Annotated in this window: 212 protein-coding genes, 5 tRNA genes, 3 pseudogenes and 1 riboswitch (2 of these 221 only partly in view); of the genes and pseudogenes, 119 read left to right on the top strand and 101 right to left on the bottom strand. The window is 70.4% G+C overall.

The genetic code is table 11. The annotated features are described in order from the left end of the window. Together D2K64_RS09170 and D2K64_RS09165 are read left to right on the top strand one after the other, a co-directional pair. Window positions 1–520: the final stretch of a hypothetical protein gene (locus D2K64_RS09170; protein WP_120008038.1), read on the top strand. 563 nt of this gene lie to the left of the window's left edge; the window shows 520 of its 1,083 coding nt (coding positions 564–1,083); its start codon lies off the left edge, out of view; it ends in the stop codon at window positions 518–520. Window positions 521–807: 287 nt separating this feature from the next. Beyond that, a complete protein-coding gene (locus tag D2K64_RS09165) occupies window positions 808–1,854 on the top strand; it encodes a hypothetical protein (protein ID WP_157985785.1) in 1,047 nt (348 codons plus the stop codon). Window positions 1,855–1,905: 51 nt separating this feature from the next. Here the strand turns inward: D2K64_RS09165 and D2K64_RS09160 are convergent, their stop codons facing one another. Both D2K64_RS09160 and D2K64_RS09155 read right to left on the bottom strand, forming a co-directional pair. Further along, window positions 1,906–2,427 (bottom strand): biotin transporter BioY, encoded by a 522-nt coding sequence (locus tag D2K64_RS09160; protein ID WP_120008036.1) that lies wholly within the window; start codon window positions 2,425–2,427, stop codon window positions 1,906–1,908. Window positions 2,428–2,461: 34 nt separating this feature from the next. After that, window positions 2,462–3,547 carry an A/G-specific adenine glycosylase gene (locus tag D2K64_RS09155; RefSeq protein ID WP_238384103.1) on the bottom strand — a complete coding sequence of 362 codons (1,086 nt, stop codon included), beginning with the start codon at window positions 3,545–3,547 and terminating at the stop codon, window positions 2,462–2,464. A gap of 2 nt (window positions 3,548–3,549) precedes the next feature. On the opposite strand from D2K64_RS09155, the gene D2K64_RS09150 reads away from it, so the two are divergent. The 12 genes from D2K64_RS09150 (at window position 3,550) to D2K64_RS09095 (ending at window position 16,435) form a co-directional block, all read left to right on the top strand. After that, window positions 3,550–4,071 (top strand): DUF721 domain-containing protein, encoded by a 522-nt coding sequence (locus tag D2K64_RS09150; protein WP_120008034.1) that lies wholly within the window; start codon window positions 3,550–3,552, stop codon window positions 4,069–4,071. Window positions 4,072–4,319: 248 nt separating this feature from the next. Then, window positions 4,320–4,937, top strand: a complete 618-nt coding sequence (locus D2K64_RS09145; RefSeq protein WP_120008033.1) for a DsbA family protein — start codon at window positions 4,320–4,322, stop codon at window positions 4,935–4,937. A 173-nt stretch (window positions 4,938–5,110) separates the two neighbouring features. Next, window positions 5,111–9,106, top strand: coding sequence for a chromosome segregation SMC family protein (locus tag D2K64_RS09140; RefSeq protein ID WP_120008125.1), 3,996 nt, complete (start codon window positions 5,111–5,113; stop codon window positions 9,104–9,106). Between the two features lie 61 nt (window positions 9,107–9,167). Then, entirely contained in the window at window positions 9,168–9,680 is a 513-nt protein-coding gene (locus tag D2K64_RS09135) for a molybdopterin-dependent oxidoreductase (RefSeq protein WP_120008032.1), read from the top strand. A gap of 2 nt (window positions 9,681–9,682) precedes the next feature. Beyond that, window positions 9,683–12,082: a putative bifunctional diguanylate cyclase/phosphodiesterase gene (locus tag D2K64_RS09130; protein WP_120008031.1), complete on the top strand. Its 2,400-nt coding sequence runs from the start codon at window positions 9,683–9,685 to the stop codon at window positions 12,080–12,082. 64 nt (window positions 12,083–12,146) lie between these two features. After that, window positions 12,147–12,455: an AtpZ/AtpI family protein gene (locus D2K64_RS09125; protein WP_120008030.1), complete on the top strand. Its 309-nt coding sequence runs from the start codon at window positions 12,147–12,149 to the stop codon at window positions 12,453–12,455. A gap of 116 nt (window positions 12,456–12,571) precedes the next feature. Beyond that, a complete protein-coding gene (locus tag D2K64_RS09120; RefSeq protein ID WP_120008029.1) occupies window positions 12,572–13,327 on the top strand; it encodes a F0F1 ATP synthase subunit A in 756 nt (251 codons plus the stop codon). An 87-nt stretch (window positions 13,328–13,414) separates the two neighbouring features. Beyond that, window positions 13,415–13,642, top strand: coding sequence for an ATP synthase subunit C family protein (locus D2K64_RS09115; RefSeq protein WP_076959667.1), 228 nt, complete (start codon window positions 13,415–13,417; stop codon window positions 13,640–13,642). Window positions 13,643–13,713: 71 nt separating this feature from the next. Next, window positions 13,714–14,334, top strand: coding sequence for a F0F1 ATP synthase subunit B family protein (locus D2K64_RS09110; protein WP_238384101.1), 621 nt, complete (start codon window positions 13,714–13,716; stop codon window positions 14,332–14,334). 12 nt (window positions 14,335–14,346) lie between these two features. After that, the gene (locus D2K64_RS09105; protein ID WP_120008027.1) at window positions 14,347–14,853 is read left to right on the top strand and encodes a F0F1 ATP synthase subunit B family protein; all 507 of its coding nucleotides are present in this window, start codon (window positions 14,347–14,349) and stop codon (window positions 14,851–14,853) included. A 220-nt stretch (window positions 14,854–15,073) separates the two neighbouring features. Beyond that, the gene (metW, locus tag D2K64_RS09100) at window positions 15,074–15,676 is read left to right on the top strand and encodes a methionine biosynthesis protein MetW (protein WP_120008124.1); all 603 of its coding nucleotides are present in this window, start codon (window positions 15,074–15,076) and stop codon (window positions 15,674–15,676) included. 189 nt (window positions 15,677–15,865) lie between these two features. Beyond that, a complete protein-coding gene (locus tag D2K64_RS09095) occupies window positions 15,866–16,435 on the top strand; it encodes a DUF421 domain-containing protein (protein ID WP_120008026.1) in 570 nt (189 codons plus the stop codon). 40 nt (window positions 16,436–16,475) lie between these two features. Here D2K64_RS09095 and D2K64_RS09090 read toward each other — a convergent pair whose 3' ends face one another. After that, window positions 16,476–17,582, bottom strand: coding sequence for a DSD1 family PLP-dependent enzyme (locus D2K64_RS09090; RefSeq protein WP_120008025.1), 1,107 nt, complete (start codon window positions 17,580–17,582; stop codon window positions 16,476–16,478). Between the two features lie 189 nt (window positions 17,583–17,771). Between D2K64_RS09090 and D2K64_RS09085 the strand changes: the two genes are divergently transcribed. Beyond that, window positions 17,772–18,671 (top strand): DMT family transporter, encoded by a 900-nt coding sequence (locus tag D2K64_RS09085; protein WP_202910598.1) that lies wholly within the window; start codon window positions 17,772–17,774, stop codon window positions 18,669–18,671. Window positions 18,672–18,726: 55 nt separating this feature from the next. Here D2K64_RS09085 and D2K64_RS09080 read toward each other — a convergent pair whose 3' ends face one another. The 8 genes from D2K64_RS09080 to D2K64_RS09045 form a co-directional block, all read right to left on the bottom strand. Continuing rightward, on the bottom strand, window positions 18,727–19,161 hold the full coding sequence (locus tag D2K64_RS09080) for a GFA family protein (protein WP_120008023.1): 435 nt from the start codon (window positions 19,159–19,161) through the stop codon (window positions 18,727–18,729). 329 nt (window positions 19,162–19,490) lie between these two features. Further along, on the bottom strand, window positions 19,491–20,903 hold the full coding sequence (gene pgmG, locus D2K64_RS09075; RefSeq protein WP_120008021.1) for a phosphoglucomutase/phosphomannomutase PgmG: 1,413 nt from the start codon (window positions 20,901–20,903) through the stop codon (window positions 19,491–19,493). A 14-nt stretch (window positions 20,904–20,917) separates the two neighbouring features. Continuing rightward, window positions 20,918–22,222, bottom strand: coding sequence for a UDP-glucose dehydrogenase family protein (locus D2K64_RS09070; RefSeq protein ID WP_120008019.1), 1,305 nt, complete (start codon window positions 22,220–22,222; stop codon window positions 20,918–20,920). A gap of 9 nt (window positions 22,223–22,231) precedes the next feature. Then, window positions 22,232–23,101: a UTP--glucose-1-phosphate uridylyltransferase GalU gene (gene galU / locus D2K64_RS09065; RefSeq protein ID WP_120008017.1), complete on the bottom strand. Its 870-nt coding sequence runs from the start codon at window positions 23,099–23,101 to the stop codon at window positions 22,232–22,234. A gap of 124 nt (window positions 23,102–23,225) precedes the next feature. Next, the gene (locus D2K64_RS09060; protein WP_120008015.1) at window positions 23,226–23,972 is read right to left on the bottom strand and encodes a J domain-containing protein; all 747 of its coding nucleotides are present in this window, start codon (window positions 23,970–23,972) and stop codon (window positions 23,226–23,228) included. A 6-nt stretch (window positions 23,973–23,978) separates the two neighbouring features. Next, window positions 23,979–24,683 (bottom strand): vWA domain-containing protein, encoded by a 705-nt coding sequence (locus tag D2K64_RS09055; RefSeq protein WP_120008013.1) that lies wholly within the window; start codon window positions 24,681–24,683, stop codon window positions 23,979–23,981. Window positions 24,684–24,857: 174 nt separating this feature from the next. Then, a complete protein-coding gene (locus D2K64_RS09050; protein ID WP_120008011.1) occupies window positions 24,858–27,119 on the bottom strand; it encodes an NADP-dependent malic enzyme in 2,262 nt (753 codons plus the stop codon). Window positions 27,120–27,210: 91 nt separating this feature from the next. Then, window positions 27,211–27,293 (bottom strand) — tRNA-Leu (locus D2K64_RS09045). A 36-nt stretch (window positions 27,294–27,329) separates the two neighbouring features. On the opposite strand from D2K64_RS09045, the gene lipB reads away from it, so the two are divergent. The 5 genes from lipB (at window position 27,330) to D2K64_RS09020 (ending at window position 31,611) form a co-directional block, all read left to right on the top strand. After that, window positions 27,330–28,022 carry a lipoyl(octanoyl) transferase LipB gene (gene lipB, locus D2K64_RS09040; protein ID WP_120008009.1) on the top strand — a complete coding sequence of 231 codons (693 nt, stop codon included), beginning with the start codon at window positions 27,330–27,332 and terminating at the stop codon, window positions 28,020–28,022. A 37-nt stretch (window positions 28,023–28,059) separates the two neighbouring features. After that, window positions 28,060–28,437, top strand: a complete 378-nt coding sequence (locus D2K64_RS09035) for an NIPSNAP family protein (protein ID WP_238384100.1) — start codon at window positions 28,060–28,062, stop codon at window positions 28,435–28,437. Next, the gene (locus tag D2K64_RS09030; RefSeq protein WP_120008007.1) at window positions 28,418–28,804 is read left to right on the top strand and encodes an antibiotic biosynthesis monooxygenase family protein; all 387 of its coding nucleotides are present in this window, start codon (window positions 28,418–28,420) and stop codon (window positions 28,802–28,804) included. Before D2K64_RS09035 ends, D2K64_RS09030 begins: the two co-directional genes overlap by 20 nt. Before the next feature lie 125 nt (window positions 28,805–28,929). Further along, window positions 28,930–29,991 (top strand): Ldh family oxidoreductase, encoded by a 1,062-nt coding sequence (locus tag D2K64_RS09025; protein ID WP_120008005.1) that lies wholly within the window; start codon window positions 28,930–28,932, stop codon window positions 29,989–29,991. A 66-nt stretch (window positions 29,992–30,057) separates the two neighbouring features. After that, window positions 30,058–31,611 carry a UxaA family hydrolase gene (locus D2K64_RS09020; RefSeq protein ID WP_202910597.1) on the top strand — a complete coding sequence of 518 codons (1,554 nt, stop codon included), beginning with the start codon at window positions 30,058–30,060 and terminating at the stop codon, window positions 31,609–31,611. A 34-nt stretch (window positions 31,612–31,645) separates the two neighbouring features. On the opposite strand, the gene D2K64_RS09015 is transcribed toward D2K64_RS09020, so the two are convergent. Together D2K64_RS09015 and D2K64_RS09010 are read right to left on the bottom strand one after the other, a co-directional pair. Beyond that, the gene (locus D2K64_RS09015; protein ID WP_120008121.1) at window positions 31,646–32,389 is read right to left on the bottom strand and encodes an alpha/beta hydrolase; all 744 of its coding nucleotides are present in this window, start codon (window positions 32,387–32,389) and stop codon (window positions 31,646–31,648) included. A gap of 11 nt (window positions 32,390–32,400) precedes the next feature. Then, the gene (locus D2K64_RS09010) at window positions 32,401–33,525 is read right to left on the bottom strand and encodes a fumarylacetoacetate hydrolase family protein (RefSeq protein ID WP_120008003.1); all 1,125 of its coding nucleotides are present in this window, start codon (window positions 33,523–33,525) and stop codon (window positions 32,401–32,403) included. A gap of 126 nt (window positions 33,526–33,651) precedes the next feature. On the opposite strand from D2K64_RS09010, the gene D2K64_RS09005 reads away from it, so the two are divergent. The 4 genes from D2K64_RS09005 (at window position 33,652) to D2K64_RS08990 (ending at window position 37,356) form a co-directional block, all read left to right on the top strand. Continuing rightward, window positions 33,652–34,983 carry an extracellular solute-binding protein gene (locus D2K64_RS09005; RefSeq protein WP_120008001.1) on the top strand — a complete coding sequence of 444 codons (1,332 nt, stop codon included), beginning with the start codon at window positions 33,652–33,654 and terminating at the stop codon, window positions 34,981–34,983. Then, window positions 34,983–35,894, top strand: coding sequence for a carbohydrate ABC transporter permease (locus tag D2K64_RS09000; protein ID WP_120007999.1), 912 nt, complete (start codon window positions 34,983–34,985; stop codon window positions 35,892–35,894). The genes D2K64_RS09005 and D2K64_RS09000 overlap by 1 nt, the downstream gene beginning before the upstream one ends. Window positions 35,895–35,896: 2 nt before the next feature. Further along, window positions 35,897–36,715 carry a carbohydrate ABC transporter permease gene (locus D2K64_RS08995; RefSeq protein WP_120007997.1) on the top strand — a complete coding sequence of 273 codons (819 nt, stop codon included), beginning with the start codon at window positions 35,897–35,899 and terminating at the stop codon, window positions 36,713–36,715. A 110-nt stretch (window positions 36,716–36,825) separates the two neighbouring features. Next, on the top strand, window positions 36,826–37,356 hold the full coding sequence (locus D2K64_RS08990; RefSeq protein ID WP_120007995.1) for a gamma carbonic anhydrase family protein: 531 nt from the start codon (window positions 36,826–36,828) through the stop codon (window positions 37,354–37,356). Here the strand turns inward: D2K64_RS08990 and D2K64_RS08985 are convergent, their stop codons facing one another. Both D2K64_RS08985 and D2K64_RS08980 read right to left on the bottom strand, forming a co-directional pair. After that, entirely contained in the window at window positions 37,357–38,673 is a 1,317-nt protein-coding gene (locus tag D2K64_RS08985) for an aspartate aminotransferase family protein (RefSeq protein ID WP_120007994.1), read from the bottom strand. A 64-nt stretch (window positions 38,674–38,737) separates the two neighbouring features. Then, window positions 38,738–39,775 carry an alpha/beta fold hydrolase gene (locus tag D2K64_RS08980; RefSeq protein ID WP_120007992.1) on the bottom strand — a complete coding sequence of 346 codons (1,038 nt, stop codon included), beginning with the start codon at window positions 39,773–39,775 and terminating at the stop codon, window positions 38,738–38,740. A 137-nt stretch (window positions 39,776–39,912) separates the two neighbouring features. On the opposite strand from D2K64_RS08980, the gene D2K64_RS08975 reads away from it, so the two are divergent. Continuing rightward, complete coding sequence (locus tag D2K64_RS08975) at window positions 39,913–41,049, top strand: glycosyltransferase family 4 protein (protein ID WP_120008120.1); 1,137 nt, start codon at window positions 39,913–39,915, stop codon at window positions 41,047–41,049. Then, window positions 41,046–42,014, top strand: coding sequence for a glycosyltransferase family 9 protein (locus D2K64_RS08970; RefSeq protein WP_120007990.1), 969 nt, complete (start codon window positions 41,046–41,048; stop codon window positions 42,012–42,014). Before D2K64_RS08975 ends, D2K64_RS08970 begins: the two co-directional genes overlap by 4 nt. On the opposite strand, the gene D2K64_RS08965 is transcribed toward D2K64_RS08970, so the two are convergent. After that, window positions 42,011–42,463, bottom strand: a complete 453-nt coding sequence (locus D2K64_RS08965; RefSeq protein WP_120007987.1) for an Lrp/AsnC family transcriptional regulator — start codon at window positions 42,461–42,463, stop codon at window positions 42,011–42,013. The two genes, D2K64_RS08970 and D2K64_RS08965, sit on opposite strands and share 4 nt — an antisense overlap. Before the next feature lie 193 nt (window positions 42,464–42,656). Here D2K64_RS08965 and maiA point away from each other — a divergent pair, with 193 nt between their 5' ends. After that, on the top strand, window positions 42,657–43,283 hold the full coding sequence (gene maiA / locus D2K64_RS08960; RefSeq protein ID WP_120007985.1) for a maleylacetoacetate isomerase: 627 nt from the start codon (window positions 42,657–42,659) through the stop codon (window positions 43,281–43,283). Continuing rightward, the gene (locus tag D2K64_RS24315) at window positions 43,273–43,632 is read left to right on the top strand and encodes a hypothetical protein (protein WP_157985784.1); all 360 of its coding nucleotides are present in this window, start codon (window positions 43,273–43,275) and stop codon (window positions 43,630–43,632) included. Before maiA ends, D2K64_RS24315 begins: the two co-directional genes overlap by 11 nt. A gap of 16 nt (window positions 43,633–43,648) precedes the next feature. On the opposite strand, the gene D2K64_RS08950 is transcribed toward D2K64_RS24315, so the two are convergent. Both D2K64_RS08950 and D2K64_RS08945 read right to left on the bottom strand, forming a co-directional pair. Further along, window positions 43,649–43,951 carry a hypothetical protein gene (locus tag D2K64_RS08950; protein WP_120007981.1) on the bottom strand — a complete coding sequence of 101 codons (303 nt, stop codon included), beginning with the start codon at window positions 43,949–43,951 and terminating at the stop codon, window positions 43,649–43,651. A 293-nt stretch (window positions 43,952–44,244) separates the two neighbouring features. Beyond that, the gene (locus tag D2K64_RS08945) at window positions 44,245–46,401 is read right to left on the bottom strand and encodes an anthranilate synthase component I (protein ID WP_120007979.1); all 2,157 of its coding nucleotides are present in this window, start codon (window positions 46,399–46,401) and stop codon (window positions 44,245–44,247) included. Window positions 46,402–46,681: 280 nt separating this feature from the next. Here D2K64_RS08945 and D2K64_RS08940 point away from each other — a divergent pair, with 280 nt between their 5' ends. The 11 genes from D2K64_RS08940 (at window position 46,682) to D2K64_RS08890 (ending at window position 56,549) form a co-directional block, all read left to right on the top strand. Continuing rightward, window positions 46,682–48,892, top strand: a complete 2,211-nt coding sequence (locus D2K64_RS08940; protein ID WP_120007977.1) for a mechanosensitive ion channel domain-containing protein — start codon at window positions 46,682–46,684, stop codon at window positions 48,890–48,892. 284 nt (window positions 48,893–49,176) lie between these two features. Further along, window positions 49,177–50,565: a signal recognition particle protein gene (gene ffh / locus D2K64_RS08935; RefSeq protein WP_120007975.1), complete on the top strand. Its 1,389-nt coding sequence runs from the start codon at window positions 49,177–49,179 to the stop codon at window positions 50,563–50,565. 38 nt (window positions 50,566–50,603) lie between these two features. Next, window positions 50,604–50,939: a 30S ribosomal protein S16 gene (rpsP, locus tag D2K64_RS08930; protein WP_120007973.1), complete on the top strand. Its 336-nt coding sequence runs from the start codon at window positions 50,604–50,606 to the stop codon at window positions 50,937–50,939. Window positions 50,940–50,968: 29 nt separating this feature from the next. After that, window positions 50,969–51,604 carry a ribosome maturation factor RimM gene (gene rimM, locus D2K64_RS08925; protein ID WP_120007971.1) on the top strand — a complete coding sequence of 212 codons (636 nt, stop codon included), beginning with the start codon at window positions 50,969–50,971 and terminating at the stop codon, window positions 51,602–51,604. Then, window positions 51,601–52,314, top strand: coding sequence for a tRNA (guanosine(37)-N1)-methyltransferase TrmD (trmD, locus tag D2K64_RS08920; protein WP_120007969.1), 714 nt, complete (start codon window positions 51,601–51,603; stop codon window positions 52,312–52,314). The genes rimM and trmD overlap by 4 nt, the downstream gene beginning before the upstream one ends. Window positions 52,315–52,388: 74 nt before the next feature. Then, entirely contained in the window at window positions 52,389–52,763 is a 375-nt protein-coding gene (gene rplS, locus D2K64_RS08915) for a 50S ribosomal protein L19 (RefSeq protein ID WP_120007967.1), read from the top strand. A gap of 351 nt (window positions 52,764–53,114) precedes the next feature. Continuing rightward, a complete protein-coding gene (gene leuC / locus D2K64_RS08910) occupies window positions 53,115–54,542 on the top strand; it encodes a 3-isopropylmalate dehydratase large subunit (RefSeq protein WP_120007965.1) in 1,428 nt (475 codons plus the stop codon). Window positions 54,543–54,545: 3 nt separating this feature from the next. Next, on the top strand, window positions 54,546–55,187 hold the full coding sequence (gene leuD, locus D2K64_RS08905) for a 3-isopropylmalate dehydratase small subunit (RefSeq protein WP_120007963.1): 642 nt from the start codon (window positions 54,546–54,548) through the stop codon (window positions 55,185–55,187). Further along, window positions 55,184–56,296 (top strand): 3-isopropylmalate dehydrogenase, encoded by a 1,113-nt coding sequence (leuB, locus tag D2K64_RS08900; RefSeq protein ID WP_120007960.1) that lies wholly within the window; start codon window positions 55,184–55,186, stop codon window positions 56,294–56,296. Before leuD ends, leuB begins: the two co-directional genes overlap by 4 nt. A 59-nt stretch (window positions 56,297–56,355) precedes the next feature. Further along, window positions 56,356–56,432: transfer RNA gene (locus D2K64_RS08895), tRNA-Arg, on the top strand. Window positions 56,433–56,472: 40 nt separating this feature from the next. Further along, window positions 56,473–56,549: transfer RNA gene (locus tag D2K64_RS08890), tRNA-Arg, on the top strand. Window positions 56,550–56,998: 449 nt separating this feature from the next. Here the strand turns inward: D2K64_RS08890 and D2K64_RS08885 are convergent. Then, complete coding sequence (locus D2K64_RS08885) at window positions 56,999–57,853, bottom strand: protein-L-isoaspartate O-methyltransferase family protein (protein ID WP_238384099.1); 855 nt, start codon at window positions 57,851–57,853, stop codon at window positions 56,999–57,001. A gap of 294 nt (window positions 57,854–58,147) precedes the next feature. Here D2K64_RS08885 and D2K64_RS08880 point away from each other — a divergent pair, with 294 nt between their 5' ends. Next, window positions 58,148–58,663, top strand: coding sequence for a hypothetical protein (locus D2K64_RS08880; RefSeq protein WP_120007957.1), 516 nt, complete (start codon window positions 58,148–58,150; stop codon window positions 58,661–58,663). Between the two features lie 215 nt (window positions 58,664–58,878). Here the strand turns inward: D2K64_RS08880 and D2K64_RS08875 are convergent, their stop codons facing one another. Further along, a complete protein-coding gene (locus D2K64_RS08875) occupies window positions 58,879–59,856 on the bottom strand; it encodes a Bug family tripartite tricarboxylate transporter substrate binding protein (RefSeq protein WP_157985783.1) in 978 nt (325 codons plus the stop codon). Between the two features lie 99 nt (window positions 59,857–59,955). On the opposite strand from D2K64_RS08875, the gene D2K64_RS08870 reads away from it, so the two are divergent. Continuing rightward, window positions 59,956–60,786: a GntR family transcriptional regulator gene (locus D2K64_RS08870; RefSeq protein WP_162306169.1), complete on the top strand. Its 831-nt coding sequence runs from the start codon at window positions 59,956–59,958 to the stop codon at window positions 60,784–60,786. A 42-nt stretch (window positions 60,787–60,828) separates the two neighbouring features. On the opposite strand, the gene D2K64_RS08865 is transcribed toward D2K64_RS08870, so the two are convergent. Beyond that, the gene (locus D2K64_RS08865; RefSeq protein ID WP_157985782.1) at window positions 60,829–62,274 is read right to left on the bottom strand and encodes an MmgE/PrpD family protein; all 1,446 of its coding nucleotides are present in this window, start codon (window positions 62,272–62,274) and stop codon (window positions 60,829–60,831) included. A gap of 135 nt (window positions 62,275–62,409) precedes the next feature. On the opposite strand from D2K64_RS08865, the gene D2K64_RS08860 reads away from it, so the two are divergent. Genes D2K64_RS08860 through D2K64_RS08850 form a run of 3 tightly spaced genes read left to right on the top strand, consistent with a single transcriptional unit; the run spans window position 62,410 to window position 66,525 of the window. Then, window positions 62,410–63,216: an enoyl-CoA hydratase/isomerase family protein gene (locus D2K64_RS08860; protein ID WP_120007947.1), complete on the top strand. Its 807-nt coding sequence runs from the start codon at window positions 62,410–62,412 to the stop codon at window positions 63,214–63,216. A 13-nt stretch (window positions 63,217–63,229) separates the two neighbouring features. Continuing rightward, window positions 63,230–65,332 (top strand): acetate--CoA ligase family protein, encoded by a 2,103-nt coding sequence (locus tag D2K64_RS08855; protein ID WP_202910596.1) that lies wholly within the window; start codon window positions 63,230–63,232, stop codon window positions 65,330–65,332. A 29-nt stretch (window positions 65,333–65,361) separates the two neighbouring features. Beyond that, on the top strand, window positions 65,362–66,525 hold the full coding sequence (locus D2K64_RS08850) for an acyl-CoA dehydrogenase family protein (protein ID WP_120007945.1): 1,164 nt from the start codon (window positions 65,362–65,364) through the stop codon (window positions 66,523–66,525). 153 nt (window positions 66,526–66,678) lie between these two features. Here D2K64_RS08850 and D2K64_RS08845 read toward each other — a convergent pair whose 3' ends face one another. Then, complete coding sequence (locus D2K64_RS08845; protein ID WP_120007943.1) at window positions 66,679–67,770, bottom strand: SMP-30/gluconolactonase/LRE family protein; 1,092 nt, start codon at window positions 67,768–67,770, stop codon at window positions 66,679–66,681. A 367-nt stretch (window positions 67,771–68,137) separates the two neighbouring features. On the opposite strand from D2K64_RS08845, the gene D2K64_RS08840 reads away from it, so the two are divergent. Beyond that, window positions 68,138–69,061 (top strand): LysR family transcriptional regulator, encoded by a 924-nt coding sequence (locus D2K64_RS08840; protein ID WP_120007941.1) that lies wholly within the window; start codon window positions 68,138–68,140, stop codon window positions 69,059–69,061. Between the two features lie 24 nt (window positions 69,062–69,085). On the opposite strand, the gene D2K64_RS08835 is transcribed toward D2K64_RS08840, so the two are convergent. Together D2K64_RS08835 and D2K64_RS08830 are read right to left on the bottom strand one after the other, a co-directional pair. Next, window positions 69,086–69,679 (bottom strand): thiamine pyrophosphate-dependent enzyme, encoded by a 594-nt coding sequence (locus D2K64_RS08835; RefSeq protein ID WP_120007939.1) that lies wholly within the window; start codon window positions 69,677–69,679, stop codon window positions 69,086–69,088. Continuing rightward, complete coding sequence (locus tag D2K64_RS08830; RefSeq protein WP_120007937.1) at window positions 69,679–70,230, bottom strand: thiamine pyrophosphate-binding protein; 552 nt, start codon at window positions 70,228–70,230, stop codon at window positions 69,679–69,681. Before D2K64_RS08830 ends, D2K64_RS08835 begins: the two co-directional genes overlap by 1 nt. Window positions 70,231–70,403: 173 nt before the next feature. Here D2K64_RS08830 and D2K64_RS08825 point away from each other — a divergent pair, with 173 nt between their 5' ends. The 5 genes from D2K64_RS08825 to D2K64_RS08805 all read left to right on the top strand — a co-directional run bounded on the left by D2K64_RS08825 (window position 70,404) and on the right by D2K64_RS08805 (window position 75,406). Beyond that, window positions 70,404–71,297, top strand: coding sequence for an NAD(P)-dependent oxidoreductase (locus D2K64_RS08825; protein WP_120007935.1), 894 nt, complete (start codon window positions 70,404–70,406; stop codon window positions 71,295–71,297). Window positions 71,298–71,381: 84 nt separating this feature from the next. Continuing rightward, the gene (locus tag D2K64_RS08820) at window positions 71,382–72,605 is read left to right on the top strand and encodes an ABC transporter substrate-binding protein (RefSeq protein ID WP_120007933.1); all 1,224 of its coding nucleotides are present in this window, start codon (window positions 71,382–71,384) and stop codon (window positions 72,603–72,605) included. A 165-nt stretch (window positions 72,606–72,770) separates the two neighbouring features. Next, the gene (locus tag D2K64_RS08815) at window positions 72,771–73,778 is read left to right on the top strand and encodes a tripartite tricarboxylate transporter substrate-binding protein (protein WP_157985781.1); all 1,008 of its coding nucleotides are present in this window, start codon (window positions 72,771–72,773) and stop codon (window positions 73,776–73,778) included. 76 nt (window positions 73,779–73,854) lie between these two features. Next, a complete protein-coding gene (locus D2K64_RS08810) occupies window positions 73,855–74,226 on the top strand; it encodes a cupin domain-containing protein (protein WP_120007929.1) in 372 nt (123 codons plus the stop codon). 148 nt (window positions 74,227–74,374) lie between these two features. Then, window positions 74,375–75,406 (top strand): amino acid ABC transporter substrate-binding protein, encoded by a 1,032-nt coding sequence (locus D2K64_RS08805; RefSeq protein WP_120007927.1) that lies wholly within the window; start codon window positions 74,375–74,377, stop codon window positions 75,404–75,406. A gap of 66 nt (window positions 75,407–75,472) precedes the next feature. Here D2K64_RS08805 and D2K64_RS08800 read toward each other — a convergent pair whose 3' ends face one another. The 3 genes from D2K64_RS08800 to D2K64_RS25465 form a co-directional block, all read right to left on the bottom strand. Then, entirely contained in the window at window positions 75,473–75,655 is a 183-nt protein-coding gene (locus D2K64_RS08800) for a DUF4214 domain-containing protein (protein ID WP_157985780.1), read from the bottom strand. After that, on the bottom strand, window positions 75,628–76,752 hold the full coding sequence (locus tag D2K64_RS08795) for a DUF4214 domain-containing protein (protein ID WP_120007923.1): 1,125 nt from the start codon (window positions 76,750–76,752) through the stop codon (window positions 75,628–75,630). The genes D2K64_RS08800 and D2K64_RS08795 overlap by 28 nt, the downstream gene beginning before the upstream one ends. 212 nt (window positions 76,753–76,964) lie before the next feature. Next, window positions 76,965–77,231: a hypothetical protein gene (locus D2K64_RS25465; RefSeq protein WP_120007921.1), complete on the bottom strand. Its 267-nt coding sequence runs from the start codon at window positions 77,229–77,231 to the stop codon at window positions 76,965–76,967. Window positions 77,232–77,476: 245 nt separating this feature from the next. Here D2K64_RS25465 and D2K64_RS08785 point away from each other — a divergent pair, with 245 nt between their 5' ends. Then, a complete protein-coding gene (locus D2K64_RS08785) occupies window positions 77,477–77,701 on the top strand; it encodes a hypothetical protein (protein ID WP_120007919.1) in 225 nt (74 codons plus the stop codon). Window positions 77,702–77,778: 77 nt separating this feature from the next. Here the strand turns inward: D2K64_RS08785 and D2K64_RS08780 are convergent, their stop codons facing one another. The 3 genes from D2K64_RS08780 to D2K64_RS08770 form a co-directional block, all read right to left on the bottom strand. Next, complete coding sequence (locus D2K64_RS08780; RefSeq protein WP_120007917.1) at window positions 77,779–78,492, bottom strand: response regulator; 714 nt, start codon at window positions 78,490–78,492, stop codon at window positions 77,779–77,781. Further along, entirely contained in the window at window positions 78,492–81,188 is a 2,697-nt protein-coding gene (locus D2K64_RS08775) for a sensor histidine kinase (protein WP_120007915.1), read from the bottom strand. Before D2K64_RS08775 ends, D2K64_RS08780 begins: the two co-directional genes overlap by 1 nt. A gap of 364 nt (window positions 81,189–81,552) precedes the next feature. Continuing rightward, window positions 81,553–81,840, bottom strand: coding sequence for a hypothetical protein (locus D2K64_RS08770; protein WP_120007913.1), 288 nt, complete (start codon window positions 81,838–81,840; stop codon window positions 81,553–81,555). A 327-nt stretch (window positions 81,841–82,167) separates the two neighbouring features. On the opposite strand from D2K64_RS08770, the gene D2K64_RS08765 reads away from it, so the two are divergent. From D2K64_RS08765 to D2K64_RS08750, 4 genes are all read left to right on the top strand, one after another. Next, window positions 82,168–82,446: a hypothetical protein gene (locus tag D2K64_RS08765; protein WP_120007911.1), complete on the top strand. Its 279-nt coding sequence runs from the start codon at window positions 82,168–82,170 to the stop codon at window positions 82,444–82,446. 36 nt (window positions 82,447–82,482) lie between these two features. Then, the gene (locus D2K64_RS08760; RefSeq protein ID WP_157985779.1) at window positions 82,483–82,863 is read left to right on the top strand and encodes a hypothetical protein; all 381 of its coding nucleotides are present in this window, start codon (window positions 82,483–82,485) and stop codon (window positions 82,861–82,863) included. A gap of 118 nt (window positions 82,864–82,981) precedes the next feature. Then, the gene (locus D2K64_RS25460) at window positions 82,982–83,599 is read left to right on the top strand and encodes a PIG-L deacetylase family protein (RefSeq protein WP_370764642.1); all 618 of its coding nucleotides are present in this window, start codon (window positions 82,982–82,984) and stop codon (window positions 83,597–83,599) included. Continuing rightward, window positions 83,596–84,180, top strand: a complete 585-nt coding sequence (locus D2K64_RS08750) for an SAM-dependent methyltransferase (protein ID WP_120007907.1) — start codon at window positions 83,596–83,598, stop codon at window positions 84,178–84,180. The genes D2K64_RS25460 and D2K64_RS08750 overlap by 4 nt, the downstream gene beginning before the upstream one ends. Window positions 84,181–84,334: 154 nt before the next feature. Here D2K64_RS08750 and D2K64_RS25455 read toward each other — a convergent pair whose 3' ends face one another. Together D2K64_RS25455 and D2K64_RS08735 are read right to left on the bottom strand one after the other, a co-directional pair. Further along, window positions 84,335–84,811: a hypothetical protein gene (locus D2K64_RS25455; RefSeq protein WP_238384097.1), complete on the bottom strand. Its 477-nt coding sequence runs from the start codon at window positions 84,809–84,811 to the stop codon at window positions 84,335–84,337. 634 nt (window positions 84,812–85,445) lie between these two features. Further along, window positions 85,446–85,769 carry an NIPSNAP family protein gene (locus tag D2K64_RS08735; protein ID WP_120007901.1) on the bottom strand — a complete coding sequence of 108 codons (324 nt, stop codon included), beginning with the start codon at window positions 85,767–85,769 and terminating at the stop codon, window positions 85,446–85,448. Between the two features lie 76 nt (window positions 85,770–85,845). Between D2K64_RS08735 and D2K64_RS08730 the strand changes: the two genes are divergently transcribed. Genes D2K64_RS08730 through D2K64_RS08705 form a run of 6 tightly spaced genes read left to right on the top strand, consistent with a single transcriptional unit; the run spans window position 85,846 to window position 92,114 of the window. Next, window positions 85,846–86,583 carry a FadR/GntR family transcriptional regulator gene (locus D2K64_RS08730; RefSeq protein WP_162306167.1) on the top strand — a complete coding sequence of 246 codons (738 nt, stop codon included), beginning with the start codon at window positions 85,846–85,848 and terminating at the stop codon, window positions 86,581–86,583. 39 nt (window positions 86,584–86,622) lie between these two features. Beyond that, a complete protein-coding gene (locus tag D2K64_RS08725) occupies window positions 86,623–87,762 on the top strand; it encodes a mandelate racemase/muconate lactonizing enzyme family protein (protein WP_120007897.1) in 1,140 nt (379 codons plus the stop codon). Between the two features lie 3 nt (window positions 87,763–87,765). Further along, window positions 87,766–88,758 carry a hydroxyacid dehydrogenase gene (locus D2K64_RS08720; RefSeq protein ID WP_120007895.1) on the top strand — a complete coding sequence of 331 codons (993 nt, stop codon included), beginning with the start codon at window positions 87,766–87,768 and terminating at the stop codon, window positions 88,756–88,758. After that, window positions 88,755–89,930 (top strand): mandelate racemase/muconate lactonizing enzyme family protein, encoded by a 1,176-nt coding sequence (locus D2K64_RS08715; RefSeq protein ID WP_120007893.1) that lies wholly within the window; start codon window positions 88,755–88,757, stop codon window positions 89,928–89,930. The genes D2K64_RS08720 and D2K64_RS08715 overlap by 4 nt, the downstream gene beginning before the upstream one ends. Continuing rightward, window positions 89,927–91,066 carry a mandelate racemase/muconate lactonizing enzyme family protein gene (locus D2K64_RS08710; protein ID WP_120007891.1) on the top strand — a complete coding sequence of 380 codons (1,140 nt, stop codon included), beginning with the start codon at window positions 89,927–89,929 and terminating at the stop codon, window positions 91,064–91,066. Before D2K64_RS08715 ends, D2K64_RS08710 begins: the two co-directional genes overlap by 4 nt. A gap of 58 nt (window positions 91,067–91,124) precedes the next feature. Then, the gene (locus D2K64_RS08705; RefSeq protein ID WP_120007889.1) at window positions 91,125–92,114 is read left to right on the top strand and encodes a Bug family tripartite tricarboxylate transporter substrate binding protein; all 990 of its coding nucleotides are present in this window, start codon (window positions 91,125–91,127) and stop codon (window positions 92,112–92,114) included. A 69-nt stretch (window positions 92,115–92,183) separates the two neighbouring features. Here D2K64_RS08705 and glpD read toward each other — a convergent pair. The 10 genes and pseudogenes from glpD to D2K64_RS08660 all read right to left on the bottom strand — a co-directional run bounded on the left by glpD (window position 92,184) and on the right by D2K64_RS08660 (window position 101,987). Then, a pseudogene (gene glpD, locus D2K64_RS08700) lies at window positions 92,184–93,688 on the bottom strand (glycerol-3-phosphate dehydrogenase). Next, complete coding sequence (phnE, locus tag D2K64_RS08695) at window positions 93,688–94,521, bottom strand: phosphonate ABC transporter, permease protein PhnE (protein ID WP_120007887.1); 834 nt, start codon at window positions 94,519–94,521, stop codon at window positions 93,688–93,690. The pseudogene glpD and the gene phnE overlap by 1 nt, the downstream one beginning before the upstream one ends. After that, window positions 94,518–96,077, bottom strand: a complete 1,560-nt coding sequence (gene phnC, locus D2K64_RS25450) for a phosphonate ABC transporter ATP-binding protein (protein WP_238384096.1) — start codon at window positions 96,075–96,077, stop codon at window positions 94,518–94,520. The genes phnE and phnC overlap by 4 nt, the downstream gene beginning before the upstream one ends. A 13-nt stretch (window positions 96,078–96,090) precedes the next feature. Beyond that, a complete protein-coding gene (locus D2K64_RS25445) occupies window positions 96,091–96,375 on the bottom strand; it encodes a hypothetical protein (RefSeq protein WP_238384095.1) in 285 nt (94 codons plus the stop codon). Window positions 96,376–96,407: 32 nt separating this feature from the next. After that, window positions 96,408–97,166 carry a phosphate/phosphite/phosphonate ABC transporter substrate-binding protein gene (phnD, locus tag D2K64_RS08680; protein ID WP_238384094.1) on the bottom strand — a complete coding sequence of 253 codons (759 nt, stop codon included), beginning with the start codon at window positions 97,164–97,166 and terminating at the stop codon, window positions 96,408–96,410. Beyond that, window positions 97,163–97,306, bottom strand: a complete 144-nt coding sequence (locus D2K64_RS25440) for a hydrolase (protein WP_238384093.1) — start codon at window positions 97,304–97,306, stop codon at window positions 97,163–97,165. The genes phnD and D2K64_RS25440 overlap by 4 nt, the downstream gene beginning before the upstream one ends. Window positions 97,307–97,441: 135 nt before the next feature. Continuing rightward, window positions 97,442–97,930 (bottom strand): HAD family hydrolase, encoded by a 489-nt coding sequence (locus D2K64_RS25435; protein WP_238384092.1) that lies wholly within the window; start codon window positions 97,928–97,930, stop codon window positions 97,442–97,444. Between the two features lie 109 nt (window positions 97,931–98,039). Then, window positions 98,040–98,882 (bottom strand): DeoR/GlpR family DNA-binding transcription regulator, encoded by an 843-nt coding sequence (locus D2K64_RS08670; protein WP_238384091.1) that lies wholly within the window; start codon window positions 98,880–98,882, stop codon window positions 98,040–98,042. Between the two features lie 268 nt (window positions 98,883–99,150). Further along, a complete protein-coding gene (locus D2K64_RS08665) occupies window positions 99,151–100,479 on the bottom strand; it encodes an LLM class flavin-dependent oxidoreductase (protein ID WP_120007883.1) in 1,329 nt (442 codons plus the stop codon). 38 nt (window positions 100,480–100,517) lie between these two features. Beyond that, window positions 100,518–101,987, bottom strand: coding sequence for an AMP nucleosidase (locus D2K64_RS08660; RefSeq protein WP_120007881.1), 1,470 nt, complete (start codon window positions 101,985–101,987; stop codon window positions 100,518–100,520). A 115-nt stretch (window positions 101,988–102,102) separates the two neighbouring features. On the opposite strand from D2K64_RS08660, the gene D2K64_RS08655 reads away from it, so the two are divergent. Both D2K64_RS08655 and D2K64_RS08650 read left to right on the top strand, forming a co-directional pair. Beyond that, a complete protein-coding gene (locus D2K64_RS08655) occupies window positions 102,103–103,104 on the top strand; it encodes an amidohydrolase family protein (protein WP_120007879.1) in 1,002 nt (333 codons plus the stop codon). A gap of 204 nt (window positions 103,105–103,308) precedes the next feature. Next, complete coding sequence (locus tag D2K64_RS08650) at window positions 103,309–104,808, top strand: calcium-binding protein (protein WP_120007877.1); 1,500 nt, start codon at window positions 103,309–103,311, stop codon at window positions 104,806–104,808. Window positions 104,809–104,916: 108 nt separating this feature from the next. On the opposite strand, the gene D2K64_RS08645 is transcribed toward D2K64_RS08650, so the two are convergent. Continuing rightward, the gene (locus tag D2K64_RS08645) at window positions 104,917–106,041 is read right to left on the bottom strand and encodes a GNAT family N-acetyltransferase (RefSeq protein ID WP_157985778.1); all 1,125 of its coding nucleotides are present in this window, start codon (window positions 106,039–106,041) and stop codon (window positions 104,917–104,919) included. A 61-nt stretch (window positions 106,042–106,102) separates the two neighbouring features. Next, window positions 106,103–106,738: a hypothetical protein gene (locus tag D2K64_RS08640; RefSeq protein ID WP_157985777.1), complete on the bottom strand. Its 636-nt coding sequence runs from the start codon at window positions 106,736–106,738 to the stop codon at window positions 106,103–106,105. A 574-nt stretch (window positions 106,739–107,312) separates the two neighbouring features. Between D2K64_RS08640 and D2K64_RS08635 the strand changes: the two genes are divergently transcribed. The 5 genes from D2K64_RS08635 to D2K64_RS08615 all read left to right on the top strand — a co-directional run bounded on the left by D2K64_RS08635 (window position 107,313) and on the right by D2K64_RS08615 (window position 114,524). Then, entirely contained in the window at window positions 107,313–107,579 is a 267-nt protein-coding gene (locus tag D2K64_RS08635; RefSeq protein ID WP_120007872.1) for a hypothetical protein, read from the top strand. 356 nt (window positions 107,580–107,935) lie between these two features. Beyond that, entirely contained in the window at window positions 107,936–110,473 is a 2,538-nt protein-coding gene (locus tag D2K64_RS08630; RefSeq protein ID WP_120007869.1) for a calcium-binding protein, read from the top strand. Between the two features lie 29 nt (window positions 110,474–110,502). Then, complete coding sequence (locus D2K64_RS08625) at window positions 110,503–112,248, top strand: type I secretion system permease/ATPase (protein WP_202910595.1); 1,746 nt, start codon at window positions 110,503–110,505, stop codon at window positions 112,246–112,248. A 75-nt stretch (window positions 112,249–112,323) separates the two neighbouring features. Beyond that, entirely contained in the window at window positions 112,324–113,703 is a 1,380-nt protein-coding gene (locus D2K64_RS08620; protein WP_120008116.1) for an HlyD family type I secretion periplasmic adaptor subunit, read from the top strand. Between the two features lie 251 nt (window positions 113,704–113,954). Further along, window positions 113,955–114,524, top strand: a complete 570-nt coding sequence (locus tag D2K64_RS08615) for a hypothetical protein (RefSeq protein WP_120007867.1) — start codon at window positions 113,955–113,957, stop codon at window positions 114,522–114,524. Between the two features lie 163 nt (window positions 114,525–114,687). Here the strand turns inward: D2K64_RS08615 and D2K64_RS08610 are convergent, their stop codons facing one another. The 6 genes from D2K64_RS08610 to D2K64_RS08585 form a co-directional block, all read right to left on the bottom strand. Further along, window positions 114,688–115,434, bottom strand: a complete 747-nt coding sequence (locus tag D2K64_RS08610; RefSeq protein ID WP_157985776.1) for a response regulator transcription factor — start codon at window positions 115,432–115,434, stop codon at window positions 114,688–114,690. A gap of 379 nt (window positions 115,435–115,813) precedes the next feature. After that, window positions 115,814–116,599: a LuxR C-terminal-related transcriptional regulator gene (locus D2K64_RS08605; protein WP_120007863.1), complete on the bottom strand. Its 786-nt coding sequence runs from the start codon at window positions 116,597–116,599 to the stop codon at window positions 115,814–115,816. Window positions 116,600–117,339: 740 nt separating this feature from the next. Further along, on the bottom strand, window positions 117,340–118,086 hold the full coding sequence (locus D2K64_RS08600) for a glucose 1-dehydrogenase (protein WP_120007860.1): 747 nt from the start codon (window positions 118,084–118,086) through the stop codon (window positions 117,340–117,342). Between the two features lie 21 nt (window positions 118,087–118,107). Next, a complete protein-coding gene (locus D2K64_RS08595) occupies window positions 118,108–119,562 on the bottom strand; it encodes an aldehyde dehydrogenase family protein (protein ID WP_120007858.1) in 1,455 nt (484 codons plus the stop codon). A gap of 97 nt (window positions 119,563–119,659) precedes the next feature. Continuing rightward, window positions 119,660–120,079: a hypothetical protein gene (locus tag D2K64_RS08590; RefSeq protein WP_120007856.1), complete on the bottom strand. Its 420-nt coding sequence runs from the start codon at window positions 120,077–120,079 to the stop codon at window positions 119,660–119,662. A 52-nt stretch (window positions 120,080–120,131) separates the two neighbouring features. Beyond that, a complete protein-coding gene (locus D2K64_RS08585; protein ID WP_120007854.1) occupies window positions 120,132–120,884 on the bottom strand; it encodes a lytic transglycosylase domain-containing protein in 753 nt (250 codons plus the stop codon). Between the two features lie 234 nt (window positions 120,885–121,118). Between D2K64_RS08585 and D2K64_RS08580 the strand changes: the two genes are divergently transcribed. From D2K64_RS08580 to D2K64_RS08570, 3 genes are all read left to right on the top strand, one after another. Next, window positions 121,119–123,011 (top strand): ribonucleoside-diphosphate reductase subunit alpha, encoded by a 1,893-nt coding sequence (locus tag D2K64_RS08580; protein ID WP_120007852.1) that lies wholly within the window; start codon window positions 121,119–121,121, stop codon window positions 123,009–123,011. 125 nt (window positions 123,012–123,136) lie between these two features. Continuing rightward, window positions 123,137–123,943 carry an SURF1 family protein gene (locus tag D2K64_RS08575; protein ID WP_120007850.1) on the top strand — a complete coding sequence of 269 codons (807 nt, stop codon included), beginning with the start codon at window positions 123,137–123,139 and terminating at the stop codon, window positions 123,941–123,943. A 203-nt stretch (window positions 123,944–124,146) separates the two neighbouring features. Further along, window positions 124,147–125,190, top strand: a complete 1,044-nt coding sequence (locus D2K64_RS08570) for a ribonucleotide-diphosphate reductase subunit beta (RefSeq protein ID WP_120007848.1) — start codon at window positions 124,147–124,149, stop codon at window positions 125,188–125,190. A gap of 426 nt (window positions 125,191–125,616) precedes the next feature. Here the strand turns inward: D2K64_RS08570 and D2K64_RS08565 are convergent, their stop codons facing one another. Next, window positions 125,617–126,339 (bottom strand): hypothetical protein, encoded by a 723-nt coding sequence (locus tag D2K64_RS08565; protein ID WP_120007846.1) that lies wholly within the window; start codon window positions 126,337–126,339, stop codon window positions 125,617–125,619. Window positions 126,340–126,637: 298 nt separating this feature from the next. Between D2K64_RS08565 and D2K64_RS08560 the strand changes: the two genes are divergently transcribed. Together D2K64_RS08560 and D2K64_RS24920 are read left to right on the top strand one after the other, a co-directional pair. Continuing rightward, window positions 126,638–126,826, top strand: a complete 189-nt coding sequence (locus tag D2K64_RS08560) for a CsbD family protein (protein ID WP_120007844.1) — start codon at window positions 126,638–126,640, stop codon at window positions 126,824–126,826. Window positions 126,827–126,849: 23 nt separating this feature from the next. Further along, window positions 126,850–127,023 carry a small membrane protein YohP gene (locus D2K64_RS24920; protein WP_162306165.1) on the top strand — a complete coding sequence of 58 codons (174 nt, stop codon included), beginning with the start codon at window positions 126,850–126,852 and terminating at the stop codon, window positions 127,021–127,023. Between the two features lie 367 nt (window positions 127,024–127,390). Here D2K64_RS24920 and D2K64_RS26140 read toward each other — a convergent pair whose 3' ends face one another. Then, window positions 127,391–127,675, bottom strand: coding sequence for a cupin domain-containing protein (locus tag D2K64_RS26140; protein ID WP_120007842.1), 285 nt, complete (start codon window positions 127,673–127,675; stop codon window positions 127,391–127,393). Window positions 127,676–128,674: 999 nt separating this feature from the next. Between D2K64_RS26140 and D2K64_RS25430 the strand changes: the two are divergent. Then, a pseudogene (locus tag D2K64_RS25430) lies at window positions 128,675–129,370 on the top strand (cation:proton antiporter domain-containing protein). Here the strand turns inward: D2K64_RS25430 and D2K64_RS25065 are convergent. After that, window positions 129,310–129,492 carry a hypothetical protein gene (locus tag D2K64_RS25065; protein WP_202910611.1) on the bottom strand — a complete coding sequence of 61 codons (183 nt, stop codon included), beginning with the start codon at window positions 129,490–129,492 and terminating at the stop codon, window positions 129,310–129,312. The pseudogene D2K64_RS25430 and the gene D2K64_RS25065 overlap by 61 nt on opposite strands. Before the next feature lie 505 nt (window positions 129,493–129,997). Between D2K64_RS25065 and D2K64_RS08545 the strand changes: the two genes are divergently transcribed. From D2K64_RS08545 to D2K64_RS08520, 6 genes are all read left to right on the top strand, one after another. Continuing rightward, the gene (locus D2K64_RS08545; protein ID WP_120007840.1) at window positions 129,998–130,672 is read left to right on the top strand and encodes an SCO family protein; all 675 of its coding nucleotides are present in this window, start codon (window positions 129,998–130,000) and stop codon (window positions 130,670–130,672) included. 187 nt (window positions 130,673–130,859) lie between these two features. Next, window positions 130,860–131,153 carry a hypothetical protein gene (locus D2K64_RS08540; protein WP_120007838.1) on the top strand — a complete coding sequence of 98 codons (294 nt, stop codon included), beginning with the start codon at window positions 130,860–130,862 and terminating at the stop codon, window positions 131,151–131,153. 139 nt (window positions 131,154–131,292) lie between these two features. Further along, window positions 131,293–131,928, top strand: a complete 636-nt coding sequence (locus tag D2K64_RS08535) for a peroxiredoxin (protein WP_120007835.1) — start codon at window positions 131,293–131,295, stop codon at window positions 131,926–131,928. Further along, a complete protein-coding gene (locus D2K64_RS08530) occupies window positions 131,928–132,932 on the top strand; it encodes a cysteine synthase A (protein WP_120007833.1) in 1,005 nt (334 codons plus the stop codon). The genes D2K64_RS08535 and D2K64_RS08530 overlap by 1 nt, the downstream gene beginning before the upstream one ends. A 78-nt stretch (window positions 132,933–133,010) precedes the next feature. After that, window positions 133,011–134,552, top strand: coding sequence for an acetolactate synthase large subunit (locus D2K64_RS08525; protein WP_120007831.1), 1,542 nt, complete (start codon window positions 133,011–133,013; stop codon window positions 134,550–134,552). 429 nt (window positions 134,553–134,981) lie between these two features. Then, window positions 134,982–135,287 carry a YciI family protein gene (locus tag D2K64_RS08520; protein ID WP_120007829.1) on the top strand — a complete coding sequence of 102 codons (306 nt, stop codon included), beginning with the start codon at window positions 134,982–134,984 and terminating at the stop codon, window positions 135,285–135,287. On the opposite strand, the gene D2K64_RS08515 is transcribed toward D2K64_RS08520, so the two are convergent. Continuing rightward, the gene (locus tag D2K64_RS08515; RefSeq protein ID WP_120007827.1) at window positions 135,269–136,036 is read right to left on the bottom strand and encodes a sulfite exporter TauE/SafE family protein; all 768 of its coding nucleotides are present in this window, start codon (window positions 136,034–136,036) and stop codon (window positions 135,269–135,271) included. The two genes, D2K64_RS08520 and D2K64_RS08515, sit on opposite strands and share 19 nt — an antisense overlap. Window positions 136,037–136,257: 221 nt before the next feature. Continuing rightward, window positions 136,258–137,439: pseudogene (locus D2K64_RS08510) on the bottom strand (O-succinylhomoserine sulfhydrylase); the annotation flags it as partial. Window positions 137,440–137,503: 64 nt separating this feature from the next. Next, a riboswitch (SAM riboswitch) is annotated at window positions 137,504–137,582 on the bottom strand. Between the two features lie 67 nt (window positions 137,583–137,649). Here D2K64_RS08510 and D2K64_RS08505 point away from each other — a divergent pair. Next, a tRNA-Gly gene (locus D2K64_RS08505) sits at window positions 137,650–137,724 on the top strand. A 6-nt stretch (window positions 137,725–137,730) separates the two neighbouring features. On the opposite strand, the gene D2K64_RS08500 is transcribed toward D2K64_RS08505, so the two are convergent. Both D2K64_RS08500 and D2K64_RS08495 read right to left on the bottom strand, forming a co-directional pair. Further along, a complete protein-coding gene (locus D2K64_RS08500) occupies window positions 137,731–139,209 on the bottom strand; it encodes an amidase (RefSeq protein ID WP_120007823.1) in 1,479 nt (492 codons plus the stop codon). 91 nt (window positions 139,210–139,300) lie between these two features. Next, the gene (locus D2K64_RS08495; protein ID WP_238384090.1) at window positions 139,301–141,400 is read right to left on the bottom strand and encodes a protein-disulfide reductase DsbD family protein; all 2,100 of its coding nucleotides are present in this window, start codon (window positions 141,398–141,400) and stop codon (window positions 139,301–139,303) included. A gap of 113 nt (window positions 141,401–141,513) precedes the next feature. Here D2K64_RS08495 and hrpB point away from each other — a divergent pair, with 113 nt between their 5' ends. The 5 genes from hrpB to D2K64_RS08470 all read left to right on the top strand — a co-directional run bounded on the left by hrpB (window position 141,514) and on the right by D2K64_RS08470 (window position 148,333). After that, window positions 141,514–143,979 (top strand): ATP-dependent helicase HrpB, encoded by a 2,466-nt coding sequence (gene hrpB / locus D2K64_RS08490; RefSeq protein ID WP_238384089.1) that lies wholly within the window; start codon window positions 141,514–141,516, stop codon window positions 143,977–143,979. A gap of 112 nt (window positions 143,980–144,091) precedes the next feature. Continuing rightward, a complete protein-coding gene (locus D2K64_RS08485; protein WP_120007821.1) occupies window positions 144,092–145,171 on the top strand; it encodes a S1C family serine protease in 1,080 nt (359 codons plus the stop codon). A gap of 98 nt (window positions 145,172–145,269) precedes the next feature. Next, window positions 145,270–146,400, top strand: coding sequence for an ABC transporter substrate-binding protein (locus tag D2K64_RS08480; protein ID WP_157985775.1), 1,131 nt, complete (start codon window positions 145,270–145,272; stop codon window positions 146,398–146,400). Next, window positions 146,397–147,458, top strand: coding sequence for a FecCD family ABC transporter permease (locus D2K64_RS08475; RefSeq protein WP_370764595.1), 1,062 nt, complete (start codon window positions 146,397–146,399; stop codon window positions 147,456–147,458). The genes D2K64_RS08480 and D2K64_RS08475 overlap by 4 nt, the downstream gene beginning before the upstream one ends. Beyond that, entirely contained in the window at window positions 147,455–148,333 is an 879-nt protein-coding gene (locus tag D2K64_RS08470; RefSeq protein WP_238384088.1) for an ABC transporter ATP-binding protein, read from the top strand. The genes D2K64_RS08475 and D2K64_RS08470 overlap by 4 nt, the downstream gene beginning before the upstream one ends. Window positions 148,334–148,386: 53 nt before the next feature. Here the strand turns inward: D2K64_RS08470 and D2K64_RS08465 are convergent, their stop codons facing one another. Further along, complete coding sequence (locus tag D2K64_RS08465) at window positions 148,387–148,788, bottom strand: winged helix-turn-helix transcriptional regulator (RefSeq protein ID WP_120007816.1); 402 nt, start codon at window positions 148,786–148,788, stop codon at window positions 148,387–148,389. A gap of 98 nt (window positions 148,789–148,886) precedes the next feature. Here D2K64_RS08465 and D2K64_RS08460 point away from each other — a divergent pair, with 98 nt between their 5' ends. Next, window positions 148,887–149,951, top strand: a complete 1,065-nt coding sequence (locus D2K64_RS08460) for an SDR family oxidoreductase (RefSeq protein WP_120008112.1) — start codon at window positions 148,887–148,889, stop codon at window positions 149,949–149,951. Window positions 149,952–149,960: 9 nt separating this feature from the next. Here the strand turns inward: D2K64_RS08460 and D2K64_RS08455 are convergent, their stop codons facing one another. The 3 genes from D2K64_RS08455 to D2K64_RS08450 all read right to left on the bottom strand — a co-directional run bounded on the left by D2K64_RS08455 (window position 149,961) and on the right by D2K64_RS08450 (window position 151,590). Next, complete coding sequence (locus D2K64_RS08455) at window positions 149,961–150,695, bottom strand: 2OG-Fe dioxygenase family protein (protein ID WP_120007814.1); 735 nt, start codon at window positions 150,693–150,695, stop codon at window positions 149,961–149,963. Between the two features lie 64 nt (window positions 150,696–150,759). Continuing rightward, entirely contained in the window at window positions 150,760–150,921 is a 162-nt protein-coding gene (locus D2K64_RS24310) for a hypothetical protein (RefSeq protein WP_157985774.1), read from the bottom strand. A gap of 6 nt (window positions 150,922–150,927) precedes the next feature. Beyond that, on the bottom strand, window positions 150,928–151,590 hold the full coding sequence (locus D2K64_RS08450) for a dienelactone hydrolase family protein (RefSeq protein WP_120007812.1): 663 nt from the start codon (window positions 151,588–151,590) through the stop codon (window positions 150,928–150,930). Between D2K64_RS08450 and D2K64_RS08445 the strand changes: the two genes are divergently transcribed. Further along, window positions 151,589–151,846, top strand: a complete 258-nt coding sequence (locus D2K64_RS08445; RefSeq protein WP_238384087.1) for a DUF4169 family protein — start codon at window positions 151,589–151,591, stop codon at window positions 151,844–151,846. The genes D2K64_RS08450 and D2K64_RS08445 overlap by 2 nt on opposite strands. 34 nt (window positions 151,847–151,880) lie before the next feature. Here D2K64_RS08445 and D2K64_RS08440 read toward each other — a convergent pair whose 3' ends face one another. The 13 genes from D2K64_RS08440 to gpmI all read right to left on the bottom strand — a co-directional run bounded on the left by D2K64_RS08440 (window position 151,881) and on the right by gpmI (window position 166,856). Continuing rightward, complete coding sequence (locus D2K64_RS08440; protein WP_157985773.1) at window positions 151,881–153,722, bottom strand: ATP-binding protein; 1,842 nt, start codon at window positions 153,720–153,722, stop codon at window positions 151,881–151,883. A 139-nt stretch (window positions 153,723–153,861) separates the two neighbouring features. Continuing rightward, window positions 153,862–154,956 (bottom strand): redox-regulated ATPase YchF, encoded by a 1,095-nt coding sequence (gene ychF / locus D2K64_RS08435; RefSeq protein ID WP_120007806.1) that lies wholly within the window; start codon window positions 154,954–154,956, stop codon window positions 153,862–153,864. 60 nt (window positions 154,957–155,016) lie between these two features. Further along, the gene (locus tag D2K64_RS08430; RefSeq protein WP_120007804.1) at window positions 155,017–155,430 is read right to left on the bottom strand and encodes a hypothetical protein; all 414 of its coding nucleotides are present in this window, start codon (window positions 155,428–155,430) and stop codon (window positions 155,017–155,019) included. A 3-nt stretch (window positions 155,431–155,433) separates the two neighbouring features. Continuing rightward, window positions 155,434–156,006: an aminoacyl-tRNA hydrolase gene (gene pth, locus D2K64_RS08425; protein ID WP_120007802.1), complete on the bottom strand. Its 573-nt coding sequence runs from the start codon at window positions 156,004–156,006 to the stop codon at window positions 155,434–155,436. Between the two features lie 18 nt (window positions 156,007–156,024). Continuing rightward, window positions 156,025–156,666 carry a 50S ribosomal protein L25/general stress protein Ctc gene (locus D2K64_RS08420; protein ID WP_120007800.1) on the bottom strand — a complete coding sequence of 214 codons (642 nt, stop codon included), beginning with the start codon at window positions 156,664–156,666 and terminating at the stop codon, window positions 156,025–156,027. Between the two features lie 184 nt (window positions 156,667–156,850). Then, a complete protein-coding gene (locus D2K64_RS08415) occupies window positions 156,851–159,220 on the bottom strand; it encodes a putative bifunctional diguanylate cyclase/phosphodiesterase (RefSeq protein WP_157985772.1) in 2,370 nt (789 codons plus the stop codon). Window positions 159,221–159,450: 230 nt separating this feature from the next. Beyond that, a complete protein-coding gene (locus D2K64_RS08405; RefSeq protein WP_120007794.1) occupies window positions 159,451–160,023 on the bottom strand; it encodes a histidine phosphatase family protein in 573 nt (190 codons plus the stop codon). Continuing rightward, complete coding sequence (locus D2K64_RS08400; protein ID WP_202910592.1) at window positions 160,023–160,646, bottom strand: glutathione S-transferase family protein; 624 nt, start codon at window positions 160,644–160,646, stop codon at window positions 160,023–160,025. The genes D2K64_RS08405 and D2K64_RS08400 overlap by 1 nt, the downstream gene beginning before the upstream one ends. Before the next feature lie 70 nt (window positions 160,647–160,716). Next, window positions 160,717–161,187, bottom strand: coding sequence for an RNA pyrophosphohydrolase (locus tag D2K64_RS08395; protein ID WP_120007791.1), 471 nt, complete (start codon window positions 161,185–161,187; stop codon window positions 160,717–160,719). Window positions 161,188–161,204: 17 nt separating this feature from the next. Continuing rightward, window positions 161,205–162,365, bottom strand: coding sequence for a divergent polysaccharide deacetylase family protein (locus D2K64_RS08390; protein ID WP_120007789.1), 1,161 nt, complete (start codon window positions 162,363–162,365; stop codon window positions 161,205–161,207). A gap of 25 nt (window positions 162,366–162,390) precedes the next feature. Next, window positions 162,391–163,761, bottom strand: a complete 1,371-nt coding sequence (locus D2K64_RS08385) for a S41 family peptidase (protein ID WP_238384086.1) — start codon at window positions 163,759–163,761, stop codon at window positions 162,391–162,393. Between the two features lie 145 nt (window positions 163,762–163,906). Beyond that, entirely contained in the window at window positions 163,907–165,295 is a 1,389-nt protein-coding gene (locus tag D2K64_RS08380; protein ID WP_120007785.1) for a murein hydrolase activator EnvC family protein, read from the bottom strand. Window positions 165,296–165,311: 16 nt separating this feature from the next. Further along, on the bottom strand, window positions 165,312–166,856 hold the full coding sequence (gene gpmI / locus D2K64_RS08375; protein ID WP_120007783.1) for a 2,3-bisphosphoglycerate-independent phosphoglycerate mutase: 1,545 nt from the start codon (window positions 166,854–166,856) through the stop codon (window positions 165,312–165,314). Window positions 166,857–167,073: 217 nt separating this feature from the next. Between gpmI and D2K64_RS08370 the strand changes: the two genes are divergently transcribed. Together D2K64_RS08370 and D2K64_RS08365 are read left to right on the top strand one after the other, a co-directional pair. After that, window positions 167,074–168,390, top strand: coding sequence for a DUF1800 domain-containing protein (locus D2K64_RS08370; RefSeq protein ID WP_120007781.1), 1,317 nt, complete (start codon window positions 167,074–167,076; stop codon window positions 168,388–168,390). Then, on the top strand, window positions 168,387–169,592 hold the full coding sequence (locus D2K64_RS08365; protein WP_120007779.1) for a DUF1501 domain-containing protein: 1,206 nt from the start codon (window positions 168,387–168,389) through the stop codon (window positions 169,590–169,592). The genes D2K64_RS08370 and D2K64_RS08365 overlap by 4 nt, the downstream gene beginning before the upstream one ends. 41 nt (window positions 169,593–169,633) lie before the next feature. Here the strand turns inward: D2K64_RS08365 and D2K64_RS08360 are convergent, their stop codons facing one another. The 3 genes from D2K64_RS08360 to D2K64_RS08350 all read right to left on the bottom strand — a co-directional run bounded on the left by D2K64_RS08360 (window position 169,634) and on the right by D2K64_RS08350 (window position 173,579). Continuing rightward, window positions 169,634–170,662: an ABC transporter substrate-binding protein gene (locus D2K64_RS08360; protein WP_157985771.1), complete on the bottom strand. Its 1,029-nt coding sequence runs from the start codon at window positions 170,660–170,662 to the stop codon at window positions 169,634–169,636. 118 nt (window positions 170,663–170,780) lie between these two features. Beyond that, on the bottom strand, window positions 170,781–172,373 hold the full coding sequence (locus D2K64_RS08355; RefSeq protein WP_120007776.1) for an ABC transporter substrate-binding protein: 1,593 nt from the start codon (window positions 172,371–172,373) through the stop codon (window positions 170,781–170,783). A 210-nt stretch (window positions 172,374–172,583) separates the two neighbouring features. Continuing rightward, on the bottom strand, window positions 172,584–173,579 hold the full coding sequence (locus tag D2K64_RS08350; protein WP_202910591.1) for a TIM44-like domain-containing protein: 996 nt from the start codon (window positions 173,577–173,579) through the stop codon (window positions 172,584–172,586). A gap of 215 nt (window positions 173,580–173,794) precedes the next feature. On the opposite strand from D2K64_RS08350, the gene D2K64_RS08345 reads away from it, so the two are divergent. Beyond that, on the top strand, window positions 173,795–174,688 hold the full coding sequence (locus D2K64_RS08345; RefSeq protein WP_120007775.1) for a lysophospholipid acyltransferase family protein: 894 nt from the start codon (window positions 173,795–173,797) through the stop codon (window positions 174,686–174,688). A 10-nt stretch (window positions 174,689–174,698) separates the two neighbouring features. Here the strand turns inward: D2K64_RS08345 and D2K64_RS08340 are convergent, their stop codons facing one another. The 4 genes from D2K64_RS08340 to D2K64_RS08325 form a co-directional block, all read right to left on the bottom strand. Further along, window positions 174,699–174,932 (bottom strand): hypothetical protein, encoded by a 234-nt coding sequence (locus D2K64_RS08340; protein WP_120007774.1) that lies wholly within the window; start codon window positions 174,930–174,932, stop codon window positions 174,699–174,701. 99 nt (window positions 174,933–175,031) lie between these two features. Further along, window positions 175,032–175,892 (bottom strand): M23 family metallopeptidase, encoded by an 861-nt coding sequence (locus D2K64_RS08335; protein WP_120007773.1) that lies wholly within the window; start codon window positions 175,890–175,892, stop codon window positions 175,032–175,034. Between the two features lie 20 nt (window positions 175,893–175,912). Continuing rightward, window positions 175,913–177,475 carry an exodeoxyribonuclease VII large subunit gene (xseA, locus tag D2K64_RS08330; RefSeq protein WP_120007772.1) on the bottom strand — a complete coding sequence of 521 codons (1,563 nt, stop codon included), beginning with the start codon at window positions 177,473–177,475 and terminating at the stop codon, window positions 175,913–175,915. A gap of 52 nt (window positions 177,476–177,527) precedes the next feature. Beyond that, window positions 177,528–178,160, bottom strand: coding sequence for a glutathione S-transferase family protein (locus D2K64_RS08325; protein ID WP_120007771.1), 633 nt, complete (start codon window positions 178,158–178,160; stop codon window positions 177,528–177,530). Between the two features lie 135 nt (window positions 178,161–178,295). On the opposite strand from D2K64_RS08325, the gene purD reads away from it, so the two are divergent. Continuing rightward, on the top strand, window positions 178,296–179,564 hold the full coding sequence (gene purD / locus D2K64_RS08320; RefSeq protein WP_120007770.1) for a phosphoribosylamine--glycine ligase: 1,269 nt from the start codon (window positions 178,296–178,298) through the stop codon (window positions 179,562–179,564). A gap of 57 nt (window positions 179,565–179,621) precedes the next feature. Here the strand turns inward: purD and D2K64_RS08315 are convergent, their stop codons facing one another. Together D2K64_RS08315 and D2K64_RS08310 are read right to left on the bottom strand one after the other, a co-directional pair. After that, window positions 179,622–182,210: an HWE histidine kinase domain-containing protein gene (locus D2K64_RS08315; protein ID WP_120007769.1), complete on the bottom strand. Its 2,589-nt coding sequence runs from the start codon at window positions 182,208–182,210 to the stop codon at window positions 179,622–179,624. Beyond that, entirely contained in the window at window positions 182,207–182,830 is a 624-nt protein-coding gene (locus D2K64_RS08310; protein ID WP_157985770.1) for a biliverdin-producing heme oxygenase, read from the bottom strand. Before D2K64_RS08310 ends, D2K64_RS08315 begins: the two co-directional genes overlap by 4 nt. 244 nt (window positions 182,831–183,074) lie before the next feature. Here D2K64_RS08310 and D2K64_RS08305 point away from each other — a divergent pair, with 244 nt between their 5' ends. Continuing rightward, entirely contained in the window at window positions 183,075–184,229 is a 1,155-nt protein-coding gene (locus tag D2K64_RS08305) for a patatin-like phospholipase family protein (RefSeq protein WP_120007767.1), read from the top strand. Between the two features lie 30 nt (window positions 184,230–184,259). Here the strand turns inward: D2K64_RS08305 and D2K64_RS08300 are convergent, their stop codons facing one another. Beyond that, window positions 184,260–184,601, bottom strand: a complete 342-nt coding sequence (locus tag D2K64_RS08300) for a cupin domain-containing protein (protein WP_120007766.1) — start codon at window positions 184,599–184,601, stop codon at window positions 184,260–184,262. A 90-nt stretch (window positions 184,602–184,691) separates the two neighbouring features. Continuing rightward, window positions 184,692–187,001: a molybdopterin guanine dinucleotide-containing S/N-oxide reductase gene (locus D2K64_RS08295; RefSeq protein WP_120007765.1), complete on the bottom strand. Its 2,310-nt coding sequence runs from the start codon at window positions 186,999–187,001 to the stop codon at window positions 184,692–184,694. 238 nt (window positions 187,002–187,239) lie between these two features. Here D2K64_RS08295 and D2K64_RS24915 point away from each other — a divergent pair, with 238 nt between their 5' ends. The 7 genes from D2K64_RS24915 to D2K64_RS08265 all read left to right on the top strand — a co-directional run bounded on the left by D2K64_RS24915 (window position 187,240) and on the right by D2K64_RS08265 (window position 193,264). Beyond that, complete coding sequence (locus tag D2K64_RS24915; protein WP_238384085.1) at window positions 187,240–187,731, top strand: YccF domain-containing protein; 492 nt, start codon at window positions 187,240–187,242, stop codon at window positions 187,729–187,731. Continuing rightward, on the top strand, window positions 187,728–188,999 hold the full coding sequence (locus D2K64_RS08290) for a flavin monoamine oxidase family protein (protein ID WP_238384084.1): 1,272 nt from the start codon (window positions 187,728–187,730) through the stop codon (window positions 188,997–188,999). Before D2K64_RS24915 ends, D2K64_RS08290 begins: the two co-directional genes overlap by 4 nt. After that, window positions 188,996–190,114, top strand: a complete 1,119-nt coding sequence (locus tag D2K64_RS08285) for an ABC transporter permease (RefSeq protein ID WP_120007763.1) — start codon at window positions 188,996–188,998, stop codon at window positions 190,112–190,114. Before D2K64_RS08290 ends, D2K64_RS08285 begins: the two co-directional genes overlap by 4 nt. Further along, window positions 190,114–190,896, top strand: a complete 783-nt coding sequence (locus D2K64_RS08280) for an ABC transporter ATP-binding protein (RefSeq protein ID WP_120007762.1) — start codon at window positions 190,114–190,116, stop codon at window positions 190,894–190,896. The genes D2K64_RS08285 and D2K64_RS08280 overlap by 1 nt, the downstream gene beginning before the upstream one ends. Before the next feature lie 5 nt (window positions 190,897–190,901). Then, entirely contained in the window at window positions 190,902–191,918 is a 1,017-nt protein-coding gene (locus D2K64_RS08275) for an MlaD family protein (RefSeq protein ID WP_120007761.1), read from the top strand. A gap of 29 nt (window positions 191,919–191,947) precedes the next feature. Beyond that, window positions 191,948–192,565 (top strand): ABC-type transport auxiliary lipoprotein family protein, encoded by a 618-nt coding sequence (locus D2K64_RS08270; RefSeq protein ID WP_157985769.1) that lies wholly within the window; start codon window positions 191,948–191,950, stop codon window positions 192,563–192,565. 123 nt (window positions 192,566–192,688) lie between these two features. Beyond that, window positions 192,689–193,264: a hypothetical protein gene (locus D2K64_RS08265; protein WP_120007759.1), complete on the top strand. Its 576-nt coding sequence runs from the start codon at window positions 192,689–192,691 to the stop codon at window positions 193,262–193,264. A 109-nt stretch (window positions 193,265–193,373) separates the two neighbouring features. On the opposite strand, the gene D2K64_RS08260 is transcribed toward D2K64_RS08265, so the two are convergent. Then, window positions 193,374–194,372 carry a Bug family tripartite tricarboxylate transporter substrate binding protein gene (locus D2K64_RS08260; protein ID WP_120007758.1) on the bottom strand — a complete coding sequence of 333 codons (999 nt, stop codon included), beginning with the start codon at window positions 194,370–194,372 and terminating at the stop codon, window positions 193,374–193,376. Next, a complete protein-coding gene (locus D2K64_RS08255; RefSeq protein WP_274379295.1) occupies window positions 194,312–195,760 on the bottom strand; it encodes a CitMHS family transporter in 1,449 nt (482 codons plus the stop codon). Before D2K64_RS08255 ends, D2K64_RS08260 begins: the two co-directional genes overlap by 61 nt. A gap of 250 nt (window positions 195,761–196,010) precedes the next feature. Here D2K64_RS08255 and D2K64_RS08250 point away from each other — a divergent pair, with 250 nt between their 5' ends. From D2K64_RS08250 to D2K64_RS08235, 4 genes are all read left to right on the top strand, one after another. Then, a complete protein-coding gene (locus D2K64_RS08250; RefSeq protein ID WP_120007757.1) occupies window positions 196,011–197,681 on the top strand; it encodes a formate--tetrahydrofolate ligase in 1,671 nt (556 codons plus the stop codon). A gap of 11 nt (window positions 197,682–197,692) precedes the next feature. Further along, on the top strand, window positions 197,693–198,928 hold the full coding sequence (locus D2K64_RS08245) for a tetratricopeptide repeat protein (RefSeq protein ID WP_120007756.1): 1,236 nt from the start codon (window positions 197,693–197,695) through the stop codon (window positions 198,926–198,928). A gap of 245 nt (window positions 198,929–199,173) precedes the next feature. Further along, a complete protein-coding gene (locus D2K64_RS08240) occupies window positions 199,174–199,590 on the top strand; it encodes a flagellar biosynthesis repressor FlbT (protein ID WP_120007755.1) in 417 nt (138 codons plus the stop codon). Then, window positions 199,587–199,919 (top strand): flagellar biosynthesis regulator FlaF, encoded by a 333-nt coding sequence (locus tag D2K64_RS08235; protein ID WP_120007754.1) that lies wholly within the window; start codon window positions 199,587–199,589, stop codon window positions 199,917–199,919. Before D2K64_RS08240 ends, D2K64_RS08235 begins: the two co-directional genes overlap by 4 nt. A 32-nt stretch (window positions 199,920–199,951) precedes the next feature. Here the strand turns inward: D2K64_RS08235 and D2K64_RS08230 are convergent, their stop codons facing one another. Continuing rightward, window positions 199,952–200,956 (bottom strand): hypothetical protein, encoded by a 1,005-nt coding sequence (locus D2K64_RS08230; RefSeq protein ID WP_120007753.1) that lies wholly within the window; start codon window positions 200,954–200,956, stop codon window positions 199,952–199,954. Window positions 200,957–200,980: 24 nt separating this feature from the next. After that, complete coding sequence (locus tag D2K64_RS08225; RefSeq protein WP_120007752.1) at window positions 200,981–201,529, bottom strand: adenine phosphoribosyltransferase; 549 nt, start codon at window positions 201,527–201,529, stop codon at window positions 200,981–200,983. Window positions 201,530–201,708: 179 nt separating this feature from the next. Here D2K64_RS08225 and D2K64_RS08220 point away from each other — a divergent pair, with 179 nt between their 5' ends. Further along, on the top strand, window positions 201,709–201,921 hold the full coding sequence (locus D2K64_RS08220; protein WP_120007751.1) for a DUF2842 domain-containing protein: 213 nt from the start codon (window positions 201,709–201,711) through the stop codon (window positions 201,919–201,921). A gap of 130 nt (window positions 201,922–202,051) precedes the next feature. Next, window positions 202,052–202,222 carry a hypothetical protein gene (locus D2K64_RS24305; protein WP_157985768.1) on the top strand — a complete coding sequence of 57 codons (171 nt, stop codon included), beginning with the start codon at window positions 202,052–202,054 and terminating at the stop codon, window positions 202,220–202,222. Window positions 202,223–202,737: 515 nt separating this feature from the next. Here the strand turns inward: D2K64_RS24305 and D2K64_RS08215 are convergent. Next, a tRNA-Pro gene (locus tag D2K64_RS08215) sits at window positions 202,738–202,814 on the bottom strand. 194 nt (window positions 202,815–203,008) lie between these two features. Here D2K64_RS08215 and D2K64_RS08210 point away from each other — a divergent pair. After that, the gene (locus tag D2K64_RS08210) at window positions 203,009–203,464 is read left to right on the top strand and encodes a c-type cytochrome (RefSeq protein WP_157985767.1); all 456 of its coding nucleotides are present in this window, start codon (window positions 203,009–203,011) and stop codon (window positions 203,462–203,464) included. A 17-nt stretch (window positions 203,465–203,481) separates the two neighbouring features. Here the strand turns inward: D2K64_RS08210 and D2K64_RS08205 are convergent, their stop codons facing one another. Next, a complete protein-coding gene (locus D2K64_RS08205; protein ID WP_120007749.1) occupies window positions 203,482–204,153 on the bottom strand; it encodes a cytochrome b/b6 domain-containing protein in 672 nt (223 codons plus the stop codon). A 127-nt stretch (window positions 204,154–204,280) separates the two neighbouring features. Here D2K64_RS08205 and D2K64_RS08200 point away from each other — a divergent pair, with 127 nt between their 5' ends. From D2K64_RS08200 to D2K64_RS08165, 8 genes are all read left to right on the top strand, one after another. Next, window positions 204,281–205,219, top strand: a complete 939-nt coding sequence (locus D2K64_RS08200) for a LysM peptidoglycan-binding domain-containing protein (RefSeq protein WP_120007748.1) — start codon at window positions 204,281–204,283, stop codon at window positions 205,217–205,219. A 54-nt stretch (window positions 205,220–205,273) separates the two neighbouring features. Continuing rightward, a complete protein-coding gene (locus D2K64_RS08195) occupies window positions 205,274–206,017 on the top strand; it encodes a phosphatidylserine decarboxylase (protein ID WP_274379294.1) in 744 nt (247 codons plus the stop codon). Beyond that, window positions 206,017–206,898 (top strand): CDP-alcohol phosphatidyltransferase family protein, encoded by an 882-nt coding sequence (locus D2K64_RS08190; protein WP_120007746.1) that lies wholly within the window; start codon window positions 206,017–206,019, stop codon window positions 206,896–206,898. The genes D2K64_RS08195 and D2K64_RS08190 overlap by 1 nt, the downstream gene beginning before the upstream one ends. Window positions 206,899–207,107: 209 nt before the next feature. Continuing rightward, window positions 207,108–207,830 (top strand): S1 family peptidase, encoded by a 723-nt coding sequence (locus D2K64_RS08185; RefSeq protein WP_157985766.1) that lies wholly within the window; start codon window positions 207,108–207,110, stop codon window positions 207,828–207,830. A gap of 132 nt (window positions 207,831–207,962) precedes the next feature. Next, a complete protein-coding gene (locus D2K64_RS08180; RefSeq protein ID WP_120007744.1) occupies window positions 207,963–208,400 on the top strand; it encodes a CBS domain-containing protein in 438 nt (145 codons plus the stop codon). Window positions 208,401–208,467: 67 nt separating this feature from the next. Next, a complete protein-coding gene (locus D2K64_RS25055) occupies window positions 208,468–208,941 on the top strand; it encodes a hypothetical protein (RefSeq protein ID WP_202910585.1) in 474 nt (157 codons plus the stop codon). Window positions 208,942–209,012: 71 nt separating this feature from the next. After that, window positions 209,013–209,405 carry a metallopeptidase family protein gene (locus tag D2K64_RS08170; protein WP_120007743.1) on the top strand — a complete coding sequence of 131 codons (393 nt, stop codon included), beginning with the start codon at window positions 209,013–209,015 and terminating at the stop codon, window positions 209,403–209,405. 38 nt (window positions 209,406–209,443) lie between these two features. Further along, a complete protein-coding gene (locus D2K64_RS08165) occupies window positions 209,444–209,956 on the top strand; it encodes a nucleotidyltransferase family protein (protein ID WP_238384083.1) in 513 nt (170 codons plus the stop codon). Here D2K64_RS08165 and D2K64_RS08160 read toward each other — a convergent pair. The 5 genes from D2K64_RS08160 to D2K64_RS08140 form a co-directional block, all read right to left on the bottom strand. Continuing rightward, window positions 209,946–210,551, bottom strand: coding sequence for a uracil-DNA glycosylase family protein (locus D2K64_RS08160; protein WP_120007741.1), 606 nt, complete (start codon window positions 210,549–210,551; stop codon window positions 209,946–209,948). The two genes, D2K64_RS08165 and D2K64_RS08160, sit on opposite strands and share 11 nt — an antisense overlap. Beyond that, window positions 210,548–211,264 (bottom strand): NAD-dependent deacylase, encoded by a 717-nt coding sequence (locus D2K64_RS08155; RefSeq protein ID WP_120007740.1) that lies wholly within the window; start codon window positions 211,262–211,264, stop codon window positions 210,548–210,550. Before D2K64_RS08155 ends, D2K64_RS08160 begins: the two co-directional genes overlap by 4 nt. Further along, window positions 211,261–211,746, bottom strand: a complete 486-nt coding sequence (locus D2K64_RS08150; RefSeq protein ID WP_202910583.1) for a copper chaperone PCu(A)C — start codon at window positions 211,744–211,746, stop codon at window positions 211,261–211,263. Before D2K64_RS08150 ends, D2K64_RS08155 begins: the two co-directional genes overlap by 4 nt. A gap of 103 nt (window positions 211,747–211,849) precedes the next feature. Continuing rightward, a complete protein-coding gene (gene thpR, locus D2K64_RS08145; protein ID WP_120007739.1) occupies window positions 211,850–212,428 on the bottom strand; it encodes an RNA 2',3'-cyclic phosphodiesterase in 579 nt (192 codons plus the stop codon). A gap of 7 nt (window positions 212,429–212,435) precedes the next feature. Further along, a complete protein-coding gene (locus D2K64_RS08140) occupies window positions 212,436–213,032 on the bottom strand; it encodes an arylesterase (protein ID WP_306418939.1) in 597 nt (198 codons plus the stop codon). Window positions 213,033–213,099: 67 nt separating this feature from the next. Here D2K64_RS08140 and D2K64_RS08135 point away from each other — a divergent pair, with 67 nt between their 5' ends. The 3 genes from D2K64_RS08135 to D2K64_RS08125 all read left to right on the top strand — a co-directional run bounded on the left by D2K64_RS08135 (window position 213,100) and on the right by D2K64_RS08125 (window position 217,375). Continuing rightward, a complete protein-coding gene (locus D2K64_RS08135) occupies window positions 213,100–213,843 on the top strand; it encodes an ABC transporter ATP-binding protein (protein WP_120007738.1) in 744 nt (247 codons plus the stop codon). Continuing rightward, a complete protein-coding gene (locus D2K64_RS08130) occupies window positions 213,840–216,401 on the top strand; it encodes an ABC transporter permease (protein WP_120007737.1) in 2,562 nt (853 codons plus the stop codon). The genes D2K64_RS08135 and D2K64_RS08130 overlap by 4 nt, the downstream gene beginning before the upstream one ends. Before the next feature lie 188 nt (window positions 216,402–216,589). Then, complete coding sequence (locus D2K64_RS08125; RefSeq protein ID WP_120007736.1) at window positions 216,590–217,375, top strand: Bax inhibitor-1/YccA family protein; 786 nt, start codon at window positions 216,590–216,592, stop codon at window positions 217,373–217,375. A gap of 110 nt (window positions 217,376–217,485) precedes the next feature. Here D2K64_RS08125 and D2K64_RS08120 read toward each other — a convergent pair whose 3' ends face one another. The 4 genes from D2K64_RS08120 to D2K64_RS08105 form a co-directional block, all read right to left on the bottom strand. Then, a complete protein-coding gene (locus D2K64_RS08120; RefSeq protein ID WP_238384082.1) occupies window positions 217,486–218,139 on the bottom strand; it encodes a CarD family transcriptional regulator in 654 nt (217 codons plus the stop codon). Between the two features lie 212 nt (window positions 218,140–218,351). Further along, window positions 218,352–218,684, bottom strand: coding sequence for a ferredoxin FdxA (fdxA, locus tag D2K64_RS08115; protein WP_120007735.1), 333 nt, complete (start codon window positions 218,682–218,684; stop codon window positions 218,352–218,354). Window positions 218,685–218,776: 92 nt separating this feature from the next. Then, window positions 218,777–219,103, bottom strand: coding sequence for an RNA-binding S4 domain-containing protein (locus tag D2K64_RS08110; RefSeq protein WP_120007734.1), 327 nt, complete (start codon window positions 219,101–219,103; stop codon window positions 218,777–218,779). An 18-nt stretch (window positions 219,104–219,121) separates the two neighbouring features. Beyond that, window positions 219,122–222,001, bottom strand: a complete 2,880-nt coding sequence (locus tag D2K64_RS08105) for a helicase-related protein (RefSeq protein WP_238384081.1) — start codon at window positions 221,999–222,001, stop codon at window positions 219,122–219,124. A 95-nt stretch (window positions 222,002–222,096) separates the two neighbouring features. On the opposite strand from D2K64_RS08105, the gene D2K64_RS08100 reads away from it, so the two are divergent. Then, window positions 222,097–223,251: an MFS transporter gene (locus tag D2K64_RS08100; protein WP_120007733.1), complete on the top strand. Its 1,155-nt coding sequence runs from the start codon at window positions 222,097–222,099 to the stop codon at window positions 223,249–223,251. Between the two features lie 124 nt (window positions 223,252–223,375). On the opposite strand, the gene D2K64_RS08095 is transcribed toward D2K64_RS08100, so the two are convergent. Then, a protein-coding gene (locus tag D2K64_RS08095; RefSeq protein ID WP_120007732.1) for a metallophosphoesterase family protein crosses the window boundary here: on the bottom strand, window positions 223,376–223,429 show its 3' portion. The gene runs 780 nt beyond the window's last position; 54 of the gene's 834 nt are visible here — the last part of the coding sequence; its start codon lies beyond the right edge, outside the window — the gene reads right to left on this strand; the stop codon is at window positions 223,376–223,378.

Here is a 223,429-nt window from a genome sequence, read left to right as displayed (position 1 = left end):
GAACGGCGTCACCCGCCAATACGATGCCGGCGACCATTCGGCCTGGTCGCAGCTGTCCTACAACGACACCTACCGCAATGACGGCGTGCAGACCACAACGCTGAGCTTCGATGCGGGCGGAAGGATGGTGACCAGCATCGACCGGCCCTACGCCGGGGCACCGGAAGGCTTTCCCACGCCGAATCCCTGGGCCGTCCAGGGCCAGGTCACCGACGCGCAGAACGACCTGGCGTGGCGCTACGTGGTGAATGATGACGGCACGGTCCGCGAGACGCTGGGCGATCTGGACTGGGCGGTGCAGCGCGATCCCTGCGGCTGCGTCACGGAACGCTCGGCCGATCTCGGCAACGGCGTGACGCTGCTGGTCGATTACGACACGGCGCGCACGGAAAGCTGGTCGGCCCAGGCGACGCTGCGCGACGCCGCACAGGGGACGGATTTCTACCTCGCCAGCTTCACCGATGACGGCCAGCTGCAGCTTCTGCTGAACCCGCCCCATGCTGGCGACTGGATCGCCTGACCGGCCGGGGCGCCGCCGCGCGGCGCCCCATCCTGCGCCCGGTCCAGGGCGCTGCGCCGGCCGGCGCTGGCCGAGGGGCGGCCGCCGGCATTCTGCCATGGCGGGAATCCTAGTAGAACAATAAGGGGGCAACTCAACCTTTAGTGTTTTTACGAATGATTAAAATACCCGCATGGTCCGGCTCGCGCGAGGGTTGAGGTTGACCAGCCTGTTTCCGCGCCGGAGAGCGGCACCGGGCCGCTCCTGCTGTGCCATGCAAACCCGCAAAAGCGGGTGGGAGCCGTTTGATGCCGACTCGTGTGATCGTTGACCAGTCCAACACCGAAGCCTGGGCCGCCCAGACCCTGACCTATGATGCGCTGGGGCGCCTCGCCACCCGCGACATCCTGCTCGACGATGCCACCCGCACCGTCACCAACTACGATGCCGACAGCACGGAAAGCTGGAGCCGGGTTGTCGAGAACTACGATGCCACTGGCCGCATGGTCAGCCGCGCCACCAGCTATGATGACGGCGCCCGCGGCGTATCCCGGTTCGACGTCGCCGGCACTGAGAACTGGTCGGAGTTCCAGACCGCCTACAACGCGTCCGGCGAGCGCTACCGTACCGACATCAGCTACGACGCCGGCACCAAGCTGACGACGTATTATGACGTCGATGGCTCCAAGGCGTGGGCGAAGCAGGCCTTCACTTTCAATGCGGGCGGCGAGATCGCCATGCAGGCAACCAATTTCGACGACGGTTCGCGCGAGTTGATCTCCTACGACGTGGATGGCCTGCAGCCCTGGTCCTTCTATTCCGCCACCTATGACGCTGCCGGCGTGCTGGTGCTGCAGGGCCAGAAGCTGGATGACGGCTCCTCGCTGCAGGTGCTGCGCGACGGCTATGACGTGGCGGCCTGGAACAAGGTGTCCAGCCAGTTCACCGCCGCCGGCGCGGTGACCGGGCGCGACCTCTACACCGATGGCGGCGCGCATGCCGCGGTGCGCTACGACCTCGCCGGCGCCGAATCCTTCGCCGTGCAGGGCCGCGTCTACCTCGCCGACGGCACGCTGGCCTATGGCGGGCAGTTCAACGACGACGGCACCTATGCCGAGAATGTCGGCCGGGGGAGCTGGCAGCTGGTCGAGGAGGTCAATGGCGCGGTGGCGCACCGCGTAGCGGATCTGGGTGACGGGCTGAAGCTGGTGATCGACTACGACGTCACCAATGCGGAGAGCTGGATGGCCTATGCCCGGCTGGAGGATGCCGGTGGCGAGACGCTGTTCGGCTTCACCCTGAACGACGACCGCACCTTCAACGAGTACACGGCCATCAACGACTGGCTGGCCTGATCCGCCAGCCATGACGGCCGGGGGCGGCGGTGCCGCCCCCGGCGGGCGGCATCAGGCGCGGCGCAGCACGCGCAGCGTGGCCAGCGCCAGGCCGGTCTTTACCAGCGTGCCCGGGATAAAGGGCAGCACGCCCGCCAGCAGGGCACCTTCCAACCCGGTGAAGCGCGACAGCCACAGCACGCCGGGGATGAACACCACCAGGTGGGCGGCGGTCAGCACGCCGGCCTGCCGGGCCAGCCCGCCACGGGCGAAGCCGGCCAGCCACGCCATCGGCAGGAAGCCCAGCAGGAAGCCGCCCGTGGGACCCATCAGCGCCACCGGCCCAGCGGCGCCGCTGGCGAATACCGGCAGGCCGAGAGCACCCTCGGCCAGGTAGGCCAGCACGGCGGCGACGCCGAGGCGCGAGCCGCCCAGCGCGCCGAGCAGCAGCACCACCAGCGTCTGCATGGTGGCAGGCACCGGCCACATCGGCAGCGCGATCTGCGCCGATGCGGCCAGAGCCGCCGAGCCCAGCAGCGTCAGCCCGGCGAAGGCCAGCGCGGGACGGGCGCGGAGAGCGGTGATCGGGGTCATGCGAAGGCTTCCCATTCCGTGAGTCGCGGCGCCCTCAGGCGCCTTGGGCCGGGCTTGCCACGGCGCCGGCGGCTTCGGCAAGCGCCAGCAGCCGCTGCATGACGCCGGGCAGCACGCCCGCCGCATCGGCCGGGTTCCACCATTCGCCGTTCACCGACTCCGCCGCCTCGCCGGGCGGCAGGGTGGCGGCCAGCAGGGTCATGCGCAGCTCGAAATGGGTGAAGCCGTGCCGGGCTTCGCCGGGCAGGGCGTGCCAGTCGAGGCCGGGCCGCGGAGCATGCGCCAGCGCTTCGGCAGGATCCCAGCCTTCGGCTCGCCAGGGCGTGCCGGGCAGGCCGAGCATGCCGCCCAGCAGCCCCTTCGGCGGCCGCCGTTGCAGCAGAACGTGGCCGCGCCCGTCGCGCAGCAGGAAATGCACGCCCCGCCGGGTGGGCCGCTCGCGCTTCGGCAGCTTGCGTGGCAGGGTGCCGGCGATGCCGGCCCGGCGACCGGCGCATCCCGCCTGCCAGGGGCACAGGACGCAGGCCGGGTTGCGCGGCGTGCAGACCGTGGCGCCGAGGTCGAACAGCGCCTGCACGAAATCCGCCGGGCGCCCCGCCGCCTCGGGCTGCTCCATCCAGCGCTGCGCCAGGGCCGCGAGTCGCGGCCGGGCGCCGGGCAGCGCTTCCTCCACGGCGTGGATGCGGCTGGTGACGCGCTCCACATTGCCGTCCAGCGGCACCACGGGGCGGTCAAAGGCGATGGCGGCCACGGCCGCGGCGGTGTAGGCGCCGATGCCCGGCAGGGCGCGCAGCTCCGAAACCGTGTCGGGAAAGCCGTTGCGCGCCGCCACGGCCCGGGCGCAGGCATGCAGGTTGCGCGCCCGGGCGTAATAGCCGAGACCGGCCCATTCGGCGGCCACATCCTCCCACGGCGCGGCGGCCAAAGCCTGCACCGACGGGAAGCGGTCGAGGAAGCGGCGCCAGCGCGGCGCCACGGCGGCCACCGTGGTCTGTTGCAACATGACCTCGGAGAGCCAGATGCGGTACGGGTCGCGAATCGGCTCGCGCCAGGGCAGGGCGCGGCGATGGCGGTCGTACCAGTGAAGCAGGGCGGAAGCCGGGGGAACAGGAGGCAGCACGGATGCAGCAAGAGGACGAAGCGCGCCGCCGCGCAAGCCCCCCGCGACCCGAAGCCAGGAAGGACGAGGAATTGCCCGGCTGGCGTCCCGATCGGGGGCTGCGCCCGGTGGGCAGCCTGATCCCGCGCCTGACCAAGCCGGTGTTCCGCAAGCGCAGCCCGGCCGCCGCGCATCTGATGACGGACTGGCCGGAGATCGTCGGCCCGGTGCTGGCGGGGCAGAGCATGCCGCAGAAGCTGGTGTCGGGCACGCTGGTGCTGCGCTGCTCCGGCCCGGTGGCCATGGAATTGCAGCACCTGGCGCCGCTGTTGATCAGCAAGATCAACAACACGCTGGGGCCGGGGCTGGTGCAGCGGCTGCGCTTCGTGCAGGGCGCCGTGACGCCGCCGGCCCCGGCCGCCCAGCGGCCGCCCCAGGCCGTCGTGCCGGCGCCGGTCGAGGCGGCGCTGCAGGATGTGCCGGACCCCGAACTGCGCGCCGCCCTGACCCGGCTGGCGCAGGGCGTCTATCGCCGGCGCGGCTGAGCCTGTGGCGGCGGGGCGGCCGGCCTGCGCGCCGGCCGCATGGCAAAGTGCAACAGCCCGCCGCCCGCGATGGACAGCGCGCCGCGGCTCGGTCATGGCCGGCCATTCCCGCTGCGGCGGGTGGCTGGGCGTTTCAGTTCCGGCCGGTTCTGCGATAGAAGATCGTCGGGGCCGGATCACCCGGTCGTGTTCCGCCGGCTGCCGGTCCCTTCGGGGCCTCGCCACTGCCATGTCTGAAGGAGGCTGCCTTGCCGCTTTCCCGCCGAACCCTGCTGTTGGCCCCGGCCGCCCTGTCACCGCTGCTGCCGCTGCGTCCCGCCCTGGCGCAGAGCCATGAGTCCGGGCTGGCCGAGCGCGGCGCCGGCAAGCCCGACGCGCCGGTGACGGTGATCGAGTATTATTCCCTGACCTGCCCGCACTGCGCCACGTTTCACCGCGACACCTGGCCGCAGGTGAAGAAGGAGCTGGTGACGCCCGGCAAGATGCGCATGGTGTGGCGCGACTTCCCGCTGGACCAACTGGCCCTGGCCGCCGCGCAGGTGGCGCGCGCCCTGCCGCCCGCCGCCTATGAGGGCTTCGTGGGCGCGTTGCTGTCCACCCAGGATCGCTGGGCCTTCAATCGCGGGGCCGACAACATCGCCGAGATCGCCAAGGTCGCCGCCCTGGCCGGCATGAGCCGCGCCCAGGTGGACGCCGCCATCGCCGATGAAGGGCTGCGCAAGGCGGTACTGGAAACACGGCTGAAGGGCGAACAAGAGCACAAGGTGGCCTCCACCCCCACCTTCGTGTTCAACAACAAGCCGGCGCCTGGTGCCCTGGGCTTCGAGCGCTTCGCTCAGCTGGTCGGCGAAGCGTCCGGCGCTTGAGCGCACGGCTGCAGCAGGGCGGCATGCCGCAGGAAGCGGAGGCCGCGATGGATGCCGATCACCGCGCCACGCGGTTCGGCACGCCGGATGAGGGGCGCGCCGCCCCGGCGCCCGACACGGAGGATCCGCCCGCCCGCGACGCGGCCGCGCTCGAGGCGGCCCGCGCCGCGGCGCTGCGCGCGGTGCTGACGCGGCTGCGAATCGCCGGCTTCAAGTCCTTTGCCGAGCCCACCACCGTGGAGGTGATGCCGGGGCTGACCGGCATCGTGGGCCCGAATGGCTGCGGCAAGTCCAACGTGGTCGAGGCGCTGCGCTGGGCGATGGGCGAGACCAACGCCCGCGCCATGCGCGGCGGCGAGATGGACGACGTGATCTTCGCCGGTACCGCCACCCGCGCCGGGCGCAACCAGGCGGAGGTGACGCTTCTGCTGGAGGATGCCTCCGGCCTCGCCCCGCCGCCCAACCAGGAAGCGCCGGAGCTGGAGATCACCCGCCGCATCGTCCGCGGCGAAGGCACAGGCTTCCGCATCAATGGCCGCGAAACCCGCGGGCGCGACGTGCAGACGCTGTTCGCCGACATCGGCTCCGGCGCGCGCTCCTCCGCCATGGTCAGCCAGGGCAAGGTGGCGACGCTGATCGCCGCCAAGCCGGAAGAACGCCGCCAGGTGCTGGAGGAGGCCGCCGGCATCGCCGGGCTGCGCGCCCGCCGGCACGAGGCGGAGTTGAAGCTGCGTCAGGCGGAAACCAACCTGACGCGCGCCGACGACCTGAAGGGCCAGCTCGACGTGCAGCGCACCGGGCTGCAGCGCCAGGCCCGGCAGGCCGCGCGCTACCGCAACCTGTCCGGCCTGACCCGGCAAGCCGAGGCTGAGTATTTCTCGCTGCTGGTGGCGCGCGCCGAGCAGGCGCTGTCCGGCAGCCGGGCCGCTTACGCCGCCACCCGCGCCGCAGCCGGGCGAGCCGAACAGGCCGCAACGGAGGCCGCCACCCGCGCCTTCGCGGCCGAGCGCGCCCTGCCGGCGCCGCGGGAGGCGGAAGCGGAAGCGCGCACCGCGCTGGAGCGCCGCCGCGTCGAGCAGGAAGGGCTGGAAGCCGCCGAGCGCCGCGCGCGCGCTGCCTTTGACGCCGCCGCGACGCTGCTGGCACAGATCCGGGACGATCTCGGCCATGCCACCCGCAGCGCCGAGGATGCTGAGGCCGCCGAAGCGCGCCTGACCGCCGAGGCGGCCTCGCTGGAGGTGGTGCTGGCGGCGCTGCCCGGCCGCCAGGATGCCGCCGCCGCCGCGCAGCGTGAGGCCGAGGCCGCCCTGGCCGACGCCGAGGCCGAGGCGGACCGTGCCGCGCAACACGCCGCCGAAGCCGCCGCCCGCCATGCCCAGGCCGCGGCCGAGGCCAGTGCGGCGGAGGGGCGCGCGCAACGCCTGGAGCAGCAGCGCGACGCCCTGGCCACCGAGGCGCGGCAGGCCGAGGCGGCCCGCGTGAGCCCGGCCGAGACCGAGGCTGCCCGGGCCGCCCGCGTGGCGGCCGAGGCGGCGCTGGTGGAGATCCAGGCAGCATTGGAGCAGGCTGAGGCGCGCCGCGTCGCCGCGCAGGACGCGCATGCCGCCGCCCGCCGTGCCGCCAGCGAGATCGAGGCCGCCCGCAGCCGCGCCACGGCCGAGCGCGACGCCGCCGCCGCCCGTGCCCGCCAGGTGGCCGAGCAGCGCGACCGCCTGCGCCGCGAACACCGCGCCGCCGCCGCCGAGCGCCCGGCGCCCGAGGCGCTGGAAGCCGCCCGTGCCGCCACGGCGCAAGCGGAGGCGGCACTGGCCGCCGCCCGCACGGCGTTGTCGGATGCCGAGGCTGCCCGCTCCGCTGCCGCCGGCGCCCATGCCCTGGCCCGTGGCGAGGCCGGCGCCGCCGAGGCCGCCCGCGCCCGCGCCGAGGCGGAGCAACAGGGCCTGGCCGATCTGCTGCGGTCGCGCGAGGCCGGCGGCGCCGTGCCGATCCTGGACAGCATCACCGTGCCGCCGGGACTGGAAGCCGCGCTCGGCGCCGCGCTGGGGGACGGGTTGGAAAGCCCGAACGATCTGTCCGCGCCGCGCCATTGGCGGCAATTGCCGCCGCTGGGCGTGGTGCCCGACCTGCCCGGCGGCGCCGTGGCGCTGAGCACCCTGGTGGACGCGCCGCCCGAGCTGGCCCGCGCCTTGTCGCAGGTCGGGCTGCTGGAGAACGTGGCGCCGGGTGCGGCGCTGCAGCCGGCGCTGGCGCCCGGGCAGAGCCTGGTGACGCGGGACGGTGCGCTGTGGCGCTGGGACGGCCATGGCATCCAGGCCGGCGCGCCCAGCCCGGGCGCGGTGCGGCTGACACAGCGCAACCGGCTTCGCGCCGCCGATGCGGCGCTGCTTCAGGCCGCCGCCGCCGCCCGAACTGCCGCGGCCGGGGCCGAGACTGCCAAGGCGGCCGAGGCGCGCGCTGGCGGGGCTGAGGCGGCCGCCCGTGCCGCCCGCACCCAGGCGGAAGCGATGCTGTCCCGCAGCCGGGATGCGGAGGCCGCGCTGGCCACGGCCGCGGCGCGGGCCGAGAGCCGGCTGGCGGCGCTGGAACCGCAGCTCGAGCGGCTGGAGGTGGAGCTGCGGGCGGCCGAGGCGGCGCGTGACGCGGCGCTGGCCACGCTGGAACAATTGCCGGACCCGGCCGCCGCCCGGGCGGCCCGCGACACGGCCGGGCGCGAGGAGGCGGACGCGCAAGCCGCCGAGACGGCGGCGCGCGACGGCCGCCGCAAGGCCGAGGCCGCGCTGGAGGCCGCGCGCAGAACGGAGGCGGGGCTGGCCAGCCGCGCCGCCGGAGCCGAAACGCGGCTGGCCGCGCTGGCGCCGCAGCTGTCCCGCGTCGCCGAGGAGCATGAGGAAGCCCGGCGCGCGGCCGAGGCGGCGCGGCACGCCCTGGCCGCCCTGCCGGACCTCGATGCGTTGCGCGGCGCGGTGGAAGCGGCCCGGCAATCCTTGGGCGAGGCGCGCGCCCGGGCCGGCGCGGCGCGCGACACCGTCGCCGCCCTGGCCGCCGAGGCCGCGCGCGCCGGTGTCCGGCTCGCCGCCATCGCCGAGGAGCACGCCTCCTGGACCGGGCGCCGCGACGCCGCCGCCGGCCGGCTGGCCGAGTTGCGCCGCCGGGCTGCCGAGGCCGAGGCGGCGCGCGACGCCGCCGCCGCCGCGCCGGAGGAAGCCGCCGCCCGCCGTGCCGCCGCCGGCCGCGTCCTGGCCGAGGCCGAGGCCCGGCACGCGGAGGCCGCCGCCCGGCTGAAGGCGGCCGAGGCCGAGGACCGCGCCGCCGCCGAGGCGCGCCGCCTGGCCGATGCCGCCTTCGCCGCGGCGCGCGAGGCGCAGCTGCGGGCGGAGGCGGCGGTGTCCCAGGCCGAGGCGCTGGATGCCGGCGTCGCCGAGCGACTGGCCGAGCGGCTGGGCGAGGACCCGGTGCTGCCGCCGCCGCCGGACGACCTTTCCGAGGCCGCCGAGGAGCGCGCCCGCCGCAAGGCCGAGCGCCTGGCGCGCGAGCGCGAGGAGATGGGCCCGGTGAACCTGCGCGCGGAGCAGGAGGTGCTGGAGCTGGAAGAACGGATCGGCCTGATCGATCGCGACCGCGACGAGATCGGCGCCGCCATCGCCAAGCTGCGCGGCTCGATCGGCCACCTGAACCGGGAAGGGCGGGAAAGGCTGCGCGCCGTGTTCCACCGCGTCGATGGCGAGTTCCGCGCCCTGTTCGGCCGGCTGTTCGGCGGCGGCCGGGCGCATCTGGCGCTGGTCGGCTCCGACGATCCGCTGGAGGCGGGGCTGGAAATCTATGCCGAGCCGCCAGGCAAGAAGCTGGCCACCTTGTCGCTGCTGTCCGGCGGCGAGCAGGCGCTGACCGCCCTGTCGCTCATCTTCGCCGTGTTCCGCTGCCAGCCGGCGCCTGTCTGCGTGCTGGACGAGGTGGACGCGCCGCTAGACGATGCCAACGTGGAACGGCTATGCGGCCTGCTGGATTCGATGGCCGCCGAGGCGGGGACACGTTTTCTGGTTGTTACGCACCACCCGTTGACGATGGCCCGCATGCATCGCCTTTATGGTGTAACCATGCAGGAGCGCGGGGTCAGCCGCCTTCTCTCGGTGGACCTCGGCATGGCGACCGAGATGGTGGAGGCGGGATGAGCGGGGCGCTCCTGTTGCCTGAACAAGGGCGCCGGATCGGGGATAAGGACAAGGCAGACGAATGCTGCGGCGCCGGGCGGTGAATGGAGGGCTGATCGGACTGGGCTGGGGGGGCATGGGCCTCGCCGGGCGGCCGAGCCATGCCGAATCGGAGCGTCCGGCCCTGGTGGTGAGCGGCCGCATCGGCGCCGCCGACCCGAACAGCACGGAGCGCCGCTTCTCGCTGGCCGCTCTGGAAGCCCTCGGGACCCGGGAGCTGGTGACGGTGACGCCCTGGACGCGCGGGCCGCAGCGCTTCACCGGGGTGCCCCTGCAGCGCCTGCTGGAGGCGGTGCAGGCGCAGGGCGGCGAACTGCTGGCGGTGGCGTTGAATGATTACCGGGCGGTGATCCCGGCGGCGGAGGCGGTGAAGGCCGACGGGCTGCTGGCCACGCGCATGGATGGCCAGCCGATCCGGATCCGCGATTTCGGCCCGCTCTGGATGGTGTTTCCCTGGTCCGACCGGCCGGAGCTGAGCCGCCCGGCCCTGCATTACTATGCGGTGTGGCAGCTTGCACGGATCGAGGTGCGCTGAGCATGCGCGAATGGCTCGTCCCCTGGCGTGCCGCGTCCGAGGGCGGCGTGGTGCGGCCGCCGCGCAAGCTCTGGCTCGGCCTTGCCGCGTTGTTGTTCTTCCTGTCGGTCGGCGTGTCGTTCGGCTTCATCGCCACGCAATACCGGCGCGAGGTGATGATCGAGCGGACCGGCATGTGGCTGACCGGCCAGGCCAGCATCGAGGCGGCCCGCTTCAACACCGTGCTGACGCAGTTCCAGGGCGGCCAGGCGCCCGGCTGGCGGCTGTCCGAGCGGTTCGAGATCCTCTACAGCCGCGTCAAGCTGCTGGACACGGTGCAGCCGGACAGCGACTCGCCGCAAATCACCCTGCTGCGCCAGATGCAGCCGGGCATGATGGAGCGGCTGGACACGCTGGATGCCGAGCTGACGGCGCTGCTCGGCGGCGACCGCACCGTGCTGCCGCAGCTTGCCGCCACCTTTGCCGACCTGGAAGGGCAGCTCAGCGAGGCGGCGCGGCTGCTGCACAACCAGGCGCGCTATGCGCAGACCAGCGTGATCACCGGCATGCGCAGCCTGCAATGGGTGCTGCTGGCCTCGCTGGCCGGGCTGCTGCTCTCGGCGCTGCTGCTGGTGGCGCTGCTGATCGCCGAGGGGCGCCGGGCGCGCGCCATGCTGCAGCGCTCCCAGACCTCCGCCCGCAGCCAGGCCGAGGCCGAGCGGATGCTGCGCGCCCTGGTGGGCGGCGTGCCGGCGATGATCTCCGCCTTCGACCGCGAGGGCCGGTTCCTGTTCATCAACGATGCCATGGCCCGGTTCCACGGCGTGCGCGAGGCGGAGGTGATCGGCCACACCCCGGCCGAGCTGGGGCTGGAAGCCGGCGGCCGCGACCTGCTGGACTGGGCGCTGGGCAGCGCCGGTCCGACGCCGCACACCGAGCGCCGGGTGCGCAACCGCCAGGGCGAGCTGCGCACCCTGCTGGTCACCGGCATGGCGGTGGAGGGGGAGGAAGGCAAGCGCGGCCGGGTGGTGCTGGCGGCCCTCGACATCACCGACCGCAAGGAAGCGGAGGACCGGGTCCGCCACCTGGCCGAGCACGACCCGCTGACCGACCTGCCGAACCGGCTGCTCTACGCGGCGCGGCTGCGCGCCCGGCTGCGCCAGGCGCGCGACGGGCAGGGCGGCGACTTCGCCCTGCACCTGATCGACCTCGACCGGTTCAAGGCGATCAACGACAGCCTGGGCCATCCCACCGGCGACAAGCTGCTGCTGCTGGCGGTGGAGCGGATGCGGGCCTGCCTGCGGGCCGACGACCTGATCGCCCGCATCGGCGGCGACGAGTTCGCGGTGATCCAGGCCCAGGCGCGCGGCGCGGTCGACGCGGCGCGGCTGGCCGAGCGGCTGGTGCGCATCATGAGCGAACCCTTCGAGATCGATGGCTGCACCATCCGCTCGGGCGTCAGCATCGGCAGCGCGCTCGGCCTGCGCGACGGGCCCACCGTGGAGGCGCTGCAGCAGCGCAGCGACATGGCGTTGTACCGCGCCAAGGCCGAGGGGCGCGGCCGCGCCGTGCTGTTCGAGCCCGCGATGGAGGAGCTGCGCCGCAACCAGCGCATGCTGGAGGACGACCTGCGCTCGGCGCTGGAGCGCAACCAGCTCTACCTAGCCTACCAGCCGAAATACGGCCTGCTGGCCGACCGCGTGGTGGGCTGCGAGGCGCTGCTGCGCTGGGACCACGCGGTGCATGGGTCGATGAACCCGGCCCGCTTCGTGCCGGCGGCTGAGGAGGCCGGCTTCGCGCCGCTGCTGACCCGCAACGTGCTGGGCATGGTGTGCACGCAGATCCGCGCCTGGATGGCGGAGGGGCTGGAGATCCGGGTCGCCGTCAACATCTCGGCCACGCTGTTCGCCAGTGGCCAGGCGGTGCAGCTGGTGCGCGAGGCGCTGGCCAGCAGCGGCGTGCCGCCCCGTCTGCTGCAGATCGAGCTGACCGAGCAGGTGTTCATCGGCAACCCCGCCGCCGCGCGCGACGCCCTACAGGCGCTGCACGAGCTGGGCGTCACCACCGCACTGGACGATTTCGGCACCGGCTATTCCTCGCTCGGCTACCTGCAGCACCTGGCCTTCGACGTGCTGAAGGTGGACCGCACCTTTGTGCAGGACCTGAGCCGCGGTGACGGCAACAATTCCTCCTGGATCATCGAGACGATCCTGCGGCTGGCGCATGGCCTCGGCGCCGAGGTGGTGGCGGAGGGGGTGGAGACGCCCGAGCAGCTGGCGGTGCTGCGCGACCTCGGCTGCGACGCGGCGCAGGGCTTCCTGCTGGGGCGGCCGATGACGGCGGCGGCGCTGGCGGCGGCGTTTCGCGCCGCGCCGGGCGATCCGGCGGCGCTTCCGGTGATGGATGCGCTGCCCCGTTCTTGACACTGTATGACCGACGCCTTACGAGCCGGACAGCCTTCCGGCGGGGGGACCGCGGGAGCGAGGGTTGACCGAACGCGATGAATTCGACGAGCGCCTGAAGCAGGCCCGGCAACGCCGCGGCCTGGAGAAGGATGCCTCCGACTCCGGCGGGGTGGGCCAGGTTGGGCTGCCGGCCGGGGCGTTGCAGATCGGCCTGCGGGCGGGGATCGAGGTTGTCTCGGCCCTGATCGCGGGAGCAGGGCTCGGCTGGTTGTTGGACCGCTGGCTCGGCAGCTTTCCCTGGCTCTTCCTGGTGTTCTTCGTGGTGGGCGGCGTTGCCGGGGTGATGAACGTCTATCGACTGTTCAGCCCCCGGACGGGCGCCGGCAAGTAGGCGCCGCTTCGCGCCAGCAGAGGACCGGGCGGGTCGGCGTGGCCAGGAATGGCGGCGCCGCGAACCACGCCCAGCGGATCAGTCCGGGATGAACCGGGGAACACGGGAGAGCCGCAGTGGCTGCCGAAGGCAATACGATCGACGCCCTGAGCCAGTTCGAGCTGACCCACGCCTTCGGGCCAATCGGCGCGGCGGTGAACTTCACCCAGTCCAACGCGCACATGCTGATCGCGGCGGGTCTGGTCACGGCCATCATGATGCTGGGCATGGCGCCGCGCGCCATCGTGCCGGGCCGCTTCCAGGCGGTGGCCGAGACCTTCTACGAATTCGTCGAGAACCTGGTCGTCGGACAGATCGGCCATGAGGGGAAGCGCTACTTCCCGTTCGTGTTCGCGCTGTTCATGTTCGTGCTGTTCGGCAACGTGCTCGGGCTGTTCCCCTACGCCTTCACCTACACCAGCCACATCGCGGTCACCTTCGGGCTGGCCTTCCTGGTGTTCGTGGTGATCACCGTCGTGGCGCTGGCGCTGCACGGCAAAAAGTTCTTCGGCTATTTCTTTCCCGAGGGCGCGCCGATCTGGCTCGCCCCGATCATCGTGCCGGTCGAGGTGGTGTCCTACCTCTCGCGGCCGATCAGCCTTTCCGTCCGTCTGTTCGCCAACATGGTCGCCGGCCACGTGCTGCTGAAGGTGTTCGCCACCTTCGTGGTGCTGCTGGGCAGCCTGGGCGTGGTGGGCCCGTTCGTCGCGGCGCTTCCCCTGGCGGTCAACGTCCTCCTGATCGGGTTCGAACTCCTGGTGGCCTTTCTGCAGGCCTATGTGTTCGCCATCCTGACCAGCATCTACCTGCATGACGCGGTGCACCTGCACTGACGGGGTCAGTCCTCACAAAGGGACCACGTCCGTGCCGGAACCCGTTTCGGCGGACCCAACATCAGATCAGCGAAGGGATACACTCTGATGGAAATCGTGCTTGCTGCGAAGGCGATCGGCGCCGGTATTGCCGTTCTCGCCCTGTTCGGCGTCGGTCTGGCGCTGGGCAACATCTTCTCGACGCTGATCGCGTCCGTCGCCCGCAACCCCGCCTCGCGCGACACCGTGTTCCCGATCGGCATCCTGGGCTTCGCCCTGACGGAAGCCGTGGCGCTGTTCGCGCTGCTGATCGCCTTCCTGATCCTGTTCACCTGACACCGGCCGGGGCGCGGCGGAACCGCCGCGCCCCACCGGTTCCGGTTGCCGAATAAACAGGGATGCTGTTGATGAAGCCGGTTACTCTCGCAGGCATCTTGGCCCTGCTGTCCACCACCGCCGCGCATGCGGTCGAGGCCGCCGGTGGCGCCATGGAGGAATCCTCCTCGGGCGGCATGCCGCAGCTCGACTTCGCCAACCCGCTGATGCTGGCGCAGGTGATCTGGCTGCTGATCATCTTCGGCGTCTTCTACTACATCCTGTCGCATATCGCGCTGCCCCGCGTCGCCTCCGTGCTGGAGGAGCGCCGCAGCCGCATCGACGGCGACCTGGAAGCCGCCCGCGCCGCGAAGGCCGAGGCCGATGCGGCGGTCGCCGCGCACCAGGAGGCCACCGCGAAGGCCCGCCAGGACAGCCACGCCGCCATCACCGCCGCGAGCCAGTCCGCCCAGGCCGACGCCGCCGAGAAGGCCGCCGCGCTGAATGCCCGCCTGAACCAGCAGATCGCCAGCGCCGAGGCCCGCATCAACACCGCCCGCGACGCCGCCATGGGCGCGCTGCGCGAGGTGGCCACCGACACCGCCAATGCGCTGGTGGCGCGCCTGACCGGCCTGCGCAACGAGCCCGCCGTCGCCGCCGCCGTGCAGCGCGAACTGGTCGCCCAGGGCCACCCCCAGGCCGGCCAGGCGTAAGGAAGAGCCACGATGCACCATTACGAGCATTTCTGGCTGAACCCGGTCTTCTGGGTCGCCGTCTCCTTCGTCATCTTCGTGCTGCTGCTGGGCCGCACCCTGTGGAACAAGGCGACCGAGGCGCTGGATGCCCGCGCCGCCAAGATCCGCGCCGACCTCGATGAGGCCGCGCGGCTGCGCGCCGAGGCCGAGGCGATGCGCCGCCAGGCCGAGGCCGACCGCAAGGCCGCGCTGAGCGAGGCGGAGACGCTGATCGCCCGCGCCAAGACCGAGGCCGAGCGGCTGGCCGCCGCCACCGCCGCCGAGGCCGAGGCCGCCGCCCACCGCCGCGAGCGCATGGCCATGGACCGCATCCACGCCGCCGAGGCCTCCGCCCTGGCCGAGGTGCGCCAAGCCGCCGCCACCGTGGCCACCGCCGCGGCGCGTGAGGTGATCGCGCAGAACCTCGATGCGGATGCCGATGCCAGGCTGATCGATGCCGCCGTGGCCGATCTGCCGAAGGCGCTGCGCGCCGCCTGAGCGGGCCCGCACCGCCGACCGGGTTGCGCGGGGGCCGAGAGGCCCCCGTTCGCGTTTCCGGACCCATTCGCGTTTTCGGGTTGGGGCGGGGGCCTGCTGCGCGCGCGCGGCATTTGCCGTTGCCGGCCGCCGGGTCTATCGAGCCCGCAGCATCTGCCACCGGCCAGGATCACCCGCCTTGCCCGATACTCCGGCTCCGGTTCGCTTCGTCGCCAAGAACATGCGGCTCGACCTGCGGCTGATCGCCGAGATGATCACGCCGGGCGCCCGCGTGCTCGACATCGGCTGCGGCGACGGCGCGCTGCTGGAGCATCTGGAGCGCGAGAAGAACGCCGATGCGCGAGGCATCGAGATCGACATGGCGCAGGCGACGGCGGCGGTGGCCCAGGGCCTGGCGGTGATCCATGGCGATGCCGACAACGACCTCGCCTTCTATCCGGATGACGCCTTCGACTACGTGGTGCTGTCCCGCACCATCCATGCGGTGGAGAAGCCGCGCGAGGTGCTGCGGCAGATGCTTCGCATCGGCCGCCACGCCGTGGTCTCGTTTCCCAATTTCGGCCATTGGGAGGTGCGCATGCAACTGCTGCTGACCGGCCGCATGCCGATGACGCAGACCTGGGGCCGCCCCTGGCACGAGACGCCCAACATCCACCCCTGCACCATCCTGGATTTCGTGGATCTGTGCGAACAGGATGGCTACGCGGTGGAGCACTGGCTGGCGGTGGACGAGCACGGGCTGCAGGCCCCGTGGAAACGCTCCTTCCGGCTGGCCAACCTGTTCGGCGAGCAGGCCTTGTTTCTGCTGCGCCGCAAGGGGTGAGGTTGCCCTGCCGGTGCCCGTTCGCCGCGGCCGGCGCCCAGCTCGTGGGTCCGGGAATGTCTTCTCCGCCGACCGGGCCTCGGCCGCCGGGCGATCCGTGGCCGACCGTGCGCAACGCGCAGGCGCGCGCGACCTTCTGTCCTGACAAGGCCCGCCGCGAGCTGGCCTCCGAACGGATAGGAGAGGGCGATGTTTTTCGATGGCTGGTTCGGATTGCTGCGCGTGCTGGTGGTGGGCACCCTCGCCTATGCCGCCCTGGTGTTGCTGCTGCGGGTGTCGGGCAAACGGACGCTGGCCAAGCTGAACGCATTCGATCTGATCGTCACCGTGGCGCTCGGCTCCACCCTGGCCACGATTCTGCTCAGCGAATCGGTCGCACTGCTGGAGGGGCTGACCGCCTTCGCGCTGCTGGCCGGATTGCAGTACCTCGTTGCCTGGCTGTCGGTCCGGTCGCGGCGCTTTGGTGATCTGGTGAAGTCGGAGCCGACCTTGCTGTTGCACCGCGGGCGCTTCCTAGAGGGAGCCATGCGGGCCCAGCGGGTGACTCATCCGGAGATCCTGGCCGCGCTGCGCAGCTCGGGCGTGAGCGATGTGGCTCAGGCCGCCGCCGTGGTGCTGGAAACCGACGGCAGCCTCAGCGTTATCCAGGGTGCGGCCGGGGATGAGGGCCTCGGCACACTGGCCGGCATGAGTGCGGGAGCAAATGGCGGGCCGGCCCGCCCCCATCCTGGCGGCGTCGGCGCGCCCCGTTCCGGCTAGGTGAGCGGAACGGCGCCCGCGTGGCCGTTCGCTGCGGCCTTCACTGCATCATGCCGCGTGCCAGGATCGGCCACAGGCATTCCACCCGCCCCTGGCGGACGCCAACGAACCAGTCGTAGCGGTCGATGGTGGGATCGCAATGACCGGGCACCAGGCGCAGCTTCTCGCCCAGCTTCGGCGCCGCGCCGCCGGCGACCCGCAAAGTGCCGTGCTCGTCCGAGGCGCCGACATAGGCGAGGCCCGGCCGCTGCCACGGCCTTGCGAAGCCGGAATCGGTGGGCAGCGCCTTGTGCCCCGCATCCACCACGGCCAGTTCCGGCCGCGGCACGCTCATCACCTGCGCCAGCACGAACAGCGCGTGCCGGAAGGGTGGCGCGGCCTCGTTGGCGGCGTAGTCCGCATCCATGAAGGCGTAGGAGCCGGCCTGGATCTCGTTGTAGACGCCGCTGGCCGCTTCCAGGGGAAAGGTGCCGGTGCCGGCGCCGCCGACGATTTCGCAGGACAGCCCCTGCTGGCGCAGCTGCTCCACGGTGCGGCGGGTCTGCTCCACCGCGCGGCTGATGGCGGCGGCGCGGCCTTCCGAGGCCCGGATGTGCTGGGCGCTGCCGTGATAAGCCTGCAATCCGCCGAAGCGCAGATGCGGGCTGCCGGCGATCCGGCTGGCCAGCGCCACCGCCTCGGGGCCCGGCGCCACGCCGCAGCGGCCGGCGCCCACATCGATCTCCACCAGCACGGACAGGCGGAGGCCGGCGGCCTCGGCGGCCTGCTCGGCCAGGGTCACCGCCTCGTAATGGTCGGCGCAGAGGGCCACGCGGCTGATGCGCGACAGGGCGCAGAGCCGGGCCAGCTTGCGCGGCGCCACCACCTCGTTGGACACCAGGATGTCGGGCACGCCGCCCCAGGCCAACGCCTCGGCCTCGGCCACCTTCTGCACGCATTGCCCGACGGCGCCGCGGCGGATCTGCTGCAGCGCCACCACCGGCGACTTGTGCGTCTTGGCGTGCGCCCGCAGCCGCGTGCCGGTGGGCGCCAGATAGCCTGCCATGGCATCCAGATTGGCCTCGAATGCGTCGAGGTCGAGGATCAGCGCGGGGGTGTCGACCTCCTCCTCGCGCATGCCGGGTTCGGCGGGGGGTGGCTGCAGCATGGCGCGGACGCTCCGACAGGAAAACCGCTGCAGGGTAGGACGCGGGGTGCCGCGGTGCAAAAATGGCGTTTTGGGTGCAGTGCGGAATCACCCTCAACTTGGCCGTGAGAAAGCGCTTTAGATCGCGCGGCAGGGCCATGCCGATTCGCGGAGGCCCGCTGCCGCCGTGCCGCTTTTCTGGATACCCGCATGGAACCCGATGTGTTGAAGGGCGTGCTGCTCGCCTTTCTTGCCTATGCCGTTTTCGCCATCAGCGATGCCTCGGTGAAGCTGCTGGAAGGCACGCTGAACAGCTATGAGATCGTCTTCTGGGGCGCGCTGATGGGCTTCGTGATCCTGCCCCTGGTGCGCCGGCCCGGCGAGCGCTACCGCGACGTGTTCTCCGCCACCGACCGGCGGCTGTGGCTGATGCGCGCGGCGGCGGCCCTGGCAGGGAGCCTCGGCAGCGTCATGGCCTTCACTTGGCTGCCGATGGCCGAGGCCTTCGCGCTGTTGTTCCTGTTGCCCGCCTTTGTCACCATCCTGTCGGTGGTGTTCCTGAAGGAGCGGGTTGGCTGGCGGCGCTGGGGTGCGGTGGTACTCGGCTTCGCCGGCGTGCTGGTGGTGCTGCGTCCCGGCTTCCGCGAGATCAATCCCGGCCATGTCGGCGCGCTGGTGGGGGCGCTGGCCTCGGCGGTCACTATCGTGATGCTGCGCGCGCTGGGCGCCAGGGAGAAGCGGGTCTCGCTTTACGGCGCTGGGCTGATCGGGCCGCTGCTCGGCAGCCTCGCGATGATGGTTCCGGACTTCGCCTGGCCCAGCGCCGAGCAGTGGGTCTTTCTGCTCGGCTACGGGCTGCTGGTGGCGGCCGGCAACGCCTTGCTGATGCTGGCCTCCGGCCTGGCGCCGGCCAGCCTGGTGGCGCCGCCGCAATACAGCCAGATGGTCTGGGCGCTCGGCTTCGGCCATTGGGTGTTCCACGACACCCTGGATGCGCCGATGATCCTGGGCGTGGCCATCATCATCGCCGCCGGCGCCGTCACCTTTCTGCGGGAAAAGAAGCGCCAGCCGCGTGGCTGGCGGCGCAACCCGCTGATCCATCCGCAATAGCCCGGCGCCGACAGCCTGGTGCCTGGTGGGGAGCGGCCACCTGTTCTCCGAGGGGTCAGCCGGGCGGAGGCTCCGGAGGAGTCGCCGGCTGGCCCTCGCAGACGGGCAGGGCCGGGTCGAGCTTGGCCCAGGCCGGGGCGGAGGCGGCCCAGATGATGCTGGACGGGCCGCCGATCTCCCGGTCCTCCAGCGTGCCGACGCGCACCACCACGGTGTCGGGGCGGGCCTCGGCCTCGCTGAACAGATGCGTGCCGCAGCGGGCGCAGAAGCGGCGGCGCATGGTGTTGCCGCTGGCGGCTTGGCTGACATAGGCCGCGGGTTCCCCCTCCAGGGTCAGTCCGGCCCTGCGGAAGAAGGCGCCAACCGAGGCGTTGCCGCAGGCCAAGTACTGGCAGTCGCGGCACCAGCAGGTGCGCACCGCCAGCGGCTTGTGGTCGAAACGATACCGTATCGCGCCGCAGAAGCAGCGCCCGGACACCTGCTCGGTCATGGATGGTCTCTCCCTTCTGACCGGCGCAGGCTACACGGCGCTTCGTCCGGCCCGCCAGGGCCGCTCCTCGCGCGCAGGCGGGGCGGGAATCGCGCCGGCACGGCACCCGCGGGAGGGAATCAGGCGGGCGCTTCCCGATTTGTGGCACGCTAAGGGAGAAGCGTAATCCCGGCAGCACGGATCAGGATCGGCGGGGAGGTGCCGCGCAGTCCGGCGCGGCGACATACCGGCGCGGTGGCCGGGAGAACCCGGCGATGGCGGCGTGGCATCGCCGGAGGATCGGCGCGGCACGCCGCCATCGGGCGGCGCGCCGAACTGTCAGGCCGGGCTCAGTGCCCGGCATTCTCCCCGGAGAAATCCGGCGCGGCGAGGCCGGAGGCTTCCAGCTGCTCGGCCAGCAGCGCCTTCAGGCGCTCCAGCCCGTCTTCGGTCTTGGCCTCGGCACGGGCCACCAGCACCGCCTGGGTGTTGGACGCGCGCAGCAGCCACCAGCCATCCTCGGTCAGCACGCGCACGCCATCGACGTCCTGAACATTGGCGCCGGAGGTGGCGAGGCGACCCTTCACCTCCTGGATGACGCCGAACTTGCGCTCATCCGGGCAGTCGAAGCGCAGCTCGGGGGTGTTGATCACCTTGGGCAGCGCGTCGCGCATCTGCGCCAGGCTCTCGCCGGCGCGCGCCACGATGCCGAGCAGGCGGATGGCGGAGTAGGGCGCGTCGTCGAAGCCGTACCATTTGTCGGCGAAGAAGATGTGGCCCGACATCTCGCCGGCCAGCGGCGCCTTGGTCTCGGCCATCTTGGCCTTGATCAGGGAGTGGCCGGTTTTCCACATCAGCGGCGTGCCGCCGGCTTTCGCCACCTCGTCAAACAGCACCTGGGATGCCTTGACGTCGGCGATGATGGTGCCGCCCGGGTGCTGCTTCAGCACGTCGCGCGCCAGCACCACCAGCAGCTGGTCGCCGAACAGCATGTTGCCCTCGCCATCCACCGCGCCGATGCGGTCGGCATCGCCGTCGAAGGCGATGCCGAGATCCGCCCCGGTCTCGCGCACCTTGGCGATGATCTGCTCCAGATTCTTCAGAACCGTGGGGTCGGGATGGTGGTTCGGGAAATTGCCGTCGATCTCGCCATTGATGACGATGTGCTCGCCCGGCAGCTTGGCGGCGAGGCGCTGGGTGATGGCGGCGCCGGAGCCGTTGCCCGGATCCCACACCACCTTCAGCGCGCGGTCGCCGCCGTCGTAATCCTTCAGCAGGCGGGCGACATAGGCGTCCGACACGTCGATCTGCGTCGAGGAGCCGGATGCCTCGGCTACCACGTCTCCACCGGCGGCCATCTGGCCGATCTGCTGGATCTGCGCGCCGAAGAACGGCTTCTTGCCCAGCATCATCTTGAAACCGTTGTAGTTCGGCGGGTTGTGGCTGCCGGTGACCATCACGGCGCCGTCCGCCTTCAGCTCGTAGGAGGCGAAGTACAGCATCGGCGTCGGGCCGCAGCCGATGCGCGCGACCTCCAGGCCGCAGGCGACGAGGCCGGCGACGAGCTGCCCCTCGAGCTCGGGGGAGGACAGGCGGCCGTCATAGCCGACGGCGACCTTCTTGCCGCCCTCCCGCGCCACGATGCTGCCGAAGCAGCGGCCGATGGCGAAGGCGTCCTTGCCCGACAGGGTCTGGCCGATGATGCCGCGGATGTCGTATTCGCGCAGCGAGGTGGGGTGGAACTGATGGGTGAAGGCGGTCATCGGGGGTTCACCTTTTACGGACGGCCGATGGAGGAATAATCGAGCCCGGCCTCGCGCATGGCGACCGGGTCCCAGACGTTGCGGAGGTCGCAGATGACGCGGCCGCCCATGGCGGCCTTGAGCTTGCGCGGGGCGATGGCGCGGAACTCGTTCCATTCCGTCAGCACCACCAGGGCGTCCGCGCCGCGCGCCGCGCCCATGGCCGAGGCCGCGAACTCCACGGCGGCGGGCAGCGCCTGCCGGGCATGGGCCGGCTGCGGGTCATAGGCGGTGACGGAGGCCCCGGCCGCCACCAGCGCCGGCAGGATCACCAGCGACGGCGCGTCGCGCATGTCGTCCGTTTCCGGCTTGAAGGTGACGCCCAGCACCGCGATGCGCTTGCCCCGCACGTCGCCGCCGCAGGCGGCGATGATGCGCTCGGCCATCTGCGCCTTGCGCGCCTCGTTGGCGGCGATGGTCTGCTCGACGATGGTGGCCGGGGCGCCCAGCTCCTGCGCTGTGCGGGCGAGCGCCAGCGTATCCTTCGGGAAGCAGGAGCCGCCATAGCCCGGCCCGGCATGGAGGAATTTGCGGCCGATGCGGCCATCGAGCCCCATGCCGCGCGCCACGTCGTGGACGTTGGCGCCGGCCTTCTCGCAGATATCGGCCATCTGGTTGATGAAGGTGATCTTCACCGCGAGAAAGGCGTTGGCGGCGTATTTGATCAGCTCGGCCGTCTCGATCGAGGTCTGCACCACCGGCGTCTCGATCAGGTAGAGCGGGCGATAGAGACGCTTCAGCACCTTGGCCGCGCGCTCGCTCTCGACGCCGATCACCACGCGGTCCGGCCGCATGAAGTCGCCGATCGCGTTGCCCTCGCGCAGGAATTCCGGGTTGGAGGCGACATCGATCTCGAGGTCCGGCCGCGCCTCGCGGACGATGGCCTCCACCTTGCGGCCGGTGCCGACCGGCACGGTGGACTTGGTCACCAGCACCAGCGGGCCCTCGGCGGCGCGCGCCACCTGCTCGGCCGCGGCGAAGACGTAGGTCAGGTCGGCATGGCCGTCGCCGCGGCGGGTCGGGGTGCCGACCGCCAGGAACACCGCCTCGGCGCCGTGCAGCGCTTCCTGCAGGTCGGTGGTGAAGCTCAGCCGGCCATCCCCGGCATTCTCCGCCACCAGCCGGTCGAGGCCCGGCTCGTAGATCGGGATGCGGCCCTGGCGCAGCGCCTCGACCTTGTCGGCATCGGTGTCGACGATGCATACATCGACGCCGAACTCAGCAAAGCAAGCTCCGGAGACGAGGCCGACATAGCCGGCCCCGATCATGGCAATCCGCACCGTGCGGCCTCAGACGTATTTCGGCAGGAAGTCGTGCACGGCCTGGGCGATGTCCGGCCGCTGCAGCGCAAAGGCGATCTGCGCCTCCAGGAAGCCGACCTTGTCGCCGCAATCGAAGCGCCGGCCCTCGTAGCGCAGGCCGTGGAAGGGCTGGCTGCCGATCAGCTTGGCCATCGCGTCGGTGAGCTGGACCTCGCCGCCGGCGCCCTTCTCCATCTTCGACAGGTGCTGCAACACTTCCGGCATCAGCACGTAGCGGCCGATCACGGTGAGGTTGGAGGGCGCGTCCTCCGGCTTCGGTTTCTCCACCAGGCCCTTGACCGAGACCAGGCGGCCCTTGTCTTCCTGGATGTCCAGCACGCCGTACTTGTTGACGCGCTCCATCGGCACTTCCTCGACCGCCACGACGTTGCCGCCGGTCTCGCGATAGGCGTCGGCCAGCTGCTGCGTGCAGGAGGTCTTGCACAGCATCAGGTCGTCCGGCAGCAGGATGGCGAAGGGATCGTCGCCGATAAAGGAGCGGGCGCACCAGATGGCGTGGCCGAGGCCCATGGGAACCTGCTGGCGCACGGTGGTGATCGAGCCCGGCATCTGCGACTGGCGGCGCAGGTCCTCGAGGATGTCGAGCTTGCCGCGCTCCTGCAGGGTGCGCTCCAGCTCGTAGGCGACGTCGAAATGCTCGACGATCGCGGTTTTGCCGCGGCCGGTGACGAAGCAGAACTGATCGATGCCGGCGGCGCGCGCCTCCTCGACGGCGTACTGGATCAGCGGCTTGTCGACCACCGGCAGCATTTCCTTGGCCAGTGCCTTGGTGGCCGGCAGAAAGCGCGTGCCCAGCCCGGCGACGGGAAGAACGGCTTTCTTCAGGGGTTTGGTCACGCGGCTAGTCCTCCGAAGACACTAGGGTCGGCAATACGCGCATGGGAACGCAATCGCGCGGCAGAAGTAAGGCCGGCGGCTCCAGAATTGCCATGCACGCCGGCAAACGGCAATTCGCCGGTGCTCAGCGGGGCGAACTCTTTCGCGAAAGAAGTATATCACGGGCCGCGTTCAACCGTACGGCTTCATTTGCGTTGCCGCCGCGGTCCGGATGCGCCTGCGCCATCAGCCTTCGATGGACGGCCCGGATCTCGGTTTCCCCGGCCCCGTCCTCTAGGCCGAGCAACTCCAGGGCGGCGGCGCGGCTCATCGCCGCGTCGGAGGATCCGTTCCACGGTTCGCCGGACGAACCGCCGGGCCCCGCCCCCGAGGTTCCGCCGGGCGGCGCGGCGGCGCGCCAGTTCGGCCGCCCCCGATCCAGCCAGGCTTCCAGCAGCGGCACGCTCTCGGCGTCGGCGGCGCGGCATTCGGCCAGCAGCGCCAGGGCATCCTGGAGGTCCAGCTCGCCCAGCTCGCGGCCGGCGAAGCGCCCGCGCTTCACCTGGCCCGAGAACAGGCCGCTGGCATGGTCGAGCCGCATCGCCAGCGTCGCCGTCTCCACCCGGCTTTCCGCTCCGCCCGGGGCAGCGAAGCGCCCGGCATCGCGCCAGCGGCGCCACAGCCGCCAGCCCAGCGGTGCCACCCCCAGCAGCAACGGCATCGCCTGGGCGGCACGGCCGGTCAGCAGCAGCACCAGGAACACCCCGAGGCCCAGCCCCGCCAGCAGCCAGACCCCGGCGCGGCGCACCTGGGCGGGGCTGGCCAGCAGAAAGCCGCGCAGGCCGAAGCCCACCAGCAGCACCAGTCCCAGGATGCCCAGCAGCCACGGCATCGGCGCTCAGCCGGGCTTCGGCGCGGGCAGCTGCGCCAGCAAGCCGCGCGCCGCCGTACCGGGCAGGCGGGCCAGCGCCGCATGGCCGCCCGCGGCATACACCGCCACCGCCCGCAACAGGTCGCGCAGGGCGGCGGCGCTGCCCTCGTCCAGTGCCAGATGGGCGCCGCCCGAAAGCTTCGCCACCTGCCGCAGCACCTCCCGCGCGGTGCCGTCATGCCCTTCCTGGAAGGCGAAGACGGGCGTGCCGCGCAGCCCCAGCTCGCCGGCGGAATGGCACAGCGGGTCAGGCGGTTCCTCCACCGCGTCGCCCACGAACACCAGGGCCGCCACCCGCTCCCGCGCGGTTTCGTGCAGCGCATGCGCCAGCACACGGCCGATCTGCGTCCGGCCGCCCAGGCAGGCGAGGCCACCCATGCGCCGCGCCAGCTCGGCCGCGTCGGTCAGAAAAGGCGTGGCGGCGAATTCGCCATGGCCGCGGTAATAGGCGAGTTGGACAGCTATGCCGCCATGCGCCGCGGCGGCGGTGAACATCTCGGCCTGGAGATGGCAGGCGCGGTCCCAGCTGGGCTGCCGGCTGGCGGTGGCGTCGATGGCGAACACCAGCCGCGCCTGCCGCCGCGTGCCGGCATGCACCGCCGGCAGGGTTTCCACCTGCTGCAGGAAGGCGGCCACGGCGCCGGAAGCGGGACGGGCGGGAAGCTGGGCCATGCCGCCAACATGGCGTGGCCGGGCCGGGGCTGCCAGGGGCAGGATCCGGCAAAGGCCAGGGACGGGCTCCGCCAAAGCACCGCGCCGGGGGAAACCGGCGGCCGGGGGCGGAGAAGGCGGGCCTCCGCCCCAGGATCATTCCGCCGGCCGGCGGCGGTTGTCCGCGCGGGCTTCTCAGGCCTGGGTGGTGGCCACCGCCGTCAGGTTGGCGATGCCGCGCGCGGTGACGGAGGGCACCAGCACATGTACCGGCTTGCGCATGCCGAGCAGCACCGGCCCGATCTGCAGCCCGTCCGCCGCCGCCTTGACCAGGTTGTAGGCGATGTTGGCGGAATCCAGGTTGGGCAGCACCAGCAGGTTGGCGGCCTCGGTCAGCGGGCTGTCGCTCACCGCCTTCTCGCGGATCGCCTGCACCAGCGCCGCGTCGGCGTGCATCTCGCCATCCACCTCCAGCTCGGGCGACTGGGCTTTGATCAGCGCCAGCGCTTCGCGCATCTTGCGGGCCGAGGGGGCGTTGCTGGCGCCGAAGGAGGAATGCGACAGCAGCGCCGCCTTGGGATGCAGGCCGAAGGCGCGCACCTGCTCGGCGGCGAGCAGCGTCATCTCCGCCACCTGCTCCGCCGTGGGCTCCACCAGCAGGTGGGTGTCGACGAAGAACAGCGTGCCGGCCGGCAGGATCACGCCGGTCATGGCGTAGACGCGGCTGACGTCGTCGCGCTTGCCGATCACGTCATAGGCCTGGTGCCATTGCCGCATCCATTCGCCCTGGCCGCCGACCAGCGCGGCATCCACCTGCCCGGTTTCCAGCAGCAGGGCGGTGGCCGTCGCGGGGCGGGTGCGCACCACGCGTTCGCAGCTGTCGGCGGGCACGCCACGGCGGGCCACCTTGGCGCGGTACACCTCGACCAGCGGCCCGAACACCGCGTCATCCTGCGACGGGTCGAGCACGCGCACGCTTTCGGACAGGTCCATGCGCAGGCCCATGGCTTGCACCTTGGCCTCGATCACGGCGCGGCGGCCGACCAGCACCGGCTCGGCCAGGCCGTCATCCAGCACGGTCTGCACGGCGCGCAGCACGCGCTCATCCTCGCCCTCCGAATAGGCGATGCGCTTCGGCTGCTTGCGGGCGGCGAAGATCACCGGCCGCATCAGGTCGCCGGAGCGGTAGACGAAGCGCTCCAGTGTTTCCTTGTAGGTCGCGAAATCGGCGATCGGGCGCATCGCCACGCCGCTGTCCATCGCCGCGCGCGCCACGGCCGGCGCGATCTCCAGGATGAGGCGCGGATCGAAGGGCTTGGGGATGATGTAGTCGGGGCCGAACACCGGCGCGGAGCCGCCATAGGCCGCGGCCACCACCTCCGACGCCTCGATGCGGGCGAGGCGGGCGATCGCCTCCACGGCGGCCACCTTCATCGCCTCGTTGATGGTGGTGGCGCCGGCATCCAGCGCGCCGCGGAAGATGAACGGAAAGCAGAGGACGTTGTTGACCTGGTTCGGATAATCCGAGCGGCCGGTCGCCACGATGGCGTCGGGGCGCACGGCGCGCACCGCCTCGGGCAGGATCTCCGGCTCCGGATTGGCCAGCGCCAGCACCAGGGGGCGCGGCGCCAGCTTGGGCAGCCATTCGGGGCGCAGCACGCGCGGGGCGGAGAGGCCCAGGAACACGTCGGCGCCGGGCAGAGCGTCCTCCAGGGTGCGTTCCGCCGTGTCGCGGGCGTAGCGGTCCTTGTAGGGGTCCATCAGCTCGGGGCGGCCGACATACACCACGCCCTTGATGTCGGTGACGGTGATGTTCTCGCGGCTCGCGCCCATCGCCACCAGCAGGTCGAGGCAGGCCAGGGCCGCGGCGCCGCCGCCGGAAGTGACGATCTTGACCTCGGCGAGGCTCTTGCCCTGCAGCAGCAGCCCGTTGCGCACGGCGGCGGCGACGATGATGGCGGTGCCGTGCTGGTCGTCATGGAAGACCGGGATCTTCATGCGCTCGCGCAGCGTCTGCTCGATGACGAAGCACTCGGGCGCCTTGATGTCCTCGAGGTTGATGGCGCCGAAGGAGGGCTCCAGCACCGCCACCGCGTCGATGAATTTCTGCGGGTCGCGCTCCTCGACCTCCAGGTCGATGGAATCGATGCCGGCGAACTTCTTGAAGAGGACCGCCTTGCCTTCCATCACCGGCTTCGAGGCCAGCGCGCCGATGGCGCCGAGGCCGAGCACGGCGGTGCCGTTGGTGATCACCGCGACCATGTTGCCGCGGGCGGTCATCTCATAGGCGCATTGCGGATCGGCGACGATGGCTTCGCAGGCAGCGGCGACGCCGGGCGAATAGGCCAGGGCGAGGTCGCGCTGCGTCGCCATGCGCTTGGTGGCCTCGACACTCAGCTTTCCCGGGCGGGGGAGCCGGTGGTAGTCCAGCGCGGCCTTGCGAAAATCCTCGTCCATCAGGCACCTCCAGCCCCGGACGATGACGGAGCCGGCAACGGGCCGCAAGGGACCTGGGACCGGGTGGCAAGCGGGGCGATTAGGGGATATATGCGGCCAAGAAGATTCGAACTTCCACGGGGTTGCCCCCACCAGCACCTCAAGCTGGCGCGTCTACCATTCCGCCATGGCCGCACAGGTCAGTAACAGGCAGGGCCGGGCGTATAGCCGATGATCACGGAAACAACAACTCCCTCCACCGCGACCGGGGCCGATATTTCTCCCCCATCCCCCGAGTGGCGGGTGGCCGAGGGCCTCACCGATTACCCGGCGGCGCTGGAGCAGATGCGCGCCCACGCCGCCGCCATCCGCGCCGAAGGGGCGCCGGAGCGGATCTGGCTGGTGGAGCACCCGCCGACCTACACCGCCGGCACCTCCTCCACGCCGGAGGGGCTGGTGGACCCGCGCTTTCCGGTGTTTCAGGCCGGGCGCGGCGGGCAATGGACCTATCACGGCCCGGGGCAGCGCACCGCCTATGTGATGCTGGACCTCGACCGGCCGCACGGCACGGTGCCGGCGCGCGACATCCGCGCCTTCGTGCACGGGCTGGAGGAATGGATCATCCGCGCGCTGGATCGCTTCAACGTGCGCGGCGAGCGGCGCGAAGGGCGGGTCGGCATCTGGGTCGACGAGGGCGGCGGGCGGGAAAACAAGATCGCCGCCATTGGCGTGCGCGTCACCCGCTGGGTCAGCTGGCACGGCATCGCGCTGAACGTGGAGCCGGACCTGGCGCATTTCGCCGGCATCATTCCCTGCGGCATCCGGCAGCATGGCGTCACCAGCCTCTGGGCGCTGGGCCTGACGCCCAGCATGGAGGAGGTGGATTCGGCCCTGAAATCGGCCTGGGCGGAGGTGTTCGGCTGACGCTTCGGCCGGCGCCGAAGCATCGCCGCGGCGGGCGGTGATACGGCTCGGCCCTTCCCCGCAGGGCTGTTGCCATGATCACCTGCTTTATCCGCGACCGCATCGTCCGCGCCGCGTCGCCGATTTCGAGACCTATGCCCGCAACTGGAAACAGGCCATTCCGCGCTGCGGCGCCGACCTCATCGGCTACTTCGCGCCGCATGAGGGCTCGGCGACCACGGCCTGCGGGGTGTATTCCCTGCCCAGCCTCGCCGCGTATGAGGAATGCCGTGCCAGGCTGTGGCAGGATCCGCTGGGGCGGCAGAATGACGCCTTTGCCCGGCGCGAAGGCTTTATCCGGCGCGAGGACCGGCTGTTCCTGAGCTTGGCCTCGGCGCCGCATGGGGAGTGCATCGATGATCGCGGTGATCTTTGAGCTGAAGCCGGCGCCGGGGCGGGAAAGCCGCTACCTCGATCTCGCGGCGGCGCTGCGGCCGGAGCTGGACGAGCTGGACGGCTTCATCTCCATCGAGCGGTTCCGCAGCCTGTCCGATCCGGACAAGCTGCTGTCGCTGTCCTTCTGGCGCGACGAGGCGGCGGTGGCGGGCTGGCGCAACCGCATCCATCACCGCGAAGCCCAGGCGGAGGGACGTGGCGGCGTGCTGTCCTTCTACCGCCTCCGCGTCGCCGCCGTGCTGCGCGACTACGGGCTGGAAGAGCGGGCGGAGGCGCCCGCCGACAGCCGTGCCCGGCACGACGCCCACCCTGACCAGAACCGCGATGGCGAGAGCTCTCATGACTGAGCCGCGAGCCTGCTCCGCGTTGCGGCTCCCCGCACCCCGTGCGATCATCCGATGAGTGGGATGAAACAGGATCAGGGGTCCAGGATGCAGCATCTGTTGAACCGTGCCCGGGGTGGAGCGCGGGCATGAGCGGGGCGCCGCGCTTCGAGGCCTCCGCGCTGACCACGGCCGCCGCCGGCATCTTCGCCGCCGCCGGGGTGGAGGCCGGCAAAGCCAGGGTCATGGCCGAGGTGCTGGTGGAGTCCGACCTGATGGGGCACGTCACTCACGGCCTCGGGCTGATGCCGAAATACATGGACGAGATCACCGCCGGCCGGATGCGCAAGGACGGCGAGCCCGAGGTGCTGTCCGACCGCGGCGCCGCCATCACCTGGGACGGGCGCGCCCTGCCGGGCGGCTGGCTGACCATGAAGGCGCTGGACCTCGCCACCGAGCGGGCGAAGCAATACGGCACCTGCTCGGTCGCCATCGCGCGGTCGCAGCATATCGGCTGCCTGGCGGTGTACCCGGCGCGGGCCGCCGAGCGCGGCCTGATGTGCCTGCTGTATTCCTCGGCCCCCGGCACCGCCAGCGTGGCGCCGTTCGGCGCGAAGCAGGGCGTGTATTCGCCGAACCCCTTCGCCGCCGGCTACCCCACGGATGAGGCGCCGGTGGTGACCGACATCAGCGCCTCCATCACCACCAACAACATGAGCCTGCGGCTGGCCGGCCGCGGCGAGCGTTTCCCCGAGAAGTGGCTGCTGGATGCCGAGGGCAACCCGACCGACGACCCGAACGCCATCAAGCAGGGTGGCACCATCCTGCCGGCCGGCGGGCTGGATCACGGGCAGAAGGGCTATGGCTGGGCGCTGGTGACCGAGGCGCTGACGCAGGGCCTGCCCGGCTATGGCCGCGCCGATGGCGATGCCGCCGGCATGATGGCCGGGGTGTTCCTGCAGGTGATCGATCCGGATGCCTTCGCCGGCCTCGGCGCCTTCACCCGGCAGACCGGCCACACCGCCGCCGCCTGCCGCGCCGCCGCGCCGCGGCCGGGCCTGCCGCCGGTGCGGCTGCCCGGCCAGAAGGGGCTGAAGCTGCGCGAGGCGGCGCTGGCCGGGGGCGTCGAGCTGGCGCCCGGCATCCTGGAAGCGCTGCAACCGATCGCCGCGCACTATGCGGTGGAACTGCCGGCGCCGCTGGCCGCCTGACCCGAACAACCGCCGGGGCACGGGCCCCGGCGTATCGAACAAGCAAGAACAGAGGACGTCCTGCCCATGTCCATGATCGACCTCGCGGCCAAGCGCCTGAACGGCCCGGTGATCCGCCTGCACCCGAACGACAACGTGGTGGTGGCGCGCGTGCCCGTGGAGCCCGGCACCTCCATTCCCGGCGAGAACATCGTGGCGCGGGAAGCGGTGCAGGCCGGCTACAAGATCGCCACGCGGCACCTGCGCCGTGGCGAGCCGATCCTGAAGTACAACGTCACCATCGGCTTCGCCGCGGACGACATGCCGGCCGGCACCATGCTGCACGGCCACAACATCGCCTTCACCGAATTCGACCGCGACTACGCCATTGGCGCCGATTACGAGCCGTTGCAGATGGTGCCCGAGGCCGAGCGCGCCACCTTCCAGGGCATCGTGCGGGAGGATGGCCGCGTCGGCACGCGCAATTTCATCGCCATCCTCGCCACGGTGAACTGCTCGGCCACGGTGGTGCAGAACATCGCCGACCATTTCACCGCCGAGCGGCTGGCCGAGTTCCCCAATGTGGATGGCGTCGCCGCCTTCACCCACAGCACCGGCTGCGGCATGGAGTTGTCGGGCGAGCCGATGCAGCTGCTGCGCCGGACGCTGGCCGGCTATATCCGCCATCCCAACGTCGCCGCCGTGCTGGTGATCGGCCTGGGCTGCGAGCGCAACCAGATCACCGGGCTGATGCAGGAGCACGGGCTGTCTGCCGGGCCGAAGCTGCGCCATTTCACCATGCAGGACACCGGCGGCACGCGGAAAAGCATCGATGCCGGCGTCGCCGTGGTGCGCGAGATGCTGGCCGAGGCCAACCAGGTCACGCGGCAGACCGTGCCGGCCAGCCACATCATGGTGGGGCTGCAATGCGGCGGCTCGGACGGGTTCTCCTCGATCACGGCCAACCCGGCGCTGGGCCATGCGATGGACATCCTGACCCGGCATGGCGGCACCGCCATCCTGTCCGAAACGCCGGAGATCTACGGCGTCGAGCACACGCTGACCCGCCGTGCCGCCAGCCAGGAAGTCGGCGAGAAGCTGATCGAGCGCATCCGCTGGTGGAAGGACGAATACGCCGCCGGCCGCGACACCCAGATCAACGGCGTGGTCAGCCCCGGCAACCAGGCCGGCGGGCTGGCCAACATCTTCGAGAAGTCGCTCGGCTCCTCCATGAAGGGCGGCACCGGGCCGCTGGTCGAGGTGTACAAATACGCCGAGCCGGTGACCAAGCCTGGCTTCGTGTTCATGGACAGCCCGGGCTTCGACCCCGTCTCGGCCACCGGGCAGGTGGCGGGCGGCGCCAACGTGATCTGCTTCACCACCGGCCGCGGCTCGATGTTCGGCTGCCGCCCGGCGCCTTCGGTGAAGCTGGCCACCAACACGCCGATGTTCCGCCGGCTGGAGGAGGACATGGACATCAATTGCGGCGAGGTGCTGGACGGCACCAAGAGCCTGCAGGAGATGGGTCAGGCGATCTTCGAGCACATCCTGCGCGTCGCCTCCGGCGAGAAGACCAAGAGCGAGGACCTCGGCGTCGGGCGGCATGAATTCGCCCCCTGGCAGATCGGCATCACCGGCTGAGGGTGGTGGGCGGAAGCCATCGGGCTTCCGCCGTTCAGCCCGCCAGCTCCGCCACCGCAGCTTCGATCAGCGCCAGCTCCTGCGGCCGGGACAACCGGTGGTCGCCATCCTTGACCAGGGTGATCCGCACGTCGTCGGTGGTGAGGCGGGCGGCGATGTCGGGCGCGAAGTGCCAGGGCACCTCGGCGTCCCGCAGACCCTGCAGCAGCCGCACCGGCCGGTTGAGCGGGATCGGCGCATCCAGCAGCAGGTGGCGTCGCCCGTCCTCGATCAGCCGGCGGGTCAGCGGCACTGGCGGGCCATAAGGGCTGGGCGCCATCAGCACGCCGTCGCGTTCCAGCACGGCGCGGTGCTCGGCCGAGAAGTTCGGCCACATCAGCTTCTCGGTGAAGTCGGGCGCGGCGGCGATGCCGACCAGGGCATGGACGCGGTCCGGCATGCGGCGCGCCAGCAGCAGCGCGATCCAGCCGCCCATGGAGGAGCCGACCAGGATCTGCGGCCCGTCCGTCAGCCGCTGCAGCAGCACGGCGGCATCTTCGGCCCAGTCGCCGATCGCGCCATCCTCGAAGCGGCCGCCGCTGATGCCGTGCCCGGCATAGTCGAAGCGCAGGAAGGCCCGGCTCTGCGCCGCGCACCAGTCGCGCAGCGCCAGGGCCTTGGTGCCTTCCATGTCCGAGCGGAAGCCGCCCAGGAACACCACGCCGGGCCCCCGGCCGGGCAGCCGCGCCCAGGCCAGGTCGACCCCGCCGCGGTTCAGCCGCCCGGTCTCCTCGGCCATCCCCCGGGAGGTCATGCCTTCGGAAGCCCCCGCTTCGCCAGGTTCCCCATCAGCGCGCCGATGCCGAAGCGCCAGGGCGGGCAGGCATCGGTGCGGTCGGTCACGTTTTCCAGCACGCCGAGCCGCGCGCTGGAGATGCGCACCGTGTCGCCCACATGGTGGGTGAAGCCCATCCCGGCCGCGTCGCGGTCCTTGGAGGGGGAGAAGGGCGTGCCCAGGAACAGCGCCGCGCCGTCCGGGTATTGGTGGTGGGGGTTGATCATCTGCCCCACCAGATCCGCCGGATCGCGCGAGATGATGCCGACCTTGCCGGATTCCTCCAGGCTGAAGCCGTCCGTGCCGGTGATGGCGAGCGTGATCTCGGCCTGGCGGATGTCCTCCAGGGTGAAGCCCGCATCGAACAGGCGGATGGCCGGGCCGAGGGCGCAGGCGGCGTTGTTGTCCTTGGCCTTGCCCAGCAGCAGCGCCGAGCGCCCCTCCACGTCGCGCAGGTTGACGTCGTTGCCCAGCGTCGCGCCGACGATGTCGCCGCGCGCGTTCACCGCCAGCACCACCTCCGGCTCCGGGTTGTTCCAGGCGCTACCGGGATGGATGCCGATCTTGCTGCCGATGCCGACGGCGGAAAGCGGCTGGCCCTTGGTGAACACCTCGGCATCCGGTCCGATGCCGACCTCCAGATACTGGCTCCACCAGCCGCGCTCCACAAGGTTGCGCTTCAGCGCCATGGCCTCGGCGCTGCCCGGCACCAGGCTGGCCAGGTCCTCGCCGATGATGCCGCGGATCTCGGCGCGGATGTGCTCGGCCTGGCGGGCATCGCCGCGGCAGCGCTCCTCGATCACGCGCTCCAGCATGGAGCGGGCATAGGTGACGCCGCAGGCCTTCAGTGCCTGCAGGTCGAAGGGCGCCAGCGGCGCGGCGGCGGCGAGGTCGAGCGACAGCGTCACCCCGCGCGCGGCGATGGCGGCGACCGGGTCGGGCGTGTTGAGCCAGGCGCTGACCGTGCCGAAGGCCGGCGTCATGTCATAGGCTGCGCCCCGGGCGAGGGCGACGGCCTGCGGCCCTTCGGCCCCTTCGATGCGCAGCGCGAAATGGCCGTCCCGCCAGTCGGCGGGCAGGGCGGTGTCGAGACTGGTCATGGCGTCCTCCGGATGGCTTCCTCACCATTTTCCTAGCCGCTTCCGTTGGGGCTTGCCATCCGGGGGGCGGCGATGAAAGCATGAACCCAACAACCGGCCACCGCCGGAACAAAGGGAGAGTTCAAGATGCCCGAATTCACGCGCCGTGCCGCGTTGCGTGCGGCTGCCGGGGTGCTGGCCGCCCCCGCGCTGGTGGAAAGCGTCGGCGCGCAGCAGGCCTTCGACTGGAAGCGCTTCAAGGGTGAGCGCGTCGAGGCCAGCCTGACCGCCAATCCGCGCTCCTCCCTGCTGATGCAGCATGCGAAGGAATTCGAGGAACTGACCGGCATCCGCGTCGGCGCCGAGGCGATTCCGGAGCAGCAGCACCGGCAGAAATTCGCCATCGAGTTCGCCTCTGGCCGGCCCTCCTTCGACGTGGTGGGCATCAGCCTGCATGTCAGCAAGCGCCAGGTCGGCCGGGCTAAGTGGACCACCGACATCCGGCCCCTGCTGCAGGACGCCACAATGACCTCGCCGGATTTCGACTTCGCCGATTTCGGCCAGGGTCCGGTGGCTTATTCCACGCAGGCCGATGGGCGCATGGACACGCTGCCGGAATTCACCGACTACTTCATCCTCTACTACAACAAGGACCTTCTGGCGGCGAAGAACATCGCCGTGCCGAAGACCTTTGACGAGTTGTACACCGCGGCCAAGGCGCTGACCGACCCGGCTAAGCAGCAATACGGCTTTGTCGGCCGCGGGCTGCGCAACGCCAACGTGGTGCTGTGGTCGTCCTTTCTGCTCGGCACGCAGCAGCGCGACACGGTCAGCCCGGACATGAAGCTGCTGACCGACACGCCGGACGCTATCTGGGCGACCGAGATGTACCAGAGGCTGATGCGCGACTGCGCGCCGCCGGGCAATGTGGGCTTCAACTGGAACGAGTGCCAGACCACCTTCATGCAGGGGCGCGCGGCCTTCTGGATCGACGGCGTGGGCTTCGCCGCGCCGCTGGAGGACAAGACCCGCTCCCGCGTCGCCGGCAAGGTCGGCTATGCGGTGTCCCCGGCAGGCCCGGCGCACCATCATTGCTGCCTGTTCGGCACCGGCTTCGGCATCAGCGAGCAGACCCGCAACAAGGGGCCGTCCTGGTATTACCTGCAATGGGCTTCCGGCAAGCAGAACCAGCTGCGCTACCTGACCTCGGGCGCCGGCGCGCCGGCGCGCACCAGCCCGTTCCGCAATGAGGAAGCGATCAGCACCAGCCGCTTTCCGCGCGACTTCTTCACCACTCTGGTGGAAAGCGGCCGGATCGCCCGCCCCGGCCTGCCGGAGATCGTGCCGGTGACCGAGTTCCGCGACACCATCGGCACGGCGCTGACCAATTGCATCGGCGGCGCCGACCCGGCCACCGAGCTGAAGCGCGCCACCGAGGCCTTCCGCCCGGTGCTGGAGCAATCGGAAAAGGCCACCTGATGTCCGGCGCCGCCACCCTCCCGGCGGCGGTCGCCGCGGCCAGACCGCGCCGCAACTATGCGCGGCGTTATGTCTGGTTCGTGGTGCCGGCCGCCATCGTGGTGCTCAGCGTGATCCTGTTTCCCTGGGTCTTCACGCTGTTCATGTCCGCGCATGACTGGAAGATCGGCGGCGGGCACAGCTATGTGGGGCTCGACAACTACCGCAAGCTGTTCACCGATGACCGCTTCCTGTGGTCCATGGCGCGCACCCTGTACTTCACCGCGCTGGCGGTGGTGGGGCCGATGGTGCTGGGCACGATCGCGGCGCTGGTGTTCTCGCGCAACTTCCCGCTGCGCGGCCTGGCACGCACCGTGTTCATCCTGCCGATGATGGCGACGCCGGTGGCGGTGGCGCTGGTCTGGACCATGATGTTCCACCCGCAGCTCGGCGTGCTGAACTGGATCCTGACGCAGTTCGGCCTGCCGCCCTCGATGTGGATCTACGACGCCCGCACGGTGATCCCGACGCTGGTGATGGTGGAGGTGTGGCACTGGACGCCGCTGGTGATGCTGATCGTGCTCGGCGGCCTTGCCTCCCTGCCAGTTGATCCCTACGAGGCGGCGAAGATCGACGGGGCGAATGGCTGGCAGGCCTTCCGCCACATCACTTTCCCGCTGCTGCTGCCCTTCCTGGTGGTGGCGTTGATCATCCGCACCATCGACGCGCTGAAGGCGTTCGACACCATCTACGTCATCACCCAGGGCGGGCCGGGCACCAGCTCCGAGACCATCAACATCTTCCTCTACCTGCAGGGCTTTGCCTACTACAACATGGGCTATGCCAGCGCCGTGGTGGTGGTGTTCTTTCTGATCATCGTGTCGCTCGCCGGGGTGCTGCTATGGGCGCGCAACCGGGCAAAGGACCTCTGAGCATGATGCGCGCCCTGGAGAAGATCGGCTTCGCGCTGACGGTTCTGGTGCTGGTCTCGCCGGCGGCGATGGTGTTCCTGTGGATGCTGTCGCTGTCGCTGAAGACCGAGCTGGACAACACCGCCTGGCCGCCCGTGTTCATGCCCGCTCCGCCGGTGTGGGACAATTTCCTGGCGGTGTTCGAGCGCAACGACTTCCTGCTCTATACCTGGAACAGCGTGGTGGTGTCCTTCACCGCGACGGGGCTGGCCATCCTGATCGGCGTGCCGGCCGGCTACGGCATCGCCAAGATGCGGGCGACGCGGGCCGCGATGCTGATCCTGATCGCGCGCATCACGCCCGGCCTGTCCTACCTGATCCCGCTGTTCCTGTTGTTCCAGTGGCTTGGCCTCACCGGCACGCTGACGCCGATCGTGGTGACGCATCTCGTTATCACCGTGCCGATCGTGGTGTGGGTGATGATCGGCTTCTTCGAGGGGCTGCCGGCGGAGCTGGAGGAGGCGGCGCTGGTGGACGGTGCCAATATCTGGCAGGCCTTCCGGCACGTTGCTTTTCCGCTGGCGCGCCCAGGCATCACCGTCGCGGTGATCCTGTCCTTCATCTTCTCCTGGAACAATTTCATCTTCGCCATGGTACTGGCCGGTCGCGAGACGCGCACCCTGCCGGTCGCGGTCAACAACATGCTGACCTTCGAGCAGATCTCCTGGGGCCCGCTGGCCGCCGCGGCGCTGCTGGTGACGCTGCCGGTGCTGCTGCTGACGCTGCTGGCGCAGAAGCAGATCATCGCCGGACTGACCGCGGGCGGCGTGAAGGGCGGCTGAGGCCGGGGGGCGGGGCCAGGGGGGCGGGTCCAGCGTCGGGAATGGCAGGCGGGAGGCTTGCCGGCGCCCGGCTTCCGGACCACGCTTGTGTCCGCACAAGGAGGAACCCCATGCCGATCTACGCCCTGGATGACGCCGAGCCGGTCCTGCCGCCCGAGGGCCGCTACTGGATTGCCCCCGACGCGCATGTGATCGGCGACGTCACCCTGGGCGACGAGGTGGGCGTCTGGTTCGGCGCCGTGGCGCGCGGCGATCAGACGCCGATCCGGGTCGGCGACCGCACCAACATCCAGGAAGGCGCCATGCTGCACGCCGACCCTGGCGCGCCCTTGACGATCGGCAGCGAGGTCACGATCGGCCACCATGCCATCCTGCATGGCTGCACGGTGGGCGACGGCGCGCTGATCGGCATGGGCGCCACGGTGCTGAACCGGGCCCGCATCGGGCGGCACTGCATCGTCGGCGCTAACGCGCTGGTGCCGGAAGGCAAGGAATATCCGGATTATTCCCTGATCATCGGCGCCCCGGCGCGTATCGCCCGCACGCTGGAGCCGGAGGTGGCGGAGAGGCTGCGCGCCTCGGCGGTGCATTACGTGGCCAATTGGCGCCGCTTCACCAAGGGTTTGCGGCGCATCGGCTGATCACCGGCACAGCAGCGAGCGGCGCGCCTGCAGGAAGTCCTGCAGCGCCGCATCCAGCGCGTCGTGGTCGTCCTCGGTCAGCGGCAGGGACAGCGCCATGAAGCCGCGCTTCGGCATGGTGTAGATGCCGCGCTCCAGCAGGTCGTAGAACAGCAGGGCGCGCAGCGTGGCATCGCCCTCCGCCGCATCGGCGGGCGAGCGGATCTCACCCCGGCGCGCGTGGAAGGCCAGCATCGAGCCGAGGCCGGTGACCTGCAGCGCGGCGCCGGCCTCGCGGCACCGCGCGTTCAGCCGCCCGCGCAGCGCATCGCCCCGCGCGTTCAGCGCCAGCGCGGCTTCCGGCGTGTAGACCTGGCCGAGGCCGGCGATGCCGGCGGCGAGGGTGAAGACATTGTTGTTGTAAGTGCCGGAATGCTGCAACGGCACTGCCTGGCGCGGATCGAAGCCCTGCATCAGTTCGGCACGGCCGCCAAATGCCCCGGCGGTGAGGCCGCCGCCGATATATTTGCCGAGCGCGGTCAGGTCCGGCGTGATGCCGTGCCGCGCCTGCAGCCCGCCGGGCGACAGGCGGGACGTCATCACCTCGTCGAAGATCAGCACGATGCCGTGCTGCGCGGTGCGCTCGCGCAGCATCAGCAGGAAGTCGCGCTCGGCCGGGATGCAGCCGCCGCCGCCGATCATCGGCTCCACGATCACCGCGGCCAGCCTGTCGGCATGGGCATCGATCAGCCTGCGCGTCGCCTCGGCATCGTTGTAGGGCGCGACCACCGTCTCGAACGGCACGTTGAGCGGATTGTCCCGCGCGGTGAAGGTGAGGAAGCCGCCATGATAGCAACCGGCGAAGCCCAGCACCGCCGGGCGCCCCGTGACCACGCGGGCCGTCTGCACCGCGAAGGTGTTGGCCTCGGAGCCGGAATTGCACAGCCGCACCCGTTCCAGACTCGGGAAACGGGCGCAGAGCAGGGCGGCCAGCTCGCCTTCCATGGCGGTGTGGCCGCCGAAATTCCAGCCGCGGTCCAGCTGCGCCTCGATGGCGGCGCGGATCACCGGGTGGCTGTGGCCATAGATGCCGGCGGTCGCCTCGCCCAGGAAATCGATGCGGCGATGGCCATCCTCGTCCCACAGCGTGGCACCCTCGCCACGGGCCCAGGCCACGGGGAAGGGGTCGAAGAAGATGCCGGTGCGGGTGTTGCCGCCCGGCAGGGAGGAGAGCGCCGCCTCATGCACGCGGCGGCTCTGCGGGTGGGCGGCGGCATAGAGGGCCTGGGCTTCCTCCAGCGCCGCCGCGGCATCCGTGTTGGCCAGCATCTGGTCCATGCGCGTCGCGCTCCGTTCCGACCCGGAGCAGGGTCTGGCGGCGGCGGCGGCGTGTCAACCGGACTCAGCGCAGGCGGGAGAGTTCCTGCAGCAGGCTCTGATGGAAGCGCGCCGGAGCCTGGATCTGCGGCGAATGGCCGAGATCCTCGAAGCGCACCAGCTTGGAGTTCGGGATGGCCTCATGCGCCCGGGGCGCCAGCTCGGAGTAATTGCCGAGCCTGGGCTGCACGTCGCGCGGTGCCGCCGCCTTGCCGATGGCGGTGTTGTCCTTGTCGCCGATCATCAGCAGCGTCGGCACGCGGATCTGGGGGAACTGGTAGAGCACCGGCTGGGTGAACACCATGTCGCTCGTTTGCGCCTGGTTCCACAACACCTGCTCGCGGCCCGGCCCGGCATACAATCCCGCCTGCATCTGCACCCAGCGCTCGAAGCGCGGCTCCCATTGGCCGGCGTAATAGGTGTTGCGCTGGTAGGCGCGAATGCTCTCGACGCTGGTGCGCTGCTCGGACGCGAACCACTGGTCGACCGTCTGGTGCGGCACGCCGGCCGCTTCCCAATCTTCCAGGCCGATCGGGTTGACCATGACCAGGCCCTCGGTCTGCTCCGGATAGGTCAGGGCATAGCGCGCGGCCAGCATGCCGCCCATGGAATGGCCCATCACCACGGCGCGGCGGATGCCCAGCTCGTTCAGCAGCGCGTGGGTGTTGGCGGCGAGCTGGTGCAGGGTGAACTGGTAACCCTGCGGCTTGGAGGAGCGGCAGAAGCCGATCTGGTCCGGCACCACCACGCGCCAGCCATTGTCGCGCAGCGCCCCGATCGTCTCCTCCCAGGTGGCGCCGCAGAAATTCTTGCCGTGCAGCAGCACGATGCTGCGGCCATTCGGGCGCTGCGGCTGGATGTCCATGTAGCTCATGGACAGCGGCTGGCGCTGCGACGTGAAGTTGAATTCGGCCGTGGGAAAGGGATAGGCAAAGCCTTCGAGACGCGGGCCATAGCTCTGCTCGACGCCGGAATCCGGCGCCGCGGCGGGCTGTTGCGCCCGCACGGCGGAAACGGCGGCGGGCAGCATCAGCAGCGCGGCGATCAGGGAAGCAAGGCGCATCGGCGTCAACTCCGGAGCAAGGGTCGCTGGCGGCAGATATGGGGGAGGCGGTTCGCGGTTCCGCTCACGATTCCGCCAGCCCCGGAGCCGGCGGCGCGCTTCCGCCGGGCGGCGATCTGCCTTATGCCCGGCGCGCCATGCCCCGTTTCGACTCGCCCGCCATCCTGCAGGTCCTGCCCGCGCTGAATGCGGGCGGGGTGGAGCGCGGCACGCTGGAGGTCGCCGGCGCCATTGCCGGGGCCGGCTTCCGGCCGCTGGTGGCCTCGGCCGGAGGGCGGCTGGTGCCGCAACTGGAAGCGCTGGGGGCGCGCCATGTCACCCTGCCGTTGGATGGCAAGTCGCCGCTGGCGCTGTGGCGCAACGCCGGCGCGCTGCAGCGGCTGATCGCGGCGGAAGGGGTGCGCATCGTGCATGCCCGGTCGCGCTTCCCGGCCTGGTCGGCCCTCTGGGCGGCGCGGCGCGCGGGTGCCCGTTTCGTCACAACCTATCATGGCACCTACAACGAGAACTTCCCCGGCAAGCGTCGCTACAACGCGGTGATGGCGCGCGGCGAGCGGGTGATCGCCATTTCCCGCTTCATCGCCGAGCTGATCCGGCAGCGGCACAACACCGATCCGGCGCGCATCCGGCTGATCCCGCGCGGCGTGGACACCGGCCTGTTCGACCCGGCGGCCGTCGACCCGGCGCGGATCGCCGCCCTGCGCGCGGCCTGGGGGGTGCCGGAGGATCGTCCGGTGCTGCTGCTGCCGGCGCGGATCAGCCGGTGGAAAGGGCAGGGGGTTCTGCTGGAGGCCTTGGCACGGCTGCCGGCGCCGCGCCCCTTCGCGCTGCTGCTGGGTGACGCGGGGCGCGGTGCCTTTGCCGCCGAGCTGCGCGGCAAGGCGGCATCCCTCGGCCTGCAGAACGACATCGCCATGCCCGGCCACACCGACGACCTGCCGGCCGCCTTTCTGCTGGCCGACCTGGCGCTGCATTGTTCCACCGATGCCGAGGCCTTCGGGCGGAGCGTGATCGAGGCGCAGGCCATGGCGCGGCCGGTGATCGCGGCCGATCTCGGTGGCCCGCGCGAAACGGTGCGGCCGGGCGACACCGGCTGGCTGGTGCCGCCCGGCGACCCGGCGGCCCTGGCGGCGGCCATCGCGCGAGTTCTGGCGCTGCCGGCCGAGGCGCGGGCCGCTATCGGCGCGGCGGCCCGCGCCGAGGTGCAGGCGCGGTACAGTACGGCCGCCATGCAGCGTGCCACGCTGGATGTGTACCGGGAGCTTCTGCCGTGACAACCGACGCCGCGCCCGGCCGCATCCTGGTGATCAAGCTGTCGGCGCTGGGCGATTTCATCCAGGCCTTCGGACCCTTCGCTGCGATTCGCGCGCATCACCCGGGGGCCGAGATCACCCTGCTGACCACGCCGCCCTTCGCGGCGCTGGCGCGCCGGGCGCCGTGGTTCGACCGGGTCTGGGCCGATGGCCGGCCGGAATGGCGCGACCTCCGCGCCGTGGCGCGGCTGGCGCTGCAGCTGCGGCGCGCCCGGTTTCAGCGCGTGTACGACCTGCAAACCTCCGGGCGCTCCTCGCGCTACCGCTGGTTCACCGGCGGGGGGGCAGACTGGTCGGGCATCGCGCGCGGCGCCAGCCATCGGCATGACAATCCCGAGCGCGACCGCCTGCACACGGTGGAACGGCAGCGCGACCAGTTGCGGCGCGCCGGCATCAGCCGGTTTCCGCCACCGGAGATGGGCTGGCTGGAGGCCGAGCTCGATGGCTTCGGCCTTCCCGCGCGCTTCGGCCTGATGATTCCCGGCGCCTCGCCGCACCGGCCCGGCAAGCGCTGGCCGGTGGAGCATTTCGCCGCGCTGGCAGCAACCCTGCCGGTGCCCGTCGCGGTGCTGGGCGGCGCGGCGGAGCGGCCGCTGGCGGAGGCGATCCGGCGTTCGGCGCCGGCCACGGTGGACCTCACCGGCCGCACCGACCTGCTGCAGATCGGTGCCCTGGCCCGCCGCGCCGCCTTCGCCGTCGGCAACGACACCGGACCCACGCATCTGGCGGCGGCGACCGGCTGCCCCACGGTGGCGCTGTTCGGCGCCGACAGCGACCCGGCGCTGGCGGCGCCGCGCGGACCCGCCGTTGTTGTGCTGCGCCACCGTCCGCTGGCCGGGCTGGACCGCGCCGCCGTGCGAGCGGCGCTGGCCGATCTGGCGTTGCGCCCGCCGCCCGGCGGGGAACCGGATCCTGGCCCGCGCTAGGGCAGTGCCGACACGCTGCGCTTGAGGCAACGCAGGGCAAAGGTCGTGCGGGTGTGGCGCACGCCGGGAAGCCGGTAGAGCTTTTCCCGCAGCAAGGCCTCGTAGCCCGCGGTGCCGCTGACCGCCGCCTTGATCAGGTAGTCATATTCGCCGGTTGTCAGGTGGCATTCCAGCACCTCCGGCATGTCCTGCACCGCCTGCTCGAAGCGGCCCAGCGCCGCCTCGTCATGCTTCTCCATCATGATCTCGACGAAGACGGTGTCGGGCAGGCCCAGCGCCTCCTGGTTCAGCAACGCCACGTAGCCTTCGATCACTCGCGCCTGCTCCAGGCGCCGCACGCGGGTCCAGCAGGGAGAAGGGGAGAGTCCCACCTGCTCCGCCAGCTCCGCATTGGTCAGGCGCGCGTTGCGGGCCAGCGCCCGCAGGATGCGGCGGTCGATGTCGTCCATGATCCCCTCCCGGCGACCGGGCGCCCTGCCTTGGCTGCAAGTATGGCGGTGACATGGCCGGGACGGCCGAGTGATGCCGCATTCTGCGCCTAAGACTCTGATCATGAGGCATCGGAAACAGAGTTCGTCCATTTCGGCATCGACATTGACAAGCGCTGTTGATCATCACAGTATCGCGATCGGAGGCCTGGGCATGCGCCTGTTCGGATATTGCTCATCGCCGGCAACGCAGCGGATCCAGATCGCACTGGCGTTGAAGGGTCTCGATGCGCCGACGGTTCCGTCCAAGCTGTCGCGGGACGGGGAAAGCGGAGATGTTTCGCTGCAGCCGCAGGCCGCCGGCGGACCGCCGGTTCTGCAACTGGCCGACGGCACCAGGCTCACCCAGTCCCTGGCGATCCTGGAATGGCTCGAGGAGATCTGGCCCAGCCCCGCCCTGCTGCCGCCCGACCCGATCACCCGTGCGCGGGTGCGCAGCTTCGCCCAGGTGCTGTCCAGCGAGGTGCATCCGCTGCAAAGCCTGCGTGTGCTGGCGCGGTGCCGCGATGGCGGCCTGCTGGAAGGCGAGGCCCAGGCCTGTGCCCGCCAAGCCATCCGCGAGGGGCTGGACGCCGGTGAAGCGCTGCTGACTGACAGTGCCGGCCCGTTCTGCTTCGGCGACACGCCGGGCCTGGCCGATCTGTGCCTCGTTCCGCAACTGCGCATGGCCCGCCATTTCGGCGTGCATCTGGCCTTTCCGCGGCTGCTCGCCGCCGAGGCCGCCTGTCTCACCTTGCCGGCTTTCCGGCAGGCCACCCTGGAGCCGTTGCATGCCGTTTAACCGCAAGTTCCGTCGAAGCCTGCTGCGCCGTCTGCCCACCATGCTGGGGGTGCTGGCGGTGCTGTTGCCGGCGGCGGCGCAGGCGCAGCTGCGCAGCTTGGTGGTGCCGGCGGATACCGGGGTGGCGGTGGCGGCGCGCGGCCAGGCCCAGCCGCGGCTGGTGGCGCCCCCTGCGGCCCTTCTGGCGCCGCTCGACGAGCCGCCGGCGCCGGTGCAGCTGCCGGCCGGTGGCCAGGGGCTCGCCGCGCCATTCGGAATGGTGCTGCCGCTGGCGGCCGGTGCCCTGCTGGGGGCCGGGCTGTCCCAGGGCGGGGGTGCCGGCGGCGGCAGCCCTGTCCGCACGCGCTGAGAAACGCCGCCGCGCCTCAGCCTTGCGGCTGACGCGACAGCGTGACGCGATAGCGGCCGGCGCTGATTTCCAGTGCGCCGGCGTCACGTTGCCAGAACCAGGCCCGCTCATCTTCCCAGCGCGCATAGCTTTCCCAGGTCCCGATCCGCAGGAAGCCGCAGAACGGGCTATCGATCTCGGCCTCGAAGCGGCCCCAGCGCAGGATCACGACCGGCCAGATGCCCGTGGCACGCGGCGCGTGCAGAAAGGCCGCCTCGTCCATGGATGCGGCGCCCAGGGCGGGGGCGGCGGTGGCGGGCTCTGGCACGAAGGCGTTCATCAGGGTCTCCTGGGTGGCGCGGCGGGGGGCGTGGGCTTACCGGGAGAATGAATGTTATGCATTTTAAATCAACTCACAGTAGAGGGAGTTGTGTCGTCTTCCGTTTCCTCAACCTGGGATAAAATCGCTGCTCCCGGCCGGGCGGAACAAAGCAGCCGCCGCCCCGTTCGACGGGGGCAGCATCATTATTAACTTGAAACGACCGGCCAAGATTAAGCGGAACCCCGAGACGCGGTCCACGCAACTGCGCGTGTAGCCGGCCACCGTCCCGGGGGAACAAGGGCCGGCGCGCCTCATTCCGCGGCGGCACCCGTGACGTAGTGCTGCAACAGGTGGCGGATCAGCGGCATGCCGATGCTGGCGGGATCGGTCATCAGTGATTCCGGGTGGAACTGCACCGCCGCCAGCTTCAGCGTGCGGTGCTCGATCGCCATGATCACGCCATCCTCGGTTTCCGCCGTGTTCAGCAGCTCGGCCGGCAGGGCCACCTTGCGGGCATGCAGCGAATGGTAACGGCCGACGGTGAAGCGTTCCGGCAGCCCGGCCAGCAACTGCCCGCCAAGGTTGCGGATCTCCGACGGCTTGCCGTGCATGGGCAGCGCCAGCTGGTCCAGCGCGCCGCCGAAATGCTCCACCATGCCTTGCAGGCCGAGGCACACCCCAAAGGCCGGCAGGTTGCGCCCGATCACGAGGTCGAGCGTCTCGGACATGGCGAAGTCGGAGGGCCGGCCAGGGCCCGGCGACAGCAGCACCAAGTCCACCGGCGCGTTGCCGCGCAATTCGGCGCGGGCGGCTTCGGGCCGCAGGGTGCGCACCTCGGCCCCCGCGGCGCGGACATAGCTGGCGAGGGTGTGAACGAAGCTGTCCTCGTGATCGACCAGCAGGACGCGCAAGCCGGATGCGGCCGGCGTGGCGGTGCCGGCGGCGGCGGCCGGCTTCGCCTCGCCGCGGATCGCGGCGAACATGGCGGAGGCCTTCAGGCGGCATTCCGCCTCCTCCGCCGCAGGCTCGCTGTCATGCAGCAGGGTGGCGCCGGCGCGCACCTCGGCCACGCCGTCCTTCATGCGGATGGTGCGCAGCGTCAGCCCGGTGTTCATGTTGCCGTCAAAGGTCATGCGGCCGATGGCGCCGCCATACCAGCGGCGGGCGGAACGCTCCTCGGCCTCGACGTGGCGGATCGCCCAGGATTTCGGCGCCCCAGTCACGGTCACCGCCCAGGCATGGCTCAGGAAGCCGTCCAGCGCGTCGCGCTCGGGCAGCAGGATGCCTTCCACATGGTCCACCGTGTGGATCAGGCGGGAATACATCTCGATCTGCCGCCGGCCGATCACCCGCACCGTGCCGGGCACGCAGACCCGCGCCTTGTCGTTGCGGTCCACGTCGGTGCACATGGTCAGCTCGCTCTCCTCCTTGGCGGAGTTGAGCAGGGTGCGGATGTTGGCCGCGTCCTCCAGCGCGTCGCGGCCGCGCTTGATGGTGCCGGAGATCGGGCAGGTCTCGATCCGCTTGTCCTCGACACGGACAAACATCTCGGGCGAGGCGGCGACCAGGAACTCGCCCTCGCCGAGGTTCATCAGCGCCCCGTAGGGCGAGGGATTGACCTGGCGCAGGCGGCGGAAGATCTCGCTGGGCGCGTCCTGGCACGCGGTGGCGAAGGTCTGGCCCAGCACCACCTCGAACAGATCGCCGCGGGCGAAGGCGTCGCGCGCTCGCTCCACCATGGCGGCGTATTCGCCGGGGCCGTAATCGCTTTCGGGCGGCGCGGCGTTCTGCCCCGCCTGGAAGCCTTCCGCCGCGGTGTCGCGCGGCAGATCCGCCGTGGAGTGGCCGGCGACCTCGAAATCGTAGCGATACACGGTGGCCCGGTCGCGCAAGTGGTCCACCACCAGGATCTCGTCCGGCAGAAAGAGCACCAAGTCGCGCTGGTCGGCGGCGCGGGGCAGGCGCAGCTGCACCGGCTCGAACTGGAACACAAGATCGTAGCCGAAGGCGCCGTAGAAGCCGAGATGCGCGTCCTCGGCACTGCCGAACAGGTCGCGCAGCGCGCGCAGCACGGAAAACACGGAAGGCTGGCGGGAACGCTCTTCTTCCGGAAAGCTGCCTTCCGGGGTGCGCACCGCGAGATCGATCTGCTGCTCCGTGGCCGTGAGCGACGCCAGTTCCGGCAGGCGGCGCAGCGCCAGCGCCACGGCGCCGAGCAGCACCGCGCCGCGCGCGTTCAGCGCCTTGATCGTCATCTCCCGCCCGCGCGCCTGCAGCATCAGCGGCGGGTCCGAGAAGCCCAGATCCCAAAACGTGTAGCGGCCCGGGAATTCGAAGGAGGAGGAGAGCAGCACGCCGCGCTGGGTGTCCAGCCGCGTCGCCAGCGCCGCCAGCGCGTCGCGCGCCCCGGTTTCCAGCGTTTCGCGGCGGATGCTGATGCCGCCATCGGTTCGGTAGTTGATCTGCATCGACAAACTCCGGGCTTCAGGGGCCACGGGGTCCGGGATCGATCGGCTTGTGGGAACAAGAAGGCCGCCCGGAACTCCGTGGCGGCCGTGTAGGGTTACGCGGGCCGCCTCAGGGGAGGGGCCACCACCAGCTCTGCTGAGGCATCCGCGTGTTCATTGGCTGAACTGTAGCGAGGCCCCGCGGCGGCGGCAAGAGGATCGGCACGGTTCGTGGTTGACGCCCGCGGCCGCGCCCCCAAGCTGGAACGCTTTGCCGCCCTTCCAAGCCACCGGAGCCTAGATGCGCTGTTTTGCCTATGGTCTCGTCCTGCTGTTGTTGATCGCGCCGCCGCTGGCGGCCCAGACCACCGGCGACGCGGCGGCGCCCGCCGCGCCGTCACCGGCGCCGGCGCAGGACACCGCCGCGGAGCTGGTGCGGCTGCTGGAGAATGACGAGGCCCGGGCCGCCCTGATCGCGCGGCTGCGCCAGGGCGCCGCCGCGCCGGCCGCCGATGCCACGGCCGCGGAACCGGCGCTGGTGCGGCAGATCGCGGAGCGCAGCCGGGCGATCGCCGAGGGCGCGGCGGCGGGCCTGTCCTCCGTCGCGCGCACGCTGTCGGAGGTCGGCTCCGGCGCGCTGAACCTGGGCCGGCCGGGCCTGGCGGCGCTGGGCGACCTGGCGCTGGGCGTGGCGCTGGTCGCACTCGGCCTGGCCGTCAGCTACCTGCTGCTGCGCGCGGCGGTGAAGCGGTCGCGCCGCTGGCTGGCGCTGCGGGCCGCGGGGCGGGGCTGGGTGGGGCGGACGCTCGGCCTGGCGGGCGGCATGCTGTTCGATGCCCTGGCGGTGCTGCTCGCCTGGGGGGCGGGCTATGCCCTGGCGCTGCAGGTGGTGGGCGGCGCCACCGGGCGGATGGGCATCGGCCAGAGCCTGCTGTTGAACGCGTTTCTGATGGTGGAGGCGGCCAAGCTGGTGCTGCGCGCCGCCTTGTCGCCGCGGCAGCCGATCCTGCGCCCGGTGCCGTTGAACGACGAGGCCGCCGCCTATTGGTTCCTCTGGCTGAAGCGGCTGGTGTCGCTGCTCGGCTATGCGTTCCTGTTCGCTGCGCCGGTGCTCGCCACCACCTCGCTGGCGGCGGCGGAGGCGCTGCGCGTGGTGGTGATGGCCATGGCGCTGGTGATCGCGGTGCTGCTCGTGCTGCAGAACCGCGCGCCGGTGCGGGCCGCCCTGACCGCCCGCGCCGCGCAGGGCCGGCAGGACATGCTGTCGCGCACCTTGTCGCTGCTCGGCCAGGTCTGGCACGGCCTGGCCATCTTCTACCTCGTCGCCCTGTTCGCCGTGTGGCTGGTCAACCCGCGCGAGGCGCTGTCCTTCATGGTCGGGGCCACGGCCGAATCCGCCCTGGCGATCCTGGCGGGCGGTCTGGTGTTGTTTCTGATCCGCCGCGCCGTGCATCTGAGCGTGCGGGTGCCGGCCGATCTGGCCGAGCGCCTGCCGCTGCTGGAAGGCCGGCTGCGGGCCTTTGTGCCGCGGGTGATGCAGGCGGTGCGGACGGTGGTGCTGGTCTGCATCGCCGCGCTGATCGCCCAGGCCTGGGGGCTGGTGGATTTCCTGGGCTGGCTGGCGAGCGAGGGCGGGCAGCGCGTGGCGGGCTCGCTGCTGTCGGCCGGGCTGATCGTGGTGGTCGGGATCGCGATCTACATCGCCGTGTCGTCCTGGGTGGAATACCGCCTCAACCCCCATTACGGCACCGCGCCGACGCCGCGGGAGCGCACCCTGCTGTCGCTGTTCCGCAACGCCTTCACCATCGCCCTGTGCGTGCTGGTGCTGATGCTGGCGCTGGCGCAGATCGGGGTGAACATCGCGCCGTTGCTGGCGGGCGCCGGCGTGCTGGGCCTGGCGATCGGCTTCGGGGCCCAGAAGCTCGTGCAGGACATCATCACCGGCGCCTTCATCCAGCTCGAGAACATCATGAACGAGGGCGACGTGGTGGCGGTCGGCGGCACGTCCGGCGTGGTGGAGCGGCTGACCATCCGCTCCGTCTCGATCCGCGACCTGAGCGGCACGCTGCACCTGATCCCGTTCTCCTCCGTCGACAAGGTCTCGAACATGATGAAGGGCTTCTCCTTCCACGTGGCCGAGATCGGCGTCGCCTACCGGGAGAACATCGACGAGGTGAAGGCGGCCATGCAGGAGGCGTTCGACCAGCTGGCGCAGAGCGCGCACGGCGCCGGCATCCTGGGTCCGCTGGACATGCAGGGCCTGGTGCAGTTCGGCGATTCGGCGGTTGTGGTGCGGGCCCGCATCAAGACCCTGCCGGGCAAGCATTGGGTGATCGGCCGCGCCTACAACGAGATCATCAAGCAGGTCTTCGACGCGCGCGGCATCGAGATCCCGTTCCCGCACCTGACGCTCTACATGGGGCAGGACAAGCAGGGGGCGGCGCCGCCGCTGCCGGTGGAGGTGACGCCGGTGCGGCCGAAGGCGCGCCTCGCCCCGGTTCCGGGACGATAGCCGCCGGCGGGGCGGGCGGTGCCCGACGCCGCGATGCGGGTGCGGGAGGCGCTTTCCCCTCGGCTCTCTCGGCGCTCCGGCAGGTGGGGGTCGCCACGAAGCCAACAGCAAGAGCTGCTGCTTGACCCCGGAGGGCGAAATGGCATAAACCCCGCCGACCTGGGCCAGACCCGGGATTTTTGGTCGGCGCCTCCCTGGAGAGGCCCGGCTCCGTCGCTCCGCGAAGGCTCGCGCAGCGGCGCGTTTTGTTTTGGGCGCCCGCCAGGGCGCGGCAGTGAGGGCGGATGTTCGAGGCGCTTTCGGGCAAGCTGAACGGGGTTTTCGACCGGCTGCGCCGCCGTGGCGCGCTGACCGAGGCCGACGTCGCCGAAGCCTCGCGCGAGGTCCGCATCGCGCTGCTGGAAGCCGATGTCGCCCTGCCGGTGGTCAAGGACATCGTCGCCAAGGTGCGCGAGCGCGCCGTGGGCCAGGAAGTGCTGCGCTCCGTCTCCCCGGCGCAGCAGGTCATCAAGATCGTCAATGATTGCCTGGTGGAGGCGCTGGGCGGTGGGGAAGGCGTGGAGCACGTCCCCGGCATCAGCCTGAACGCGGCCTCCCCGGTGCCGATCCTGATGGTCGGCCTGCAGGGCTCGGGCAAGACCACCACCTCCGGCAAGATTGCGCTGCGGCTGCGCATGCGGGACCGCAAGAAGGTGCTGCTGGCCAGCCTGGACGTGCACCGTCCGGCCGCGCAGCTGCAGCTGGAAACCCTGGCGAAGCAGGCCGGCGTCGCGTCCCTGCCCATCATCCAGGGGCAGGGCCCGCTGGAAATCGCGCAGCGCGCCATGCAGGTGGCGCGCGGCGAGCTGTACGACGTGGTCATCCTCGACACCGCCGGCCGCCTGTCGATCGACGAGGCGCTGATGGAAGAGGTGGCGCAGGTCAAGGCCGCCACCCGCCCGCATGAGAGCCTGCTGGTGGTGGATGCCATGACCGGCCAGGACGCGGTGCAGACGGCGCGCGCCTTCAACGAGCGCGTCGGCATCACCGGCATCGTCATGACGCGCATCGACGGCGATGCGCGCGGCGGCGCAGCGCTGTCCATGCGGGCGGTGACCGGCGCGCCGATCAAGCTGCTCGGCGCCGGCGAGAAGCTGGAAGCGCTGGAGGATTTCCACCCCGACCGCATTGCCGGCCGCATTCTTGGCATGGGCGACATCGTTTCCCTGGTCGAGCGAGCCGCCGAGACGATCGACAAGGCCGAGGCGGAGAAGCTCGCCGCGAAGATGCAGAAGGGTCAGTTCGACCTGGAGGATTACGCGGCGCAGCTGAAGCAGATCAACAAGATGGGCTCGCTGTCCGGCATCCTGAACATGCTGCCGGGCATGGGCAAGCTGAAGGGTCAGATCGACGAGTCGAAGCTCGACGGTTCGATCCTGAAGCGGCAGGCGGCGATCATCGGCTCGATGACGATGAAGGAGCGCCGCAACCCGGCGATCCTGAAGGCGTCGCGCAAGAAGCGCATCGCCGCCGGCTCGGGCACCTCCGTGCAGGAGGTGAACAAGCTGCTGAAGCAGTTCGACGATATGTCCGCGATGATGAAGCGGATGAGCAAGCTTGGCCAGAAAGGCATGATGCGCGGCGGTCTCGGCGCGCTGCTTCCTGGCATGGGGGGCGGCAAGCGCCCCTTCTGATGTTTCAACCTTCGAATCACTGAAAGACTGGAAGAACGATGGGCCTGAAGATCCGCCTCGCGCGCGCCGGCGCCAAGAAGCGCCCCTACTACCACATCGTGGTGGCCGACAGCCGCTCGCCGCGCGATGGCCGCTTCATCGAGAAGGTCGGCAGCTACAACCCGATGCTGCCCTCCGACCATGCCGAGCGCGTGCGCCTGTTCGACGAGCGCATCAAGCACTGGCTGAGCAACGGTGCCGTGGCGACAGACCGCGTGGCCAAGTTCCTGGGCCATGCCGAGCTGGCGCCGATGCCGGTGTTCCGTGAGCAGCCGAAGCAGTCCGCGCCGAAGAAGAAGGCGCAGGAGCGCGCCGCCGCCGCCGCGGCCGGCTGATCCAGGAACCCTGGTAGCAGCCACGCAGCATGGGTAAGGATCGCATCCTGGTGGGGGAGATCGGACGGCCGCACGGTGTGCGCGGCCTGGTCCGCGTCCAGTCCTTCACCGCCGATCCGGCGGCGCTGGCCGCCTACGGGCCGCTCTCGGATGAGAGCGGAACGACGACGCTGGTGCTGCAATGGCTGCCCGGCGGGCTTGCCCGCGTCGAGGGCGTCCAGGACCGCGATGCCGCTGCCAGGCTGACCGGCACCCGCCTTTACGTGCCCCGCGACAGGCTGCCCGCGCCGGAGGAGGAGGAATTCTACCTCGCCGATCTGGTCGGGCTGCCGGTGCAGGACAAGGCAGGGCAGGTGCTGGGCAGCGTGCGCAGCGTCGAGGATTACGGCGCCGGCGCCTTTCTGGCGGTGGTGGACGAGGCGGGGCGCGAAACCCTGCTGCCCTTCACCCGTGCCGTGGTGCCGGTGGTGGACGTCGCCGCCGGCCACCTCGTCGTGGAGCCGCCGGAGGACATTGTGGTGCCGCCCGAGCCGGGGGATGCCCCGGAGGGCGCCAATGATGCGGAGCCGCGCACGGTGCTGGCCGAGCCGGTCCGGTCTCTGCCGCGCCGGCAGGACGACCCGAAGCGGATCGGCCCGCGCGGCGTGCGCGGAGGCGGCGCATGAGCTGGCACGCCACGGCGCTGACGCTGTTCCCCGAGATGTTCCCGGGCCCGCTCGGCCTGTCGCTGGCGGGCCGGGCGCTGCGCGAGGAGCGCTGGCGGCTCGACACGCGGCAGATCCGCGACTTCGCCGCCGACAAGCACCGCACGGTGGACGACACGCCCTGCGGCGGCGGCGCCGGCATGGTGCTGCGGCCGGATGTGGTGGATGCCGCCTGTGCCGCCGCTCTGGCGGAGGGTGCCGGGCGGCCGCTGGTCTATCTCACCCCGCGCGGGCGCCTGCTGGACCAGGCGCTGGTGCGGGAGCTGGCGGCGGGACCGGGGGTGATCCTGGTGTGCGGCCGCTATGAGGGGCTGGACCAGCGGGTGATCGAGGCGCGCGGCATGCGCGAGGTCTCGGCCGGCGACTTCGTGCTCTCGGGCGGGGAGCCGGCGGCGTTGCTGTTGCTCGACGCCTGCGTGCGGCTGCTGCCGGGGGTCATGGGAGGTGCGGACAGCGCGGCGGAGGAAAGCTTCGCCGAGGTCGACGCGCCGCTGCTGGAATACCCACACTATACCCGCCCGGTGGAATGGCAGGGCAGGGCGGTGCCGGAGGTGCTGTTGTCGGGCCACCATGCGGCGGTGGCGCGTTGGCGGCGGGAGCAGGCGGAGGCGGCGACGCGCGAGCGGCGGCCGGATCTCTGGGCCAGGCATGTGTCGCGGCGGGCGGGCTGACCGCCATGCCGCAGAAAACGGATTGAACGGGCGGCCCGCGCCGCCTCAACGGATTGATCGAGAGGACCAAACCCATGAACCTGCTGCAGCAGTTCGACGCCGAGCAGCTTTCCCGCCTGGCCAGCGCCCGCGAGGTGCCGGCCTTCGCCGCCGGTGACACCGTCCGCGTGATGGTGAAGGTGGTCGAGGGCGAGCGCACCCGCACCCAGGCCTATGAGGGCGTGGTGATCGCGCGCTCCAACAAGGGCGTGCACAGCAACTTCACCGTGCGCAAGCTGTCCTATGGCGAGGGCGTCGAGCGCGTCTTCCCGCTGTATTCACCGAGCATCGCCGAGATCGCCGTGCTGCGCCGGGGCAAGGTGCGCCGCGCCAAGCTGTACTACCTGCGGGGCCGCACCGGTAAGTCCGCCCGCATCGCCGAGAAGGCCGCGCCGCGCGCCAAGGCCTGAGGCCGCCGCCGGCCGCTTGGCCGGTCCGGAACGACCACGCCGCCCGCGCGATCCGCGCGGGCGGCGTTTTTCATGACGGGCCATCCCGCTGCCGATGGTGCCGGCCGTCCGGGGAAGCGCCGCGGGCTTTGGGCTCCTTGCGAAACAGCCCTGCTTCGCGAAACATTGCGGCCCTTTCCCTGGGTGTTCGCGACAGTTATGTGATGCGCCGGGGGGAGGGCCGCGCTGCCGGGCAGTGGCGCCGGGATCACTCAGGTGCTTCAATGGGCCGGGTGTGGCGCCATATGCATGGCCACCCCGCGCCGCCTGCCCGCGACGCGCCTTGTGTCACCAGACCCTGAGGTAACGCCGATGTCGGCCACGAAGCCGCGTACGCTCTACGACAAGATCTTCGACGCCCATCTGGTCGAGACGCTTCCGGACGGCACCGCGCTTCTCTACATCGATCGGCACCTCGTGCATGAGGTGACCAGCCCGCAGGCCTTTGAAGGGCTGCGCATGGCGAACCGGCCGGTGCGGCGGCTGGAAGGCACCGTCGCCGTGGTGGACCACAACATCGCCACCGACGCCTCGCGCTACACCGGCATTGACGACCCCGAGAGCCGGGTGCAGGTCGAGACGCTCGAGAAGAACGTCGCCGAGTTCAACGTCCCCTACATCCCGCTGACCGATGCCCGCCAGGGCATCGTCCACATCATCGGGCCGGAGCAGGGCCTCTCGCTGCCCGGCATGACCATTGTCTGCGGCGACAGCCACACCTCGACCCATGGCGCGCTGGGGGCGCTGGCCTTCGGCATCGGCACCTCCGAGGTGGAGCACGTGCTGGCGACGCAGACCCTGCTGCAGAAGCGCGCCAGGAACATGCGCGTGACGGTGGAGGGCGAGCTGCCGGCCGGCTGCACCGCCAAGGACATCGTGCTGGCCATCATCGGCAAGATCGGCACGGCGGGCGGCAACGGCCACGTCATCGAGTTCGCCGGCTCCACCATCCGCGCGCTGGACATGGCCGGGCGCTTCTCGATCTGCAACATGTCGATCGAGGCCGGCGCGCGCGCCGGCATGATCGCGCCGGACGAGACCACCTTCGCCTACGTCAAGGGCCGGCCGCACGCGCCGAAGGGCGAGTATTTCGACCGCGCCGTGGAATGGTGGAAGACCCTGCCCACCGATGAGGGCGCCGTCTTCGACAAGGAGGTGTTCCTCGACGCCGCCGAGATCGTGCCGATGGTGTCCTGGGGCACCAGCCCCGAGGACGTGCTGCCGATCACCGCCGCCGTGCCGGACCCCGAGGCGGCCGCCGACGAGGCCCGCCGCGCGCAGCTGCGCCGCATGGTCGAGTATATGGGCCTGCAGCCGGGGCAGAAGCTGACCGACCTCAAGGTCGACGTGGTGTTCATCGGCTCCTGCACCAACTCCCGCATCGAGGACATGCGCGCCGCCGCCGCCATCGCCCGCGGCCGCCAGGTGGCGGAGGGCGTGCGCGCCATGGTGGTGCCGGGCTCCGGCCTGGTGAAGCTGCAGGCGGAACAGGAAGGCCTCGATGCCGTGTTCAAGGAGGCCGGCTTCGAATGGCGCGAGGCGGGGTGCTCCATGTGCCTCGGCATGAACCCGGACAAGCTGAAGCCGGGGCAGCGTTGCGCCTCCACCTCGAACCGCAATTTCGAGGGGCGGCAGGGGCCGGGGGGGCGGACGCATCTGTGCTCCCCCGCCATGGCCGCCGCCGCCGCCATCACCGGCCACCTCACCGACGTGCGCGAGATCGCCCAGGGGAAGCACTGAGCCATGGACGCCTTCACCACCCTGACCGGCATCGCGGCGCCACTGCCGATGGCCAATGTCGACACCGACAAGATCATCCCGGCCCGCTTCCTCAAGACCATCGCCCGCACCGGGCTCGGCAAGTCGCTCTTCGCCAACCTGCGCTACCGCGAGGATGGCTCGGAGAATCCGGATTTCGTGCTGAACCAGGAGCCCTACCGCCACGCGGAAGTGCTGATCGCGCATGAGAATTTCGGCTGCGGCTCGTCGCGCGAGCACGCGCCCTGGGCGCTGCTGGATTTCGGCATACGCTGCGTCATCGCGCCGGATTTCGCCGACATCTTCCATAACAACAGCTTCAAGAACGGCATCCTGCCGGTGCGCCTGTCGCGCGAGGTGTGCGACCAGCTGATGGAGGATGCGCGGATGGGCGGCAATGCCCGCCTCACCGTGGATCTCCAGCGACAGGTCGTGGTGCGGCCGAATGGCGAGGAGATCCCGTTCGAGATCGATCCGCTGCGCCGCCACCTGCTGCTGAACGGCCTCGACGACATCGGCCAGACCATGCAGAAGAGCACCTCCATCGACGGCTTCGAAGCGAAGCAGCGTGCCGCGCAGCCCTGGCTGTACGGCGCGCCGCAACAGGAGGAACGCACCGCATCATGACCGCCAACAAGAAGCTTCTGGTTCTTCCGGGCGACGGCATCGGCCCCGAGGTGATGCGCGAGGTGCGCCGCATCATCGAGTGGATGGACCGCCGCCGCCATGTCAGCTTCACGCTGGAGGAAGGCCAGGTTGGCGGCGCCGCGCTGGAAGCCACCGGCTCTCCCTGCCCGGACGAGACGGTGGAGCGCGCGCTGGGCGCCGATGCGGTGCTGTTCGGCTCGGTGGGTGGCCCGCGCTGGGACAGCCTGCCTTTCGATAAGCGTCCCGAGCTCGGCATCCTGCGGCTGCGCAAGGAACTCGGGCTGTTCGCCAATCTGCGTCCGGCCGTGGTGCTGAACCCGCTGGTCGATGCGTCGAGCCTGAAGCCCGACCTGGTACGCGGCCTCGACCTGATGATCGTGCGCGAGAGCACCGGCGGCATCTATTTCGGCGAGCCGCGCGGCATCGAGACCCTGCCCAACGGCAAGCGCCGCGGCGTCGATACCGAGGTCTACACGGAGGAGGAGATTGCCCGGGTCGCCCGCGTTGCCTTCGACCTCGCCAGGAAGCGCACCGGCCGGCTGACCAGCGTTGAGAAGGCCAATGTGATGCAGACCGGCCGCCTGTGGCGCGCCGTGGTCTCGGAGATCGGCAAGGCCGAGTATCCCGAGGTCGAGCTGTCGCACATGTATGCCGACAACTGCGCCATGCAGCTCTGCTCGCGCCCCAAGCAGTTCGACGTGGTGCTCGCCAGCAATTTGTTCGGCGACCTGCTGTCGGACCTCGCGGCGGCGCTGACCGGCTCGCTCGGCATGCTGCCATCCGCCACGCTGGGCGCGCCGGACGCCACTGGCCGGCGCCATGCCTTGTATGAGCCGATCCACGGCTCGGCGCCGGATATCGCCGGCAAGGGCATCGCCAATCCCTGCGCCCAGATGCTGTCCTTCGCCATGCTGCTGCGCTGGTCCTTCGGGATGGAGGAGGATGCGAAGCTGATCGAGGCGGCGGTGGAGAAGGTGCTGGCCGGCGGCCTGCGCACCGCCGACATCATGGGACCGGGCACGGCGCGCGTCGGCACCAGCGTGATGGGCGATGCCATTCTGCGCGAACTGGATAAAATGGGCGCGTAACGGCGGAAAACGCCCCTTGCGCGGGGGGAGGGCCTCGGTTATTCCCCCGCCACTGGCCAGCGCCCGTAGCTCAACTGGATAGAGCGCTAGACTACGGATCTGGAGGTTTGGGGTTCGAATCCTCACGGGCGCGCCAAGGCGACTTGGATGGGCCCGAGACTAGAACAATTTGGTATGCGCCCGTAGCTCAGCTGGATAGAGCACCAGACTACGAATCTGGGGGTCAGAGGTTCGAATCCTTTCGGGCGCGCCATACCTTTTCTCGCCTGCTTAGACTGAGTTGCTGCCGTTTTCCGGGTGTGGAAGCCGTTTCCGCCGCCACTCGCGGCATGCTCCGCCCGGCAGCTTGTGGCGTCCGCCCGACCCATCGGCTGCCAGTCCGGCCTGTCGGATCGGAGCGGAGGACGCTCTGCTACGCCGAAGACCATCGGTACCTGCATTCTCCCGACGATGCTGCCCCTCGGCCGATTATCCGGCTGAAGCGCTTTTTCAGGCTCTCCAGGTGCAGGCGGCCCAGCCCGGCGGCTGGAGCGAAGCGGGCCGGTCGCTGAGCGGAGATCCCTGCTTTCCGATCGGCGGCAGCGCTGATGGAGGAGAAGGTGGAAACCCACCGAACCGTTCAACGGCATGATGGCGGAACGCTTACCGGATGCGAAGAGTCCTGTGTCGCAATCCACGGCCGCATCGGAGTGCGCCGCAGCCTCAGCCTGACGCGGTGGAGAGCCACCAGCTTCCTCCATCCAGCCAGCAGGTCTGATCCGCCTCGCCCTCCAAACGGAGGCTGCGCACCCTGGACCAGCCTCCCGCCTGGAAGGTCGCCTCCAGCTTCCGCCCGACCACCTGATCCTGCTGTGCCTGGCAGGCGATGAAGCTGGCGCGGGACACGAATTCCGCTGGCCATGCCCGTTCCGTCCCCGGCGGACGCTTCACGAGCAGCATGCCGCCGAAGCCGCCCTCGGGCTGGAGCGGAAACAGCAGCCGTCCACCGGGACGCAAGGCGTCCAGCCATACCGGACTCGGCTGGGTGATGCCGGCATTCACATAGATCAGGTCGGCCGGCGGCAGGGCTTCCGCCGTGCCGGACCGCGCCAGCACCTCGGCCCATGGCCAGGGTGCCAGATTGGCCACGGCTTTCCTGGCCAGATCGGGGTCGATCTCGAAGGCATGAACCCGCCCCTGGGGTCCAACAAGCTCACACAGGATGGCCGTGTAGTATCCGCTTCCGGCGCCGACCTGCACAACCGTTTCCCCCCTTTGCGGTGCGCAGGCATCCAGGCAGCGCGCATGCAGGGCGGGCTCGCCGATGTTGATCCCGCGCGCCGGGTCGAGCGCGACCAGCACATCCTGGTACAGGAAGGCGGGATCCGCGCCCGGTGTCCGCACATAGCCCGAGCGGGCCGCGCCGCTGCGCCACGGGCTGACCGCCAGGATCGACCAGGGTCCGGGTCCGGCGAAGGGCTCGCGCGGAACGGCGGCGAAGGCTTGCTCGACGCGGGCATCGTCGACGGCGCCCCTGGCCGCCACGTAGCGGGCGTAGAAGGCTCTCCAGTGGGCCATGCGGTCAGAAGCGCCCGTGTCATCGGCTTCTGCGGCCATTGGAAGCACCCGGTCAGAGCTGCGGATCACCACCGGGCGATGCCGGCGACGCGGTCTTGCCTCGATCTTGGTTGTCTTTTTGCCGGAGCGGAATTCATTTTCTCCGGCTGAGGAACAGGCGGAGGCGTGGCAACTCGGGGATCCGCGACCCGGAGGGGCACGCGGCACTATCATCGGGGCCGGACCCTGATTGGCCTTGCCTTCTTCGGGTGGCGGGGCTTCGCTTCCTTTGCGCCATTCAACGGGAGAACCCCCATGTCCGCGGTCAACTGGCACAATCCGTTCCACGTCAACCTGGATTTTCCTGGCCACGACGATCACCCGGTTTCGGCCCCGACCTATGGCAATTTCGGCGGCCCCTCGTATTCGGCGGGGCAATTTCTTGACTCCCCCAATCCTGCGCCAGCCAACCCGGTGCCGGTCGACGCGCTGGACCAGGCGTTCCAGGACCATGATGCGGCCTCGGGCGCCGCGGCAACAGCGGCGGAGCAATCCGCTGCCGACCTGGCTTTGATCCAGGCGATCCAGGCGGTCGATCCCGGCATGATCGACGCCGGCGCTGGCCTCTATGGCGGAGCAGCCACCCTGGCCATGGTGGAGCAGCTTGCCGCCCGCGGCGATCTTGATCTTCTGCCCCCCGAAGCGCTTCTGGCGATCGCCGGCGAGGCCATTCGCGACATCGGCGAGGGGCTCGCGGGATTGGATGCGGAGGACGCCGCCGGCGTCAACGCCTGGCTGGCCGCGCAGGATGGGGGCTGGCTGTTCTCCTGACCGCCGGCAGGGCGGCGTCCTTCGCCGGCCCGTTGGCCGAGGGCTGCCGCGGCGGACGGGCCGGCGGGCAACCACCAAGTGGAGCGGCCGCAGGGCGTGGCGGCCGGTTCGCGCCGGCGGCAGCCCCGCCGCAGTTCCGGCGGGAGGTGACCGCCTCGCCGGGTTGGCCCGGATGCCGGCGGGGGATCCGGTGGAAGGCCGCGCGGACGAAGGGATCAGCTGGCCCGGATGTTTAAATCCTGCGCCAGCTTCCGCCAGCGCGCGATGTCAGCGGCCACGAAGCGGCCGAACTCGGCCGGGCTCTGCGGCATGGGCTTCGCCCCTTCGACGGCGAGGAACTTCGTGTACCGTTCCGTTGCGATGGCTTGGTTGATGGCCCGGTTCATGGTGTCCCGCAGGGGCGCCGGCGTGCCCTTGGGGGCCAGCACGCCCCACCAGACGTCCACCGCGAAATCGATGCCGGCAGCTTCCTTCACCGTGGGGATCTGCGGGGCGTAATCCATCCGCTCGCTGCTGGTGTAGGCGAGGAGGGGGATCTGATTGCTGCTGACGAGATTGCTGATGGAGGCGAGGGTGGTGACCATGATGTCCACCCGCCCGGCCAGCAGGTCGGCCTGCGCGGGTGAGATGCCGGAATAAGGCACCGGCTCCATCTTCAGCTGGGCCGCGGCATTGAAGGCCTCCATGGTGAAGTGGCCGACCGCCCCCATGCCCGCCATGGCATACTGCACCCGGCCGGCCCCCTCCCGCGCCGCCTCGATCAGCGCCCGCATGTTCGGGAACCCGTTCGGCTTGGTCACGATCAGCATGGGGGCGAGGCAGATGCGCGCCACCGGATCAAAGCTTTCCAGCGCGTCATAGGGCGTCTTGAGGTAGGTGGAGCTGGTGGCGAAGGAGGTGGAGGCCAGCAGAAAGGTGTAGCCATCCGGTGGCGAGTTCGCGACGAAGCCGCCGCCCAACGTGCTGCCGGCGCCGGGCCGGTTCTCGACGATGACCGGCTTGCCGAGCGCGCCCTGCAGCGCCTCGGCGAGCGGGCGCGCGATGGCGTCGTTGCTGCCGCCCGGCGTGTAGGGCACCACCAGGCGGATCGGCCGGTCCGGCCAGTCCGCCGCCGCGGAGCGCGTCCAGAGGGCTGGAAGGGCGAGGCTGGAAGCGCCGACGACAAGGCCGCGCCGGCCGATCAGGGCTTTCATGAACATCCTCCGCTGAGGCACATGGGCAGGCCAATCATGGCAAGTTGTGCTCTTGTACGAATAACGGTATCTATCTCGAGGCAGACAAGTGAACCAAGCATGTCCAGAACCAAGTCGCAGATCCGCAGCCGGCTGCCTGCCTGGGACGCCGGCGCATCCCGCCTGCCAGCGGCGGTCAGCCAGCTGATCAACGAGGCCCAGCCCCGCTATGCCAGCGTCGCCGCGGCCCTGGCCGGCGAGATCCTGGAGAAGCGGCGGCCGATCGGCTCGCTGCTGCCGACGGAACAGGAACTATCCCAGCATTTCGCCGTCAGCCGCTCCACCGTGCGGCAGGCGCTGCGCCGCCTGCGGGAGCTCGGGCTGGTGGCGGGCGCGCAGGGCGTGGGCACCCGCGTCATCGCCGACCAGCCGCGCAGCGATTACCTGCTGGCGGTGCGCTCCGTCACCGACGTGATGGGGTATTCGACGCCCACGCGGCTCGAGGTGCTGTTGCGCGAAACCGTGACGGCGGATGCCGCCTATGCCGAGCGCATCGGGGCGGAAGCGGGCAGCCAATGGGTACATCTGCACGGGCTGCGCTGGCCCGAGGACCGGACGCGCCCGCCGATCTCCGTGGTGGAGCTGCATGTGGCGGCCCGCTTCGCCGCCGTGACCACCCTGCCGGAGCTGGTGAGCACGCCGGCCTACCGCCTCATTGCGCAGCGCATGGGGATCGCCGTGGCCGAGGTGCTGCAGGAAATCACCGCCATTGCCCTGCCGGAGGGCATCGCGCAGCGCTTCTCGGTGCCGGCCGGATCGCCGGGGCTGCATATCCGGCGGCGCTTCCTGGCGTCGGACGGCACGCTGCTGGAAGCCACCGACAACTACCATGCCGCAGCGGATCGCTTCGCCTATGCGCTGCGCCTCGGCTCGGCGGACGGCGAAACCTAGCCGGGCGGGGAGGCCCCCCCCCCGCGGCCCGGCCCGGCGCCGTCAGGCGGGCGGGATGCGGGCGAGGGCCTCCAGGACCGGTGACACATCGGCGGCGCGGTCGATGTTCCACAAGGCCTCGAGGGCCCGGCCGGCCGCCGCCGCACCGATGACGGGTGCGGCGAGATCCAGGAACTTCGCGCCCACCGCCGTGTCGGACAGCCGGTTGCGGGCGCCGCCGAAGGGTTCCGGAACGTGGCGCCGCAGCGTGCGGCCATCCCGGGTGACGATCGCCACCCGGGCGCTGCGCTTCGCCGGATAATCATTCTCGCATTCCGGGTCGACGCCGACGGTGATGCGGCGTGTCAGCGCCACCGTTTCCGGGTCGGCGCGGTGAGCGGCGCTGAAGTCGCCCAGGCTGACGCGGCCGTGGCGCAGTGCCGTGGCGATCACGAAGGGAAAGCTCATCTGCGCCGTGGTCATCTCCGTCCAGCCCACGGCGCCATGCGCGGCGGCGATGGCGTAGCTGCCGATCTCCACGCGGTCCACCTGCCCAGCGGTCACGCCATCCTCCGCCATGATGGCGAGGACGGCATCGATGCCGGGATGAATGTGGCGGCAGCAGGCATGCGGCTTGATGTAGCAATTGGCCACGGCCAGGGGACTGTCCGGGTGGTGGCCGCCCGCCTGCATCAGATCCACCGCTGTGGCCTCGAAGGCGCCGGTGTCGCCGCCGGCATAGGCGTTGAAATAGCCTTCTTTCATCTCCAGCGCGCCGCACGGCCCTGGCAATCCGGCCTCGGTCAGCAGGGCGGACATCAGCCCCTCGCGCGCCGCGTGGCCGGGATGGGTGCGCTTCACGTCGCCGCCGCCCAGAAAGGTGAACAGGCCGGCGGCGTAGGAGGCAGCGGTGCCGATGGCGTTCTCCGTCGCCGCCGCGTCCATCTTCATCAGCGAGGCGCCGGCAACGGCGGCCCCGAAGACCCCGGCGGTTCCGGTGTTGTGGAAGCCTCGCCAGCGCGCCCGCGGGTGGCTGGCCGCGGCGATCCTGCAGCACGCCTCGTAGCCAGCCACCATGGCGGTCAGCAATTCCGTGCCGGAGGAGCGGCGCAGACTGGCGAGGCTGATGGCGGCGGGAACCACCACCGCGCCGGGATGAACGGAGCCAGGGCGATGGCCGTCATCCAGTTCCAGGCCATGCGCGCTGGTGCCGCCGAGCCAGGCGGCGTTCAGCGCATCATACCGCTCGGCCAGCCCCGGCACCGGCACCGGCCCGGCGCCCGCCATGGCCGCCCGCATGGCGTTCTGGCCAGAACGCGTGGCCGCCTGTCCGGCGCCGGCGATCATCGCGCCGAGGGTGTCGATCAGGTGTCGCCGCGCCGCCTGGCGGGCCTGGGTGTCGATGGCCTCGAAGCGCAGCCCGGCGGCGAAGGCGGCCAGGCTGGCGGTGGGGCCGGCGCCGCCGTGCTGCCCGGTGGGTTGCAGGGCGGTGGGGCTGAGGAGGTTCATGGGCGCAACTCCCGTTCCGGCTCGCACCGGATCTTGTCGTGTTGTACGTACAACTTTATAAGAACAGGAAAGCCGGGGCAAGCGCCCGGGCCCGGCAGCGCCGCGCCAGCGAAGCGGCGGCCAAGGGAGGACAGCATGGACCGGGAATCGCTGCGGGCGGCGGGCCCTGCCGCGTCGCTGAGCGTCGGGCGGCAGGGCCATGTGGCCACGATCACCTTCGGCCGGCCGCCGAACAACCACATCGACCGCGAGCTGGTCACCGGGTTGGCCGAGGCGCTGGAAGCCCTGGATGCCGATGCCGGCGTGCGGGCGGTGGTGCTGGCGGGCGCGGGGCGGCATTTCTGCGCCGGGGCGGATTTCTCCAGCGGCGATTCCGGCGGCCTCGACAGCCCGGCGGAGACGCCGGGGGACACGCTGTACCGGCAGGCGGCACGGCTGGTCCGCTGCCGCAAGCCGGTGGTCGCCGCGATCCAGGGGGCGGCCATCGGCGCGGGGCTCGGCCTGGCGCTGGTGGCGGATTTCCGCATCGGCTGCCCGGAAGCGCGGCTGTCCGCAAATTTCACCCGGCTCGGCTTTCACCCCGGCTTTGCCTTGTCGGCGACGCTGCCGCGGCTGATCGGCCCGCAGCGGGCGGCCCTGCTGTTCTACACGGGCCGCCGCATCGGTGGGGAGGAGGCGCTGCGGATCGGGCTGCTGGACGAGCTGGTGGCGCACGACGCCGTGCTCGCCAGCGCCCAAGCGCTGGCCGAGGAGATCGGCCGATCCCAGCCCCAGGCGGTGCAGAGCGTGCGCGCCACCTTGCGCCGCGGCCTGCCCGACCTGTTCGACCAAGCCATCGAGCGCGAATTCGAGCAACAGGTGTGGCAGCGCCGGATGGAGGATTTCGCGGAAGGCCGGCGCGCGATGGCCGAGCGCCGGCTGCCGGACTTCCAGGGCCGCTGAGGAAACCGAGGGAATGGACCAGATCGTGATGACCGATGCGCCGCCGCACCCGCCTTCGTCCCTGGCCGAAGCCCTGTTCCGCCCGCGCAGCATCGCCCTGATCGGCGCATCGGCGGACCCGGCAAAGAACACGTCGCGTGCCCAGCGCGTGTTGCAGAAGGCCGGCTACCCGGGCCGCATTCTGCCGGTGAACCCCGCCCGCACGGAGATCTTCGGCGAAACCGCCTATCCCGACATCCGGGCCGTGCCCGGGCCGGTGGACCACGCCTTCCTGATGGTGCCGCCCGCGGCGGTGGAACAGGCCATCGCCGGCTGCGCGGAGCGCGGCGTGCGCGTGGCCACCATCTACAGCGCCGGCTTCGCGGAAACCGGCGAGGCGGGGCGGCTGCGGCAGCAGCGGCTGGTGGCACTGGCGCGGGAAGGCGGCGTGCGGCTCGTCGGGCCGAACTGCCTCGGCCTGGTCAACGTCACCGATGGCATTCCCATCACCAACAACGCGGCCGTCGAGGCGGAGCCGCTGGAGCCCGGTTCGCTGGGCCTGATCTCGCAGAGCGGCAGCATGATGGGCGCGCTGCTGTCGCGCTGCCGGACGCGCGGCCTGTCCTTCTCCAAGCTGGTGTCGGTGGGCAACGAATGCGATCTCGGGGTCGGTGAGATCGCCTCGCTGATGGTGGAGGACCCGGCCACCAAGGCGGTGCTGCTGTTTCTCGAAACGCTGCGGGACGGCGGGGCGCTGGCCCGCGCCGCACGCCGCGCGCATGAGCTGGGCAAGCCGGTGATCGCCTACAAGCTCGGCCGGTCCGAGCTGGGACGGCGGATCGCCGTTTCGCATACCGGCGCCATGGTGGGCGGCGACGAGCTGGCGGACACCTTCTTCCGCGAGAACGGGATCCTGCGCGTCGATACGCTGGACGGGCTGGTGGAGCTGCCGCGCCTGGTGATGGGCCGGCAACCGCCGAAGGGGCGCCGCGTCGCGGTGCTGACCGGAACGGGGGGCGGCGCCGCCATGGTGGTGGACCGGCTGGGATCGCTCGGCATCGAGGTGGCGGGGCCGCCCCCGGAAATGCGCCGCCACCTGGCGGAACAGGGCATCGAGGTTTCGGACTCGCCGCTCATCGACCTTCCCATGGGCGGCGGCAAGGGGCAGTACACCACGGTGCTGCGCGAGATCGTGGCGAGCGACCATTGCGACGCCGTGGTCGCCGTGCTGGGCTCCACGGCGCGGCTGCGGCCCGCCCAGGTCAACGAGAACATCCTTTCGGTCTATGACGGCAGCAAGCCGCTCGGCGTGTTCTGCGCGCCGCAGGCGGACGAGGCGCTGGCGATCTGCGACGCGGCGGGCGTGGCCGGATTCCGCACGCCGGAAACCTGCGCCGACGCGCTGAACGCCTATCTGAACTGGCGGGCGCCCCGCCGCCCGGAGGCGGCGGAGATCCCCGACGGCGCGCGGGCGCTGCTGCAGCGATACGGACCGCGCAGGCTGAACGAGGCGGAGGCCTGCGCCGTGTTCGAGGCGCTGGGCATCGAGGGGCCCGGCAGCCGGATCGTGGCCGATGCGGCGGGGGCCGCGGGCCTCGAGGGCCCGGCGGCGGTCAAGATCGTCTCGCCCGACATCGCCCACAAGACCGATGCCGGTCTGGTGCGGCTCCACCAGCGCGGGCCGGAGATCGGCACGGCCGTCCGGGAGATCCTGGCCCGGGCGAGAGCCGCCTTTCCATCCGCCCGGATCGAGGGCGTGCTGGTCGCGCCCATGCAGCAGGGCCTCGCCGAAATTATCCTGGGCTACCGGTATGACCCCGAGGTGGGGCCGGTGGTGGTGCTCGGGCTCGGCGGGGTCACCGCGGAACTGACCCGCCGCACCGCCGTGCGCCTTGCGCCGGCCTCGCTGGACACGGCGCGGGAGATGATCGCGGCGATCCCGGAGCTGCGTGCCCTCCAGGGCTTCCGCAACCTGCCGCCAGGCGACGTCGAGGCCCTGGCGCGGGCCATCCGCGCCATGTCGCTGCTCGCCTGCCTGCCGGACGGCATGGTGGCGGAGGCGGAGATCAATCCCCTGATCGTGCGGCCCGCGGGGCAGGGCGCCGTGGCCGTCGATGGCCTGATCCTGCCCGGGTGAGCCACGGCCAACAGGAACAAGGAACGCCCATGGACATGATGATGAACGACGAGAGCCGCATGCTGCAGGATCTCGTGCAGCGCTTCGTCGAGCGCGAGCTGATGCCACTGGAAGCCGCGGTGCTGCGGCGCGAGGCGGAGACCGGTGCCTACAAGCTGCTGCCGGAGGAAGAAGAGCCGCTGCTGGAAAAATGCCGCGAGCTCGGCCTGTGGGGCCTCGACGTGCCGGAGGAGATGGGCGGCGTCGATCTGTCCGCCCTTGACCGGCTGATGGTGGAGGAGGAGGTGTCCCGCACCATCACCCCCTTCGAGTTCCCGCCGGACAGCCCAAACCTGCACATGCTCAAGGCGGTGGCGACGCCGGAGCAGCGCGAGAAATACATGATCCCCTATGCCGAGGGGCGCATGAAATCCTGCATCGCCATTTCCGAACCGGGCGCGGGCGGCGACCCGGCGGGCATGATCACGCGCGCCGTGAAGGACGGTTCGGACTGGGTGATCAACGGCCGCAAGATCTGGGTCAGCCGGGTGCCTTATTGCGACTTCATCATCCTCATGGCGCGCACGGGGGAAGGCCAGCGCGAGGAGGGCGTCACGGCCTTCATCGTGGAAAAGAACACGCCGGGTTTCATCATCGAGCGTGAGATCGCCATGATCGGCGGCAAGAAGACCTACGAGCTGGTGTTCGAGGATTGCAGGGTGCCCGACGGCGCGGTGCTGGGCGAGCTGGGCCGCGGATACGCCCCGATGCAGTTGCGGCTCAACATCCGGCGCCTCCAGGTGGGGGCGCGCTGCGTCGGCATCATCCGCCGCGCGCTGGAAATGATGGTGGACCAGGCCAACAACCGCACGACCTTCGGCGTGAAGCTGGCCGACCGGCAGGCCATCCAGTGGTGGATCGCCGATGCGGCGATCCGCGTGCACGCCTTGCGGCTGATGGTTCAGGCCGCCGCCCGGACGCTGGATTCCGGCGGCGACGTCCGGAACGAGGCTTCCATGATCAAGGTCTTCGCCACGGAAACGGCGCAAGAGGTGCTGGATCACGCCATGCAGTGCCACGGCGCCATGGGATTGACCAAGGAGCTGCCGTTGCAGCTGTTCTTCCAGCAGGTGCGGCTGATGCGGGTTTACGAAGGGCCGACGGAGGTGCACCGCATGGCCATCGCCCGGCGCATGCTGAAATCCCGGCGGTGATGGCCAGGAATTGCCGCACCGCCCGTCTCCGCCGCGCGCCCGGGTTCCGAGGTTCCGCCCCGCCTGCGTGAAGGGGGGCGGGACGGAGCGCCGCGCCGCGCGGACCCGCCTGTTGCCCGGCCGGCGCAGCGGCCGGCCGGGCGGGGCCACTGCTCAGACCGCGCCGTGGGCCTCGACATGCAGGGCGTAGAGCGAGTGGCTGGACGTCATGTAGAGGCGGTTGTTCTTCGGGCCGCCGAAGGTGAGGTTGGCGCAGCGCTCCGGCAGGCGGATGAAGCCGATGGGCTTGCCCTGCGGATTGAACACCATGACGCCGTCCAGCTCCTCCGGCTTGCCGCGCAACGGAAAGACCTGCCGCCCGCCCACCATGACCGGCTCCGGCTCCAGCGCGCCGTTGCTGCCCCAGCCGCACCAGAGATTGCCGTCGCGGTCGACCTTGAAGCCGTCCAGCGCGCCCTGGTCCGCGGCGTCGATCAGCTTCGTCTTGTTGCCGAGGTTTCCGTCCGGCCCGACATCGAAGCTCCAGATGCTGCGGTTCGGCGTTCCGCGCCATTCCACCACGTAGAGCTTGCTTTCGTCCGGCGAGAAGGCGAGGCCGTTCGGATTGACGATGTCGGTGACCACGGCCTTCAGGGCGCCATCGGGTGCGATCCGGTAGACATTGGTGGTGGGCTGATCCGGCTTAGCGCGGCTGCCCTCCCATTCGCCATTGATGCCGAACAGGGGATCGGTGAACCAGATCGTGTTGTCCGAGCGGACAACCACGTCGTTCGGAGCGTTGAGGCGCTTCCCCTCGAAGCTGTCGGCCAGAACCGTGATGCTGCCATCGCGCTCCGTTCGCGTGACGCGCCGCGTCACGGAATGCTCGCAGGTGATCAGGCGGCCCTGCCGGTCGCGCACATTGCCGTTCGCGTAATTGGCCGGACCGCGGAAGACGGTGAAGCTGCCATCCTTCTCGTCGAACTTCATGATGCGGTTGTTCGGGATGTCACTGCACAGGAGGTACCCGCCTTCCGGGAAATAGGCCGGGCCTTCGGCCCAGCGCATGCCGGTGGCGACCTGTTCCAGCGTGCTGCTGTAGATCCGGTACTTGGCGAAGCTGGGATCGAGGATCTGCACCGCCGGGTCAGGATAGCGCTGGTTGGGCGTGAAGGGGAAGGATTGCGCTCCGGCTCCGGATGCCAGCAGGGATCCGCCGGCCGCGGCGGCGCCGGCACACAGAAGCCGGCGTCGTGTTGTGGTCATGTTTGTTCCTTTCCTGGACACGGCCCGGCTTCGCCCGGATGCGGCGAAGCAGGCCATCCCAGGCCTATAAACGGTTCCTCCGCGCCCCGCGCCCCCTTATCGGCGACCGGCGGATCGAGCGCCGGTTCCGGCCTGCCGCGATCATGCTTCCTCATCCCGACCAGGATCATGCCACCGCCCTCCGCGGGACGTGGCACGGAACGCAGCCAGCCCTGATGTTCCGCGATGCCCGCGCCGGACCAGGGCCCGGTGACGCCGCCGGCCCATCGATCCCCCGGCGGGCCTTGTTCCCGGCGCCGATCATCAACAAGGTGCATCCGACGTTCAGGCCGGCGCCGCGCGACAGGGCGGCCGATGGGAGACAACGGTGGATTTTCGCCAGCTGCGAACCTTCAGGGCGGTGGCAGAGCTGGGCAGCCTCGGCAAGGCGTCGGACCGGCTGCACATCGCCCAGCCCGCGTTGAGCCGCCACATCAAGCTGCTGGAACATGAGCTGCGCGCCGAGCTCTTTATCCGCAACGGGCGCGGCATGCTGCTGACCAGTGCCGGCCGCCTGCTGCTGGAGCGCACGGCTGGCCTCATCCGGCAAATGGAGCAGGTGCGCGACGACATCCAGTCCTCCGGCGCGACGCCCGCCGGCCGGGTCGTGCTGGGGCTGGTGCCGACGGTCAGCACCGTGCTTTCGGCGCGCTTCGCCCGCAGGGTGGTGAACGAGCTGCCCGGCGTCAGCCTGTGCATCGTCGAGAGCTATGGCGGCCACCTCGTCGAATGGCTGAACCGCGGCGAGATGGACCTGGCGCTGATCTACGGGCCGGCCGTCGACCTTCATCTATCCGCCCGGCTCCTGGGCCGGGACGGCCTCGTTGCGGTGGGTCCGCCGGGCTCGGGGCTGCAGCGGCGCGGTCCGGTGGGGCTGGACTGGCTGGTCCGGCAGAAGCTGGTTCTGCCCAGCCATTCGCATGGCCTGCGGACCCTGATCGAGCGGGCGGTGGCGAAGCGCGGCCTGTCCATCCACGTGATGCTGGAAGCCGATTCCTACCGCGTGCTGACCAGCCTCATCGAGGAGGGGCTGGGCTTCAGCGTCCTGCCACCTTCCTCCATCGCGGCCGAGTTGCGGGCCGGACGGCTGGAGGCGGCACCGCTGAGCCCGCCGGTTACCCGGGAACTCGTGCTCGCCGCGCCAGTCGACCGGCCACGCTCGGTGGCCGGCATGGCGATCTCCGCTCTGCTGGTCGAGGAGATCCGCTGCCTGGCGGAGGAGGGCATCTGGGACATCCGGCTGGAAGCGTGAGGCGCTTCGCCGGCGCCGCGCCCCTCAATCCACCGGAAACCCCAAGCGTTCGCGGAAGCGGTTCTTCAGGTGGACGCCATCGCGCGGCGGCAGGGCGCGCTCCTGCTCACCCGCGGCGATCCGCAGGATCACGAAGTGGGGCCCGGCGTCGAGGTCCCGCAACCGTGGCCGGAAGGCGGCCACGCCGTCCAGGTCGCCGAGGGAGACCACCTCCGTGAAGCCGGCCCCGCGCGCCAGGGCCGCCAGGTCGACGCCCAGGCCGGCATGGCTGCGCTGCATGCCGGTTTCGCCGAAATGCCCGTTGTCCAGAACCACCACCGTGAGGTTGGGCGGCTTGCGGACCGAGATGGTCAGCAGCCCGCCGACGCCCATCATGGCCTCGCCATCGCCGGTGACCACGGCGACGGGGTGCTGCGGCCGGGCCAGGGCGAGGCCGAGCCCCATCAGCGCGGCCCCGCCCATGGCGCCCCAGAGGTAGAAATTCGCCGCGTCGTCGCCGGCGGCGAAGACGTCGTAGCTCGGCGAGCCCAGCCCGCTCACGACCAGCAGCTCGCCGCGATCGGCCAGCAGGCTGCGCACGGCATCGCGCCGGTCCATGGTGCCCGGTGCCACGGTCATCACTGGCTCACCCACTTCTTGCGGCCGATCATGCGCTGCGAAATCAGCACGGCGATCTGCTGACCGCCGTCGAAGGCCAAGTCGGCGGCGGCGGTGACGATCTCGTCGGCCTCGTCCGGTTCCTCCAGCCGCATCACGGTGAGGCCCATGAGCTCCAGGGCGGCAGGCGTCGCGCGGCCCATCGGGATCTGCCACGGGTTGAACTCGGCCCATTCGCCCCGCATGGTCACGAGGGTCAGGAACGGAAAGCGGCAGGAATTCAGCAGCGACATCATGTTGATGCAATTGCCAACACCGGAGGACTGCATCAGCAGCACCGAGCGGTCCCCGCCCAGCCACGCACCCGCGGCCAGCGCGACCCCTTCCTGCTCCGTGGTCAGAACCGTGGCCTCCATGGCGGCGTCCTGGTGCGCCAGGGCGATCAGGCGGGAATGGCCGGCATCGGGCACATAGGAGACCTGCCTGACACGGGCGCGCTTCAGCGCGCCGAAGATCGCCAGGGGCCAATCGGTGTCCTGCCGGATCTCGGGGTCACGGGTGACCTGATTCATGCCTTCTCCCCTCGCTTCGGGACGCAGGATAAGGTCCGCCGGCGCGGGCGGCGAATTCCCAATCCCGTCATGCTGTCATGCCGTTCTTGTATGAGGCGGCCGCCGCGGGACATTGTTAAGGCCGTTCCGTGTGCCGCACGCACACCACGAAAACATCGCGGGAGGATTGCTGCATGGATGTCGGCTTCATCGGGCTGGGCCGCATGGGGCGCCCCATGGCGTCGAACCTTTGCCGCAAGGGGTTCCGGCTGGTCGTCAACGACATCAACCCCGAGGCCGTGGCCGAGCTGGAGCTGCTGCAGGCGCGCGGCGCCGCAACGGTGGCCGCCGTCGCCGCCGCGGGACCGGTGATCGTCACGATGCTGCCGAACTCCGCCATCGTGCAGCAGGTGGTGGGCGGGCCGGAGGGCGTGCTGGCCCATGCCCGGCCGGGCTCCATCGTGCTGGACATGAGCACCATCGATCCCGACACGACCGACCGCCTGGCGCAGCAGGCCGCCGCGCGCGGCATCGGCTTCGTCGACGCGCCGGTCGGCCGCCTCGCCAGCCACGCCGATCGAGGCGAGTCCTTGTTCATGGTGGGCGGCACGCCCGAGCATTTCGAAACCGTCCGGCCGTTGCTGGAGGCCATGGGCAGCACCATTCACCATTGCGGCCCGGTCGGCAGCGGCACCCGCACCAAGCTGGTGAACAACTTCCTGGCCGTCGCCTCCTGCCAGATGAACGCCGAGGCGCTGGCCCTGTCGCAGCGCTTCGGGCTTCAACTGGAGACGACGCTGGATGTGCTCTACGGCACCACGGCCGTGAACGGGCAGCTCAAGATCGCCTGGCCGACCAAGGTGCTGAAGGACGACACCGATCCGGGCTTCACCATCGACCTCGCGCACAAGGATCTGACGCTGATCGTGGACGCGGCCAACGCGGCGAAGGTGCCGATGCCGATGGCCGCCGCCGCGCGCGAGGCCTTCAGCACGGCGCGGTCGCGCGGCTTCGGCGGCAGGGATTTCTCGGCCATGGTCGACGCGCTGTGCGACCTGGCCGGGATCGAGAAGCCCAGACTGCGCTGAAACGGCGCCGGGACGCTCCGGCGCCGGCCAACCAGGGCACTGCCACGCAGAGGGCAGGCCGGACCACATGCGGGGAAACGTTTCATGTCCACATCGCGTCGCGTGCTGCTCCAGGGAGCGGCCGGCGTCGCGGCCATGCTGGCCGCGCCTGCCATCGCACAGCCACCCACGGTCCGGATCGGCGTCCTGGCCGATTTCTCCGGCATCTACACGGATCTGCTCGGGCCGGCCGGCGTCGGCTGCGCGCGCCAGGCCGCCGCCGAGTTCAGCCAGCAGGTTCCCGGCCTCAACGTCGAGATCCTGTTCGGCGATCACCAGAACAAGGCCGACATCGGCGCCACGCTGGCGCGGCGCTGGTTCGACCAGCAGGGCGTCGACATGCTGATCGCCGGGCCCAACTCGGCCGTGGGCCTGGCGGCGGCGACGATCTCCCGCGACAAGGACAAGGCCTGCCTGGGCGTGGCCGTCACCGCCACCGAGTTCACCAACGCGCAATGCACGCCCAACACGATCAACTGGACCTATGACGGCTACATGCTGTCCAAGGCGGTGGCCGCGGAAACGGTGAAGGGCGGCGGCCGAAAATGGTACTTCATCGCGACCGACAACGCCTTCGGCCATTCGCTGCAGGCGGAGACCACCGCCTTCGTGCAGGAGGCGGGCGGCAGCGTGGTGGGCGGCTCGCGGGTGCCGATCGGAACCGGCGACTTCTCCGCCACGCTGCTCGCGGCGCGGAGCAGCGGCGCGGAGGTGATCGGCCTCGCGCTCGGCGGCAATGACCTGCCGAACTGCATCAAGCAGGCGCAGGAATTCGGCATCACGCAGCGGATGAAGGTCGCCGCCCTCGTGATGTTCCTGAACGACATCAAGGCCGCGGGGCTGGGAACCATGCAGAAGCTGCTGTTCACCAACAGCTTCTACTGGGACACCAACGAGCAGACGCGCGCCTTCACCCGGCGTGTTCTGCCGGTCATGGGTGGCGCCTATCCGGGCATGGTGCATGCCGGCTGCTACGCCACCACGCTTCATTACCTCAAGGCGGTCGCGGCGCTGGGCGTGGCACGGGCCAAGGAAAGCGGCGCCGCCGTGGTGGCGCAGATGAAGGCGATGCCGACGCAGGATGATGCCTTCGGGGCGGGCTCGATCCGGGCCGATGGCCGGGCCGTTCTGCCTGCCTATCTGCTGCAGGTGAAGACGCCCTCGGAAAGCCAGCGGGAATGGGATTACTGCAAGATCGTCTCCACCGTGGCGCCGGCGGACACCGTCAAGCCCCTGGAAGCGAGCGCCTGCCCGCTGGTGCACACCTAGCCGGCCATTCTCCGGCTGCGCTGCGGTCACGCCGGCTTCCACGCCGGTCGATCCCGCGGCAGCCGGGTGTTTCGTGCCGTGCTGATGCGGCGCCGGCCCGGTGCCGCGGCCAATGTCCGGGCGAATAAAGCGGGTCACGAGGCGACGGGGAAGGAGGAGAACGTCATGACGCAATGGACGAGGCGGGCCATCGTGACTGCCCTGGGGGCGATGTCGATCGTCAGGCCGCATGCGGCCGCCGCGGCCGCCGCGGGGGCCACCACGGGGGCCGGCACGGGCACATGGCCCAGCGAGCCGATCCGGATCGTGGTTCCCTTCGCGCCCGGCGGCTCCACCGACGCGGTGGCTCGCCTGGCGGCCCCCGGCCTCCAGCAAAGGCTCGGGGTGCCGATCATCGTTGAGAACCGCAGCGGCGCCGCGGGCAGCATCGGCACGGATGTGGCCGCCAAGGCGAGGCCCGACGGCCACACCTGGCTGCTCACCTTCGACTCGCACGCCCTGATGCCGGTGCTGGTGCCCAGCCTGCCATTCGACCTGCAGAAGGATCTGGTGCCGGTCACGCAGATCGGCCGTGCGCCCTACGTTCTGGCGTGCCAGCCGGCCAAGCCCTACCGCGACATGGCCGACGTGTTCGCCGCCGCCCGCCGGGGCGGCGTGTCCTTCGGCTCAACCGGCAATGGCACGATCGGGCACCTCGTCATGCTGATGATGGCGCAGCGCAGCGGGGTGGAGCTGACACACCTGCCCTATCGCAGCGGCGGCCTGGCGGTGAACGACGCCGTGGCGGGACATGTGGACCTGATGATCGGCAGCGCCGCCCTGCTGGCGCCGCATGTCTCGGCGGGCACGCTGCGGCCCCTGATGCAGCTTGGCAGCCACCGCCTGAACGCCATGCCGGCCGTGCCGACAGCGACGGAGTCAGGCTTCCCCGGCCTGACCGCCGAGGCCTGGTGGGGGGTCTTCGCACCGGCGGGCGTGCCGGGCCCCATCATCGACCGCTTTCAGTCCGCGCTGATCGACACCTATCGCGAGCCCCGGATCGCCCAGCAATTCACCGAGGTGAACCAGGCCGAGCTCGTGCTGGGGGATGCGCCCGCCCTGGCCGAATTCGTGCAGAACCAGATCCGCGTCTGGGGCGACGTCGCGCGGGCCAACCATGTTCGTCCGGACTGATGGGGGCGTTCATCCGGATGCCCTTGCCAGCACCGGCCGCCGGCCGTTCGGACAACCCTGAGCAGAAGGAGACACCATGAGCCAGGCCGACGAGTTCCATAACCTCGACGACGTGACCGGCGGAATCGTGCGGGAGCTGGCTCCCGGCCTGTCCACGCGGATCTTCGCCGGTGAGCATGCGATGCTCTCAATCGTCACCATCGCACCGCATGCGGCGGGCGAGATGCATCACCATCCCGAGGAACAATGGGGCGTCCTTCTGGAGGGAAGCGCCGTCCGCATCCAGGGTGACGAGGAGATCGCCGTGCGGAAGGGTGATTTCTGGCGCACGCCCGGGGGGGTTCCGCACACGATGCGGGCGGGGCCGGATGGTGCGCGGGTGCTCGACATCTTCAGCCCGCCACGGCCGCAATACCGCGTCGCCGGCAAGGGCTTCGGCACCGGCTGAGAAAGCCTGCGGGCGGGAACCGGCGGCCCGCCCGGCTGCCACGGCGGCTGCTGGAGGCTGATCGCGCCTTTCCAGATGTCGCCGCGCCATTCTATGGAGCGGAGGCGGGGTCATCGTTCCGGCCCATCCCCACCTTCAAGGCTGCACCATGTTCTCCTTCCGCTCCGCCTTCGCCGCCACGTCGCTGGCGGTCCTTGTTCTCGCCACGGGCGGTCAGGCCCGGGCCGGCGCAACACTGGACGGGGTCCGAAGCCGCGGCATCCTGACCTGCGGCGTCAACACGGGCGTCGCCGGCTTCTCGCAGCCTGACAGCCAGGGGATCTGGCGCGGCCTCGACGCCGATCTGTGCCGGGCCTTCGCCGCCTCGGTGCTGGGGGATGCCACCCAGGTGCGGTTCGTGCCGCTTTCCGGGCAGCAGCGCTTCCCGGCCCTGCAATCGGGCGAGATCGACGTGCTGGTGCGGCAGACCACGGCGACCATGGGCCGCGACACCGCCCTCGGCCTGCGGAGCGTTGGCATCAACTTCTACGACGGCCAGGGCTTCATGGTGCGCCGCGATGCCGGGCTGTCCCGGGCGGCGGAGCTCGACGGCGCCACGGTGTGCGTTCAGCAGGGCAGCACCACCGAGGGAAACCTCGCGGACTGGTACCGGGCCGCAAACATCCGCGTCACGCCCGTTCTGTTCGAGCGCATCGACCAGGTCGCCGCCGCCTTCAGCTCCGGCCGTTGCGACGCGCTGACAACCGATGCTTCGCAGATCGCCGCGGTGCGTTCGTCCTTTCCCAATCCCGGCGATTTCGTCGTCCTGCCGGACCGGATCAGCAAGGAGCCGCTCGGGCCCATGGTGCGCCGCGACGACCAGGAATGGTTTGACGTGATCCGCTGGACCCTGAACGCCCTGATCGAGGCGGAGGAACTCGGCATCACCGCCGCGAATGCCGAGGCGCGGAGGGCGCAGGATGCGTCGCCCGCCACCCGGCGCCTCCTCGGCACCGATCCCACGCTGGGCCAGGGCTTGAAGCTGTCCGCGAGCTGGGCCTACGACGCCATTCGGGCCGTCGGCAATTACGGCGAGGTTTTCGAGCGCAACGTCGGCCAGGCGACCGCCCTCGGGATGGAACGGGGTCCCAACGCGCTCTGGACCTCGGGCGGCCTGATGTATGCCTGGCCCATGCGGTGAGGGTGCGGCGCCCGCCCGTCGGCGGAAGCCCGGGCGGGCATCAGCTGCCGGCATCAGGTGCCGTCATCAGGTGAAGGTGATGCCACCCTCGATGGCGGGCAGGGCCAGGATCTGGTGTTCCAGGCTTTCGGAGATCCCGACGATGACCTGTTCCCGGGTGAGATCCCTGCGCTCCAGGGCATCGGTCCACAGGGCGGAGCCTTGCTGTTCGGGAAAGCGGTTCAGGGCATTGGCGTAGAGCAGCTGCACCAGCTGTCCGGTGTGGCGCCCGGCCCACCGGGAAGCGCGGCGAATTCCAGGCTGCTGGCCATGCCGCGGGCCAGTTCTTCCAGCTCCTTTCCGGCATCCAGGGCGCCCTTGTGGGCCAGGAAGCCGGGCAGATCCGGCACCCGGCCGAGGAGGGTGTCATAGAGGCGGGCGACCTGCGCGGCATGCTCGTCCTGATCCCACACGCCGGCGCCGAAGGCGGCACCGACGTCGGCGCCCCAGTAGCTGCGGGTGAAGTCCGCCAGCACGATGCCGCGGCCGGCGCCCGCAGCCAGCTCGGCCTGCCAGGGCGCTGTTTCCACCGCCTCGCCCGGGCGGTCCAGCACGTTCTGGAAGAGCTGCTGGACAAAGCCCGCATCGTCGAGGCCGCCGAAGCGTGCAGCGAATTCGGGGGAGGCGATCATCGCGCTGGCGAAGACCTCGCGCGGTAGGCCGGCGGCGAGCTGCGCCGCCCAGCCATTCGGCCCGATCGGGTCGGGCACCCGGTCAAGCGCCGCCTGGTACACGAGGTAGACGGGGAACAGCGGGTCCTCCGCCATGGTGACAAGGCGGCCATCGACGAATTGCACGGTCTCGACAAAGAGCAGGCTGTCGATCTCCGCGTCCGGACCACGTCCGAGCGTGACGGTCGCGCCATCGTACAATGCCGTGCCGAAATCGGGCTGGACCAGACAGGCGCGGCGCGGCAGTTCGAAATAGGCCACGTCCACGCCCGGCCCGCCCCGGATCGTGTCGCTGCCCGGCCCGCCCGAGATCCAGTCCGGCGAGCCGTCGATGCCACGGATCAACGAGGCATCGGCGAGGATCACGTCATTGCCCGGCCCGCCATAGATGGTATCCCGCCCGACACCGGCGCCGATGCGGTCGTCACCCGGCCCGCCGGCATAAACATCGTCGCCAAGCTCCACCGGCCCGGCCTCGAGCAGGATGCCGAGCAGGTCGTTGCCTGCGCCACCATCAACAAGGTCGTTGCCCTCGCCGCCCGCCAGTTCATCATCGCCGTCGAAGCCCAGGATGGCATCGTCGCCCGCGGTGCCGCCGAGCAGGTTCGGGCCGTTGTCGCCCTTGATGAGAGCCATGGCTGCTGACGCCTTGATCGAGTGGTTGCAGCATGCTCCAGGAACCTCGTCCGGACCATTCCGAACACTCCGTGCCGCTGCCACCTACGGCATCGTGAAACAGCCCCTGGCAGGAGCGGAGATCGCCCGGATCGATGAGCGCCCGGCAGGCGGGTGGAGCCTCCGCCATTGGCGGCCTGGGGGCCCCGCCTGCTCGCCCTCAGGGGGCGTAATCATCCACGTCCGGCTGCCGGCTTGGGGGAAGCCCGCTCCCCCGCCGCGGCTTCGGCCAGCTGCCTGAGAAGCGCTTTCAGCGCCGTGTATTCCGGTCCCGGTCCCTCATGCGCCAGGAAAGCTTCCACGCTTTCGCGGGTGAGCTTGCCCCCGGACGATGGATTGGCCTCGTGCTGAACGACGAGGCCGCCTGAGCCCCGGTCAAACAGCAGCGTCCAGCGGTCGCCGTTGGAACTGGCATAGATCTGCGTCGCGGAAAGGATCATCGCTGCTGTTGCCCCATTGGCGGAATGCCAACGGTCGAGATGGTGTGCCGGGCGGCCGGATCTCAGGTGCCACGGGAGAAGGCCACCAGGGTTCCGGCGCGCGTCGCGTGATGTCCCGGCGGATAACGGCTGCCGGAGCACAGCGAGGTTGAAATTGCCAGCAGCCCGAACATAGCCGAAAAGCATCTCTTGGGCCGGATCTGGGTCGTCGCGATGCGGCTGGCGGAGCCCAGGGAGATGACGTGATGACCGACGCCTATTACGTGCGTGCCACCATCGAGCATGGCAATCCGAACCGGAAGAACACCAGCATCCTCTACGTGGCGATGGCCGAGAGCCCGGATGCGGCCGTGCTGCTGGTCAAGGGTCTTCGCGGCTTGGTTGCGAAATGCGAGGCAACCGGCGAGATCGCCTCCCTCGCGCTGGTGCAGCGCTGGGGCATGAAGCCGGGCATGGCCTTCGCGGTCTAGCGGCACGATCGGGCTATTCCGGTCAGGCTGTTCCGGGGAATGCCCCCGGGCCAGCGAAGCCCTGCAGGATTGCGGGCCTATTCCGGGAAACCGAGCCGGTAGCCAACGCCCGGCTCGGTCCTGATCAGCGTGGCGGCGCTTCCCAGCTTCTGGCGGAGGTGGCCGATATAGACGCGCAGATATTGTGAATTCTCGCCATGGGCCTGCCCCCAGACGGCGTTGAGCAGTTGCCGCTGGGTCACCACGCGGCCGGCACCCGCCCGGGCCAGCGCCGCGAGGAGATCCCATTCGCGCGGCGTCAGCTTCAGCGGCGCACCGGCCACCCGGGCCACCCTCGCGGCGAAATCCATCTCCAGCTCGCCGACCCGGATCAGGGGCGCCGGCGCATGCTGCCCGCTGGCAGCGGCGGCGCGGCGCAGCGCGGCCCGGAGGCGCGCGAGCAGCTCGGCCAGGGCGAAGGGCTTCTCCACGAAATCGTCCGCCCCAGCGTCCAGCGCGTCCACCTTGGCCGTTTCACCGTCCCGCGCGGACAGCACGATGATCGGCACCGCGGTGAAGGCGCGCAGGCGGGGTATGACGTCCTGCCCGTCGAGGTCGGGCAGGCCGAGGTCGAGCAGCACGGCGGCGGGGGAGCGCGTTGCCGCGAGCTGCAGGCCGCTTGCGGCATCCTCGGCCCGCATCGGCTCATAGCCCGAGGCGGCGAGCGCCGGTCCCAGGAAGCGGTGGATCTGCGGCTCATCATCGACCACCAGGATGCGGGGCGGAACGAGGCTGGAGGCTGGTGGGGTCATCAGGGAAACCGGACGGTGATGCGTGTTCCCCGCTCGTCCCGGACCGGGCTCTCGGCCGTGATCTGCCCGCCCATCGCGCGGGCGAGCCCGTTGGCGATCGAGAGGCCGAGGCCGCTGCCGGCGGCGACCCGGTCGGTGCGGGAAGCGCGGTAGAAGGGATCGAGGACGCGGCCGAGATCCTCGCGCGGGATGCCTGGTCCGTCATCCTCCACCACGATCGCGACGCCGGCGCCTTCGCGGCGCGCCAGGATCGCCACATGGCCCGCCGCGCCGGAAAACTTCAGGGCGTTGTCGAGCAGGTTGGCGAGGATCTGGTCGAGAAGCACGGGGTCGAGGGAGGCGGCCGGCAGGTGGGGGCCGAGGCGGCGCTGCACCTGCCGCCCGGTGGCGTGCTCCGCCCGCTCCACGGCCGCCTCCAGGGCGGAGGGAAGGTCCACCTCCTCGCGCCGCAGCGCAACCTGCCCGCTCTCCAGCCGCACCATGTCGAGGATATTGGATGCGAAGCGGGCCAGCCGCGCGGTTTCCTCCTCGGCCGCGAGGATCAGATCCGCCCGTGCGGCGGGCGGAAGCGCCTCGCCCATGGTGCGCAGGGTTTCCAGCGAGCCGCGGATGCTGGTCAGCGGGGTGCGGAGGTCGTGCCCGAGCGAGGTGAGAAGGGTAGTGCGCAGCGCATCCGCCTCCGTCCGTGCCGCGGCGAGGGCCCGTTCCTCCATCAATTCGATGCGCTCCAAGGCAATCGCCGCCTGGTCGAGCAGGGCATCGAGCGCCCTCTGCCGCTCCGTGTCGAGCGGCTCGCTCCGCTCCGCGAAGCGCAGGCCGACCAGCCCCGCGACGCCCTGGGCCGCCGGCAGCGGCCGGAACTGCCAGGCGGTGGCGGGCAGCGTGTCGGTGCCCCAGCCGCTCGCGCGGCCCTTGGCGTAGGCCCAGCGCGCGGCGGCCAGGGAAGCCTCGTCCGGTTCGGCGGCGGCGGGGGCGGCCGCGCGGATGATCAGCTCGGTGTCGTCCGCCCGCCGCGCGCGCGGCAATCCGAGGCCCGGCAGGTCCTCGCCCGACATCGGCATCAGCACGCAGCAGGAACAGCCGGCGACGCGCTGCGCTTCCTCGGCGATGAGGGCCAGCAGGGCGGCGCGGTCCATCGGCGCGCCCAGGCGGCGGCTGAATTCCACCAGCCGCCGCAGTCCGAAGACGCGCGCCTGCGCCGTGAAGGCGGTGCGCTCGAGCCGGCCGGCCGTGCCGGCCAGCAGCAGGGCCACCGATCCGAACACAACAGCACCCAGGATCTCCTGCGGACCATCGATGGTCAGGGTGTAGCGTGGCTCGATGAACAGGAAGTTCCAAACCAGAAAGGACAGGATGGCCGCGGCCAGCCCATGAAGGGCGCCGAAGGACACGGCGGCCGCCACGGTGGCCGCCAGGTACACCATGCCGAGCGAGCCTTCCGCCACCCGCTCATCGATGGCATGGCCGACCGCCGTGGCCGCCAGAACCAGTGCCGGAACGCTGGCCCAGGCCATCCAGGCGGGAAGCCGCCGGCGCTCCGGCACCGGCCGCGGGCGCCCTGCCGCGGTGGGGTTCGGCACGAGGTGCAGGGCGAAGTCGGAGGCGCGGCGCACCAGCACGGCCGAGAGGGTGCGCCCGGTCAGCCGGCGCCAGAGACGCGGCCGGCTGCGGCCGATCACGAGGTGCGTGGCGTTGCGGGACCGGGCCGCGGCCAGGATGGCGCGCGGCAGGTCGGTTTCCACCACCGTTTCGGTTTCGGCACCGAGCGCCTCGGCCAGGCGAAGCGCCGCTCCCGGATCGCCGCCCGGCTTCCCTGGCTGCTCCACATGAAGGGCCACCAGCGGCGCCCGCAGCGCGTCCGCGATGCGGCGGGCGTGCCGCACCACCCCCTCGGCCGTGGTGTCAGAGCCGACGAGCACCATCACGCGGTCGCCTGCCGGCCATGGCCCGGCGATGGCATTGGCCCGCATGTAGCCTGTGAGGTCCGCATCCACGCGTTCGGCCGTGCGGCGCAAAGCCATCTCGCGCAGCGCGGCCAGGTTGCCCTCGCGGAAGAAGCCCTTCAGCGCGCGCGCCGCTTGGTCGGGGCGGTACACCTTGCCCTGGCGCATCCGCTCCAACAGCTCGGCGGGCGGGATGTCGATCAGCTCCACCGCGTCGGCACCGGTCAGAACATGGTCGGGCACCGTCTCGGTCACCCGCACCCCGGTGATGCGGGCCACCGCCTCCGAAAGGCTTTCGAGGTGCTGCACGTTCATCGCCGTCCAGACCTCGATGCCGGCGGCACGCAGCTCTTCCACGTCCTGCCACCGCTTGGGATGGCGGCTGCCCGGCGCGTTGCTGTGCGGCAGCTCGTCCAGCACCAGAATGGCGGGGTGGCGGGCCAGCGCCCGGTCCAGGTCGAACTCCTCCAGCATCTGTCCGCGATGCGGCAGGCGGGCACGGGGCAGCACCTCCAGGCCGGCGAGCTGGGCGGCGGTTTCGGCGCGGCCATGCGTTTCTGCCAGCCCCACCACCACGTCGGCGCCGCCCAGGGCGCGGCGGCGCGCTTCCGTCAGCATTTCATAGGTTTTGCCGACGCCGGGCGAGGCGCCGAGAAACACCTTCAACCGGCCGTGCCCCTCCCGCGCCGCCAGGGCGAGCAGCGCGTCCGGGTCGGGGCGGGTGTCGGGACCTGTTGCGGGATCCGCGCTCAAGGCCGGGCAGGGGACATCGTCGCCCCGGATTCCGCCCCGCCGTGACGAGCCCCATCGGGATGAGCCACGCGGTCCGCGGAGGCGGGCCGGGGGCGGGCGCCCGAGCCTGTGACGGCCGGCGCGGCGGCGGGCTTCGCATCCGGATGGCCCGGGTGGGTCCTGCTGACGGCGGGCATGCTGGTTTCCCCTCCACGGCGCCCAAGGCTTTGGCCGGGCAGGCGTCAAAATGCGATCATTCCTTCGGCGCCGGCTTGTAAAAAATGCATAAAAACCGACCCTGCCGCCTTGGCCCGCATCGCCGCTGGCATGCCAGGGGAAGCCGGGGCCGATCCTGAGCCGTCGGGGAGAACTTTGTCAGCTCCAGTCAGTAGGGGGAAAGTCCGCGGCCGTCGGAGGCCCTTCCGCGGTGATGGTAATCCAGGCAGGAGTTGCGCACGCGCGCGCCGATTACGGCGGCGCGAGGATTGTTGGCGCCGAGCCAGGGCTGCTGGCGCTCCGCGATCTCGCCCTGCCGGATGCATTCCAGCTCAATCGCCCGCTCGCGGCGTGCTTCCTCCGACAGCGCCGGGCGCGGCACTTCCGGGGCATCCTGCGCCGCTGGCGGCGCCACACATCCGGACAGCAGCAGAGGCAGCAGGATCAGACGGAACATGCGCGCTTTCCCGGTGTGGCCGTTGAAGAGGCAGTATCCGTCCAGCAGGCCCCGCGAGGCCAGCGCTGATCCACCCGACGCTGTTTTCATGAGGCGCGGGTGCCGACAGCCGCAGCAGGGCGCCGAACCACCCGGCTGGCGAGACGGTGGCCATGCACCTCCGCACAACAGGCCCATCCGGAACGACGGCCCTCGTCCTACTCCGGCAGCGGCCAGCCGCATCGTGATGGTGGTGGCCATTTCTGGTTCCTCCACGGCTCGGGCGCGACGTTTTGCAACCCCGCGCCCACGGGGCGCTTACTGGAACTTCGCGTATGGCCACCGCTCATGCTTGAACAGTCTCTTTCTCATCTTTCCAGCGCGCTGGCCGCCGCCGGCCACGTCGCTGCCCTGCGCGTCGCCGGGCGCCGCGACGGAGCCTCTCCGGAGCAGGAGATCGCCGCCCTGGCCGGGGAGGGATTGCTGGCCGCCTCCTTGCCGGTGCGGCTCGGCGGGATCGGGCTGGGCCAGGGTGGCGATGGTGCGGCGATGCTGGCGCCGCCCGCGGTGCGGATCGGCGAGGCCGGCGACGACCAGCGGCAACCTTTTTTCTCCGGCGGCGCCTGACGCTTCCTCGCGGTGCAGGCCGGCGGCGCCGCCGAATTGGTCCGCCTGCTGTGCCAGCACCTGCGCGACTTCGGCCGGGACGGCGATCCGCATCAGCGCGCCCGCGTCGGCGAGGCCGTGGCGGCGCTGGAAACCGCGACGCTATGGGTCACGCGCGCGGCCTGGCACATGGCGCGGGATAGCCTGTCGCCCGAGGCCAAGGTCGCCTACGTCAACCTGGCACGCGGCGCCGTGGAGCGGGCGCTCCTGGAGATCCTGTTGCATGCGCAGCGATCCGTGGGCCTGATGGCATCATGCGGCCGCACCCGATGGAGCCCGTGGCGCGCGATCTTGCGACCTATCTGCGGCAGCCGACACCGGATCAGGCCCTGCGGTGGGGTGCCACCTTTGCTGGATCAAAAGGAAGCGGCGTGGTGACGATGGCGGGGCACTTCTTCGACGCGGCCGAGGCGCTGCCCGTCGCGCCGCTGGGCACCATCCTGGCACCCGGCGGGGTGGTGGTGCTGGCGCCGCATCCGGATGACGAGAGCCTGGGCTGTGGCGGGCTGCTCGCCGCCGCCTCCATCGGGCGAGCGGCTGCCGTGATCTTATCAGCGATGGCGGCGCGTCCCACCGCAACTCCCGCCGCTATCCGCCGCGCCTGCTCCGGAGCCTTCGCGAGGAGGACGCGCTGGCCGCCCTGGCAGCGCTGGGGCTGGCGCCGGGGGCGGCGCATTTCCTGCGGCTGGAGGATGCGGCCGTGCCGTTCTCCGGGGCAGCCTTCGACTCCGCCATGTGCAGCATCCTGGATGTCGCCAGGGCCGTGAGTGCCGGCACGCTGCTGGCGACTTGGCGGCACGATCCGCATTGCGATCATCAGGCCACCCACGCCATGGCCGCCGCAGCGGTGCGGCGGGATCCGCGGCTGCTGCACCTTGCATACCCCGTCTGGGGCCATACCCTGCCGGCGCAAACGTCGGTCCCCGGAGGCGCTCCGCGCGGAAGGCGGCTCGACATCGCGGCGCAACTGCCGGCCAAGCGCCGGGCGATCCGGGCGCACCGGTCGCAGACCACCAGGCTGATCGATGATGATCCGGACGGCTTCATGCTGGACGATGCCATGCTGGCGCGCTTCGATCGGCCGTTCGGAATCTTCCTGGAACCCGCCTCATGAACCGCGCCATCCAGTCCCTTCCGGCCAGCTACTTCGACGCCCTCTACGCCACCGATCCCGATCCCTGGAAATTCCGGAGCAGCGCGTATGAAGCCGCCAAATACCAGGCGACCCTGGATGCCCTGCCGCGTCCGCATTACGGACGCGCATTGGAGATCGGCTGCTCGATCGGCGTGCTGACGCGGATGCTGGCCGGACGCTGCGGCCGCCTGCTGGCGCTGGATGGCGCCGCCCGGGCCGTGGCCGAGGCGCGCCGCCACTGCGCCGGGCTGCAGCAGCTGGAGTTGCAGCAGCGCGAGATCCCGCGTCAATGGCCGCGCGGCCGGTTCGATCTGATCCTGTTCTCCGAGATCCTGTACTACCTCGACCAGGATGATCTGGCGCAGACCGCCGCCCTGACGCTGCGCTCGCTGTGCCCCGGCGGGGAGGTGCTGCTGGTGCACTGGATCGGCACCACCGACTACCCGCTTTCCGGTGACGCGGCGGTGGAGAGCTTCCTGGCGGCGGCCGGCCCGCGATTGGTTGCGGTGACGCAGACCCGCACCGACCGGTACCGCCTGGATCTGCTGCGGCTGGGCTGAGCGTCGCCAGGATCCGTTCGACCGCCTCGATTTCGGGCAGCAATTCGGAAGGATGCAGCGGCACGGCGCGCAGCAGCGGGCTGGCAGCTTCCGCCAAATTGCCACACCGCGCCGAAGGGCGCGTTCGAAAGGTCCTGCAGGAACCCCCAGGGCATCAGGAAGCGGGCGGCCCAGCGCTCCGCCCCCGTGACATCGGCCGCGGCATGCAGGCGGCGAAGTCCGGCTCCAGCGCGGGATCGCAGGTCGCGTCCGGCTCGCTCGTCCAGCGCCGCAACGTGTCGGCGGCGCCCCCCGTGGCGCGCCCCTCGGTGCGGCAGGACGTCAGCACGCGGACGGCCGGCGCGTGGCGGCTGTCCGCATCCAACGCCCGCAGCGCTGCCAGCATGGCGCGATCCTCGCCGGCGGAGACGCGCGGCAGGCAGCCGGCGCGGCGATAGGCCGGCAGCCGGATTGCCAGGCTGGCACCCGAGGCCATGCGGTGCCTGGGCCAGGCATCGTGCTGCACCGGATCCAGGCGCGCCTCCATCTCGGCCGGCAACGCGGCGTAGGCGACCTCCAGCGTGATGCGCCGCTGCAGCGGATCGGGCAGCGCGGCGGTTTCGTCCGGATCGTAGTCGATCTGGCCCGCCACCGCGTCGGCGCCCTTGTCCAGCTCGGCGCGGGTCGCGGCCAGTCCGGTGCCACCCGGCTGTCAGCATCGGTGATGAGCAGAAGGCCGTCCGGCTGCGCTTCCCGCTCCAGAAGCTCGGCGGCGGCATTCAGCGCCCGCCCGCGCGCCTCGCCCGCATGGGACAGGCCGGAGGGCAGGTTCACGTGGTGCAGCACCAGCCGGAAGGCCGCGCGGGCGGCACGGGTCCGCGCCAGCTCCTCGGTTCCGTCGGTGCAGCCGTTCAACAGCAGCACCGTAAGCGGCGAAGCGTCCGGCTGATCGGCGAGAGCGCCGAGGCAGACGCCGATGCGGCCCGCCTCGTTGCGGGCCGGAATGTCCAGCACGGCGGCGCCCGCCGCGAGCGGGCCGTGGGACGGCACGGAAGGGGAGCATCATGCCGCTGCACTAACACCAACGCTCACGCTGTGTCGCAGCACCGGGCCCCGCAGGCCGGCGAAGCCACGGCCACCGGGTGCCGCCGCCTGCCGGTGGCGGGAGCGCGCCGGGTGGAACGAAAGCAGGGATGGTCAGGCGGGCCCGTCCGGGCCGCAGGCCGGCTGTCGGAGCCGGCCCGTGCCCGATCATCGAAGCGGGCGCTGCCACCCAGAGCCAAGCCTCATTCCTGCCAGAGCGGCCGCATGAAGGGGGCCGGCAGGAGCAGCTTGTTGTCCTGCGTCAGCACCATGGGCCGCACCTTGGCGGCATAGGCCTTCCAGGCCGGGTCGGCGAGCAGCCGTCCCCGCCGCTCCGTCCGTTCGGCCAGATCCTCGTAGGCCCAGAGATGGATGACCTGGTTCAAGGGACCGAACTCGGTGGAATAATAGCCCACCATCCGTCCCAGGATCGGCTTCTGGATGGCCAGACCTTCCGCCTCATAGGTAGCGAGATAGGCAGCCGCCTGGCCGGGCTGCAGCGTGTAGATGCGTTCCTCGACGATCATCGATCTCTTCTCCCTGAACAACGCCCTTGTGGCTTCTTTGAACTGGTAGTACCAGTTTGGTATGACCAATCGTGACGTGAGTCAAAGCGCCTTCCGCCTGAGCGCCCCACCGCCCGATGAGCGGAGCGGGCTGCTCGGCCGCCTGCTGACCTTGATCGCCTATCACCGCCTGGGTCCTGGAGACCGGCTGCCCGGGGAACGCGACCTCGCGGAGCGCTTCGGCGTCGGCCGCGGCGCGGTGCGGGAGGCCCTGGTGGTGCTGGAAACGCTGCGCGTCATCGAGCGCCGGCCCAATTCCGGCATCTATCTGCGCGCGGTGGAGAAGCAGGGCTCGATCGAGGCCATCGTGCTGCAGGCCGAGCTCGGCATTCCGCTGACCGGCGCGGAGGTGCGCGAAGTGGTCGAGCTGCGCCGCATCCTGGAGATGCAGGCGATGCGGCTCGCCGCCGAGCGCCGGCACGAGGATGACATCCGGCGCCTCGATGCCATTCTCGCGCAGGGTGCCGCCACCGTGTCCGCCGGGAAGAACCTGGCCGATGATGACGCGGCCTTCCACCTCGCCATGGTGGAGGCCACGGGGAACCACGTGTTCCTGCGGGTGGTGCATGCCTTCTACCTGATGTCGCGCAATCGTCGCCGCGCCTACTTCGCCGATGGGCGGCGCGCCCCGCTTTCGCAGGCCCAGCACGTGGCGATGCGCGATGCCGTGGCAGCGGGCGATCCGGACCGTGCCGAGGCCGCCATGGGCGGGCATCTGCGGGGCGTCGAGAGCTACTGGCTCGAGCTTCTGGAGCGGCGCGCGCAGGACGAGTAACCGCGCCGCGGAGGCGGCTTTGGGGAGGAAACACAAAGAATGAAAGTGACAAACGTCACCTGCCATGTGCTGCAGTCCAAGGTGGAGCAGCCCTTCACCTCGGCGCGCGGCTGGCTCTACACCACGCGCGCTTCCTGCATCGTCGAGATCACAACCGATGAAGGCATCACCGGCTGGGGCGAGTGCTACGGGCCGGCGATGGTCAACAAGACCATCATCGAGACCCAGTACCGTCAGCGGGTGATCGGCCGCGACCCCTTCGATGTCGAGGTGGTGTGGGAGGATCTTTACAACCGCATCAAGGATTACGGCCTGACGGGCATGACCATCGCCGCGCTGTCGGGCATCGACATCGCGCTGTGGGACATCATCGGCCGCGCAGTCGGCAGGCCGGTGCACAAGCTGATCGGCGGCGCGCACCGCACCGAGGTGCAGGCCTACGCCACCGGCCTCTACTTCATCGACATGGACCGGCTGGTGGAGGAGGCGGTCGAGGAGGCGGAGGAGTATGTCGGGCAGGGCTTCCGCGCCATCAAGATGAAGATTGGCCTCGGCGATCCGAAGCTCGATCTGCGACGCGTGGCCGCGGTGCGACAGGCGATCGGGCCGGATGTGAAGCTCGCCGTCGACGCCAATCACTGCTTCACCGTGCCGCAAGCCATCCGCCTCGGCCGCGCCATGGAGGAGCTGGACCTGATGTGGTTCGAGGAGCCGATCAGCCCCGAGGACCATGACGGCTACGTCGAGGTGACGCGGGCGCTCGATATGGCCGTCGCCGGCGGCGAGAACGACTTCACCCGCTGGGGCTTCCGCGACGTCATCGCCCGCAAGGCGATGGACATCGTGCAGCCCGATGTTTGCGCGGCGGGCGGCATCAGCGAGTGCCGCAAGATCGCCGCCATGGCCTCGGCGCATGGCGTGGAATGCGTGCCGCATGCCTGGGGCTCGGCCATCGGGTTGGCCGCCACGGTGCAGTTCCTGGCCGCCCTGCCGGACACCCCGCCCGCCTTCCGCCCCATGCCGCCGATGCTGGAATTCGAGCAGACGCCGAACCCGCTGCGCGACCACTTGGCGAAGGAGCCCATCGTGCAGCAGCGCGGCATCGTGCGCGTGCCGGATGGGCCGGGGCTCGGCATCGAGGTCGATCGTGCCGTGCTCGACCAGTACAAGGTGGCCTAAGCGGTGCTCGTTGCCCTGACCGATCCCATCGATCCGGCCGGCGAGGCGGTGCTGCGCGAGGCCGGCCACGCGGTGGAACTGGCCGCGCCGGGCGGGCTCGATGCCCTGCTGGCCCGCGCCGAGGCCGTGGTGGTACGCCGCCAATTGCCTGACGCGCTGTGTGCCCGCGCCCCGCGCCTGCTGGCGGCGGTGCGGCAGGGGGTGGGGGTGGACATGATCCCCATTCCTGACTGCACCGCGCATGGCGTGCTGGTGGCCAATGTGCCGGGCGCCAACGCGGATTCCGTGGCCGAGTTCGCCATCGCGCAGATGCTGGCCGTCGCCCGCCACGCGGAGGGGATGCACGCGGCGTTGCTGGCGGAGGGCTGGGACAAGGCCCGCGCCCGCACCGCCAGCGCCTTCGAGCTGCGGGGCCGCACGCTCGGCATCGTCGGCGTCGGCGCCGTAGGGCGGCGGCTGGCGGAGATCGCCGGCAGCGGCTTCCGCATGCGCGTGCTGGGCCACCGGCGCGACCGCAGCGCGCTGCCGTCGGGGGTGGACTACGCCACGCTGGAGGAGTTGTTCTCCGCCAGCGACTTCATCGTGCTCGCATGCCCCCTGACCGAGGAAACACGCGGCTTGGTATCCGCCGCCCTCCTGGCGCGGATGAAGCCCACCGCCTGGCTGCTGAACCTGGCGCGCGGCGCCGTGGTGCAGGAGGCAGCACTGCTGGAGGCGCTGCGCGAGAAGCGGATTGGCGGCGCGGCGCTCGATGTTTTCGCGGCGCAGCCCCTGGCGCCGGACCATCCGTTGCGCGCCCTGCCTAACGTGCTGCTGACGCCGCATGGCGCCGGCCTCAGCCGGGAGGCGGTGCTGCGCATGAGCACCGGCGCGGCGGAGGAGGTGGTGCGTATCCTGCGCGGCGATCGGCCGCGCAGCTTCGTCAACCCCGAAGCCTGGGCGGCCTCGCGCGCGCGGCGCCAGAGCCTCGGCTATCCGGAGGCCGTCACGGCATGAAGATCTCCCGCGTGCAGGCCACCTGGTGCCGCGTGCCGATCCCCGAGGAGCGGCGCTTCACCAGCGATTTCGGCCTGGTCTCGACCTTTGATTCCGTGATCGTGCGGGTGGAGACCGATACCGGCCTCACCGGCTGGGGCGAGGCCAAGGCCGGCGTCGGCAGCGCCGCCGCCTGCGCCGGCCTCGCCGCCATCATCAACGAGGATTATGCACCGCTGCTGCTGGGCCAGGACCCGCGCGACATTTCCCGCCTGTGGGACGTGATGTACAACACGCCGCGCGAGGGCTACGCCATCGCCGACGGCCACGGCCTGCCGCAGCTCGGCCGGCGTGGCCTCTCCATCTCCGCCATCGCCGGCCTCGACATCGCGCTGTGGGACATCCTCGGCAAGTCGCTGGACGTGCCGGTCTGGCGGCTGCTGGGCGGCCGGCGGGCGGAGCGCATGCCGGCCTATGCCTCGGGCGGCTGGGCCGATGTCACCAAGATCGGTGCACAACTCAAGGGGTACTGCGACAAGGCCGGCTTCCGCGCGGTGAAGATGCGCGTCGGCGTCATGGATGGCTCTCCCGCCCGGTCGGCCGCCCGCGTGCGCGCGGCGCGGGAGGCGCTGGGGCCCGACATCCGGCTGATGGCCGATGCGCACGGCACCTGGACCGTGGCCGAGGCGCGCGCCTTCTGCCGCATGGTGGAGGACCTCGACCTGTTCTGGTTCGAGGAGCCGTGCAGCGCCGACGACAAGGCCGGGATGGCGGAGGTGCGGCGCTGTTCCACCGTGCCGATCAGCGCCGGCGAGAGCGAGTTCACCCGGCATGATTTCCGCGAGTTGGCGGAGCTGCGCGCGGCCGATGTGCTGCAACCGGACCTCGCCATCGCCGGCGGCATCACCGAGGGGCTGCGGATCTCCGCCATCGCGTCCGCCTTCAACCTGCGCCTCGCGCCGCATCTGTGGTCCGGGGCGCCGGCCTTCGCCGCTGGGCTGCACCTGGCAGCGACGCAGAGCGCCGGCTTCATCCTGGAATACTCGCTGGGCCACAACTCCATGCTGCACGACCTGATCGAGGAGGATTTCCCCGTGGAGGACGGCTATGTCGCCATCCCGGACCGGCCGGGACTGGGCATCACCGTGCGGGAATCCTTTCTGCGCGAATACGGGCAGGGAAGCCGCGCATGAAGATCGCGAACATCGAGGCCTTCCCCACCTCCTTCCCGGTGCCGGAAGGGGCGGGGGTGTCGCTCGGGGTCGGCCGCGCGGTGAAGCGCGACGCGGTGGTGGTGAAGGTTACCACGGATGATGGGCTGGTGGGCTGGGGCGAGAGCCACCATGGCCGCGCCCACACCGCCGTCGCCGCGCTGCTGCAGACCACGCTGAAGCGGCTGGTGCTCGGCATGGAGGCCACCGACACGGTGGGCGTCTGGCAGAAGATTTATCGCGGCCAGCTTGCCAGCCACGGCATGGGCGCGGGCTGCGCGCTGGCCATGTCGGGGCTCGACATGGCGCTGTGGGACATCCGCGGCAAGGCGGCGGGCCTGCCGCTCTACAAGCTCCTGGGCGGCGCGGCGCGGGCGGTGCCGGCCTATGCCGGCGGCGTCGCGCTGGGCTACCAGCCGCCGGAGGAGCTGGTGGCGGAGGCCGCGCCGCATCTGGAGGCCGGATACCGGGCGCTGAAGCTGCGCATCGGCGACGCGGTGCCGAAGGACATCGCCCGCATGGAGGCGGTCCGCGCGGCCTTCGATCCGGAGATCGACATCCTGGCCGATGCCAACACTGCCTACAGCCTCGCCGACGTGCGGCGCGTGATGCCGGCGATGGACGCGCTGCGGATGGGCTGGCTGGAGGAGCCGTTTCCGCCGCATGACCGGCACGACTACGCCGCGGCGCGCGGATATGGCCGCACGCCGCTGGCGGCGGGGGAGAACCATTTCACCCGCTTCGAGTTCGCGCCGCTGCTGGAGGATGCCGCCATCGGCATCTGGCAGCCCGACCTGTCGAAATGCGGCGGCATCACCGAGGCGCTGCGCATCGCGGCCATCGCCTCGGCGCACAAGATCGCGGTGCATCCGCACAGCTCGATGACCGGGCTGAACCAGGCGGCCAGCATCCACTTCCTCTGCGCCATCGACAATGCCGGATATTTCGAGGCCGACGTGTCGCGGGGAAACCTGTTCCGCGACGCGCTGGTCAGCGAACCCTGGCGCATCGGCGCGGATGGCTGCGTCCGGCCGCCGGAAGCGCCGGGCATCGGCCTGGAGGTCGATGAGGAATGGCTGCGCGCCCATCCCGCGATCGAGGGGCCCGGCTACGTGTGAATTCGAAATAGCGCGACTGCCCCGGCAGAGGGCGGCGCGCACGCAACAGGAGGCGTTCATGACACAGCATACCGGGCGGGGCCTGCTCCGCCGCCTCGCGCTCGTCGCCCTCGCGGCCTGCGCTCCCCTTGCGGCCCGCGCCGCCGAGCCGGGCTTCCCGGCCCGCGAGATCCGGTTCCTCAATCCGTTCGCGCCCGGCGGCACCTCCGACCTGATCGGCCGGATCCTGGCCGAGCAGCTGGGGAAGCAGATCGGCCAGAACGTCATCGTCGAGAACCGGACCGGCGCCGGCGGCGTCGTCGCGACGCAGGAGCTGGCCCGCAGCGCGCCCGACGGCCACACCCTGTTGCTGGCCTCGATGGGGATCCTGACCATCACGCCGCAGATGCAGAGCCTGCCCTACGACGTGCAGAAGGATCTCGTGCCCGTCGCCAACATCGCCTCAGTGTACAACATCCTCGTCACCGGGCCGCGCTCGGAGATTCGGAGCTGGCAGGATGTGGCACGGCTCGGCAAGGAGCGCGGGCGCAATCTGAGCTGCGCCACGGTGGGCGCCGGTTCCAGCCAGCAACTCTCCTGCATCCTGTTCGCCGCCCTGACCGGGTCCCAGATCACCCAGGTGCCCTACCGGGGCGGCGCGCCGGCCATTCTCGACATCTCCAGCGGGCGGGTCGACGTGATGTTCGGCAACATGCCGGAATTCATCGGCCAGATCCGCGACGGAGGGCTGCGTGCCGTGGCCTACGGCGCACAAGCCGCCTCGCCGCTGATGCCGGAGCTGCCGGTGATCTCGAAGGATGGATTGCCGGGCTTCGTGATCCCCAGCTGGTTCGGCGTGGTGGTGCCAGGCGGCACGCCGCAGGCCATCGTCGACCGCTGGAACGCCGAGCTGAACCGCGCCCTGGCCTCGCCCGAGGTGCAGCGCCGCTTCACCGAGAACGGGCTGATGCGCATCGGCGGCACGCGCGACGACTTCCAGCGGCACATCGAGGCGGACCGGGCCCGCTGGGGAGCCATCATCCGCGAGCACAACATCCGCGCCGAATAACGGCCGGCGCCGGGGGTGGCTGCCGCTTCCCGGGCCTGATGCCGCCGGCCTCGACGGGCCGGCGGCGGTTCATTCCGCCATGGCGGCGGGTTGGCGGCGGAACAGGGCGGCGAAGCGATCAAGCTCGGCCGGGGTCATGTGAAGCCCGCGCTTGGTGTGGCGGCACAGCGCGTCCTCCGGCTCGCGCACCCATTCCTCGCGCCGCATCCATTCGAGCTCGCGCTCGGTGATGCCGCCCCCCAGATCCTGGCCGAGATCCTCCCGCCGGCGCGCAGCGCCGAGCACGCGGTCCAGCTCGCCGCCATAGCAGCGGAACAGGCGTCGCAGCAGGGCGGGATCCAGGAACGCGTAGCGCTGCGCCGCCTGCTGCAGGAAGGCCGCGGCGCCGAAGCCGCCGAGATCTCCGCCCGGCAGAACCGCGCCGGCGGTCCAGGCGGGCGCCCTGTTGCCCTGCGCGGCGCAGAGCTGGCCGGCCGCATCCTCGGCCAGGCGGCGGTAGGTGGTGATCTTGCCGCCGAACACCGACAACAGCGGCGGGCCGTCGCGGTCGAGCTTCAAGACGTAGTCACGGGTCACCGCCGAAGGATTGTCGGCGCCATCATCCTGTAGCGGACGAACGCCGGAATACCTCCAGACCACGTCGGCCGGCGCGATGCCGCGTCGGAAGGCGCGCGACACGGCGCGGCAGAGATAGGCGGCTTCCTCCGGCGTGCAGCGCGGCGGGCCGTCCGCCGGGTCATGCAGCACGTCGGTGGTGCCGACCAGGGTGAAGCGGCCCTCATAGGGGATCACGAACACGATCCGCCGGTCATCGTTCTGCAGGATGTAGGCGTGGTCGCCCTGGTACAGTGCCGGCAGCACGATATGGCTGCCGCGCACCAGCCGGACGCGGCCCGGCGCCGCGATGCGGGTGGCGTCCAGCGCCTGCATCACCCAGGGCCAGCGGCATTGGCGATGGCGCGCGCGGTGACGCTGCGGGTGCGGCCGGTCGCGACGTCGCGCAGCTCGCACCGCCATCCATCGGTGGCGCGCCGCGCTCCCGTGAAGTTCGTGCGCACGCAGATCTCGGCGCCGCGCGCCGCCGCGTCGCGCGCGTTGAGCAGCACGAGCCGTGCATCCTCGACCCAGGCGTCGGAATAAGCGAAGCCGTGCCGCAGGCTGTCCCGCAGCGGCGCGCCGGCCGGGTGGCGCCGCAGGTCCAGCGACTCGCTGGGCGGCAGCGTCACCCGCTTGGCCAGATGGTCGTACAGGAACAGGCCCAGGCGCAGCATCCGGCGTGGCCGCATCTCCGGTTCGTGCGGCAGCACGAAGCGCATCGGCCAGATGATGTGCGGCGCGGCCCGCAGCAGCACCTCGCGCTCCGCCAGGGCTTCGCGCACCAAGCGGAACTCGCGGCGCTCCAGGTAGCGCAACCCGCCATGCACCAGCTTGGAGGAGGCGGAGGAGGTGGCGCCGGCCAGGTCGCCGCGCTCGGCCAGAAGAACGGACAGGCCGCGTCCCGCGGCGTCGCGGGCGATGCCGGCGCCGTTGGCGCCGCCACCGACCACCAGCAGGTCAACGCTGTCGCGCGGCATCACAGCAGCCTCGCGCGCAGCCGGGTCACCGCCACCTCGGCGATCAGCACCACCACCAGGATGGCGAGCAGGATGGTCGCCACGCGGTCCCAGTGGAAGAAGTTGATGGCGTTGTCGAGCACCAGTCCGATGCCGCCGGCGCCGACCAGGCCCAGCACGGCGCTTTCCCGCACGTTGATGTCCCAGCGGAACAGCGCGATGCCCCAGAAGGCCGGCTGCACCTGCGGCCAGACGCCCTTCAGCAATTCGCTGCCCCAGGGTGCACCGGCGGCGCGCAGCGCCTCGCGCGGGCCGTGCGCGGTTTCCTCCAGCGCTTCCGACAGCAGCTTGCCGACGAAGCCCACCGAGCGGAAGGCGATGGCGAACACGCCGGCCGCCGGGCCAGGCCCGAACACCGCCACGAACAGCAGCGCCCAGACCAGTGAATTGACCGAGCGCGACGTCACCAGGCCGAGCTGCGCCAGCACGTTGAGCGGCCGGATCGTGCAGATGTTGCGCACCGCCAGCAGGGCCAGCGGCACCGCCAGCACGAAGCACAGCAGCGTGCCGAGCGGCGCGATGTGCAGCGTCTCGACCAGCGCGTTGTGCACCCCGGGCCAGTAATGCGACAGCGCCGGCGGCCACATGCGCAGCAGGAGGTCGCCCATCTGTTCCGGCGCATCGGCCAGAAACTCGGGAATGATGTCGATGCTGCGCACGGCCCAGACCACGGCGGCGACGCAGACCAGCCAGATCAGCCAGCGGCCGATGCGCTGCGCCGGGGTGTGGCGGGTCCATTCGCGCCGCAGCGGCGCCATCGGGTCCAGGGCGGGGGGCGGGGACACGGCGTTCATCGCAGCGCTGCCCGCACGCGGCCAGAGACCAGCTCGGCCAGGAAGATCAGCGCGATGATCGACAGCAGGATGGCACAACAGAAGTCGTAGTCGAAGCGCTTGAAGGCCGCGAACAGGGTGCCGCCGATGCCGCCCGCACCGACAATGCCCACCAGCGTCGAGTTTCGCAGGTTGCTGTCGATCTGGTACAGACAGAAGCCGATGAAGCGGGAGGCGACCTGCGGCAGCACCGCATAGCTCATCACCTTCATTGGCCCGGCACCGGTGGCGCGGATGGCCTCGACCTGCTTCATCGAGATTTCCTCCACGGCCTCGGCGAACAGCTTGGCGATGAAGCCGATCGAGGCCACCACCAGCGCCGCCGTGCCGGCCAGCGCGCCGAAGCCGATCGCCTTCACGAACAGGATCGCGACGATCACGTAGTGCAGCGAGCGGCACACCGCGATCACCGCGCGCACCGGCCCCGAAATCCACCAGGGCGACAGGTTGCGCGCCGCCAGCAGGCCGAGCGGCAGCGAGATCAGGATGCCGAGGGCCGAGGCCAGCACGGCGATCTGCAGGCTTTCCAGCAGGCCTTCCAGCAACAGGTTCCAGCGCTCGAAATTGGGCGGCACCATGCGGCCGAGCAGCCTGCCGCCTTCGCCGAGGCCGTGGCTGACACGGTCCCAGGTGAGGCCGAGCGTGGTGCTGGCCCAGATGGCATAGGCGGCCAGCGCCAGCAGCGCGAGCCGCAGCGGCCAGTTGGGCGCGAAGGCGCGCCGCGCGGCGAGGCTGGCGCTCACAGCCAGTCCTCCCCGCCATAGATGGCGCGCAGGTGGTCGGTGCGCAGATCCTCGGGAGGCCCGTCGAAGATCACGCTGCCGCCGGCATGCCGATGATGCGGCGGGGTAGCGCTTGGCCAGCTCCACATTGTGGATGTTGATGATGACGGGAACGTTCTCCGCCGCCGTCAGCCGGGTCAGCAGCTCCAGCACCTCGGTCGCCGTGCGCGGGTCGAGGCTGCTGGTGGGCTCATCGGCCAGCAGGATCTCAGGTCGCTGCATCAGCGCGCGGGCGATGCCGACGCGCTGGCGCTGGCCACCCGACAGCGCGTCGGCGCGCCGCGTGGCGTGCTCCGGCAGGCCGACGGCGTCCAGCAGGGCGAAGGCGCGGTCGATGTCCTCCCGCGGGTAGCGGCGCAGCCAGGCGCGCCAGAAGGACACATAGCCCAGCCGGCCGCTGAGCACGTTCTCCATCACCGTCAGGCGCTCCACCAAGTTGTATTCCTGGAACACCATGCCGATGCGGCGCCGCGCCAGCCGCAGCTGCGCGCCGCGCAGCCCGGTCAGCTCCGTGCCGCGCAGGGTGACGCTGCCGCGGGTCGGCTCCACCAGACGGTTGATGCAGCGGATCAGCGTCGACTTGCCGGTGCCGGACGGACCGATGATGGCGGTGATGCCTTCGGACCCGACCGCCAGGTCGATGCCTTTCAGCACCGGCTGGCCGGCGGTGTATTCCTTGACGAGGCCGCGGATCTGCAGCGCCGGGCCGGCGGGTGGGGCAAAGCTCGCGGACATGGATCCCGGCCGTTCAGCGCGTCCGCGCGACGTGGGTGGGCGCGGCCGGCTGCTGCTGCGCGCGCTTGCGGGCCTCGGCCTCCAGCTCCTTGCGGCTTTCCGCATTGAAAGCGGCGCGGTTGTAGGGCGCGTTCACCGCATCGGCGACGGCGCGCACCGGCGCCCATTGCTCGGCATAGGTGGCGGGCCAGAAGCGGTCATTGCCGCCCAGGTCCTTGGCCATCTGCTCGGGGAAGCGATAGGACAGGAAGCATTCGCGGATCTTGGCCGACAATTCGGGCTTCAGGTCGTTGGCCACGGCGAAGCCGCTGGTGGAAAGGGCTCGCTTTCTTAGATCACGCGGAAGGCATCCCGCTTCACCTGCCCGCGCGCCACCATTCGCGTCCACACGTCGGAAGCCACCGGCGCGGCGTCGTAGTCGCCGGCGTTGACGCCCATCACGCTGCGGTCGTGGCCGCCGGAATACACCACCTGGTAGTCCTTCTCGGGCGTCAGGCCGAGGCCGGAGAAAAAGGCCCGCGGCGCCAGATTGCCGGAATTCGACGTGGCCGAAGTGTGCGCGACCCGCTTGCCCTTCAGGTCGGCCAGCGTCTTGTACGGGCTGTCGGCCTTGAACAGCAGGGCCACGCGGTAGCTCTCGAAGCCGTCCGCATTGCCCTTCACCGCGAAGGGGACGGCGCCGGCCAGGTTCACCGCGAGAGCGGTGGGGCCGGTGGAGAAGCCCGCCACGTGCAGACGGCCGGAGCGCATCGCCTCGACCTGCGCGGCGTTCGACGTCACCTGAAAATAGACGGCGCGCTTGCCGGTGCACTGGCTGAGGTGCTCCAGGAACGGCTTGAACTGGCTGGCATACAGCGCCGGATCCTCGACCGGGGTGTAGGTGAAGACGATGGTGGAGGGGTCGCGCAGCTTCGCAGCATCGGTCGGCGCGTCGGCCGCTATGTCGCGGTTGGCGTCGCAATAGGCTTCGTCGAGGGCGCCGCGGAAGGCACAGGCGGCGTCTGCGGCGGAAGCCGGCCGCGCGGCCAGCGCCAGCAGGCCGAGGACGGAAAGAGCCAGGATCGTGCCGGCCTTGGACGGGGTGTTCATGCGGCGTGTTCCTCCGGTGCGTCGCCGCGCGCCTTGAGCAGCGCGTCGGCAAATTCGGCGAAGCCCGCGCCGCCCTCGGCGCGGGTGATGAAGGCGGGGAGCGTCGGCATGCCCGGCAGGAACGGCACAACATTGGCCACACCCACCGAGCAGTCGATCGCGGCGAACAGCGGCGCGTCGTTGGCGCTGTCCCCGACAAAGGCGACGCGGCCGCGCAGCGAGGCGAGCGGAGCGAAGCGGGCGGCGAACAGCGCCTCGATCCCGGCGTGCTTGTCTCAGTCGCCGATCCAGGCACTGACGTGGATCGAGGACACCTTTGCCTGGGCATCGTGCGCGGTGAACACGGCGGCGATGCGGCCAGCGGCGGCGAGGCCGAGCGGCCCGGCATCCTCGCAAAAGTCGATGGCCACGTCGAACAGGCGGAAGGGCTGGTCGGCCGAAAGGGCGGCGCCGGGCACCGCGCGCAGCGCCTCGTCCGCGAGGTCCATCAGGCGGGCACGGGCGCGGCGCCGCTCGGCCTCGGGCTGCGCCTGCCAGCGCCGCATGCGGCGGGCGCCGCGATCGAGGGCGTACCAGAGCGCGCCATTCTCCCCCACCACGGCCGCCACCGGCCATTGGCGGGCCATGGCGTCGCACCAGCCCGCCGGGCGGCCGGTGACCGGGATCACGGCGATGCCGGCGGCATCGAGCGCTTCCAGCGCGGCATAGGTCCGGGCAGGCAGCCGCCCTTCGGTGGCCAAGGTGTCGTCAATGTCCGTCAGCACGTAGCGGAGGGGGCGAGCAACGCCGCAGGGGCGGCGGCCAGGGGCTGCGGCATGACGGTTTCGGGATCTTCGTCTCTATGACAGACTTTCCACTGATTTATGTGGAAGGTCAAACATGAAGCCGCGGCTCAACACGCTCATCATCCGGTGCCAGCGTGACCGCCACCCGTGCCCTGGCCAGCGCCGCCGCCAGCGGACCGGCCGGCGGCGCCTCGGCCACGAGATCGGTCAGGCCCTGCAGGGGGCAGACGCATTCCAGAAAGGCGGCGCCGAATTTGCGCGTATCCACCAGCAGGAGGCGCCGGGCGGCGCGCTCCAGCATGGCGCGCTTGACCCAGGCGGCGCGGCTTTCCGCTTCGCAGGGGCCGTCCTCGGTCAAGCCGGAGGCGCCGATCACCGCCAGGTCGACATGGAAGCGGCGCAGAAAGGCGGCCGTTTCCGGGCCGTAGACGCCGCGCTCCGTCACGCTCAGCTCCCCTGGGGCGACGATCACGCGCAGGCTCGCGCAGGCACCGGCCGCCACGGCGGCGTCGAGGCTGTTGGTCAGCAGCGTGGCGCGGATCTCCCGGCGGGCCAGGGCGCGGGCGAAATGCGTGGTGGTGCTGCCGGCATCCAGCATCACCACCGCGTCCGGCGGCACCAGCAGGGCGGCGGCGCGGCCGATGCGCGAGCGCTCGGCCACCTGCACCCGTTCCCGTTCGTCCAGCACCGGCTGGCGGGCGGCGGTGGAGGCGCCGCCATAGGTGCGCCGGACCATGCCGCGGGCGGATAATTCCTCCACGTCGCGGCGCACGGTTTCGGCCGAGACGCCGAACGCGTCGGCGAGCTCGCTGATGCGGACGGTGGGGTCGGTCGACAGCGCCTCGAGGATCGCGGCGTGACGCGCCGGCTTGCGGGGCGCGCTGGTGTTTCGTCTGGGCATGGCCGCATGGTGGCACAGCGGCCGGATCATGTGGAAGTTACCTCATCATGGCATGAGGGGAGTACCGGGCCTGCGGCCCTGCCGGCTGCGCGATCCGCCGCCCGGGAGTGGGTGGCGGGGCTATCCGGCGCGAGCAGCGGGTCGCCGATCCCGGCACCTCGAGCGCATGGTCCTCCCATGCGGATGCCGCCGGCCGAAACAGGCGCTTCGCTTGTTCGCCGCAGCCGGAATCGTCTCGGACCTGCGCCGCGGTCCCGGTCCTGGCTCCGGCAAGCGGAGCCGGTGCTGCGGGGTGCCTCTAGCCGCCGAAGAACCGGTTCGGCGGGCGCCGCAGGCCCAGATGGTCGCGCAGCGTCGGGCCGGAATAGGCGCGGCGCAGCAGGCCGCGCCGCTGCAGCTCCGGCACCACCTTGTCGACGAAATCATCCAGCCCGCCCGGCACGTGCGAGAACATCACGTTGAAGCCGTCGCAGGCCTTGGTGATCAGCCATTCCTCCATCTGGTCGGCGATGCCGCGCGGCGTGCCGACCATGGCCAGCCCGGCATAGCCGCCCAGCCGCTGCGCCAGCTGCCGCACCGTCAGCCCCTCCCGCGCGGCCAGCTGCAGGACGCGTTCGCGGCCGCTCTTGCTGGCGTTGCTGGGCGGGATGTCGGGCAGCGGGCCGTCCAGTTCGAAGCCGGACGCATCATGCCCGAGGGCGATGGACAGGGCCGCCAGGCCGCTCTGCTCGTGCACCAGCGCATCGAGCCGCGCCCGCGTGTCCCGTGCTTCCGCATCGGTATCGCCGATCACCACGAATGCGCCGGGCAGGATCTTCAGGGCATCAGGGTCGCGGCCGAGCCGTGCCATGCGGCCCTTCACATCGGCGTAGAAGCGGCGGCCATCCTCCAGCGTCGGGGTGGCGGCGAAGATCACCTCGGCGGTTTCCGCCGCCAGCTGGCGCCCGGCTTCCGAGGCGCCGGCCTGCACAATCACCGGCCAGCCCTGCACGGGACGCGCTACGTTGAGCGGGCCGCGTACCGAGAAATGCGGCCCCTTGTGGTTCAGCACATGTAGCTTGCCGGGATCGAAGAACAGCCCGTTTTGCGCGTCGCGGACAAAGGCGTCATCGGCCCAGCTGTCCCACAGGCCGGTGACCACGTCGAAGAATTCGCGGCCGCGGCGGTAGCGATCGGCATGGTCCACATGCTCCTCCAGCCCGAAATTCAGCGCCGCGTCGGGGTTGGAGGTGGTGACGATGTTCCATCCCGCCCGGCCGTTGCTGAGATGGTCGAGCGAGGCGAAGCGGCGCGCCACATGGTATGGCGCGTCGAAGGTGGTGGAGCCGGTGGCGATCAGCCCCAGCCGCTCCGTCACCACCGCCAGCGCCGGCAGCAGCGTCATCGGGTCGAAGGAGGTGACCGTGTGGGAGCGCTTCAGCGCTTCCAGCGGCATGTTCAGCACCGCGAGGTGGTCGGCCATGAAGAAGGCATCGAAGCAGCCGCGCTCCAGCGTCTGCGCGAAGCGCTTCAGGTGGGCGAAGTTGAAATTGGCATCCGGAAGGGCGCCCGGGTAGCGCCACGCGCCGGTATGGATGGTGGTGGGGCGGAGAAAGGCGCCGAGATGCAGCTGGTGTGGCTTGGGCATGCGGTGGACCCTTGTTGACCGAAGCGCGGCGGGCGAACTCAGCGGAAGGGCGGCTCGTCGAAGGCGCGCAGCTTGCGCGAATGCAGCGTCGTCAGCTGCTCTCGCAGGATGTCGAAGGTGGCGATGCCGATCGCCAGATGCTCGCTCACCGCGCGCTGATAGAAGGCGGTGGCGGCCCCGGGCAGCTTGATCTCGCCGTGCAGCGGCTTGTCGGACACGCAGAGCAGCGTGCCGTAGGGCACCCGCAGGCGGTAGCCCTGGGCCGCCAGCGTGCCGCTTTCCATGTCCACCGCGATGGCGCGCGACAGGTTGATGCGCAGCCGCTCCTGCGAGAAGCGCAGCTCCCAGTTGCGATCGTCATAGGATACCACGGTGCCGGTGCGCAGGCGCCTCTTCAGCGCCGCTCCGGCCTCACCGGTGACCTGTCCGGCGGCCTGCTGCAAGGCCACCTGCACCTCGGCGAGCGCCGGCACCGGGATCTCCGGCGGCAGCAGGTCGTCCAGGATGCGGTCGCGGCGCAGATAGCCATGCGCCAGCACGTAATCGCCGATCTCCTGGCTCTGCCGCAGCCCGCCGCAATGGCCGATCATCAGCCAGCAATGCGGCCGCGTCACCGCCAAGTGGTCCGTGATGGTTTTGGCGTTGGACGGGCCGACGCCGATGTTGATGATGGTGAGGCCATCCGCGCCGTCGGCGCGGTGCAGGTGATAGGCCGGCATCTGGAAACGCTGCCAGGGCGCCTCGGCCACCGCCGCCAGGGCCGTGGCGCGGTCCTGTCCGCGCGCCACGCTGGCGCCGCCGGGCAGCACCAGCCGGTCGTAAGGGCTGCCGTCGCGCTCGAGCTCGGCCAGGGCCCAGTCGACGAACTGGCCGATGTAGCGCTGGTAGTTGGTCAGCAGGATCCAGGGACGCAGGTCACGCCAATCCGTGCCGGTGTAGTGCATCAGCCGGCGCAGCGAATAATCCACCCGCGCCGCGTCGAACAGCGACAGCGGCAGCGGCTCGCCCTCGCGGAAGCGCCACAGCCCGTCTGCTACCTCATCACCAACCGCCGAAAGCATCGGCACCGGAAAGTGCCGCGCCAGCGCCGCCGCCGAAACGCCGCCGCGCGCCAGCTCGTCGCCGCCTTCCAGGACGTAGGGGTAGGGGATCTCCTGGTCGCTCGGCGCCACCGAGACGGCGGCGCCATATTCCATCATCAGCGGCCGCAATTGTTCCAGCAGGTAGCGGCGAAAGGCGGTGGGCTGGGTGATGGTGGTGGTGTAGACGCCCGGGCTCTGCAGCTTGGCCCAGGCGCGCCGGGTCTGCGGCAGCGGCCCGTCTGGCTGCCAGCGCAGCAGCAGCGCGGGGTAGCGGAAGGTCGCGCGCTCCGCCGCATTGGGTGGCGCGCCGCCGGCGACGAAGCGGTCCAGCGCCGTCCGCTCGGCCTGCACCGCGGCGTCGTAGAGGGCTTCCAGGGCGTCGACGGCCGCTTCCGGGCTGTCGCAGGGGGGGGCGGGGCTGCTCATGCCGCTGGTATAATCCGGCACAGGGCGCGGAGGTAGGCCGTTGCGCGGCGAAGGGCCGCGGTCCAGTTTGGCCGGCCCGCCATGCAGAGCGGGAGCAAGGGAAGGAGAAGCCTCCATGATGAATCGCCGAGATGGGCTGACACTGGCCGGTGCGCTGGCGGCCGCGAATGCCGTTCTGGGCTCCGCGCCGTCGCGCGCGGCGGCGCCGATGCCGTCCGCCGGGGCGGCGCCGACCGTTCGCACCCCCGTGAGCTTCACGCCGCCGGCCGGCGCCTGTGATTGCCACGTGCATGTGTTTCCCGATCCGGCAAAGTTCCCCTTCTGGGGCGGACGCGGCTACACCCCGCCCATCGCCACCGCCGATCACCTGCTGGCGCTGCAAAAGGCGATGGGCCTCGATCGCGTGGTGATCGTGCAGCCCAGCGTCTACGGCACCGACAATGCGGCGACGCTGGATGGGCTGCGGCAGCTCGGGCCACGCCGCGCGCGGGGTGTGGCGGTGATCGGCGCCGACACCACGCCGCAGGCGCTGGACGCCATGCACGCGGCCGGAATCCGCGGCATCCGCGTGAATCTGGAAACCGGCGGCATCACCGACCCGGCCGCCGCCGCCCGCATCCTGGACGATGCGGTGGCGCGCATCCAGGGACGGCCCTGGCACCTGCAGGTTTATGCCCGGCTGCCGGTAGTGGCGGCGCTGCAGGAGCGGCTTTCCGCCTTGCCGATGCCGGTGGTGTTCGACCATTTCGCCGGCGCCCAGGCTGCCCAGGGCGTCGACCAGCCGGGCTTTGCCGCGGTGCTGGGCCTGGTGCGGACGGGGCGCGCCTATGTGAAGATTTCTGGTGCCTACCGCGCCTCGGACGAGGCGCCAGACTACCCGGCGGTGGCGCCGCTGGCGCGTGCCCTGGTGGCCGCCAATCCGGAACGGATCGTCTGGGGTTCCGATTGGCCACATCCGGACAGCGCGGTGCTGGCCGGCCGCAAGCCCATCGACATCGCGCCGCCCATGCCGGTCGATGATGGGCGGGTGTTGAACCTGCTGGTGGACTGGGTGCCGGACGAGGCGATGCGCCGGGCCATCCTGGTGGACAATCCCGCGCGCCTCTACGGCTTCTGAGGCGGCAAGGCTGCAGGCCGGCGTGGCGTCCGCCGGCCGCCTGACCCGCGCGGTGCCCTGAAGGCGTAGGTCTGTGCCCGGAAGGTGGATCCACTTCCCGGTGTGGACCCGGCCGAAGGTCGTCCACTTTTTGCCCCCATCTCCAGCGCCCGCGACTGCTGGCCTAATGCAGGCGGATGTCGCGCTGGGGAGGGGGGCCGAAGGATGCCGCACTGGGGAGAGGATCACGGCTGGGCCAGGGGCTACAGCGCGCGCGGAGCCGGACGCGACCTGCGGTCCGATCCGGCCTGGGGCGGCAAGGACGCATTGTCCTGGAGCTGGCCGCTGGGCACGCTGCTGACCAAGCCGGAAGCCCGCGATGCGCCCATGGTGGTCAGCATGGCCACCAACGCCGATGCCGTGGGGCACGATACGCTGGCCGCGGTCGATGTGGCGCTGCGCATCGTTGACCGTGGCATGGTGACGCTGGCGCTCGGCTCGGTGAAGGCCATCGGCTCGGCGAGCGATCCGCAGGGGGAGGGCACCTACGCCGGCGCGATGTCCGACCTGTCCGTCACCGGCGCCGACGTCGCGCTCAGCCGCACCCGCACCGACACCGGCAGCGGCGTCTCGGGCGGCAAGGCCTGGTCCAGCGAGACCGCGACCACCACGTTCCTGGCGCTGGATCTGGACGGCATCCAGCCGCTGTTCGGTCCGATCAACCGGCATTCCCAGCAGGATGGCAGCATCCGCACCCCGCCTTCGGTGCAGGGCAATCTGGCGACCTATGACGTCGATGCGAAGGTCTATGGCAGCGCCACTTATGTCGACGTGACGGCCGATGCGCTGGCGCTGGAGGATCGCTATTCCACCGTGGCCAGCATCGTTCTGGGCAGCGCCGACACGGCGCCGCGGCCGGGTGCCGAGCGCGATGCCTTCCGTGTCGGAGCGTTCTGGAACGACCGGATCAACACCGGCAGCGGTGACGACTGGATCCTCGGCCTGACCGGGAACGACGTGATCCAGTCCGGCGGCGGCGCCGACACGGTGAGCGCCGGCTGGGGCGACGATACCGTGCGGTCCGGCGCCGGCGACGACTGGGTGTTTGGCGGCGAGGGACGGGACACGATCGACCTGGGCGAGGGCAACAACCTGGCCTATGGCGGCAATGGCGGGGACCGGATCACCGCCGGCGGCGGCCATGATGCCCTGAGCGGTGGCGGCGGCGACGACCAGCTCTCGGCCGGTGGCGGCAAGAACAGTTTCCTGCTCGGCAGCGTCAGTGGCGCCGTGGATGGCAATGACACCTACTCCGCCGGCAGCGGCGCCGACTATTACCTTCTCGCCGGCCCGTTCGGTCGGGACCGGGTGAGCGGGTTCCGCGCCGCCGAAGGGGATCGCCTCGTGGGCTATGAGGGCGACTGGGGCAGCGAGGGCGGGCTGCGGTCGCTGAATGGCAACGGTCTTTCGCTGCAGCGCGGATCCGCCGACGCACGGGATCTGGTTGTCTCGGTGAAGACGGGCTGGACCACCTCGACCCTGACCCTGGACGACTTCTTCGTGTTGAATGGCGCCTATGGCAATACGCCAAGTCGTGGTGTCTTGTCCGACGATGCCGCGCTGGCGATCCTGCGCGGGATCGTCGTCGATGGCGACACCCATAGCGAGGCCACGCTGCGCATGGACCAGTTCATCATGGGCGATCTGCTCCAGATCTTGGGGTAAAGCCGGAACCGGACCGTGACGCCCGGTCCGGCACCGCGCATCGCGAGGCGGCGGCCGGAAGTGGCGACGACGGGGATGGTCCGCCGCGCCACCACCGGACGCGCAGGGTCAGGAAAGGGCGAGCTGCCCCTCGGCAGGCGCCGCGTCCTGATCGGACGGCCGCGGCGAAGCATTGGCAGGCGCCGGCCTGATCAGCACGGAATGCAGCCGGGCCCGTTCCGAGGTGAAATGGAACTTGTAGGCTTCATCGCCGCGCATGAAATCGTATTTCGAAAAGCCGTTCTCGATGGCATGGCGGATGCTGAATGCATGAAGCGCGAGGCCGGGAGACGGCAGGTCCGCCGCGTCATCGCGGCCGGCCATGTAAAACAGGACAGACTTCGTGTCCCGGTCCAGAAACAGGGCGAGCGCGCCGATGAGCCGGTTGTTCTTCCGCAAAGTGGGAAGGAGCAGGCATCCTCCTTCGGAGCAGGTCATCATCGTGATGAGGGCCTGCTGTCTCATCCGCCCCATGGCATCCCCCTTTCGCGCCTGCCACTTCGCCTCCCAGAAGGTCAACATCGACTGCAGATCCTCCTCGACCGTCTCACGCGAGGAATGCCCGAGCTGGTACTCGGAGGAGCCTTCGATCTGACGGAGAAGGCGGGTCAGCTTCTGCCGCGTGTTCGAACTGACAGAGGTCTGGAGGTACTCCGCCCAGCTGCCCGGCAAGGTGATGAAGGGGCAAACGGAGTTGTCGATGCCATCGCTCCTGTTGATCGAGGAGAAGAAGGACCCTTGCCAAGCATCAGTCGAGAGATGGCGGGCGAGGGTCATGAGGCGGTCCTTCGGTCCGGCGAAATTTTCCATCCGGATCTGCCCGCACCCGATTCTGGCACGGCATGCCTTCAGCGCCGCTGCGAGAGCGGCCATCACAGCGCCCTCGTGCTGTGGCCGGCAGATCAGGCCCGTGTAATCAGCGACCGGCGTGCCCGCCAGCGTGATCTCGATCACAGCTTCCGGCTTGGCCTCGATCTTGCGAAACCGAATTGGAAGAAAGGCAAGGTAGTCCTCGTCCTCCCGTCGGGCCTTGACTGCCAGAATGCGCCAGGATGATCCGATCCTCCGCAGATGCCGGGTCATCCATGCCCAGGACAGGAAGAAGTGCGAGCTTGCATCTTCCGCATAGACAGCGTTCCATTGACCTTGAAGCGCAGAAAGCTGCTGCAGGTCGCGAACCACTTCGATGTGCATAGGATTTTTCCCTGGTGGTGGACGTTCTGGTGGCGCGGCCGCCATGTGCATCAGTTCGGCGTCAACCGACCTCGACCATAGACGTGATGGTGACGGTAGACAGCATGTCCTCGATTACCACCGCGGAAAGATCGACTTCGCTGAAGGTGTATTCGCCATAGCCGGACGCTTCGGCCTCAGCGAAGGCGACGTTGCCAGTGAAGGACTCCTCCAGCTCGAAGTCGCCAGGATCGAGAGAGCCGCCGAAAACCGGTCCTGGATCTTGGGCATCATCGTCAGCGGTGTCCGGCATAATCTCCAAGTCGAGGGCATAGGCTTCGGATACTGACTCGTAATAGGCCATGCTACCGGCATCGGATTCCTCGCCACCAGCTTGATTGAAGCTCAGAGAGAAGCTTCGGTCCGAGCCTTCGTACACTTCAGCATAGGAGGTGGCTGTCGCATAAACGGGAGCGTCGCCACTGCCTGAGGCCAGCGCCGTCACGCTCGCGGAGGCATATCCTTCGCTCATGTTGGTATCCACGCTGGCCGTGGATCCCACACTACCCGTCGCGACCGTGTCGGTGCCAATCGCAGTGGCGTCTCCGCCTGCAACAGCCAGCATGCCGGTGGATTCGCCAGAAGTGCCGCCGGGATTGCTGCTCAGCTCGAAATCGTAGGAAGTTGTCTGCCAGGAAGATGTCTCAGGTTCGCTCAACGACACCGATGAGCTCCAAGAAGTGCTTGTGCTGCTCGTGATCCTGGGCATTGGTTCGACCCTTCCACTGAGGTCAACAAACGCTACAGGAAAATTTCCGATCTGGCAGTCTTCGTTTGCCTGAGGCGCCTTACACTTCAAGGATGAGCAACTGCCGGCAGCATCCGGCAATTTCGGACGACGCCCCATCGGCAAGGATGAGGATCTTCTGCCGAAATTAGAGTGGTTGGACCAAGCATAAGGCTCAGCACTTCAAAGCGCCGCGCTTCTGCCGTTCGCCAGCCGGAATAAGCTTATTTAGTTCTGCCGCTCCGGCGTATTCAGAACAGAAACGCTGAACAATGGCACATTGGCACCATCCCTTTCCGACAGGCCCAGCCTCCAGGCTCGAAGGACGTATCGCAAAGGGCAGTCACGAATCTCCATTGAGCACGTCCTCGCTGATGTGGTTATACACTAGCGGCGAAATTTCCCTTGGGTGTAGCTACCGAAGGTCCTTTGACCCTGTGCCACGGCAAACCGTAGCTTCTCGATTGTCGGCAAGGGCCGGCGCTTTCATCAGCGGGAGGTAAGAATGAGCGATTACGATCCCTACGACTTCGAGAAGGAGTTCGAAGTCGACGTCAAGCTGGACTTTGAAACCAATGTCGATGTCAAGGTCGACATCGAAAAGAACATCGACGTCGACATGGATCTTTGCGATCTGGAAGGCAATGGCGCCACCCTGACCCTGGACGTCGAAGCGTTCGGCGAGAACACCCTCACTGAAGTGGTGAGCACGGTGATCGCCACCGACGGAATGTCCAGTGTGACGGTGGAGGCAGGGGCCTTCGTCAACTAACGATCCTGCGCCGTGCAGGGCCGGCACAAGACGGGCAGGACCTTGCGCAGAATCCTATCGGGAAGCTCCGGAACTGCCGTTCCGGGGCTTTTCGGCGTCTGGCACGGAAAGGCAATCGTCCTTGCTTCGAAGTGCCACGCGGCGCGGGCAACGCCCACACCGCCTGCATATCGGCGGCTTCTTCAACGCTGGAGCCAGCAGCCATCCACTACGTCCGGTGAACTCGGACAGTGAGCGTCCGGGCGAATATAAGACCAAAGCACTAAGCCTCTTGCGCTGCTATTTTCCCCCGGTCGCCATTCCTAGTCTGCACGGACGGCAAGCTGACAGCTGGGCCAATGAGGGAGCGCTAAGCGATGGCCGACAATCCTAAGAAGAACCAGATCATTCAGGGTGACTTCACGGTCGATGTCCAGCTTGGATCAATCGCCGTTCCAGTGGATCCAATGCGGCCTCCTACGGGCGACATGGCCCGGGCCGGCATGATCTCGGCGCAGGAGATCCTGTCCAAGACGGCACTGCGCCGCGCGGGCTGGGAGATCGATGGCAAGAATGCGGCCGAGAAGCGCGCCATGAAGGCGGATGAACGGAGCCGCGTGGCGGAGGACAAGGCAGAGGCCGCCGAGGAGAAGGCACGACACCTGCAGGATCCTCCCTCTGGATCCAATTCGGGAATGAACACGCGGGTGGAGAATGAGGAACGGGCGAAGGGTCCGAGCAAGCCTCTCACTGCCGAAGAAACAGCGAACTTTACCGACGCACGCACTGCCACTCTTGCCGCGGCGAGCACGGACACGGTCACCGCCAGCGCCGTATCCTACACCACTATCGAGCTGACCGCCGGTAACGACACGAGGGAAGTGGTGGATTCGGGCAGCTTCCGCGTGAACGGCCTGGCCGGCAATGACGTCATCACCGTCAGGGCTGGAACAACTGGCTCCGATCTCCTAGATGGTGGCGCTGGAGCCGACCGCCTGACTGGCGCTGAGACCGACGATATCTTCGTTGGTGGAGCAGGCGCGGACACCATCAATGGTGGCGCCGGTAGCGACACGGCGGACTACGCCAACTCTCCGGCTGCCTTGCTGGCCACGCTCAGCTCCAGCACGACGGCGACTGCGACGACGCGGCCCAATGGGGGAGACGCCCAGGGTGACGTGCTTTCCGGCATCGAGAATCTTGTTGGCACCGCATTTCAAGACTTCATCAGCGGCAACGCGCTCGCCAACCAGATGGTTGGTGGACTTGGTGACGATACTGTGCGGGGCAATGCAGGAAGCGATCTCCTGTATGGCGATGGGGTCGATGAGAACGCTCCGGCCGGAGGCGTCGATTTCGTAGATGGCGGTGCCGACGATGACACCCTGTATGGCGGAGGTGGAAACGACACCATCCTTGGCGGCTTCGGCAACGACCGGCTCTTCGGCGGTGCCGGAAACGACCTGCTGACGGCGGGAGACGGCAACGATGAGTTGGAGGGTGGCGATGGTGTGGACCAACTCGTGGCCAGCCTCGGCGATGACATCCTCAGGGGCGGTGCTGGTGCGGATGATCTCATCGCATCCGGTGGCAATGACCAGCTTTTCGGAGGTGAGGGCGACGACACGATGGACGGCGGCACGGGTGCCGACGCGATGAGCGGCGATGCCGGGAACGACACCCTGGCAGGCAGAGGCGGCACCGATACGATTTCAGGCGGGGAAGGGGATGATCTCCTGGATGGCGGGGAGGACAACGACTCCATCTCTGGCGGAAACGGCAACGACACGCTGATCGCCGGAGCCGGTGCGGACGCACTGGACGGTGGCGCCGGCATCGATGTTGCCAACTATGCCACTGCCACCGGCGCGGTGGGCGTCGATCTCCTGGCCGGAGCGGGAACCGGCGTGGCCGCGGGCGATACCTTCGTGGGCATCGAGAATGCCACAGGTTCGGGTTTCGCGGATATCCTCGTCGGCAACGCCGGTGACAACGTCTTTGTCGGTGGCGGCGGAGCCGATCGGATCGTCGGGCAAAGTGGCGTCGACACCGCCGACTATTCGGCTTCCGCTTCGGCCATTTCCCTGCGGTTCAACGCGACCCTGGCTGACCCCACCCTGGCCGGAACCGGTACCGGCGGGGATGCGGAAGGCGACAGCCTGCAGCTGATCGAGCGGGTGATCGGATCGAGCTTCGCGGACACGCTGACGGGCGGCGAACTGAACGACATCTTCGTCGGCGGTCTCGGAGCGGACGTTCTCGATGGCGGCGCTGGAACCGACAGCGCCGACTACTCGTTCTCGACGGGCGGGGTGGCCGCGAACCTCCTGACCGGTGCCGGCCCGGATGGCGATCAGCTCAGCAACATGGAGAACCTGATCGGATCGGCCTTCAATGATGTGCTCACCGGCAACGCTGCCACAAACCGCCTTGAGGGCGGTGCCGGCCGGGACAAGCTGGTCAGCGGGGCGGGAAATGACATCCTGATCGGAAGCAGCAATGGCGACCTCCTGGTTGCGAATGGAGCTGGGCAGAAGCAACTCGTAGGTGATGGGGGTACGGATGGCGGCCCTGCCGGTCTTGATGTCTACCGGATCATCGGAACCGGAGCCACGGCCGGTGCGCAGTTCAACATCATCCTGAACTACCAGTCCCAGGAGAATATCGAGATGAATTCCCTGAGCGCCGTGGGTTCGACGACGATCAACATCGGGGGAACCGATTATCGGGGCCTTCTGCTGCAAAGCACGACCAGCGGCCTCGCCCACAACACGATCATTCCGGTGGGCGTGGCGGCCACGACCACGGCTGCGCAGGTCGGCAGCTTCTACAACAGCTTGAACGCCCTCGATGCGGATGGACGTGATCTCCTCGTCAGCAGCAGCTTCACCGCCGACAGCCCCTGGATCGGCTGAAGGCCGATGGTGCGGAAAGAAACCGGATCATGGCCCCCATTGATGCCATGAAGCTGAAGCCGCAGGCCGTGACGGAGCTCGATCGCGCCGTCGCGGCCTGTCGCTCCACGGTCGGGGTTCTGGGATTGTTCAGTCTGGTGATCAACCTGCTGATGCTCGCTCCCTCCTTGTACATGCTGCAGGTCTATGATCGCGTCATGACCACGGGTTCAGTGGAAACGCTGGTCATGCTGACCCTGATGGTGGCACTTGCCCTATTCGCGATGGGCTTCCTTGACGCATTAAGGGCCGCCATCACGGTGCGGATGGGCTGCTGGCTCAGCGGACGGCTCGGCCCCGCGTATCTCGCGAATGGCGTGCGCATGCGGCTCATCAGCGAGAGTGCAGGTGCGCAGCCGCTTCGGGATCTGGCAACGGTGCAGGGCTTCGTCGCCTCGCCCGGGGTGCACGTGTTCTTTGACGCACCCTGGTCCCCGTTGTTCCTGGTGCTGATCTGGATGCTGCATCCCTGGTTGGGCACGCTGGCGGTCGCTTCCAGCATCCTGCTGCTGGGCTTCGGCGTAGCGAATGAATATCTCACCCGCTCCTCGGCCATGACCTCCAGCGTGGCGCAGATCGGCGCGATGCAATTGGCCGAGGCCACCATCCGTAACGCCGAGGTGGTCAAGGCCATGGGCATGCTGCCGGCGCTGCTGGCGCGCTGGCACGACAGCAACGCGACGGGCCTGGCGGCGCAGCAGCGAGCGGGCGAGCGGGGAAGCCTGCTGCTCGGCATCACGAAGTCGCTGCGATACTTTGTCCAGTCGGCGACGCTGGGGCTCGGCGCCTATCTCGTGCTGCAGGGCCAGCTTTCCGGCGGAACCATGATCGCCGCCTCCATCCTGCTGGGTCGCACCCTTGCGCCGGTGGAGGCCGCCATGGGCACCTGGAAGAGCTTCGGCATGGCGCGGATCGCCTATGGGCGGCTGAAAGGCCAGCTGCGGACGCTGTCACAGGAGCCGGTGCGCACGCGCCTTCCCGAACCGAAGGGCGTCCTCACACTGAGCAACGTCAGCTTCGTACCGCCAGGCGGGCGAGTGCCGGTTTTGCGCGGCATTTCCTTCGAGGCCACGCCCGGGGAGGTGATGGCGGTGATCGGCCCCTCCGCGGGCGGCAAAAGCACCTTGTGCCGGCTGCTCGTCGGCACGGCCGATCCGACGGCCGGGGAGGTTCGCCTGGACGGCGCCGATCTGCGGCACTGGAACCCGGAGGATCTCGGCCGGCATGTCGGATACCTGCCTCAGGATGTCGAGCTGTTTTCCGGAACGGTGCGGGACAACATCGCGCGCATGGGGCATGCGGATGACGAGGCGGTGATCGAGGCCGCGTTGCGGGCCCACGCCCACGCGCTGATCCAGCAATTGCCACAGGGCTACGATACCGTCATCGGCGACGGCGGCATTCGCCTGTCCGGTGGCCAGCGGCAGCGCATTGGCCTGGCCCGTGCGGTGTACGGGCTGCCGCGCCTGATCGTGCTGGACGAGCCCAACGCCAATCTCGACACCGCCGGCGAGGCTGCGCTGGCGGCCGCCATCCATGAATTGAAGCAGCATGGATGCACCTTGCTGATCGTGGGCCACCGGCCATCAACGATCGCCCAGGCGGATCGCATCCTCCTGCTCAAGGAGGGGCGCGTGGAACTGATCGGCCCGCGCGACGAGGTGCTGAAGCGGCTCAGGAAGGCCTCCTCCAGCAAGGCGGATGCCGCACAACAGGATGAAGCGCAGAGTGCCTGAGCCGCGAGGCGCTCCCGCTCGGCCGCCGCAGCGGCCGTCCCGTGGGCAGCCCGAGATGCAGTGGAGGCCATGATCATGTCCAGGTCGCTTACCCTCATCAGGCCGACACCGGCTGCGTTGGCCACGCCCGAGTTCACCGAACTCCAGGGCGACGTGCTGGCGTTGCGGACGTCGATCCGGGCCCCGGTAAGACGGGGGCTCGTGCTGATCTTTCTGTTCCTGGGTGGCTTCTTCGCCTGGGCCGCCACGGTGCCCATCGCTGGCGGAGCCGTTGCGCCCGGCGTCGTCAGTCCGGACGGCAATCGCCGCACCGTGCAGCACCTGGAGGGAGGCATCATCGCCGAGCTCTCGGTGCGCGACGGGGACAAGGTCCAGGCGGGGCAGCGGCTCGTGGTGCTGGAAAGCCTCCAAGCTCGGACGGTGGTGAATGCGTTGACCAACCAGTACTACACGCTGCTGGCGATGCAGGCGCGCCTTCAGGCGGAGCAGGATGGCCTGAGCGACATGGAGGTGCCACAAGAACTGGCGGATCTCACGGCCAGCAATGCGGAGCTGCGCAAGGTGGTGGCGTCCCAGCGCGTGATGTTCGCCACGCGCCTGGTGGCGCGCAAGAGCCGTCTGCTGGTGCTCAGGAAGAAGATCGAGCAGTCCCAGGAACAGATCCGTGGGCTTGAAGCGCAAATCAAGAGCGCCAGCGAGCAGATTGCCCTCATCGAGGACGAGCTGAAAGGCAAGGAGCAACTGGTGCGGGCCGGCTACATGGCCCGTCCCGAAGCTCTGCGACTGCAGCGGGCGCGGGCCGAGATCCAGGGACGGAGGGAAGAATATGCCGGAACGATCGCTCGTGCGCGGCAGGTGATTGGCGAGACGCAGATGCAGATCATGGCACTGGACGCGGAACACCTCGACAAGGTGTCGGAACAATCCGACAAGACCCGCCTTGACCTGGTCGGAATCACGGAGCGTCTGCAGGCGAGCCGGGACGTGCTGACGCGAACCGTTGTGACCGCGCCGATCAGCGGAACCGTGGTCAACCTCCACTTCAAGACGGTGGAGGGCGTTATTCGGCCGGGCGAAGCTATCCTGGACATCGTTCCTGCGGAAGAAGCGCTGTTGATCGATGCCCGCGTCTCGCCCAGCGACATCGACGTGGTCAGCATCGGCCTGCCGGCGCAGGTGCACCTGACGGCCTATTCCAGCCGCAGCCTGCCGCGCATCGATGGCATGGTGCGGTCCGTATCGGCCGACCGTCTTACTGATCCCAGCAACGGCCAGCCCTACTACCTGGCACGGGTCGAGGTGGATCGGGCGGAACTGGCCCGCCTCGGATCGGCAGTCGAGCTGGTGCCTGGCATGCCGGCGGAAGTGCTGATCGTCCGAAAGGAGCGGACCATGATCCGCTACCTGCTCGAACCCCTGTTGGCAGCGTTTCGCCGCAGCTTCCGCGAAGTCTGAACGAAACACCCTGTGCCCTGGCCAACAGCACGGCGGCAGCAGCGCCCTGATCAGGGAATGATGGAGCTGACCGCCTCCGGCAGAGGCCGGCGGCATCATCGAGGACGCGGGAAGCCCGCGCAGAAGACTCAGTCTCCCGGGTGCAGCATGTCTCTTTAGGCGTAGCTGCCTGTGCGACGTGTTTCCCGGCTCGCAGCATCGATAGAGTCACACGGTGTTCGAAGCATCGGCTGGCCCGATCAGGAGCGATCATGGCACGCACCACAACCAATCTGATGACTTCCTCCTTGGCGTTAGGTCTGCAGAGCAGCGGCACAGCCGTGGGCGAGGACACCTTCACATCCGTGGACATCTCGCTGAAGGCGAAGGCGACGGGTGCCGGGGGGAAAGTCCAGGGCACGATCACCAGCACGGCTGCGGCATATGGAGACGGCGATGGCTATGTCGCGGTGCAGAACTATGTTGATCCAGGCGACGCGAATTTCGTGAAGATTAAAACAACCAATGTGGCATCTACCGATGGCAGCTATGAGCAGAGCATCACGACGTTCACCATCAAGAACAAAGCTCACGGCCCGTCGAAGCACACGGAGTCCGTCAAGTCCGTGACAATCGAGGATCCGCCTGCTGTGGTGAGCGGGAACGCGGCGCTGATCAGCATCGACGCCGTCGCGCAGGGGGAGGATTCGCTCATGGATGTTCAGGCAGCGGCGTTCGCGCTCGAAGATCGGTTATCAGAATCATCAGTGGAGATGATCCTCCGCCTCGAGGAACACAGCACCTTTGACGCGGCCACCGGTTTCGATCATCTCTGGATATAGGATAGTGGCGCCGGTCCGCCAGCGGACCGGCGCCGCACCTTGAGCTGACGACGGCTTCCTTTTCCGCGGCCTGTTCAACCGGATCGGGATGGCTGCACTCCTGCTCCGGTCGCGGGACATTGTGCGATGGCCGCATGGGCCGAAGCAGGCCAGGGACCGGCGATCAGAACCGGATGATCCGGCGGGATGGCTGAATCTTCGCGCCGCCGTTCAGCAGGGTCAGGCTGGGCTCCGAAGGCGGCCCCGGCGGCAACTGCTGCGCCAGCTGGCCGTCTACGGCAGCAGCAGGTATCAGCGCAGGGAGCTTGGCCGCAGTCCTGGGCATCATGGCCGCCGCCAAAAGCGCCGCCTGCGTCCGGTTGCTGGCGCCGAGCTTCCGCATGAGCTGCCGGACATGCACCTTGACCGTGGCCTCCCTGACCCCGAGCAACTGTGCGATGACCTTGTTGGATTGTCCCGCTGCCAGATGGGCCATGATGGCCTCCTGCCGATCCGTCAGGCTGCTTTTCCGCTGCTGATCGGACGCCGGCTCGATCTTCTGGATGCCGTTATGCTGCGTTGGAGACGGAGGTGCATCATGGGTATGGCCGAACAGCGCGGTTGGCGGAAAGAACGTGCCGCCACCCATGATGAAGGCCAGGGTGCGCAGCGCGACCTCCGGCTCCGTGCTGGTCGGGATGAAGCCTCGCGCCTTCGCCCGGTAGGCCGCCACCACTTCCGCCGTGTCTTCCAGATCGGAGATCACGACCACGGGGGTGTCGGGCAGCGCTTCCATGAGTGCTGCCAGCCAGCCTCCCGCCTCGGGTTGCTGCAACGGCATCGCGCCGAGGCTGAGGATGCCGAGGCGGAATTCCGTTTCCGACTCCCGCAACGACAGGGTCGCTGCGGGGGCGGTGGCCTCGACGGTCATGCCCGCGGCTTCTGCCCAGCGGGAGAGAAGGCTGGTCCAGCCGCTCCGCCGGAGGGAACGGTGATCGATCAATGCAATCGCGGCGCGTCGCTGCTCACCCGAAGCCTGCTGCACGTTCTGTGCCCTCAACCATTCTGGCGGCCCTGGTTCGGACAAGGGTTGCCAGTTCATGCGGCCGCCCGGACCATCCGGGCGCCTGCTGCGCGAACGGGATTGCCGTTCGCGTCCCTGAACGGAAGAGGATTATGCGCCACGGTTGAAGCTGGACCCATGGCGCAGAAGGAGGACGGACCGATCCATGTCGATAAGCGGATTGGGCATGGCAAATGCCCGGTTGGGATGTTTCTCCCAAAGGGCCATGGACCCACGATCCGGACGGTTACGCCCGAAGTGGTAAGGCGCCCTCGTTCAAGACGGCGACGAGGTCCGCCGGTGGGGACGCCAGGGCCGTGATGTCCGCAGCCAGCTCCGTTCCTTCGCTGCCGCTCAGGATCTGCAGGGCCGCCTGGGTTCTGTTCGAGACGCCGAGCTTGCGCATGATCTGCCGCACATGAACCTTCACGGTGGATTCGCACATGTGCAGCTCCCGGCCGATCAGCTTGTTCGAGTAACCGCGGCGAAGGTAATGCAGAACTTCGCGCTGACGCTGCGTGAAGGCGCTTTCATCCATCGGGCTGCTGGCTTCTGTATCGACCAGGATCGGTTCCGGATCGGCCGCTGCCTGTTCCAGCATCGCCTCTGGCGGAAAGAACATCCCGCCGCCGATGACGAAGGCCAGGGCGTGAATGGCCCGGCGCGGCTCCATATGCGTGGCGATGAAGCCCTGCACACCGGCGGTAAAGCAGGCGCGGACCTCCGCCGCCGTGCTGTGGTCGGAGATGACCGCGATCGGACAGCCCGGCGGAGCCTGCCGCCGCAGGGAAGCCAGGAGTTGCTGCGCATCCGGCTGCATTGCATGAATGGAGCCGAGATCCACCAGGATGGCCGAGACGTTTTGCGGAACCTGATCCATCTGCTCCGGATCGGCTTCCTGCACGGTGCAGGCCTGCCCCTGGGACAGGGCGCTTTGCTGGATGAAGCTGCACAATCCGGCCCTTCTCAGGGGATACCTGTCGAGAAGCAGGATGTTCCAATGATCCTGACTGACCGGGTCCGACGCGTTCATTTGTTTGCCTCCCGTACTGTGAGGCCGCCGAAGAAGGCGGTACTGGACAAGGAGCCGGCGGGAAGCCGGCCGTCAAAGAAGAGGTTCTCTCCTCCAAGCGAGAGGAAGGGACCACAGAACCTTCACGTTGGCAAATCGCAACGAGAGAGTTTTGTTCAAATTTATACTAGCGAGCGCCTGGAGCATCTCAGGAAATGAGAATTCCTCCAAATAGAGCAAAATGCCCAGAAGTAGGCACCGGCCCTTTGCTTCGGCCCGCGCATGTTGACGATCAGCATTGGGTCGCAGGCGATAGTCGGAGCACGGTTCAACCCGCCCAGGCCAGCCAACGCGGCCGGGCCGCCGCTGTCCGGTACCGGACCTGATGACGCGGTTGGGCGGCCTGGATCTGCCCGGTTCATGCGGGCTTCGTTGGCCGGGATGAACCGCGGGCGCCCTGAATCCCGCCGTCACGGGCCCGGTTCGGCGGGATCAGCCGGGATCACGGCATGGCATGGAATGGTTCACAGCCGACCGTCTGCATCCTGCCGCGCTTCCGCCGTACATCCCCGGCCAAATCCCCGCTGGCCGGTGCTGGTGGGTCGGTCCGTGTTGCGGCCAAAACGAGTTGAAGCCTGCTCCGCCAGTGAGCGGGACGCTTCCGAGGCTCCGCGACCATGACCGCCGCCGTCAGGCGCTGAGCGACCGGCGATCACGCCCGCGATATTGAACGTCGCGGGCATCGCGCCCGCGCCGCAATCTCAGATGCAGCGCCCGCCATCCACTTCCATGGCGACACCGGTGATCATGGAGGCCTCGTCCGAGCACAGGAAGCAGGCGGCGTTGCCCATGTCCTCCGGCGTCGAGAATCGGCCGAGCGGAATGGTGGACAGGAACTTGGCGCGGATCTCCGCCGTGTCCTGGCCCATGAAGGTGGCCAGCAGCGGGGTTTCGCCGGCCACCGGGTTCAGCGCGTTGACGCGGATGCCGAAGGGCGCCAGCTCCACCGCCATGGAACGCGTTGCGGTGATCACCCAGCCTTTCGACGCGTTGTACCAGGTCAGGTTCGGCCGCGGGCTGACTCCCGCGGTGGACGCGATATTGAGGATCGCGCCGCGCTTCTGCGCCTTCAGGAACGGCACCATCTCGCGCGCCGCCAGGTAGATCGCCTTGACGTTGATGGCCAGGATGGCATCGAACTTTTCCTCCGACAGTTCCTCCATCGGCTGCGGCGTGTGGCCGATGCCGGCATTGTTGACCAGGATGTCGAGCCCGCCGAAGCCGTCGCGCGCGACGTCCAGCATGGCCCGAGCGCCGGCCGCCGTGGCCACGTCGGCGGTGACGGGCCGCGCCGCCTCGCCGATGCTGGCGGCCACGCGTTCCGCCGCCGCGGCGTCGCGGTCGGCGACCACCACACGGGCGCCCTCGGCCACGAATTTGCGGACGATGCCCTCGCCGAAACCCGAGCCGCCGCCGGTGACGATGGCGACCTTGCCTTGCAGTCGCATGCGCTTTCTCCCTGTTGTTGGTCAGCCGTGGCGGATGGCGATGGTCTTCAGCGAGGCAAAGGAATACAGCGCCTCGAAGCCTTTCTCCCGCCCATGGCCGGAACGCTTCACTCCGCCGAACGGCAGTTCCACGCCGCCGCCGGCGCCGTAGTTGTTGATGAACACCTGTCCCGTCTCGATGCCGCGCGCCATGCGCAGGGCGCGGCCGACATCGGCGGTCCAGACGCCGGCCACCAGCCCGTAATCGGTGCCATTGGCGATGGCCAGCGCCTCCGCCTCGTCCTTGAAAGGGATGACCACCTGCACGGGGCCGAAGATCTCCTCCTGCGCCAGCCGCGAGTCCACCGAGGCACCGGCCACCAGCGTCGGCGGCACATAGTAGCCGCCCGATGGCGCGCCGGAGGCGAGGCCGCCTTCGGCCGCCACCACCAGCCCGTCGCGCGGCACGCTGTCGAGGTAGCCGCGCACGATCTCCTGCTGCCGGGCCGAAACCAGGGGACCCATGTCGAGATCGTCCATCGCCGGGCCGGCGCGCAGCGCGCGGTAGCGCTCCGCCATGGCGGCCAGCACCCGATCATGCACCGCGCTCTGCACCAGGATGCGCGACGCGGCGGAGCAGGTCTGCCCGGCGTTCTGGATGCCGGCATTCACCAGAAAGGGCAGGGCGGCTTCGACGTCGGCATCGGCGAACACGATCTGCGGCGACTTGCCGCCCAGCTCCAGCGTCACCGGCACGGCGTTGCGCGCCGCCGCCGCCTGCACCAGCGCGCCCACCGCGACGGAGCCGGTGAAGGAGATGTGGTTGATGCCGCGATGCGCGGACAGCGCCGCGCCGGCTTCCTCGCCGGTGCCGGAGACGAGGTTCACCGCGCCGGCCGGGAAGCCGGCCTCCTGGGCCAGACGGGCATAGGCGATGGCGGTGAGGCAGGCTTCCTCGGCCGGCTTGATCACCACCGCGTTGCCCATCGCCAGCGCGGCGGTGACCGAGCGGCCGATGATCTGCATCGGATAGTTCCACGGCACGATGTGGCCGGTGACGCCGAGCGGCTCATGCACCGTCATCACCGTGTAGCCATCCAGATAGGGAATGGTGTCGCCGTGCAGCTTGTCGGCGGCGCCGCCGTAGAATTCGAGGTAGCGCGCCAGCGCCAGCGCGTCCGCCTTGGCTTGGCGCAGCGGCTTGCCGACGTCGAGCGCTTCCAGCCGGGCCAGCTCGTCAACGCGCTCCAACACGAGGCGGGACATGGCGGTGAGCAGCCGGCCGCGCTCGGTGGCGGTCATGTGCCCCCAGGCGCCGCGGCGGGCTTCCTGGGCGGCGGCCACGGCGCGGTCGATGTCCTCGGCCTCGCTGCGGGCGATGGCGGCGAGTCGGCTGCCATCTGACGGGTTGAGCAGCGGCATGGTCTCGCGCCCGGCGGGCTCGTGCCACTCGCCGCCGATCAGGTTGAGGCGGGTGTCGAACGGGACAGCATCCATCTCCGGGCTTCCTCCATGGCGTCGGGGCCCGGACAGGCCGGGCGCGGCCATGGAGTATCGCCAAAGAACCGCTGCGCCAACCGCGGGGCAGGGGTGCCTAGCGGCAGCTCTCGCCCTGGCGGCGGAAATCCAGCACCCGCCCCTCGCGGATCTCGAAGGTCACCAGGCAGGGCACCGGCTCGTAGCCGGAGCCCCCGAGCGGAATGCCGACCCCGATGCCGGTGCCGAACCCGCCGCCGCGGCCATAACGCCCGCCGCCGAAGCTGCCGCCGCCCACGCCAAAGGAGAAGCCGGAGGAGGCGGGGGCGGCGGTGCCGCCGAAATCATATTCCAGGAAGCGGCGGCCTTCCGCATCGTAGACGCGCTGCGGCACGCCCAGGCCCTCCACCAGCCGGACCTCGGGCTGCGCCACGTAGCTGGCCATGCGGCGGTCGAAATCCGCGGTGCCGCCGCCGGCGCAGGCGGCAAGCAGCCCCAGCGCGAGACCCAGAACGGCGTGGGTGAGGGGTTTGCGCATCTTCGGAATCCTCCATCGGCAATGCGGCTGGCGCGGCGACACGCCCGGCAGGTTAACGCCCGACAAGCCGTTCCGGGCGCAGGCAGACCAGGCGCGGCCTGCGCGACGCCGGCGGCAGCGGCACGGCGCGGTTGGCGCGGCGCGCTTCGGCCGTCATGAAGCGCCGGGCTTCCTGCCGGCCGCCGAGCAGCAGCGCCGGCCGCAGCCCCCGGGCGCAGACATCGCCCACCGCATCCCGCGACAGCGGCACCGGGCCGCCGCCACCCCAGGCCTTGCCCAGCCGTGCCAGGGCAACGCGGCGGCTGTAGGCCGCCCCGCGCTCCGCCTCGCCGGAATGATAGCGGCCGATCGCGGCGCCCCAGTCGCCGGTCTGCCCCTGGAGCGACCGAAGGAAGCGTACGGCGTAGCGGAGGTTGGCCGCCGGGTCGAAGGCGTCTTCCAGGCTCGCGAAGGCCTGCGGGTGGTACAGCAGGTTGACCTGCATGCAGCCGACATCGATCGAACGGACACCGCGCGCCTGCAATTCCCGCACCCGGGCAATGGCGGCGGACTTGCTGGGGGCGTAGTGGCTTTCCCCCTCTGCATTGACCGACCAGGGCCAGGGCTGCGGGGCGCCGGCCGGGCTGCGCCGGCCGGTTTCCACCAGGGCAATGGCACTCAGCAACCCGGCCGGCACGCCGGAAGCCGGCTCGGCGGCGGCGATGGCCTCGCGGCAGACTGTCCAATCCCCCGATTCGGCCCGCGTGGCGCGGGGCACGGCCAGGAGGGCGGCCAGCAGCGCGAGGGTGGCGAGGCTTCGGAGCATGCGTCCAGGTGCCGGTTGCCCGGCGGCGAGGCAAGTGCGGCGGCGATCACGATGCGGCGTCCGGACGCCTGCGGCAGCAAGGAGTCGCGGCGGGCGGCGAGCGGCCCGCAAGCCAATTCCTGGGGTGAGCATGCGAATTTACACACCATATCTGGATTAAGAAGGTGTTGAAGCGGGCAGCGGCCCGGTGCAAAGCTGCGCCCGACCTGCCCAGTTTGCCGAGGGATTTGCACCTTGCTCGATGCCGTTCAGCTTGCCGCCGATATTCAGCTTGCCGGGCATGGCCAGGTTCGCGTGGACCGTTCCCGCGACGCGCTGCTGACCGATTTCGGCAAGGCCACGCTCGACGACCGCTACCTGATGCCGGGCGAATCCTACCAGGACCTGTTTGCCCGCGTCGCCAGCGCCTATGGCGACGATGCGGCGCACGCCCAGCGCATCTACGACTACATCTCGAAGCTGTGGTTCATGCCGGCGACGCCGGTGCTGTCGAATGGCGGCACCACGCGCGGCCTGCCGATCTCCTGCTTCCTGAACGAGGCGAATGACAGCCTGGACGGCATCGTCGGGTTGTGGAACGAGAATGTTTGGCTGGCGTCGAAGGGCGGCGGCATCGGCTCCTACTGGGGCAATCTGCGCTCCATCGGCGAGAAGGTCGGGCAGAACGGCAAGACCTCGGGCATCATCCCGTTCATCCGCGTCATGGACAGCCTGACGCTGGCGATCTCCCAGGGTTCGCTGCGGCGCGGCTCGGCGGCGGTGTACCTGCCGGTCTCCCACCCGGAGATCGAGGAGTTCATCGACATGCGCCGCCCGACCGGCGGCGACCCGAACCGCAAGGCGCTGAACCTGCACCACGGCATCCTGATCCCGGATGCCTTCATGCGGGCGGTCGAGGCCGACGAGGAATGGGCGCTGTGCTCGCCGAAGGACGGCGCGGTGATCCGCAAGATCCCGGCGCGCGGCCTGTGGATCCGCATCCTGATGGCGCGGATCGAGCAGGGCGAGCCCTACATCATCTATTCCGACCACGTGAACCGGGCCCAGCCCGAGCACCAGAAGCTCGCCGGGCTGGAGGTGAAGACTTCCAACCTGTGTTCCGAGATCACCCTGCCTACGGGGCGCGACCAGCACGGGCAGGAGCGTACGGCGGTGTGCTGCCTGTCCTCGCTAAACCTCGAGACCTGGTTCGAGTGGAAGGATGAGGCGAGCTTCATCCCCGATGTGATGCGGTTCCTGGACAATGTTCTGCAGGACTTCATCGACAAGGCGCCGGATTCCATGGCGCGCGCCAAGTACAGCGCCATGCGCGAGCGTTCGGTCGGCCTCGGCGTGATGGGCTTCCATTCCTTTCTGCAGTCGCAGAACGTGCCGTTCGAGAGCGTCATCGCCAAGGTGTGGAACAGGAAGATGTTCCGCCACATGCGCGAGCAGGCCGACATCGCCTCCCGTACCCTGGCCGATGAGCGCGGGCCATGCCCCGACGCCGCCGAATACGGCTTCAACGAGCGTTTCTCCAACAAGATGGCGATCGCGCCCACCGCCTCCATCTCGATCATCTGCGGCGGTGCCTCCCCGGGTATCGAGCCGATCGCGGCCAATGTCTACAACCACAAAACGCTGTCCGGCTCCTTCATCGTGCGCAACCCGTACCTGAAGAAGGTGCTGGCCAGGCACGGCCGCGACGACGACGAGACCTGGACGCTGGTGACCGTCAACAAGGGCAGCGTGCAACACCTCGACTTCCTGGATGAACAGGAGAAGGCGGTGTTCAAGACGGCCTTCGAACTGGACCAGCGCTGGGTGGTGGAGCACGCCGCCGACCGCACGCCCTTCATCTGCCAGTCGCAATCGGTGAACCTGTTCCTGCCGGCCGATGTGCACAAGCGCGACCTGCACCAGATCCACTTCCAGGCCTGGAAGAAGGGCCTGAAGTCGCTCTACTATTGCCGCTCGCTGTCCATCCAGCGTGCCGACACGATCAGCGAGAAGGTCTCGGCCCAGCCCGCCCTCGGCTTCGCCGCGGCGACCAGCCTGGAGGCGGTGCTGCCGGACGCGCCGTCCCTCGGCACCCGGGCGGTGGCCGGGCAGGGCACCGATTACGAGGAATGCCTGGCCTGCCAATGACGGCAGCGCGCCGGGGCGGGCCGGCGGGACCGGCGCTCAGGCTGCCCGTCCGCGCCGGCTGGCTTCCGGAGGGGACGGGCCGGGCTTGACCCGGCCCCGTCACCGCGCTTAGCCCCGGCGTGACGATGACCCCCGATCCGCTCCGGGCCCGCACCACCGGCCCTGCCGCACAGGATGCGCCGGACCTGCCGCACTCGCCCTGGTTGCTGGGCGTCCTGGCGGTGTTCGCGCTGCTGTTCTGCGCCGGCTTCGTGGCGCTGGGCCAGTGGCAGCTGGCGCGGCGGGAATGGAAGCGGGAGCTGATCGCGCGGGTCGATGCCCGGGTGAATGCGCAAACCGCGCCTGCGCCCGGTCCGGCGGAATGGCCGCGGCTCACCGCCGCCGGTGCCGAATACCGGCGCCTCCAGGTCTCGGGCCGCTTCATCCCCGGCCGGGACACCTTGATCGACACCAACACGGAGCGCGGCCCGGGCCACTGGGTGATGAGCCCCCTGCTGACCGGCGAGGGATTCCTGCTGCTGGTGAATCGCGGCTTCGTCGGCGGGGAGCGTGGCTTCGAGACCGGGCCGGCGCGGCCCGTGCCGGAAGCGCCGGTCACCCTGACAGGGCTGCTGCGGGTGGACGAGCCCGGCGGCGCGCTGTGGCGGCCCAATGATCCGGCGGCCGGTCGCTGGAGCTCCCGCGACGTCGGCGCCATTGCGCGGGCGCGTGGCCTGGGGCCGCAGCCGGTGGCGCCCTATTTCCTCGATGCTGCACCATCGCCGGCATTGCCCAGCCCACCGGTGGCCGGCCTGACGATGACCAGCTTTCCCAACAACCACCTGATCTATGCCGTCACATGGTACGGGCTGGCCGTGATGACGGCGGGCGGCGCCGCGCTGGTCGGGCGGCATGAATGGCGGTTGCGCCGGGCGGCGCGGGCCGGCCGGTAATCCACCGACTCAGGCGACAGCGACGGCCCCGCCGCTTATAATCCGCCGCAGCCTGTTGCGCCCGGCCTGTTCGGCCGAAGGGCGGAGCAAGCGCCGCCCCGTCGGGGCTGCTGGCCTCGCGATCCATGTCACGACCCTGGCGCCCTGCCGCCCGCCTCGGGCGGTGCGGGCAGGGCGCCCACGACCGCCGGAGTTCTCCCGCCATGCCCGACCAGCCCGAGAAGATGGACCTGCTGACGGCCAACCCTGTCTACAAGCCGTTCCGCTACCCCTGGGCCTATGACGCCTGGATGACACAGCAGCGCGTCCACTGGCTGCCGGAAGAAGTTCCGATGGCCGACGACGTGAAGGACTGGCAGAAGAACCTGACCGACAGCGAGCGCAACCTCGTCACGCAGATCTTCCGCTTCTTCACCCAGGCGGATGTCGAGGTGAACGGCGCGTACATGAAGCACTACAGTCAGGTCTTCAAGCCGACCGAGGTGCTGATGATGCTGTCGGCCTTCTCCAACATCGAGACGATCCACATCGCCGCCTATTCGCACCTGCTCGATACCATCGGCATGCCCGAGACCGAGTACCAGGCCTTCCTGAAATACAAGGAGATGAAGGACAAGTACGACTACATGCAGTCCTTCACGGTGGACAACAAGGCGGAGATCGCCAAGACGCTGGCAGCCTTCGGCGCGTTCACCGAGGGGCTGCAGCTCTTCGCCTCCTTCGCGATCCTGCTGAACTTCCCGCGCTTCAACAAGATGAAGGGCATGGGACAGATCGTGACCTGGTCGGTGCGCGACGAGACGCTGCACTGCCTGTCCGTGATCCGGCTGTTCCGCACCTTCATCCAGGAGAACCCGGAAATCTGGACGCCGGAGTTCCGCCAGGAGCTGGTCACCATCTGCACCACCATCGTCGAGCATGAGGACGCTTTCATCGACCTCGCCTTCGAGCTGGGCGGCGTGCAAGGCATGACGCCGGAGGACATCAAGCTCTACATCCGCTTCATCGCCGACCGCCGGCTGCAGCAGCTCGGCCTCGAACCGCATTATGGTGTCGAGAAGAATCCGCTGCCCTGGTTGGACGAGATCCTGAACGCCGTGGAGCACATGAACTTCTTCGAGGGCAGGGCCACGGAATATTCCAAGGCTAGTACCCGGGGCTCCTGGGAAGAAGCCTGGGCACCTTCGATCGGCGAGAACTGGACGGCCGATCAGAGCGAAAGCTTCAACGGTCCCCTCCGGGTTTGAGGCCGATGCCGCTCAGCCTCTGCCACGAATAGGCTGAGCCGTGTCCACGTTGGCGAAAGGGGCCGGGTTAATCCTCCGGCCCCGTTTCATGCGGCCGAAGATGCTGGCCGGCCCAACGCCCATGCGCTCGGCTATGGAGAGCATGGTGGCTCCCGTTCCTCTTCCGAGGCGACAGGCCGCGGCCGTACCGGGAACAACCGAAGCAGGCGCCGCCGATGGTGGCCGCCCATACTTTCCTGCGGCGTCAGGATTCATCTGCCGATCGTCGGGATCGGATCCTGTACGTCCGGAACATGAATAGGTGCACAGAAAAATCCGGTTCGTCGATGGGCGGGCCAGCAGGCAATCGTGTCAAACCGCGTGGTGGCTGCTGATCAGGAAGCTGCGGTGGCAACGTCTCGCCGGTTCCTGCGGACAGGCCGCGCGTTACCCCAGCGCGAGAAGCAGTGCCCCGTAACCCATCACACCCAACAGGAACGCGTCGAAGCGGCTCTTCCGCTCCTCCGGCAGCTCTTCCTTCATGACGTTCAGCACCACGCCGCCTGCCAGAAACGCAAAGAGGCCATCCACGATCGTGCGTGGTACCTCCAGCATCCACCCGGCGAGCCAGCCCAGCAGAATAGCCGCCGCCAGGATCCAGCGCGCGGTACTGTTGTACACTCGTGGGTGGTCGAGCTGCATGCCATAGTCATTGGACAAGAAATGCAATCCCATGGCGCCGCCATAGAGCAGCAGGGAGGCGAGACCGGCTTCCTCACGGTGCAGCAGGAGGTAGCCGATGATCAGATTGTACAGGGTCAGGCTGCCGACATGCAGCCAGAACACGCCTCCGGCTTTCTCGTCGGCTCCTGTTGACGACTCCCCGGATGATCCCCTGGCAAGCCGCACGCGGCGCTCTACGCCGTAGAAGGCGACCAGCCCGACAAGGGCGATGACGAAGTAGAGGGTTTCCGAATCGACCCCGGCCCGGCGGTGGGCTGCCGCCAGATCGGGCAGCAGATGCAGGAAGATGTAGGCCACTGCGGCGCCACCCGCGGCGGAAAGCCAGCGGCTGCGCGGGACGCCGCTCAGGACCCGCATCTGACTGACGAAGATGTGGATCGCGGCCAGGCAGGCGGCGATCAGCAGGGCGGCGACGGAAAGGCTCATCGGGGCTTTCTCCCTCGGGCAGGAGAGCGCAACCCCGGCAACCATGACGAGGTTGCGCCGCCGGCTGAATGCGACGAGCCCGGCGCGTGATGATTATGGCGAAACCATGGCGAACGCCCGCAGTTAACCCGGCAGGCAGCCGCGAAGGCTGCGCGATGCCAGACAGGGTTTGGCAAGCCCATCCCCGGCGCGCTGGAAGCCAGAGTTCAGGATCTCATCCTGACGAATCCGCGTTGGCGGACCGGCAGATCATCGCCGTACTGGCAGGTCATCCACCCAAGCGGAGACGGAGAACATCATGGTCGACAAGGATCGCATGGAAGGCAAGACCGAGCAGGCCAAGGGTTCGCTCAAGAAGGGTGCCGGCGAAATCATGGGCGACGAGAAGATAAAGGCCGAGGGCCAGGCCGACAAGGCCAAGGGCAAGGTGCAGGACACCTATGGCGCGGCAAAGGACAAGGTCCGCGATGCCGCGGACAAGACCTGAGAGCGACTGAACGAAGTCCAACGGTGCCCGCCCGCGCGATGCTCTGGCGGGCAGCCGAAGCATATTGCTGGAATCTGTCCAGGACACAGGGGGAACTTATGATCGGTGGACTTCTCAAGCTGTTCGGAGGCGCGGTCGGGCTCATCTTCCTGATCGGCCTCGTTGTCGTGATCGGCCTGTTCGCTCTGGTATTCTGACATACCTCATCATGGGTCATGGCATGCCCTCCACTCCGAGGGCGTCATCAACCAGGATGCCTGACGAACTCTGCTGAGTAGCGCCGACGAAGCAGAGCAAAGCCTCTGTCTCCAAGCCACTTCGAGCGCCAGCGTCGCTGCTGCTGCAATGGCTCCAGCCGATCAGCGAAGCTCGTGGCCTGCATCAGGCAACCCGATCGGCGCTGCTCTCGTCTCCGCCGGTCAGGCACGGCATGAACGTGGAGCCGACGGAGATGAGGTGCGGTTCGGGCATCACCTGCCGGGTGCGGCTGCGGGACCGGCAAGCGGCCGGCACGTGGCGTGCCCGCCTCAGATCTGGCTCACAGCTTCAGGCGAGGGATCTTCATTAGCTGAACCGCTTCCGCCCATGATCGATCGAAGTGGTACTCGACCTCCTCGAAGCTTTGGGTCGGGAGCACGAACAGGAAGCGGAACGGCTCGGCGCCAGTGTTGGTCGCCGGTGCCAGGCATCTGCCGGAATGAACATGGAGATGCCAGGATGCAGGTGGTGGGCAACTCCCTCGACCTCCACCACACCTTCTCCATCGACAACGTGGTAGATCTCTGCTGGCTCATGATGGTGAAGGGGCAGGATACCTCCAGGCGCTATCTCAGCCAGCCCTATGCTCATCGAAGTCGTGGCCGTTTTCGTCCCTGAAAAGATGAGGTTTCACCGTACCTTGGTCTTCTCGGCGGCTTCAGGATTGTCCCACGACACCCAGCGATCCTCGGTGACGTCCATCCTTACTCCGACCATGGCACTCTCCTCAGCAGTCCGGCCGTTTTCATCGGCAGCCATCTCCCTCACAACGTCGTTCAGCAGGCTTCGTTATGCGTCTCAGCCGGAAACCGTTTCGCAGCATGATGCCCTCCGACACGGACGCCCGGGTGTTAGCCTCCTCATTTTGAGCGCTCCACCAAGGGCCAACCGGCCTGCGTGATCTACTGGACCGCTGAGCAGGCCATCAACGTCTGGGCGGCGCCGTCGACGATGCGGCAGCCAATGCAGCTGGCGCATGTGCAACCTTGGCAGTATCATCAGCAACAAATGTGCGACCCTGGAACTTACCCGGGTCCAGGCACTACAGCACTGGCGACCTGCCGCCGCCTGGCCCGTCTCTCCACATCATGGCCTGGGTCCCCGCTGCAAGCCTGGAAACGTGAGCGCGAGGTTTCTAGACCGCGCCGAGGAATGCCGGCTCCGGGACTGTGTAAGGTCACTCCGTGGAGATATCCGCAACATGCCCAGCCTTGATGGCGGGCGGGCTCGGATGCGCGTCTTGCACGCCGCGGCGGCCGTGCCGATTCGCGATGGCGGACGGGCGTTAACCGTCGCGCTGGCGAGCGCTCGGTCGGGAAGGCGTCGGCGCTGTCGTGTGGCACTCGATGTATTTGAAAGGACCATGCCATGGCCTCGATCCTCGACATAGCTGCGCTATTGCTCACGCTTTCGGCTCTTCTCAGTGGGCTCAATCGCCGCATCATTCGGCTTCCGCACGCGATCGGTTGCTGGTCCTGGGGCTTGCCGTCTCGCTGCTGCTGATTCTGCTGGACCTCGCAGCGCCGGATCAGCACACCTATAAAGGCCTCACCAGAGCTGTGCGGCAGGTGAACTTCACCGCGCGTGGTCATGGATGGAATGCTGGCGTTTCTGCTGTTCGCCGGCGCCCTCGGGCTCGACCTCGGCGCGTTGCGCAGCCGTGCAGGGCCGGTGGTCACCCTGGCATTGGCGGGAACCGCGATCTCCACCGCGGTCATCGGCCTGGCGTTATTGGCATCGATGCAGGCGATGGGCCAGCCTCTGTCACTGGCCTGGGCGCTGGTGTTCGGCGCGCTGATCAGCACCACCGATCCGGTTGCCGCACTGGCAAGGCTCAAGAATGTCAAAGTGCCGCCGGAACTCAAGATCGAGATGCAGGGCGAAGCCTTGTTCAACGATGGCATCGGATTGCTCCTGTTCACGCTGCTCCTCGGATAGGCCGCAGGATCAGGCGGCGACACCAGCGCCGGCACGGTTGTTCATCAGCTGGTGTGGGAGGCGGGCGGCGGCTTGGTCCTGGGGGCGTGCACAGGCTTCCTGGCCTACCGTGCGATGCGCGCGATCGACGATTTTCCGGTTGGAGTCTTGATCTCCCTGGTTCTCGTGACAGGAACCTACGCCCTGGCCGAGAGATCCGGGACGAGCGGCCCTCTTTCGGTCGTGGCGGCCGAGATGATCATTGGAGACAGGGGCCTACGCTTTGCCATGAGCAACCGGTCGCAATCCTACGTCCCCTCCTTGTGGACGCCGATTGACGAGGTGCTGAACTCGATTCTTTTTTGCTGATCGAACTGGAAGTGCTCGTGCTGCGATTCAAGCCAAGTGCGCTGGTCATCGCGGCGGCCGCGGTGCCAGTCGTGCTCGGCGCCCGCTTCGTTGCCGTTTCTGCTCCACTGCTCCTGTTCCATGACGGTTGTTGCGCAAAGATTGGTGATTCTCACTGCGACCTATGTCGTGGTGCTCTTCTCCATCATTGTTCAAGGTTCGACCCTTGGACTGGTGGCGCGGCATACCCTGCTCAAGGAAGGGTAAAAGGCCGAGGAAGCTTAGGAACTGCGCTGTTGTTCCAGGGCCGGTCTCCTGCGCCGGGGCGCCCGCCACGTCCTGTCGTCCCAGGGCTCCGGCACTGGCCGCGGCAGGCGAATTGCCCAGGCCGCGGACGTCCCTGCCGCGCTTGTTGCTGCCGGAGGCCGCGGCGCCGCCGGCCGTCATGATACGGGCGCCCTCCATGCCCAGGCGGCCCGGCGTATTCGAGCCGACGCTCTGGCGGGCGGTCACCGCTGGGCCAGGAGCCTTCCTGGTCAACCGCCCACTGAACGGGCCGAAGGAACAGGATCCGGTCCAACGTGCCGAATCGAAACAGCGCCGGCGGGCGGGGTTTCCCGGCCCCGCGCCGCGGTTTAGAACCGGCCCATGCAGCGCATCGTCCGTCTCCTGGTCCTGATCCTGATCCTCGGCCTGGGGGGATTGTGGAGCGCGGCATGGTTCACCCGGCAGCCGAACGAGGCACTGGGTGACGCATTCCTGCGCAACATCGCGCAGCTGACCGGCAGCCCGGCTCCGACCGCGATCAATGGCACCCAGCTACCCGAAGGAATGACCCTGGGCGGCCCGTTCCGCCTGGTGAATCAGAATGGGCGCAGCGTCACCGAGGCCGATTTCAGCGATACGCTGATGGTGGCCTATTTCGGCTACACCTTCTGCCCGGACATCTGCCCCACCGAGCTCGGCAGCATCGTCGCCGCGATGGACCTGCTGGCACCCGAACAGGCGGCGCGCGTCACGCCGACGCTGTTCACGGTGGATCCGGAGCGCGACACGCCGGAACACCTGAAGGCTTATGTGACGAATTTCCACCCGCGCATGGTTGGCCTCACCGGGTCAGTGCAGCAGGTGGCCGAGACGGCGCGCCGGTTCCGCGTCTTCTACAACCGGGTCGAGCGGCCGGAGATGAGCGAGTATCTGATGGATCACACGTCCTATATTTATCTCCTCGGCAAGGGCGGCGCGGTGCGCACCCTGTTGCGACCGCAATCCTCCCCGGAAGCGATCGCGGAGGCCATCCGGCAGCAACTCTCGCAATCTTGACGCTGCGCGTTAGGAAGTTGGCAAACTTTTGAGATTACCCGGTTAACGATCGTCTCAATCTGGGCAACACTGTGGCAGCGATGCCTGATGCGGGCCGATGCGAAACTCAGTGTGCGGGAAAATCCCCGGTTCGGCCGTCCAGGCCGGACCAGAGCCGCCGCCGATCAACCTTGGGAGCGAGTGCTTTATGGCGGAAGAGTGGTCAGATAGCCCGGCCGGGCGCGATGCAGTCCGAAGCGGGGCGGCGACGCCGCGGCATACGCGCCGCCTGTCGGACAAGATCCTGATCGCCTTCCACCAGGCCTGCGACCAGAATGACTTCGAGATCGCGGAAGAACTGCTGCGCATTCTCGAGAAGATGGTGACCCGTCGCCCGTCTCAGCCTGACAACAACCGCCGCAAGAACATGGAAAGCCTGGTGGCGGCCCATGAGCGGCTGTGGCTGCTCCGCCATCCCGAGAGTCAGAACCACGATTTCTGATCGCATGATCTTAGTCCTGGTGCCGTAGAAACGGCCCGCAAGGGCGCTTCGGGCTCCGAGTTGGGTGGTTGATACGGGGCTGATTGACCACGCTGTTGCGGCGTGATTTCTTCCGGTGCAACAGCAAGGAGGACGCCGCATGAGCATCCAGCTGGGGCAGATCGCCCCCGACTTCACGGCGCAAACCACGGCCGGCCCGATCCGGTTCCATGAATGGGCTGGTTCGTCCTGGGTGGTGTTCTTCAGCCATCCCAAAGACTTCACCCCCGTTTGCACCACCGAACTGGGCGAGGCGGCGCGGCTGAAGCCGGAATTCGACCGCCGCAACACCAAGATCATCGGCCTGTCCGTCGACTCCCTGGCCAATCATGGCGCCTGGGATGCCGATATCGCGGAAACCCAGGGAACGGCGGTGAACTTCCCGATGATCGCCGATAGCGACCGCTCGGTGTCGGAGCTTTACGGCATGATCCATCCGGAGGCCGATCCCTCGGTCACGGTGCGCACCGTATTCGTGATCGACCCGCAGAAGAAGGTGCGGCTCTCCCTGACCTATCCGCCCTCCACCGGCCGCAACTTTCAGGAGGTGCTGCGGGTGCTGGACAGCCTGCAGCTGACCGACCAGCACAAGGTGGCGACTCCGGTGAACTGGCAGCCAGGCGAGCGCGCCATCATCGTGCCCTCAGTCTCCGACGAGCAGGCCAGGCAACGCTTCCCGCAGGGCTGGGAAGCCCAGAAGCCCTATCTGCGCTGGGTGGAGGTGAAGGGGTCCTGATGAGCTTCACCGGTCAGGCGCAGGGTTTCTGGGGGGCGGTCGGCAACACGCCGCTGATCCGTCTCCGCCGCGCCTCCGAACTCACCGGCTGCGAGATCCTGGGCAAGGCCGAGTTCATGAATCCCGGCGGCTCGGTCAAGGATCGGGCCGCGCTGGGCATCCTGCAGGACGCGGTGGACCGCGGCCTGCTGGTGCCCGGCAGGCCGGGCACGGTGGTCGAGGGCACGGCGGGCAACACGGGCATCGGCCTGGCGCTCGCCGCCAATGCCATGGGCTGGCAAAGCGTCATCGTGGTGCCGGAAACCCAGAGCCGCGAGAAGCTCGACTTCCTGCGCATGATCGGCGCCGACCTGCGGCTGGTGCCGGCCAAGCCCTTTGCCGATCCAGGCAACTACGTCCACGTTTCCCGCCGTCTGGCGGAGGAGACGGGTGCGGTCTGGGCCAACCAGTTCGACAACCTGGCCAATGCCCGCGCGCATGAGCAGACCACCGGGCCGGAGATCTGGGCGCAGACCGAGGGCCGCATCGATGCCTTCACCTGCTCCTGCGGCACCGGCGGCACGCTGGCGGGCGTGGCGCGGGCGCTGAAGGCGCAGAATGACGCGGTGCGGATCGTGCTGGCCGATCCGGAGGGCAGCGCCTTGGCCCCGTGGGTGCAGCGGGGCGAGGTGAAGGCCACGCCCGGCAGCTCCGTGACCGAGGGAATCGGGCAGGCGGCCCGCGTTCCGGGCAATCTGGAAGGCGCCCCGATCGACGCCGCGGAGATCATCCCGGATGCCGAGGCGCTGGAGCAGGTCTTCTCCCTGTTGATCGAGGAGGGCCTGTCGGTCGGTGGCAGCGCCGGACTGAACGTGGCCGCCGCGATCCGCGTCGCCAAGGCGCTGGGGCCAGGGCACACGGTCGCCACCATCCTGTGCGACGGCGGGGCACGGTACCAGTCCAAGCTGTTCAACCCGGCTTTCCTGCGGGAAAAGGGCCTGCCGCTGCCGCACTGGCTCGGTTGATTCCGTGGCGCCGTGCCCTTGGCGGCGCGGCGCTTTCGGCCCAACCTCGCTCCCCATGACCGAAGGGGAGAGAACGGCATGAATGGCGCCGAAAGCCTGGTGCACACGCTGGTCAAGTCCGGCCTGAAGACCTGCTTCGCCAATCCCGGCACCAGCGAGATGCATTTCGTCGCCGCGCTGGACCGCATTCCCGGCCTGCGCTGCGTGCTGGGCCTGCAGGAAAACATTGTCACCGGCATGGCGGATGGCTACTGGCGCATGAGCGGCCAGCCAGCGGCGACCCTGCTGCATTGCGGCCCTGGCCTCGCCAATGGCCTCGCCAACCTGCACAATGCGCGGCGCGCCCGCAGCGGCATCGTCAACATCGTCGGCGATCAGGCGACCTATCACCGGCCCTATGACGCGCAACTCACCGCCGATACCGAGGGCTGGGCCAGGCCCGTTTCGGCCTGGGTGCGCACGGCCACCGATTCGCGCCGCGTCGGCCAGGATGCCGCCGTGGCGGTGCAGGCGGCACGCACCGCGCCGGGCGGCATCGCCACCCTGATCCTGCCCGCCGACACCGCCTGGAACGAGGGCGGGGAGCCGGCCGAGGCACTGCCCGTGCCCGCCATCCCGGCGCCCGACCCGCACGCGGTGCGCGGCGCCGCGCGGCTGTTGCGGGAGAAGCGCAACGTGCTGATCCTGCTCGGTGGCCCGGCGCTGCGGGCCGAAGCGCAGGCCCTGGCGCATCGCGTCGCTGCCGCCACCGGCGCCCGCATCCTGGCCGAGATGTCCAACGCCCGCGTCGAGCGTGGCCAAGGCCGGCCGCAGCTGGAGCGCGTGCCCTATCCCGTGGATGCCGCGGTGGAGGCGCTGAGGGACGTCGAGCACCTGATCCTGGTGAACAGCAAGGCTCCGGTCGGGTTCTTCGCCTATCCCGGCAAGCCCAGCCTGCATTATCCGGAAACGGCCACCGTCCACGTGCTGTCGCGCCATGAGGAGGATGGGTTGGCCGGGCTGCGCGCCCTGGCCGAGGAGCTGGCCGCACCGGAAGCGGCGATCCCTGATCCCGGCCCACGCCCCGAGATCGCGCGCGGGGCGCCGACACCGGAAGGCCTGGCCCGCACGGTGGCGGCGGTAATGCCGGAAGGCACCATCATCGTGGACGAGAGCGTGTCCTTCGGCCGCGGCTTCTTTCCGCACACCCACGCCGCCCCGCCGCATGACTGGCTGCAGATCACCGGCGGCGCCATCGGCTGCGGCATGCCGCTGGCCACCGGAGCCGCGATCGGCGCCGGCGGCGAGCGGCGGGTGATCAACCTGCAGGCCGACGGCTCGGCCATGTACACCTTGCAGGCGCTCTGGACTCAGGCGCGCGAGAAGCTGCCGGTGACTACCATCATCCTGTCGAACCGGAAGTACCAGATCCTGATCGGCGAGTACCAGAACGTGGGCGCCAATCCCGGTCCCACGGCGATGAGCATGCTGGATCTCAGCAATCCGGAACTGGATTGGCTCCAGCTGGCCCGGGGCATGGGGGTCGAGGCGGCGCGGGCGACGACGCTGGAGCAATGCGGCGACCTGCTGGCGCAATCCTGCGCCGGCAACGCGCCCTTCCTGATCGAGCTGATGATCTGACACGGGCGGGGCTGGGCATCGTCCCGGCCCTGGTTTTTGCGAGGGGCTCGCAGATTGGGCTTGACCACCGACCCGTAGTACTCTTTATTGCGAATAACTCGCAGTTGCAGCGAAGGCTTGGCGGACGCGGTTCTACTACCGTCCCGCCGCGACACCGGATCCCGCACTCCCCCGGGTTCCGCCAAGCCCTTGATGCGCTGCGAGGTCCGGCCGGCGACCTGCAGGGGAGGTCGCCGGCCGGGAGCGGACCGGGGAGGTCGGGCGCACTATGCGAACCGCCCGACCCAGCCGAGCGGCGCCTGAGGGGAGCGCCGCCGGTGAGACTGGATCTGCACGCGGGCAGGGCGTGCAACCCCCGGTCCGCGTTCCCCCCTTCCGCCCGGCGCCGCAGCCGGTAGGCTGCCTCGGTTCACCGAGGAGGAATCGCGGATGCCCTACATGATCCAGGCCACCGACAAGCCCGACGCGCTGGCGCTGCGCACATCGACGCGCCCGGCACACCTGAAGTTCCTGGCCGAGAACGCCGCCAAGCTGCTGGCCTGCGGCGCGTTGCTGGATGAGGCGACGGGCGAGGGAATCGGCAGCCTCTACATCCTGGACACGGAAGACCGGGCCGAGGCCGAGGCCTTCATCGCCGCCGATCCCTTCAGCAGCGCCGGGGTGTTTGGGGAAACACGGGTGGTTCGCTGGCGGAAGGCTTATCTGGACGGCAGGAGCTACCTGCCGCCCAGCTGAAGCACCGCGTCCCAGAGCGGCAGGCCGAGCAGGGCGGCGAGCCCGATCAGGGCCAGGCAGGCGCGGCGGAACAGCGCCTCGCTTGCCAGCCCGAAGATCCGGCTGCCGAGCCACAGCCCGGCGCCATAGGTGGGAGCCACGGCCAGGGCGAGGGCCAACAGCGCCGTGTCCAGCAGCCCGGCCACCAAGTAGGACAGGAAGCTAAGCAGCCCGCTGGCGGCGAAGAACAGCACGATGTTGGCGCGCAGCCGCGCCGCCGGGATGGCGCCGCCCAGCCAATAGGCGACCACGGGCGGCCCGCCCATCTGCGCCGCCCCCGAACAGAAGCCCGAGACGAGGCCTACCGCCACGGAGAGTTGCAGCCGCACCGGGCCGTGATAGCGCCAGCCAGACACCAGCAGCGCCAGCATCGCCGCCACCAGGGCGCACATGCCCCAGCGCAGCGCCACCGGGTCCGCCGTCAGCAGCAGCCACGCCCCGAGCGGCGAGCCGACCAGCGCCCCCAGCAGCAGCGTGCCGATCTCGCGCCGCCCGGCACGTTCCGAGACCTGCGCCCAGGCCCGCGGCACCAGGGGCAGCGCCATCGCGTTGTCCACCAGCATCAGCAGCGGCGCGGCGAGCTTCGGTCCCAGCACGGCGCTGGCCAGCGGAATGAAGATCAGCGCCGCGCCGAAGCCCGAGAAGCCGCGGGCGAGACCCGCGACCAGCGCCGCCAGCGCGGTGGCGACCAGCGCCGCCGCGTCGGGCATCAGCCGCGCTTGCGGCGCTGCGTGGCGGCGGGAAACAGTTCCGGCTCGGCATCCGGGGCGGCTGGCTTGGCGGCCTCGGCGGAGGCCTCCGGGCGGGGCTTCTTCTTCGCGGGCGCCTTGCGGGCCGGCTTCGCCACCGCCTGGGCGGGGGCGACGCTGTCTTCCACCACCATGCGGCCCAGCGGCTTCTTCTTCGGCGCCGGATTGCCCGCGGCCACGTCGAGCGCGGCGGCGATGTCCTCCACCAGATCCTCGACATCCTCCAGCCCGACCGACAGGCGCACGGCCCCGTCGGAAATGCCGAGCCGCGCCCGCTCCTCCGCCCCCACCTTCGAATGCGTGGTGGTGGCGGGATGGGTGATCAGACTCTTGGAGTCGCCAAGGTTGTTGGAGATGTCGATCACCCGCAGCGCGTCCAGGAAGCGGAACGCCGTTTCCTTGCCGCCCTTCAGCGCGAAGGAGACCAGCGTGCCGCCGCCGGACATCTGCTTCTTGGCCAGTTCATATTGCGGATGGCTGGACAGGAAGGGGTAGCAGACCTGCTCCACCTCGCTGCGCTCTTCCAGCATCTGGGCGATGGTGGCGGCGGAGCGGCTCATCGCCGGCACGCGGAGGTGCAGGGTTTCCAGCCCCTTCAGGATCACCCAGGCATTGAAGGGCGAGAGGGCCGGGCCGGTGTTGCGGATAAAGGGCTGCAGCACCTCCTCGACCCATTTCTTGGAGCCGAGCACGGCGCCGCCCAGCACGCGGCCCTGGCCGTCGAAATGCTTGGTGGCCGAATACACCACCACATCGGCGCCGAGCCGCATCGGCTTCTGCAGCAGCGGCGTGGCGAAGACGTTGTCCACCACCACCACGGCCCCGGCCTTGTGGGCGAGATCGCACACCGCCTTCAGATCCACCAGCTCCAGCATCGGGTTGGAGGGTGTTTCCAGCAGCACCATCTGGCATGGGCGCCGGAAGGCGGCTTCCCATTGCGCCAGGTCGCTGCCGTCGACGAACTCGGTCTGGATGCCGTAGCGCGGCAGCAGGTTGGCGACGATCCAGTAGCAGGAACCGAACAGCGCCCGCGACGCCACCACCCGGTCGCCCGCCTTGAGGTGCGCCAGCATGGCCGCCGACACCGCCGCCATCCCGGTCGCGGTGGCGCGGCAGGCCTCGGCGCCTTCAAGCAGGGCGAGGCGCGCCTCCAGCATCTGCACCGTGGGATTGCCGAAACGCGAATATTGGAAGTGCTCCACCTCCCCGGTGAAGGTCTGCTCGGCCTGCAGCGCGCTGTCATAAACGAAGCCGGAGGTGAGGAAGAGAGCCTCGCCCGTTTCGTCCAGGTTGGTGCGCATCTGGCCGCCGCGGACCAGCTGGGTGGCGGGGCGCAGCGGACGAGGGGAAGCGGGCTTGGCCATCTTCGGGCAAACTTTCGGGCTTGCAGTTCACACAACCCGGCCCGGTCGGGCGGCTCCCGAAGCGCGCGGAACCGCCGCGGCCGTTTAGCGCGATTGTTTAAGCTCGCCGCAAGCTGGCCGGACAAATCGCGAGCGCCCCATCAACGGGGCGCGCGGACCTTACGCCCGGCTTGCCGAGGGCACAAGGCCGGGCTAGAACCACTGTCAGATGCGGGCGTAGTTCAGAGGTAGAACGTCAGCTTCCCAAGCTGAATGTCGTGGGTTCAATTCCCATCGCCCGCTCCATCTCCTTCAGACATCATGGGTGACATGCACCCCGGGCAGTTGCCCGTTGTTCCATTTGCCGTCGAGCGCCCGCTCGACCTGCGCCGCAAGCTGCAGCAGCAGCCCGTCCCCTGCCTGCTTCGTTTGCGCCTGGATGCCGAGCGGCAAGCCATGCGCCTGCCGGCCCAGCGGCATGGAAAGCCCCGGAATGCCGCACAGATTGGACAGCGGCGTGTAGGCGAAGAACTTCCACAGATTGTTGAACCAGTCCCGCACATCGGGATTGTCGCTGATGGTCAGGTATTCGGTGGTGCCCACGGGTGGCGTCGGCAAGGCGGTGATCGGCGTCAGCAGGATATCATACCGCTCGAAGAAGGCCCCGAAGGCGCGGGCCGTGCTGTTGAACACCGCCTGCATGGCGTATCGCTCCGAGAAGCTGGCGCCGATGCCGGCTTCCCAGATGCGGATGTTCATCGGCTCCACCAGATCCGCCGGTGGCCGCTCCAGCCCCTTCTGCCGCAGCAGCGCGGCGATGGTTTGCGCGAAGTTCGTGATGTAGCAGGTGGTCTGGGCAGCGTAGGCGGCGCGGAAATCCACCTCCGGCACCGCCCATTCGACATAATGGCCGAGCCCTTCCAGCAAGCGGCCCATCCGTTCCAGCTCGGCGACGAATTCCGGCACGGCGCGGTAGTCGCCCCATTCATGCGACAACGCGATGCGCAGCGGCCCGGGGTCCCGCCGGATCAGCTCCGAATACGGCTCGGGCGGCGTCCAGTACGGCATGAACTCGCCCGGCGCGCCGCCGCGGCAGCTGTCGATGAACAGGGCCGTGTCGCGCACCGTGCGGCTCTGGCACCCCTGGGTGGACACCAGGCCGGACAGATCCGACAGGCCGGGCGCGATCGACAGCACTCCGCGCGACGGCTTCAGCCCCAGATTGCCGTTGACCCCGGCCGGGATGCGGATCGAGCCGCCGCCATCGGTGGCGTGCGACAGCGGCACCGCCCCCGCCGCCACCATCGCCGCCGTGCCGGCGGAGGAGCCGCAGGTGGTATAGGCCGTGTTCCAGGGATTGCGGGTGACGCACACCGCAGGGTTTTCCGCCGAGGAGCAACAGCCGAATTCCGGCGTGGTGGTGCGGCCGATGATGTTGAGCCCCGCCTGCCGGATGCGCCCCGTCAGGAAGCTGTCCGCGGCCGCCACATTGCCGCGCATCAGCAGCGAGCCCATCTCCTGCCGCCGGCCGCGCAGCGTTGGCCCCAGATCCTTCATCAGGTAGGGCACGCCGGCAAAGGCGCCTTGCGGGTTCATGCCGTCGCGCAGCGGATCGGCGAGGACGTCCTCGAACACCTCGACCACGGCGTCCAGCGCGGGGTTGGTGCGGGCGATGGCGGCGGCGGCCTGGGCCGCCAGTTCGGCCGGCGTCACCTCGCCGCGGCGGACGCGTTCCGCCAGGGCGACGCCGTCATGCCGGTGCCATTCCTCCCAGCTCATCGCCAACGTCATGCCGCCCCCTCCTTCACCCGGAGCGGCCCAGCCTAGGCCTGGTCCAGGCAGGGTCAAGCGGAGCGGAAGGCGGGCCCTGGAGGGCTCTGGATCAGCGCAGCGGCGCCGCCGCCTCCAGCGCCCGCAGCAGAACGCCTTCCGTCAGGATCTGCGGCAACACCTCGGCCTCGCCACCGCCTGCCGGATAGAGCAGGTAGAGCGGCACCCCTTCACGGCCGAAGGAGCGCAGGGCGGCGGCGATCTCCGGGCCGCCATCGGTCCAGTCGCCTTCCAGCACGGCGATGTTGCGCTGGGCGAAGGCGGCCAGCACCGCCTCGCGCCGCAGCGCCACCCGCTCATTCACCTTGCAGGTGATGCACCATGCGGCGGTCATGTTGACGAAGACCGGCCGCTTCTCGGCGCGCAGCTCGGCCAGGCGCTGCTCCGACCAGGCTTCCGCCCCGGCCATCGACGGCGCGCCGGCTCGCGCCGCGGGCGTTGCCGGCAGCATCGTCAGTGCTCCCAGGGCCAGCGCGAGCCCGGCCGCCGCACCGAGCCAGCCGAGCCGCCGCCCGACCGGCCGCTGCGCCCGCTGGACCCATCCCACCGCCCAGCCGGTGAAGCCGATGCCCAGGGCCCCCACCAGCGCCAGCCCCAGCCCGACCGGTGCGACCTGCTGCGCCAGCACCCAGAACAGCCACAATGCGGCGCCGTACATCGGGAAGGCCAGGATCTGCCGCAGCACTTCCATCCAGGCGCCCGGCCGCGGCAGCAGCTTCGCCAGATCCGGCCAGATCCCCAGCAGCGCATAAGGCGCCGCCATGCCGATGCCGAGCGCGATGAAGATGCCAAGGCCTTCCAGATAGGGCAGCACCATGGCGCTGCCGATGGCGGCGGCCATGAACGGGGCGGTGCAGGGGGTTGCAACCAGCACGGCCAGGGCGCCGGTGGCGAGGCTGCCGGCATGGCCACCCTGCGCTACTAGGCTGCTGCCGGCACCCACCGGCCCGCCGACGCGGAACACGCCGGACAGGTTCAGCCCCACCGCCAGCATCAGCCAGGCCATGCCGGCCACGAACACCGGGGCGGTGAACTGGAAGCCCCAGCCCACCGCCATGCCGGCCATGCGCAGGCCCACCATGATGCCGCCCAGGGCCAGAAAGGACAGCACCACCCCCAGCGTGTAGGAGGCGGCATGGCCGCGCACCGCGCCGCGCGCCACGCCGGAGAGCCGCGCCAACGCCATGGCCTTCATGGCCAGGATCGGAAACACGCAGGGCATCAGGTTCAGCACCAGCCCGCCCAGCGCCGCCAGCAGCAACGCCTTCCACAGCGGCAACGCATCCATCTCGCCCGCCAGGGGTGGCGGCACCGCCCCGGGCTCTGGCGCGATGTCATAGGCGCTGCGGGTTCCGGCCCCATCGGTCAGCACCAGCACGCCAGCTGCCGGCCCGTGCGGCATCGGCGCCATGCCCCGCTTCAGGTTCAGCCGCACCGTGCCCTGCTGGATCTGCGGCATCTGCGGCGACGCATGGTCGATCAGGCCGGGATCGTGGGGAAAGAACTGCGCGTCCTGCAGGGTGGCCGGGGAGAAATCCGGACTGTCCAGCCGCAGCGCACCCGTCTCGCCATCGAAGCCGATCTGGGCCTCCCAGGGGGCCGGGCGCGGCCGGACGGCATCGGCGGCGCGGAACGCCTGCGACAGAACCGGATCGGGACGCGGCGCCGCCCGCACCGGCAGGTCGAGCCGGAAATGGCCTTCCTCGGGAACGCAGATGTCCTTGCAGATCAGCCAGGTGGCGGTGGCCTCGAGGATCAGGCTGTCGCCCGGCCGCAGCCCGGCGGGGGCGGTCACACGGAATGGCAGCAGCACCGCGTTCTCGTAGCCGTAATTCATCAACGGCCCGAAGGGCAGGGCACGCGGCGCCGGCCATTCGAATTCGCCGGCCTGGAGGCCGGCGGGGGCGGTGAAGCGGATCTCGGGCGGGGCGCCGGCGTCGCCGGGATTGCGCCAGTAGGTGTGCCAGCCCGGCTCCAGCTTCTGCTGCAGCCCGAGGCGAAGGCTCTGCCCCGGCGCAATGGCCGCCGCATCGGTGACCAGGGTCATGCTGGCGCGCTCGGTCCGTACTGCGGCGCTTTCCAGCGCGGCGAGCGGCAGGGCAGGGGCCAGAACGGCCAGCGCGGCCAGGGCGACGGGGAGCAGGCGCGGCATGGAAGGGTGAAAGCCGATTCCGGCCGCCAGGAAAAGGGGTGGCTGGTGACGAAGCATTGCAGCGTGCCGCACGTCCCCGACAGCGCGGTTTCCCCGAGGCCGCGATCTGCCCTATGCCCCAGCCCATGTTGCTGCCCGAGCTGCCTGTTTCCGAAGCCTTGCCGCGCCTAGCCGAAGCCCTGCGCGCCGGCTCAAACGCCGTGCTGGTGGCGCCACCCGGCGCCGGCAAGACCACGCTGGTGCCGCTGATGCTGAAGGATGAGCCCTGGGCGGCGGGCCAGACCATCCTGGTGCTGGAGCCGCGCCGCGTCGCCGCGCGCGCCGCCGCCCGGCGCATGTCGGAACTGCTGGGCGAGACGCTGGGCCGCACCGTGGGCGTCGTCACCCGCCTCGATCGCGCCATCTCCGACGCCACGCGGGTGGAGGTGGTGACGGAAGGGCTGCTGGTGCGCCGGCTGCAATCCGATCCCGGGCTGGAGGGCGTCGCGGCGGTGCTGTTCGACGAGGCGCATGAGCGCAACCTCGACACCGACCTGGCGCTGGCGCTGTGCCTCGACTTGCAGCGCGCGCTGCGCCCCGAGTTGCGCCTGCTGGCCATGTCGGCCACGCTGGAGGCCGAAGGCTTCGCCCGGCTGCTGGACGCGCCGGTGATCGAGAGCCTGGGCCGCGCCTTCCCAGTGGCGGTGGAATATCGCCAGCGCGACCTCCGGGACGGGCGCGACCTGCCGGAAGCCATGGCCTCGGCGATCCGCGGCGCCCTGGCGGAGCATCCCGGCGACGTGCTCGCCTTTCTGCCCGGCTGGGGCGAGATCCGCCGCACGGCCGAGCGGCTGGGGGGCATCGCCGCCGAGGTGCTGCCGCTGCACGGCGAGTTGTCACCGGCCGAGCAGGACCGGGCGCTGAACCCGTCCGCCCGCCGCAAGGTGGTGCTGGCCACCTCCATCGCCGAAACCTCGCTCACCGTGCCGGGGGTGCGCATCGTGGTGGATGGCGGCTTCCGCCGTGCGCCGCGCCTCGACCCGGCCACCGGCCTGTCGCGCCTGGCCACGCTGCGCATCTCCCGCGCCGCCGCCGAGCAGCGCGCCGGCCGCGCCGGCCGCACCGAGCCGGGCGTCGCCATCCGCCTCTGGACCGAGGCGCTGCATCGCGGCCTGCCCGTGTCCGACCGGCCGGAGATCCTGGAATCCGAATTGTCCGGCTTGGCGCTGGATTGCGCCGCCTGGGGCGCCGATCCGGCGCAGATGGCGTTTCTCGACCAGCCGCCCGCCGGCACCCTGGCCGCCGCCCACGCCCTGCTGCGCGACCTCGATGCGCTGGACGGGGAAGCGCGCGTCACCGCGATGGGGCGGCGCATGGCCCGCCTCGGCACCCATCCGCGCCTCGCCCGCATGATGGCCGAGGCCGCGAACGAGGACGAGGCGGCGCTGGCCGCCGAACTCGCCGCGCTGCTGGAGGAGCGCGACCCGATCCGCGGCCGCGAGGCGCCGTCCGACATCCAGCTGCGGCTCGACCTGCTGCAGGGCGGCGACGACCCGAACGCCGACCGCGCCGCGCTCGGCCGCATCCGCCGCGCCGTGTCGCTGCACCGCCGGCGCCTCGGCGTGCCGGCCGGCGCGGAGCCGCAGGGCGATCCCGGCCTGCTGCTGGCGGCGGGCTTCCCCGACCGCATCGCCGCCAAGCGCGGCACCATGGACGGCGCCTTTCGCCTCAGCTCCGGTCAGGGCGCCCGGCTGCCGGCCACCGATCGTCTGGGCAAATCGCCGCTGCTGGCCGTCGCCGACCTGGAGCTGGCCGGCACCGAGGCGCGCATCCGCATGGCCGCTCCGCTGACCCGGGAAGCGCTGGAGCGGAAGTTCCCCGATCGCCTGGTGCGCGAGGAGGGCGCCGCCTTCGACCCGCGCACCGGCAGCGTGGTGGCCCGGCGCCGCCTGCGCCTTGGCCCGCTGGTGCTGGAGGAGGCGACGCTGCCGCATGCCGATCCGCATGCCGTCGCGGTGGTGCTGGCCGAGGCGGCGGCGGGCCGCGCTTTCCGTGACCTCGACTGGAGCAAGGCAGCCGAGCAGACCCGGGCCCGGCTGGGCTGGATGCACAGGATCGAAGGGAACCAGGAAGGGAGCGGCTGGCCCGACATGTCGGATGCCGCGTTGGCGGCGGGCGGCGCGGCCTGGCTGGTGCCGTGGCTGTCCGGGCTCAGCAAGCTGTCGCAGCTGAAGGGGCTCGATGCCGTGGCCATGCTGCGCGCCCTGGCGCCGCACCCGCTGCCGCGGCGGCTGGATGCCGAGCTGCCACCGCGGGTTGAACTGCCGGCCGGCCGCTCCGCCGCCATCGACTACACTGGCGAGGTGCCCCGCCTGGAGGCGCGGGCGCAATGGTTGTTCGGCCTAGCCGACCTGCCCAGGCTGGCCGGGGGGCGCATCCCGCTGCAGGTGGCGCTGCTGTCGCCGGCCGGGCGGCCGATCGCCGTCACTGCCGACCTGCCGGGCTTCTGGCGCGGTGCCTGGGCCGAGGTGCGCAAGGAGATGCGCGGCCGCTATCCCCGCCACAACTGGCCGGAGGACCCGCCGCGTGCCGCCGGCTGAAGCGGCGGCGGCACGCTGCAACCCCCTGAAGACGTCTCTGCATTGTTAGCGCAGCGACTATATGCTGTTGCGAGATGCCGTTCCGGCCGTTGCACGAAGGATGCCCTGCCACATGCCTGCACCCCGCCGCTCCGTTCTGCTCGGCCTTGCCGGCCTGTCCGTGCTGTCCGCCTGTGCCGCGCCCGCCCAGGCCCAATGGAGCGCCGGCCGCACCACGGTGCCCGACTTCGCCGATCTGGCCGAGCACGTGCTGCCGGCCGTGGTGAACATCGCCGTGCTGTCGGAGCAGACCACCACGCAGATCCCGCCCGAACTGAGGGGCACGCCGTTCGAGCGGTATTTCCGTGAGCGGCGCGGCCGGCAGCAGGTGCAGGGCGCGGGCTCCGGCTTCGTGATCGACCCCGCCGGCTTCATCGTCACCAACAACCATGTGGTGGGCAACGCTGCCCGCGTCGTGGTGGCGCTGCAGGACGGCACGGAGCTGCCGGCCCGCGTGGTCGGCACCGATGAGCTGACCGACCTCGCCCTGCTGCGGGTGGAGGCGCGCACGGCGCTGGCCTCGGTGCCCTGGGGCGCCTCGGGCGCGGTGCGCGTCGGCCAGTGGGTGCTGGCGGCCGGCAATCCCTTCGGCCTCGGCGGCACCGTGACCTCGGGCATCGTCTCGGCGCGCGGGCGGGAGATCGGCGCCGGGCCATTCGACGACTTCATCCAGACCGACGCCGCAATTAACCCCGGCAATTCCGGCGGGCCGCTGTTCAATGCATCGGGCGAGGTGATCGGCATCAACACCGCCATCTACTCGCCCTCCGGCGCCTCGGCCGGCATCGGCTTCGCCACCCCGTCGGACCTGGCGCGCGGCGTGATCGAGCAACTGCGCCGCGACGGGCGGGTGGAGCGGGGCTGGCTCGGCGTCGCGGTGCAGGACATCGGCGAGGAAGCCACACCCGGCGGCCGCAACCGCGGCGTGCAGATCCAGAGCATCGAGCGCAACAGCCCGGCGGCCCGTGCCGGGCTGCGCCCCGGCGACATCGTCACGGCGCTGAATGGCGACCGGGTGGAAACCTCCCGCGCGCTGATCCGCTCGGTGGCCGGCACCCCGCCAGGCCAGACGGTGCGGATGACCCTGATGCGCGACGGCCGCTCGCGCGAGCTGGCGGTGCAGGTGGGGCGGCGGCCCGGCGCCTCCGGCTGATCGTCCCGCCCTGCGCATGGCGGAGGGCGCAGATCAGGGCTTGTTCTGCAGTTGCGAATGATTATCCATTGCTGGCCTATTCACCGGAAGGTCTGCCCGTGACGCTCCGTAGCCTGCTTTGCGCCGTGGCGCTGACGCTGTTTGCCTGGACGCCCGGCGGTGCCGTGGGGCCGGCCGCGGCGGAGCCGATCCGGCTGACCGACATCGCCGGTCAGGAGGTGGTGCTGCAGGCCCCGGCCAGGCGCGTGCTGCTCGGGGAAGGGCGCTTCATCCATGCCCTGGCCCTGCTGGAGCGCGAGAACCCGGTGGCGCTGGTGGCCGGCTGGATGGGCGAGTTCAAGCGCCTCGACCCAGCCGGCTACGCGCAATATGTCAGGCGCTTCCCGCAGACCGAGGCCATTCCGGTGGTCGGCGCCTCCTCGGCCGAGACCTTCTCGGTGGAACGCGCGCTGGCGCTGCAGCCAGACCTGGTGGTGCTGGGCGCCGAGGGCGGCCACGCGCCGAGCCAGGGCAGCGACGTGGTGGAGCAGTTCGCCCGGGCCGGCGTGCCGGTGCTGTTCATCGACTTCCGCGCCCATCCGCTGACGAACACCGCGGCCAGCCTGCGCCTGCTCGGCCGAGCGCTGGGGCGGGAACGGCAGGCGGAGGAGTTCCTGGCTTGGCAGCAGGCCCGGACCGACCGCATCGTCCGCACGCTGGACCAGGCCAAGCCCGCGCACCCCACCGTGCTGATGGAGATGCGGGCCGGCGGCGGACGGGAATGCTGCGGCTCGCCTGGCAATGGCAATCTCGGCGAGTTCATCGACTTCGCCGGCGGCACCAACATCGGAAAGGCGGTGATCCCGGGTCCGCTCGGGCCGCTGAACATGGAATACGTGCTGCAGCAGGACCCGGCCGTGTACATCGCGACGGGCGGCACCAATACCCGGGACAACACCGCCCCCTCCGTCGGGGCCGGGGTGACGCCGGAGCAGGCGCTGGCCGGGCTGCGCGGCACCACCGCCCGCCCGGGCATCCGGGATCTCACGGCGGTGAAGCAGGGCCACGCCCATGCGCTGTGGCATAATTTCTACAACAGCCCGTACAACATCCTGGCGCTGGAAGCCCTGGCGCGCTGGATCCATCCCGCGCTGTTCGCCGATGTTGATCCCGCCGCCACGCTGGCGGAGATGAACGGGCGCTTCCTGGCCGTGCCGCTCGACGGCACCTATTGGGCGGACCTGAAGTGAGCGCCATCCTCGCCACCACCGCCTCCGACGCCGCCAGCGGCTATCGCAGCCTGCTGCTGCGGCGGACGCTGCTCCTGGTGCTGCTGGTGGCGCTGCTATGCGCCTCGCTGCTGCTGGACGTGGCAACCGGCCCGTCGCGCCTCGGCCTGTCCGACGTGGTCGGGGTGCTGCTGGATCCATCCGCCGCCAGCGGCCCGGTCTCGGTGATCGTGCTCGACGTGCGGCTGCCCTACGCCATCATGGCGGTGCTGGTGGGCGGCGCGCTGGCGCTGGCCGGCGCCGAAATGCAGACGGTGCTGAACAACCCGCTGGCCAGCCCGTTCACCCTGGGCGTGTCCTCCGCCGCGTCGCTCGGCGCCGCGCTGGCCATCGTGCTCGGCGTCGGCATTCCCTGGGTGCCGCAGAGTTGGCTGCTATCGGGCAACGCCTTCCTGTTCGCGTTCCTGTCGGTGTTGCTGCTGCGTTCCCTGTCGCGGCTGCGCGGCGCCGGGGTGGAGGCGCTGGTGCTGTTCGGCATCGCGCTGGTGTTCGCCTTCAACGCCGCCGTCGCCCTGCTGCAGTTCGTCGCCACCGAGCAGGCGCTGCAGCAACTCGTCTTCTGGTCAATGGGCAGTCTGGCCCGCGCCACCTGGCCCAAGATCGGCATCATGGCGCTCGCCTTCGCCGTATGCATCCCGTTCTGCGCCCGCGCCGCCTGGAAGCTGACGGCACTGCGCCTGGGCGAGGAGCGGGCGCTGTCCTTCGGCGTCGATGCCGAGAAGCTGCGCAACGGGGCGCTGCTGCGCGTGTCCCTGTTATCCGGCGTGTCGGTGGCCTTTGTCGGCACCATCGGCTTCGTCGGCCTGGTCGGGCCGCACGCGGCGCGGCTGCTGGTGGGGGAGGATCACCGCTTCTTCCTGCCGGCCTCGGCGCTTTGCGGCGCGCTGCTGCTGTCGCTGTCTTCCGTGGCCAGCAAGATGATGGTGCCGGGGCTGCTGGTGCCGATCGGCATCGTCACCGCGCTGGTGGGCGTGCCCGTGTTCATTGTTCTGGTGTTCACCCGAGGCCGGCGCGCGTGAGCGCCGCATTGGAGGCGTCGCGCATGGGCGTGCAGCAGCGGCCGCTGGCTGGGGAATGGCAGGCCGGCACGCCGGCCGCGGCATCACGGCTGGAGATCGGTGGGCTCACCCTCGGCTACGGCCGGCGCATCATTGTGCGGGATTGCACCCTGGCGTCGCTGGCGGGCGGCCACATCACCGCCCTGCTGGGGCCGAACGGGGCCGGAAAGTCCACCCTGCTGCGCGGCCTCGCGGGGCTGCTGCCGGCGCGCGGCTCGGTGAAGCTGAACGGGCAGGAGATGATCGGCCGCTCGCTGGAGGCGCGCGCCCGGCACATCACCTACATGCCGCAGAGCCTGCCGCAGGGCGTCGCACTGACGGTGATGGAGGCGCTGGTGGGCGCGCTGAAGGCCAGCCCCCCCGGCGCCGGCGGACTGCCGGTCTCGGGCCGGGAAGCGGCGGAGCTGGCGCTGGCACTGCTGGAGCGGCTGGGCATCGCGCATCTGGCCCTGGTCGGGCTGGACCGCCTGTCGGGCGGCCAGCGCCAGATGGCCGGGCTCGCCCAGGCGCTGGTTCGCAAGCCGGAGGTGCTGCTGCTCGACGAGCCGACCAGCGCGCTTGACCTGCGCTATCAGCTGCAGGTGATGCGGCTGGTGCAGCAATTGACGCGCGAGAAGGGGCTGGTCACGGTGGTGGTGGTGCATGATCTCGGCCTCGCCGCGCGCTTCGCTGACCACATCGTGGTGCTGGGGGATGGCACCATCTGCGCGGAAGGCGAGCCAGAGCGCACATTGACACCCGCCATGCTGGCGGAGGTGTATGGCGTGTCCGCGCGCGTGGAGCGCTGCTCCCACGGCCACCTCCAGATCATGGCGGACGCACCGCTGGCCGGCTGAGGCGCGGCGTCGGATCAGCTCGGGGGATCAGCCCGGGGGATCAGCCCGGGGGATCAGCCCGGGACCGCGGCTCCGCCCCGCCGGCGCGAGCGGGGCCGCTGGCCCAGCCGGTCCAGTGCCGCCGCATGGGCGCGGCCCCATTCATACAACATCTCGATCGGCTCGATGAACTCGCGGCCGAGCGGCGTCAGGCTGTATTCCACATGCGGCGGCACCACGTCGAAGACGCGCCGCGACAGCAGCCCGTCCCGCTCCATCTCGCGCAGCGTCTGGGTCAGCATCTTCTTGCTGATGCCTGGCAGGCTGCGCTGCAACGCGCCGGTGCGGGCGGTGCCGCCATGCAGGGCATGCAGCGCGTGCAGCACCATGCTGGTCCATTTGCTGCCGAACAGCTCCAGCACCCGGCGCGGGGCGCAGTCTTCCTCGTGAACGGTGGGCGGCGGCTTGGCGGCCATGGGCACTCCAGGGTGACTATGTCCCTTTCGGGTGCCTTCTAGCGGCCTGCCGCCGGCCCGCCTACCTCCCGGGCCGCAACATAAACCGGGGTGAGATGATGCAGCATTCGGCATTGGTGGTGGGGGTCAGCGGTATCGTCGGCAACAACCTGGCGCGACATCTGCTGGAGCGCGGCTGGCAGGTCGGCGGGCTGGCACGGCGGCCGCCATCGGACATCCCGGGCCTGCAGCCGCTGGCGGCCGACCTGCTGGACGCTGCGTCGCTGCGCACGGCGCTGGCCGGGCAGCGGCCGAGCCACGTGTTCCTCACCACCTGGATGCGGCAGCCGACCGAGGCGGAGAACATCCGGGTGAACGCCGCCATGGTGCGCAACCTGCTGGATGCGCTGCGACCGGGCCACAGCGTCGCGCATGTGGCGCTGGTGACGGGGCTGAAGCACTACCTCGGCCCATTCGAGGCCTATGGACAGGGCCGCCTGCCGGCGACCCCGTTCCGCGAGGAGCAGCCGCGCCTCGACATCGAGAATTTCTACTATGCCCAGGAGGACGAAGTGTTCGCCGCGGCCGCGCGGGACGGCTTCGGCTGGAGCGTGCACCGGCCGCACACGGTGATCGGCTACGCCCTGGGCAACGCCATGAACATGGGCGTCACGCTCGCTGCCTATGCCACGCTGTGCCGCGAGACGGGAAGGCCGTTCCTGTTCCCCGGCTCCGCCGCGCAATGGAACGGGCTGACCGACATGACCGATGCCGGGCTGCTGGCCCGCCACTTGGAATGGGCGGCGCTGACACCGGCGGCGCGGGACCAGGCCTTCAACGTGGTCAATGGCGACGTGTTCCGCTGGAGCTGGATGTGGGAGCGCATCGCCGGCTGGTTCGGCCTGCAGCCTGCGCCCTTTCCGGGTGAGGGCATCCCGCTGGAGCGGCAGCTGGCCGACGCCGCGCCCCTCTGGGCCGATCTGGCGCAGCGCCGCGGCCTCGCCGAGCCGGATCTCGGCCGCCTGGCCTCGGCTTGGCACACGGATGCCGATCTGGGCCGGCCGATCGAGGTGGTGACCGACATGAGCAAGAGCCGCCGGCTCGGCTTCCTCGATTATCAGGCGACGGATGATGCGTTCTTCGCCCTGTTCGGGCGGCTTCGGGCGGCGCGGGTGATTCCCTGAGCCGCCTGCTCAGGTGGCCCGGAAGGTCAGCACCAGAACGTCGCGGTGGCCTTCCCGCGCCGGGTCGAGCGGCACCACCGGCGTCACCCCGTGCCAGACGCGGCGGTCGTCCAGCAGCACGCTGTCCAGCGGCTCGGCCAGGGTGAAGCTGGCGGCATCGTCTGACTGGCCGTCGATGCGGATAGCGGTGGTGCCGCCGGCCACGTTCTGGCGGCCGATCAGCGTCACCAGCACGAAATCGACGCCGTCCCGGTGCATGCCCTCCGGCGTCGGCTTGCCGGCTTCGCCGGCGCGCGCCTGGATGCGGAACTGATGCGCCTCGACCTGCCAGGCGGTGCCGGGTCGCAGGGCGTCGAACACGGCGCGGGCACCGCGCAGCAGCGCATCCAGGGCCGGGCCCGCTGCCACCGCATCCTCGACCGGCTCGAACCAGCGCTGTATGCCGCCATTCAGCGGGTTGTTATCGAGGCTCTGGTAATGCGGCTGGTGCGGCGCGCGGTGCGGCGTCGCGTCATCCGCCGACAGCCGCCACACGGCATGCCGCCGCAGGCGGTAGCGGCCCTGGTCGGCCATGTGCCGGTCCGGGGCCAGATCGTGCCAGCTGGCCACGAAGCCAGCCCAGGCCGCACCGCGCAGCGCGCCGCCTCGCGGATCGAACAGGTCCCGCACCGCGGCGCCGGCGAGGGCGGCATGGCCTTGCTCCCGGATCCGGTCAACGAGAACGAAAAGATCGGCGTCGGGCATCGGGTTGGACCTGTGCAAACGGAATGGCGAGCATGGCGCTGCATCGCGAGCGCCGGAAGCGGCGTTAGCGATCGTCCGGATTGCGGCCGCGGAATGCCATGACGACGGCGCCGATGGCCAGCAGGGCGAACATGATCACCGGCGGGCTGTCGAACTCCGCGAAGCCGCCGAAGGTCAGGAAGGCCAGCAGGATCAGGGCGATGCCGGCCGCCAGAAGATAGCTCATCGCCGTTCAGCCGAGATGGCCGGCGAGAAAGGCGAGGGTGCGTCCCATCGCCAGATCGGTGGCCGCCGGATTGAAGGAGTCGCGCTCCTCGCAGGCGAAGCCGTGGCCGGCACCCTCATACACGAACACCTCCACGCCGAGCTGCGCCGCACGGATGGCGTCCACGTCCTGCAAGGGGATGCCGTGGTCCTCGGCGCCGAAATGCAGCTGCACCGGGCAGGACGGCTTCTCCTCCTTCGCCGCGGCGATGCCGCCGCCGTAATAGCCGACGGAGGCGGCGAAGCACTGGCTGCGCGTCGCGCCGTGCCAGGCCACGGTGCCGCCCCAGCAATAGCCGACCAGGCCGTGCCGGGCGCCGGAGGGCAGGGCGGCGGCTGCGGCCTCGATGTCCAGCAGCGTGGCGGCGGCGTCGATCCGGCCGCGCAGCGCCATGCCCTGCTTGCGGTCCTCCGGCCCGTAGCCCAACTCCACGCCCGGCTCGGCGCGGTCGAAAAGGGCGGGGCAGACCACGGCATAGCCCTGCGCCGCGAACAGATCGCAGACGTGGCGCATGTGCCGGTTCACGCCGAAGATCTCCTGCACCACCACCAGGGCGCGCGGGGCATCGTCCGGCCCGACCCGCCAGGCGGACAGGCGATGGCCGTCGGCGGCCGCGAGTTCGATCTGCATGGTGGCTTCTCCAGATGGTGCCGGGCGGTTTCCCGGCACGACGATTGCGCGCTATCCTCGGCGCATGGCGGAGATCGTCAACCTCAACCGGCATCGCAAGCAAGCCGCCCGGCAGGCGCGGGAGCGCGAGGCGGTGCTGAACCGCGAGAAGTTCGGGCGCAGCAAGGCCGAGAAGGCGCGCGATGCGGAGGCCGAGGCGCGCCGCGATGCCTTGCTGGACGGCGCCCGCCAGGAGCGGCCGGACGGCGAAGCCTAGCCGCCGGAAGTGCCGGCCCCGTAGCGCCGGCGGATCAGGAGCGAACAGGCGGCAGCGCCTCGGCCTCGCGTGTTGGAAGGGCGGCCAGCATCTCCAGCAAGGTGCTGCGCTGCACCGGCTTGACCAGCACGTCATCCATTCCAGCGCCGAGGCATGCCTCGCGCTGCACGGCGCCCCCTTCGCCGGTCAGCGCAACAATGGTCAGGCGTGGCCGGGCCGGCGCCACGGCTTCCGCCGCGCGGATCCGGCGGGTGGTTTCCAACCCGTCGAGGCCCGGCATCTGCACATCGATCAGCATCAGGTCGACCGGCTGCTGCGCCAGCTGCGCGAGGGCTGCCTCGCCGCTCTGTGCCTGCAGCACTGTATGGCCGGCGCCCTGCAGCAGCACCTGCACCACCAGCCGGTTCACCATCACATCATCCACCACCAGGATGCGGCATGGCGGCCGGTCGCTGCGGGTGCTGGGCGGCAGCGGCGCTGGCAGGGCCGCCGGCGGCAGGTGCAGGCGGACCCAGAAGCGGCTGCCTTGCCCGTTCTCTCCCGCTTCCACGCCGATGCTGCCGCCCATGCAGGCCACCAGCTTGGCGGTGATCGCCAGGCCGAGCCCGTGCCCCTCGCTTGCCGCTTCGCCCGGCAGGGGCGGCAGCCGGCTGAAGTCGCGGAACAACAGGGTGCGCTGGGTGGCCGGAATACCACGGCCATTGTCGATCACCTCCAGCAGCAGCCCGCCGCCCACATCCGGACCCAGCGCCAGCCGCACCCGGCCTCCAGGGGGCGTGAACTTCACGGCATTGCCCAGCAGGTTCAACAGCACCTGGCGCAGCCGCCGGGCGTCGCCCAGCACCGCCTCCGGGCTGTCCGGCGCCATTCTGAGATCAAGGGCCAATCCCTTGCGGTCCGCTTCTGTCCGCAGCAGCGCCACGGCGTCCTCCAGCAGCGGCCGCAGCGGCACGGTGTCCCGCTGCAAGGTCAGCCTCCCGGCCTCCACCAGGCCGATATCCAGGACGTCATTGACCAGGGCCAGGAGGTGCCGCCCGGCCTGGCCGATCACCGCCACCTGCTCGCGTTGCGGCGGTGTCAGGTTGCGGTCGCGGGCCATCAGGTCGGACAGGCCGAGCACGCTGTTGAGCGGCGTGCGCAATTCATGGCTCATGCGGGCCAGGAATTGTGACTTGGCCCCATTGGCCGCCTCCGCGTCGTCGCGCGCCGCGGCGATCACCGTCAGGGCCTGCCGCTCGCGCCGGGCCAGGAACAGCACCATCAGGGCGAAGCTGGTGATCACCGCATGCAGGATCGCTTCCAGCAGGATCATGCGGACCAGCAGCCCGTCCGGCAGGCTGCGCGTGCCGCTCCATTCCGGAGCGGCGAGGACCATGGGAATGCGGGCCAGGATCAGCCCGCCATGCAGCGCAAAGGAGGCGGCAAGGACGCGGCGGAATCCTGGTGCCTCGCTGCACCGGCGCAGGAACTCCGCAGCGGTGAACAGCAGCGGGGGGCCGCCCAGAACGGAGGCCAGGAGAACGCGGCTCTCCTGTGTATCCAGGGCCGGCAGGCGGCGCAGCAGCAGCCAGAGCAGCGGAGCGGCCAGCAGCATCCACCATGCGGCGGGCCGGCCGTCGAAATGGCGGGCACCGATCCAGGCATAGCCGATGGCCAGCAGCACCAGGGCATTGCCTGCATCGATGGATGCCCAGTCCGGCAGGACGTGCCGCAATCCGAGCAGCAGGCTGCCGCTTCCTGCCAGCAGCAGCGACAATCCCCATTCGCGCAGCCCGGGAGACCTGCGGCGATCCAGCGAAAGGCCGCACCAAAGGCTGCCCATGGTGACGCTGATCATCGCGCCGACGATCAGCAAGGTGGCGCTATCGAGAATCAAGGCGAAGGGAAACCCGTCAGGCCCGGCGGCGAGGAGATGGCCGACTCCTGATGGCGCCGGAGTGGGCGCACACCCACTCTCTCAACCATAACGGGAATTTTATCGCGAAGATACCGGAAAGCGTGTGGTCCGCCGGCTGCTACACATTGAAACGGAACAGCATGATGTCGCCGTCCTTGATAACATACTCCTTGCCTTCCACCCGCATCTTGCCGGCTTCCTTGGCGCCCTGCTCGCCGCCCAGCGCCACGTAGTCGTCATAGGCGATGGTTTCGGCGGCAATGAAGCCGCGCTCGAAATCGCCGTGGATCACGCCGGCCGCCTGCGGCGCCTTCATGCCGCGGGTGATGGTCCAGGCGCGCGCTTCCTTGGGCCCCACCGTGAAGTAGGTGAGCAGGCCGAGCAGGCCATAGCCGGCGGCGATGACGCGATCGAGCCCCGAATCCGAGAGGCCGAGCCCTTCCAGGAACTCGCCGCGATCGGCCTCGTCCATCTGGCTGATCTCGGCCTCGATCGCGGCGGACACCACCACGGCCTTGGCGCCTTCGGCCGCGGCGCGGGCGAACACCTTCTCGCTCTGCGCGTTGCCGGTGCCGGCAGAGGCTTCCTCGACGTTGCACACATACAGCACCGGCTTGGAGGTCAGCAGCTGCAGGCGGCGCACCGCTTCCTCCTCGCCCTTCGGGATGGAGGCGCGGGCCGGCCTGCCGTCGCGCAGCCCGGCGAGGATCGGCTCGATCAGGGCTACCTGGGCGGCCGCATCCTTGTCGCCGCCGCGCGCGCGCTTCTGCAGGCCGAGCTGCCGCTTCTCCAGGCTGTCCATGTCGGCCAGCATCAGCTCGGTCTCGATGGTGTCGGCATCCCGGATCGGATCGACGCTGCCTTCGACATGGGTGACGTCGTCATCCTCGAAGCAGCGCAGCACATGCACGATGGCGTCGGTTTCACGGATGTTGCCGAGGAACTGGTTGCCCAGGCCTTCCCCGCGGGAGGCGCCGCGCACCAGCCCGGCGATGTCGACGAATTCCAGCGAGGTCGGCACGATCTTGGCCGACTTGCCGATCCTGGCGATGGTGTTGAGCCGTGCATCCGGCACCGCCACGCGGCCCATGTTGGGCTCGATGGTGCAGAACGGATAATTGGCGGCCTGGGCGGCGGCTGTCTGGGTCAGCGCGTTGAACAGGGTCGACTTGCCGACATTCGGCAGCCCGACGATACCGCAATTGAAGCCCATGGGCCGGTCCTCGGAAACGGCGTCGGGGCAGCAGCAGCGGCGCCGGCGCGGGATGGATGGTCAGGCCGCGCCGAGCGAGGCCGCGATTTCCTGTGCGATCTGCGCCGCCGCGATGCGCGCCGCCGCGTCATCGGTCGGCAGGGACAGGGCCGCGGCGCGCAGCTGGATCACGGCGCCGGTCAGCGACACGTCCAGCGTTTTGGCCGCCGCCGCGATCAGCCCGGCGCGGGCGGGGCCCTGCGCCTCCGACACGGCCTGCGCCATGGACAGGGCGAGGGAAGCGCGGGCCGCCGCCGCTTCGATGGCGCCGTTATGGCCGGTGTCGCTGGTTTCCAGGGCGGCGGCGGTGGTGGCAAAGCTTTGCGCCTGGGCCAGCAGGCCGGCCGCCAGGGCGGCGGCGCCGTTCGCCAGATCCTCGGGGCCGGGGCCGCCGAACTCGGCCGCCAGATCCGCCGCCGCGTCTTCGATCGCCATGGATTAATTCTCCTGAGTCAGCAGGGCCACACGGGTCATGAAGGCTTCCCGCTCGCCGCGGGCCAGCAAGGGTGCCGCATCCGCGACCGCATCCAGCAACGGTTCCAGCCAGGTGTCCACCTTGGCGAAGTTGCCGAGCACGTGGCCGGTGACCTTTTCCTTCATCCCCGGATGGCCGATGCCGAGGCGGACCCGCCAGTAATCCGGCGTGCCGAGCCGCCGGTCCATGTCGCGCAGCCCGTTATGCCCGGCCGCGCCGCCGCCACGCTTGACGCGAACCTTGCCGGGGGCGAGGTCCAACTCGTCATGAAAGGCTGTGATGCCATCCGGCGGGATCTTGTGGAACGCCGCTGCCGGCTGCACCGATTCGCCGGACGCGTTCATGTAGGTCTGCGGCTTCAGCAGCAGCAGCTTCTGGCCGGCCACCGAGCCGTCCGCCACCAGGCCCTTGAAGCGGCTGCGCCACGGCGCGAAGCCGTGGCGCCGCGCAATGGCGTCGAGCGCCATGAAGCCGATGTTGTGCCGGTGCCGCGCCTGGCCCGGCTCGGGGTTGCCGAGGCCGACCCAGAGCAGCACCGAACCGATCCTTCCGGCTTACTTCTTGCCCTTGCCCTTGCCCTTCGCCTCGGGGGGCGGGGCAACCGGGGCGGCGATCACGACTTCTTCCTCGACCGTCGGCGCGGCGATGGTGGCCACCACGAAGTCACGGCCGGTGATCACCGGCTTGGTGCCCTTCTGGTCCATCACGTCGGACCAGCGCAGGCTGTCACCGATGCTGCTGGTGGACAGGTCGATCTCGAACTGGTCAGGAACCTGATCCGGATCGGACAGCACCTCGAGGTCGCGACGCACCACGTTGACCACGCCGCCTTCCTTCACGCCCGGAGCGTTCTCCTCGTTGAGGAACACCACCGGCACCTTGACGCGGATCATCTGACCCGGCGCCAGGCGCTGGAAGTCGACATGCATCGGGTTGTCCTTGACGGGGTGGAACTGCACCTCCCGCATCAGGCAGCGCTCGGTGCGGCCGGCTACATCGACCTCATAGAGGTGCGACTGCCAGCCACCCTTCTGCAACTCCTTCATCACGTCGCGCGGGTCGAGCGACAACAGCGTCGCCTCCTGCTTCGCGCCGTAGATGACCGCGGGAACACGCCCCGTCCTCCGAGTCGCGCGCGCCGCCCCCTTACCGGCCAACTCGCGCGCCTCGCCTTCGATCCGAATGGTCTGGACCATTGCTTGGCTCCAAATCTCTGAGACGCCCGGCGGGCGTCGTTCATGCCGTCTCCGGGCGGCTGCCCGAAAACAGTTGCGCCGGCCTCCAGGGGTGCCAGCGCAGCGGCGGCGAGATACGCGATCTGGCCCAAAGGTGCAACAACCATGGCCAGGTTCCGGGGCCGGGTGGCGCGGCTGCGTCGGATCAGGCCCTGGCCAGCGCATCATCCAGCGGGTCCAGCCAGACCAGCCTGCGATAGGTCTCGATCGGGGCCGGGCGGCCATGCAGGTAGCCCTGCACCGCCTCGCATCGCTCGGCCCTGAGGATCGCCAGCTGCTGCCGGTTCTCCACCCCCTCCGCCACCACCGGGATGTTCAATCCCCGCGCCAGCCCGAGCACGGCGCGGACGATGGCCAGCGCCTGGACGTTGGTGTCGAGGTCTTGCACGAAGGAGCGGTCGATCTTCAATCGGGTGAAGGGAAAGGCCCGCAGCGTGCTCAACGAGGAGTAGCCGGTGCCGAAATCATCCATGGCCACCTGGACCCCCATGGCGCGGATGGCGTGCAGGGTCGGCATGGCCGGGCCGCCTTCCTCCAGCAGCAGGCTCTCGGTGACCTCGATCTCCAGCCGCGTCGGCTCCAGGCCGGTTTCGGCCAGAAGGTCACGCAGCGAGCTGACGTAGTCCGGGCGGCGCAGCTCGGCGGAGGAGGAATTGACGCTGATGCGCAGCGGCCGGTCCCACAGCGCGGCCTCGGCGCAGGCGGTGGCGCGCACCCAGGCGCCGAGCTCATGGATCAGCCCCGAGGCCTCGGCCGCCGGGATGAAGACGGAAGGCGGCACCTCGCCGCGCACCGGATGCGTCCAGCGCAGCAGCGCCTCGAAGCCGGTGGTCTCGCCGCTCAGCGCATCCACCTGCGGCTGGTACACCAGGCTGAACTCACGCCGCGCCAGCGCCTGGCGCAGATCCGTCTGCAGGGCGCGGGTTTCCCGCACCTCGTGATCCATGGCGGAGGCGTAGAAGGCGAAGCCGTTCCGGCCGTCGCGCTTGGCCTGGTAGAGCGCCAGATCGGCTTGGCTCAGCAACCGACCGGGCTCCTCGGCGTGCAGCGGGCAGAGGGCGATGCCGATCGAGGCGGACACCGTTACCTGGATGTTGGAGGGAAGGTCGAAGGGCTGGGCCAGCCGCGCCACCAGCCGCCGCGCCAGCGAGGACGCCTCCTCCTCGCTTCGGGCGCCGCCCTGCAGCACCACGAATTCGTCGCCGCCGAGCCGCGCCATCACGTCGCCCGGGCGCAACTCCTCGCGGCAGCGGGCCACCACCGCCAGCAGCAGCGCGTCGCCGGCGGCATGGCCGTGCAGGTCGTTCACGTCCTTGAAGTGATCCAGGTCGAGGCAGAGCAGCGCGAAGGCGCCATCGCCGCGGCGGCGACCGGCAACGGCGTGCTCCAGTTGCCGCTGCAGCGCGGTGCGGTTGGCCAGCCCGGTCAGCGCGTCGTGATGCGCGATGTGGCGGGCCTGCGCCTCGGCCGCGCGGCGATCCCGCAGGTCGCGCATGGCGGCGACGATGCGCGGCCCCGAGCCGGTGTCCAGCCGGCGCGAGCGCATCTCCACCGGCACGGCCGACCCCGCCTCGGGCAGCAGCAGAGCCGGCACCGCGCCGCGCTCGGCCGCCAGCAGCAGCGCGGCGGTGCCGAGGCCGGGATCGAGCTGCAGCAACTCCGCCAGGGGGCGGCCGCGCGCGGTGGCAGCGCGGCCGCCCAGCAGCGCCTCCAGATGGATGTTGAGATCGCGCACGATCAGGTCGGAGTCACACAGCGCGATGCTCTCGAAGGTGGCGTCCGCGAGGCCATGGAACCGGTCGCGCTGGGCCGCCTGCTCGCGCGCCAGACGCAGCACCGTCCAGGCGGCGAGGCCCAGCAACAGCAGCGTGGCGAGGCTGGCCATCAGGACCAGCGGCGCGCCCGCCGACGCGTCCGGCGGCTGCGGCGCCGCGCCTGGCGGCGGCACGGTCAGCGCCGCCATGCCCGCCAGGTGCAGCAACAGCGTGCCGAGGCCCATCAGCCCCGCCATCCAGAGCGCCCCGCGATCGCCCTCGAGGCGGCGGGTGAAGGCGACGGCGAACAGCGCTGCCACCAGCAGCAGGGAAGCGCCCGTCAGCACCGGGTGGAGGCGCAGGGAAGCCGGCATCGCCAGCCCGCCGGTGTCAAGATAGAGCAGGGCGGCCACCGCGAGGCCCAGCCCGGCCCCGGCCACGGCATGGATCACGGGCGCGGCGAAGCGCCGGCGCAATCCGAAGGCCCAGGCCGCCGCCGCCAGCATCAGAAGCGCCAGCAGGAGTGTGCGGCCGGCATGGTGGCCCGCCGGCCAGGCGGGAAGATGGGCGAGCATGGCAATGAGATGCGCGGTCCAGATGCCGCCGCCCGCGGCCGCCGCGACGGCCAGCCTGCTGCGGGTCCCGGCGCCGCTGCGCTCGATCTGGCAAGCCGTCCAGCAGCCGGCGACGCAGACCAGCCCGGCCAGCAGCAAGAGCAGCCCGTTCTGCTGCTCTCGGACGCAGGTCAACACAGCCAGCATGTCCTGTCACTCCTGATGGCGGCGGCAGGATGACGCAGGGCCTGCCACAGCCCCGCCGCCCAGCATGGCCCATGGGAAGGACCCCATGGATTGTGCCGGCGGCGGAGAGCGGACGCTAAATCAATTTTGAGGTTAGAAGCAGCCCATGAAATAAACCTGATCGATGATTCATTCCGGGTGTTGCGCGAAAGCGGCGTTCCTGTTTCGGATCTGGCCGGGACAGGCTGGCGTCAGCCAAGGGCCAACGGCTCGAACTGCCAGGCTTCCTCGCCGGGAGGCGGCGGGGTGACCCACATCGGCAGGGCATTGGGCGTGCGCACATTGGCCGGCAGCCCCGCCTCGGCGCGGAAGGCACGCCACAGCGCCCCATGCGCCACGATCAGCACGGGGCCGGGCTGCCCCAGGCAGAAATTCACCGCGCCCACCGTGCGTTCGCGTAGCGCGGCGAAGCTTTCGGCGCCTTCGGGCGTCATGTGGCCTTCGACCCAGTCATTGAACCAGCCGGACATTTCCTGCCCTTCCTGGGCACCGAAGGACACCTCGCGCAGCGCGTCATGCACCTGTACCGGCAGGCCGAGAACGGCGCCGGCCGCCTCCGCCGTGTCGCGCGCCCGCGACAGGGGGGAGGAGACGATGGTGATGATCTCCTTGCCGCGCAACGCCTCGGCGGCCCGTGCGGCCTGGGCGATGCCGACGCTGTTCAGCGGGATGTCCACGTTGCCCTGGCTGAGGCCGCGCGCATTCCAGTCGGTTTCGCCGTGGCGCAGGAACCAGAACGGCTTGCGGGTGAGACCGGACGCCATCAGCCGGCCAGTCCCTCGGCGGCCAGCGCGCGCTGCACCGCCGGACGGGCCATCATCCGTTCGAAATGCGCGGCAAGGCGCGGCGACAGCGTCATGTTCATCCGCTTCACCGCCCAGAAGGCGACGTAGAACAGGGCAGCGTCGGCCACCGAGTAGCCGGAGGGCAGCAGCCAGTCGGAACCCTTCCAGCCGTCCTCCACCACGGCAAAGCCGGCCGCCACCATGGCGCGGCCCTGCTCGATCACCTTGGGGTGGTCGGCCTCACTGGGCGCATATTTGGCCTGGTTGAACAGGCGGGAGAAGGCGTGGCCGTGCAGCGTGCCGACGATGAAGTCCATCGCCTCCAGCGCCCGTGCCTGATCCTCCAGTGCCTCCGGCCAAAGCTTCGCCTGCGGTGCCCGGGCCGCGATCCAATAGGCGATGGCCGGCCATTCGGTCAGCACGGAGCCGTCATCGCGCTGCAGCGTCGGCACCTTGCCCTTCGGGTTGAGCGCCTGGAACTCGGGCTTGCGCTGGTCGCCTTCCTTCAGGGACATGCGCGCCCGCTCGAACGGCAATCCGCTTTCCTCCAGCAGCACATGGATGCCGAGCGAGCAGGTGCCGGGGGCGTAGAACAGCTTCATGATGAATTCCTCTTGCGGGAGGCGGAGCATCGGCGGCGTCCCGGCGCGGCGCAAGGGGCCGGGCACCGGCTCAGCTGCCGGCGAAGCGGGCGAATTCCTCGGCCAGCCGCTGGTAGACTGGCCGCCGGAAGGCCACCACGATCCGCGGCAGCTCGGCCAGCTCGGCCCAGCGCCAAGCGTTGAATTCCGGATGCGGGTCGAGGTCGAGGCGGATCTCCGAATCCTCGCCCAGGAATCGCAACGCGAACCATTTCTGCGTCTGGCCCCGATACCGGCCGCGCAGCGCCTTGCCCAGCAGCTCCGGCGGCAGGTCGTAGTTCAGCCACTCGGCCACCTCGCCGATGATCGAGGCGTGGTCCGTGCCGATTTCCTCGCGCAGTTCGCGCAGCACGGCGATGCGCGGATCCTCGCCCTCATCCAGCCCTCCCTGGGGCAGCTGCCAGGCATCCTGCGCCACGTCGGCCCGGCGGGCGATCAGCACGCGGCCTTCGGCGTTGAACAGGGCAGCACCGACATTGCGGCGGTAGGGCAGTTGGGACATGCGGAGGTTCCAGACGGTCAGGGCGTGTCGGCGGGTGGCTTCACCACGGCGCTGACCGGCACCAGCGCCAAGCCGCGCTGCGGCAGCCCGGCCGCCCAGGCGGCGATGCGGTCGACCAGCAGTGGCGACGGCTCGCCGGCGAGGCCGATGGCGCTGCCGCGGCGGCGGGCAACAGCTTCCAGCGCTTCCAGGCGGAACTGCACCTCGCCGCCGGTCAAGGGCTCGTCCAGCACCTGATCCACGGCGGCGCCCCAGACGGCGGCCGGGGCCGGGGCGCCGGGTCGGGGATCGATGTAGAACAGGCCGCGCGCCTGGAGGGCCGCTTCGAGGGAGCGCAACTGCTCCGGATCCGCGGCGAAGCGCTCTCCGCGCTGCCCTCCCTGCGCACCGATGGTGCCCGGATAGCCGGCGAAGCTGCCCAGGGCCCGCAGCAGCCGCTCCGCATTCTCCTCCCAAGGCATGGAAGCGCGCATCAAATGGTCGGCCGGCAGGGCACCGGCCGAGTCGAGCGGCAGCGCCAGCAGCACCTCCATGCCGCGGCGCCGCGCCTGGTCCAGCAGCAGGTCGGCGCGCAGGGGCAGCGTGCCGAGGGCCAGGGTGGCCGCGGCCGGCAGGCGGCGGATCGCCTCCTCCGAGCGCGGCGCCGAAAGGCCGAGGCCGCCGATCACCAGCGCGATGCGCGGCAGCTCCGTGGCGCCGGCCGCAGCGGCGTAGACCTGGCGCGGCGGCCGGCTATCGGCGGCGATGCGCGGCAGCGGACCATGCGCCGACGGTTCCAGCAGGGCAGGATCGGGGGCGGCGACCGGCGGTGGCGCGGCTTCGCTGCGGGCACCCGGCAGGGGCGGCGGCGGCGGCGCCTCGGGAGGGGCCTGCCAGGGCTCCGGCTCGGCGGCAGGCGGCAGCGGCGCGGTGGTCACCGGCTCCGTGGCCGGCGCCGGGCTGCCGTCAGCCGCGGGGGCCGCCGGATCGGGCAGGGTGGCGGGCGGCGAAGCGTCCGGGGAGATGTCCGCGGCCATGCCGGAGGAGGAGGGCGCGGCCGGCGGCGATGCGGCGGATGGTGGCTCCGGCGGGCCGAGCTGCTGGAGCGTCAGCGCGGTGCCGCCGGCGCCCACCAGCACAATGCCCCAGAACAGGGCCAGCGCGCGCCACGCCTGGCGCGCGACGCTCCGGTCCGACATGGGCCGCCTGCCTCCAGCCGCCGCCTCAGCGAGCGGCGCGGCGCTGCGGCTCGGCGGCCGACCAAGCGCGCAGCAGCGTCGCCGCCTGTTGCAGCTGGTAATCCGTCTCGGGCTTGGTCGGGTCAAAGGCCGGCGCGCCCTCGGGCGGCAGGCGGGACACCTTGTCGCTCACGCCCGGCGGCAGGTTCACCGGCGGCACCGGTGCCGTCTCGTGGGTGCTGTTGTCGTTGCGCAGCGCCTTGCGCAGATCGGCCTCGCGGTCGCGCAGCGGGGCGTTGGCTTCTTCCCGCGTCGCCAGCACCTCGATGTCGGGCGAGATGCCGAGTGCCTGGATCGAGCGGCCCGACGGCGTGTAGTAGCGGGCGGTGGTCAGCCGGATGGCGCCATTGCCGGGAATCGGCATCACCGTCTGCACGCTGCCCTTGCCGAAGGACTTGGTGCCGAGCACCACGGCCCGGCGATGGTCCTGCAGCGCGCCGGCAACGATCTCGCTGGCCGAGGCGGAGCCGCCATTGACCAGCACCACCACGCGCAGCCCGTCGGCGATGTCGCCCGGCTTGGCGTTCCAGCGCTGCGCGTCGTCGGGGCGGCGGGCCCGGGTGGACACGATCTCGCCCTGCTCCAGGAAGTCGTCCGACACCTGCACCGCCTGGTCGAGCAGCCCGCCCGGATTGTTGCGCAGGTCGAGCACCAGGCCCTTCAGGTTGTTGCCGGCCTGCCGGCGCATGGTGGCGATGGCGTTGCGCAGCGCCGTGTCGGTCTGCTCGTTGAAGGAGGACAGGCGCACATAGGCGATGTCGTTGCCTTCCAGCCGGAAGCGCGCCACCTGCGGGCGGATTACGTCGCGGGTCAGGGACAGCTCGATCGGCGTCTCGGCGCCGGGGCGGCGGATGGTCAGCTTGATCGCCGAGCCGCGCTCGCCACGCATCTTCTCGACCGATTCCTGCAGGGTCAGCCCCTGCACGGATTCGCCGTTCAGGTGGGTGATCAGGTCGCCCGGCTTGACCCCGGCCTTGGCCGCCGGCGTCTCGTCGATCGGCGAGATCACCTTCACGTAGCCGCCTTCCTGGCTGACCTCGATGCCGAGACCACCGAACTCGCCACGGGTCTGCACCTGCATGTCGCGGAAGGAGCGGGCATTCATGTAGGAGGAATGCGGGTCGAGGCCCTGCAGCATGCCGTTGATCGCGCTCTCGATCACATCGCGGTCGCTGACCGGCTCGACATATTCGGCGCGCACCCGTTCGAACACGTCGCCGAACAGGTTCAGCAGCCGGTAGGTTTCGGCGCGGCTGCCGCTCTCCTGCGCGATGGCGGAGACCACCGGCGGCAGCACCACCGGACCCAGCACGGCGCCGGCCAGGAAGGCGGCACCCACCACGCCGACGGTACGCATTCCAGGCTTCATCGAGCAGACCCTTCAATTCGACTGGCGCATTCATCGCCACGATCAGTGCGTGGCGTCCAGCCCTACCCTAGAGCGGTTTGGGGGGCTGCGGTCAAATTGAAACCTTTCTCGACAATTAACGGTGTGCGATGCCTCAGCCGCGCAAGCGGAACCACGGCTTCGGGTCCACCGGGCGGCCATTGCGCCGCAGTTCCAGATACAAGGTGGCACGACCGCCGCCGCCGAGCTGCCCGACCGGCTCCCCGGCCAGCACGCGGGAACCCGGTTCGGTGTCCAGCGTGTCCAGCCCGGCCAGCACCACATGGTAGCCGCCGCCGCAATCCACGATGATCAGCTGGCCATAGGAGCGGAACGGCGCGGCGAAGGCGACGCTGCCGCCGCAGGGGCTGACCACCCGGGCGCCCCCCGGCGCCAGATAGGTCAGGCCCTGGGAGGGGCCGCCATCCCCGTCATCGCCGAAGTCGCGCGACACGCGCCCGGCCACGGGCACCGTGCGCCCGCCGCGCGGCACCGGCAGCGCGGTCTGCCGCCGCTCCTGCCGGGCCCGTTCCGCCTGCTGCGCGCGTTCCGCCTGCCGGGCTTCCTGCTCCGCTCGTTTCTCCGCCTGGCGCTGCCGCTCCAGCGCCGCCTGCTCACGCGCCAGGGCGGCGCGCTCGGCGGCATCGCCGGCCGCCTTCTGGCGGGCGGCCAGGGCCTCGGCTTCCCGCTCGGCGCGCAGGCGTGCGGCGCGGGCGGCGGCCTCCTGGTCCCGGTGGGCCTGGGCCAGGGCGGCGGCTTCGCGCTCGGCACGGGCCTTTTCCAGCCGCTCCACCACCTCACGCAGGTTGCCGGCGCGGGCGGCCGAGGCCGCGGCCTCGCGCGCCGCTTCAGCCTGCTCCCGTTCGGCCGCGCTGCGGCGGGCACGGGCCTCGGCGAGGGCCTCCTCCACCGCGGCGGCGGCGGCGCGCACCTCGGCCCGCGCCGCCAGGAGCTGCTCCGCCTCCGCCTCGGCCTTGCGCGTCGCCTCGGCGGCGACCGCCTGGGCCAGGCGCAGCGCCTCGACCTCGGCCGACAGGTGGCGGGTCAGGCTGCGCAGCACCAGCGCGCCGCGCAGCGCCGTTTCCGGGTCGCCCGGCACCGCCAGCAGGGTTTCGGATGGCCATTGCCCGAGCCGGCGCATCAGCGGCACCAGCGGCGCCAAGGCCTCGGCCCGGCGGCCCAGGTCCACCACCGCCGCGTCACGGATGGCTGCGGCCTCGCGCGCCGCTTGCTCGGCGGCGGCGGCGGCCTCGTCCGCAGCCACGGCGCGGCGGCCGGCGGCGGCGCGCTGCTCGGCCAGCGCCTGCTCGGCCTCGGCGGCGTGGCGGGCGGCCTCGGCGGCGGCGGCGGCGGCGTCCCGCGCCGCGCGGGCGGCCGCCTCGGCTTCCTGCAGCGATTGTGGCGCCGGCTCCGCGGCCATGCCCGCCGACGCGCCGGCCAGTCCGGCCAGCAGCACCGCCGGCAGCAGCAGCCCGGCGGGAGGCAGCGCCCGCCGGCGCCGCATCAATCGCCCATCCGCATCAGGAACCGGTTCGCAGCAGGCTGTGGCCGGTCATGGCGGCGGGCTGCGCGACGCCGAGCAGCGCCAGCAGCGTCGGCGCCACATCGGCCAGCCGGCCTTCCGCCAGACCGGTACCGGCCGGGCCGCCCACCAGCACCAGCGGCACCGGGTTGGTGGTGTGCGCGGTGTGCGGGCCGCCCGTGGCCGAGTCCCGCATCATCTCCGCATTGCCGTGATCGGCGGTGACCAGCATCGCGCCGCCCTGGCCGCGCACCGCCTCGACCAGCCGGGCGAGGGCGGTGTCCACCGCCTCGCACGCCCGGGTGGCGGCGGCCAGGCTGCCGGTGTGGCCCACCATGTCGGCGTTGGCGAAGTTCAGCACGATCAGGTCGAAACGGCCGTCATGGATCGCCTCCACCGCCTTGCCCGCCAGTTCCGGCGCCGACATCTCAGGCTGCAGGTCGTAGGTCGCCACCTTGGGGGAGGGAACCATGATCCGCTCCTCGCCCGGAAAGGGCGTTTCCTCGCCGCCATTCAGGAAGTAGGTGACGTGCGGGTACTTCTCGGTCTCGGCCATGCGCAGCTGGGTCAGGCCTGCCTTCGACACCACCTCGCCCAGGATGTCCTTCAGCGTCTGCGGACCGAACAGGGTGTCGAGAAAGGGATTCAGCGCCTCGGAATACTCGGTCATGCCGGCGGCGCCGGCGAGCTTCGGCCGGCGCGGCGGCTGGAAGCCGGCGAAGGCGGGGTCGAGCAGGGCGGTGAGGATCTGCCGCACCCGGTCGGCGCGGAAGTTGAAGCACAGCAGGCCGTCGCGGTCCCGCATGCCCGCATAGTCGCCGATGGCGGTGGCGGGGATGAACTCGTCGGTCTTGCCCGCCCTGTGGGCGGCGGCGATCGCCTCCGCGGCGGTGGCGGCATGCCCGATGCCGGTCTCGTCGCCGCGGCCTTCCACCATCACGTCGTAGGCGCGGCGGACGCGTTCCCAGCGCGTGTCGCGGTCCATGGCGAAGTACCGGCCGGTGAGCGATGCGATGCGGGCGCCGGGGGGCAGCGCCGGCTCGAACCGGGCCAGATAGTCCGGGCTGGCTTCCGGCGGGGTGTCGCGGCCATCCGTCCACAGGTGCAGTGCCACGGGAATCCCGGCCGCCGCGAAGGCGCGCGCCAACGCCAGCCCGTGATCCTGGTGGCTGTGCACGCCGCCCGGCGAAAGCAGTCCCATCAGGTGCAGCGTGCCGCCGGTCCGCTTCAGCGCCCCGACCAGGCCGGTCACCGCGGGAAGCGTCGCGATCGATCCGTCGGCCGCCGCCCGGGTGATGCGCGGCAGTTCCTGCAGCACCACCCGCCCGGCGCCGAGATTGAGGTGACCGACCTCGGAATTGCCCATCTGACCGGGCGGCAGGCCGACATCCTCGCCGCAGGTGTGCAGGAAGCTGCGCGGTCCGGCGGTCCACAGCGCGTCGAAGCAGGGCGTCTTCGCCTGCCGCACGGCGTTGTCGGCCATTTCGTCCCGCCAGCCCCAGCCATCAAGGATCACCAGCATCACGGGCTTCGGACGGGGCATGAGCATCTCTCCGGCGCAGATTCAGGCTGAGGCGACGGGATAGCCCCGCAGGGGGGGATTTGCCCAGGGGGGAGGACGGCGAGGAGACCACGGAATGGCAGGGTCGCGAACGGCCTGGCGGCGGAAGCTGTTGTGCCGGCCTGCCGATTCGGCTTGTTACCTGCGGTTGCTGCCGAAGACTCCTTTTCACGAATCTGGTTGTGCTAGGCTGGCCGGCATGGAGATGAATCCCTGGCAGGCCGTCATCCGCTTCGGTCTCGGATCCCGGCCGGATCAGGCCTTGCCGGCCGATCCGCTGGCCTGGCTCGACGCTCAACTCCAGGGACCGGACCCGGCGCCGCCGGTTCCGGCCGGGTGGCCGGCGGCCCCGGCCGTGCCGGATGGCTACCGCGTGCTGAACCGATCCGAGCGCGTGACCCGGAGGCCGGGCCAGCGCCACCCAGTGGACCTGCATTTCGAGGCCGAGGTCATCGCTGCCCAGGCGGTGCGGATCGATACCGGCGTGCCGTATCGCGAGCGGCTGGTCGAGTTCTGGGCCAACCACTTCACCGTGGCCCGCCGCGCAGGCTACGGCGCTGCGGTGGCCATCGGGCCGTTTCTGCGGGAGGCGATCAGGCCGCACGTCAATGGCCGCTTCGCCGACATGCTGCAGGCGGTGGCCACCCATCCGGCGATGCTGAGCTATCTCGACCAATCCTCCTCGGTCGGGCCCGGCAGCCGGCTAGGCCGCAGGAGCGGCAAGGGGCTGAACGAGAACCTGGCCCGCGAGATCCTGGAGCTTCACACGGTCTCCCCCGCCGCAGGCTATACCCAGGCCGACGTCACCGAGTTCGCCCGGTTGTTGACTGGCTGGGGCAATGAACGCTGGAAGGAGCCCTTGGGCGTGGTGTTCCGCTCCGAGCGCCATGAACCGGGCGCCAAGACCGTGATGGGCCGCCGCTTCGAGGAAGGCCCGCAGGCGACCGCCGAGGCGCTGCGCTTCCTGGCTGGCCATCCGGCGACCGGCCACCGCCTGGCGACCAAGCTGGTGCGCCACTTCGTGGCCGACGACCCGCCACCGGGCGCCGTTGCCCGGATCGAGGGCGTGCTGCGTGACAGCGGCGGCGACCTGCAGGCGGTCGCAGCGGCCTTGCCACGCCTGCCGCAGGCCTGGGACCCGCCACTTGGCAAGCTGCGCAGCCCGCTGGACTATGCCACCGCCGCGCTTCGCGCCTGCGGGGCGCAGGGCATCGCGCTGGGGATGTTCGCCTGGGCGTCCGCCGTGCGCATGAACCAATCCGTCTGGGATGCGCGTCAGCCCAATGGCTGGCCGGATCAGGCAGCGAGCTGGCTGGGGCCGGAGCCGATGATGCAGCGCCTCGACTGGTGCTATGACGTGGCCGGACGCTTCGCCCGGCTGGAGCCGATGGCGGTGCTGGACACCGCGCTCGGCCCCCTGGCACGGGAAGAAACCCGGCAGGCCATAAGGCGGGCCGGCTCGCCGCGCGACGCCCTCGCCTTGTTGTTTGCCAGCCCGGAGTTCCAGCGCCGATGAGCCATCTTCCCGAGATCGGCCGGCGGGGCCTGCTGCTCGGCCTCACCGCCCTGGCCGCCACCCGCTACGCGCGGCTGGCGGTGGCGGCGCCACCCGTGGCCGGCGAGGCCGCCGATCGCCGCCTGGTGGTAGTGATCCAGCGCGGCGCCATGGACGGGCTGGCCGCGTTGGCGCCTTATGGGGATGCGCGGTACCGCGCGTTGCGCGGCCCACTGGCGCTGCCGGAGCCGGGCCAGGATGACGGCCTGCTGGATTGCGGTGGCTTCTTCGGCCTGGCGCCGCAGCTGCGGAATTTCCACCGCTTCTTCGCCGAGGGCAGCCTGCTGCCGGTGCACGCCATTGCCGGGCCCTATCGCAACCGCTCGCATTTCGAGGCGCAGGATATGCTGGAAAGCGGCGCGCCCGAGCGCCTGTCCTCCGGCTGGCTGAATCGGGCGCTGGAAGCGACCCCGCCGGTGCCGCGGGGTCAGCCCGAGCGGGGCCTCGCGGTGGGCTACGACCTGCCCTTGCTGCTGCGCGGCGCGCGACGGGTCGGCATGTGGGCGCCGCCACGCCCGGTGCGGCCGCCGCCGGAGCTTTACGCCCGCATGGCCGAGTTGCTGCACGCCGACCCGCTGCTGGGCGATGCCGTGCGCGATGGGTTGCGCGGCCGCGGCTTCGCCGCCGACGCGCTGATGGGCGAGCCGCCGGCCCAGGGAGGCTTCGTGTCGCTGGCGGCCTCTGCCGGGACGCTGCTGGCGGCGCCCAATGGGCCGCGCGTGGCGGCGCTGGAGATCGGCGGCTGGGACACCCATGCCAACCAGAACTACGCCCTGTCGCGGGTATTGAAGCAGCTGGATGATGGCATGGCCGCGCTGTGCGGGCAGCTCGGCCCCGCCTGGGCACAGACCGCCATCCTGATCATGACCGAGTTCGGCCGCACCGCCCGCGCCAATGGCACCCAGGGCACCGACCATGGCACCGGCGGCGTCGCGTTCCTGATGGGTGGCGCCGTTCAGGGCGGCACGGTGCTGGCCGATTGGCCTGGCCTGTCCGACGGCCAGCTCTTCGAGAAGCGCGACCTGGCGCCGACGCGCGACCTGCGCGCCATCGCCAAAGGGCTGCTGCGCGACCATCTGGGGCTGCCGCAGGCCACCATCGCGGCGGCTTTTCCCGGTGCCGACGGCGTGGCGGCGGAGAACGGCCTGATCCGCCCCGCCTGAACGGCGGCGGGTTCCAGGGGCGCGTGCCCCCGGACGGGTGGTCAGGCCGGCAGCGTCAGCGCCGCCGCATCGGGCAGGAAGGCGGGCGTGTAGATGTCGCCCGCCTTCATGTCGGTGCCGATGTTGAACGCTTCGCGGATGGTGTTCACCGCCGCCTGCACGCGGCTTTCCGGCAGGTTGCCGTAGCCGCCGGACAAGGCTTCCGGCGTGCGGATGAAGCCGAAATTCGCCAGCATGCGACCCTTTTCCAGCTCCCGGGGCGCGGTGGCGTCACGCTTCGCCAGCGCCGCGATGGCGGCATCCGGGTCCTTCCAGGCCGCCTCGTGGCCGCGGGCGATGGCGCGGATCATGCCGGTGACGACCTTGGCATGGGCCTCGGCATAGGGACGGCGGACCACCAGCGCGGTGGAGAGCAGCGCCACCCCGGCATCGGAATAGCGCATCGAGACGATCTGGTCCGGCTCCACCCGCAGCGAGCGCAGCGAGAAGATGCCCGACACCTCGAAGCCGGTGATGGCATCGGCCTCGCCCCGGGCCAGCATCGGCTCGCGCAGCTGCGGCGTGACGTTGATCCAGTTGATCTTCGCGGCATCGAGGCCGGCGGCCTTGGCGAAGGCCGGAAACAGCTGGCGGCCTGAATCCGTCTCGGGGGCGGCGAGGCGCTTGCCCTCCAGCTGCTTCGGGGCGGCGATGCCGGATTTCTTCAGGGTCATCACCGCCAGCGGGCTGCCCTGCTGCACCACGAAGGGCGCGATCAGGTCGCTGCTGGGCGTGGTCAGGCGCAGGCGGATCACCGGGGACAGGTCGGCCACGCCGAACTCATAGGCGCCGGACGCCACCTTCACTGGCGTATCACCCGAGCCGAAGCCTCGGTCCACCGTGACGGCGAGACCCTCGTCGCGGAAATAGCCGTTATCGACCGCCAGCAGGTAGGGCGCCTGCGGCCCCTGGAAGGCCCAGTCGAGGCAGAACTTCACCGGCGTCAGCGCGGCCTGGCCACGCGCCAGTTGCGGCGCGGCGAGCAGCGTGCCGGCAGTGCCGAGCATCAGGCCGCGGCGGTTGAGGATCATTGTGGTGGTCTCCCAGTAGGCGCCCTGCAGGACCGGGGCGGATGCGTGTGCCGGAATTAGCAACTTGCGGGCCAGCGGCGGCAGGGGATTCGCGCCGCCGCCGTCCCGCCGCCACGCCTCAGGCCTTGCTGGCGCCCCAGAACAAGGGAAAGGGAGCATGCTGGATGTTGCGCACCGCCGTCCGGGACGCGGTGTAGCCGAGGAAGAAGCCGGTGGGGATGTAGGTCACGGCCTCCATTCCGGCACGGTTGACACCCTCCAGCGCCGCCTTCTCGGACGCGGCGTCCGGCGCGTCGTACCATTCGGCGATGTGCTGCTCGACCCGCTCATCGCTCGGCCAGCCGAACCACGCCTTGTCGCCGCTGGCGGAGACGCCCTTGTAGGGCGCCGGGTTGATGCAATCGGCGCCGGAATGCCAGGAGAAGAAGATGTTCCAGCCACCATCGGAGACCGGCCTCCTGCTGGTGCGGCGCCCGCCCACCGTGCCCCAGTCCAGCGCCTGGTAATCCACGTTCATGCCGATGCGGCCCAGCATGTCGGCCGTGACATCGCCCTGCGCCTTGGTGATCGGCACGTCGGCCGCGACGAGCATCACCACCTTCTCGCCCTGATACCCGCCTTGCTTCAGCAGGTCTCTGGCCTTGTCGTACTGGCGCGGGCCCTTCAGCGCCCCGGCGCCGGCCTCGGTATAGCCGGGCGTGCCGGGCGTGAAGAAGGACGGCATGCGCTTCCACAGCGCCTCGTCATCGCCGACGAGGGCCCGCATGTAATCTTCCTGGTTCACCGCATATTGCAGCGCCTGGCGCACCAGCTGGTTGTTGAAGGGCGGGATCAGGTGGTTGAGGCGCATGGCGCCCACATTGCCGAGCGGATCGGCGATCTCGACCCGGATCTGCCGGTTGTTCTGCATCACCGGCACCAGATCGGCGATCGGGCTCTCCCACCAGTCGATCTCGCCGTTCTGGATGGCGCCGAGCGCCGTGCCCGGGTCCGGCATGGTCAGCCACTCGACGCGATCCAGCATCATCCGCTTGCCGCCGGCCAGCCAGTCGGCGGCTTCCTCGCGCGGCCGGTAGCCGGCGAAGGTTTCGAACACGGCGCGGGATCCGGCCATCCATTCGTCGCGCCGGAAGCGCATCGGGCCGGAGCCGACATATTCCTTGACCTGCGTGTAGGGATCGGTGTTCGCGATCCGCTCCGGCATGACCACCAGCAGCGGCGTGTTGCTCTTGCCGAAGGCGTAGAGCAGCTTGGGGAAGGGCTGCTTCAGCCGCAGCCGGAAGCTGCGGTCATCCACGGCCTCCAGCATGTCGAGCCGGGCCTGGATCATCTGTCCCATGCCGTCGCGCGGCATCCAGCGGCGGATGCTGGCCACGGCGTCCCTGGCCAGGACCGGTTCGCCATCATGGAAGCGAAGGCCGGCCCGCAGCGTGAAGCGCCAGTCCTTGCCGTCGGCGCCGATCTCATGGCGCTCCACCATTTGCGGCTTCGGCTGCAGATCCGCGCCGATGCCGTACAGCATGTCATAGACCAGAAGGCTGGCGTTGCGCACCACGAGCTGGGTGCCGGCCACCGGGTCGAGGTTCGGCAGGTCCGCCTGCGGCACGAAGCGCAGCACCTTGCTGTTCTGCGCCCATGCCAGCCCCGGTGCTGCGAGCCGCGATCCGCCCAGTGCGGCCCCGGAAGCCAAAAGGAGTTGGCGGCGCTGCATGGAACAATCCTCTTCGGCTGGGAGATGCCGGGTGCTCTACGCGCATTCCCCCGGCCTGCCCACTCCTTGTGCCACGCGACAGCCATGAAACCGTCGTTTTGCTCGATCCGCGGCAGAATGCCTGCGGAATAGGCGCTGCTTGCCAAGGCCCTGTGCATAGAAAAAGGGCGCCGCCGAAGCGACGCCCTCCTCGATGTCCATTGATCGGCTTTAGCGGGACTGCTGAATCGCCGACAGCTTCCAGGCGCCGGCAGGCTGGCGGGCGAAGGTCCACAGCTCGGTCGCCGTCTCGCGCCGTTCCGCATCGCCTTCCACCACGCGGCCCTGGGCATCATAGGTCACGTCCACGAGGCTGAACCGCATCGCCACCGTGGCATATTCGGTGTTGCCTTCGCGCCAGGCCTCCGCCAGGTCGCCTTGCTCCAGCTTCAGGTCACGCGCTTCGTTGCGCCAGCCGCGCGCATCAAGGTCGCGCATGTCCTGAGCAAAGTAGCTGTTCATTTCCGGCGTCGCGAGGCGCCCGAGTCCAGCCATGTCACGCCGCGACCAGGCAGCATTGACGTCGCGCAGCAGCGCCTCGAAGGCCTGGAAATCGGACGGGTTGACTTGCACCGGGGCGGCCGCGGCGCCCATTCCGCCGCCCGCGGCAGCGGCACGGGCCGCCCCGCTCGGATGCAGGTCGCGCCGCATGGCATCGGGGTTCGGGCCGCCGGCCATGGCCGGGCGCGGCATCCCGCGGTTCATGGCGTTTCCGCCCTGGGCGGCTCCGGCCCGGCGGCTGCGGAAGAAGCGCAGCGCCATCCGCACCAGGAACACGATCAGCACGACCTGCAGCAGCAGGCCGAGAATGCTGCCGATGCCACCGAAGCCGCCGAACAGCCCGTGGCCGAACAACAGGCCGCCAATGCCCATGCCGATCAGGCCGCCCATCAGCGCGCCGCCGAAGCCGCCGCCGAACATGCCGCCCCGCGCCTGCGCTGGCGCCATGCCGGGGGCCACGGAACCGGGACGCGCCGGCTGCTGGAAGGTGCGGTCCATCGGCCGCGCCGCGTCGGGCGCGGTGCGGGTGACCGGAGGGGGGGCAAAGGTGCGGCTGCCACGGCTGCCCATGCTGCTGCGCCCGCCCACCCGGGCTTCCGCCAGGGCAGGGCCGAGAACCAGGGCAAAGGTGGCCAGGGCGGCCAGGATGCTGGCCTTGCGACGCATGGGTTGGTTCCTCCGCATATCGATCATCACCGCATCATATAGGCATTAACGAAGCGTAATCCAGGCTCCTGGGGAACGCGGAACAGCCGGACGAAGTTCCGCATCCGCCCGCGATGGTGGCCAAACCGGACGGGATGCCGCAGAACCCGCAGGCTCGATCCGAGGCGCATGGGCGATCGACGGAACGGCGCGGCCCGCAGTGAAAGGAAACCGGTTTGGCGGCGAAGAACAGGCAGTGGCGGTGGCGGATCGAGGCCGCGCTGGTGCGCGGATTGCTGGCTCTGTCCCGCCGGATCGGGATCCTGCGTGCCTCGGCGTTGGGTGGAAGCGTATGCCGGCGGATCGGGCCGCTGCTGCCCGTGTCGAACATCGCCCGCCGCAACCTGCAGATCGCCTTTCCGGACAGCACCGCGGATTGGCAGGAGGAGGTGCTGCGTGGCGCCTGGGAAAACCTCGGCCGCACCATGATGGAATTGTCGCACCTGCGGGAATTGCAGCGCACCGAGGCGGGGCCCGGCTGGGAGCTGGAGGGCGTCGAGCACATTCCCCCACCCGGCCGCCCGGTCATCTTCTTCTCGGCGCACCTGGCCAATTGGGAGATCCTGTTGCGGCCCTCCGCCAGCACCGGCCACACCGTGGCGACGTTCTATCGCGCGCCGGACAACCCGTTGGTGGACCTGCTGGTGCGCGAGCTGCGGCAGAACAGCATGACGCTGTCGCTGTTTCCGAAGGGCTCCCGCGGCGCGCGACTGGCGTTGAAGCACCTGGCGGCAGGGCATTGCATGGGCATTCTGGTGGATCAGAAGATGAATGACGGGCTGGAGCTGCCCTTCTTCGGCCATCCGGCCATGACGGCCACGGGACCGGCCGAGCTGGCGCTGCGCTTCGGCTGCCCGGTGGTGCCGATCCATGGTGAACGGATCGGGCCCTGCCGCTTCCGGCTGGTGATCGAGAAGCCGCTGCCGGCCCCGGAGGGCGACGACCATGCCGCCAAGGTTCGGTCGCTGACCCTGATGATGAACCAGGCCGTCGAGGGGTGGCTGCGCCGCCGGCCGCAGGAATGGCTGTGGATGCACCGCCGCTTCCCGCGCAGCGCCTATCGGAGCTGAGGAGCGCTCCTCAATCCACCACCAGCAGCGCGCCGGCGGCGTAGAGGCGTCGGCGCAGATCCATGGCGGGCGCCATCGCCACCACGCCGGGCGAGACTTCCCGCCAATGAAGAACCCCGGCACGGAGCAGGGCGGAGGCCGTGCCTTCCCGGCCCTCGAACAAGGCGATCACGGGCGTGTCGAAGCTGCCGAGCGCCGGGAGCGGTTCGGTGGACGGAACGGGGCGGGCGGCGAGATACGGCATGGGCGTGGCTATGCGTCGGCGCCGATTACCGGATCATGAACGAAATGCGGAATTTTCCCGAAGAGTTCTGCGCGTAAAACAACAGAACGTGCGCCGCGTTCAGGCAGCCGGCAGCACGGCTTGCGGATCGAGCGCGGTGGTCAGCCAGTGGAGTCCCAGATGCAGGTGGGGACCCGTTGCCCGGCCGGTGGCGCCGATGGCGCCCAGCGCCTGGCCGCGCGCCAGCATCTCCCCCGTGCGGACGTCCATCCGCGACAGGTGCGCGTACAGGCTCACCACGCCATGGCCGTGATCCACCAGCACTGTCTGGCCAGTGAAGTAGAGATCCTCCGCCAGCACCACCCGGCCGGCCCCCATCGGCGTCACCGGGGTGCCGGTGGGGGCGGCGATGTCGAGGCCCAGATGCGGGGCGCGGGGCTCGCCGTTGAGGATGCGCTGGCTGCCGAACACGCCGGAGATGCGGCCCTGCGCCGGCCAAACGAAGCCTTCGGCGAAATGCGGCAGCTCGCTGTCCAGCTTGCGGATCTCCGCCAGCTTGGCACGCTCGCGGCCGATGCGGGCCAGCTGCCGGGCATCGGGGCTGACCATGGCCTGGGGCAGTCCGTTGATCCGCTGCACCTGCCAGTCCCGCTTCAGCACCGACAGGGAACGGATCTCGGAACGTCCGTCCGGCGCGGCAACGGCGAGCCGCGCATCGCCCTCCGCTTCCCGCGCGAAGCCGATGGCGAAGCGGCCGTCCGGCCCGACCCGCACCGCGCGCCCATCAAGCGAGACGCGGCTGCCGGGCGGCACGCGGCCCAGCGCGAGGCCGCCCTGGCTGAAGCCGCGACCGGCGGCGGCCGGCGCCACTTCCAGCAGCGGCCCCGCGGCGGTGGCGGCGGTCACCGGATCGCGCCCGGCACAGGCGGCGAGCAGGCCCCATGGCAGGGCCAGCGCGGTGCGGCGGGTCAGGTGGCGCATGCGAAGATGATCCTGGCGGTTCACAGCAGGGAGCCCTGTTCCGGCCCGGCCGGAGGCGGCTCGGCACGGCGGCGGGCGGTGCGGGGGGATGCCTCGCCCTCGGCCACCAGATCGCGGCTGCCATCCCGCAGCGTGGCGGTGAGCCGCAGGCCGGGGGTGATCGCGGTGGCGCTGGTCAGCGGCTCGCCATCGGCGTCGCGCAGCAGGGCGAAGCCGCGGGCCAGCACCCCCTGGTAGGAAGCGCCTTCCAGCCGCGCCGACAGCCCATCCAGCCGCAGCCGGTTCTCGCGCAGCCGGGCGGCGATGCGCGGAGCCGGGTCGGGCAGGCGGTGCAGCGCGGTGTGGCGCCGCTCCAGCAGCCGGGCCAGGGCGGCGCCGGCGCCGGGAACCCGCGCCAGGCGGGCATGCGCCTGCGCGGCCAGCCGCTGCAGGCCGGCGGCCGCGCGGTGTTGCAGCAGGCCGAGCCGGTGGCGGTGCCGCGCCAGCGTTTCGCGCGGATGCGGCAGCCGGTGGCCCACCGCATCCAGCGCGCCGCGCTTGCGGGCGATCAGCGCCGAGGGGGCGAGGGCCAGCCGCTCGGCCCGGTCGTCCAGGCGCTGGCGGGCGGCGCCGACTAAGCCGGGCAGGTCCGGGATCCGCGCCTCGATGCGCGACAGCCGCAGCCGGGCACGGTCCAGCGAGCCCTGGCCACACTGCACCAGCCGCGCCGCGGTCTGCGCGATCGCCGCCAGCAGATCGGCGCGGGAGGGCACCGCCAGCTCGGCGGCGGCGGTGGGCGTCGGTGCCCGGCGGTCGGCGACGAAATCGATCAGCGTGGTATCCGTCTCATGGCCCACGGCCGAGATCACCGGGATCGGGCAATCCGCCACGGCGCGGATCACCACCTCCTCGTTGAAGGCCATCAGGTCCTCGAGGCTGCCGCCCCCGCGCGCCACGATCAGCACGTCCGGCCGCGGCACGGCGCCGCCCGGCCTGAGGCGGGAAAAGCCGCGGATTGCCTCGGCGATGCGCTCGGCGGCGCCCTGGCCCTGTACCGGCACGGGCCACAGGATCAGGTAGCGCGGAAAGCGGCGCGCCACCGTGGTGCGGATGTCCTGGATCACCGCGCCTTTCTCGGACGACACCACGCCAACCACGCGCGGCAGCAGCGGCAGCGGCTTCTTGGCGGCCTCGTCGAACAGCCCCTCGGCGCCCAGCTTCTTGCGCAGCGCCTCGATGCGCGCCAGCAGCGCGCCCTCTCCGGCGAACTCGATACGGTCGATGATCAGCTGGTAGTCGGAGCGTTCGCCATAGGAGGACACCTTGCCGGTGGCGATCACCTCCATGCCGTTCTCGGGCCGCAGCGACAGGCGCGGCACGGCGAAGCGCCAGATGATGGCCCGGATCTTTGCTCCCTCATCCTTCAGCGCCAGATAGATGTGGCCGGACGGATAGGCCTTCAGCTCGGTGATCTCGCCGCGGATGCGGACCCGGCCGAACGTGCCTTCCAGCGTGCGCTTGATGGCGCCGCTGATCTCCGAGACGGTGAATTCGGGGGCGTTGGAGCGCGGCGCGGCGCCGGCTTCGGGAAGGTCGTGATCCATGCCGCACCCATTATGGGGCAGGGGCGGGGCCGCGGCCAGCCGCCCCTGCGGGTCAGGCGGCCGGCTGCGGCGGCATCAGGGCCTCGTCGATGGCCCGCGCCCGCTGCGCCGCCGGCCGGGCTTCCAGCTTCGCCCAGTAACGCTCCAGCGCCGGGCGTTTCTCCAGCGTGCCGAACTGCATGCCCCAGCCGATCTGGGAGCCGAGATACACGTCGGCGGCGCTGAACCGCTCCCCGGCCAGGAAGCCGCCATCCTGAACGGCGTATTCCAGCATCTCCATCACGTCGGCCATGCAGCCATAGCCCACCATGCCGCGCTGCTCGGGACTCGGTTGCACCTTCATCATGGCATCGCCCACTGCCGCTTCCACCGGCCCGGCGCCGAAGAACAGCCAGCGGTAATAGGCGGCGCGTGCCGGATCGCCCGCCGGCGGCGCCAGCCCGGCCTCGGGAAAGGCATCGGCCAGGTAGGCGCAGATGGCGCCGCATTCGCTGACCACGGCGGCACCGTGCCGGATCAGTGGCACCTTGCCCATCGGGTTCAGTGCCCGGAAGGACGGCGCCTTCATCGGCGGGCCGTAGCCAACCACCTCCGTGCGGTACGGGACGCCGAGTTCCTCCAGCATCCAGCGCACGATGCGGCCGCGCGACATGGGGTTGGTGTAGAAGACGAGATCCTGGTTCATCGCCTGTCTCCTGCCGGGGCGGTTCGCCGGCGGCCCGATCCTAGTGCGGCGATGCAGGTGTGCGAAGCCGGAACAGGCTGACGCGGCCGCCGCGCCATGCTAGCGCGGCGCCCATTGCAACGGGTGGGGTGCGCAATGAAGGTTCTCCTGGTGGGCGGCGGCGGCCGCGAGCATGCGCTGGCCTGGGCGCTGTCCGGTTCTCCGCTGCTGAGCAAGCTCTGGTGCGCCCCCGGCAACCCCGGCATCGCCGCCCTCGCCGAATGCGTCGACATCGGCGCCGAGGACGTGGACGCGCTGGTGGCCTTCGCCCAGCGGCAGGCGGTGGATCTGGTGGTGGCGGGGCCGGAAGCGCCGCTGACGCTGGGCCTGGCCGATGCCTGCGCCGCGGCGGGGCTGCGCTGCTTCGGCCCCTCGGCCGCGGCGGCGAAGCTGGAAGGCAGCAAGGCCTTCACCCGCGAGGTGGCGACCGCCGCCGGCGTGCCCGGTGCCGAATGGGCCCAGTTCACCGACCCGGCCGCCGCGCGCGCCTATGTGCGGCAGAAGGGCGCGCCGATCGTGGTCAAGGCCGATGGCCTGGCCGCCGGCAAGGGCGTGGTGGTGGCCGAAACGGTGGAAGAGGCCGAGAACGCCATCGGCGCCATCATGGAGAACCGGGTGCACGGCGCCGCCGGCGCCACGGTGCTGATCGAGGAATGCCTGATCGGCCAGGAAGTGTCCTTCTTCGCGCTGTGCGACGGAGAGGTGGCATTGCCGATGGTGGCGGCGCAGGACCACAAGCGGGTGGGCGACGGCGACACCGGCCCCAACACCGGCGGCATGGGCGCCTATTCCCCGCCGCCCGCCTTCACGCGGGACATTGAGGCGCAGGTGATGGAACGCATCATCCGACCGACCCTGGCCGAGATGGCGCGGCGCGGCACCCCGTTCCGCGGCGTGCTGTTCGCCGGGCTGATGCTGACGGAACAGGGGCCGAAGCTGATCGAGTTCAACGTCCGCTTCGGCGACCCGGAATGCCAGGTGTTGATGCTGCGGCTGCGCTCCGACCTGCTGGCCGCCCTGCGTGCCGCCTGCGACGGCACGCTGCAACAGGCTGAGCTGCGCTGGTCGCCCGAGGCCGCCATGGTGGTGGTGATGGCGGCGCGGGGCTATCCCGGCGCCTATCGCAAGGGCAGCGTGATCGAGGGGTTGGAGCAGGCGGCACAGGTGCCGGCGGCGCAGCTGTTCCAGGCCGGCACGGCGCGCGGCGAAAACGGCGCCCTGGTGGCCGCCGGCGGCCGCGTGCTCGGCGTCGCCGCCAGCGGCGAAACGCTGCAGGCCGCGCGCGATGCCGCCTACAGGGCGGTGGACGCGGTGCGCTGGCCGGACGGCTTCTGCCGCCGCGACATCGGCTGGAGGGCGCTGTGACGCGCAGATCACCTGGCGGGCGCGGGGACGGGCGCGGAATGCCGCGCCCGTTCCGCCTCAGCCGGAGGCGCCGAGCCGCTTCTGCAGCGCGCGGCGCATCTCGGCCGCCGTGTAGGGCTTGCTGATGACCTCGGCGCCGCGGAAACGCTCGGGAAAGGCGCTGGTCTCGCCATAGCCCGTGGCGAAGATGAATGGCACGCCGCGCGCCTGTAGCGCGTCGGCCACCGGGAAGCTGTTCTCGCGGCCGAGGTTGACGTCCAGCAGGGCAATGAGCGGCGGCGCATGGTCCAGCAGACGCAGCGCCGCCTGCACCGAGCTGGCGACATCCACCGCCTCGGCCCCCATGTGGCGCAGCTGGTCCTCGGCGTCCATGGCGATCAGCAGGTTGTCTTCCACCAGCATCACCCGTCCGGACAGGCTGAAGCTTTCGGCCCGCGGCACCACGACCGCCGACGCCGAGTCCGACCGCGCCAGCTCGGCCGGAGCGGCGCTGCCCGGCCGCACGCATTCGGCGGGCAGCAGGAAGCGCGCTTCCAGCCCGGCCAAGTTGTAATGCAACTCGGCCTCGCCGTTGAGATCATGCGGCAGGGCGCGTTCCACGATGGTGGTGCCGAAGCCCTTGCGCATCGGCGGCTTGACCGGAGGGCCGTTCTCCTCGGTCCAGTGGATCTCCAGCGCATCCTCCGGCGTGAAGGCCCAGCGCAGCTGCACCCGGCCGCGCGCGTCGCACAGGGCGCCGTATTTGGCGGCGTTCGTCATCAGCTCGTGGATCACCAGCGCCATGGTGGTGAAGGCGTTGGGTTCCAGCAGCACCGGCGGGCCTGACAGGATCAGCCGGTCCTGCTTGCCGTTCAGATAGGCCGCGGCCTCCGCCATCACCAATTCGCGCAGCGGCGCCGGCTGCCAGCGATCGGTGGTGATCTGGTCATGCGCGCGGGCCAGCGCCTGAATGCGCCCGCCCACCATGTCGGCGAACTCCACCACCGTGACAGCATGGCCGCGGCTCTGCGTCACCAGGCCGCGGATCAGCCCCAGGATGTTGCGCACGCGGTGGTTCAGCTCGGCGATCAGGATCTCCTGCCGCTCCTGCGACACGCGGCGCTCGCGCTCGGCCATGTCGGTCAGCTGCAGCACGACCTCGAGCAGGGTCACGCGCAGCCGCTCGGCCATCAGCAGGTCGCTCTCGGTCCAGGAGCGGCTCTGCCCTTCCACCGTCTGCTGCCAGGCGGCGAAACTCTTGCGCGGCGTCAGCCGCGCGCCGTTCGGGCCCACCGTCACCGGCTTGTTGGGATCGCCCGCCCAGATCACCGAATGCGTCACCGCCCGGCGGAAGAACACCAGGTAGTCCCGCGGCGCGCGCGACAGCGGAATGGCCAGCACGCCGGCCGCCCGGTCGGTGAAGTCGGCCGCCTCCGGATACATCTCCGGCAGGACATGGGTGGCATAGATCCGGCCGGAGGCGGCGCGGTTCAGGTAGCGGATGATGCCGGCGAACTCCTCGGCACTCGGGGCGTGGCCCCGCAGCGCGGTGCCGCTCTTGCTCCACAGCCCGACGCCGTCGCAGGGGATCACCTCCGCCAGCATCTCCAGGAACTCGGTCAGCGAACGGCTGCCGGGGCGCATGGCGCCAAGCGCCGCCATCAGGCGCTGGTGCACGCGGTTGGCCTCGGCGTCGCGGGCCTGCTCCAGCTCCCGCTCGCGGGATTCCAGCAGCAGGGAGAAGATCTGGCCGAACAGCTCGGCGGCGGTGCGGCGCTCGAAGGGCACGCGCAGCGGCTCGTTGTGGTGGCAGGCGATCAATCCCCAGAGCCGGCCCCTGCGCAGCACCGAGATCGACATGGAGGCGCGCACGCCCATGTTGCGCAGATACTCGATGTGGATCGGCGACACCGAGCGCAGCACCGAGAGCGACAGGTCGAGCGGCTGTTGCCGGTTGTCCAGCAGCGGCAGCACCGGCACCGACTGCTGCTCGGTATCGGCGATCAGGCGCAGCAGGTTGCGCTCATACAGCACGCGCGCCTGGCGCGGGATGTCGGAGGCCGGGAAGCGGTGCTGCATAAAGGAAGCCTGGAAGGAGGCGGCGGATTCCGCGGTCACCTCCCCATGCCCCTCTTGGTCGAAGCGGTACAGCATCACGCGGCTGAAGCCGGTGAGGCCGCGGATCTGCCGCACCGCCTCACGGCAGATGTTGTCGAATCCCTGCGCCTGGTGCAGCCGCGCGATCATACCGCGCACCGTGGTGCCGGCTTCCAGCCCATCCTCCAGGTCGGACGGCTCGCCCTCGACCACGATCAGCTCGCCCGACATGTGGATCGCCAGGTCGTAGGCGGCGCCGCCCTCCTGCAGCACCACGCCGAACACGCGCTCCACCGCGTCGGGCCCGCGCAGCAGGTGCAGCCGGCCGCCGATCTGATGCATCGCCTCCGGCCGCAGCCGCGCGTTCAGCGGCTCGCCCAGCAGCGCCTCGACGCCGAGCCCGAGATGCTCCGCGACATTGGCCGAGGCGCGGCGCACCACCCATTCCGCAGTCACCGCGACCAGGAAGCCGATCGGCTGGATGCCCCCCAGCAGGTGGATCGGCTCGCGGTCGCAATTGGTCAGATCAACGCCGCCCTGGAGGGGGATCTGGGTGAGGTGGTTGTTCATAGGACGGTTGGCTCGGACGATTCCAGGGGTTCCGCGGCGGGGGCCGCGCCGGCGCGCAGCGCGGCCAGAAAGGTTTCAAACGCCGTGAGGGCGCCCGCGGTGGCAACCTTCCAATCGGCGGGATCGGGCAGGGCCTGATCCAGGCGGGCCAGGAACCCGGCCCAGCCAGCGGGGCCGGGCTGATGGGACAGATAGGTGAACGCTCCGCTGTTCGCCAGGGCCGGGGCGGCCCGCGCCGCCCGGAGCAACATGGCGTTGCCCAGGCGCGAGCCTTCCAGCACATAGGCGGCCCCCATGGCCGCCGCGCCGGTCCGGATCTCGGGCGCCGCCAGCGGGGCCGGCACCGCCTCTCCCAGCACGGCGAGGTCGGCCCGCAGCGCCGCGGCCCGGCGGCGGCGAGGCCAGTCGGGCATCATCGCTTCCAGGCCGGCGGCATCCAGTGCCGCTTCCAGGGCCGGCACCGCCCGCGCATGCACCCGCAGGAAGCCAGCGTAACCGGCACGGCTGGACAGGCAGTGGGAGGAGCCGAGGCGGTCGGCTTCCGCATGCAGGGCTTCGGTGGCCTGTCGCAGGTGCCAGCGCACCCCGGACCTGCGCTCGCGCGACACGGTGTCGCTCAATGGGTGAGCCGGCGCCCGGTCCCGGGCAGGATCCCGGATGCGGCATGGGCGGGTTCTGGTGGCATGAAACGAAGCATGCATCCTCAGGCAAGGCGAAATGCCGCGATCAATCTGCCGAGTGATGACCGGACGCAAGGAAAAAGCTCCTGCCTTGAACCTTTGCCCGCCATGCCCGAGTCTCAGCCTGACCGGCCGCGGGCGCATCCTGCCACCCGCTTTCCCGGATCCGCGAGGTGAACGCAGCATGGATCTCCCGAGTCCCCGACCCGCCGTGCCGCAGGATGCGTCCTGGCGCCCCGAGGGCTGCCGCCGGGTGGCGCTGGTGCTGCAGGGCGGTGGCGCGCTGGGCGCGTATCAGGGCGGCGTGCATGAGGCAATGGTTGAGGCCGGGCTGGAGCTGGACTGGATCGCGGGCGTGTCGATCGGCGCCATCAACGGCGCGCTGATCGCCGGCAATCCGCCCGAGCGCCGAGTCGAGGCGTTGCGCCGCTTCTGGCAGCGCATCACCCAGGACCGCGTGCATGACCTGCTGCCGGATGGCGACCTGACGCGGCAATGGCGCCATGAATTATCGGCGCTGCTGACCATGGGGCAGGGGCAACCCGGCTTCTTCGCTCCGAACGTGCCGGGGCCGTGGTTCTCCCTGCCCGGCGCCGAGACCGCGACCGCGTTCTACAACAACGTGCCGCTGCGCGAGACGCTGAGCGAGCTGGTGGATTTCGATCGCCTGAACGATGGCCAGATCCGCTTCTCGGTCGGCGCGGTGAACGTCGCCACCGGCAATTTCGCCTTCTTCGACAGTGCCCGGACGCGGATCACATTAGACCATGTGGTGGCCTCCGGCGCCCTGCCGCCGGCACTGCCGATGGTGCGGATCGGCACCGAGCATTATTGGGATGGCGGGCTGGTGTCCAACACGCCGCTGCAGCACCTGCTGGAGAACCTCGAGGGCCGCAACACTCTCGCCTTCCAGGTGGACCTGTTCAGCGCCCGCGGCCGGGTGCCGCGCTCCATGCCCGGGGTGCTGTCGCGTGAGAAGGACATCCGCTACTCGAGCCGCACCCGCGCCGTCACCGATTTCTACCGCCGCATCCGGGACCTGGAGATGCAATTGAAGCAGGCCCTGGAGCAGATCCCCGAGGACCGGCTGGACGAGGCGCAACGCCGCGAGAAGCAGCGGCTGCGCCGGCTGCCGGAGGTGGTGATCCTGCAGCTCATCTACCAGCAGCAGGCCTATGAGGGGCAGGCCAAGGATTACGAGTTTTCCGCCCGCGCCATGCGCGACCACTGGGCCAGCGGGCTGGAGGATACCCGTGCCACGCTGCGGCACGGCCAATGGCTGGCCACGCCGCCCGAAGGCAGCGGGCTGCAGGTGCACGACGTCCATCGCGGCTCGTGAACAACGGGGCGCCGGGTGTTCGCCCGCCCTTCAGGGCACCGGCCGGGGCGGGCCGAAAAAGATCACCCACACCTTGAAGTCCTCCGAGAAGCTTTCGAAGCGGTGGGGAACATGGGCGGGGACGTAGAGCAGGTCGCCCGGGCCGAAGGCCACCACATCCTCGTCGCGGCGGAAGCGCCCGTTGCCGGTCGCCACGATGTACAGCTCGTCCCGGTCATGCGGCTGCTGGCCGTCGGCGCCAACGGGGGCATACAGCTCCACGGTGATCTCGTCATCGCGCGCGAACAGGATGGCGAAGGGATTGTTGGCGGACAGGCGCCGCGCCGCGGCAGCCAGCGTGACCTGAAGATCGCTGGCGGGATGGCGGGGCATGGCGGTTCGGCTCTCGGTTGACGAAACAGAAGCGTAAGGAGATGGGGGCGGAAAGAACAACAGGATTGCGTCCGTCCGCCCCCGGACGGCTCAGCCCTCCGGCGGGTCCCAGGCCCGCACCGGCGGCAGGTTGCCGGTGAATTTCTCGACTTCCAGCGTGGTCAGCTGCCCGATGCAGCCCTGCGCCAGCCGCGAGGTGCCGGCATCGCGCGTCAGCACGTTGGGATTGCCGTGCACGCAGAGCGGCTTGTCGTCCGCCGGGTCCTCCGGGTCGTACCAGGCGCCGGTGGAAAGCTGCACCACGCCGGGCATCAGCGCCTCCGACAGGGAGGCGGCGGCGAGGCAGGCGCCGCGCTGATTGAACATCCGCACGATGTCGCCCTCCGCGATGCCGCGCGCCGCCGCATCCTGCGGGTGGATGCGCATCACCTCGCGCCCGCGCCGCTTGGAGGCCTCGCTGGTGCCGCCGAAATCGAGCTGGCTGTGCAGACGGGTCGCCGGCTGGTTGGCCACCAGCCAGAGCGGCGCCCCGCTGCCCGGCACGTCGCCATAGGGGATGAAGGTGGGGTGGCCCGGGCAGTCGGGATAGCCGAAGCCGTCGATGGTGTCGGAGAAGATCTCGATCTTGCCGGATGGCGTCGGCAGGGGCTGGCCGTCCGGGTCGTCGCGGAAGGCGCGCACGATGCCCCCGTCATCCTCGTCCATCGGCAGCTTCAGCTCGCCGGCTTCCCAGAACTCCTCGAAGGAGAGGGTCGGCTCGCCGCGCGCGGCGATGGCGGCACGGGTCTTCTCATAAAGGTGGCGCAGCCATCCCCGCGCGTCACGGCCCTCGGTGAAGGCCTGCTCCTTGCCGAGCCGGGCGGCGAGGTCGGCGAAGATGGAGTGATCATCGCGCGCCAGGCCATAGGGCTCGGCCAGGCGGTGCATCGCGATCAGCAGGTCGTCCTGCGGCGAGCCGCCGATATCCTCCCGCTCCAGCGTCATGGTGCAGGGCAGCACGATGTCGGCGTGGCGCGCCGTGGCGGTCCAGGCGGTCTCGTGCACCACCAGCGTGTCCACGGCGGCGAAGGCCCGGCGCAGGCGGTTGAGGTCCTGGTGGTGGTGGAACGGGTTGCCGCCGGCCCAGTAGACCAGCCGGATCTCGGCGTAGCGCCGCTGCTGGCCGTTGTAGTCATAGGTGCCGCCCGGATTCAGCAGAAGGTCGGAGATGCGCGCCACCGGGATGAAGTCGGCAACCGTGTTGCGGCCCTGCGGCAGGGAGCCGATCGGCACCGCCGCGTTGCGCTTGCCGTAATGTGCGATGGAGCCGAGGGCATAGTTGAAGCCGCCGCCCGGCAGGCCGTGCTGGCCCAGCATGGCGGCCAGCACCACCGCCATCCACACCGGTTGCTCGCCATGCTCGGCCCGTTGCAGGGAATGCGCCATGGAGATCAGCGTGCGCGTCCCGGCCGCGTCCCGCGCCAGCTGCGCGATGGTGTCCGCCGGGATGCCGCAGATGGCGGCGGCCCAGGCGGCATCCTTGGGCTGCCCGTCGGTGCGGCCGAGCAGGTAGGGCTCGAAGCGCTGATAGCCGACGCAGAACCTGGCCAGGAAACCGGTGTCGTGCAGGCCTTCCGTGACCAGGGTGTGCGCCATGCCGAGCATCAGTGCCGTGTCGGTGCCCGGCTGGATCTGCAGCCACTCGGCACGCGCCTCCTCCGGCAGGTCGTCGCGCAGCGGGCCGATCAGCACGAACCGGCAGCCGCGCTCGGCCGCGGCCTTCATCGAGGGCCGCTCCACATGCTTCGACACGCCGCCCGAGGCCACGGCGCTGTTCTTCACGGCCATGCCGCCGAAGGACAGGCACAGCCGGGTGTGCTGCACCACCTGTTCCCAGGTGACGTTGCGCTTGGCCACCGAGTCCATCGGCCCGATCACATGCGGCAGAATGACGTTGGATGCCCCGGCGCTGTAGGAATTGACCGAGCGCACATAGCCGCCGAGCACCGTGTTCAGGAACCGGTGCACCTGGCTCTGCGCATGGTGGAAGCGCCCCGCCGAGGACCAGCCATAGGAGCCGCCGAACACCGCGCCCGGCCCATGCGCGTCACGCACCCTGGCCAGCTCGCCGGCCAGCAGGTCCAGCGCCTTGTCCCACGACACCGCGACGAACTCGTCCCGGCCGCGCATCCGGTCGGGGCCGGGACCGCGCTCCAGCCAGCCTTTGCGCACCATGGGCGTCGCGATACGGGCGCGGTGGCGCAGCGCCTTTGGAAAGTTCTGCAGGATCGGGGAGGGATCGGGATCGGCCGGATGCGGCTCCACCACCAGCTCCTCGCCGCGCCAGCCGGCCCGGAAGGCACCCCAATGCGAGGAATGCGGCTTCATCGCCACACCACCGCGATCCTTGACCTCCGACATCCGAGCTTCTCCACGCTGCAGCACGGCCGCAACATGAGCCGGTTGAGCAAAACTGTCACCCTCCCGCGCCAGCGTCATGGCTCGCCTTCCCCCCGCAAGGGTTGTATCCGCGCCGGAAGGGCGCATCTCGGCAGTTTCTCGTGTATGTCGGTTCCGGCAGGTCCTCTTGGGTGTTTTTTGCCCAACGGTGTTCCTCCGGTGGTAGTGCTGCATGGGCTGGGCCGAAAGGAGCGATGGCGTGGCGTTGCTGCTGAACATCTTGTGGAACGTGCCGGGGCTGGGCTTCATCCCGGCGCTGTTCTGGCTGCTGGCCGCGGCCATCATGGCGCTGACCGTGATCGGGCTGCCCTGGGCGCGCGCCTGCCTGATGCTGGCAGGCTACAGCTTCATGCCCTTCGGTCGCCGCCTGGTGTCGCTGGAGGAGCTGACCGGCGCGCCGTCCGTCGGCACCGGTCCGCTCGGGACGGTGGCCAACGTGCTGTGGTTCGTGCTGGCCGGCATCTGGCTGTGCCTGACCCACCTGACCGCGGCGGCGGCCTGCGCCGTGACCATTATCGGCCTGCCCTTCGCCTGGGCGCACCTGAAGCTGGCCGCCGCCTCGCTGTTCCCGGTGGGCAAGCGGGTGGTGCCGAACGACGTGGCCGATGCGGTGGAACTCGGCCAGGGGCGCCTGGGCCTCGACAGGTTGCGGAGCCGCCCCTGGGCCAGCCGCCCCCGGGAGAACCGGTGAGCGACACGGACGTCCTGGTGGTGGGGGCCGGCGCTGCCGGCCTCGCCGCCGCCCGCGCCGTGCTGGCCGCCGGCCGCAGCGTGCAGGTGCTGGAAGCGCGCAACCGGCCGGGTGGCCGCGCCTGGACCGATCCGGACACGCTCGGCAGCCCGTTCGACTACGGCGCCACCTGGCTGCACCAGGCGGAACAGAATGGCCTCGCCGCCCTGGCCAAAGGCGGCTTCGACCATGACACGGTGCGCAGCCATCGCTGTTACATCGGCAGCCGCCCGGCCGGCGGCGCCGAGATGGCGGAATATGACGCCACCTATGCCGCCTTCCACCCGCGCCTGGCGGCCGCCCGTGGCACCGCGCCGCCCGATGCCACGGCGGCCGATTACGCGCCGCGCGGCGGGGAGTGGGACGCCACGGTGGCGCATCGGGAGGGGCCGGTGATCTGCGCCGCGCCGCTCGCCGCCATGGACCTGCGCGATTTTCTCGACACCCAGCTGGGCGGGCCCAACCTCCTGCTGCCGGAGGGGATCGGCGGGTTGCTGACCCGGCTGGCCGCCGGATTGCCGATCGCCTACGGGGCGGCGGTGCAGCGGCTCGCTTGGCAGGAAGCGGGCGGCGTCGTGGCGGAAGGCCCGTTCGGCCGCATCGCGGCCCGCGCCGCCATCGTCACCGCGCCCACCGCCGTGCTGGCGGCCGGTGCCATCCGCTTCGCACCGGAACTGCCGGCGGACACGGCGCAGGCGATCCATGACCTGCCGCTCGGCCTCTTGAACAAGGTCGGGCTGCGTGCCGCCGGGCTGGACCGGCTGGGCCTGCCGCCCTTTGCCGGGCTGGAACGACGCGTGCAGCGCGAGGAGGAGGCGGCGATGACCTTTGTCGCCTGGCCCTTCGCGCGGGACCATATGATGGGCTTCATCGGCGGCGAGGCTGCCTGGGCGCTGTCCCGCCTCGGGCCGGACAAGGCGCCGGCCGCCCTGCTGGAGCACGCCTTCGCCGAGCTTTCCCTGGCCTACGGCCCGCGCGCCGCGCGCGCCCTGCGGCGCGAGCCGGCGCTGGCCAGCGACTGGGGCAATGATCCCTGGTCGCTCGGCGCCTATTCCCATGCCCGTCCCGGGCGGGCCGAGGCGCGCCGCATCCTGGCGCGGTCGCTCGGCGAGGGGCGGCTGAGCTTCGCCGGCGAGGCCTGCCACCCCCGCTTCGCCGCCACGGTGGGCGGCGCCTGGGCCAGCGGCGAGCAGGCCGCGGCGGCCGTCCTGGCCACGGCTGGCCGATGAACCAGACCATTCTGCGCGATCCCCCCGCCGCGACAACGCCCGCGGCGTTCGAGCGGCAGGGCGACCTGCTGCGCTTCAGCGGCATGATGACCACGCGGCAGGTGCCGCGCATCTGGACCGAGGCGCTGCGCGCCGCGCAGGGTGCCCGGCGCATCGACCTGTCGCCGGTATCCGCCCTGGACACCACCGGCGCCACCCTGGTGCTGAGCGCGGCCGCGCTGGACGATGCTGTGGTGGAAGGGGCAAGCCAAGCGGTGGCGGCGGTGCTGGAGCGCGCCCGTGCCGCCCTGGCGGCGCCGCGCCCGCGCCCGGCGGCGGCGCCGCTGCCGGTGGTGGGCCGCATTGGCGCCTGGGGCGTGGCGGGGCTGCGGAGCCTGCGCGCCGGCATCGCCTTTCTGGGCGAGACGGCCGCCATGGGCGCCGCCGTGCTGGGCCATCCGCGGCGGCTGCGGCTGGCCGACCTGCTGCGCCACCTGGATGAGGCGGGGCTGCGCGCCTTTCCGCTGACGGTGCTGCTGGGCACGCTGATCGGCGTGATCCTGGCCTTCCAGTCCTCCATCCCGATGCGGATGTTCGGGGCGGAGATCTACATCCCGCCGCTGGTCGGCATCTCGCTGATCCGCGAGCTGGGGCCGCTGATCGCCGCCGTGATCCTGTCGGGCCGCACCGGCTCGGCCTATGCCGCCGAGCTTGGCACCATGACGGTGAACGAGGAGGTGGACGCGCTGCGCATCATGGGCGTCGAGCCGGTGGCCATGCTGGTGTTGCCACGCCTGCTGGCGGCGGCGCTGGTGATGCCGGTGCTGGCGCTGCTGATGAATCTTTCGGGGCTGCTCGGCATGACCGGGGTGATGCTGGCGCTGGGCTTCCCGACGCCGCTCGTGGTGACGCAGCTGGAACAGTGGCTGACGCTGGGCAGCCTGCTCGGCGGGCTCGGCAAGTCGGTGTTCTTTGGCATCGTCATCGCCGGCATCGGCTGCCGCGCCGGGCTGCTGGCCGGGCGCGGGCCGCGCGCGGTGGGCGATGCCGCCACCTCCGCCGTGGTGGGCGGCATCGTGTCCACCGTGATCCTGGACGGGCTGTTCGCCATCTTGTTCTTCCGGCTGGGCTGGTGATGGACGGAAGCCCCGACCTCCACCGTGCCGCGGTGGCCGACCCGGTGGTGCAGGTGGACGGCCTGGCCATGGCCTTCGGCGCCAACACCCTGTTCCACGACGTGAGCTTCGAAGTCGGGCGCGGCGAGGTGTTCGTGATCCTGGGCGGCTCCGGCTGCGGCAAATCCACCCTGCTGAAACTGTTGATCGGACTGCACGCGCCCAGCGCCGGGCGCATCCGCATCCTGGGCGAGGACCTGCTCGGCGCCGGCGGCGACACGCGGCGCGACCTGCTCACCCGTCTTGGCGTGATGTGGCAATCGGGCGCGCTGTTCGGCTCCATGACGCTGCTGGAGAACGTCATGCTGCCCTTGCAGGAGCACACCCGCCTGCCGCCCGCGGCCAGGGAGGAGGTGGCGCGCCTCAAGCTCGGCCTGGTCGGGCTGTCGGAAGCGGCCGACCGGCTGCCGGCGGAGATTTCCGGCGGCATGGCCAAGCGGGCGGGCATCGCCCGCGCCATGGCGCTCGACCCGGCGCTGCTGTTCCTCGACGAACCCTCCGCCGGGCTCGATCCGATCACCTCGGCCGGGCTCGACCGGCTGATCCAGGACCTCGCGCGCGACCTCGGCACCACCTTCGTCGTCGTGACGCATGAGCTGCAGAGCATCCTGGCGATCGGCGACCGCTGCATCATGCTGGACAAGCAGGCGCAGGGGATCATCGCCGAGGGCGACCCGCGCCAGCTGCGCGACCACGCGGCGCACCCCACCGTGCGCGCCTTTTTCCGCCGGGAGGCGGCATAATCACCATGGCCACGTCCCGCAGCCTCTATATCCGCGTCGGCGCGCTGATCCTGGCCGGCGCGGCGCTGTCCGTCGGCTTCCTGTTGTTTCTGACGGGCGGCGGGCTGCGTAGCCAGAGCCTGACCTTTGAAACCTATCTGGCGGAAAGCGTGACCGGCCTGGAGGTCGGCGCGCCGGTGCGCTACCGCGGCGTGCAGATCGGCCAGGTCAGCCAGATCGGGCTGGTCAATGCCGAATACCCGCCGGGCAGCCGCAACGACGCGCTGGAAGCCTTTCAACTGGTGCTGGTGCGCCTGGCCATCGATCCGGAGCGCGCCACCGTCGACAACACGGATGCGGCCGAGGTCGCCGTGCAGCGCGGCCTGCGCGCCCGGTTGTCGAGCCAGGGCATCACCGGCCTCGCCTATATCGAGCTGGATTTCGTCAATCCGAACCGCTTCGCTGCCGGCGGCGAATATCCCTGGACCCCGCGCTACGCGGTGATCCCCTCGATCCCCTCCACCGTGGCGCAGGTGCAGAACGCGGCCGAGGCGATCCTGAACCGCATCCAGCAGGTGCCGCTGGAGGAGCTGCTGACCGGCGTCACCGACATCGTCGGATTGGTGAAGGCGCAGGTGGAGGATGGCGACGTCGCCCGCACCCTGTCGGAAGCGGCGGCGACCATTGCGGCGCTGCGCCAGATCCTGGAGGGCTCCGACCTGCCGGCCCTGGTGACCGAGCTGCGCGGCGTCACCGCCGAATTGCGCACCCTGGTAGGCGGGCCCAACACCCGGTCCGCCCTGGCCTCTGCCTCCGCGGCGGCCGACGAGCTGCGGCAAAGCCTGCAGCGCCTGCCGGCGGTGATCACCGCGCTGGAGCAGACGGCACGTTCGGCCCGCAACACCACCCAGGACACCAATGCCGAACTGGGGCCGCTGCTGCGCGACCTGCGCGCCACGGTGAGCAACCTGCGCGACACCACCGAAACCCTGCGCCGGGCGCCAGGCCAGGTGCTGTTCGGCGCGCCGCCGCCCAGCCGCTGAAACCCGATCACGCGCAAGCCGGAGAGATGATGCGACGCCGATCCCTGTTGCTGGCCATGCCTACCCTGGCCATCCCCCTGGCTGCCTGCTCGGTGCTGCCGTCCTACGACTATGTGGAACCGAAACGCTTTCCGCTGCTGCCGGTGCGGCCCGGCGCGCCGGCCAGTGGACCGGCCCGACGCGTGTTGCTGGTGCGGCTGATGCGCGCGGCCCCTGGCATGGACAGCCGCGGGCTGCGCAGCCTTCGGCCCGACGGCACGGAAGCGCTTGCCTTCTATGCCGAATGGACGGCCCCGCCGGCCGAGTTGGCCGAAGAAGCCCTGCGCCGCTGGATCACCGATTCCGGACGATTCTCCGCGGTGATCACGCCGGGCAGCCGGGCCACGGCTGATCTGGTGCTGGAAAGCGAGCTAACGGTGCTGCTGGCGGATCTCGGCCGGCGGGAAGCGCGCGCCGGGCTGTCGGTGCTGGTGCTGCGGCAGCAGCAGGGTGCCGAGATGCGCCCGTTGCGGCAATTCAGTGTCCAGGGCCGCGCGCCGCTGCCGGCCGGCGACGACCTGCCGCCGGAAGTGTTGGCTTCCGGCATGAATGCCGCGCTGGCGGATGCGCTGGCATCGCTGGAACGAAGCCTCGCGCGCAACGTCTGAGACGTTTCTATGTTCTGATATGCAGCTTAACGGTTTTTCAGGCGTTGTCCTGGTAGTCTCATTAAAGAGAAGACCAGGGTGCACCGTTCATGTTGCAGAGATTGCCCGACCGGGACGGACGAGATGCCGGTGTCCGGTAGCCGCCCGGTTGATTCGTGGGACGAGGCCTGGGCGGAGTTCGACTCCCGCTTTGCGGCGTCCGAACCGTTCATGCAAGACGCCGAGGCCGCGCAGCCGCGGGCGACACGGCGGGGGCTGCGATGGCTGCTGGTGGGCCCTCTGCTGTGTGCCGCGGTTCTGCTGGCCGGCACGGCCCAGCCGCTGCTGGCAACCCTGCGGCTGGGCGGGTGGCAGGATGTGGCGCACCGGCTGGAATGGTCCAACAGCCTGCCGGCTCCGGAAACCTCCTGGCCATCCACCAGCGGTCCCTATCTCCAGGGCTTGGAGGCGGCGCTGGCGGAAGGCTGGGCCGATCCGGCAGCGCTCCGCCGCACGGTGGCGCTGCGACAGATTGCCACAGCGCCGCGAAATCCCGCATTGCCGGCCCCCTATGTCCGGTGGAGCCTGCGGCCGGATCGCTGGGGACAGGCCGACCTGCTGCTGCAGGCCGCTTCCCTGCCGGAACTGCGGCTGGAACTCGGCTGGCGGAATGGGGCTTGGCGCGTCCTGCGTGCCGTGCCGGGATCGGGCGGCGACTGAACCGGTGTCTGATGCGGGGGAGCGGCGGCGGCGCCATCCCGCCCGATGGTCCGCGGTCCGGTCCATATGGCCAGGGACTGGCACCGGTCTGCAACCGGTGCCGCCCGGCTTATTCGGCCTTGATGCCGGCGCGCTGAATCACTTCCCGCCAGCGGGCAATCTCGGCGCGCTGGAAGGCACCATATTCGTCCGGGCTGTTCGCCACCACGTCAAAGCCGATCCGTTCCAGTTGCGGCCGCACCTCCGGGTGGCGCAGCGCCTCCGTCACGGCGCCACTCAGCTTCGCCAGGAGCGGCTGCGGCAGCCCGGCGGGTGCCATCACCGCCTGCCAGGAGGTGACCACGAAATCCTCGAGCCCGGCCTCGGCGGCCGTGGGCACGTCGGGCAGGGTGGGATGGCGCTTGCTGTCGGTCACCATCAGCGCCCGCAGGCGGCCGCCCTGGATGTGGCCCGATACGGTGGGCAGGTTCTGGAACGACATCTGGACGTTGCCGGCGATCAGGTCGGTCGCCGCCGCGGCGCCGCCGCGATAGGGCACGTGCGCCACGTCGGTGCCGGTGCGCTGCTTGAACAGCTCGGTGGTCATCTGGTCGGAGGAGCCGACGCCGCTGGTGGAGTAGGACGCCTTGCCGCCGTTGGATTTCAGCCATTGCACCAGCTCGGCAGTGGTCCTGACCGGCACCTTGTCGGGGTTCACCACCAGCACGTTCGGCGTGGTGACGGCCAGCGTCACCGGTGCGAACTCCTTTACCGGGTCGTAGCCGAGATCAGGGCGCAGTGCCGCGTTGATGGCGAACACGCCGATCGAGCCCACCAGCAGCGTGTGCCCGTCCGGCTCGGCCCGGGCCAGGGCGCGGCCGGCGACCTCGCCATTGGCACCGGCGCGGTTCTCCGCCACCACCGGCTGGCCGATCACCTGGCTCATGCGGTTGGCAATGGCGCGGGCGACGATGTCGGAAGGGCCGCCGGCGACGAAAGGCACCAGGATGGTGACCGGCCGGTTCGGCCAGGCAGCCTGGCCACCGCCCTGCGCATGGGCGCCGGCGATCAGGACGGAACTGGCGAGCGGCGCGACGGCGGCGCTCTTGAGCAAGGTGCGGCGATGCATGCGAACGGGTCTCCCGGTGCGATCGTTGTTGTCCGACAACGTGGCACGGAAAGGCGGCCGCCTGCTACCGCCCCGTGCTTCAGAACACCGGGATCGCCCCCAACAGCGCCGAAACGCCCAGCATCACCACCGCCCATGGACCAAGGCAGGGTGAAGCGTTGGTGCGCGCCGAAATCGACGTTGCACAGCCCCACCAGCAGGTAGGTGGAGGCCACCAGCGGACTCAGCAGATGGACCTGCTGCCCGACCAGCGAGGCGCGGCCAATCGCCTCGGGCGCGATGCCGAAGGCGGCACCGGCCTGCGCCAGCACCGGCAGAATGCCGAAGTAGAAGGCGTCGTTGGAGATGAAGAAGGTGAAGGGAATGCTGACCAGGGCGGTGATCAGCGGAAGGAACCGGCCCGCCGAATCGGGGATGACCGCCAGCACGCTCCGCGCCATCGCCTCTACCATGCCGGTGCCGGACAGGATGCCGGTGAAGATCCCGGCGGCGAAGATCAGCGCGATCACCTGCAGTACGTTGGGCGCGTTGTGGGCGATGCGCTCCTTCTGCTGCTCGATGGTCGGATAGTTGATCATCATGGCGATGGCGAAGGCGATCATAAACAGCGCCGGCAGCGGCAGCAGCCCGGCGAGCAGGGACGCCATCAACGCCGCCGTCAGCGCCAGGTTCACCCAGATCAGCCGAGGCCGGCGTTCGGGCGGGTGCGGCGCCTCGGTGTCGACCACGCCGCCCGCCGGGGCCGGCACATCGTCCAACCGGCTCAGGCTGGCAACGCCGATCCGTGCCCGCTCCCGCCGGCCCAGGATGTAGGCGATGGCGATCGTGCTCAGGGCGCAGGCGATCATGGACGGCACCAGTGGCACGAACAGCGCGTTGGGATCCAGGTGCAGCGCCGAGGCGGCGCGCGCCGTCGGCCCGCCCCAGGGGGTCAGGTTGGTGTTACCGGCGGCCAGCATGATCACGCAGGCGGCGATCAGCGGATTCATGTTCAGCCGGTTGTAGAGCGGCAGCATCGCCGTAGTGGTGATAAGGTAGCTGGTGGCGCTGTCGCCATCCAGCGACACGATCATGGCGAGCACGGCGGTGCCGATCACGATTCGCACCGGGTTACCCCTGACGAAGCGCAGCACCAGCCGCGCCACCGGATCGAACAGCCCGGCATCGATCATGATGCCGAAATACAGGATGGCGAAGCACAGCATCACGCCGGTCGATGCCAGATTGCGGATGCCGTCCAGCATCATGCCGCCCATTGTGCCGCCGAAGCCGGCAAGAATGGCAAAGGCGGTGGGTACCAGGATCAGCGCGAGCAGAGCGGGAAGGCGGCCCGTCATGATCAGGGTCATGAACACCACGACCAGGAGATAGGCGAGAAGCGTCAGCATGCGGCTCCCTCAGGGAATGGCCTGGGGCCGGTGGCGGGGATTGCCGCGCGGCAACGGGGCCGGCGGCGGAAGAGGCGGGCTCCGATAGGGCGATGACCCAGTCTTGTAAACGTTCTCGGCGCTGCAGAACCGCAACGTCCGGCGGCCTCGGGCGGCCCGCCGGGCGGCGGTGCCGCCGCTGCCGCCTTGCCGTTCCGGAACGCCTTGTTTAAGCCCTGCGGCTCCGCTCCCCCTCGCGCAAGGCCTCACCATGGCGACCGACCTCGACATTGCCCGCGCCGCCACGCTGCTGCCGATCGCCGAGATCGCCGCCCGTGCCGGCATCCCCGACACCGCGCTGGAGCCCTATGGCCGCTACAAGGCCAAGCTCGGCCTCGACTTCGTGGAAGGCCAGCGGGATCGGCCGGATGGCGCGCTGGTGCTGGTCACCGGCATCAGCCCGACGGCGGCAGGGGAGGGCAAGACCACCACCACCATCGGCCTCGGCGATGCGCTGAACAGCCTCGGCACCCGCACCATGATCGCGCTGCGCGAACCCTCGCTCGGGCCCTGCTTCGGCGTGAAGGGCGGCGCCACGGGCGGCGGCTACGCGCAGGTGGTGCCGATGGAGGAGATCAACCTCCACTTCACCGGCGATTTCCACGCCATCACTGCTGCCAACAACCTGCTGGCGGCGATGATCGACAATCATCTGTACTGGGGCAACGAGCTGGGGCTCGATGCGCGCCGCATCGCCTGGCGCCGGGCGGTGGACATGAACGACCGCGCGCTGCGCTCCACCAACGTGGCGCTGGGCGGCGTGCCGAACGGCTTCCCGCGGGAGGACGGCTTCGACATCACCGTGGCGTCCGAGGTGATGGCGGTGTTCTGCCTAGCGCGCGACCTCGACGATCTGCGGGCGCGGCTCGGGCGCATCATCGTCGGCCAGACGCGGGACGGGCGGAACGTCACGGCGCATGACCTGAAGGCCGATGGCGCCATGGCCGCGCTGCTGCGCGATGCCTTCGCGCCCAACCTGGTGCAGACGCTGGCCGGCTCCCCCGCCCTGGTGCATGGCGGTCCCTTCGCCAACATCGCGCATGGCTGCAACAGCGTAATGGCCACCCGGCTGGCGCTGAAGCTGGCCGACGTGGTGGTGACGGAGGCAGGCTTCGGCGCCGACCTCGGCGCGGAGAAGTTTCTCGACATCAAGTGCCGCTCTGCCGGCCTGTCGCCGGCCGCCTGCGTGGTGGTGGCCACGGTGCGGGCGTTGAAGATGCATGGCGGCGTGGCGAAATCGGCCCTCGGCGCCGAGGATGTGCCGGCGGTGAGGCGCGGCATCGCCAACCTCGCCCGGCACGTGCAGAACATGCAGAAATTTGGCCTGCCCGTGGTGGTGGCGCTGAACCGCTTTACCGGCGACACCGAGGCGGAGATCGCCGCCGTGCGCGAGGCGATGGCGAAGCTCGGCACCGAGGCGGTCCTGTGCACCCATTGGGGCGATGGCGCGGCCGGCGCCGCCGACCTGGCCCGCGCCGTGCAGGGCCTGGTGGCCGGCCGGGCCGCGCGCTTCGAGACGCTGTACAACGACCACATGTCGCTGGCGGGCAAGATCGAGACGGTGGCGCGCGAGATCTACCATGCCTCCGCCGTCGCCATTCCGCCGCCGGTGGCCGCGAAGCTGCGGCGATTCGAGGAACAGGGCTTTGGCCACGTTCCGGTGTGCATCGCCAAGACGCAATATTCCTTCTCGGCCGATCCCACCCTGCTCGGCGCCCCGGAAGGGCACGTGCTGCCGCTGCGCGAGGTGCGGCTCTCGGCCGGAGCCGGCTTCGTGGTGGCGATCGCCGGCGACATCATGACCATGCCCGGCCTGCCGCGGCGGCCAGCGGCCGAGGGCATCGGCCTCGACGCCGCCGGCCGCATCGACGGGCTGTTCTGACGGCCGGCGGCATGGCCCCGCCGCGTCCGCCCGATCCGGCGGCCGCCCTGCTGCAGGAAGCGGTGGCGCTGCATCGCGCCGGGGAACTGGCCGCCGCCGCCGCGCGGTATCGCCGTCTTTTGGCGCGCGAGCCGCGCCACGCCGATGCGCTGAACCTTCTGGGGCTGGTGTTCCGCCAGCAGGGCGACCTGCCGCAGGCGCTGCGGCTGATCCGCCGCGCGGTGGCGGTGGCGCCGGACGCGCCGGTGTTCCTGGCGGCGCTGGGCGGCACCCTGGCCGAGGCCGGGCAATTGCCGGAAGCGGTGCGGACGCTGCGCGCGGCGCTGGCGCGGCGGCCGGAGGATGCGATGTCGCTGCGCAACCTGGGTCAGGCCCTGTGCGCGCTGGGACAGCCGGGCGCCGCGCTGGCGCCGCTGCGCCAAGCGGTGGCGCTGGCACCGTTCGCCGCCGAGGCCTGGCTCGCCCTGGCGCATGCCGCGCGCGAGGCCGAGCGGCTGGATGAGGCCGCCGCCGCCGCGGGCCGCGCCCTGGAACAGCCCGGGCTGGCCGCCGAGCTGGCCGCGCAGGCCCGCTTCCTGCTGGCCGCGCTGGGGCAGGGGCCTGCGCCGGAGCGCGCGCCCGCCGCCTATGTGCGCGAATTGTTTGATCAATACGCGCCGCGATTCGAGCAGGAGCTGGCGGGCCGGCTCGGCTACCGGACCCCCGGCCTGCTGGCGGAGCTGCTGCGGCAGCACGGCGTTCCGGCGGAAGGGCGGCTGGCCGTGCTGGACCTTGGCTGCGGCACCGGCCTGTCCGGCCGGGCGCTGCGGCCCTTCGCCGGCCGGCTGGAAGGACTGGACCTGTCGCCGCGCATGCTGGCAGAAGCGCGGCGCGTTGGCTGCTACGATGCGCTGCACGAGGCCGATCTGCTGGATTTCCTGCCGCGCCATCCGGAAGCGTGGGACCTGTTGGCCGCTGCCGATGTGCTGAACTACCTGGGCGATCTGGCGCCGGCGCTGGGCGGCATGGCGGCGGCGCTGCGCCCGGGTGGCTTGGCCGCCTTCAGCGTCGAGCGCGGCGTGGCGGACGGATATGCCCTGGGGCCGGGCCTGCGCTTCCGCCACGATCCCGCGCTGCTGCGCTCGCTGGCCGCGCGGCAGGGCTTTCACCTGGTGGCTGAGGCCGAGGTGGTGCTGCGCCGGGAGCACGACGCGCCCGTGCCCGGTCAGCTGATGCTGTTGCGCAAGGACCGAGCCACCGGCGCTTGAGCAATCGTTAAGCTTTGGCCGCGCAGATTAGACCCGAGGCGTTGCGAAGCGACCCGGATGCACTGCTTTCCCGCTGGGGGAAGGCTGCGCCGCTGCCGCCGCATCGCCCAGGAGCCTGTCAGGACATGACGTAACCGGCCAAGACCTGCCCCGCGGCGCCGGCGCCCCCGTTTCGCCGCCTTGCCACCCCATCCCCGCCACAGCTGACCGGCAGAATGGCCGTCGCGTTCCGAGAGCGCCCGACCATGTCCACGCTCGTGCTTGAACTCCGCCAGGGCGACCTGCTGGTCGTCAATGGCGCCCCGCTGCGCTTCCGCAACCGTGCCCGGGTTGAGCTGACCAGCCGCGCCCGCTTCCTGTTTGGCAAGCAGATCATGGAGGCGGCTGCCGCCAACACCCCGGCGCGCCGGTTCTATTTCGCGTTGCAGACCGCCTATGTCGGCCGTGACGAGGAGCGTGAGCACGCCCTGGAGATCGCCCGCGACATCGCCCTGGCCGCCCGGGATGCGGCCGCCTCGCCACAGGTCCAGGAGCTGCTGGATTCGGCCATCATCGCGGCCGAGCGCGACGAATGCTACCAGGCGCTGAAGCTGGCACGCCGGCTGATGCAGCATGAGGACGCGCCGCCGGGTGCCGCTTCGGCGGCGGAGCCCGGCCGATGAGCCTTTCATCACCTGCTCGCGCCGAGTCTCGCTCAGGCCTGCGCGGAGCCGAGGCCGCGGCATTCCGCCAAGCCGTGGCCTTGCTGGAGGAAGCGCGCCGCGGCGGCCACGCGGCACGGGCCGCTGCCATCCTGACCACCGGGCTGTTGTGGGATGCGGTGCTGCTGGCCAGCGCGGATCCGGCTTCCGCACTGCCGCCACCGCTGCGCCGCGAACTCGCGAGCCTGGCGCGGAACGTGCTGAAGGAAGTCAACGGCCCCGCGCCGGATCTTGACTTCCTGATCACCGTGAACGGCCAGGTTCTTTCCGGGCTGGCCGTCTGGCACTGAGCCGGGGTTCACGAGGAGGGGTCAACCAGCGGTCAGGCCGGACGCCAGGACAGTCGCCGCAGCAGCCATTCCCGGTAGGCGAGCATGGCCGGCGGCGCGGGAAACAGCGGCGCCACCGTGGCCCGCGCTTCCGCGCCCACCAGGGTCGCGACCGCATCGGAGGGCTGCCGCGCTTCCTCCTCCTGCCAGCGGATCGCGGCGCGGCGCCAGGCGGCCACGGTGTCGGCCGGCGTCAACTCCGGCAGCATCAGCGCGGCGCGGAGCCGCAGCGCTGCGAAGCCGGCTTGCATCGCCTCCAGCCGGGGTGCGGCGCCGGGCACGGCGGCGGTGGAGGGCAGTTGCGGCAGGTCGCGGCGGCCGGGCGTTTCCAGTTCGATCCAGGGGACGAGCCCCAGCGCCGCCGCGGCCGGCAAAGGTGCCGGCGCGCCGATCACCACCGCATCGGCCAGACCCCTCGCCACCAGATCCTCGGGCGGCTGCGCCGCGGCGGCGAAGACCGGCTGCGCCTCGATCCCCATCAGGTCCAGCGCCAACAGTGCCGCGGTTTCCGGGGCTTCCGGGGCCGGAAGCGCGAGGCGCAGCGTTTCCCCCCGGCTGCGCGGCCAAAGGCCGCGCCCGGCCAGCACCGCACCCTGCCAGGACACGCAGATCGGCAGCCAGCCTTCGGGCGCGAACTGGGCGCGGCTTTCACCCACCAGCCGCAGATGCGCGGCCAAGCCGGGCAGCACCAGCAGGGTGCGGCCGTCGCCCGCCTGCAGCGTGGCGAAGCGGTTGGCGGCGGTGACACCGTCCGGCCCGCCCAGAACCGTGGCACGCAGGGCCACCGCCTGGGGCAGGGCGCGTACCAGCCCGGCGGCGGCCGCCTCGGCCCAGCGCGCGGCGCCGGAGCCTGCCGGGCCCGGCATCAGCAAGGTTGCGCTGTCCGGCAGAACCGCCTGCGGCGCCGCGGCCGGGGGCAGCTGTGCCGAGGCGGCGCGGCCACCGAGAAGCCCGGTGGCCGCGAGCCGCAGCAGGCTGCGCCGCGGGGGCTTCAGCACCGCGATCCCGGCAAAGCGTGGCGCTTAGCTGTCATAGGCGACCAGGGTTTCCACCGGCACGTCGAGCCGCCGCCGACCGTCGAGAAAGGTCAGCTCCACCATCGCCGCCGCCGCCGGCACCGCGGCGCCCGCCTTGCGCAGCAAGGCAATGGAGGCGGCCATGGTGCCGCCGGTGGCCAGCAGATCGTCCAGCACCACCACCCTGTCACCGGGGGTCACCGCATCGGCCTGGATCTCCAGCCGGTCGGAGCCGTATTCCAGCTCGTAATCATAGCCGATGGTGGCACCGGGCAGCTTGCGCGGCTTGCGCAGCATCACGAAGCCCAGGCCGAGCTCCAGCGCCAGCGGTGCCGCGAGCAGGAAGCCGCGGCTCTCGATGCCGGCCAGCAGGGTCGGGTTGTATGGGCGCACCTTCTCGGCCAGCCGTGCCATTGCCGCCTTCCAGGCCGGGCCGTTCCGCAGCAGCGTCGAGATGTCGTAGAACAGGATGCCCGGTTTGGGAAAATCCGGGATGCCGCGGATATGCTCCTTCAGGTCGACATCGGCGGCGGGGAACAGGCCTTGCTCGGGCATCGGGCTCTTTCGCATCGGATCGGGCGGGCAGAAGGCCCTGGTCGGGCCGGCGGCGCGGAGACTAGGCGCCTGCGTCGGCCGCTGCAAACCGTCGCCGCGCCACCGGCCGGGCTTGGCGGATCGCGGCGCAGGTGCCATCACGGGGTGGGCCTTCGGGCCGGCCACGGGGGAAGCCTGTTTTGCGTATCCTGCTCGCCTGCCTGATCGGCCTGACCGGCCTGTTTCTGTACCTGCTCCTGGTGCTCTGGGCCGGCGACCACGTGCAGCGTTGGCATTGGGCGGTGCAGGTGCCGTTCTACTTGCTGGCCGGCTTCGTCTGGGTGTTCCCGATCCGCCGGCTGATCTTCTGGGCGGCGCGGGTGTCGCCGCCTCCGCGTGCCCCAAGGGCCTGAGCGGGGACGGATCGCCAGACGGTGCGGCTGAGGAGACCAGCGCCGCCGTCTCGAACAGCTTGGTGCCGCCGAAGTCATCGCCTTTCAAGAAGCTGGTGTTGTCCTCGCCGACGCTGAGAGTGACGCCAGCATGCAGTTCGCGCACCGCGCCGAAGTGGCCGTTTCAGTCGTGAACCTGGCGCGGCCGCCCGGCTTCCAGACAGGTCGAGGCACCGGCTTTCGAAGCGCAGATTCCGTGACCATTCCGAGAAACTTCATCCTGTCCAGCGCGGAGCTGCCTTTCGCCACCGGCTCCGGATAAATGGAGTCGAAGCTCCCGGGCGACGCGCCATTGCCGGATCGCTGTCGTAGATGACGCCGAGGTCCAGCGCGGCTCCTGCCACCGGTGCGGCGGGAGCAGGCGAGAGGGATGCCGAGGGTGCCGGGTTCGAAGCCACCAGGCCGTCCGAGGCCAGGGTCGGCGTCATCGCCCCGGTCACGCCGGTACTGCCCAGGCGTCTGCGCCGCGACCAGGCCGGGGGCCATTCGCCGGCCAGCGTCACAGCCGGGGCCGGCGTTCCACCCAGTGTCCGGATGCCCGTCATCGCATCGGATCCCCCACACCACGGCCTGGGCCGTCGGGATCATTGCCCGTCCGCAAGGCATGCTGGCGGAGACGCTGCCCTTGCCTGCGGGATACTCTGCCATGCCGGACGCTTCGCCGGCGCTTACAGCCATCTGGAACAGGAACGGCAAGGGAGTTCGCCGAAAGCAGAAAACCCGCCCGTCCTGCCTCCGGGGAGACATGACGGGCGGGCTTTCTCCCGGCCGGATCATTGGTCGGAGCGAGAGGATTCGAACCTCCGGCCCCTGCGTCCCGAACACAGTGCTCTACCAGGCTGAGCTACGCTCCGTCATATCCGGCCGGGCGTCGCATCGGGTGCGGCGCGGCGTATAGCCGCCCCGGCGAGGCTCGGCAAGGGGTGTCGCGCGGCAGGTGGTGCTTGCTTTGGCGGCGCAATTCGCGCTTCCACTCTGCACAATGCTGCAGAGAGCGGCCAGAATGCTCCGGGGCCAACCTCCCGGACCATCGCAAGGGAATTCGAGCATGCCATTGTCGCGTCTTTCGTTGTGCCTGGCGGCCGGCCTGACTTTCACCGCCCTGCTGCCGAGCCTCGGCACCCCCGCGCTGGCGCAGGCCGATGTCATCGCCGAGCGGCGGGCCGGGCTGAAGCGCATGGGGGAGCACAGCCGCGCGATCAAGGAGATACTCGACAACAAGGGTGATCTCGCCGGCGTCGCAGCCTCGGCGCGCGACATGGAAGGCTTCTTCCGGACCCTGCCGGCACGCTTTCCGCCCGGCAGCGACAAGGGCGATACCAAGGCGCTGCCGGCGGTGTGGTCGGAGCGCGCCACCTTCGAGGCCAACGCCGCGCGGACCAGCGAACTGGCCGCACGGCTGGCCAGCACGGCCGCGACCGGCGATGGCGATGCCTCTGCCGCGGCGTTCCGCGAGCTGGGCCAGAGCTGCGGCACCTGCCACCGCAGCTACCGCGCCCGCTGAATGGTGTTCTTTCCGCCTCAGCCGAGGCGGGAAATCCCCCAGACCGCCGCGCCCGCCGCCAGCAGCAGCAGCACCGCCAGCAAGGGCGAGCCGAGCCGCGGCGCGCGGACGGGCAGGCTGGCAGGCAGGCGCTTCACGCCGGTGACCATGGGCCGCACCAGATCCTGCCCGCGCCCCAGCGCATAGATCAGCACCGCCAGGATATGCAGCGCCGCCAGCACCAGGATCAGGTTGAAGTTGCGCAGGTGGATCCAGGTCGCCCAGTCGCTGGTGTTGCCGGACACGTAGCCGGCCAGCGGCCCGCGGGTGAAGATCAGGTCGTCGGCGAACAGGCCGCTCACGGCCTGGGTCAGCAGCACCAGCAGCAGCACCAGCACCATCCAGCCGCCGGCGGCGTTGTGGCCGATCTCGGTATCGGGCGCGCGGTGGAACAGGTGCCGCAGATGGCCGAAGGCCGCCATCGGCGATCGCAGGAAGGCGCGGAAGCGCGCGGTATCGGAGCCGACGAAGCCCCAGGCCAGGCGGAACAGCAGCAGCGCCAGCACGCAATGGCCCAGCGTCATGTGCAGGTCCAAGCGCCCGGTCTTGCCGCTCCACCACAACCCGCCGAGCAGGCCCACCAGCCCCCAGTGAACCATGCGGATCCAGGGATCCCAGACCTTGATGCGGATGGTGGCGGGGTTCGGCATGGCATTCCTCGCTGTTGCGGCGCCCGCCGATGAGACGTCGGCGCAGGGGTGTGCCGCAAGTCCCCGGCGGCGGAGGCTTGCCGGGCCAGGGCCGGCGGGTCTACTGAACAATTCCATGATGGCAACGATGCGGTTCTGGATGGCAGGAGGGGTACTGCTGGCCGGGCTCGGGGGCCTCGGCGGCTGGCTCGTCGCGCCCGGGTTCGCGCCGCTTCCAGCGCCGGAACCGGCAGTGCCCGCCGCGGTCACGGCGCCATCCTTCGACGTCACCCGCGTCGGGCAGCATGGCGATGCCGTGGCCGCCGGCCGCGCCGCGCCGGGCGATGAGGTGACGCTGCGCGCCGGTGACCGCGAGCTGGGACGCACCCGGGCCGATGCGCGCGGCGAATGGGTGATCCTGCCCAGCGATCCGCTGCCACCCGGCAGCCACGCCCTGTCGCTTTCGGCACGCTCGGCCGCCGGAACGCCGCAGCCGGGCGGGGACGCGGTGGTGGTGGTGGTGCCGGAGCGACCCGCCACGGCCTCGGAGGCCGCCCATGCCGAGCCGTCCCCGCCGGTGGCGCTGCTGCTGCCGGGGCAGGGGACGCCGGCACGGCTGATGCAGGGCGGCGAGGCCGGCCGCCAGGCGCGGCTCGGCCTCGACGTGGTGGACTATGACGAGGAGGGTGCGCTGCGCTTCGCCGGCACGGCGCCGCCGGGCAGCACCGTGCGGCTCTACATCGATCAGCAGCACGCGGGCGATGCGCGGGCCGACGCCGACGGGCGCTGGGATCTGCAGCCGGCGCACGGGCCCTCGCCGGGCCAGCACAGCCTGCGGCTGGACCAGCTGGCGGCCGGGGGCGGCGTGGCGGCTCGACGCGAGCTGCCCTTCCACCGCGAGGCGCAAGCCGGGCCGGCCAAGTCAGGCGAAGTGCTGGTGCAGCCGGGCAACAGCCTGTGGCGCATCGCCCGCTCCACTTATGGCCGCGGTACGCGATACACGGTGATCTACCGGGCCAATCGCGGCCAGATCCGCGATCCGGGCCGAATCTATCCCGGCCAGATCCTGGCGCTGCCGCCCGGGTGAGGCCGCCGCGCCGCCGGGGAAGGCACCAACCCGGCCCGGGTTGTTTGCGCAGGCGTGACGGACCATAACCAGCGGATCATGGCGCTCATCCAAAGCCTCAGGCTGGTTCTTGCCCCGCCGCATCCAGCCGGCAAACCTTTCATCATGGGCGGCGCGGCCGTGGCCGTGATCGGTGGACTCATCTTCGGCTCCTGGCTGTTCTGGCTCGGCGCCGCCTTCACGGCCTTCTGCCTGTACTTCTTCCGGGATCCGGAACGGGTCACGCCGACGCGGCCCGTGATCGTCGCGCCCGCCGACGGTCGCGTGGTCAGCGTGGCTCCCGCGGTGCCGCCCTCCGAACTCGGCCTCGGTGCCGAGCCGCGCTGGCGCGTCGCCATCTTCCTGTCCGTCGCCGACGTGCATGTGAACCGCGCCCCGGCCGACGGCACCATCACCCGCATCGCCTATCGTCCCGGCAAGTTCATCAATGCCAGCCTCGACAAGGCCAGCGAGGACAATGAGCGCAACGCGCTGGCGATGAAGCTGACCAATGGGCAGGACATCGCGGTGGTGCAGATCGCCGGGCTGATCGCGCGCCGCATCCTGTGCGACGTGCGGGAGGGCGACAACATCGGCGCGGGCGAGCGCTTCGGCATCATCCGCTTCGGGAGCCGCACCGATCTATACCTGCCGCGCGGCGTGCAGCCGCTGGTGGCCGAACATCAGCTGATGATCGGCGGCGAAACCGTGATCGCCGATCTGCCGCCAGCTTCGGTGGTTCACGCAACCCCTGGCGCCGAGATGGGTTCCGCCCTCTGATGAACATTTCCTCCCGTCCGCCCGGAGCCGGGGGCCGCTTCAGGCTGGCCGCCCGGCAGCGTCCCAGGTTCCAGGGCCAGTCGTTCAACCGGCTGATCCCCAACATCCTGACGCTGCTCGGGCTGTGCGCCGGATTGATGGCGATGCGCTTCGCGCTGGACGGTCGATGGGAGCCGGCGGCCGGGCTGATCATCCTGGCCGGTGCGATCGACGGCCTAGATGGCCGCCTTGCGCGGCTGCTGAAGGCGACCAGCCGGTTCGGCGCCGAGTTCGACAGCCTGGCCGACTTCCTGTCCTTCGGCGTAGCACCGGCGATGATCCTGTATCTCTGGACCATGCATGATTATCGCGGCCTGGGCTTCGTACCTTGCGTGATGTTCGCGGTTTGCATGGCACTTCGGCTGGCCCGCTTCAACGCGTCCATCGATGCCGGTCCGGTGCCGCTGCCGGGCCCGCCGCCGAAGGCGGCCTTTGCGCAGAGCTTCTTCACCGGCGTGCCGGCACCGGCCGGCGCGGTCCTCGGCATGTTCCCGATCTTCGCATCCCTGGCCTTCCAGGGCTGGGGCTGGAACGGCATGGCCGACGCGGTGCGCCATCCGGCCTTTGTCGGGCTGCTGCTGATCGCCGCGGCACTGGCCCTGGTGAGCACCCTGCCGACCTGGAGCTTCAAGAACTTCAAGGTCCGGCGGGAATATGTCCTCCCGCTGCTGCTCTCGATCGGTGCTTACGCCGCGCTGCTGGTCAGTGAACCCTGGGCTGCCCTGGCCGCGGCCGGTCTGATCTATTGCGCCATGCTGCCCTTCTCGTTCCGATCCTATCTCCGGCTGAAGCGGGAAGCCGAGGAGATGATTCAACCGATCGGACCGACAGCGGACAGCTGATCCGCCGCAATGACCGATATCATGCGGCGCCGCCGCGCCCAGGTTCGGCGGCGGCACGTGCTTCAGGGCTTGTTCACTCTTCACCAGCATTCTGCGCTTGTCGCCAGGATGGCCCGCGGGAATTGATGTTTTCGAACGGTTTACGAAAACATCTTCACCCATGAGTTGATATTTCCTAAACAGGGTGAGCGGGCATGGCGGATCAGGGCATGAATCGGCGGAGCTTTCTGCGACGTGGTGCGGCGGGTGTGGTGACGGGCACGATGCTGGTCCCGGCCTTGTTGTCCGGCTGCGCCGCTCCGGCCGCCCAGGCGGCTCTGGGTACTCCCGCCGAACGGATCACCGCCACCGGCTTCGCCGTTCTGCACAGCGGCGGCCAGTCGCGTGGCGCCGTGGTCGGCTTCCGCCCGGGCCTGGTGCTGACCTGCGCACATCTGTTGCAGGATGGCGAGGTGGCCCCGTCGCTGCGCCGGGCCGATGGCGGCGAAACCACCGCCCGGCTGGTGGCCCGCAGCGCGCGCATGGACCTCGCCGTGTTGAGCGTGCCGGCGGGATTCCTGGCGCCGGCCACTACCGCTTCCGCGCCGCCGCGGCCGGGGGACACGGTCTGGGCTGCCGGCGCCCCTGGCCTCGGCCCCTCCGTGGCGCAGGGCCATGTGGAAGCGCCGGATGCCGAGATGCCCGGCTTCGGCCGTGGTTTCACGGCTCGGATGCCAGCGCTGATGGGATATTCCGGCGGGCCGGTGGTGGATGAGGCCGGGCGTCTGCTCGGGCTCACCGCCGCCCTGCCGGAGCCCGGCGCGGCCGGTGCCATCGCCTTCCTGACCGGCGCGGACCTGGATGGGCTGAGCGGCCGGCCGCGCCGCGTCTTCGTTCTCGCCATCCGCCGGGTCGAGATAGAGGCCGGGCGCCTGCTGACCCTAGCCGGCTGAGGCCACGGCCGGAAAATCCCTGGACTTCGCGGCCGCCGCGGACGCATCGTTTGGTGGTCAAAACATGACGGGCGGGACAGAACGAGCCGCAGGGCACGGCCGTCGCAGGATCCGTCGGCAAGGGAGAACCTCATGACCATCGAGCGCATTCTGCGCGACAAGGGAAGCCACGTGGTTTCCGTCGGTCCTGACGACAATGCCATGACGATCGTCCGCACCCTGGCGGAGCACCGCATCGGCGCCGTTCTGGTGCGCGACGGGGCGGGGGCGGTGCTGGGCATCGTGTCGGAGCGTGACCTGGTACGCGCCATGGCCACGCATGGCGGCGGCGCGGCCGACCTTCTCGCCAGCCAGCTGATGACCCGCGTGCTGCACACCGTGACGCCGCACACCACCGTGGTGGAGGCGCTCGCGATGGTGACCGGACGCCGCGTGCGCCATCTGCCGGTGCTGGCGGCGGATGGCTCTCTGGCCGGCATGGTGTCAATCGGCGATCTGGTGAAGGCCCGCATCGCGGAGGCGGAGCAGGAAGCCAGCGACCTGCGCGTCTACGTCGCCACGGCCGGCTGAAATAAGCGGCAGCACAACCCTTGCCGCGATCGTGCGTTCTCCTGCTACCGTTGAAGGGAGAAACATCATGAAGCTCCGCATAATGGGTGCCGCCGCCCTGGCTCTGGCCCTCGCTGCCTGCGGCACGAATGAACGGGACCGGGTGCAGGGTGGCGCGGCCGCCGGCGCCGCCACGGGCGCCGGCGTTGGCGCGCTGGGTGGGCCGGTCGGCGCGGCCGTGGGGGCCGTGGTCGGGGGCGGCGCCGGCGCCGTGACCGGCTACACCACCTCGCCCAGCGACGTGAATCTTGGCCGGCCGATCTGGAACAACCCGGAGGTCCGCACGCCGGTCAACAATGATCGCCGCTCATCCGGCGGCGGACGCAGCGGCCGCGCTTCGCGCGCCAGCGACGACGGAGCCTATATGGGCGGCGGCATGGTGGTGGAGCAGGGCGGCACACCATCCAACCCGGGCACGGCCCCGGCGGCTCCTGCCGGAACAACCGGCGCGCCGACACCCGCGCCCGGTGCCAGGCCGACCCCGACCAATCCGGCGCCCTGATCACGAGGCGGGGCCGCTCCGGCGGCTCCGCCCGCATCGCGCGCCCGGCGGAGCGCTGCTAAAAGAGCCGCATGCAGTTCAATCACCCGCCCTCGCTCGAAGACATCCAGTCTATGGCCGAGACCGCCTTCTCGGCCCTGCCGGAAGCGCTGCGCGACGCGGTGCGCGGTGCCGCGATCCTGGTCGAGGACCTGCCCGACGAGGAAACCCTGGAAGCGATGGAATTGCAGCATCCCTGGGAACTGACCGGGCTGTATCGCGGTGTGCCGCTGACCGACAAGACGCACTTCTCTGTGCCCGCCGAACCCGACACCATCCTGCTCTACCGCGAACCGATCCTGGTCGAATGGATCGAAACCGGCGAGGACCTGTTCCGGCTGGTGCGCAACGTGCTGATCCACGAGATCGGCCATCATTTCGGCTTCTCCGACGAGGAGATCGGCCGCCTGGAAAACGACGGCTGATCCCCGCCCAGTTCCTGGCCCTGGCGCGGCAGGACCCGGTGAACACCGTCCTGCTGGCGCGGCTTCCGGCGCTCGGGCTGCGGCAGGCCTTCCTGACTGCCGGCTGCCTGTTCCAGGCGGCCTGGAACCACCGCGCGGGGCATCCGCCCGGCTGGGGCATCCAGGATTATGACGTGTTCTATTTCGACAGCCACGACCTGTCCTGGGATGCCGAAGACCGCGCGATCCGCCGTGCCGCCGAACTGTTTCGCGACCTGCCGGTGAAGGTCGAACTGCGCAACCAAGCCCGCGTGCACCTCTGGTACGAGGCACATTTCGGCGTCGCCAGTCCGGTGCTGCGCTCCAGCCGGCAGGGCATCGACCGTTATCCGGTGGCCTGCACCTGCGTCGGCATCGAGGCGGCGACCGGCGCGCTCTACGCGCCCAACGGGCTGGAGGATCTGTGGCAGGGTGTGTTGCGACCCAATCCCCGCAACCCGCATCGGGGCATGTTCCGCGCCAAGGCCGAGCGCTACCGGCGCCGCTGGCCTTTCCTGCGCGTCACCGGCTGACCGGGGGCTCCGCGGCCAGCGCCGCCGCCACGGCGCGGCGCAGCGCCGGCAGCACCTCCGTCTCAAACCAGGGCCGCTTCGCCGCCCAGACCTTGGTGCGCCAGGAGGGATGCGGCAGCGGAAACAACCCTTGCCGCAGCGGTTGCGCGAAATCCTGTACCGTGCGCTCCAGGCTTGCGGCGGCGCGCGGGCCGAGCCGCCCGGCGATGGCGTGCCGGCCGACCAGCAGGGTCAGTTTCAGGGCTGTCATCGGGGCCAGCAAGCGTGGATGCCAGAGCAGCGCGCATTCCGGCCGTGGCGGTGCGTCGCCGCCGCGCGCCAAGCGGCCCGGATAGCACAGGCCGGTGGGCAGGATGGCGATCCGCGCCGCGTCGTGGAAGCGTGTCTTGTCCAGCCCGAGCCAGTCGCGCAGCCGGTCGCCCGACGCATCCTCCCACGGGATGCCGCTTTCATGGGCCCGGGTGCCCGGCGCTTGGCTCAGGATCAGCAGGCGCGCGGTGCGGCTGATCCGGAAGATCGGCTTCGGTCCCAGCGGCAGGTGCGCGGCGCACAGGGTGCAGGCGCGGGCCGCCGCCGCGATGTTCTCCAGGTTCAACGCAGCGCGGCCAGCAAGTTCTCGACGAAGCGCGGCACCACCTCGGTGGCCGGGCCGTGATGCGCCTCGTCGAACAGGCGGCTGCCGGCCGAGGGTTCCAGGTTCAGCTCCACCGTGCGCGCCTCGCCCTGCACCGCGGCGACGAAGCCCGCCGCGGGGTAGACCAGGCCGGAAGTGCCGACCGACAGGAACAGCCCACATTCGGCCAGCGCCGTCTCGATCCGGTCCATGCCCATCGGCATCTCGCCGAACCAGACGATGTCGGGCCGCATGCCGCCGGCCGTGCCGCAGGCGGGGCAGGGCGTGGCGGTGGACAGATCCATGTCCCAGTCGTGTACGGCGCCGCAGCGAAGGCAGCGCGCCTTCCGGAGCGTCCCGTGCATGTGCAGCAGCGCGTCGCTGCCGGGCATCAGCCGGTCGTGCAGGTCGTCCACATTCTGCGTGACCAGCAGCGCGGGCGCCGGCCAGGTGGCGATCAGCCGGGCGAGCGCCAGGTGCGCCGCGTTGGGCCGGATCGCCGGATCGAGCAACTGGGCGCGGCGGGCGTTGTAGAAGCGGTGAACCGTATCCGGATCGCGGGCAAAGGCTTCCGGCGTCGCCACATCCTCGACCCGGTGGCCTTCCCACAGCCCATCCGGGCCGCGAAAGGTGGCCAGCCCGGATTCCGCCGAAACCCCGGCGCCGGTCAGGACGATCAGCGGCGCCGCGCTCAATGGTTGTGCCCGCCTGCGCCGGGCGCAGGGGCGCCCGCGGCCGCCACCGCCAGCTCCACGGTGATGCTGCCGGCGCGCTCGAAGGTGAGCGTCACCGGCACGCGCTCGCCCCTGGCCATGGCGCGCTTCAGCCCGATCAGCATCAGGTGGTAGCCACCCGGGGACAAGGCGACCTCCTCGCCGGGCGACAGCGGGATGCCGCCTTCCACGGCACGCATGCGCATCATCTCGCCATCCCGCACATGGCTGTGAATCTCCGTGCTGGTGGCGATCTCGGCGCTGGCGGACAGCAACCGGTCCGGCACGCCGCCGGTGTTGCGCAGCGTCATGAAGCCGGCACCGGTGATCCGCGCGGGGGCGGCGCGGCTCCAGGGGTGGCCGATGGCGATGTCACCCTGCCGGTAGTCATGCGCCTGGGCATGCGCGGCGGTGGCGAGGCCGAGCAAGGCAAGGGCGACGGGCAGGTGGCGGCGGTGCAGCATGGGCGGAACAATTCTCCTGGCGGCCGGCGGTGCAGGGCCATGGGCCGCTTCCGCCGTCGCCATAAGCCGGATCGCGGCGCTGGGAAAGCCGCCGCGGCGCCGGTCACACACCCGCTTCGTGCGGCAGGGGGCCGCCCGGCGCGGCCTGTTCCAGCGGGTAGTTCACCTCCGCCTCGTAATGCGCCTGCTCCTTGCCGAGGAGCGACGAATACAGCGAGAAATGCTCGATCGTGATCGGCGGCGGGCGGAACAGGTTGTGCGCCTGCACGAAGCCGATCAGCTTGTCAGGCGCCGCCTTCTCGGTGCGCGCGAGGGTGATGTGCGGGGCGAAGCGGCGCCGCTCCGGCGGCAGGCCGGCGCGCTGCAGCGCCTGTTCCACCTTGGATTGCAGGTGCAGCAGGCGCTCGCTGCGTTTCACCGTCACATGCAGCGAGGTGAGGCGGCCCGCCTTCTCGAACAGTCCGAGGCCGCCCGGCTGCATGGCGAAGGGACGGGCGCGAATATTGGCCAGCGCCTCGTCCACCTCGTCCGCCTGCCAGCCATCGACCTCACCGATGAACCGCAGGGTCAGGTGGTAATTCTCCGGCGGCACCCAGCGGGCGCCCGGGATGCCCCCGGCCAGATCGGCCAACTGCTCGCGCAGTTCCTCGGGGATGGGCAGGGCAACGAACAGGCGTGGCATGGTGGGCTCAACCTCCCTGCACCTTGGACAGCAGCTCCTGCACGGCGGGAAGCATACGCCGTGCCACTTCCTCAACACCGCGCGGATTGGGGTGGATGCGGTCCGGCTGGTTCAGCGCCTCCTCGCCAGCGACGCCCTCCAGCAGGAAGGGATAGAACACCGCTTCCGGATGCTCCCGGTGCAGGCGCTCGAAGGTGTCGCGGAACTCGCGGCCATAATCGGCGCCGAGATTGGGCGGCGCCAGCATGCCGGCCAGCAGCACCGGCAGGTTGCGCTGCTTCAGCCGGGTCAGAATGTCATGGAGGTTGTTGTAGCTGTCGGAAGGCGGCGTGCCGCGCAGCCCGTCATTGCCGCCGAGCGCCACGATCACCGCCTGCGGCTTGTCGGCCAGGGCCCAGTCGAGGCGCGACCTGCCGCCGGCGGTGGTGTCGCCGGAGACGCCGGCGGCGATGATGCGGAGGTTGGCGCCGGCCGCGCGCGCCTGCGCTTCGAGCCGCGCCGGCAGCGATTCGGCCTGCGCCAGCCCGTAGCCGGCGGTGATCGAATCGCCCAGCATCAGCACCCGCACGGGCTCCGCGGTCTGTGCCGCGAGCGAAAGCTTCACCGAAAGAAATAATCCGAAACCAAGCGAGGCCCTTCGCAGCGCGGCACGGCGGCCATATCTGCGAACTATGCTGGACGCACCCAATGCCATCCGATCCCCCGCTGCTGCCGCCCCGAAGGGGGCGGATCGCGACGCGAACCTCATCGAGGCCCGCGGTCTCAGTTTCAAGGTGGCGGCGGCCGGGGGGGAGGTCAACATCCTCCGCGGCGTTGATCTGGCGGTGCAACAAGGTGAGGCGGTGGGGCTGGTGGGCCCGTCCGGCTCCGGCAAGACCAGCCTGCTGATGCTGCTGGCCGGGCTGGAGCGCCCCACCGGCGGCAGCCTGCGCGTCGCCGGCGCCGACATGACCCGGCTCGACGAGGATGCGCTGGCCCGCTTCCGCCGTGACCAGCTCGGCATCGTGTTCCAGTCCTTTCACCTGGTGCCCACCATGACGGCGCTGGAGAACGTCGCCGTGCCGCTGGAATTCGCCGGCCGCCGCGATGCCTTCGAGCGCGCCCGCCTGTCCCTGGAGCGGGTCGGCCTCGGCCACCGCCTGGACCATTACCCCGGCCAGCTTTCGGGCGGCGAGCAGCAGCGCACGGCGCTGGCCCGCGCGGTGGTCGCCGAGCCCCGCCTGCTGCTGGCCGACGAGCCCACCGGCAACCTCGATGGCGCCACCGGGCAGAAGGTGATGGACCTGCTGTTCGGCCTGCGGGAGCAGCTCGGCATGACCCTGCTGCTGATCACCCATGATCCGGCGGTGGCGGGGCGGTGCGGCCGGCGTATCCACATGGCCGATGGCGTGCTGACGGAAGACGGCCGCGCATGAGCGGCGTGGCATCGGCCGCGCCTCCGGCCGGACGGGAGGGCGGCTGGGGGCAGACGGTGGCGCTCGGCCTGCGCTTCGCCCGGCGCGAGCTGCGCGGCGGCATCAAGGGTCTGCGCATCGTGCTGGCCTGTCTGGCGCTGGGCGTCGCCGCCATCGCCGCCGTCGGCACGCTGCGCGCCGCCACCGAAGCCGGACTCTCCGCCGACGGTGCCCGCATCCTGGGCGGCGACCTTTCCGTTCGTGTGTCTTACCGCCCGATGCCGCAGACGGCGCGCGACTGGATCACCGGCCACGGCGCCCGCCTGTCCGAGGTGGTGGAGATGCGCGCCATGGCGGTCGCTGCGTCCGGCGACCGCACGCTGGTCGAGCTGAAGGCGGTGGACAATGCCTATCCGCTCTATGGCGAGCTGCTGCTGGACCCGCCGGGCGAGCTGATGCCGGGCACGGCGGCGCTCGACCCGCTGGTGGCCGACCGGCTGGGCCTGAAGCCGGGCGACACACTGCGCCTGGGCGAGGAACAGTTCCGCGTCACCGGCACCGTGTCGGGCGAGCCGGACAAGGTGGCCAGCCCCGCCATTCTCGGCCCGCGCGCGATGATCAACCTGGACGACCTCCAGGCGACGCAGCTGGTGCAGCCCGGCAGCCTGGTGCAGTACGAGTACCGCATCGCCCTGCCGGAGGGCGTGTCTCCCGCCGTCTTCGCGCGGGAGTTCCGCGCCGCCCATGATGATGGCGGCTGGCGCATCCGCGACGCGGCCGAGGCCTCGCCGGGGGTGAACCGCTTTCTCGACCGCGCGGCGTCCTTTCTGACGCTGGCCGGGCTGACGGCGCTGCTGGTGGGCGGCATCGGCGTCGCCACCGGGGTGCGGGCCTGGCTGGACCAGCGGGCGCGCACCATCGCCACACTGCGCTGCCTCGGCGCCCCGGCCCGGCTGATCTTCGTCACCTACCTGATGCAGGTGATGGCCTTGTCCGGCCTCGGCATCCTGATCGGGCTGGTGGCGGGGCAGGGGCTGACCATGCTGGCGGCGCAGGCCTTGTCGGGCGTGCTGCCGGTGCCGCCGCGCCTCGGCTTCTACCCGATGCCGCTGTTGCAGGCCGCGCTGTACGGCGTGTTGACCGCGTTGGCCTTCGCCCTGTGGCCGCTCGGCCGCGCGCGCGAGATCCCCGGCGCCGCGCTGTTCCGCGACATGGTGCAGCCCCGCGGGGCCGGAGGCGCCGGCCGGCCGCGCCTGTCGCTGCTGCTGGTCAACGCGCTGGCGGTGCTGGCCCTGGTGGCGCTGGTGGTCGGCTCCGCCGAGCAGCCGGGCTTCGCGCTGGGCTTCTGCGCCGCCGCCGGCGGCACGCTGTTGTTGTTCCGCCTGGGCGCCGCCGCCCTGTCCGCCGCGGCGCGACGGCTGCGTGGGGTGCGCCGCCCTGCGTTGCGCCTGGGCCTGGCCAACCTGCACCGCCCCGGGGCACCCACGGCGCTGATGCTGGTCAGCCTGGGCATCGGACTGACCACCCTTTCCGCCGTGGCCATGATCGAAGGCAATCTTCGCCGGCAGATCCAGGGCCAGCTGCCCGACGCCGCGCCGAATTTCTACTTCATCGACATCCAGAACGACCAGGCGGCCCGCTTCGACCAACTGGCCCGGGCCCAGCCCGGCGTTACCGAGGTGAGGCGGGTTCCCTCGCTGCGCGCCCGCATCGTGTCCATCAAGGGCGTGCCGGTGGAACAGGTGCAGGCGACCGAGGATACGCGGTGGGCGCTGCGGGGCGACCGCGGCCTGACCTATGCGGCCACGCCGCCGGAGGACACGCGGCTCGTCAGCGGTCAGTGGTGGGCCGCGGATTACAACGGCCCGCCGCTGTTGTCGCTGGATGCGCGGCTGGCCGAGGGTTGGGGCGTCGGGCTCGGCGACGACGTTGTGGTGGACGTGCTGGGCCGTGAGGTGCCCTTGCGCATCGCCAGTACGCGCCAGATCGAGTGGCAAGGGCTCGGGCTGAACTTCACCCTGATCGCCTCGCCTGGCTTGCTGGCTTCCGCGCCGCACACCCACATCGCGACGCTGCGCGGCGATGCGGCGCGCGACGCACAGGTGCTGCGCACCATCACCGATGCCTTTCCCAACGTGTCCGGCATCCGGGTGCGGGACGCGCTGGAAGCGGTGGCCGGCCTGCTGGAGCGGCTGGGCCTGGCCATCTCGGCCGTCGCGGGCGTGACGCTGGCGGCCGGCGCGCTGGTGCTGGCCGGCGCCATGGCGGCCGGGCAGCGCCGGCGGGTCCGCGATGCGGTGGTGTTGAAGGTGGTCGGGGCCACGCGGGCGCAGATCCGCAGCGCCTGGATGGTGGAGTTCGGCCTGCTGGGCGTCACGGCCGGCGTGCTCGCCGCCCTGTGCGGCACGGCGGCAAGCTGGGCGGTGGCGCGCTTCGTGATGCGCAGCGACTGGGTGTTCCTGCCCGGCACCCTGGCGCTGACAGTGGCGGGCTGCACGGTGCTGACCCTGGGGCTGGGCTATGCCGGCACGGCGCTGGCCCTGCGCAGCCGTCCGGCGCCATTGCTGCGCAACGAATGAACCGCAGCGCCATTTGAAATGGAGGCCGAGGCCCGGGCTGAGGCACGTCCGGGCCAGAAAAAGTGAGGCGGCAACGGGAAAATCGGGCAAGCTTGGACGTCAGCGGAATTCCCGTTGAATCAGATTACGGATAGTCCATATTAACCATGACCCGCGGATCGTCCGCGAGGGTAGGAGTGTTTGATCTCATGGCCTCTGGTCCCGACTATCGTTACACGACGGGTGCGACAGGCTGGGGCCGCACGGCAACCGCCGATGCGGCCGCCGTCGATGCCGGGCTGCGGTCCTACATGCTCCGCGTTTACAACTGGATGGCGTCGGGTCTGCTGCTGACCGCGATTGTCGCCTACGTAATCGCGAACACCGGGGCCGCGGAGCTGTTCTTCACGCGCGTCATGACGCCGCGTGGCGCCGCGACGCAGCCCACCATTCTCGGCTTCATCGCCATGCTCGCCCCGCTTGGCTTCGTGCTGGCGCTCTCCTTCGGCATCAACCGAATGAGCAAGGGCGCGGTGCAGGGCCTGTTCTGGCTGTTCTGCGCCGCGATGGGCGCCTCCATGGCGAACATCTTCGCCGTGTATGTGGGTACCTCGGTCGCGACCACCTTCGTGATCACCGCCGCCATGTTCGCCGCCGTGAGCCTGTATGGCTACACCACCAAGGCGGACCTGACGAAGCTCGGCACCTTCATGATGATGGGCCTGATCGGCATCATCATCGCCGGCGTGGTGAACATGTTCGTGGGCTCGTCCGCGTTGCAGTTCGCCATCAGCGTGATCGGCGTGGTGGTGTTTGTCGGCCTCACCGCCTACGACACCCAGCGCATCAAGTCCGACTACATCGAGTATGCCTATGCCGAGGGCACTGACCTGGCGGCGAAGCGCAGCGTGTTCGACGCGCTCGGCCTGTACCTGAACTTCATCAACCTGTTCCAGCTGCTGCTGCAGTTCATGGGCGTGCGCCAGCAGGACTGATCCTGCCCGGCCGGTGAAGCAAAAGAGCCCCGGAGGCGCGAGCCTCCGGGGCTTTTTCGTGTTCGCGCCGGCCAGGGGTGAGGAGGCCGCCCCGAACGCGACGGGCCGCCTCAGCTCTTGAGATGCTCCAGCAGCTTGTTCATGGCGGCGTTCTTGTCGGATCCATCGAGCGCCGCGACCTCGGCTGCCAGGCGATCCATGGCCAGCTCGTAGATCTGGCGCTCGGAAAAGGACTGGTCCGGCTGGCCGGCATTGCGGTGCAGGTCGCGCACCACCTCGGCGATCTGCACGGGGTCGCCGCTGTTGATCTTCTGCTCGTATTCCTGCGCGCGGCGCGACCACATGGTCCGCTTGATGCGGGCACGGCCCTTGAGCGTGTCCATTGCCTCGCCCATCATGTCGTGGTTGGCCAGCTTGCGCAGGCCCGAGGAGGCCGCCTTGTTCAGCGGCACCCGCAAGGTCATGCGGTTCTCCTCGAAGGTGACGATGATCACCTTCAGCTCGGTGCCGGCCACCGCCATGGATTCGATGCCCTGCACCTGGCCGACGCCATGGGTCGGGTAGACCACGTGGTCACCGGCCTTGAACTCGTTGCCCTGGTTGCCCAGCGGCTTCGGCGGCGGCATCGGCCGGGACGGCCCCGGGGTCACGCCCTCGGTGGGAGAGGGCGCCTGGGTTTCCGCCATGCCGCGGCGTGCGGGCGGGCGGGAGGTGGCCGTATCCGGCTCGGGGGGGGGAGACTTCGCGCCGGCGGGTGGCTTCATCCGCTCTCTACTCCTGGCAACCGGTGTCACGGACGCGGCGCCATCAGGCCGGCAGCCCCTCATGGGCCGCTCTGGCCAGATGCCCGCGCAAGTGAATCAAGGAGGTGGTGTGGATCCTGCAAGTCCACAACCTCGCCCGGCCGTCGCATAGCACGAAGCGCGCCAAGCGTCACCTTAGCGCCGGTGCCTCACACCGGCCGCCCGATGAGGCCTCAGGGCTTGCCCGGGTTGGCGCTCAGCAGGTCGCGCTTGTTCGGCTTGCCGTTCCATTCCTCCGCATCGGCCGGTGCCTCGCCTTTGCGGGTGATGTTGGGCCATTGCTGCGAGTATTCGCGATTGATCTCGGCCCAGTCGGCGGCGCGATCGTCGCTGTCGGGCAGGATCGCCTCAGCCGGGCATTCCGGCTCGCACACGCCGCAATCGATGCACTCGTCGGGGTGGATGACCAGGAAGTTCTCGCCAACATAGAAGCAATCGACCGGACAGACTTCGACGCAATCCATGTACTTGCAGCGGATGCAGTTCTCGGTGACGACGTAGGTCACGGCCGGGTTCCTCAGTCAGATCCAGTGTGCAGCGTGGCGCACAGATGGACCGGGCGAGGGCAGGACGCAACCGCCATTCTCGCGCTGCAGCGTCACGCCGGCGGCGAGGCAGGCAGGGTATCGGGAGCGGGGGCGTCCAGGTCGTCATACAGGCCGCGGGCCTCGGGCGCAGGGCCACGCCGCGCGGCCAGCGCCCGGATGCGCCAGATCCGCACCACGCCGTGTTCCGGCCCGCCGAGCGCCAGGGTCAGCACGTCGCCCACCCGCAGCCGCGCACCAGGCTTGTCCACCGGCTGGCGGTTCAGGCGCAGCCTGCCCTTCTGCACCAGCCGGGCGCAATCCGCACGGGTCTTGGCGACGCGCGCGCACCACAGCCACTTGTCCAGCCGCTGCCAGTCCCGGTCCTCGGCCTCAGCCATGGCGGCGGTCGGCGCGCATCACCCCTTGTCGAGCTTCAGCCGTGCCAGCACCGCGAACGGGCTGTCGGGGTCCGGCCCCTTGTCCTTCGGGCCGGCGAAGCTGTAGGAGCGGCCCTCGTTGCGATCGTTGCGATCGTTGCGCGGCGGGCGGTCATCGCGCGGACGACGGTCACGACGCGGACCCTCATCACGGTCGGAGCGGGGGCCGCCCTTCCCGGTGAAGCGCGGCGCGCCATCCTTGCCGGTGAAACGGGCCGGGCGCGGAGCGCGCTCCGGACGCGGCTCGGCGGCATCGCCCGGCGCGGCCACGGCATCGCCCGCGGCTGGCGCGGCCTCGTCACGCGGGCGCTGCGGCCGGTCAGGGCGGGAGCCGCGCTCGGGGCGCGGGCCGCGCTGGTCCCGCTGGCCCTCGGGCCGCCCGCCGGGACGGCGGAAGCGCTGGCCGCGATCCTCGCGCCGGGCTGACACCATGGCGGGTCCGGGCGGGCCGAACACGTCCTCGGCGAGCGGCTCGGCAGGCAGCAGCCGGAAACCCAGCACCTGCAGCACGCCGGGCAGGATGTCCGCCTTGACGCCGAGGCGGCTGGCAACATCCGGCGGCAGCATGGCCGGCGCGCGGCGGGTCAGGTGGCCCAGCTCGCCGGCAACACGCTCCGCCACGTCAAGGCGCAGCAGCACTGGGCCGGCGGGCACCCAGCCCATGGTCTCGGCGAAGCCGTCCGGCCAGCCTTCCGGCGGCGGCACGGACACCAGCCCGCCTCCCGGCACGGCGGGCACGTCGCAATCCGCCTTCAGCGCCCAGAGCTGCGCCCGCAGCGCCATGGGCTTCGGCTTCAGCACCTCGGGCAGGTACAGCGCGAAGCGGCCGGCGCGGATGCCGATCGCCTTCAGCTTCTGCCGCAGCTCGGGATTGACCTCGGCCTCGGTGCCGCCGGGCACCAGACCCAGATATTCACGCAGGCGGAAGGCCGGGCCGCGCAGCGTGTTGTCTTCCGCCGCCTTGGCCTCCACGGCATCCAGCGCCGCGAAGTCCCGCTTCAGCATGGTCTCGATCCAGGTGGCGAGCCTTGCCCGGATGCGCTCCCGTTGCGCGCCATCCAGGAACTCGGTGGCGAGCGGCTCGACCAGCGGCTTGTCCGGCGTGGGGCCGGGGCGCAGCCGTGCGACCTCGTCACCGTTCCAGGTGATGCGGTGGTTGGGCAACAGGGCGAAGGCGTCGTCGGACGCAGTTTCCAGATCAGTCACGCGCTTGGGCATCTCACTTTGCAAAGCACGGCGGGCGGCACGCAGCACGAGCTTGCGCTCATCCTCATTACCCGCAGCGGCATCGGGTTCAAACATGAAACCCGTCACATGGCCAACCCCATGTCCTTCCACCACCACTTTCCCGTCGCGGGTCACGGCGGAAAGCAGCTCCTCGGCACTGTCGTCCAGGCGGCGGATCAGGTGCGCGGCGCGGCGGTCGACGAAGCGGGCGGTAAGCCGCTCATGCAACGCGTCGCTGACCATGTCCTCGGCCTGTCGCGCCTCGTTCTGGTAGCGCTGGGCATCGCGCAGCCAATCGCCGCGCGCGGCGATATAGGTCCAGACGCGGATCGCCGAGAGCCGCGTCATGAGCGTGTCGATGTCGCCCTCGATGCGGGCGCAGAGAGCGATCTGCTGCCCCACCCAGTCGGCCGGCAGGTGCCCTTCCTTGACCAGGTGGCCGAAGATGCGGCCGCAGAGCCGGGTGTGGCTGTCATCGGCCAGCTTGCGGAAATCCGGGATCTGGCAGGTTTCCCACAACAGCCGCACGCGGGCGCGGCCCTGCGCCAGCTTGCGGATCTCCTGTTCCCGCGCGAGGTGCGCCAGGGTGACGTGGTCGGTGGCGTCGTTGCCGCGTGCGAGGCCGGGCACCGGCGGCGGCGCCGACAGGCTGTCCAGCAGCCCGTCTACGCTGGTCATGTCAAGCTGGGCGTTGCGCCAGGCCAGGGTGGTCAGCGTCTCGAACTGGTGTTCCTCGATCTTCTCCACCATCTCGGGCGGCAGGGGCGGGCATTCGGCGGTGGAGCCGAAGGTGCCGTCGCGCATGCCGCGCCCGGCGCGGCCGGCAATCTGCGCGGCTTCCTGGGCGGTCAGCTGGCGGGGGCGGTGGCCGTCGAATTTCTGCAGGGCGGCGAAGGCCACATGGTCCACGTCCATGTTCAGCCCCATGCCGATGGCGTCCGTCGCCACCAGGAAGTCGACTTCCCGATTCTGGTACAGCGCCACCTGGGCATTGCGGGTGCGCGGGGACAGCCGCCCCATCACCACGGCGCAGCCGCCCCGCCGGCGCCGGATGGCCTCGGCGATGGCGTAGACCTCGCCGGCGGAAAAGGCGACCACCGCCGAGCGCGGCGGCAGCCGGGTCAGCTTGGCCGGGCCGGCATAGGACAGCTGAGACAGGCGCGGGCGGGTTTCGATCTCGGCCTGCGGCACCAGCCGCTGCAGCAGCGGGCGGATGGTCTCGGCGCCGAGGAACATGGTCTCGACCAGCCCGCGCGCATGCAGCAGGCGGTCGGTGAAGATGTGTCCGCGATCGGCATCGGCACAGAGCTGGATCTCGTCCACCGCCACGAACTCGACCCTCCGGTCGAGCGGCATGGCCTCCACCGTGCAGGCGAACCACCGCGCCTCGGGCGGGACAATTTTTTCCTCACCGGTGATTAGTGCCACGTAGCGGGCGCCCTTGGCGGCCACCATCCGGTCGTAATTCTCGCGCGCCAGCAGGCGCAGCGGGAAGCCGATGATGCCGGAGGCATGCGCCAGCATCCGGGTGATGGCCAGATGGGTCTTGCCGGTGTTGGTAGGGCCGAGAACGGCCTTGACCCGCGCCGGAAACATGGAATCGGCGGCGGAAGTCGGAGCGTGATCGCGCATCTTCTCCCTTGTGTGGCGTCTCCGGCCGCGGCTTGCAACGGGCGGATGCCATTGCTGGCGGCAGAGCCCGGCCCATTGCATGCTTGTCACCTGTCATGAATCCCGACTCCGACACGCCGCCGCCGGCCCATCCCGGGCGCCACAGGGCCTTGATCGGTGCGGTGTTCGCGGCGATCGGCGCTTCCCAGCCTTTCCTGCCGGCCTATCTGCTGGAGCGGGGCCTCGCGCCCGGTGAGGTTTCGCTGGTGCTGGCGCTGGGCGCCGCCATCCGCATCCTGGCCGGGCCGCTCGGCGGGCGGCTGGCGGATGGGCTGGGCAATCCGCGGCTTCTGCTGGTGCTGCTCGGCATGGCGGCAGCCCTGGCAGCTGGGGGCTTCACCCTGGCCGCCGGCCTGCTCGGCTTTCTTCTGGCGCAGCTGGCGCTGAACGCAGCCATGGCGCCGATGACCCCGCTGGCCGATGCCATCTGCCTGGCCGCGGCACGGCGCAGCGGCTTCGAATATGGCCGGCTGCGCGTGGCCGGCTCGATCACCTACATGGCGATGGCGGTGCTCGCCGGATGGCTGGCCGGCCGCTTCGGGCTGAGCCTGCTGCCCGGCCTCATGGCGGCGGCCCTGGCGTCGGTGGCGGTGGCGGCGCTGGCGCTGCCCCGCCCGCCCGACCCCGCCGCCCGTGCCGGCCCGCGCGGCGGGATGTTGATGGCCCTGCGCCTGCCGGGCTTCACGTCGCTGCTGCTGTTGTCCGGGCTGATCCAGAGCAGCCATGCCGCCTACTACGCCTTCAGCACCATCCACTGGAGCGCCGCGGGCCACGCTCCTGCCACCATCGGCCTGCTCTGGGCGGTTGCCGTTCTGGGCGAGATCGCGCTGTTTCTCCACGGCCACCGGCTGGTCCGGCGGCTCGGGCCGGCCGGCATGGCGATGCTGGCGGCGGCGGCCGGGCTGCTGCGCTGGGGATCGATGGCCACCACCACCTGGCTGCCGGCGCTGCTGCTGATCCAGCTGCTGCACGCGCTGAGCTTCGGTGCGCAGCACCTGGCGGCGATGCAGCTGATCCAGCGGCTGGTGCCGCCGGCGCTGGCCAGCACCGCGCAGAGCCTGCATTCCGCCTTGGGGGTCGGGCTGTTGATGGGGCTGATGACCTGGCTGTCGGGACCGCTCTACGCCGCCTGGGGCGGTGGCGTGTTTCTGCTGATGGCCACCCTCTGTGCCCTGGCGCTTCCTCTGGCGCTGTGGCTGCGCGGAATGTGAGGCGGCGTCACGGCGGCGCGGCCCACCTGCTCGGCCGGCAGTGGGGCCGGGCCGATGGTGCGCCGGGGCACCGGCTTGCCGCGCCGGAGAGGCGGACCACGCAGGGCGGCCGATCGAAGGCTGTTCAGGAGGCCGCCTCGGCTGTCAGAACATGCTGCGGCCAGGCAGGGGCTTCGGC

The organism is Teichococcus vastitatis (genome assembly GCF_003604215.1).
In the GTDB taxonomy this organism is placed as follows: domain Bacteria; phylum Pseudomonadota; class Alphaproteobacteria; order Acetobacterales; family Acetobacteraceae; genus Pseudoroseomonas; species Pseudoroseomonas vastitatis.
This window is presented reverse-complemented; position numbering and strand designations above follow the sequence as displayed.

Coding starts and splice junctions, on each gene's coding strand:
- D2K64_RS09165 (WP_157985785.1), top strand. CDS start 808: ATGCCGACTCGTGTGATCGTTGACCAGTCCAACACCGAAGCCTGGGCC.
- D2K64_RS09160 (WP_120008036.1), bottom strand. CDS start 2,427: ATGACCCCGATCACCGCTCTCCGCGCCCGTCCCGCGCTGGCCTTCGCC.
- D2K64_RS09150 (WP_120008034.1), top strand. CDS start 3,550: ATGCAGCAAGAGGACGAAGCGCGCCGCCGCGCAAGCCCCCCGCGACCC.
- D2K64_RS09135 (WP_120008032.1), top strand. CDS start 9,168: ATGCTGCGGCGCCGGGCGGTGAATGGAGGGCTGATCGGACTGGGCTGG.
- D2K64_RS09130 (WP_120008031.1), top strand. CDS start 9,683: ATGCGCGAATGGCTCGTCCCCTGGCGTGCCGCGTCCGAGGGCGGCGTG.
- D2K64_RS09115 (WP_076959667.1), top strand. CDS start 13,415: ATGGAAATCGTGCTTGCTGCGAAGGCGATCGGCGCCGGTATTGCCGTT.
- D2K64_RS09110 (WP_238384101.1), top strand. CDS start 13,714: ATGAAGCCGGTTACTCTCGCAGGCATCTTGGCCCTGCTGTCCACCACC.
- D2K64_RS09105 (WP_120008027.1), top strand. CDS start 14,347: ATGCACCATTACGAGCATTTCTGGCTGAACCCGGTCTTCTGGGTCGCC.
- metW (WP_120008124.1), top strand. CDS start 15,074: ATGCGGCTCGACCTGCGGCTGATCGCCGAGATGATCACGCCGGGCGCC.
- D2K64_RS09095 (WP_120008026.1), top strand. CDS start 15,866: ATGTTTTTCGATGGCTGGTTCGGATTGCTGCGCGTGCTGGTGGTGGGC.
- D2K64_RS09090 (WP_120008025.1), bottom strand. CDS start 17,582: ATGCTGCAGCCACCCCCCGCCGAACCCGGCATGCGCGAGGAGGAGGTC.
- D2K64_RS09085 (WP_202910598.1), top strand. CDS start 17,772: ATGGAACCCGATGTGTTGAAGGGCGTGCTGCTCGCCTTTCTTGCCTAT.
- D2K64_RS09080 (WP_120008023.1), bottom strand. CDS start 19,161: ATGACCGAGCAGGTGTCCGGGCGCTGCTTCTGCGGCGCGATACGGTAT.
- pgmG (WP_120008021.1), bottom strand. CDS start 20,903: ATGACCGCCTTCACCCATCAGTTCCACCCCACCTCGCTGCGCGAATAC.
- D2K64_RS09060 (WP_120008015.1), bottom strand. CDS start 23,972: ATGCCGTGGCTGCTGGGCATCCTGGGACTGGTGCTGCTGGTGGGCTTC.
- D2K64_RS09055 (WP_120008013.1), bottom strand. CDS start 24,683: ATGGCCCAGCTTCCCGCCCGTCCCGCTTCCGGCGCCGTGGCCGCCTTC.
- D2K64_RS09050 (WP_120008011.1), bottom strand. CDS start 27,119: ATGGACGAGGATTTTCGCAAGGCCGCGCTGGACTACCACCGGCTCCCC.
- lipB (WP_120008009.1), top strand. CDS start 27,330: ATGATCACGGAAACAACAACTCCCTCCACCGCGACCGGGGCCGATATT.
- D2K64_RS09030 (WP_120008007.1), top strand. CDS start 28,418: ATGATCGCGGTGATCTTTGAGCTGAAGCCGGCGCCGGGGCGGGAAAGC.
- D2K64_RS09025 (WP_120008005.1), top strand. CDS start 28,930: ATGAGCGGGGCGCCGCGCTTCGAGGCCTCCGCGCTGACCACGGCCGCC.
- D2K64_RS09020 (WP_202910597.1), top strand. CDS start 30,058: ATGTCCATGATCGACCTCGCGGCCAAGCGCCTGAACGGCCCGGTGATC.
- D2K64_RS09015 (WP_120008121.1), bottom strand. CDS start 32,389: ATGGCCGAGGAGACCGGGCGGCTGAACCGCGGCGGGGTCGACCTGGCC.
- D2K64_RS09010 (WP_120008003.1), bottom strand. CDS start 33,525: ATGACCAGTCTCGACACCGCCCTGCCCGCCGACTGGCGGGACGGCCAT.
- D2K64_RS09005 (WP_120008001.1), top strand. CDS start 33,652: ATGCCCGAATTCACGCGCCGTGCCGCGTTGCGTGCGGCTGCCGGGGTG.
- D2K64_RS09000 (WP_120007999.1), top strand. CDS start 34,983: ATGTCCGGCGCCGCCACCCTCCCGGCGGCGGTCGCCGCGGCCAGACCG.
- D2K64_RS08995 (WP_120007997.1), top strand. CDS start 35,897: ATGATGCGCGCCCTGGAGAAGATCGGCTTCGCGCTGACGGTTCTGGTG.
- D2K64_RS08990 (WP_120007995.1), top strand. CDS start 36,826: ATGCCGATCTACGCCCTGGATGACGCCGAGCCGGTCCTGCCGCCCGAG.
- D2K64_RS08985 (WP_120007994.1), bottom strand. CDS start 38,673: ATGGACCAGATGCTGGCCAACACGGATGCCGCGGCGGCGCTGGAGGAA.
- D2K64_RS08980 (WP_120007992.1), bottom strand. CDS start 39,775: ATGCGCCTTGCTTCCCTGATCGCCGCGCTGCTGATGCTGCCCGCCGCC.
- D2K64_RS08975 (WP_120008120.1), top strand. CDS start 39,913: ATGCCCCGTTTCGACTCGCCCGCCATCCTGCAGGTCCTGCCCGCGCTG.
- D2K64_RS08965 (WP_120007987.1), bottom strand. CDS start 42,463: ATGGACGACATCGACCGCCGCATCCTGCGGGCGCTGGCCCGCAACGCG.
- maiA (WP_120007985.1), top strand. CDS start 42,657: ATGCGCCTGTTCGGATATTGCTCATCGCCGGCAACGCAGCGGATCCAG.
- D2K64_RS24315 (WP_157985784.1), top strand. CDS start 43,273: ATGCCGTTTAACCGCAAGTTCCGTCGAAGCCTGCTGCGCCGTCTGCCC.
- D2K64_RS08950 (WP_120007981.1), bottom strand. CDS start 43,951: ATGAACGCCTTCGTGCCAGAGCCCGCCACCGCCGCCCCCGCCCTGGGC.
- D2K64_RS08945 (WP_120007979.1), bottom strand. CDS start 46,401: ATGCAGATCAACTACCGAACCGATGGCGGCATCAGCATCCGCCGCGAA.
- D2K64_RS08940 (WP_120007977.1), top strand. CDS start 46,682: ATGCGCTGTTTTGCCTATGGTCTCGTCCTGCTGTTGTTGATCGCGCCG.
- ffh (WP_120007975.1), top strand. CDS start 49,177: ATGTTCGAGGCGCTTTCGGGCAAGCTGAACGGGGTTTTCGACCGGCTG.
- rpsP (WP_120007973.1), top strand. CDS start 50,604: ATGGGCCTGAAGATCCGCCTCGCGCGCGCCGGCGCCAAGAAGCGCCCC.
- rimM (WP_120007971.1), top strand. CDS start 50,969: ATGGGTAAGGATCGCATCCTGGTGGGGGAGATCGGACGGCCGCACGGT.
- trmD (WP_120007969.1), top strand. CDS start 51,601: ATGAGCTGGCACGCCACGGCGCTGACGCTGTTCCCCGAGATGTTCCCG.
- rplS (WP_120007967.1), top strand. CDS start 52,389: ATGAACCTGCTGCAGCAGTTCGACGCCGAGCAGCTTTCCCGCCTGGCC.
- leuC (WP_120007965.1), top strand. CDS start 53,115: ATGTCGGCCACGAAGCCGCGTACGCTCTACGACAAGATCTTCGACGCC.
- leuD (WP_120007963.1), top strand. CDS start 54,546: ATGGACGCCTTCACCACCCTGACCGGCATCGCGGCGCCACTGCCGATG.
- leuB (WP_120007960.1), top strand. CDS start 55,184: ATGACCGCCAACAAGAAGCTTCTGGTTCTTCCGGGCGACGGCATCGGC.
- D2K64_RS08885 (WP_238384099.1), bottom strand. CDS start 57,853: ATGGCCCACTGGAGAGCCTTCTACGCCCGCTACGTGGCGGCCAGGGGC.
- D2K64_RS08880 (WP_120007957.1), top strand. CDS start 58,148: ATGTCCGCGGTCAACTGGCACAATCCGTTCCACGTCAACCTGGATTTT.
- D2K64_RS08875 (WP_157985783.1), bottom strand. CDS start 59,856: ATGAAAGCCCTGATCGGCCGGCGCGGCCTTGTCGTCGGCGCTTCCAGC.
- D2K64_RS08870 (WP_162306169.1), top strand. CDS start 59,956: ATGTCCAGAACCAAGTCGCAGATCCGCAGCCGGCTGCCTGCCTGGGAC.
- D2K64_RS08865 (WP_157985782.1), bottom strand. CDS start 62,274: ATGAACCTCCTCAGCCCCACCGCCCTGCAACCCACCGGGCAGCACGGC.
- D2K64_RS08860 (WP_120007947.1), top strand. CDS start 62,410: ATGGACCGGGAATCGCTGCGGGCGGCGGGCCCTGCCGCGTCGCTGAGC.
- D2K64_RS08855 (WP_202910596.1), top strand. CDS start 63,230: ATGGACCAGATCGTGATGACCGATGCGCCGCCGCACCCGCCTTCGTCC.
- D2K64_RS08850 (WP_120007945.1), top strand. CDS start 65,362: ATGGACATGATGATGAACGACGAGAGCCGCATGCTGCAGGATCTCGTG.
- D2K64_RS08845 (WP_120007943.1), bottom strand. CDS start 67,770: ATGACCACAACACGACGCCGGCTTCTGTGTGCCGGCGCCGCCGCGGCC.
- D2K64_RS08835 (WP_120007939.1), bottom strand. CDS start 69,679: ATGACCGTGGCACCGGGCACCATGGACCGGCGCGATGCCGTGCGCAGC.
- D2K64_RS08830 (WP_120007937.1), bottom strand. CDS start 70,230: ATGAATCAGGTCACCCGTGACCCCGAGATCCGGCAGGACACCGATTGG.
- D2K64_RS08825 (WP_120007935.1), top strand. CDS start 70,404: ATGGATGTCGGCTTCATCGGGCTGGGCCGCATGGGGCGCCCCATGGCG.
- D2K64_RS08820 (WP_120007933.1), top strand. CDS start 71,382: ATGTCCACATCGCGTCGCGTGCTGCTCCAGGGAGCGGCCGGCGTCGCG.
- D2K64_RS08815 (WP_157985781.1), top strand. CDS start 72,771: ATGACGCAATGGACGAGGCGGGCCATCGTGACTGCCCTGGGGGCGATG.
- D2K64_RS08810 (WP_120007929.1), top strand. CDS start 73,855: ATGAGCCAGGCCGACGAGTTCCATAACCTCGACGACGTGACCGGCGGA.
- D2K64_RS08805 (WP_120007927.1), top strand. CDS start 74,375: ATGTTCTCCTTCCGCTCCGCCTTCGCCGCCACGTCGCTGGCGGTCCTT.
- D2K64_RS08795 (WP_120007923.1), bottom strand. CDS start 76,752: ATGGCTCTCATCAAGGGCGACAACGGCCCGAACCTGCTCGGCGGCACC.
- D2K64_RS25465 (WP_120007921.1), bottom strand. CDS start 77,231: ATGATCCTTTCCGCGACGCAGATCTATGCCAGTTCCAACGGCGACCGC.
- D2K64_RS08785 (WP_120007919.1), top strand. CDS start 77,477: ATGACCGACGCCTATTACGTGCGTGCCACCATCGAGCATGGCAATCCG.
- D2K64_RS08780 (WP_120007917.1), bottom strand. CDS start 78,492: ATGACCCCACCAGCCTCCAGCCTCGTTCCGCCCCGCATCCTGGTGGTC.
- D2K64_RS08770 (WP_120007913.1), bottom strand. CDS start 81,840: ATGTTCCGTCTGATCCTGCTGCCTCTGCTGCTGTCCGGATGTGTGGCG.
- D2K64_RS08765 (WP_120007911.1), top strand. CDS start 82,168: ATGCTTGAACAGTCTCTTTCTCATCTTTCCAGCGCGCTGGCCGCCGCC.
- D2K64_RS08750 (WP_120007907.1), top strand. CDS start 83,596: ATGAACCGCGCCATCCAGTCCCTTCCGGCCAGCTACTTCGACGCCCTC.
- D2K64_RS08735 (WP_120007901.1), bottom strand. CDS start 85,769: ATGATCGTCGAGGAACGCATCTACACGCTGCAGCCCGGCCAGGCGGCT.
- D2K64_RS08725 (WP_120007897.1), top strand. CDS start 86,623: ATGAAAGTGACAAACGTCACCTGCCATGTGCTGCAGTCCAAGGTGGAG.
- D2K64_RS08715 (WP_120007893.1), top strand. CDS start 88,755: ATGAAGATCTCCCGCGTGCAGGCCACCTGGTGCCGCGTGCCGATCCCC.
- D2K64_RS08710 (WP_120007891.1), top strand. CDS start 89,927: ATGAAGATCGCGAACATCGAGGCCTTCCCCACCTCCTTCCCGGTGCCG.
- D2K64_RS08705 (WP_120007889.1), top strand. CDS start 91,125: ATGACACAGCATACCGGGCGGGGCCTGCTCCGCCGCCTCGCGCTCGTC.
- phnE (WP_120007887.1), bottom strand. CDS start 94,521: ATGAACGCCGTGTCCCCGCCCCCCGCCCTGGACCCGATGGCGCCGCTG.
- phnC (WP_238384096.1), bottom strand. CDS start 96,077: ATGTCCGCGAGCTTTGCCCCACCCGCCGGCCCGGCGCTGCAGATCCGC.
- phnD (WP_238384094.1), bottom strand. CDS start 97,166: ATGAACACCCCGTCCAAGGCCGGCACGATCCTGGCTCTTTCCGTCCTC.
- D2K64_RS08670 (WP_238384091.1), bottom strand. CDS start 98,882: ATGATCCGGCCGCTGTGCCACCATGCGGCCATGCCCAGACGAAACACC.
- D2K64_RS08665 (WP_120007883.1), bottom strand. CDS start 100,479: ATGCCCAAGCCACACCAGCTGCATCTCGGCGCCTTTCTCCGCCCCACC.
- D2K64_RS08660 (WP_120007881.1), bottom strand. CDS start 101,987: ATGAGCAGCCCCGCCCCCCCCTGCGACAGCCCGGAAGCGGCCGTCGAC.
- D2K64_RS08655 (WP_120007879.1), top strand. CDS start 102,103: ATGATGAATCGCCGAGATGGGCTGACACTGGCCGGTGCGCTGGCGGCC.
- D2K64_RS08650 (WP_120007877.1), top strand. CDS start 103,309: ATGCCGCACTGGGGAGAGGATCACGGCTGGGCCAGGGGCTACAGCGCG.
- D2K64_RS08645 (WP_157985778.1), bottom strand. CDS start 106,041: ATGCACATCGAAGTGGTTCGCGACCTGCAGCAGCTTTCTGCGCTTCAA.
- D2K64_RS08635 (WP_120007872.1), top strand. CDS start 107,313: ATGAGCGATTACGATCCCTACGACTTCGAGAAGGAGTTCGAAGTCGAC.
- D2K64_RS08630 (WP_120007869.1), top strand. CDS start 107,936: ATGGCCGACAATCCTAAGAAGAACCAGATCATTCAGGGTGACTTCACG.
- D2K64_RS08625 (WP_202910595.1), top strand. CDS start 110,503: ATGGCCCCCATTGATGCCATGAAGCTGAAGCCGCAGGCCGTGACGGAG.
- D2K64_RS08620 (WP_120008116.1), top strand. CDS start 112,324: ATGTCCAGGTCGCTTACCCTCATCAGGCCGACACCGGCTGCGTTGGCC.
- D2K64_RS08615 (WP_120007867.1), top strand. CDS start 113,955: ATGGCACGCACCACAACCAATCTGATGACTTCCTCCTTGGCGTTAGGT.
- D2K64_RS08610 (WP_157985776.1), bottom strand. CDS start 115,434: ATGACCGTCGAGGCCACCGCCCCCGCAGCGACCCTGTCGTTGCGGGAG.
- D2K64_RS08605 (WP_120007863.1), bottom strand. CDS start 116,599: ATGAACGCGTCGGACCCGGTCAGTCAGGATCATTGGAACATCCTGCTT.
- D2K64_RS08600 (WP_120007860.1), bottom strand. CDS start 118,086: ATGCGACTGCAAGGCAAGGTCGCCATCGTCACCGGCGGCGGCTCGGGT.
- D2K64_RS08595 (WP_120007858.1), bottom strand. CDS start 119,562: ATGGATGCTGTCCCGTTCGACACCCGCCTCAACCTGATCGGCGGCGAG.
- D2K64_RS08590 (WP_120007856.1), bottom strand. CDS start 120,079: ATGCGCAAACCCCTCACCCACGCCGTTCTGGGTCTCGCGCTGGGGCTG.
- D2K64_RS08585 (WP_120007854.1), bottom strand. CDS start 120,884: ATGCTCCGAAGCCTCGCCACCCTCGCGCTGCTGGCCGCCCTCCTGGCC.
- D2K64_RS08575 (WP_120007850.1), top strand. CDS start 123,137: ATGACCCCCGATCCGCTCCGGGCCCGCACCACCGGCCCTGCCGCACAG.
- D2K64_RS08570 (WP_120007848.1), top strand. CDS start 124,147: ATGCCCGACCAGCCCGAGAAGATGGACCTGCTGACGGCCAACCCTGTC.
- D2K64_RS08565 (WP_120007846.1), bottom strand. CDS start 126,339: ATGAGCCTTTCCGTCGCCGCCCTGCTGATCGCCGCCTGCCTGGCCGCG.
- D2K64_RS08560 (WP_120007844.1), top strand. CDS start 126,638: ATGGTCGACAAGGATCGCATGGAAGGCAAGACCGAGCAGGCCAAGGGT.
- D2K64_RS26140 (WP_120007842.1), bottom strand. CDS start 127,675: ATGAGCATAGGGCTGGCTGAGATAGCGCCTGGAGGTATCCTGCCCCTT.
- D2K64_RS25065 (WP_202910611.1), bottom strand. CDS start 129,492: ATGGAACAGGAGCAGTGGAGCAGAAACGGCAACGAAGCGGGCGCCGAG.
- D2K64_RS08545 (WP_120007840.1), top strand. CDS start 129,998: ATGCAGCGCATCGTCCGTCTCCTGGTCCTGATCCTGATCCTCGGCCTG.
- D2K64_RS08540 (WP_120007838.1), top strand. CDS start 130,860: ATGGCGGAAGAGTGGTCAGATAGCCCGGCCGGGCGCGATGCAGTCCGA.
- D2K64_RS08535 (WP_120007835.1), top strand. CDS start 131,293: ATGAGCATCCAGCTGGGGCAGATCGCCCCCGACTTCACGGCGCAAACC.
- D2K64_RS08530 (WP_120007833.1), top strand. CDS start 131,928: ATGAGCTTCACCGGTCAGGCGCAGGGTTTCTGGGGGGCGGTCGGCAAC.
- D2K64_RS08525 (WP_120007831.1), top strand. CDS start 133,011: ATGAATGGCGCCGAAAGCCTGGTGCACACGCTGGTCAAGTCCGGCCTG.
- D2K64_RS08520 (WP_120007829.1), top strand. CDS start 134,982: ATGCCCTACATGATCCAGGCCACCGACAAGCCCGACGCGCTGGCGCTG.
- D2K64_RS08515 (WP_120007827.1), bottom strand. CDS start 136,036: ATGCCCGACGCGGCGGCGCTGGTCGCCACCGCGCTGGCGGCGCTGGTC.
- D2K64_RS08500 (WP_120007823.1), bottom strand. CDS start 139,209: ATGACGTTGGCGATGAGCTGGGAGGAATGGCACCGGCATGACGGCGTC.
- D2K64_RS08495 (WP_238384090.1), bottom strand. CDS start 141,400: ATGCCGCGCCTGCTCCCCGTCGCCCTGGCCGCGCTGGCCGTTCTGGCC.
- hrpB (WP_238384089.1), top strand. CDS start 141,514: ATGCCCCAGCCCATGTTGCTGCCCGAGCTGCCTGTTTCCGAAGCCTTG.
- D2K64_RS08485 (WP_120007821.1), top strand. CDS start 144,092: ATGCCTGCACCCCGCCGCTCCGTTCTGCTCGGCCTTGCCGGCCTGTCC.
- D2K64_RS08465 (WP_120007816.1), bottom strand. CDS start 148,788: ATGGCCGCCAAGCCGCCGCCCACCGTTCACGAGGAAGACTGCGCCCCG.
- D2K64_RS08460 (WP_120008112.1), top strand. CDS start 148,887: ATGCAGCATTCGGCATTGGTGGTGGGGGTCAGCGGTATCGTCGGCAAC.
- D2K64_RS08455 (WP_120007814.1), bottom strand. CDS start 150,695: ATGCCCGACGCCGATCTTTTCGTTCTCGTTGACCGGATCCGGGAGCAA.
- D2K64_RS24310 (WP_157985774.1), bottom strand. CDS start 150,921: ATGAGCTATCTTCTGGCGGCCGGCATCGCCCTGATCCTGCTGGCCTTC.
- D2K64_RS08445 (WP_238384087.1), top strand. CDS start 151,589: ATGGTGGCTTCTCCAGATGGTGCCGGGCGGTTTCCCGGCACGACGATT.
- D2K64_RS08450 (WP_120007812.1), bottom strand. CDS start 151,590: ATGCAGATCGAACTCGCGGCCGCCGACGGCCATCGCCTGTCCGCCTGG.
- ychF (WP_120007806.1), bottom strand. CDS start 154,956: ATGGGCTTCAATTGCGGTATCGTCGGGCTGCCGAATGTCGGCAAGTCG.
- D2K64_RS08430 (WP_120007804.1), bottom strand. CDS start 155,430: ATGGCGATCGAAGACGCGGCGGCGGATCTGGCGGCCGAGTTCGGCGGC.
- D2K64_RS08420 (WP_120007800.1), bottom strand. CDS start 156,666: ATGGTCCAGACCATTCGGATCGAAGGCGAGGCGCGCGAGTTGGCCGGT.
- D2K64_RS08415 (WP_157985772.1), bottom strand. CDS start 159,220: ATGCTGGCTGTGTTGACCTGCGTCCGAGAGCAGCAGAACGGGCTGCTC.
- D2K64_RS08405 (WP_120007794.1), bottom strand. CDS start 160,023: ATGGCGTCCGGTCTCACCCGCAAGCCGTTCTGGTTCCTGCGCCACGGC.
- D2K64_RS08400 (WP_202910592.1), bottom strand. CDS start 160,646: ATGAAGCTGTTCTACGCCCCCGGCACCTGCTCGCTCGGCATCCATGTG.
- D2K64_RS08395 (WP_120007791.1), bottom strand. CDS start 161,187: ATGTCCCAACTGCCCTACCGCCGCAATGTCGGTGCTGCCCTGTTCAAC.
- D2K64_RS08390 (WP_120007789.1), bottom strand. CDS start 162,365: ATGTCGGACCGGAGCGTCGCGCGCCAGGCGTGGCGCGCGCTGGCCCTG.
- D2K64_RS08385 (WP_238384086.1), bottom strand. CDS start 163,761: ATGCGTACCGTCGGCGTGGTGGGTGCCGCCTTCCTGGCCGGCGCCGTG.
- D2K64_RS08380 (WP_120007785.1), bottom strand. CDS start 165,295: ATGCGGCGCCGGCGGGCGCTGCCTCCCGCCGGGCTGCTGCTGCCGGCG.
- gpmI (WP_120007783.1), bottom strand. CDS start 166,856: ATGCCCCGTCCGAAGCCCGTGATGCTGGTGATCCTTGATGGCTGGGGC.
- D2K64_RS08370 (WP_120007781.1), top strand. CDS start 167,074: ATGGAGATGAATCCCTGGCAGGCCGTCATCCGCTTCGGTCTCGGATCC.
- D2K64_RS08365 (WP_120007779.1), top strand. CDS start 168,387: ATGAGCCATCTTCCCGAGATCGGCCGGCGGGGCCTGCTGCTCGGCCTC.
- D2K64_RS08360 (WP_157985771.1), bottom strand. CDS start 170,662: ATGATCCTCAACCGCCGCGGCCTGATGCTCGGCACTGCCGGCACGCTG.
- D2K64_RS08355 (WP_120007776.1), bottom strand. CDS start 172,373: ATGCAGCGCCGCCAACTCCTTTTGGCTTCCGGGGCCGCACTGGGCGGA.
- D2K64_RS08350 (WP_202910591.1), bottom strand. CDS start 173,579: ATGCGTCGCAAGGCCAGCATCCTGGCCGCCCTGGCCACCTTTGCCCTG.
- D2K64_RS08340 (WP_120007774.1), bottom strand. CDS start 174,932: ATGCCGTATCTCGCCGCCCGCCCCGTTCCGTCCACCGAACCGCTCCCG.
- D2K64_RS08335 (WP_120007773.1), bottom strand. CDS start 175,892: ATGCGCCACCTGACCCGCCGCACCGCGCTGGCCCTGCCATGGGGCCTG.
- xseA (WP_120007772.1), bottom strand. CDS start 177,475: ATGGATCACGACCTTCCCGAAGCCGGCGCCGCGCCGCGCTCCAACGCC.
- D2K64_RS08325 (WP_120007771.1), bottom strand. CDS start 178,160: ATGAACCAGGATCTCGTCTTCTACACCAACCCCATGTCGCGCGGCCGC.
- purD (WP_120007770.1), top strand. CDS start 178,296: ATGAAGGTTCTCCTGGTGGGCGGCGGCGGCCGCGAGCATGCGCTGGCC.
- D2K64_RS08315 (WP_120007769.1), bottom strand. CDS start 182,210: ATGAACAACCACCTCACCCAGATCCCCCTCCAGGGCGGCGTTGATCTG.
- D2K64_RS08305 (WP_120007767.1), top strand. CDS start 183,075: ATGGATCTCCCGAGTCCCCGACCCGCCGTGCCGCAGGATGCGTCCTGG.
- D2K64_RS08300 (WP_120007766.1), bottom strand. CDS start 184,601: ATGCCCCGCCATCCCGCCAGCGATCTTCAGGTCACGCTGGCTGCCGCG.
- D2K64_RS08295 (WP_120007765.1), bottom strand. CDS start 187,001: ATGTCGGAGGTCAAGGATCGCGGTGGTGTGGCGATGAAGCCGCATTCC.
- D2K64_RS08285 (WP_120007763.1), top strand. CDS start 188,996: ATGAACCAGACCATTCTGCGCGATCCCCCCGCCGCGACAACGCCCGCG.
- D2K64_RS08280 (WP_120007762.1), top strand. CDS start 190,114: ATGGACGGAAGCCCCGACCTCCACCGTGCCGCGGTGGCCGACCCGGTG.
- D2K64_RS08275 (WP_120007761.1), top strand. CDS start 190,902: ATGGCCACGTCCCGCAGCCTCTATATCCGCGTCGGCGCGCTGATCCTG.
- D2K64_RS08270 (WP_157985769.1), top strand. CDS start 191,948: ATGCGACGCCGATCCCTGTTGCTGGCCATGCCTACCCTGGCCATCCCC.
- D2K64_RS08265 (WP_120007759.1), top strand. CDS start 192,689: ATGCCGGTGTCCGGTAGCCGCCCGGTTGATTCGTGGGACGAGGCCTGG.
- D2K64_RS08260 (WP_120007758.1), bottom strand. CDS start 194,372: ATGCATCGCCGCACCTTGCTCAAGAGCGCCGCCGTCGCGCCGCTCGCC.
- D2K64_RS08255 (WP_274379295.1), bottom strand. CDS start 195,760: ATGCTGACGCTTCTCGCCTATCTCCTGGTCGTGGTGTTCATGACCCTG.
- D2K64_RS08250 (WP_120007757.1), top strand. CDS start 196,011: ATGGCGACCGACCTCGACATTGCCCGCGCCGCCACGCTGCTGCCGATC.
- D2K64_RS08245 (WP_120007756.1), top strand. CDS start 197,693: ATGGCCCCGCCGCGTCCGCCCGATCCGGCGGCCGCCCTGCTGCAGGAA.
- D2K64_RS08240 (WP_120007755.1), top strand. CDS start 199,174: ATGTCCACGCTCGTGCTTGAACTCCGCCAGGGCGACCTGCTGGTCGTC.
- D2K64_RS08235 (WP_120007754.1), top strand. CDS start 199,587: ATGAGCCTTTCATCACCTGCTCGCGCCGAGTCTCGCTCAGGCCTGCGC.
- D2K64_RS08225 (WP_120007752.1), bottom strand. CDS start 201,529: ATGCCCGAGCAAGGCCTGTTCCCCGCCGCCGATGTCGACCTGAAGGAG.
- D2K64_RS24305 (WP_157985768.1), top strand. CDS start 202,052: ATGCAGTTCGCGCACCGCGCCGAAGTGGCCGTTTCAGTCGTGAACCTG.
- D2K64_RS08210 (WP_157985767.1), top strand. CDS start 203,009: ATGCCATTGTCGCGTCTTTCGTTGTGCCTGGCGGCCGGCCTGACTTTC.
- D2K64_RS08205 (WP_120007749.1), bottom strand. CDS start 204,153: ATGCCGAACCCCGCCACCATCCGCATCAAGGTCTGGGATCCCTGGATC.
- D2K64_RS08200 (WP_120007748.1), top strand. CDS start 204,281: ATGCGGTTCTGGATGGCAGGAGGGGTACTGCTGGCCGGGCTCGGGGGC.
- D2K64_RS08190 (WP_120007746.1), top strand. CDS start 206,017: ATGAACATTTCCTCCCGTCCGCCCGGAGCCGGGGGCCGCTTCAGGCTG.
- D2K64_RS08185 (WP_157985766.1), top strand. CDS start 207,108: ATGAATCGGCGGAGCTTTCTGCGACGTGGTGCGGCGGGTGTGGTGACG.
- D2K64_RS08180 (WP_120007744.1), top strand. CDS start 207,963: ATGACCATCGAGCGCATTCTGCGCGACAAGGGAAGCCACGTGGTTTCC.
- D2K64_RS25055 (WP_202910585.1), top strand. CDS start 208,468: ATGAAGCTCCGCATAATGGGTGCCGCCGCCCTGGCTCTGGCCCTCGCT.
- D2K64_RS08170 (WP_120007743.1), top strand. CDS start 209,013: ATGCAGTTCAATCACCCGCCCTCGCTCGAAGACATCCAGTCTATGGCC.
- D2K64_RS08150 (WP_202910583.1), bottom strand. CDS start 211,746: ATGCTGCACCGCCGCCACCTGCCCGTCGCCCTTGCCTTGCTCGGCCTC.
- thpR (WP_120007739.1), bottom strand. CDS start 212,428: ATGCCACGCCTGTTCGTTGCCCTGCCCATCCCCGAGGAACTGCGCGAG.
- D2K64_RS08135 (WP_120007738.1), top strand. CDS start 213,100: ATGCTGGACGCACCCAATGCCATCCGATCCCCCGCTGCTGCCGCCCCG.
- D2K64_RS08130 (WP_120007737.1), top strand. CDS start 213,840: ATGAGCGGCGTGGCATCGGCCGCGCCTCCGGCCGGACGGGAGGGCGGC.
- D2K64_RS08125 (WP_120007736.1), top strand. CDS start 216,590: ATGGCCTCTGGTCCCGACTATCGTTACACGACGGGTGCGACAGGCTGG.
- D2K64_RS08120 (WP_238384082.1), bottom strand. CDS start 218,139: ATGAAGCCACCCGCCGGCGCGAAGTCTCCCCCCCCCGAGCCGGATACG.
- D2K64_RS08110 (WP_120007734.1), bottom strand. CDS start 219,103: ATGGCTGAGGCCGAGGACCGGGACTGGCAGCGGCTGGACAAGTGGCTG.
- D2K64_RS08105 (WP_238384081.1), bottom strand. CDS start 222,001: ATGCGCGATCACGCTCCGACTTCCGCCGCCGATTCCATGTTTCCGGCG.
- D2K64_RS08100 (WP_120007733.1), top strand. CDS start 222,097: ATGAATCCCGACTCCGACACGCCGCCGCCGGCCCATCCCGGGCGCCAC.